The sequence below is a fragment of the Ramlibacter sp. WS9 genome (assembly GCF_003797765.1).
In the GTDB taxonomy this organism is placed as follows: Bacteria; Pseudomonadota; Gammaproteobacteria; order Burkholderiales; family Burkholderiaceae_C; genus Ramlibacter.
The window spans coordinates 55904-224764 of record NZ_RKMB01000010.1 but is presented as its reverse complement, the minus strand read 5'-3'; the positions used below and the strand labels follow the sequence as shown (position 1 = coordinate 224764).

At 64.2% G+C, this 168861-nt stretch carries 155 protein-coding genes and 3 pseudogenes (1 of these 158 running past the window's edge); 71 read left to right on the top strand and 87 right to left on the bottom strand.

The features are described 5' to 3' along the window. Window positions 1–812 (top strand): tripartite tricarboxylate transporter substrate binding protein (locus EEB15_RS17105; RefSeq protein ID WP_141511075.1); only part of this gene is annotated, 812 nt, incomplete at its 5' end. A gap of 100 nt (window positions 813–912) precedes the next feature. Then, window positions 913–1425, top strand: coding sequence for a gluconokinase (locus tag EEB15_RS17100; protein WP_370283659.1), 513 nt, complete (start codon window positions 913–915; stop codon window positions 1423–1425). A gap of 23 nt (window positions 1426–1448) precedes the next feature. On the opposite strand, the gene EEB15_RS17095 is transcribed toward EEB15_RS17100, so the two are convergent. From EEB15_RS17095 to EEB15_RS17035, 14 genes and pseudogenes are all read right to left on the bottom strand, one after another. Next, window positions 1449–1805: a hypothetical protein gene (locus EEB15_RS17095; protein ID WP_141511074.1), complete on the bottom strand. Its 357-nt coding sequence runs from the start codon at window positions 1803–1805 to the stop codon at window positions 1449–1451. Window positions 1806–1825: 20 nt separating this feature from the next. Next, window positions 1826–2266 carry a nuclear transport factor 2 family protein gene (locus EEB15_RS17090; RefSeq protein WP_141511073.1) on the bottom strand — a complete coding sequence of 147 codons (441 nt, stop codon included), beginning with the start codon at window positions 2264–2266 and terminating at the stop codon, window positions 1826–1828. Between the two features lie 17 nt (window positions 2267–2283). Next, window positions 2284–3525: an amidohydrolase family protein gene (locus EEB15_RS17085; RefSeq protein WP_141511072.1), complete on the bottom strand. Its 1242-nt coding sequence runs from the start codon at window positions 3523–3525 to the stop codon at window positions 2284–2286. A gap of 73 nt (window positions 3526–3598) precedes the next feature. Continuing rightward, entirely contained in the window at window positions 3599–4354 is a 756-nt protein-coding gene (gene phbB / locus EEB15_RS17080) for an acetoacetyl-CoA reductase (RefSeq protein WP_141511071.1), read from the bottom strand. A gap of 103 nt (window positions 4355–4457) precedes the next feature. Further along, window positions 4458–4988, bottom strand: a pseudogene (locus EEB15_RS17075) (beta-ketoacyl synthase N-terminal-like domain-containing protein); the annotation flags it as partial. Window positions 4989–5070: 82 nt separating this feature from the next. After that, window positions 5071–5895, bottom strand: coding sequence for an alpha/beta fold hydrolase (locus tag EEB15_RS17070; protein ID WP_141511070.1), 825 nt, complete (start codon window positions 5893–5895; stop codon window positions 5071–5073). An 8-nt stretch (window positions 5896–5903) separates the two neighbouring features. After that, window positions 5904–6653 (bottom strand): Asp/Glu racemase, encoded by a 750-nt coding sequence (locus tag EEB15_RS17065; RefSeq protein ID WP_141511069.1) that lies wholly within the window; start codon window positions 6651–6653, stop codon window positions 5904–5906. Further along, window positions 6650–7150 (bottom strand): thioesterase family protein, encoded by a 501-nt coding sequence (locus tag EEB15_RS17060; protein WP_233259521.1) that lies wholly within the window; start codon window positions 7148–7150, stop codon window positions 6650–6652. The genes EEB15_RS17065 and EEB15_RS17060 overlap by 4 nt, the downstream gene beginning before the upstream one ends. A 22-nt stretch (window positions 7151–7172) precedes the next feature. Continuing rightward, complete coding sequence (locus tag EEB15_RS17055; RefSeq protein ID WP_141511068.1) at window positions 7173–7646, bottom strand: DoxX family protein; 474 nt, start codon at window positions 7644–7646, stop codon at window positions 7173–7175. 81 nt (window positions 7647–7727) lie between these two features. Next, complete coding sequence (locus tag EEB15_RS34630) at window positions 7728–7982, bottom strand: hypothetical protein (protein WP_370283657.1); 255 nt, start codon at window positions 7980–7982, stop codon at window positions 7728–7730. Further along, complete coding sequence (locus EEB15_RS17050; RefSeq protein ID WP_370283656.1) at window positions 7982–8581, bottom strand: VOC family protein; 600 nt, start codon at window positions 8579–8581, stop codon at window positions 7982–7984. Before EEB15_RS17050 ends, EEB15_RS34630 begins: the two co-directional genes overlap by 1 nt. A 53-nt stretch (window positions 8582–8634) precedes the next feature. Further along, window positions 8635–10332 carry an AMP-binding protein gene (locus EEB15_RS17045; protein ID WP_141511067.1) on the bottom strand — a complete coding sequence of 566 codons (1698 nt, stop codon included), beginning with the start codon at window positions 10330–10332 and terminating at the stop codon, window positions 8635–8637. Then, window positions 10329–11279, bottom strand: a complete 951-nt coding sequence (locus EEB15_RS17040; protein WP_158290147.1) for a tripartite tricarboxylate transporter substrate binding protein — start codon at window positions 11277–11279, stop codon at window positions 10329–10331. Before EEB15_RS17040 ends, EEB15_RS17045 begins: the two co-directional genes overlap by 4 nt. Before the next feature lie 62 nt (window positions 11280–11341). Then, a complete protein-coding gene (locus EEB15_RS17035; protein ID WP_199236558.1) occupies window positions 11342–12598 on the bottom strand; it encodes an alpha/beta hydrolase in 1257 nt (418 codons plus the stop codon). Window positions 12599–12864: 266 nt separating this feature from the next. Between EEB15_RS17035 and EEB15_RS17030 the strand changes: the two genes are divergently transcribed. Beyond that, window positions 12865–13080 carry a type II toxin-antitoxin system VapB family antitoxin gene (locus tag EEB15_RS17030; protein WP_141511064.1) on the top strand — a complete coding sequence of 72 codons (216 nt, stop codon included), beginning with the start codon at window positions 12865–12867 and terminating at the stop codon, window positions 13078–13080. Beyond that, window positions 13077–13460 (top strand): type II toxin-antitoxin system VapC family toxin, encoded by a 384-nt coding sequence (locus EEB15_RS17025; RefSeq protein ID WP_141511063.1) that lies wholly within the window; start codon window positions 13077–13079, stop codon window positions 13458–13460. The genes EEB15_RS17030 and EEB15_RS17025 overlap by 4 nt, the downstream gene beginning before the upstream one ends. Window positions 13461–13558: 98 nt before the next feature. Here EEB15_RS17025 and phaZ read toward each other — a convergent pair whose 3' ends face one another. The 12 genes from phaZ to EEB15_RS16965 form a co-directional block, all read right to left on the bottom strand. Further along, window positions 13559–14359 carry a poly(3-hydroxyalkanoate) depolymerase gene (gene phaZ / locus EEB15_RS17020; RefSeq protein WP_141511062.1) on the bottom strand — a complete coding sequence of 267 codons (801 nt, stop codon included), beginning with the start codon at window positions 14357–14359 and terminating at the stop codon, window positions 13559–13561. 47 nt (window positions 14360–14406) lie between these two features. Further along, on the bottom strand, window positions 14407–14874 hold the full coding sequence (locus tag EEB15_RS17015; RefSeq protein ID WP_141511061.1) for a MaoC family dehydratase: 468 nt from the start codon (window positions 14872–14874) through the stop codon (window positions 14407–14409). A 12-nt stretch (window positions 14875–14886) separates the two neighbouring features. Then, window positions 14887–16476 (bottom strand): alpha/beta hydrolase, encoded by a 1590-nt coding sequence (locus EEB15_RS17010; protein ID WP_141511060.1) that lies wholly within the window; start codon window positions 16474–16476, stop codon window positions 14887–14889. A gap of 4 nt (window positions 16477–16480) precedes the next feature. Then, window positions 16481–17938 (bottom strand): aldehyde dehydrogenase family protein, encoded by a 1458-nt coding sequence (locus EEB15_RS17005; RefSeq protein WP_141511059.1) that lies wholly within the window; start codon window positions 17936–17938, stop codon window positions 16481–16483. 59 nt (window positions 17939–17997) lie between these two features. Beyond that, a complete protein-coding gene (locus EEB15_RS17000) occupies window positions 17998–19617 on the bottom strand; it encodes a GMC family oxidoreductase (protein ID WP_141511058.1) in 1620 nt (539 codons plus the stop codon). Between the two features lie 36 nt (window positions 19618–19653). Beyond that, complete coding sequence (locus tag EEB15_RS16995; RefSeq protein WP_141511057.1) at window positions 19654–21012, bottom strand: DUF1329 domain-containing protein; 1359 nt, start codon at window positions 21010–21012, stop codon at window positions 19654–19656. An 18-nt stretch (window positions 21013–21030) separates the two neighbouring features. Next, window positions 21031–22731, bottom strand: coding sequence for a DUF1302 domain-containing protein (locus EEB15_RS16990; RefSeq protein WP_141511056.1), 1701 nt, complete (start codon window positions 22729–22731; stop codon window positions 21031–21033). A 40-nt stretch (window positions 22732–22771) separates the two neighbouring features. Beyond that, window positions 22772–25192: an RND family transporter gene (locus tag EEB15_RS16985; RefSeq protein ID WP_141511055.1), complete on the bottom strand. Its 2421-nt coding sequence runs from the start codon at window positions 25190–25192 to the stop codon at window positions 22772–22774. A 297-nt stretch (window positions 25193–25489) separates the two neighbouring features. After that, window positions 25490–26527 (bottom strand): aromatic ring-hydroxylating dioxygenase subunit alpha, encoded by a 1038-nt coding sequence (locus EEB15_RS16980; protein ID WP_141511054.1) that lies wholly within the window; start codon window positions 26525–26527, stop codon window positions 25490–25492. 20 nt (window positions 26528–26547) lie between these two features. After that, on the bottom strand, window positions 26548–27510 hold the full coding sequence (locus EEB15_RS16975) for a PDR/VanB family oxidoreductase (protein WP_141511053.1): 963 nt from the start codon (window positions 27508–27510) through the stop codon (window positions 26548–26550). Between the two features lie 152 nt (window positions 27511–27662). Continuing rightward, complete coding sequence (locus EEB15_RS16970) at window positions 27663–27851, bottom strand: hypothetical protein (protein ID WP_141511052.1); 189 nt, start codon at window positions 27849–27851, stop codon at window positions 27663–27665. Further along, window positions 27848–28903 (bottom strand): YCF48-related protein, encoded by a 1056-nt coding sequence (locus EEB15_RS16965; RefSeq protein WP_158290146.1) that lies wholly within the window; start codon window positions 28901–28903, stop codon window positions 27848–27850. Before EEB15_RS16965 ends, EEB15_RS16970 begins: the two co-directional genes overlap by 4 nt. 319 nt (window positions 28904–29222) lie before the next feature. Between EEB15_RS16965 and EEB15_RS16960 the strand changes: the two genes are divergently transcribed. Both EEB15_RS16960 and EEB15_RS16955 read left to right on the top strand, forming a co-directional pair. Further along, entirely contained in the window at window positions 29223–30407 is a 1185-nt protein-coding gene (locus EEB15_RS16960; RefSeq protein WP_141511050.1) for an acetyl-CoA C-acyltransferase, read from the top strand. A 36-nt stretch (window positions 30408–30443) separates the two neighbouring features. Continuing rightward, window positions 30444–31463 (top strand): NAD(P)-dependent alcohol dehydrogenase, encoded by a 1020-nt coding sequence (locus EEB15_RS16955; protein WP_141511049.1) that lies wholly within the window; start codon window positions 30444–30446, stop codon window positions 31461–31463. Window positions 31464–31504: 41 nt separating this feature from the next. Here EEB15_RS16955 and EEB15_RS16950 read toward each other — a convergent pair whose 3' ends face one another. The 14 genes from EEB15_RS16950 to EEB15_RS16885 all read right to left on the bottom strand — a co-directional run bounded on the left by EEB15_RS16950 (window position 31505) and on the right by EEB15_RS16885 (window position 45983). Next, window positions 31505–33976: a LuxR C-terminal-related transcriptional regulator gene (locus tag EEB15_RS16950; protein WP_141511048.1), complete on the bottom strand. Its 2472-nt coding sequence runs from the start codon at window positions 33974–33976 to the stop codon at window positions 31505–31507. Between the two features lie 420 nt (window positions 33977–34396). After that, on the bottom strand, window positions 34397–34738 hold the full coding sequence (locus tag EEB15_RS16945) for a YciI family protein (protein WP_141511047.1): 342 nt from the start codon (window positions 34736–34738) through the stop codon (window positions 34397–34399). Next, entirely contained in the window at window positions 34735–35796 is a 1062-nt protein-coding gene (locus EEB15_RS16940; RefSeq protein WP_141511046.1) for a branched-chain amino acid ABC transporter permease, read from the bottom strand. The genes EEB15_RS16945 and EEB15_RS16940 overlap by 4 nt, the downstream gene beginning before the upstream one ends. A 1-nt stretch (window position 35797) precedes the next feature. Further along, complete coding sequence (locus tag EEB15_RS16935) at window positions 35798–36667, bottom strand: branched-chain amino acid ABC transporter permease (RefSeq protein ID WP_141511045.1); 870 nt, start codon at window positions 36665–36667, stop codon at window positions 35798–35800. Next, entirely contained in the window at window positions 36664–37371 is a 708-nt protein-coding gene (locus EEB15_RS16930; RefSeq protein ID WP_141511044.1) for an ABC transporter ATP-binding protein, read from the bottom strand. Before EEB15_RS16930 ends, EEB15_RS16935 begins: the two co-directional genes overlap by 4 nt. After that, window positions 37372–38091, bottom strand: coding sequence for an ABC transporter ATP-binding protein (locus EEB15_RS16925; protein WP_141511043.1), 720 nt, complete (start codon window positions 38089–38091; stop codon window positions 37372–37374). A gap of 15 nt (window positions 38092–38106) precedes the next feature. Next, the gene (locus tag EEB15_RS16920) at window positions 38107–39360 is read right to left on the bottom strand and encodes an ABC transporter substrate-binding protein (protein ID WP_141511042.1); all 1254 of its coding nucleotides are present in this window, start codon (window positions 39358–39360) and stop codon (window positions 38107–38109) included. Window positions 39361–39402: 42 nt separating this feature from the next. After that, complete coding sequence (locus EEB15_RS16915) at window positions 39403–39636, bottom strand: hypothetical protein (protein WP_141511041.1); 234 nt, start codon at window positions 39634–39636, stop codon at window positions 39403–39405. Then, window positions 39633–40706, bottom strand: a complete 1074-nt coding sequence (locus EEB15_RS16910) for a maleylacetate reductase (protein WP_141511040.1) — start codon at window positions 40704–40706, stop codon at window positions 39633–39635. The genes EEB15_RS16915 and EEB15_RS16910 overlap by 4 nt, the downstream gene beginning before the upstream one ends. 13 nt (window positions 40707–40719) lie before the next feature. Then, window positions 40720–42186, bottom strand: a complete 1467-nt coding sequence (locus EEB15_RS16905) for an aldehyde dehydrogenase family protein (protein WP_141511088.1) — start codon at window positions 42184–42186, stop codon at window positions 40720–40722. An 88-nt stretch (window positions 42187–42274) separates the two neighbouring features. Continuing rightward, window positions 42275–43282, bottom strand: coding sequence for a hydroxyquinol 1,2-dioxygenase (locus EEB15_RS16900; RefSeq protein ID WP_141511039.1), 1008 nt, complete (start codon window positions 43280–43282; stop codon window positions 42275–42277). A 25-nt stretch (window positions 43283–43307) separates the two neighbouring features. After that, window positions 43308–43817, bottom strand: coding sequence for a hydroxyquinol 1,2-dioxygenase (locus EEB15_RS16895; protein ID WP_141511038.1), 510 nt, complete (start codon window positions 43815–43817; stop codon window positions 43308–43310). Between the two features lie 140 nt (window positions 43818–43957). Then, window positions 43958–44902 carry a LysR family transcriptional regulator gene (locus tag EEB15_RS16890; protein WP_141511037.1) on the bottom strand — a complete coding sequence of 315 codons (945 nt, stop codon included), beginning with the start codon at window positions 44900–44902 and terminating at the stop codon, window positions 43958–43960. A 67-nt stretch (window positions 44903–44969) separates the two neighbouring features. Continuing rightward, a complete protein-coding gene (locus EEB15_RS16885) occupies window positions 44970–45983 on the bottom strand; it encodes a helix-turn-helix transcriptional regulator (protein WP_158290145.1) in 1014 nt (337 codons plus the stop codon). A gap of 138 nt (window positions 45984–46121) precedes the next feature. Between EEB15_RS16885 and EEB15_RS16880 the strand changes: the two genes are divergently transcribed. The 15 genes from EEB15_RS16880 (at window position 46122) to EEB15_RS16810 (ending at window position 65148) form a co-directional block, all read left to right on the top strand. Further along, window positions 46122–47369 carry an MFS transporter gene (locus tag EEB15_RS16880; RefSeq protein ID WP_141511035.1) on the top strand — a complete coding sequence of 416 codons (1248 nt, stop codon included), beginning with the start codon at window positions 46122–46124 and terminating at the stop codon, window positions 47367–47369. A 22-nt stretch (window positions 47370–47391) separates the two neighbouring features. Continuing rightward, window positions 47392–48297, top strand: coding sequence for a 3-keto-5-aminohexanoate cleavage protein (locus EEB15_RS16875; protein ID WP_141511034.1), 906 nt, complete (start codon window positions 47392–47394; stop codon window positions 48295–48297). Between the two features lie 241 nt (window positions 48298–48538). Continuing rightward, window positions 48539–49585, top strand: coding sequence for an aromatic ring-hydroxylating dioxygenase subunit alpha (locus EEB15_RS16870; protein ID WP_141511033.1), 1047 nt, complete (start codon window positions 48539–48541; stop codon window positions 49583–49585). A 13-nt stretch (window positions 49586–49598) separates the two neighbouring features. Then, window positions 49599–50564: a PDR/VanB family oxidoreductase gene (locus tag EEB15_RS16865; protein ID WP_141511032.1), complete on the top strand. Its 966-nt coding sequence runs from the start codon at window positions 49599–49601 to the stop codon at window positions 50562–50564. A gap of 50 nt (window positions 50565–50614) precedes the next feature. Then, window positions 50615–52282, top strand: a complete 1668-nt coding sequence (locus EEB15_RS16860) for a DUF1302 domain-containing protein (protein ID WP_141511031.1) — start codon at window positions 50615–50617, stop codon at window positions 52280–52282. A gap of 17 nt (window positions 52283–52299) precedes the next feature. Beyond that, window positions 52300–53667 carry a DUF1329 domain-containing protein gene (locus tag EEB15_RS16855; protein ID WP_141511030.1) on the top strand — a complete coding sequence of 456 codons (1368 nt, stop codon included), beginning with the start codon at window positions 52300–52302 and terminating at the stop codon, window positions 53665–53667. A 17-nt stretch (window positions 53668–53684) separates the two neighbouring features. Beyond that, on the top strand, window positions 53685–54779 hold the full coding sequence (locus EEB15_RS16850; protein ID WP_233259520.1) for a YCF48-related protein: 1095 nt from the start codon (window positions 53685–53687) through the stop codon (window positions 54777–54779). Continuing rightward, window positions 54776–57172, top strand: coding sequence for an RND family transporter (locus EEB15_RS16845; protein WP_141511029.1), 2397 nt, complete (start codon window positions 54776–54778; stop codon window positions 57170–57172). Before EEB15_RS16850 ends, EEB15_RS16845 begins: the two co-directional genes overlap by 4 nt. Beyond that, window positions 57169–58326 (top strand): ABC transporter substrate-binding protein, encoded by a 1158-nt coding sequence (locus EEB15_RS16840; protein ID WP_141511028.1) that lies wholly within the window; start codon window positions 57169–57171, stop codon window positions 58324–58326. Before EEB15_RS16845 ends, EEB15_RS16840 begins: the two co-directional genes overlap by 4 nt. A gap of 23 nt (window positions 58327–58349) precedes the next feature. Beyond that, window positions 58350–59282, top strand: a complete 933-nt coding sequence (locus tag EEB15_RS16835; RefSeq protein ID WP_141511027.1) for a VOC family protein — start codon at window positions 58350–58352, stop codon at window positions 59280–59282. 7 nt (window positions 59283–59289) lie between these two features. Then, window positions 59290–60153: a fumarylacetoacetate hydrolase family protein gene (locus EEB15_RS16830; RefSeq protein ID WP_141511026.1), complete on the top strand. Its 864-nt coding sequence runs from the start codon at window positions 59290–59292 to the stop codon at window positions 60151–60153. A gap of 7 nt (window positions 60154–60160) precedes the next feature. After that, window positions 60161–63175, top strand: coding sequence for a molybdopterin-dependent oxidoreductase (locus EEB15_RS16825; RefSeq protein WP_141511025.1), 3015 nt, complete (start codon window positions 60161–60163; stop codon window positions 63173–63175). Continuing rightward, window positions 63172–64032, top strand: a complete 861-nt coding sequence (locus tag EEB15_RS16820; RefSeq protein ID WP_141511024.1) for a 4Fe-4S dicluster domain-containing protein — start codon at window positions 63172–63174, stop codon at window positions 64030–64032. The genes EEB15_RS16825 and EEB15_RS16820 overlap by 4 nt, the downstream gene beginning before the upstream one ends. Window positions 64033–64067: 35 nt before the next feature. Continuing rightward, on the top strand, window positions 64068–64514 hold the full coding sequence (locus tag EEB15_RS16815) for a nuclear transport factor 2 family protein (RefSeq protein ID WP_141511023.1): 447 nt from the start codon (window positions 64068–64070) through the stop codon (window positions 64512–64514). A 40-nt stretch (window positions 64515–64554) separates the two neighbouring features. Beyond that, a complete protein-coding gene (locus EEB15_RS16810) occupies window positions 64555–65148 on the top strand; it encodes a malonic semialdehyde reductase (protein WP_141511022.1) in 594 nt (197 codons plus the stop codon). A gap of 109 nt (window positions 65149–65257) precedes the next feature. On the opposite strand, the gene fdhA is transcribed toward EEB15_RS16810, so the two are convergent. From fdhA to EEB15_RS16785, 5 genes are all read right to left on the bottom strand, one after another. Continuing rightward, a complete protein-coding gene (fdhA, locus tag EEB15_RS16805) occupies window positions 65258–66460 on the bottom strand; it encodes a formaldehyde dehydrogenase, glutathione-independent (RefSeq protein WP_141511021.1) in 1203 nt (400 codons plus the stop codon). A 362-nt stretch (window positions 66461–66822) separates the two neighbouring features. Then, complete coding sequence (locus EEB15_RS16800; protein ID WP_141511020.1) at window positions 66823–67797, bottom strand: tripartite tricarboxylate transporter substrate binding protein; 975 nt, start codon at window positions 67795–67797, stop codon at window positions 66823–66825. A gap of 16 nt (window positions 67798–67813) precedes the next feature. Continuing rightward, window positions 67814–68848: a cupin domain-containing protein gene (locus EEB15_RS16795; protein WP_141511019.1), complete on the bottom strand. Its 1035-nt coding sequence runs from the start codon at window positions 68846–68848 to the stop codon at window positions 67814–67816. Continuing rightward, a complete protein-coding gene (locus tag EEB15_RS16790) occupies window positions 68845–70056 on the bottom strand; it encodes a 3-hydroxybenzoate 6-monooxygenase (RefSeq protein WP_141511018.1) in 1212 nt (403 codons plus the stop codon). Before EEB15_RS16790 ends, EEB15_RS16795 begins: the two co-directional genes overlap by 4 nt. Beyond that, window positions 70053–70916: a fumarylacetoacetate hydrolase family protein gene (locus EEB15_RS16785; protein ID WP_141511017.1), complete on the bottom strand. Its 864-nt coding sequence runs from the start codon at window positions 70914–70916 to the stop codon at window positions 70053–70055. Before EEB15_RS16785 ends, EEB15_RS16790 begins: the two co-directional genes overlap by 4 nt. A gap of 93 nt (window positions 70917–71009) precedes the next feature. Between EEB15_RS16785 and EEB15_RS16780 the strand changes: the two genes are divergently transcribed. After that, window positions 71010–71942 (top strand): LysR family transcriptional regulator, encoded by a 933-nt coding sequence (locus tag EEB15_RS16780; protein WP_141511016.1) that lies wholly within the window; start codon window positions 71010–71012, stop codon window positions 71940–71942. Between the two features lie 32 nt (window positions 71943–71974). On the opposite strand, the gene EEB15_RS16775 is transcribed toward EEB15_RS16780, so the two are convergent. From EEB15_RS16775 to EEB15_RS16750, 6 genes and pseudogenes are all read right to left on the bottom strand, one after another. After that, window positions 71975–72478: a DUF1330 domain-containing protein gene (locus tag EEB15_RS16775; RefSeq protein ID WP_141511015.1), complete on the bottom strand. Its 504-nt coding sequence runs from the start codon at window positions 72476–72478 to the stop codon at window positions 71975–71977. 70 nt (window positions 72479–72548) lie between these two features. Further along, window positions 72549–73666, bottom strand: a pseudogene (locus EEB15_RS16770) (NADH:flavin oxidoreductase/NADH oxidase). A gap of 43 nt (window positions 73667–73709) precedes the next feature. Further along, window positions 73710–74654: an alpha/beta hydrolase gene (locus EEB15_RS16765; RefSeq protein WP_141511086.1), complete on the bottom strand. Its 945-nt coding sequence runs from the start codon at window positions 74652–74654 to the stop codon at window positions 73710–73712. A gap of 53 nt (window positions 74655–74707) precedes the next feature. After that, window positions 74708–75148 carry a MarR family winged helix-turn-helix transcriptional regulator gene (locus EEB15_RS16760; protein WP_141511013.1) on the bottom strand — a complete coding sequence of 147 codons (441 nt, stop codon included), beginning with the start codon at window positions 75146–75148 and terminating at the stop codon, window positions 74708–74710. Between the two features lie 33 nt (window positions 75149–75181). Beyond that, window positions 75182–76060: a 3-keto-5-aminohexanoate cleavage protein gene (locus EEB15_RS16755; protein WP_141511012.1), complete on the bottom strand. Its 879-nt coding sequence runs from the start codon at window positions 76058–76060 to the stop codon at window positions 75182–75184. 33 nt (window positions 76061–76093) lie between these two features. Then, window positions 76094–77089, bottom strand: a complete 996-nt coding sequence (locus tag EEB15_RS16750; protein WP_141511011.1) for a 3-hydroxyacyl-CoA dehydrogenase NAD-binding domain-containing protein — start codon at window positions 77087–77089, stop codon at window positions 76094–76096. A gap of 193 nt (window positions 77090–77282) precedes the next feature. Here EEB15_RS16750 and EEB15_RS16745 point away from each other — a divergent pair, with 193 nt between their 5' ends. From EEB15_RS16745 to EEB15_RS16735, 3 genes are all read left to right on the top strand, one after another. After that, a complete protein-coding gene (locus EEB15_RS16745) occupies window positions 77283–78341 on the top strand; it encodes a tripartite tricarboxylate transporter substrate-binding protein (protein ID WP_233259519.1) in 1059 nt (352 codons plus the stop codon). 82 nt (window positions 78342–78423) lie between these two features. Then, window positions 78424–79521: an SMP-30/gluconolactonase/LRE family protein gene (locus tag EEB15_RS16740; RefSeq protein WP_141511010.1), complete on the top strand. Its 1098-nt coding sequence runs from the start codon at window positions 78424–78426 to the stop codon at window positions 79519–79521. Continuing rightward, complete coding sequence (locus EEB15_RS16735; RefSeq protein ID WP_141511009.1) at window positions 79518–80453, top strand: AraC family transcriptional regulator; 936 nt, start codon at window positions 79518–79520, stop codon at window positions 80451–80453. The genes EEB15_RS16740 and EEB15_RS16735 overlap by 4 nt, the downstream gene beginning before the upstream one ends. A 67-nt stretch (window positions 80454–80520) precedes the next feature. Here EEB15_RS16735 and EEB15_RS16730 read toward each other — a convergent pair whose 3' ends face one another. Beyond that, the gene (locus tag EEB15_RS16730) at window positions 80521–81801 is read right to left on the bottom strand and encodes a serine hydrolase (protein WP_141511008.1); all 1281 of its coding nucleotides are present in this window, start codon (window positions 81799–81801) and stop codon (window positions 80521–80523) included. A 344-nt stretch (window positions 81802–82145) separates the two neighbouring features. Here EEB15_RS16730 and EEB15_RS16725 point away from each other — a divergent pair, with 344 nt between their 5' ends. The 3 genes from EEB15_RS16725 (at window position 82146) to EEB15_RS16715 (ending at window position 85923) form a co-directional block, all read left to right on the top strand. Further along, complete coding sequence (locus tag EEB15_RS16725; protein WP_141511007.1) at window positions 82146–83201, top strand: porin; 1056 nt, start codon at window positions 82146–82148, stop codon at window positions 83199–83201. 177 nt (window positions 83202–83378) lie between these two features. Next, window positions 83379–85097, top strand: coding sequence for a tannase/feruloyl esterase family alpha/beta hydrolase (locus EEB15_RS16720; protein ID WP_158290144.1), 1719 nt, complete (start codon window positions 83379–83381; stop codon window positions 85095–85097). Between the two features lie 49 nt (window positions 85098–85146). Next, window positions 85147–85923, top strand: a complete 777-nt coding sequence (locus EEB15_RS16715) for an SDR family oxidoreductase (protein WP_141511005.1) — start codon at window positions 85147–85149, stop codon at window positions 85921–85923. Window positions 85924–85929: 6 nt separating this feature from the next. Here EEB15_RS16715 and EEB15_RS16710 read toward each other — a convergent pair whose 3' ends face one another. The 3 genes from EEB15_RS16710 to EEB15_RS16700 all read right to left on the bottom strand — a co-directional run bounded on the left by EEB15_RS16710 (window position 85930) and on the right by EEB15_RS16700 (window position 89438). Next, window positions 85930–86802, bottom strand: coding sequence for an AraC family transcriptional regulator (locus tag EEB15_RS16710; RefSeq protein ID WP_158290143.1), 873 nt, complete (start codon window positions 86800–86802; stop codon window positions 85930–85932). A 77-nt stretch (window positions 86803–86879) separates the two neighbouring features. After that, window positions 86880–88583 (bottom strand): acyl-CoA dehydrogenase family protein, encoded by a 1704-nt coding sequence (locus EEB15_RS16705; protein WP_141511084.1) that lies wholly within the window; start codon window positions 88581–88583, stop codon window positions 86880–86882. A 120-nt stretch (window positions 88584–88703) separates the two neighbouring features. Beyond that, complete coding sequence (locus EEB15_RS16700) at window positions 88704–89438, bottom strand: GntR family transcriptional regulator (RefSeq protein ID WP_141511003.1); 735 nt, start codon at window positions 89436–89438, stop codon at window positions 88704–88706. A 242-nt stretch (window positions 89439–89680) separates the two neighbouring features. Here EEB15_RS16700 and EEB15_RS16695 point away from each other — a divergent pair, with 242 nt between their 5' ends. The 3 genes from EEB15_RS16695 to EEB15_RS16685 all read left to right on the top strand — a co-directional run bounded on the left by EEB15_RS16695 (window position 89681) and on the right by EEB15_RS16685 (window position 93449). Next, window positions 89681–90706 (top strand): porin, encoded by a 1026-nt coding sequence (locus tag EEB15_RS16695; RefSeq protein WP_158290142.1) that lies wholly within the window; start codon window positions 89681–89683, stop codon window positions 90704–90706. 221 nt (window positions 90707–90927) lie between these two features. Continuing rightward, window positions 90928–91887: a tripartite tricarboxylate transporter substrate binding protein gene (locus EEB15_RS16690; RefSeq protein ID WP_233259518.1), complete on the top strand. Its 960-nt coding sequence runs from the start codon at window positions 90928–90930 to the stop codon at window positions 91885–91887. 35 nt (window positions 91888–91922) lie between these two features. Next, the gene (locus tag EEB15_RS16685; protein ID WP_141511000.1) at window positions 91923–93449 is read left to right on the top strand and encodes a UxaA family hydrolase; all 1527 of its coding nucleotides are present in this window, start codon (window positions 91923–91925) and stop codon (window positions 93447–93449) included. A gap of 8 nt (window positions 93450–93457) precedes the next feature. On the opposite strand, the gene EEB15_RS16680 is transcribed toward EEB15_RS16685, so the two are convergent. Then, window positions 93458–94225 (bottom strand): GntR family transcriptional regulator, encoded by a 768-nt coding sequence (locus tag EEB15_RS16680; RefSeq protein WP_141510999.1) that lies wholly within the window; start codon window positions 94223–94225, stop codon window positions 93458–93460. 200 nt (window positions 94226–94425) lie between these two features. Here EEB15_RS16680 and EEB15_RS16675 point away from each other — a divergent pair, with 200 nt between their 5' ends. The 18 genes from EEB15_RS16675 (at window position 94426) to EEB15_RS16590 (ending at window position 114493) form a co-directional block, all read left to right on the top strand. Beyond that, a complete protein-coding gene (locus EEB15_RS16675) occupies window positions 94426–95559 on the top strand; it encodes a sugar ABC transporter substrate-binding protein (protein ID WP_199236557.1) in 1134 nt (377 codons plus the stop codon). 11 nt (window positions 95560–95570) lie between these two features. Further along, a complete protein-coding gene (locus tag EEB15_RS16670; RefSeq protein ID WP_141510998.1) occupies window positions 95571–97133 on the top strand; it encodes a sugar ABC transporter ATP-binding protein in 1563 nt (520 codons plus the stop codon). Then, entirely contained in the window at window positions 97130–99217 is a 2088-nt protein-coding gene (locus tag EEB15_RS16665) for an ABC transporter permease (RefSeq protein WP_141510997.1), read from the top strand. The genes EEB15_RS16670 and EEB15_RS16665 overlap by 4 nt, the downstream gene beginning before the upstream one ends. A gap of 66 nt (window positions 99218–99283) precedes the next feature. Next, on the top strand, window positions 99284–100159 hold the full coding sequence (locus tag EEB15_RS16660) for an SMP-30/gluconolactonase/LRE family protein (protein ID WP_141510996.1): 876 nt from the start codon (window positions 99284–99286) through the stop codon (window positions 100157–100159). A gap of 60 nt (window positions 100160–100219) precedes the next feature. Beyond that, the gene (locus EEB15_RS16655) at window positions 100220–100537 is read left to right on the top strand and encodes a hypothetical protein (protein WP_141510995.1); all 318 of its coding nucleotides are present in this window, start codon (window positions 100220–100222) and stop codon (window positions 100535–100537) included. Window positions 100538–100567: 30 nt separating this feature from the next. Next, window positions 100568–101347, top strand: a complete 780-nt coding sequence (locus EEB15_RS16650) for an SDR family oxidoreductase (protein ID WP_141510994.1) — start codon at window positions 100568–100570, stop codon at window positions 101345–101347. A gap of 115 nt (window positions 101348–101462) precedes the next feature. Beyond that, complete coding sequence (locus tag EEB15_RS16645; RefSeq protein ID WP_141511082.1) at window positions 101463–102398, top strand: 3-hydroxyacyl-CoA dehydrogenase; 936 nt, start codon at window positions 101463–101465, stop codon at window positions 102396–102398. Window positions 102399–102429: 31 nt separating this feature from the next. After that, window positions 102430–103356 carry a 3-keto-5-aminohexanoate cleavage protein gene (locus tag EEB15_RS16640; RefSeq protein WP_141510993.1) on the top strand — a complete coding sequence of 309 codons (927 nt, stop codon included), beginning with the start codon at window positions 102430–102432 and terminating at the stop codon, window positions 103354–103356. A 103-nt stretch (window positions 103357–103459) separates the two neighbouring features. After that, window positions 103460–104596: an alpha/beta fold hydrolase gene (locus tag EEB15_RS16635; RefSeq protein WP_141510992.1), complete on the top strand. Its 1137-nt coding sequence runs from the start codon at window positions 103460–103462 to the stop codon at window positions 104594–104596. 65 nt (window positions 104597–104661) lie between these two features. Then, entirely contained in the window at window positions 104662–105750 is a 1089-nt protein-coding gene (locus EEB15_RS16630; RefSeq protein ID WP_141510991.1) for a substrate-binding domain-containing protein, read from the top strand. 100 nt (window positions 105751–105850) lie between these two features. Beyond that, window positions 105851–106600 (top strand): SDR family NAD(P)-dependent oxidoreductase, encoded by a 750-nt coding sequence (locus tag EEB15_RS16625; protein WP_141510990.1) that lies wholly within the window; start codon window positions 105851–105853, stop codon window positions 106598–106600. 40 nt (window positions 106601–106640) lie between these two features. Continuing rightward, on the top strand, window positions 106641–107669 hold the full coding sequence (locus EEB15_RS16620; protein ID WP_141510989.1) for an ABC transporter permease: 1029 nt from the start codon (window positions 106641–106643) through the stop codon (window positions 107667–107669). A 10-nt stretch (window positions 107670–107679) separates the two neighbouring features. Continuing rightward, window positions 107680–109176 (top strand): sugar ABC transporter ATP-binding protein, encoded by a 1497-nt coding sequence (locus EEB15_RS16615; protein ID WP_141510988.1) that lies wholly within the window; start codon window positions 107680–107682, stop codon window positions 109174–109176. Between the two features lie 35 nt (window positions 109177–109211). Continuing rightward, window positions 109212–109619 carry a heme-binding protein gene (locus tag EEB15_RS16610; protein ID WP_141510987.1) on the top strand — a complete coding sequence of 136 codons (408 nt, stop codon included), beginning with the start codon at window positions 109212–109214 and terminating at the stop codon, window positions 109617–109619. A 248-nt stretch (window positions 109620–109867) separates the two neighbouring features. Next, on the top strand, window positions 109868–110635 hold the full coding sequence (locus EEB15_RS16605; protein ID WP_141510986.1) for an electron transfer flavoprotein subunit beta/FixA family protein: 768 nt from the start codon (window positions 109868–109870) through the stop codon (window positions 110633–110635). A gap of 4 nt (window positions 110636–110639) precedes the next feature. Continuing rightward, window positions 110640–111605, top strand: coding sequence for an electron transfer flavoprotein subunit alpha/FixB family protein (locus EEB15_RS16600; RefSeq protein ID WP_158290141.1), 966 nt, complete (start codon window positions 110640–110642; stop codon window positions 111603–111605). 10 nt (window positions 111606–111615) lie between these two features. After that, window positions 111616–113586 (top strand): heterodisulfide reductase-related iron-sulfur binding cluster, encoded by a 1971-nt coding sequence (locus EEB15_RS16595; RefSeq protein ID WP_141510984.1) that lies wholly within the window; start codon window positions 111616–111618, stop codon window positions 113584–113586. A gap of 190 nt (window positions 113587–113776) precedes the next feature. Next, complete coding sequence (locus EEB15_RS16590) at window positions 113777–114493, top strand: GntR family transcriptional regulator (protein WP_158290140.1); 717 nt, start codon at window positions 113777–113779, stop codon at window positions 114491–114493. Window positions 114494–114529: 36 nt separating this feature from the next. Here EEB15_RS16590 and EEB15_RS16585 read toward each other — a convergent pair whose 3' ends face one another. From EEB15_RS16585 to EEB15_RS16565, 5 genes are all read right to left on the bottom strand, one after another. After that, on the bottom strand, window positions 114530–114967 hold the full coding sequence (locus EEB15_RS16585) for a hypothetical protein (protein ID WP_158290139.1): 438 nt from the start codon (window positions 114965–114967) through the stop codon (window positions 114530–114532). Next, a complete protein-coding gene (locus EEB15_RS16580) occupies window positions 114964–116595 on the bottom strand; it encodes a GMC family oxidoreductase (RefSeq protein WP_199236556.1) in 1632 nt (543 codons plus the stop codon). Before EEB15_RS16580 ends, EEB15_RS16585 begins: the two co-directional genes overlap by 4 nt. Before the next feature lie 3 nt (window positions 116596–116598). Further along, on the bottom strand, window positions 116599–117759 hold the full coding sequence (locus EEB15_RS16575) for an MFS transporter (protein WP_233259516.1): 1161 nt from the start codon (window positions 117757–117759) through the stop codon (window positions 116599–116601). Between the two features lie 111 nt (window positions 117760–117870). Then, window positions 117871–118290 carry a hypothetical protein gene (locus EEB15_RS16570; protein ID WP_141510980.1) on the bottom strand — a complete coding sequence of 140 codons (420 nt, stop codon included), beginning with the start codon at window positions 118288–118290 and terminating at the stop codon, window positions 117871–117873. Next, window positions 118287–119957, bottom strand: a complete 1671-nt coding sequence (locus EEB15_RS16565; protein ID WP_141510979.1) for a GMC family oxidoreductase — start codon at window positions 119955–119957, stop codon at window positions 118287–118289. The genes EEB15_RS16570 and EEB15_RS16565 overlap by 4 nt, the downstream gene beginning before the upstream one ends. A 303-nt stretch (window positions 119958–120260) precedes the next feature. Between EEB15_RS16565 and EEB15_RS16560 the strand changes: the two genes are divergently transcribed. Together EEB15_RS16560 and EEB15_RS16555 are read left to right on the top strand one after the other, a co-directional pair. Beyond that, window positions 120261–121019, top strand: a complete 759-nt coding sequence (locus EEB15_RS16560) for an amidohydrolase family protein (RefSeq protein WP_233259515.1) — start codon at window positions 120261–120263, stop codon at window positions 121017–121019. After that, a complete protein-coding gene (locus tag EEB15_RS16555) occupies window positions 121016–122296 on the top strand; it encodes an alpha-hydroxy acid oxidase (RefSeq protein ID WP_141510978.1) in 1281 nt (426 codons plus the stop codon). Before EEB15_RS16560 ends, EEB15_RS16555 begins: the two co-directional genes overlap by 4 nt. A gap of 44 nt (window positions 122297–122340) precedes the next feature. On the opposite strand, the gene EEB15_RS16550 is transcribed toward EEB15_RS16555, so the two are convergent. After that, entirely contained in the window at window positions 122341–123261 is a 921-nt protein-coding gene (locus tag EEB15_RS16550; RefSeq protein ID WP_141510977.1) for a LysR family transcriptional regulator, read from the bottom strand. A 164-nt stretch (window positions 123262–123425) separates the two neighbouring features. On the opposite strand from EEB15_RS16550, the gene EEB15_RS16545 reads away from it, so the two are divergent. From EEB15_RS16545 to EEB15_RS16510, 8 genes are all read left to right on the top strand, one after another. After that, a complete protein-coding gene (locus tag EEB15_RS16545; RefSeq protein WP_141510976.1) occupies window positions 123426–124070 on the top strand; it encodes an NADPH-dependent F420 reductase in 645 nt (214 codons plus the stop codon). A gap of 8 nt (window positions 124071–124078) precedes the next feature. Further along, window positions 124079–124825: an SDR family NAD(P)-dependent oxidoreductase gene (locus EEB15_RS16540; protein WP_233259514.1), complete on the top strand. Its 747-nt coding sequence runs from the start codon at window positions 124079–124081 to the stop codon at window positions 124823–124825. A gap of 39 nt (window positions 124826–124864) precedes the next feature. Next, on the top strand, window positions 124865–125308 hold the full coding sequence (locus EEB15_RS16535) for a nuclear transport factor 2 family protein (protein WP_141510974.1): 444 nt from the start codon (window positions 124865–124867) through the stop codon (window positions 125306–125308). Continuing rightward, complete coding sequence (locus EEB15_RS16530) at window positions 125305–126066, top strand: SDR family NAD(P)-dependent oxidoreductase (RefSeq protein ID WP_141510973.1); 762 nt, start codon at window positions 125305–125307, stop codon at window positions 126064–126066. The genes EEB15_RS16535 and EEB15_RS16530 overlap by 4 nt, the downstream gene beginning before the upstream one ends. 18 nt (window positions 126067–126084) lie before the next feature. Next, window positions 126085–126852, top strand: coding sequence for an SDR family NAD(P)-dependent oxidoreductase (locus EEB15_RS16525; RefSeq protein WP_141510972.1), 768 nt, complete (start codon window positions 126085–126087; stop codon window positions 126850–126852). A 150-nt stretch (window positions 126853–127002) separates the two neighbouring features. Continuing rightward, a complete protein-coding gene (locus EEB15_RS16520; protein WP_141510971.1) occupies window positions 127003–127386 on the top strand; it encodes a DoxX family protein in 384 nt (127 codons plus the stop codon). Between the two features lie 74 nt (window positions 127387–127460). Further along, the gene (locus EEB15_RS16515) at window positions 127461–128045 is read left to right on the top strand and encodes an NADPH-dependent FMN reductase (protein ID WP_141510970.1); all 585 of its coding nucleotides are present in this window, start codon (window positions 127461–127463) and stop codon (window positions 128043–128045) included. Further along, window positions 128042–128887, top strand: a complete 846-nt coding sequence (locus EEB15_RS16510) for a pirin family protein (protein ID WP_141510969.1) — start codon at window positions 128042–128044, stop codon at window positions 128885–128887. The genes EEB15_RS16515 and EEB15_RS16510 overlap by 4 nt, the downstream gene beginning before the upstream one ends. Before the next feature lie 18 nt (window positions 128888–128905). Here the strand turns inward: EEB15_RS16510 and EEB15_RS16505 are convergent, their stop codons facing one another. Then, complete coding sequence (locus EEB15_RS16505; RefSeq protein WP_199236555.1) at window positions 128906–129943, bottom strand: AraC family transcriptional regulator; 1038 nt, start codon at window positions 129941–129943, stop codon at window positions 128906–128908. A 127-nt stretch (window positions 129944–130070) separates the two neighbouring features. Between EEB15_RS16505 and icmF the strand changes: the two genes are divergently transcribed. The 5 genes from icmF (at window position 130071) to EEB15_RS16480 (ending at window position 137802) form a co-directional block, all read left to right on the top strand. Continuing rightward, the gene (icmF, locus tag EEB15_RS16500) at window positions 130071–133370 is read left to right on the top strand and encodes a fused isobutyryl-CoA mutase/GTPase IcmF (RefSeq protein WP_141510967.1); all 3300 of its coding nucleotides are present in this window, start codon (window positions 130071–130073) and stop codon (window positions 133368–133370) included. A gap of 23 nt (window positions 133371–133393) precedes the next feature. Further along, window positions 133394–133684: a hypothetical protein gene (locus EEB15_RS16495; RefSeq protein WP_141510966.1), complete on the top strand. Its 291-nt coding sequence runs from the start codon at window positions 133394–133396 to the stop codon at window positions 133682–133684. Then, a complete protein-coding gene (locus tag EEB15_RS16490) occupies window positions 133681–135477 on the top strand; it encodes an acyl-CoA dehydrogenase (RefSeq protein WP_141510965.1) in 1797 nt (598 codons plus the stop codon). Before EEB15_RS16495 ends, EEB15_RS16490 begins: the two co-directional genes overlap by 4 nt. A gap of 22 nt (window positions 135478–135499) precedes the next feature. After that, complete coding sequence (locus tag EEB15_RS16485; protein WP_141510964.1) at window positions 135500–136498, top strand: acryloyl-CoA reductase; 999 nt, start codon at window positions 135500–135502, stop codon at window positions 136496–136498. A 227-nt stretch (window positions 136499–136725) separates the two neighbouring features. Then, the gene (locus EEB15_RS16480) at window positions 136726–137802 is read left to right on the top strand and encodes a porin (RefSeq protein WP_141510963.1); all 1077 of its coding nucleotides are present in this window, start codon (window positions 136726–136728) and stop codon (window positions 137800–137802) included. Between the two features lie 56 nt (window positions 137803–137858). Here the strand turns inward: EEB15_RS16480 and EEB15_RS16475 are convergent, their stop codons facing one another. From EEB15_RS16475 to EEB15_RS16405, 15 genes and pseudogenes are all read right to left on the bottom strand, one after another. After that, window positions 137859–138350 carry a heme-binding protein gene (locus EEB15_RS16475; RefSeq protein ID WP_141510962.1) on the bottom strand — a complete coding sequence of 164 codons (492 nt, stop codon included), beginning with the start codon at window positions 138348–138350 and terminating at the stop codon, window positions 137859–137861. 18 nt (window positions 138351–138368) lie between these two features. Next, complete coding sequence (locus tag EEB15_RS16470) at window positions 138369–139340, bottom strand: amidohydrolase family protein (RefSeq protein WP_158290138.1); 972 nt, start codon at window positions 139338–139340, stop codon at window positions 138369–138371. A 17-nt stretch (window positions 139341–139357) separates the two neighbouring features. Further along, window positions 139358–140347, bottom strand: coding sequence for a tripartite tricarboxylate transporter substrate binding protein (locus tag EEB15_RS16465; RefSeq protein ID WP_158290137.1), 990 nt, complete (start codon window positions 140345–140347; stop codon window positions 139358–139360). Window positions 140348–140370: 23 nt separating this feature from the next. Continuing rightward, window positions 140371–140958 carry an NADPH-dependent FMN reductase gene (locus EEB15_RS16460; RefSeq protein ID WP_141510959.1) on the bottom strand — a complete coding sequence of 196 codons (588 nt, stop codon included), beginning with the start codon at window positions 140956–140958 and terminating at the stop codon, window positions 140371–140373. Between the two features lie 111 nt (window positions 140959–141069). Beyond that, window positions 141070–141780, bottom strand: a complete 711-nt coding sequence (locus tag EEB15_RS16455) for a fumarylacetoacetate hydrolase family protein (protein WP_141510958.1) — start codon at window positions 141778–141780, stop codon at window positions 141070–141072. Window positions 141781–141806: 26 nt separating this feature from the next. After that, a pseudogene (locus EEB15_RS34245) lies at window positions 141807–142076 on the bottom strand (cupin); the annotation flags it as partial. 179 nt (window positions 142077–142255) lie between these two features. Continuing rightward, window positions 142256–142975 carry a class II aldolase/adducin family protein gene (locus tag EEB15_RS16445; RefSeq protein WP_141510957.1) on the bottom strand — a complete coding sequence of 240 codons (720 nt, stop codon included), beginning with the start codon at window positions 142973–142975 and terminating at the stop codon, window positions 142256–142258. A 211-nt stretch (window positions 142976–143186) separates the two neighbouring features. Further along, entirely contained in the window at window positions 143187–144905 is a 1719-nt protein-coding gene (locus EEB15_RS16440; protein ID WP_141510956.1) for an AMP-binding protein, read from the bottom strand. 36 nt (window positions 144906–144941) lie between these two features. Next, the gene (locus EEB15_RS16435) at window positions 144942–145454 is read right to left on the bottom strand and encodes a nuclear transport factor 2 family protein (protein ID WP_158290136.1); all 513 of its coding nucleotides are present in this window, start codon (window positions 145452–145454) and stop codon (window positions 144942–144944) included. Window positions 145455–145508: 54 nt separating this feature from the next. Further along, the gene (locus tag EEB15_RS16430; RefSeq protein ID WP_141510954.1) at window positions 145509–146477 is read right to left on the bottom strand and encodes a tripartite tricarboxylate transporter substrate binding protein; all 969 of its coding nucleotides are present in this window, start codon (window positions 146475–146477) and stop codon (window positions 145509–145511) included. 243 nt (window positions 146478–146720) lie between these two features. Continuing rightward, window positions 146721–147554, bottom strand: a complete 834-nt coding sequence (locus EEB15_RS16425) for an alpha/beta hydrolase (protein ID WP_141510953.1) — start codon at window positions 147552–147554, stop codon at window positions 146721–146723. 56 nt (window positions 147555–147610) lie between these two features. After that, on the bottom strand, window positions 147611–148582 hold the full coding sequence (locus EEB15_RS16420; RefSeq protein ID WP_141510952.1) for a tripartite tricarboxylate transporter substrate binding protein: 972 nt from the start codon (window positions 148580–148582) through the stop codon (window positions 147611–147613). Between the two features lie 85 nt (window positions 148583–148667). Next, window positions 148668–148958 (bottom strand): ferredoxin family protein, encoded by a 291-nt coding sequence (locus EEB15_RS34625; RefSeq protein WP_370283662.1) that lies wholly within the window; start codon window positions 148956–148958, stop codon window positions 148668–148670. A 7-nt stretch (window positions 148959–148965) separates the two neighbouring features. Continuing rightward, window positions 148966–150732 carry an FAD-dependent oxidoreductase gene (locus EEB15_RS16410; protein ID WP_141510950.1) on the bottom strand — a complete coding sequence of 589 codons (1767 nt, stop codon included), beginning with the start codon at window positions 150730–150732 and terminating at the stop codon, window positions 148966–148968. Between the two features lie 6 nt (window positions 150733–150738). Beyond that, the gene (locus EEB15_RS16405) at window positions 150739–151152 is read right to left on the bottom strand and encodes a DoxX family protein (RefSeq protein ID WP_141510949.1); all 414 of its coding nucleotides are present in this window, start codon (window positions 151150–151152) and stop codon (window positions 150739–150741) included. Between the two features lie 118 nt (window positions 151153–151270). Between EEB15_RS16405 and EEB15_RS16400 the strand changes: the two genes are divergently transcribed. Continuing rightward, window positions 151271–152230, top strand: a complete 960-nt coding sequence (locus EEB15_RS16400; RefSeq protein ID WP_233259512.1) for a LysR family transcriptional regulator — start codon at window positions 151271–151273, stop codon at window positions 152228–152230. A 51-nt stretch (window positions 152231–152281) separates the two neighbouring features. On the opposite strand, the gene EEB15_RS16395 is transcribed toward EEB15_RS16400, so the two are convergent. From EEB15_RS16395 to EEB15_RS16360, 8 genes are all read right to left on the bottom strand, one after another. After that, window positions 152282–153397 (bottom strand): patatin-like phospholipase family protein, encoded by a 1116-nt coding sequence (locus tag EEB15_RS16395; protein WP_141510947.1) that lies wholly within the window; start codon window positions 153395–153397, stop codon window positions 152282–152284. Between the two features lie 128 nt (window positions 153398–153525). Further along, window positions 153526–155109 (bottom strand): MBL fold metallo-hydrolase, encoded by a 1584-nt coding sequence (locus tag EEB15_RS16390; protein WP_141510946.1) that lies wholly within the window; start codon window positions 155107–155109, stop codon window positions 153526–153528. 105 nt (window positions 155110–155214) lie between these two features. Continuing rightward, window positions 155215–156687, bottom strand: a complete 1473-nt coding sequence (locus EEB15_RS16385; protein ID WP_141510945.1) for an aldehyde dehydrogenase family protein — start codon at window positions 156685–156687, stop codon at window positions 155215–155217. A 39-nt stretch (window positions 156688–156726) separates the two neighbouring features. Then, window positions 156727–157719 carry a TRAP transporter substrate-binding protein gene (locus tag EEB15_RS16380; protein ID WP_141510944.1) on the bottom strand — a complete coding sequence of 331 codons (993 nt, stop codon included), beginning with the start codon at window positions 157717–157719 and terminating at the stop codon, window positions 156727–156729. Window positions 157720–157748: 29 nt separating this feature from the next. Then, a complete protein-coding gene (locus EEB15_RS16375; RefSeq protein WP_141510943.1) occupies window positions 157749–159026 on the bottom strand; it encodes a TRAP transporter large permease in 1278 nt (425 codons plus the stop codon). A gap of 19 nt (window positions 159027–159045) precedes the next feature. Continuing rightward, on the bottom strand, window positions 159046–159582 hold the full coding sequence (locus EEB15_RS16370) for a TRAP transporter small permease (protein WP_158290134.1): 537 nt from the start codon (window positions 159580–159582) through the stop codon (window positions 159046–159048). Window positions 159583–159662: 80 nt separating this feature from the next. Beyond that, entirely contained in the window at window positions 159663–159821 is a 159-nt protein-coding gene (locus EEB15_RS16365; RefSeq protein ID WP_158290133.1) for a helix-turn-helix domain-containing protein, read from the bottom strand. Between the two features lie 34 nt (window positions 159822–159855). Next, window positions 159856–160869 carry an AraC family transcriptional regulator gene (locus EEB15_RS16360; RefSeq protein ID WP_141510940.1) on the bottom strand — a complete coding sequence of 338 codons (1014 nt, stop codon included), beginning with the start codon at window positions 160867–160869 and terminating at the stop codon, window positions 159856–159858. Between the two features lie 109 nt (window positions 160870–160978). On the opposite strand from EEB15_RS16360, the gene EEB15_RS33700 reads away from it, so the two are divergent. From EEB15_RS33700 to EEB15_RS16340, 4 genes are read left to right on the top strand one after another with little or no spacing between them, the layout of a single operon-like run. Continuing rightward, window positions 160979–161290 (top strand): EthD family reductase, encoded by a 312-nt coding sequence (locus EEB15_RS33700; RefSeq protein ID WP_158290132.1) that lies wholly within the window; start codon window positions 160979–160981, stop codon window positions 161288–161290. After that, entirely contained in the window at window positions 161287–162993 is a 1707-nt protein-coding gene (locus EEB15_RS16350; RefSeq protein ID WP_141510938.1) for an FAD-binding oxidoreductase, read from the top strand. The genes EEB15_RS33700 and EEB15_RS16350 overlap by 4 nt, the downstream gene beginning before the upstream one ends. Continuing rightward, on the top strand, window positions 162993–164711 hold the full coding sequence (locus tag EEB15_RS16345) for an acyl-CoA synthetase (RefSeq protein WP_158290131.1): 1719 nt from the start codon (window positions 162993–162995) through the stop codon (window positions 164709–164711). Before EEB15_RS16350 ends, EEB15_RS16345 begins: the two co-directional genes overlap by 1 nt. Before the next feature lie 10 nt (window positions 164712–164721). After that, complete coding sequence (locus EEB15_RS16340) at window positions 164722–166332, top strand: NAD(P)/FAD-dependent oxidoreductase (RefSeq protein ID WP_141510936.1); 1611 nt, start codon at window positions 164722–164724, stop codon at window positions 166330–166332. A gap of 325 nt (window positions 166333–166657) precedes the next feature. On the opposite strand, the gene EEB15_RS16330 is transcribed toward EEB15_RS16340, so the two are convergent. Next, on the bottom strand, window positions 166658–167140 hold the full coding sequence (locus EEB15_RS16330) for a hypothetical protein (protein ID WP_158290130.1): 483 nt from the start codon (window positions 167138–167140) through the stop codon (window positions 166658–166660). A gap of 444 nt (window positions 167141–167584) precedes the next feature. Between EEB15_RS16330 and EEB15_RS16325 the strand changes: the two genes are divergently transcribed. After that, a complete protein-coding gene (locus EEB15_RS16325; RefSeq protein WP_158290129.1) occupies window positions 167585–168445 on the top strand; it encodes an HET-C-related protein in 861 nt (286 codons plus the stop codon). Window positions 168446–168447: 2 nt separating this feature from the next. After that, window positions 168448–168861, top strand: the 5' portion of a protein-coding gene (locus EEB15_RS16320) for a hypothetical protein (RefSeq protein WP_141510933.1). The gene runs 720 nt beyond the window's last position; 414 of the gene's 1134 nt are visible here — the first part of the coding sequence; it begins with the start codon at window positions 168448–168450; the stop codon falls past the right edge of the window.

Here is a 168861-nt window from a genome sequence, read left to right as displayed (position 1 = left end):
AACTGGGCCAACCCGTGGTCATCGACAACAAGGCCGGCGTCAACGGCAACATCGGCGCGCAGGAAGTCATGAAGGCACCGGCCGATGGCTACAAGCTGTACGTGGGCAACGGCTCCATGACCATCGCAGCCCATGTCTACACCCAGGTCGGCATCGTCGACATGCGGCAGATGGTGCCCATCGGCAACATGTTGCAATCCGCGCTGGTGCTGGCGGTGCCGGCCAGTTCGCCGATCAAGACCTATGCCGAGTTCGTCGAGCACGTCAAGGCCAAGGCAAAAACCGGCAAGAGCATCGACTACGGCACCGGCGGCGTGGGCGCGCTGCCGCACGTCACCACCGAACTGCTGCGCGAGCGCTTAGGCAAGCCGCCGATGAACCATATCCCCTACAAGGGCAGCAGCCCTGCCATCACCGACCTGATCGGCGGCCGGCTCGACGCCATGTTCGACGCCACATCGGTGGTCGCGCCTTTCATCAAAGGCGGCCAGCTGCGGGCCCTGCTGGTCACCAGCGACAAGCGCGTCCCCGCCTTCCCGGACGTGCCCACCGCCGCCGAGGTGGGCTTGAAAGACTTCAACATCGTTTCCTTCATCGGCCTGTACGGCCCGCCCAACCTGCCGGCCGACGTGGTGAAGAAAGCCAATGCCGCGCTGAACGCGGCTCTGAAAGACCCGACGGTGACCAAGAACATTCTCGACCGCGGCGACGAACCCGGCGGCGGCACCCCTGAGCACCTGGGCAACCTGACGCGCACCCACCACAAGACCTGGGGCGAAGTGGTCAAGGCCAACAACATCAAAGCAGATTGATGTGGCCCCCACGCTCCCCACTGCGTGTGGGTCGCTGCCCCCCGAGGGGGCCCGGGCCGGCTTGGGGCGGCCCGGCGCTTCGGCCCGACCGAGCAGCGCCGTGACCTGGATCGTGGTCATGGGGGTGTCGGGCTGCGGCAAGTCGCGCGTGGGAGCTCTCATCGCGCAGAAGCTGCGCCTGCCGCTGATCGAAGGCGACGAGTTCCACCCGGAAGCCAACCGTGCACGCATGAAGAGCGGCATCGCGCTCACCGACGCCGACCGCGCCGGGTGGCTCGCGGGGCTGGGCGAGCAGTTGCAGAACCGGCCCGGCGGCGCGGTGCTCACCTGCTCGGCACTCAAGGCCGGCTACCGCGACCGCCTGCGCGCCGCGGCACCCGGCTTGCGGTTTGCCTGGCTCGCCCTCGATGCGGCGTCCGCCCTGGCGCGGGTCGGGCAGCGCGCCGAACACTTCTTTCCCGCCGGCCTGGTCGCCACGCAGTTCGAGGCGCTGGAGCCACCGCAAAGCGAACCCGGTGTGCTGTGCCTGGACGCCCTGCTGGCGCCCGAGGCGCTCGCCGACGGCGTCGTCCAATGGCTGGCCGGCACCGGGGCGGCCGTCCCCGCGCAATGACACCGCTCTGCTGCTTCGGCAGGTCAGGTCAGGCGAAATGCGCCCAGCAGCAACAGTCCCGCGGCACCGAGTTGCAGGTAGACAGGGAAGAAGCCTGGGCCGATCGTCAGGCACAGGCCGACCGCCACCGAAACGGGGACGACCACCGAGAGCAGCAGTAGAGGGCGCGCTGCGATTCCTTTGGAAGCGCCCAGCACCCACAGCCCGCCGATCACGGCCCAATCTATTCCCAGCAGGAACCATAGCAAGGCAGCCAGCGGCCGCGCTTCAGGCGAAAAATCGCCCTGCGCGCGCATCCACGCCATGGAATGGAGAACGGCGCACGCGAACATCAGAAACGCCGCGGCCCAGATGAAATACTTGCCAGATTTGAGTGCCATGTTGGTCAGTGCCTGATGTCTCACCACACGCGGCCCGCACGGCCCCACCGGAAGCGCGCCTCGTCCTCACCAAGATAGTCGGGATCCAGGTGGACATGGACGCGGGCAATCAAGCCGTCGCGGAACTCGAAGACATTGCAGAAGCGCCCGCCCGGCGTCTCGCCCGCCGACCAGGCCTTTCCTTTCATCCGGCCCCGTGTGGTGCCTTCGACAACGACATAAGGGCCCGTCGCGATGAAGTTGTACTGGGTGAAGTCGTGCTCGATGGCCTCCAGGTCGCCTGCGAACCCCGAAGCCATCTGCAGAAAAGACTCAGGCCCGCGGCCGATTCCGAACTTCGGGAAATACAGCTCGAAATCGGCATGGAACAAATCAAGCAAGTCCGGCCGCTGGGCGTCCCCACGGATGAAATATTCCTTGGCCAGGGCGATGTTGCGATCTTCCAGGGTCGATGTTGACATGGGAAACTCCTTGGTTTTCAAGATCCGGCTTTCGACGATGCAGGCCGCCGATCCACGACAACGCGGCCATTTGCGATCACGACCTGCAAACTTCTCAGATTGCTGATATCGACTGTCGGGTTGCTCTTCAGAACAACAAGGTCGGCACGTTTTCCTTCGGCGATGACGCCCAGGTCATCGCGCCCCAGATGCACTGCTGCTTGACCTGTTGCTGCCCGGAGGGCCTCCAGCGGCGTCAGGCCGGCAGCCACCATGCGCTCGGCCTCCACGATGGAGTTGGAACCGTACCGGCCTGCATCGATGCCTTCAACCTTGATCGTGGGCGAGAAGCTGTCGGTGCCTAGGGCGATGCGTGCTCCGGCATCGCGAACCAGCGCCAGATTGCGGTGTGCCTCGGGTGTCGAATAGACCCACAGAGTCGGCACGTAAGAAGCATTGTTCTTGAGCAAGAGGTCGAACACCCGGTTATCCGAGATGATCTCTCCGACAACGCCATGCTCGACACCGTCAGCACCGGCCTCGAGCGCTTCAATCACCCGGCTCTGCTCGAAGGTATGTACGGTTGCCTTGAGTCCGCGCCGGTGTGCTTCATCGATCGCTGCTTCGAGAGGCCTGCGCTTCAAACGCAAGATGGGAACCTGACCATGCCACTTGTACTCGGCCTCGCCCTGGCAGGCACAGCCCCCCTGGTAGAGAATCTTGATCGCGTCCATGCCAAGGTCAGCCATTTCCGATACCCGCGCACGCGCGTCCTGCGCTGTTGTGGCCTCGCCTACCGCTCTTTGCTGATACCAGGGATTGCGACCGTAGATCGTCCTGGTGGGATGCCCGCCGGGCGACGTGATACCGAAACCCGTCATCAAGAACCGCGGGCCGACGCATTCGCCGGCGTTGAGGCGTCTGCGAGCTTCGAGAAGCTCCGGAACAGGGTCGCCCACCGATTTGATCGTCGTGATCCCCCACTCCAGGAACGAGCGCAAATGCCCGGGCAGTGCAACGTCGAGATACTCACTCATCGACGCCTCGTCGGCCACGTTCATCGGGTCGTACATATGAACATGCGAATCGATCAGCCCGGGGCTCAGCCACGAACCTCGGGCGTCGATGGTGGCGCTACCATTCAGCGCCTCGTCGGAAAGCGCAGCGATCATGCCATTGTCGATGCCGACGCTGAACGTTCCCGTCCGCACTTTTGAACCATCAAAAATTGAAGCATCGTTGATGACGAGATCGAACGTGCGGCTCTTTGGAATGCTCATGTCTGTACTCTCCAATCAGCAGTCTGGGGGGGCAGAGAACGAATGTGAACGTGGGGGCTCATTTCTTGTCTCCTCACTGCATGTGTTGGCCACCGTTGATGGCGATGTTGGCCCCCGTCACGAAGGCGGCTTCTTCCGAGGCGAGATAGATGATCAACCCCGCCACTTCCTCGGGCTTGCCCAGGCGGCCCACCGGGATGTTGGGCAAAATCTTGGAGTCGAGCACCTCTTGCGGAATGGCCGTGACCATCTTGGTACCGATGTAGCCGGGCGAGATGGTGTTGACGGTCACGCCCTTTTTGGCGACTTCGAGCGCCAGCGCCTTGGTGAAGCCGTGCACGCCGGCCTTGGCCGCCGAGTAGTTGGCCTGGCCGAAGGCGCCCTTGGAGCCGTTGACCGACGACACATTGATGACGCGGCCCCAGTTGCGCTCCACCATGCCGTCGGCCACCTGCTTGGTCATGTTGAACAAGCTGTCGAGGTTGGTGCGCAGCACCGCGTCCCAATTGACCTTGTCCATTTTCTTGAAGGTCATGTCGCGCGTAATGCCGGCGTTGTTGACCAGCACGTCCACAGGGCCGAGCTTGTCCGCCACCTGCGCCACGGCGTTCGCGCAGGAATCGATGTCGGTCACATCGCAGGGCACCGCCACGATGGCGTAGCCCTTGCGTTTCATTTGCGCCACCCAGTCGCCGTGCGTGGCGTTGCCGGGCGAGTAAGTCACCGCGACCTGGTACCCGGCATCGACCATCTTGGTGGAGATGATCTCCCCCAGCCCGCCCATGCCGCCGGTCACCAGTACCACGCGTGTTGTCTCCGTTGTCGCCATGCTTTGTCTCCTTGTTGTCGTTGAATGAATCGCCGTTCAAGCTCACTCGACCGCCAGCGCCACACCCATGCCGCCGCCGATGCAAAGGGACGCCAGGCCCTTGCGCGTCCTGCATTTCGCGCGTGATGCCGTATTTCCTGGCCACGTTCTCGGCCGTGGTGCCCATGTGGTACTGGTTGTACACGTCCCACAGGCCGTCGGCGATCATCGAATCGACCATCTTCCAGTCGCCCATGCGCTGGCCGTCGCGCGAGCCCAGCAGCACGTGGGGCGCCGCACTCATGTTCTCCTGGCCGCCGGCCACCACGATCTCGGCGTCGCCGCAACGGATCGCCTGCGCGGCCAGCATCACGGCCTTCAGGCCAGAGCCGCACACCTTGTTGATGGTCATGGCCGGCACGCTCTGCGCCATGCCGGCCTTGATGACGGTCTGGCGCGCCGGGTTCTGCCCCGCGCCGGCGGCCAGCACCTGGCCCAGAATGACCTCGCTCACGGCGTCGCGGGGCACCGCGGCCTGTGCCAGCAGACCTTGGACCACATGGGCGCCCAGCTCGGGCGCGGCGATCTTGGCGAGCGTGCCGCCAAACCGGCCGACGGCAGTGCGCGCAGCGGCAACAATCACAACATCGGTCATGGCTGACTCCTGTCGGTTGGGATGACGATGAACATCAAGTGCTCGAAGCAGTGGCCGTGGTCCCATGACGGTGCAGGTGCGGTCATACAGGTTCTCGCTCCGCCAACACACGCAGCGCAGCCCGGCGCAGCGGCAATCCGCCGAGCCAGCCTTGCAGCAACCGCTGCAGGGCCTGCGGCGCATCGGCATGGACCCAGTGCCCGGCATCCGCGATGCGCTCCACCCGGGCCTGCTTGAACATGCGCCTGATGGCCTCATCAGCGTCGGGCCGCACATAGTCCGAGTCGCCGCCGGCCACGAACAGGGCCGGGCCCGTGTAGCGCTCGCCCATCAGCGCGGCAGGAAAGCCGCACAGGTCTGGCATGCACAGCGCCGTGGCCATGAGGTTGAGCCGCCAGTCAAAGCGCGCTTCATGGTTGCGGACGTTCTGGATCAGCAAGTCGAGGGGCGCGTCCGGTCCCGGCCTCACGGCCAGGGCCCGCCGAATTTCCTTGCGCCGACTGGCACTGGCCAGGTCCAGCCCGCGCAAGGCCGCGACGTAGGGCGAGAACTGATCGGGATACGTCACCGGCGCGATGTCGATCACGGCTATGCCGGCGATGGCATCCGGGTGCGTCAGGGCCAGCGCCATGGCGGTCTTGCCTCCCATGCTGTGACCCACCAGAACGGGGCGATGCAGCCGCTCGCGCTCGATGAACGTCAGGACATCCCGCGCCATCGCTGTGTAGGACATGTCGTCGGACCAGGGCGAGGCGCCGTGGTTGCATGCATCGGGCAGGATCACCCGGTGGCGCTGCGCCAGCGCCTGCGCGAAAGGCTTCCAATTTCGGCCGGAGCCGAACAGGCCATGCAGAATGACCACGGGCGGCCCCTCGCCCATCGACTCGAACGCCAGTGCAACCGACATGTCGTCCTTCAATCTGCGGCTAGAAGCGCCCCGTAGCCTGGCGTCGCAGCGGGCAGCCCCAGCAGATCGAGCATGTTTCTTACGGTGCAGACCGAAGTGGAGGTGACCGGGATGCCCAGCAGATCCTGGGCCCGCTGAATCGCCGGGATGGATTGCATCTGGACGCAGGCGGACAGCACGACGACATCGACGTTGGCCACGTTCAACTGCTTCACGTCTTCCAGCAGGCGCATCGGATCCCGGCGACCCACCTCGAGGTTATCGGGAATCTCGAAGCTGCGGCGGTCGATGACCTCGATGCCTTCGTGCTCGATGTACTCAACGACCTTGTCGGTCAAGGGCTTCATGTACGGCGCCAGCAACGAGATCTTCTTCGCACCCATCTTCCGAAGCCCGTGCACAAGCGCGCCCGCGGATGTCATCACCTTGGCATCGCTGCCGTTCTCGCGCGCCACGCGCTCCAGATCCGTCTCGACCTGGCGGTGGTAGCCCAGGCCCTGCGACATGATGGCGACCAGGCACGCCGTGCTCATCACGTTCACCCGGGCGTCAGCGAGCTCGGCCGCGCAACGCAGGCTCTCCAGGTTCATGGCCTTCAGTTCCTCCGGTGTCACCCGATGCATGCGCATGCGGCTCGAGTGAAAGCTGAACCGCTCGGGGTGAAGGGCCTCCCGCGCGTGAAGCATCGCGGGGATCTCGGTCTCCATGGTGGTGTTGGAGCTGGGCACCATTTGACCGATTCGGATTCGCTGATTCATAGTGGACTGCCTGAATTGAGAGAGGTTTTGGGCGGGCGGAAGCGTTCCAGCGCCTGCAGAAGCTGTGGCGGAATCGGGGCGCGCACGCGGGCGTCGCTGCGAATGCAGATGGGCGAGAAGCGCGCGCTCATGACACGCCGCCCATCCGCCTGAGCGCCCTCGATGGCGATGTCGAAGCTGTGCTCGCGGATCTCCAGCACATGGCCGCTGAGGTCGAACTCGTCTTCCGGCCAGAGCGCCCCGTGGAACTCGAACTCCATCCCCTTGACGGGCATCACGACACCCAGGGAGTGGAGCCATTCCATGGGCTTCGCGCCTTGAGCCAGCTCGGCATAGAACAACGACGCGAAGTTCAGAACGTACTCGACGAACTTGCCCGTGAACACCACGCCGGCAGGATCGCAGTCCGACCAGCGCACTTTCCGGCGCACGACGAACGGCGACCGCGACACCACGTATTCGTAGCTGGCGATGTTCAACGGGATGGCCTCGATCAAAAAAACGAACGCTGCGCCTCGGTCAGGTCTTCAGCGGACTCAGTTTCGGGCCAGCCGTCTTTTTCGATCGCATGTCGACGCTCCAGGCTCCGGGGCCCAACGCAGCAAGCAGCAAGAGACCACCGGCGATGGAGATGTTCTTCAGGAAGTGGTTCATCTGGTTGCTCGCTTGCACGGGCGTCATGTTTCCGGTCTGCAGATTCCAGAAGTTGTGAAAGACAAAGGCTAGAAACAACGTGTAGACGGTAAGGACCAACGCCGTTTGGCGAGTCTTCCACCCAACCACCAGCAACACTGTCCCGCCGATCTCCAGGACGGCGGCCAGGATGGCGCAAGCTTCGGGAAAGGGCAGGCCTTTCGACGCGATGAATGCGACGAAGACCGGAAATTCGACGATCTTTCGGATGCCGCTGACGGCGAAGATCACGAGGATGAGGATTCTTGCCGCGAGCGAAAGCTCGGCGTGCAGGCTTGCGGGCGCAGGTGTTGCGTTCATTCATGTCTCCTGTCGTTAAACCGATTTCGAACCATCAGGCACTGCGCCCCGGGACCGTGGTGCGAGCGCCGCTTTCGCGATCTACGAATCTTCTTTTTCGATGCGCAGCGTGTCGCGCGAATACTCCACCACGCGGCCGACCACGCCACCGGTGAGCGCGCCATACCAGACCGCAGGCTTCACGCCGAGATCCTTGCGCTTGAGCTCGATCACACCGGCCGAACGAATGCGGGTGTAGCCGGGCGGGCCGTCGATGATCTCCACGCCCGCCTGCCGGCGCGCCACCTGAATCAGAGACTGAAACTCAGCCACGTTGAGGACGAATAGCGTGACCATCACGGTTGTCCCTCGAGGGCGGCGAGTTCGGCACCCTTGCGCCGCCAAACGTCGTCGATGCAGCTGAACTTCGCGGGATCGCGCAGGTCTTCCAGTTCCATCGCGGCGCGCAGCGTGCGCTGCGCATCCTCGGCGTCCAGCGGCACCATGGGGCGCAGTTGGTATGCAAACTCGATCATGTACCCGTTCGGGTCCATGAAATACAGCGATTTGATGATCTCGTGCTCGACTTCTTCATAGAACAGCTCGACGCCCTGCGCCCTCAGGTGATCGCGCCAGACCTGCAGGTCCTCGGCCTTCTCGACCGACCAGGCGGTGTGCGTCGCGTCATAGAACGTACTTCGGTTCGGCTCCATGTGTTCGGGCCGCTCGGTGCCGATGTAGTAGAAGAACGCGATGGTTGCGCCCTTGCCGGCATCGAAGAAGAAGTGCAGGAAGTCTGGGTGCCCTTCGGGCCAGCCGCGGGCGGAAATGGCGTGGACGAGCGGCAGTCCCAGACGATCGCGGTAGAACTCCACCGTCTCTCGCAGCTTCCACGTCGGCCGGGCCGTGTGGTGCACTCCCTGAATCGGCATGGAAGTTTGCGTGGGGCTGGGCATGAGGATCTCCTTGGTATGTCGTGGCGAGTTGGGTCTTGGCGGGGCGGCCGGGGTCAGCCGCCGGCCCGTGCGCCGAAGCGGTCGCGCAGTGCGCCCTTGTCGGGCTTCCCCACCGCGGTCTGCGGCATCGCCGGCAGCACTTCGATGCGTTCCGGCCACTTGAACTTGGCCAGGCCGTAGACCTGCAGGTGCCGCCCCATCTGTGCGATATCGGGCGCGGGGTTGCCGGGCTGGAGCACGATGCACGCGCAAAGCCGCTCCCCGTAGTCTTTGTCCTTGACGCCGATCACCGCGCAGGCCGACACGGCGGGGTGCGTGCCCACGGCAATCTCGACCTCTTCCGCGTTGATCTTTTCACCGGCGCGGTCGACCACGTCCTTGATGCGGCCTTCGTAGACGAAGTAGGTGTTGCCATCGACAACACGCTTGGACATGAGGTCTCCCGCACGGTAGAAGCCATCGCTGGTGAAGGCCTCGGCGTTGCGTTCCGGCGCGTCAAAATAGCCGTGCAGCGTGTACGGTCCGCGGAACACCGCTTCGCCGATCTCGCCATCCGCCACCGGCTCTTCGGTGCCGGGCTTCAGGATGCGAACCTCGTCGTACTCCGAGATCGGCCGGCCCACGGTCTTGCGGCGGATGTCTTCGGGGTCGTCCGGGTGCGTGGACATGATCACGCCTTCGGTCATGCCGAAGTTGTGGAAAGTGGGCAGCCCGGTCAACTGCTCGAACATCTCCGAAGAATTCGAGCTCATCATGCCGCGCCCGGTGTCGAACGAAAAAACTTTGGCATCGAGCGCGGGCTGAAGCTTCACCAGGATCGGCCGCGGCAGAACCATCCAGGTTGGGCGGTGGTCCCGAAGGACGGCGGTGATTGTGTCGGGGTCCAGGGTCGGCGCCAGCGCGACGGCACCGCCGGCCAGCAGCGTCGGCCCCGAGCAACACGCCAGGTTGAAGTTGTGGATCAACGGCATCGGGTTGAAGAAACAGTCGTCCGGACCGAAGCCCAGCCACGCCGCCATCGCACGCATGTTGTAGACGTACTCGCTCGAGAAGCGTGGAATGATCTTGGGCACGCCGCTGGTGCCGCCCGAGAGCTGGAACAGCGCCGCCTGGTAGGGATCGCGCGGCACCGCCAGAACCCGTCGCCGGGCCACTTCAGGGTCCTGCGCCGTGTACAGGTCGTGCAGCGAAAGTGCGCCGTCACGCGCCGGCCCGCGGGCCACGATGGTGTGGCGCAAGGAGGGAACCTCGGAGCGGATGTGATGCGAGAACTCGACGTGGTCGAATTTGGCGTCGTCTCCGGGCACCAGGTGCACGGTGGCCCAGGCGTGGCGCGCCAGGTAGCCGATCTCCCGCTCGCGGTGGGCCGTGAGTGCGCACACGGGAATCAGGCCCGCCTTGAAGCACCCCAGCAGCGCGAACACCAGCTCGTTGCAGTTCGGCAGCTGAAAGACGACGCGGTCGGACGGCTGCAGCCCCAGGTCCAGGAACGCGGCCGCCACGCGGTCCGAGATGGAGTCCAGCTGCGCGTGCGTGAATCTGCCTTCCGCACCGACGAGCGCCGGGCGGCCACTGTGAGCCGCGTGCGTCGCCATGAAGGCCTCGGCCAGCGTGGTGTGGCCGATCAGGCCGGCGGCACTATAGCGCTCCAGCGCTTCCTGCGGCGGGTAAACAACGCCGGGGATGGGCTGCAGCGGTGCAAAACTGCGCGTGGCGCCATTGCGGTGCTTGGAGGTTTCGTTCGTGCTCATTGCGGCTTGATCCCTGATTTGCGGATCACGTCCGCCCACTTTGCTTTCTCGGCCTTCACGAAGGCCTTGGCTTCGATGACGGACCCCGGCGTCGGATAGGTGCCCAGCTTTCGCAGCTTTGCGATCACGTCGGGGTTTTGCAACGCCGAGGCCACTGCCGCATTGAGTTCGGAGGTCAGCGCGGCGGGGGCTCCGCCTGGGGCAAAGAGGCCGAACCAACCCGAAACCACCAGACCCGGCGCGGTGTCCTTGGCCAGCGCAATGCCTTCGAGGCCGGGAAGTTCCTTCGAGGCCGTGACGGCAAGCGCCTTGAGGCGCCCGCCGGCCACCATGGGAAGCATCGACGCAACACCATCGACGAAGATGTCGATGTCTCCGAGCGCGACCGCCTGAATCCCCTGTGCCGCCGTGCCCATCGGAACTTGCCTGAACTGCGACCCCGTGGCGTAGCCGAGGAGTTCGCCGGCCAGGTGCGGAATTGAATTGACGCCGGGGTTTCCGATCGATATCGAGTCCGGAGCCGACTTGGCGGACGCTACCGCTGCGGCGAGGCTGGCGGGTCCGCCGGCCGGGCGCGTCACCATGAGCATCGGCGTTTCCGCAACGATCGCGATGGTTTCGAAGTCGCTTTCAAAGTTGAACCGGGCTTCCTTGTAGGTAAGCGGCGAGATCACAACCGTCGATCCCTGGGTGAACAGCAGTCGGGTTCCGTCTGTTGGCCCGCCCTTGAACTGGTTGACGGCAATGATCCCGCCGGCGCCCGGCCTGTTGTCGATCACGAAGGTCGCGCCGAGCTTCGCTCGCATCCCCTCGGTGACGATCCGTGCGGCGACGTCGGTCGCCGTCCCAGGCGGCGCCGCCACCACCACGGTGATGGCCTTTCCCTTGAAATCCTGCGCTAACGCGGGCGCCATTGCGCAAGCCAGGGCCGCGGCTGCCGCGGCCATCAACGCTCTTCGCTTCATGTTGTCTCCGGTGTGCCTGTGGTGGGTGTTTGCCCGCGGCCGACTCAGAAGGTCGCCTTCAGCCACTCGCCAAGGTGCGGGCCCGCCAGCTCCTGCCCGTTCGGCTCCCCCGGCGAAATCGGCAGGCCGTGGTGATTGCCGCGGACGCTGTGGCGTTGCTTATTGCTCGAAGACACGCTGTCGTACACGGCGTTCACGTCCGCTGGGAAGACGCAGTTGTCGCCGGTGTATTCGATGAGCAGCATCGGCTGCTCGATCGAGGGCGCCGTCTTCGACATCGCAGCGTTGGAAGTCAGTCCCGACCAGGTCGACAGCCATGATTCCGGCGTCACGACCCGCCCGAAGCCGACGCTGCCCAGGTTCGACACCTGCGGATCGGCGCCCCACAGGCTGCCCACCAGCCGCTCCGAAGGATCCAGCGACGTGTCCCAGCAGCGCAGGTCCGCATCGGTGCGCCAGACCTGGAAGATGGGTGAATGGCTGGCGATCTGCTTGTCGGCCCGATGGGGATGTTCCTTGTTCCGCGCCAGCGCCTCACGCTTGGCCGCGATCATCTTTCGTGCCGTGGTGTCGATGCGCTCGCAGCGCGCGTGTTGCGCCGCCCGGTAGCGCTCGATGAAATCGGGGCTGTACGAGGCGGACTGCGGCGGCAACCGGAAGCCATTGGCCCCGCTGAAGGGATCGAGCGCCGCGTCGCATGAGGTCGCGTCGTTCTCGTCGGTCACGGAGGGATCCAGCGCGTTCAGGAGCAGCACGCCCTGGCCCGGATGAGGCGACACCAGCACAATGCCGTCTGCGACGGGGAGTTCGGACTCGGGCAATTTGGTCGGACGGCCGCCCGGCGTGCGCGCAATGCGCCGAGCGGGCGCCAGCAGCGACTGCTGGTTGTAGAAGCTCATCAGGCCGCCGCCGCCGGAGTTTCCGAGCAGCACGATTTTCTCGAAGCCCAGAGCGCGCAGCTGACGGACCCCGGCTGCGACATCGTGAAGCGCGGTCTCATGCTCGAGCCGCAGGTCATTGCCGACCATGCGCGGCTGCTGCGCCCAAAAGGCCCAGCCTGCATCGAGCACGTACGGCACCAGGTAGTGGGTCAGCAGCAATTCACGCGGGTGCATGGCGAGCAACGCGCACTTCTCCCCGCCCCGGGCGAACAGGAAGCCCAGGGCCGACTGCCCGTCCTGCGTGCCCAGCGGGAACGGCGTCATCGTGAAGGGGGTGCGCATCCGGGAAGGGTCCCAGTTGGCCCCGCGCAGCCCAGCGGTCACAGCGACGCGAGGGCCCTTGCTCTGAGAGTCTGACATCTTGTCTCCTTGGGCCCTTTGCGGACCGTTGGGACGACTATGTCTTGGCTACTGCGTGGTGACACCACCCGCGAAGGGTGGGTGCCCGGCGGAGCGATTCCCACGAGAGCTGAACGAGTCCGATACGAGTCGGCCGGCTAGAGAACGGCCAGCTCTACGGTTTCGTCGCGGGTCTCAGCAGGGCTGAGCCTGACCGTGCAGGCCGACAGCATGTTGATGTCGTGGATTGATACAATATCGAATCAGATTTGGTGCAATGATCAGTCATGCGAACCACCGTCACCATCGAAGACTCTCTCTACGCGAAGGCGCTGGAACTGGCCGATCCCAACATGGACAGATCAGAAGTCTTTCGCGAGGCCATGAAGACCTTTGTGCGTGTTCAGGCAGCCAAGCGCCTGGAATCGCTCGGAGGGAGCGAGCCGGGGATGAAGAGCGTGCCTCGTCGGCGTGATGCGCGCGGCCAGCCTGGTGCGCGATGACCGTTCTTGTAGACACGTCAGTGTGGGTCGATCATTTCCGGCGCCGCAATGAAGCGCTGGTGAACTTGTTGGGGCGCGACCTGGTCCTGATTCATCCAATGGTCTTGCTCGAACTCGCGTGCGGGACGCCACCCGCGCCGCGCACTCAGACCCTCGGCGACATGGGTCTGCTCATGGCAGCGGAGCAGGCCACCCTTGACGAGGTCATGCAGTTCGTTGAGAGGGAGAAATTGTACGGGCTGGGTTGCGGTTTGGTGGACATGGCCCTTCTTGCCTCGACACTGGTGACACCGGGCGCGAAGCTGTGGACACTGGATCGTCGACTGGGCGATCTGTCTGATCGCTTTGGTGTTGCGCATCAGCCCGTTGCATCTCACTGATCGGGGCATCGCCCTGGTGGAAGCGCTGCGCTGATTGGCGTACCGCGTACCCCCACCCCATCCCTCCTCCGGAGGGAGAGGGAGCAAGAGCAAAGCCCTCAGGCCGCCGCCAGGAAGCGAAGGATCGAGGGCGCGACGCGACCCGGATTGCTCAGCAGGAAGAGGTGGCCGTCGTCGACCACCTCCAGTTGCGCCCGCGGAATGAGCCTGGCCAGAATGCGCGCGTTGACCAGCGGCACCAGAGGGTCGTCGTTGCCGGCAAGGATCAGCGTCGGCTGCGGCAGCAGGCGCAACCACGGCAGGCTGCTCCAGCCCCAGAAAGCGATCTGCTGGTAGAGGTAGCCGAGCCAGTGCGGCGACATCGAGCGCGCGCCGAACGCGCGGATCAAGGCCGGGTCGCGCCGAACCTCGCCGCCGTAGATGTGCGGCGCAACGCGCTCCAGGTGCGACGGGTCTTTGTAGCGGCGCGGATTGAACAGGCGCGCCATGGCGCGCGGCGAACCAGGCACCATGAACATGCCGGGTGTCGTTGACACCAGCACGAGCTTGCGGCAGCGCGCGCGGCAAGTCAGGGCGAACTGCTGCGCAAGCGCCCCACCCCAGGAGACGCCGAGCACATCGACACGGCCGGTGTGGCCTGTTTCGTCCAGCACCCGGGCCGCGAGCCGGGCCAGTCCGCGCAGCCGATACGGCTTCAGCCCGGGCTCGGACTGTCCGGACCCTGGCACGTCGAAGGTGATGGTCGCCACGCCGTCGAGCGCATCCGACAGCGGCTCCAGCAACTCGAGGTTGGCACCGATGCCGTTGAAAATCAGCAGTGCAGGCTCCTTGCCGGGCCGCACGCCGACGCGCAAGGAGAGTCCGTCGATGTCGATGAAACGGATGGTCGTTTGGGTCATTGACGATGATCGCAATTTTGATTCTGTCTGGGTGCGCAAGGCGTTCCCTATGCCTCAACGACCATCACGAGGGTGTTGGCAACGAGCGCCGGTTTTGAATGCCCTTCGATCTCGACCGTGTTCTCGGTCGTGATCAGCGATTTGCCAGCCCCCTTCGGTTCGATCGACAGCAGCTTGATCCGGCTGCGCACACGCGATCCACTGGGCACCGGCGCGATGAAGCGCACCCGGTCGATGCCGTAGTTCAGCGCCGTCGGGATGGCGGCGGGACGAATCCACACCTCGAGCGCCGCGGGGCCCAGCAAGGACAGCGTGAGATAGCCGTGGGCGATGGTGTTGCCGTAGGGGCTCTCGCGGGACGCGCGTTCGGCGTCGACGTGGATCCACTGGTCGTCGCCGGTGCAATGCGCGAACGTGTCGATGCGGTCTTGGTCGAGGTGGACCCATTCGGAGACGCCGAGCTCCTGGCCGACGAGGCCGTCCAGCGCCTGCAGGCGCGGTAATGTTGTGGTCATGCGGGACTCTGGTCAGGACTTCTGATGAACGTAGGTGCCGGGTGCGGCGGCGAAAGCAGGGAATCGGGCACTGCCCGGGCCCTTCGACGCGGGGCGCTGCTTGCCGCTGCGCTTCAAATTCCAGTCGGCCCAGACGTCCCACCACGTGCCCTGGTGCTTGGTGGCGGACTTGAGCCACTGCTCCGGATCGGCGCAGGGCTGCGGCCCGGCCCAGTACGTCGACTTCGGGTTGCCGGGCGGATTGACCAGGCTGGCGATGTGCCCCGAGTTGCTCAGCACGAAGGTGCTGCGGCCGCCGACCAGCTGCGTGGCGCGATAGCAGGCCTTCCACGGCGTCAAGTGATCGGTCAGCGCCCCGGTCGAGAACGTGTCGATACGGATGCGCCTGAGGTCGATCGGAACACCAAGCACCCGCAGCCCGCCTTTGGTGACCGAGTTGCCTTCAAAAATGTCGACGAACTGCTGGTGCAGCGTTGACGGCAGGTTGGTGCCGTCAACGCTCCAGGCCAGGATGTCGAAGGCCGGCGGATCCTTGCCCATCAGGTAATTGTTGGACCAGTAGTTCCAGACCAGGTCGTTCGGCCGCATCCAGGCGAAGACGCTGGCCAGGCTGCTGGCCGGAAGGATTCCCTTGGACGCCGAATTGCGCTTGGCCATCGAGAGCACCGGCTTTGCGTTGAACCCACCGAGCGCAGCCTCACTGCCGAAGTCGAGCATCATGACGCCGAACGACGCTGCCGTCACCCGCTTGTCGCGGCGCGCGGCCATCACGCTCAACATCAGCGTCGACAGGATGCCCCCGGCGCACATGCCGAGCAGGTTGAGCTTGTCGCTCTCGCTCACGTCGCACACGGCATCCACCGCGTCGAGCAGCGTCTGCACGTAGTCATCCAGTCCCCAGTGGCCGTGCTCGGGACCGGGGTTGCGCCAGCTCGTCGCAAACACCGTCATCCCGCGCGACACCGCGTATTCGATGAAGCTGCGGCCCGGTGCCAGGTCCATGAAATAGTACTTGCCGACGGGTGGCAAGACGAGCAGTGTCGGCCGCTGCGCCACCTTCTCAGTCATGGGCTGGTACTGGATCACCTCCAGCATTTCATTGCGGAACACCACGGCGCCGGGCGTGACGGCCAGGTTCTCGCCCACCTTGAACTTCGAGCTGTCCACTTGCGAGGGCATGCCCTTGTTCTTGAGGACATCTCCCACCATGTTCCGCAAGCCGCTCAACAGGCTGGCACCGCCGGTTTCTGCCGCGTGCTTGAGCGCGGCCGGATTGCCCAGCAGCGTATTCGTGGGCGCCAGCGAGCTGGTCACGATGCCACCCAGGAAACGCGCCCGTTCCCGCTCGCGCCACTCCGGGTTGGACCCCGCGACGCGGTCGACCGTCTCGCAAAAGGCCAGGTAGCTTTGAGCCAGCCGGCGGTACACCGGGTTCTCGCGCCACGCCGGGTCGGCAAAGCGCGAATCTTTCGCCGGCACCTCACGCTTGGAGAAGCCGGCGACAGTTCGCGCCAGCTCGCCATACAGCAGTGCCGACTCCTTGGCTACCGAGACGGCACCGGTGCCCACAGCCCGCAGTTTCTGACCAACATGCTTGACCATGGCATCAGCCTTGCATCGGGGCTGCGTGGGCGTAGACCCTCATGTTCTGGAAGGTCTCGATGCCACGCGGGCCGCACAGGTAGCCGTAGCCGCTCTGTTTGAACGCCCCTTGCTCGAAACGTTCCGACAGCACGCCCCAGCAGTTGGTCCAGACCGTGCCGGCCTTGATCGCCTGGCTCACCCGGCGAGCGCGCAGCTCGTCTTGCGTGAACACCGCCGCGCCCAGGCCGAAGTCGGTGCCGTTGGCCATGCGAATTGCGTCTGCTTCGTCATCGAAGATCTCGAAGGTCTGGACGGGGCCGAACACCTCTTCCTGCACCAGGGGCACGTCGAGGCGATCCACCTCCACCACGCTCGGCTGGTAGTAGGCCCCACCAGGACGGGCGGCGTCCTCGACGAGGCCACCGCGCACGAGGACCTTGCCGTAAGCAGCGGCCTCCTCCACGATCTGGTTGACGCGCCTCGCGCTGGCCGCGTCGATCAGCGGGCCGATCTGGCTGGCCGGATCGTCGCTGGGGCCGACTTTGACCGAGCCCACGGCCTCTATGAGCATTGCGCGGAGCCGGTCGGCGATCGAACGCTGGACCAGCACGCGCGAGCCCGTCACGCAGAACTGGCCGTTCATCATCGTCAGGGCAGTGACGATCGTCGGCACGACGACGTCGAGGTTGGCATCGGCGAACACCACCAGCGGCGTCTTGCCGCCGAGCTCGAGGTTGAGCCGCTTCAGGGTCTTCGCGCCCGAGGCGGCGATGGCGCGGCCCACATGGGTGCTGCCGGTGTAGGAGATGACGTCGACGTGCGGCGATTCGACCAGGGCGGGCGCCACGGCGTTGCCGGATTCGGTGAGGATGTTGACGACGCCGGCCGGCAGCGACTTCGTTGCCGCGACCACCTCCGCGAAGAGGCCGTTGGTCAGGCCCGTCTGGCCCGGCAATTTGGCGACCACGGTGCAGCCGGCCGCCAGCGCGGGGCCGAGCGCGCGCACGGTGAGGATGATGGGCGAGTTCCAGGGCGAAATGATGCCGGCGACGCCAAGCGGCTCGGGCGTCGAGCTGAACGTGATCCCCGGCGCGACCTCCGCATGGTCGCCTGCCGCCTGGGTCACGGCCGTGGCGGCGGCATAGCGCAGCCACTCCACGGAAAGCGCAATCTCCCAGCCGGTCTGCCACAACAGCTTGCCGCCCTCGCGAGACAGGCTCGCGGCAACTTCGTCGACCCGCTCGGCCAGGCGGTCGGCGAGTTCGTTCAAGGCCCGCGCCCTCGCCCGCGCGTCCTGCGACCAGGAGGTCGAGTCGAAGGCGGTCCGAGCGGCTGCAATGGCTGCTGCCGCCTCGCCCGCGCCGGCGCTCATGAACTGTCCGATGGAACGGCCTGTCGAAGGGCTGAGAGATTCGACGGCTGTTCCGCCATCGGCCCAGGCTCCGCCAATCAAGTTGCGGGAGGTTGCGGTCTGCGTCATTGAATGTCCTTTTGCGGTTGTCGGTATGTGGTGAGTCAGGTGAAGTGTTCGGCTCGAGGTCATGCCGTGCTCCGGGCCTTGCGCGAAGCGCGCAGATCCTCTGCGATCAGCCTGGCGCCGTGCCAGCCGACCAGCTGCACGAGAACGCTGGGAGCCACCTGAGGAATCGTGGGGAAGATCGAGGCGTCCGCGACGCGCAGGTTGGCCATGCCGCGCACGCGCAGGCGCTGGTCCACGACCCCCGTTTCGCCCATGGCGCAGGTGCCGCACTGGTGGCCGTAGCTGATGACGTTCTGTCGCACCATCTGCCGCAGGCTGTTCGGGTCGTCGCCCTCCAGCCCCGGCGTGACCTCCCGCAGGTGATAGCCCGCGAGTGCGGCCTGCCCGGCGATTTTGCGGGCCAGCGAGATCGAGCCGACCAGGGCGTCGACGTCGCGCTCGTCGGTCAGGTAGCCCGGGTCGATCAACGGCGCGCCCGTGGGGTTGGCCGGGTTGAGCTTGAGGCTGCCGCTGCTGCGGGGCTCGTAGAGCCCGATGATGGCGGTGGCGCCGTTGGCCACCCCGCTGACCCCCGGAGCGACCGCGACATGGGTGAACGCCATGGTGAGGGTCCGTCCGCCCGCCCGCTTCTCGTGCGGCAGGTACAGCGTTGATTCGGAGAACTGGTTGCGCGGCGGTGCGATGGCTTGGTCGGTGGACCAGGCCACCGGCAGCGCGGGATGGTCTCGCAGATTGCGGCCGACGGCCGGAAGATCCAACACACAGGTCACACCGATGGTTTCGAGTTCCTCTCGCGGCCCGATTCCCGACCGCAAAAGCAGCGCGGGCGAGTCGATTGCCCCGGCGCTCACCACGACTTCGCCCGACACCTTGAGGATCTCCTCCCCGCTCGTACGCTTCAGCCGCAAAGCGGTCACGCGGTCGCCGGTGAGCTCGATCCGGGTGACGGCGCAGTCGGCCCAGACCTGGAGGTTCTTGCGGGACCGCACCGGGCGGATGTAAGTTTGCGCCGCGTCGAGCCGCTCGCCCTTGTCGTCGATGCTCAGGTCGAACCAACCCGCCCCGCGAGCACCGGGCGCGTTCAGGTCATCGCATGCCGGATGGCCTGCCTGCACGGCGGCCTTCACAAAGTCGGCGCAGAGCGGGTGCCGCTCGCGCGCGGGGCCGTTGCGCACCGGCCCCGTCGTGCCTCGACCGCGCCCGCGGCCCCGGTGCGACTCCATAACGTGGAGCGACCGGGCGACCTGCGGATAGCTCCAGAGCGGCCCCCACCGCGCGAAGTCTTCCGCGGGGGGAAAGGCGAAGATCATCGCGTTGAGACAAGTCGTGCCGCCCAGCACCCGGCCACGCGGTTGCGGGATGACGCGTCCCCCCGCGGCCTTCTGCGCCACGGAGGAATAGCCGTAGTTGTATTGGGTCGCGAGGGACTCGGGCCATCGCGCGGGCACGGTCAGGACCGCCGGGCGCTCGTCCGGTCCGGCTTCGAGCAGCAGCACCCGCGTCCTGGCGTCGGACGACAACCGGTAGGCCATCGCGGACCCCGCCGCGCCGCCGCCGACGATGATGACGTCGAACGCCGTCCCATCGACCGTCTTTGCCCTCGCGTCCTGCGCCAGACCCGGCCTCATGGCCGTGGCCAGGGCGGCACTTGCTGCAGCCATCCAGCTTCTGCGCTTCATGTTGTCTCCGGTGTGAGCGAGGCCGATTCCGAACAACTAGCGAGCACCCTCGGCAGACATCGCGTCGGGCGTGAACACGCTGTCGGCATAGCGCGGCTTGATCGGGTATTGCTGCGCCTTGCTGTTGTAGAGGTTGCCGATGAATGCGGCGCCGGCGATGAAGTCATTGGACCCGAACGCGCCGCCCATCGTGCCGGGAAAGTCGGGGGCCACGAAGCTCGCCGACCAGACCGTCCTCCACAGTTGGCCATTGGCGTCCCAGCGGTCTGCCAAAACGCACAGCCACGTGTCCTCGTCGCAGTAGTAGCGGCTCTTTGGCGCCTGGTGGCGCTGGCCGGCACGCAAGGCCGCATCGACGACCCAGACACGATGAAGTTCCCAGCGCATGTGATCCGGATTGACAAAGTGCGCACCGATGACCTCTGCATCGGTCTTTGGCTGCAAAAGCTTGTTGCCGTTGTAGGGGATGTAGATTTCCTTCTTGCCGGCCAGCTTCCAGTCAAAGCGGTCGATGCGGCCGGCAAAGGTTTCGATCTCGTCGTAGGTCATCACGCCTGCCGTGGGAGCCGCAGGCACGTCGCAGCAGGGGTTGGGTATCTTGCGCACCCGGCGCTGACCTGTGAGGTAGACCCATGCCTGGTCCTTTTCGCCATCGAACTGGCGACGTGCCGCGTACGCCTCTCCGGCGCGCATGGCTGGGTTGGTACTGATGAGCCTGGCCATCCAGTATTCCGGGTTCTTCGAGAACTGCTCGAGCGAGCTGTCCTGGAAGTAGTACGGCATTTGTTGGTCGATGACGATGTCGTTCACCAGCACAACCTTGCCGTCACTGGTCAACTGGTTCTGCGTGCCCTGAAATTGCAGGGAAGCGCCGCGCCAGCGAAGCAGGTGGTTCCACATGACCTCGGCGCCAACCTTCGGGATGGGGAAGGGAATGCCCCCGTACACCCCTTCGGGAATTTCGCCCGCCATCTTGGCCCGCGTCGCATTCTTGAGGGTGTTGTCGTAGACCCACTGCGGCGCGGCGGCCGTGCGATGTGTCTTGTAGACGTCGATGCGGTAGTCGGGGTACTTGCCAAACATCGCCTTGGTGCCGTCGGTCAGCTTGTCGGCGTGCTGACCGACATTCTTGGCGTTGATCGAGAACAGCGGCTTTTCGTCCTTGAAGGGGTCGCCGCGGCGACCGCCGGGCTTTTCGCCCGGGATCGGCGTCGTATAGCCGCCGGTCCATGCTGGAATGGTGCCGTCCTTGTTGCCGGCCTTCTCGCCGCCGAGCGGCATGAGTTCGGTCTTGAGTTTGGCGGCCTCGTCGGCCGTCACCGCAGCCAGCGCGTGCAAGGAAGTGAAGGCGAGCGCCGCAGCGGTCACCAAAGCGAGTCGAATGGTCGAAGTCATGACGTTGCTCCGGAGGTTTCAGAAGGTGCGGCGCACGGAAAGCGCCACGTTGTTGCGGTCGGCCAGGTGATTGCCGTGGCCGTAGATCACGCTGCCGCCAGTTAGCAGCGGCGAGTAGTCGGCGAAGGGCGCGGCACGTCCGATGAAATGCGTATAGGTCGCCGAGAACTGCCACACGCCCAGGTAGTCGCCCTGCACGCCGATGTTGGCGCTGCCGCTGCCTTTGGCGTCCCACGCCGTCACCGACGAATTGCCGGCGACCGTGTAGCGCACCCCCACCGGCACGCTCAAGTCGAGGCCCGAGACCACCTGCCGGTAGGTTGGCGTGTAGATGAACTGGAGCGCGGTGGCGTCACGCGTACGCCCGGCATCGAGTTGGGCGTCAGGATCGTCCTTCTTCAGCAGTCGATTCCACGCGATCTCCGCAACGAGGGACGTCTCTTTCGCGAGGAAATTCGGACCGAAGACCGCCAGCGTCGACAGATTCATGTGCGCCGTACGTCCCGTGGCGAGACGAGGCTGTGGACTGAACGCCGGCGCATAGATCATGTTCGTGCTGCGAAGCGGCACGTTGGTACGCACGGACGCTTCGCCGGCGAAATTGAAGTCGCCCATCGAGCGCGTGAAGCTCGCGCCCACGGTCTTGACGTTCTCCGGGAAGACGTAGAACCAGGTGCCGGGCAAGGTGCCGGCGGCACTGGGCGTGGCCGTCGGGTTGAGAGTGCCGTACAACTGCCCGCCCTTGTCGTGGTAGCGGGCGGCAAAGAAACCCAGGTCGGTGTCCTCAAGGCGCCACTTCAGCTGCATGCCGAACTGGCCCGAGTCCTTCGCCTTCCGGTCCCCGCCGGGCAAGAGCACAAAGTTGGGAGGGATGAATTCCGGCTGCGATGCGCCCCAGGGAATGTTCGCAATCGAGAAGTAGCTTCCGGACGGCGGCAGCCGATCCTCCTTTGCGCGGAACTGGTAGTAGCCGCCGATGGACACCTTCGGCGAAATCTGAAGTTGCCCCGACAGTTGCGGGACGGGCCGGATGATTTCCTTGAACTGGGCATTCGGCGACGCCAGCAGCTTGTCGACATCGATCGGACCTTGCGCCCGCGCGATGCCGTTGTCGCCGAAGAACAAGCTCTCGCCGTAGAGCAGCGCATGCTGCCCCAGCCGCGCGCTCAGTTTGGTGCCGTTGCCCGTGTCCCAGGAACCGAACACGAAGGCGTCGAGCACTTCCGCTTTCTTGCCGGAGAGCTTGCGGGTATCGGCCGGAAACTCGTCGGGCGGGGCCTGGCCGATAAAGGGGTCATTGTCGGCCTGCGTCCGGCGGTGCAGCTTGGCGTCGTACCAGGCCGATGCGCTGACGCGCAGGCCATAGTTCTTGCGCCACACCCCATCGAATTCCGACAGCAGATCGAACCGCTCGGAAACGATGCCGCGCTTCTGGAAGTTCTGGTCGCCCGCATTCAAGCCCAGCGCCTGTGGAAAGGCGGATGCCGGGTTGCCTGGAACCAGCAGGCGAAACGAGTCCTTGAGCACAGGATCGGGCTTCTCCGTGCGCACCCTCACGCTGGCCTTGACGGTGTTGTCCCAGCGCAGGTTCCAATCCTCGTTGCCCGTGTCGAGCTCTACGGCACCGGCCGATACCGCCGCCAGCGAAGCGGCAGCAACTAGCGAAAGCCGCCGCTTGCGCAGGCGAAACCGTCGGGGTGGGGTGATGTGTTCGGGCATGGTTTGTCTCCTCTTCTGGGTGAAAAAGTGGATCGGGTCTTCAGCCCGGCAACGGCGACGTCGCCGGCCTCGAGGCTTGCTTGAACTCGTCGGGTGACTGCTGCGCGTCCGTGACGCCCACGGGCGACGCGGGTTTCAACAGGAAGTGCGCCAGCGCGGGCAGAAGCACCAGCGCGCCGAGCATGTTCCAAAGGAACATGAAGGCGAGCAGCAGCCCCATGTCGGCCTGGAACTTGATGGGGCTGGCGAACCAGGTGATTACGCCGATGGCCAGCGTGCCGCCGGTCAGCATGACCACCTTGCCGGTGAACAACAGCGCCCGGTAGTAGCTCTCCGACAGGCTCTTGCCCTCGCGCAGCTGGGCCAGCGTAATCGACAGGATGTACAGCGCGTAGTCGACACCGATGCCCACGCCGAGCGCGATGACAGGCAGCGTGGCCACCTTCACGCCCATGCCGAGCGCGACCATCAGCGACTCGGCCAGCAGCGAGGTGACAACCAGCGGCAGTACCGCCACCACCACCGCGCGCCAGGACCTGAAGGTGATGAAGCACAGCAGCACCACGGCGCCATAGACCATGAAGAGCATCGTGCGCCACGCGCCCTTCACCGCGATGTTGGTCGCGGCCTCGATGCCCGCGCCGCCGGCGGCCAGCAGGAAGGTAGCGTCGGCGCTGTCGTTGTCCTTCGCGAAGGCTTCGACGTGGTCCACCACGCGCGTCAGTGTGTCGGCCTTGTGGTCACGCAGGTAGACATAGAGCGTGAGCAGGCTGCAGGCGTCGTTGTAGAGGCCGCGCGGGGCATTGGACGTGACCATGTTGAGCATCTCCTGGTTTCGCAGGAACTCGTACCAGCGCGGGTTGCCCTCATTGAGGCCGGCGAGGACGCGCCGGTTGAGCTGCGCGAGCGTGTTGGTGCTCTCGACGCCGTCGATCTGGCGCAACTGCCACTCGAGCGCGTCGACCTTGTTCAGCGTCTCGTACTGCGCGCACTTGCCTTCCGGGGTCTTCACCATCACCGCCAGCACGTCGCTGCTGGCGCCGTAGGCGGCGTTCATGAAGGCGACGTCGCGGTTGTAGCGGCTGTCGGCACGCAGCTCCGGCGCACCCGGGTCGAGGTCGCCGATCTTGAGCTGCGTGCTCACGGCAAATCCGAACAGGCTCATTGCCAAGCCCGCGCCCACCGCGATGGTGGCCCAGCGGCGCTGCGTGAAGCGATCGAGGAAGGCCCACATCGGGTGCTTTTCCTGCCCCGAGGCATCGGCGGCCTCTTCGCGCAGGCTGCGCTCTGCGGCGCGCGGGCTCACGCCCGTGAAGCTCAGCAGGATCGGCAGCAGGATGAGGTTGGTGAAGATCAGCGCCGCGACGCCGATAGACGCCGCGATCGCCAGCTCCCGGATCACCTGGATGTCGATCACCAGCAGCACCGCAAAGCCCACCGCATCGGCCAGCAGCGCGGTGAGGCCGGCCAGGAACAGGCGGCGGAACGTGAAGCGGGCGGCCACCAGCTTGGGCAGGCCACGGCCGATGTCCTGCATGATGCCGTTCATCTTCTGCGCGCCATGGCTCATGCCGATCGCGAACACAAGGAAGGGCACCAGGATCGAGTACGGATCCAGTGAGTAGCCCAGCGTGGGCAGCAGACCGAGCTGCCAGACCACCGCCACCAGGGATGCCAGAACGACCAGCAGCGTGGAGCGCACACAGCGCGTGTACCAATACACCATCGCCGCCGCAATCGCCACGGCAAGCGCAAAGAACAGCAGCACCGCGCGCACGCCGGCCATCAAATCGCCGACGATCTTGGCAAAACCGGTGATGTGGATGGTCAGCCCTTCGGCCTGGTACTTGGCGCGCAGCGCGTCGAGCCGGTCCGACAACTGCCCGTAGTCGAGTGCGCGGCCATCGGCGTCTTTCGCGAGCAGCGGCACGAAGATCACGCTCGACTTCGCATCTCGCGCGACGAGCTGGCCGATCTCGCCCGAGCGAGCGACGTTGTCCGCCAGCGCCTGCAGCTTGGCCGGCGAGCCGTCGAATTTTTCGGGGATGACCGGCCCACCTTCCAGGCCTTCCTCGGTGACGCCGACCCAGCGCGTGGACGGTGTCCACAGCGACTTCATGTACACCCGGTCTACGCCGGGCAGCAGGAACACTTCGTCGGACAGCCGGCGCAGCGCGTCCATGTACTTGGCGTCATAGATGGTGCCGTTGGGCTGGGCGACCGCGATGCGCACGGCATTGCCCAAGCCGGTCAGTTCGCGCTGGTATTTCAGGAAGTTCTGGACGTACGGATGGCTGACGGGAATCGTTTTCTCGAAGGTGGCGTTCAGCCGCAGCCCCACGGCCTGCCAGCCGAGGATCGCGGTGACCAGCGCGCAGATCAACAGGACGATCCGGCGGTGGTTGAACAGTGACCGCTCGACGAGCGATCCGGAGCGAGGATCAAAAACCTGCGACGTCATGTTCGAACCTCCGCCACACGCACCGCGGACGACGGCGACCCCATGGTCAGAACAGATGAAGAGCGAGGAGTCTGAACGACACGACTCCCCGTGCCCGTGCTTCGGCAGATCGCTGACCGCCTCGGTTGCACGCCGCGCAAGTCCATTTGTTGTCTCCTGAATTTGTTGGCGCCGAACTTCGCGCGCCACGCTTTTGGATAGGAGACACTATTTCGTATTCCCCCTTGCGTTGCCCCCCCCAATGAGGGTGGGCGGCAACCTGCGACTGGAGGCCGAGCACCAACCGCGTTGCCTCGCTCAGCGTTCCGCGCCTTCGGCCCCGATCAGAGCGTCGAGCCTGCGGCGCACGCGCACCGCACCGGCATCACCGGGCAGAAGGACGGGCTTGAGCGACCAGAACTCGGCACCGCCCATTCGGCCTTGTTGCGCCTCCAGCATCGGCTTGTCCTGCTGCGAGAACGCAAATTCCAACAGGGCCTTGATGGCCGCGTTGGCGTGCGGATCGATGCCAAAGGTGCGGGTAGACCAGTACCAGTAGTGCGTGCGTCCGGCACTCTCGGGTGTGGCCAGGTGCAAAGCGAGCGAGTCAACACCCAGCTGGCGCGATTCGCCCGCGAGCGTCGCCCCCACCTGCAGCATCATGTTGGCGGGCGCAGTCCAGGTGACCTCGGTCCACTGGTCCGTCGGCTGCCCCTGCTGGCGCAGACTGTTGTCGAATACTGCCGGCGCCTTGTCGCCGCTGGACAGCCAGGCGATGCGCACGCCGCGCTCGCCGAGGTCGGTGACCTGCGCCTTCGCGCGCGTCATCGCCCCGCTGCCCAGCGTGCCCGCATGCAGATAGTCGACATGCGTCAGGTCGAGGATGTTGTCGACGAGCAGTCGATAGTCGCAGCCGGTCGGAAGGTATCCCCGAACCGTCGCATCCTCCGCCGCGCCGTTGAGCTTGGAATAATCAGGGATCAGCGATTCGTCGGCCTCGCTGGCATCGTCGGCCCAGAACCACAGCAGGCCGTGACGCTCCAGCACCGAGTAGGCCTTGACGACGGCGGCCTTGGGAATGGCGCCGTCGGCGTGCGGGCTGTGCACGCAGGCGCCGCTCCCGTCGAAGCGCAAGCCGTGGTACCCACACTGCACCGAGGCACCGTTGTCGCAGATCTTGCCGGCCGACAAGGGCGCGAATCTGTGCGGGCAGCGGTCCAGGAGAGCTGCAATGCTACCGTCGGGGCGTCGGAAGAAGACCAGTGGTTCGTCGAGCAGTGTGCGCGCGAGGAGTTGCTCGCTGGCCAGTTCATCGGCATATCCGGCAACGTACCAGGCGCGGCGGAGGTAGTTCATCTTGGGTTCCTTGTCTGTCATCAGAGGTCGAGCACGAGCCGCGGTGTCTTGGCTCGCGAGCAGCACGGGGTGAACTGATCCCCGCGAGCCTGTTCTTCGTCGGTGAGGTACATGTCGCGATGATCGGGCGTGCCGTCGATCACGCGCGTCAGGCAGGTGCCGCAAACGCCCTGCTCGCACGACACCGGCAGCCGCACACCGACAGCGGCCAGCGCGGCGACCACGGTCTGATCGGCGGCCACGCGAATCACTGCGCCAGTGGACGCCAGCTGGACCTCGAACGTGCCGTCGTGGGTGGTGTCGGCCGCAGCACCCGCAAAGTATTCGCGGTGCAGACAAGATTCCGTCCATCCAGCGGCGCGCGCGGCCGACAGCACCGCGTCCATGAAACCAGAAGGCCCGCAGACGTAGAGGTGCGCTCCGGCCTGTGGTGACGCGAGCGTGGCGGCGATGTCCAGCTTCTGCGTCGCTGGACCGCTGTCGTGGTGAAGGTGCACACGGTCGGCGAAACTCGAGGCGCGAATACGCTCGGCGAATGCTGTGCGGTCGGGCGAGCGAGTGCAGTAGTGCATCTCGAAGGAAGCCCCAATCATCGACAGCCGCTCCGCCATGCACAGGATCGGGGTGATGCCGATGCCGCCGGCCAGCAACACGCTGTGCCGGGAATCGTGCGCCAGCGAGAAGTGGTTCTTCGGCTCGCTGATGCGCAGTTCCTGCCCCTCCTGCATCGCGTGCATCGCCACCGAGCCGCCACGCGATGCGGGCTCGCGCAGCACGGCAATCAGGTAGCGGTGCGTCTCGCGCGGGTCGTTGCACAGCGAATACTGGCGCACCAGGCCCTCCGCCACGTGCACGTCGATGTGCGAGCCCGCTGAAAAGGGCGGCAGGCCGCCACCCTCGGTATCGATCAGCTCGAAGCTACAGGTATCTTGCGCCTCGTCGGTTTTGCGCGAGATGCGCACATGGCGCGATGCCGCGGTCATGCGGCGGCGCGAGCGCGCTCCGCGGCATCGGGTTCGTCACAGATCCTTCGCTCGAACAGAGCAGCAGATATTTCGTTGCCGAACGCTGCGACATACCATGTGGACTTGAGATATTCCATAAAACCAATACTCCGTTTTTGCTCCACACGGGTTTAGCGCAGTGGCGGCATGTACCAGAGGACCCAGTAGAGCGCGAGCAGCCCAGTGATCGCTGCGACGAAGAGCGCCGCGCAACAAGCGGCGTCACCCAGATCGCGCCAGTCGCGGGGCAGTTTCTTCACGGCATCACGGCGCGGTTCGGCAGGCGAGCCGGAACGCGGATTGAAACCCTGAGGCGTCATGGCCGAACCTCCAGCGCCGGCAGCACGCCGTTGATTCCCACCGAAAGCAAAGCGCCACCTTGCAGTTGCAGAAGGCCGGCCGGATTGGGCACGGACACGCTGCCGAGCGGAACCAGCCGGTCGCCCTGCAGCACCAGCACCAGGCCGGCCTGGCTGGCCAGCAGCAGACGGCCGTCCTCGGCGGTTGCCACGGCGGTAATGGAGGCTGGGACTGGTGAGGGGATCTGGGTCCAGTTCACGGCGTCGGCCGTACGCCAGACATTGCCGCGCAGGCCCGCCAGCAGCACGCCGCCGTCAGGCTGCAACGCGCCGGCGAACCAGCTGCCCTGATACGGTGACGCGACGGGCTGGAAGGTTTCGCCGCCGTCGGTCGAGCGTGTCACCAGGCCCTGCTCGCCCGCCAGCCATAGAGCGTTGCCGCTGCGCCTGGCCACATACCAGTGCCGCGACTTCGGGTTGGGCAGCCGCGCCATCCACGGCGTCCAGGTTGCGCCGCCGTCGGCGGTATGGAAGACGAGGCCGTAGGCGCCCACCACGAGAAAGCGCTTCGCGTCCCACACGAGCACATCGAGGAACGGTTTGTCGGGCCCGTCGGCAACCAGGCGCTCGGCGTCGCGCTGCGCCGCCGGCGTGGTGGCGGCCTCTTTCGCCAGTTGCGCGGCACGTCGGCCGTCCAGTCGGACGGACCAACTCGCCCCCCCATCGGCGGTGGTCAGCACGGTGCCGCCGTGGCCCACGGCCACGCCATTGCGGTCGTCGGCAAACCGGACCATGGTCAGTGTCACGCTGACCGGGCAAGGCGCCTGGCGCCAGGTCTTGCCGCTGTCGTCGCTGAGTGCGACGATGCCGCGCTCGCCGACGGCGATGACGCGCGCGCCAGCCTGGGCGCCGGCCAGCAGCACCGCACGCTGCGGTGCGCTCACGGCCAGCGCCGGGCGCTGTAGCGCATCGGCAACCGGCGTGGCCGCGAATGACGGCGCGCCCGCAGCCAGGGCCGCGGCCAGAAAAAGTGTCCAGCGATGCGTCTGAACGACGCGACTCCCTCTACCCATGCCTCGGCAGATCGCTGACCGCCTCGGTTGCACGCCGCGCGAGTCCATTCGTTGTCTCCTGTAATTGTTGGCGCCGAACTTCGCGCACCACGCTTTTGGATGTGTGACTATTTCGCATTCCCCCTTGCGTTGCCCCCCCCAATGTGGGTGGGCCGCCGGCCGCGGCGCGTGCCCACCCACCCGTCGCGGGTGGTGGCAGATCAGGCGAATCGCGAAACAGTCAGCCCACGTCACAACACCAGGAGACATTCATGATCAGTAGAACGGCATTCGCCTTCACCGCCGCAGCCAACGCGGACATCGATGGAGGCCGCGCATCATGAGAGAGGCTGTCATCGTTTCCACGGCACGCACCGGCATCGGCCGCGCCTACAAGGGCGCAACGAACAACACCAAGTCGCCATCGCTGCTTGGGCATGTCGTGGCAGCCGCAGTCCAACGGGCGGGCATCGACGGGGCGGAGATCGAAGACGCCGTGTTCGGCACCGTCCTGGCTGCCGGCACCGCGGGCATGAACATTGCGCGCAACGCCGTGCTGGCGGGCGGCCTGCCCGTGACCGTGGCCGCACAAACGATGGACCGCCAGTGCGCGTCGGGTCTGATGGCCATCGCCACGGCGGCCAAGCAGATCATGGTCGATGGCATGGACGTCGTTCTCGCTGGAGGCCAGGAGAACATCAGCGCGGTGCAGAAGCCCTACTTCGACTGGGCTTTTGCGGAACTGGACCCACAGGTCGTCTCGCGGGCCCAGCATGCCTACATGCCCATGCTGAAGACGGCCGAGTTCGTCGCCGCGAAGTACGGCATCAGCCGCGAAGCGCAGGACCTTTACTCGCTAGAGTCGCAGCGCCGCACGGGTCTTGCTCAACGGGAGGGCCGCTTTGCCGATGAGATCGTCCCCTTCGAAACCACGATGACGGTGACCGACAAGGCCACGGGCGAAGTGCAACACCGGAAGGTCGTTCTCGACCGCGACGAAGGCAATCGCCCCGACACCACGCTGGAAGGCCTTTCTTCCTTGAAGCCCGTGATCGAAGGCGGCTGCGTGACCGCCGGCAATTCGAGCCAGCTGTCGGACGCCGCCTCGGCGTGCGTGCTGATGGACTCGGCCGTCGCAAGCCGTCGTGGGCTTGCGCCGTTCGGCATCTATCGAGGCATGGCCGTCGCCGGATGCGCCCCCGAAGAAATGGGGATCGGACCCATCTATGCCATCCCCCGACTGCTCAAGCGCCATGGGCTGAAGGTCAGCGACATCGGCCTGTGGGAGCTGAACGAAGCGTTCGCCTGTCAGGTGCTGTATTGCCGCGACAACCTCGGAATCGACCCCGCAATCTACAACGTCGATGGTGGCGGCATCTCCATCGGGCACCCGTATGGCATGACGGGCTCGCGCCTTGTGGGCCATGCCTTGATCGAAGGCAAGCGGCGTGGCGTGAAATACGTTGTGGTCGCCATGTGCGTCGGGGGCGGGATGGGAGCGGCCGGGCTCTTCGAGGTGGCGTGAGATGGAACCCACCTCCCAAGTTCTGGAGAAACATCGATGAAGGCAGTCATTCTTCGCAAACCCGGCGGGCTCGACAAGCTTGAGCTCACCGAGATGGGCGAGCCCGCCGCACCTGGGCCGGGCGAGATCAGCGTGCGCATCCGCGCGAGCTCGATCAACTACCACGACTACCTGGTCGTCGCCGGAGTGGCACCTGCCGCCGACGGCCTGGTCCCTCTTTCCGACGGCGCCGGTGAAGTCACAGCGGTCGGCGAAGGCGTGGCCGACTACCAGGTCGGAGACAAGGTCATTTCAACCTTCTTTCCCGATTGGCTGGACGGCGAGCCGCTGAACCGATTCGGCGCCCAACTGTTGGCGTCGGTCCCCGGCGACGGCGCGAACGGATTCGCCCGCGAATTCGTGACCGCTCCCGCGAGCGCCTTCACCCAGGCACCGAAGGGCTTGACCTACGCCGAATCGGCGTCATTGGTCTGCGCAGGCCTGACGGCGTGGCGGGCACTGGTGGTGGAAGCCCGGGTCAAGGCCGGCGACACCGTTCTGCTGCAAGGCACCGGCGGCGTTTCGTTGTTCGCGCTGCAGTTCGCCAAGGCCATGGGAGCGAACGTGATCGCAACCTCGTCCTCCGACGAAAAGCTGGAACGGCTGAAGGCGCTGGGCGCACAGCATGTGATCAACTACCGGACCGAGCCGAAATGGGGAGCCCTTGCCCGCAAATTGACCGGCGGGCGCGGCGTCGATCACGTGGTGGACGTTGGCGGCCCCGCAACACTGCCGCAGTCATTCTCGGCATGCCGTGTCGGCGCGAGCGTCGCCCTCGTCGGCCTGCTGACCGGCCATGAGGGGCCCTTGCCCACGACCGTGATGATGGGCCGGCAATTGCGCATCAATTGCATCATGGTGGGCTCCCACAAATCGCAGGCAGACATGGTTCGCGCGGTGGAGGCCAACAATATCCGTCCCATCATCGATTCCCACTTCGCGTTGCCTGAGCTGGCGGATGCTTTTCGCCATCAGGAAACGGGCAAGCATTTCGGGAAGATCGCCATCGACATCTGAACGGACCGCCCGGACGCGAACGGGCGCCTGCGAACGGCGCCTCAGCGGCCGGGCTCCAGGTAACCCAGTTCGCGTGCGCGCTTCACGGCGCCATCGCGGGCATACACACCAAGTTTCGAGTAGACGTTCTTCAAGTGCCACTTCACTGTTTCAGGCGAAATCTCGAGGGCCTGCGCGATCCGCTTGTTGGGCAGCGCGGCGGACAGTGCCTTGATGATGGCGACCTCCCTCGAACTGAGGCGGCCATGCGTGGGCATGGGCGGCGGCGCCACACGTGACTGATTGAGGTGTGCTCGCTGAGCCACCCGCTCAAGATGGAACTGTGCCGCGTCGTCGAGCAGTTGCCCGCGCGACGCGTCTTGTCCCAACGAAAGCACCTCCGGACCGAGATCGAGCATGCTGCGCATCAGACCCATTCGCTGGGCGATCGTCCAGGCTTGCGCGCTATGCCTGAGCGCTTCGGGCTCGCGCCGCAAGCGCCGCTGAAGTATGGCCGCCCGGGCGAAAACCTGAGCGCGCGCCTGCAGCTTGTCTTCGAAAAGACTTGACGACATCAGCTCGTGCAGCGCCTCGATCGCCTCCTGTTCGCGCCGCAATGCCGCGAGCAGCTCGGCACGGGCAAACCGCTCATGCCACCACACGGCAAGCGCCGAGTTGGATGTTCGCCCGCCCTGGCGAGATGCGACGGCGCTGATCTGCGCGACCGTGCCTTGCGCGGACGCCACGTCGCCCATCTTCAGCTGAATCGCCACGCGTTCGTTCAAGGCAAGAGCGAGCATGCGGTCGAGCCCCCGGCGCCGCGCAATCTCCTCCAGCCTGTCCGCGCCCGCGAGCGCTTCCTGGAAGCTGCCCTCGGCCTGGTACATCCGGGTAAGCATGAGGGACGCCATGATCACGGCATCGGGCAGACCCGCGCGCTCGATGAGGTCCATCCGCGGCTCCAGCAGTACCCGAAGCGCAGGCAATTCGTCTATCTCGTAGAGCACCGTGCCGAGGAAGCCCGCGGCATTGGCCGCCCCTTCGCAGAACGGCCCGAACATTTTCTCCGACTTGCCCAGAACCTCGCGCAGCGCCCGCTCCCCTTCGCGCATGTTGCCTTCCTTGACATAGGAGTGGCCCCGAAGGCACTCTCCCACCAGGAATCCGAATGCCGAATCGAGAAGGGGTTCCCCGCCCTCGAGGAAGAAATGCCTGCCCGCCAAATGCAGCCTCGCGACCGAACCGTGGTTGAGCTGGCCGTGGTACCACCCGAGGATATTGCGACGGCCGCCCGAAAGAATCGCGTCCTGGGCCGTCGTCATCGCGTCGAGCGCCGGCAAGAGCCGTCTGGCGGCTTCCGTGTCGTCTTGTTGCAGCGCAAGAGAGGCCTCGAGCAAGGTCAGGTGATGCTGGGCGTTTTCGTCGTCGGCCGGCAAGCTGGCCCTGAGATCCTCGATGCTTTGCCCGCATTCATCCAACTTCCGGTAGCACAGCTGGGCCCACGCGACCCACAACCGCAGCGACGGGCGCGAGTGAAGCGCCGGGGAAGGCAATTCCGCCACTGCGCGGACAAGACGGCGCAAGTCGCCGTGCAGAAACATGGACTTGGCGTACCGATCAACCCAGTCCGCCGCCTTCTCGACCTCGCCGGCCGCCACGCTGTGATGGACCGCTTCGCGCAGTTGCGTGCGCCGGCCGAACGACTCCGCCAATCGCGAGTGGGTACTGCGCCGTTCGGCGTCAGGCAAGCTGTCGAAAAGCGAATTCAGCTCGTCGCGGAACAACGGATGGAAACGGTACCAGGAACACCCCTTCACCCCTTCGACGGGAATGAGGAACAAGTTGTCGCGCCGTAGCCGCTCGAACAACGCCTGGCCCGCGTCGTCCCCGAACAAGGCCGTGCACACCCCCTCGTCAAAGCGCGACGCAACTGCCAACCGGCAGAGCGCGTCCACGTCGCAGTCAGGCAAGGTGGCCAGCACGTTCTGATGAAAATAGGCGTTGAAGTCGCTGGGGTTCTGAAGCCGCCCCAGTGGACCCACCCAGGCACGGTCCGATTGGTTTCGCATCGTCATCGCGACCAGGCGCAGACCCGCCACCCATCCGTCAGTCAGTTCGTGCAGGCTTCTCACGTCGCGTGGCGGAAGACTGGCGTTTTGCCCATACAGAAGTTCTTCGGTCTCGGACAAGCTGAATCGGAGGTCGCTGAACCCCAGCTCGAGAATCTCGCTCTTGTCGCGCAGGCGCGCGAGCGAAAGTGATGGTGCGCTTCGCGATGCCAGAAGCAGATGGAAGTTCGGCGGCGCGAAGTCGAGCAGCATCTGCACGAACCGATGTGCATCCTCGTCCGTGATCAGGTGGTAGTCGTCGATCATCAGGACGAGGTCGCGCGGGTGTTTGGTCAGCGCACGGATGAGTGCAATGGCCGCTGGCTCCCATGTGGGCGCTCCACCGTTGCGGTTGTAGACAAATGCCGCCTCGCGCGCCAGTGAACGATCCACATGATCAAGGCAGGCAAACAGGCTGTCGGCCATGCGCTCCCGGTCGTCCCCAGGCCCGACGGTCATCGCTGCGAAGTCGTAGCCGTACGACACGACGACGGCGCGCCATTGCGAGGCCAGAGTCGTCTTGCCGCTGCCGGCCGGGCCCTGGATGAGGATGCAGGCGCGCCGGCGCGCGTCAGACAGAAGCGACAGCAGGCCGGTGCGAGCCACGGCGCCTTTCCTCGTTCCGAGGAGCGCTGCGCTGCCGGATGGGGAGTCAGTGACAGACATGATGGCGTTCATACTAAGGGGCTTGTCGACGGGCCACGCGAGAGAGGGGCCGCTTGGCAGCATCAGATGGCGCTTTTGCGCAATCGTCAACGGGGGCTTCCCCATGAATCGACTGTCAATGCTGCGGCCACGCCAAGTGCGTGTGCCTTCGCAGGGAGTGACCCACCCATTGCGGGTGGGTCAGTCCCTTCGCGGCACCGGACGGGCGCTCTGCCGCTCAGACTCCTGGCGGCCGAAGGTCCAAAGCCAGGAACGGATCTCCACCGAAGCGAACAGCCCTGCCCTGCTATAGGGGTCGGCATCGAAAAACCGCCTCACGTCGCATTCGTCGCTCGCCTCCACAACGAGTGCGGTGCCATTCATTCGGCCTTGCGCATCTACTGTGGGACCCGCGTGGATGACCGACACGGCATGGCCGTGATGCTCGCGCAACCACTCGCGATGGGAAGGGCGAACCTGCTCGCGCAAAGCATGGCTATCGGGGTGGTCGGTGCCCAGCACGATGAAATAGGTGCTGCTCATGCACGCTCTTCCGAGACAGTGTGCACCAGCCGGCGCTGCGTGGGAAACAACATCCAGCCCCAGCGCATCTGTGCGAAGCCCCAGAGGCCCTGCTTGAAAAAGAGGGTGACGATGATTGCGAGCAACCCCAGGCCCAGCAGGTACCAGGTGCCCCAGTCGCTGAAGAACTTGTTGAGACCCCAGAAGATCACGGCGCCGACGATCGGCCCTTCGATACGGCCGATGCCGCCGATCACCACCATGAAAATGGCGAACGCCATCCAGTTCACGCTGAAGGCCGAATCCGGGCTGATGCGCAGGTTGCCCACGAAATAGAGTGCGCCGGCCAGCCCCGCGCCGAAGGCCGCCACCGCATAGACCGCCAGCTTCATGCGCCGCACCGCGATCCCCTGCGACTCGGCCGCCACCTCGTTGTCGCGGATGGCCAGCAGGGCCAGGCCCTGTTTGCCGCGCAGGAACAGGTACACGCCCGCAATCGCCGCCACCACGCAGGCCAGCGCCATCCAGTAGGTGACGCTCTCGCGCGTGGCCCTCTCGATGCCGCGCAATGCCGTGAGCGTCGTGCCCGAACCGCCGCCCACAGCCGGGATGTTGGCGACCGACAGGCGAAATACCTCGGAGATCACCCAGGTGCCGATGGCGAAATAGCCGCCCTGCAAACGGAACGCGACGAACGAAACCGGCAGTGCCACCAGTGCCGCCGCCAACGCACCCAGCGGCACAGCCACGAACGGATTGACGCCCGCGAAGTTGCCCAGTGCCAGCATCGCGTAGCCGCCCAGGCCGAAGAACGCCTGTTGCCCGATGCTCACCATGCCGCCATACCCGGCCAGCAGGTTCCACATCATCGCGAAGATGAAGTAGCAGGCGATTTCCACGAACTCGCGCATCCAGCTGGACTCGCCCCAGAATGGCAGGCTGGCAGCCACGCCGACCAGCGCCAATGAAACACCCAGTGCCCACTGGTTCGCGCGGGTGCCGCGCTCGACTTCGAACGGCGCGGAAAGGCGCACAGCCGGGGGCAGGCGGCCGTAGGCCGCTTCGGGAGGGAGTGTCATGCTAGCTCCGGGTCTTGGGAAACAGTCCCTGCGGGCGGAGCACCAGCACCGCGAGGAACACCATATGACCGATCCAGATGCCCCATCCTGGGTCCAGCCAGAAGCCGATCTGCTGCGCCAGGCCCAGCAGCATGGCGCCGGCCAGTGTGCCCCAGAAGGAGCCCAAGCCGCCGATGATCACCGCCTCGAACGCGAACAGCAGCAACAGCGGCCCGTCGGACGGTGCAACAGTCGTGCGCATCGCCTGCAGCACGCCCGCCAGCGCCACCAGCACGAAAGCGATGCCGGTGGCCAAGGCATAGACCTTCCCGGCATTCAGGCCCATCAGCTCGGCGATCTCGCGGTCGTCCGACACGGCGCGAAACGAGCGGCCAATGGCCGTGGACGAGAACAGCCACTGCAGGGCTGCTGTAGCCGCCACCGCCAGCACCAGGATCAAGAGCGGCAGAACGCCTATTGCGAGGTCGGCGGTCAAGGCCAGGCTTTGCGTATTCAATCCGCCGCTTTCGATGGAGCGCGGGTCGGCCGAGAACAGCTCCAGCAGCAGGTTCTGAACCACGATGGCCAGGCCGAAGGTGACCACGAGGGATGGCAGCGGGTCGCGCCCCAGCGTGCCGTTGAGCAGGTAGCGCTGCAACAACCAGCCGACGCAGAAGGCCACTGGCAGCAGCGCGATTGCCACCGCCAGTGTGGCGGCAGTGGACGTCCCGGCCAGCATGAGCCCTGCGATGGCGCCGAACGCGGCCAGGATGATGAAGTCTCCATGCGCCGTGTTCGTCAGCCGCATGACGCCGAACATCAGCGACTGGCCCAGCGCGAACAAGGTGTACAGGCCGCCGAGCAGCACGCCTTGCAGCAGGATCTCGATCATGATGCGGCAAGCCCGAAATATGCTTGCGATATCTGCTCGCGCGGCAGCTGCGACGAGGGGCCCGTCAGCGAGACCCGGCCCTCCTGGAAACAGTACATGCGCTGCGAAACCCGCTGCGCCAACGCCACGTCCTGCTCCACGATGGCCACCGTCATGCCCTCGGCGGTGATCTGCGGCATGGCTGCGTAGATCTCGCGAATCACGATCGGCGCGAGGCCCAGCGACAGTTCGTCGCACAACAGCACCTCGGGATTGCTCATGAGTGCGCGGCCGATCGCCACCATCTGCTGCTGGCCACCCGAGAGGGCCGTAGCGGGGACATGGCGCTTTTCCGGGAGGATGGGAAAGAGGCGGTACACGCGTCGCAGGTTCCAGGTGCCGGGGCGGCCCGCCGCCGCGCCCATCAGCAGGTTCTCTTCGACGGAGAGGCTGGGAAACAGCCGCCGGCCCTCCGGCACCAGTGCGAGGCCGCGCCGCAAGATCTCACCCGGCGGCAGGCCGCCGATGGGCTCACCCTTGAAGCGAATGGCGTCACGCGGCGCCTTCAACAGGCCGGTGAGGCATTTCATGAAAGTCGATTTGCCCGCACCGTTGGCACCGATGATGGCGACCAATTCACCGCGAGCCAACATGAAGTCGATTCCGAACAGCGCCTGCGCGTCGCCGTAGAAGGCTTGCAGCGCGTGGGTGGAAAGTAGTTCCATCTACACCTCGATGCCCATGTAGACGCGCCGGACCTGCGGGTCGTTCATCACGGCGCCAGGCAATCCCTCGGCCAGCTTGCGGCCGAAATCGAGGACGAACAGCCGATCCGCGATCGACAGCAATGCGTGCACGACGTGTTCGATCCAGATCATGGTCATTCCGCGCGCCTTGATGCGCCGCAGTTCGGCGACCAGTTGCTGGGCTTCGTGCTCGGTCAGGCCCCCGGCGATCTCGTCGAGCAGCAGCAGCTTGGGGCGCGTGGCCAGCGCGCGTGCCAGCTCCAGGCGCTTGCGATTGAGGAGCGTCAGCCCGCCGGCCGGTTGGTTGGCGTGCGCCAGCAGCCCCGTCTGATCGAGCACCTCGTGCGCCGTGTGCCAGGCCTCACGCTCGGGTTGCCTTGCACCGAAACAGGCCGCAGTGACCAGATTCTCGAACACGGTCATGGCACCGAACGGCTGCGGCACCTGGTAGCTGCGGCCGATACCCGCCCGGCAGCGCTGGTGCGGCTTGAGCCGCGTGATGTCCTGCCCGCCATACACCACCCTCCCCTGGTCAACCCGGGCGTCGCCGGAGATCAGGTTGAACAGCGTCGTCTTGCCCGCGCCGTTGGGCCCGAGAATCCCCAGCGTCTCGCCCTCGGCCACCGACAGCGTCACACCGTCGGTTACCTTGAGCGCGCCGAAAGATTTGCTGACCGCATGCAGGGCCAGAAGTGGCATGGCAGAACCTTCCGCTCAGATCGGGCGGATCGAGCCGCCAGCGGGTATCGCCTTGGCCGCCTCGTTGTTGACGATGGTCAGCTCGTACTTGTACTTCTTGCCCTTGCCCCACTGGCCCAGCACCAGGGGCGTCTTGCTCACGTTCTTGAACGGCCCTGGGCCACCCCATTTGACCGGGCCGACGACTGTCTGCAGGTCCGTGGCGGCCACCGCGTCGCGCACGTCCGCTGGCTTGAGCGACTTGCTGTTCAACAACGCGTTGGCCGCGACCTCGAACAACGCGTGCGCGAAGCCGATCGGCTGGGTCCACTGCTTCTTGGCGCCGCTTTCGTAGGAGTCAGCCAGTGCCTTGGCGCTCTGCTTGGTAAGGGACGACGCGAACGGATGCGAAGGACTCCACCACACTTCGGTGGTCAAGCCGTCGCCCAGATCGCCCAGGGCCTCGATCGCGCCGGGGAAGAGCAATGCCTTGCCAAGCGTGATGACCTTGGGCTTGAAGCCCTGCTGGCGAGCCTGGGTCAGGAAGGTCTTGGCATCGGGCGGAATCACCACGCCGGTCACGATCTCCACGCCGTCGCGCTTGAAGGCGGCAATCTGCGCGCTGAAGTCCTGCGTGCCGTTCTGGAAGCGGCCTGGGTCGGTCAGTGAGAAGCCCATTTGCGCAAGCGGCTTGGGAAAGCCCAGTTCCTTGTCGCCCCAGGCGTTGCCGTCGCCGTCGTTGGGGAACAGGCCGCCGATCTTCTTGTTGGTGGCCAGGCTTTTCCAGCCGTTGGTGAAGTTCGCGATCACGTCCTCCAGGCCCCAGAACATGTGGTACGTCCAGTTGAAGCCCTTGGCCGGGTCGCCCTTGCGGCCGAAAAACCAGGGCTGCCAGGGGACAACGCTCGAGATGCAGGGCACCTCGTTCAGCTCGCAGGCATCGCTCACTGGGTTGGCCGTCTCGGGCGTGCCGGCCGTGAGCACCAATGCCACTTTGTCCTTGAGGATCAGGTCGTTGGTGACTTCGCCCGCGCGGTTGGGGTTGGACTGGCTGTCTTTCAGCAGGATCTGCACGTCGTACTTCTTGCCGGCCACAGTGATGCCGTTCTTGAACGCGGCCTTCATCTGCTCGATCACCCATTTGTCGGCTTCGCCGAACGGGGCCAGCGGTCCGGTCTGCGGTGACACGTAGCCGATCTTGAGCGTGTCGGCCGCGAACGCCAGCGGCGTTCCGCCGATGGCGGCCAATGCGGCGGCGTTTTGTGCGAACTGTCTGCGGGTCAAGGTCATGGTTTGTCTCCGTGGGAATGGTTCTGAGGAAGGATGAAGAAGTCAGGGCGGCGGATCGCCGGACCCGGCACGCGCGAGCACCAGGTTGAAGTCGAGCGTGTAGAACGGCTCCTTGAGGAGCGTGCCGTCCGCTGCGGGACCCGGGTCATGGTCGCGGGCGAAGTCGTGCAAGTGATGGACGAGGCAGGAAAGCACATGCTTGAGCCGCGGCTGTTCGCAGCCGGCCAGGCGATCGATGACAGCCTGCGTGATGGTGTTCTCGTCGATATTGATCATTCTGAGTCCGGAGGCTCGCCCGACCAGGCGCGCTGCAGCAGCGCGCGAAGCTCGCCGCGTTGCGCTGCGGCGAAGGGCCGCGGATTCCAATAAGGGTTGCGGACGGCTAGATCGGCTGCGAGGTCCAGGTCGGCCTCGCGCATGCCGATGTCGCGTAAAGCCACGGGGGCGCCGTTGTCGCGCGCAAGGCGCCACAGTCCAGCCGCCGCGTCGGCGGTGCCGATGGCTGCAGCGATGCGGGCCATCGCCAGTGGCGCAGCGGAAGCATTGAAGGCCAGCGCGTGCGGCAGCACCACCGTGTGCACCTCGGCGTGCGGCAGATTGAAGCTGCCGCCCAAGGTATGGCACAGCTTGTGATGCAAGGCCATGCCCACGTTGCCCAGCACGGTTGCGCACAGCCACGCGCCGTACAGCGCCTCGCTTCGGGCCTGGACGTCGGCCGGATCGGTATGCAGTCCGCGGATTGCGCGCGCCATGGCGGCAATGCCCTCGCCTGCCATCAGGTCCGTGATGGGATTGCTGTCCTGCGCATACAGCCCCTCGGCCGCGTGCGCGATGGCATTGATGCCGCTCGTGACGGACAGGCCAACCGGCAGTGTGAGCGTGAGATCGGGGTCGTAGATGACGGTGCGCGGGAGCACGCGCGCGTCTTTGCCGGTCTTTTTCAGTCCGCCTTCGGTGATGCCGTAGATCGGCGTCATCTCGCTGCCGGCGTAGGTGGTTGGAATGGCCAGGATCGGCAGGCCGGATTCGAGTGCGATGGCTTTCCCCAGGCCGGTCGTGGATCCCCCTCCGATCGCTACCGCGCAATCTGCTTGCAGCCGCACTGCCAGCTCGCGGGCCTCGCGCGCGGTCTCGATCGGCACATGCATCACCGCCCGCGGAAAAATGCCTGCCGCACGCGGTCCGAGAAGATCGGCGACGTGTTGCGCTTGCCCAGCCTGTTCCGGCGTGGACAGAACCAGTGCGCGCGTCGCGCCCAAGGCATCGATCTCGCGGCCCAGGTGTCGCAGCGCGCCCACGCCGAACACCACTCGCGACGGCTGGCCGTTGAAGACAAAGTCGCGCATGGGTTCCGAATCCTCAGCGCGGATAGTGCGGCGCGATCTGCGCGTCGACATTGACCCAAACGCTCTTGACCTGCGTGTACTCGCGCATCGCGTCGAACCCCATCTCGCGGCCGTAGCCGCTCTGGCCTACACCTCCGAACGGCGAGCCGGGGTTGACCCGCTTGTAGCTGTTGATCCAGACCATGCCCACCTGCAGGTCGCGGGCGAACCGGTGCGCCCGCTGCAGGTTGGCGGTCCACAGTCCGCTGCCGAGCCCGTAGTCGGTGCCGTTGGCGATCTGCAGCGCCTGTGCGTCGTCCTTGAACGTGAGCACCGTGACAAAGGGGCCGAACACTTCTTCCTGCGCGACACGGTCTTGCCAACTTGAAGCGCGAACGATAGTGGGTTCGACATAGCAGCCTTTCGCGAGGTCGGCCGCCGCGGGCGGTTTGCCGCCGGCCAGCAGTTCGCCACCCTCGCTTCGCGCGACGTCCACGTAGGCCAGAACTCGCTGCTGGTGCAGCGCGCTGGTGAGCGGTCCCATCTCGGTGGTCTCGTCCATCGGGTTGCCCAGGCGGATCGACTGGGCCAGCGGAATGAACTTCTCAAGGAACGCGTCTGCGATCTTCTCGTGCAGCATCAGCCGCGAGCCGGCGATGCAGGCTTGGCCCTGGTTATGGAAGATGGCCCAGGCCGCCCCATTGACGGCCGCAGCGAGGTTCGCGTCTTCGAACACGATGTTGGCGCCCTTGCCACCCAGCTCCAGCTGCACCTTTTTCAAGTTGCCCGCCGATGCCTGCACCACGCGCTTGCCGGTGGCCGTGCTCCCGGTGAATGCGATTTTCGCGATACCTGGGTGCTCGGCGATGTACTGGCCCGCGACGCTGCCCAGCCCGGGCAGGATGTTGACCACGCCCGCCGGCATCCCGGCCTGCGCCATGAGTTCCGCGATCTTGAGCGAGCTGAGCGGCGTGATTTCCGCCGGCTTCATGACAATGGTGTTGCCCGCCGCAAGTGCGGGCGCCATTTTCCAGCTGGTGAACATCAGCGGAAAATTCCACGGCACCACCTGGCCCACCACGCCCACGGGCTCGCGCAGCGTGTAGTTCAGGAAGCCTGCCTCCACCGGAATGGTCTCGCCCTGGAACTTGTCGGCCATGCCACCGAAATAGCGATAGCAAGCCGCGGTGCGCGGTACATCCAGCATGCGCGAGTCGCGCAATGGGTGGCCGGTGTCCAATGATTCAAGGCGCGCCAATTCCTCGGCGTTGGCCTCGATCAGGTCCGCCAGCTTGAGCAGGATGCGGCCGCGTTCGGCGGCTGGCATGCGGCTCCACGCGGGAAAGGCCCGCTGCGCGGCGGCCACTGCAAGATCCACGTCGGCGCGTCCGGCCATGGCCACGTGCGCGATCACGCTGTTGTCGTGCGGGTTCAGCGTGGGCTGCGTTTCCCCCGACAAGGCACCGACGAATTGCCCGTCGATGAACAGCTGGTGGCGGATGGGCGTGCGCAAGCCCACCGTGGCTTCGATGTCCGTTGTCATTGAGGGAAAACGACGCCTGCCGCGCAGGACGTGTCCTTTGTGAACGTTAAAACTTGACCGGAACTTCGGGCGCTTCGCCCTTTTGGATCTCGTACACCAGATTGGGGGAACCGTTCTCCCAGACCAGCAGCATCGAGCGCTTGGGGCTGAAGCCCTGGTGGCGGCAGTAGGCGGGCATGGCGGCCATGTCGCCCGCTTTCATGATCACGCGAGCCAGCGGCTTGCCGCTATTCTTGTCGCCGCAGTCCCAATGGATCTCGTCGGTCATCTGGAAGAACCACTCGACGCGGTCATTGCCGTGGATGATGGGCAGGATGTGTTCTTCGGTGGTCGGACACATGAAGCTGTACTTCACGACGCTGGTGAATGAGGGGTTCCAGGTGACTCGGCTGCGCGACAGGAAAGCGAACAGGTTGAAGGCGTGCACCTCGTTCTCGAAACCCGGCTCCGGATGCAGCTCGGGCTGGTCCTGCGGCACGTCCGCGAATGCGCGGTTGACCGGCGCGCCACGCTCGTCGGTGCGCAGGTTCAAGTCGCCCTTCAGGCCGACGCAGCGAGTGGCCAGTTCGCGCGCCCGTGTGACCGCGGCGGTGTTGTTGCCGTTCTTGTGGCCGTAAGCGGTGCCGGTTTCCTGGGGCGCGGCGAATGGATCGAAACCCGCGTTGGTCCAGTCATCCAGCATCTGCTCGAAAGTCGTGCGGATCTGCTCGGTGGGGAAGTTTTCCAGAAGGTCCACCCCGGCGGATTTCATGGTGCCGTTGAAGCTGCCCGCGTACAGGTCCACCGATGTGTAGTGGTTGACGGTGCCCAGCACGTTGTCGAAGTTGACCCAGCCGTAGAAGAAGCCCCAGCCCACGTCGCGCATCAGTGCGCGCAGGAAGCTCGCAGCGTCCATGGTGTGGGACAGCGGGCGGCCATCGCGCGTCTTCCAGGTGACGTGGGCGAAATATTCGTCGCGCCGGAACGTGAAGCTGCCGAGCGTGAAGGTCTGGTAGCCATGCGTCTCGTCGGGCTGGGCGGCGATGGCCTTGGCAAATTCGTTGGGGGCGTTCATGGAAGTTCTCTCCTTGCGGCACGTTTCATTGCGTCTGGCAGATCTCGGCCCACTTCTCGACCGAGAGTTCGCCCTTGCAGGTTTGCAGGACCAGCACGCCAGGCTCGCCGCTGCTGCGAAACTGGTAGGCGCAGTTCTTGGGCAGCAGGCCTTGATGGCCGCGCTTGAGCTTCATCCAGCCCATCTTCTGCCCCTTGGGCTCGCCTTGCAGCAGCAGGGCGCCGTTCTTGTCCTCATCCTTGACGACCTGGTTTGCGTCCAGCGCCATCAGATGAACCTCGACCTCGCCGTCCATGCTGAGCGCGAACTCATCGTGCGCGCAGGTAAACCAGGGCGAAACGCCTTCGGCGCGGGCGACTTCCAGCACGTAGATCTGGTTCTGCCCGAACACGACACGCTCGTACGGTTTGCTCTTGCTGGCAATCTCGAAGCAATTGGAGAAAGCGTAGTGCTTCACGTCGTCGTCGATGACCTCGACGCGACCTTTCTGGTAATTCTTCAGCGACCCGAAGCGGGTGTGATAGGCCACGGCCATGAATGTCTCCTGCGGGTTGTCGTGCAGTCCATGCTGCAAGTGCGCGGACTTTAGGCAATGAACCTGCTGGCCGCTAGGGGTCAGATTGAAATTGCATTGTTCGGCGTTTCAGAACAATAGGCGGGGTAAACCCGCGGCCATCACGCCTCGATGCGTTCTGCCGGGAGCAAGCCTTTGGCAACGAGTGCGGCGTCCCAAGGTGGTGCCCGTGAAAAAGCGCTGGTGATATGTTCGACGAACAGCTTGAGCTTCAAGGAGCTGCGTGACGTGCCTGCGTACACCGCGCTGAGCCAGAACGAAGACAGCTGGTGTGACGGCAGGACCACCGTGAGTTCGCCGCGAAGGATGTCTGCCCCTGCCACCAGCGTGGGCAGGCACACGATGCCCGCGTGCTCGAGTGCGTACTCGCGCAGCAGGTGCACGCTGTTGGTCAAGAGCGCCGCGGAGAGATACGTCGTGAGTTCTCCGCCGTCCTGGTAGAACGTCCATCGGTCACGCGTGGGATAGCCGGAATACAACCCGAGCGTGTGGTTGTGAAGATCGCGCGGATCTTCGGGCGTACCGTGCGCATGCAGGTACTTGGGCGTCGCGCAGAAAACGCGCCGCACCGGAAACAGCGGCCGGGAGACCAATTCCATCGAGCTGGCCGGGAATATCTGCAGCGCACAATCGACGCCCGCCTTGACCGGGTCCACCACGGCGTCGCTGACAATCAGCTCGAGCCGGATGTCCGGATAGCCCGTCTGGAATTCGCGCAGCAGCGAAGCGAAATGCCCCAGCACCAGCCCGGTCAGCGCATGCACACGCAGCGCCCCGGCCGGCTTTGCGCCCACGCGCATCTGATCGACAACATCGTTGGCTCGTCCGACCAGGTCGGTGCAATCGTGCAGGAAAGCCTGCCCCAGCTCACTCAGGCGAACCACTCGCGTGCTGCGGTGGAACAGCGGGGCTCCCAGGTAATCCTCAAGCTGCTTGATGCGGGTCGTGACCACCGACTTGGCCACCCGCAGCTGCCGCGCTGCTTCGGCGAAACTCTGCGTCTGCGCCACCCGCACAAAGGTCTCGATGTTCTGAAGGCGATCCATCAGGAAACGAAGTGCGCGCCCGCGCGCTGCGTGAGCGCCCGGTTGAAGTCAAGTCCGTTGAAGCGCATCACCCGGCCAAGGCACGCGCCAGAGCCCCTTTGTCGCCCACTCCCAGCTTCAGATAAACATTGCGCAGGTGGTGCCGCACCGTCGTGGGCGCCAGCTTGAGCATCTCCGCGACCTCCTTGTAAGGGCGGCCCGCTGAAAAGGCTTCCGCCACGGCACGCTCCTGCGCAGTCAGCAGGTCGACTGGCTTGCGCGGCCGCACCATGACAATCAGGTGCTCGCCGGCCCATTCGGCTTCGGCCTGAACGCGGCGCCCCAGGAAGCGATGAGGCGGCCGCACCAAGGTCTCCGACAGCCCCGACGGAAGCCGCGGCCCGCTCCAGCCGGCCCACTCGCGCTGCAACAGCGCCGCCACGGCGGGTTCGCTCACGTGGACCCATCCATCCATGTCCGTGGTCAGCAGTGCGCTGTCGGCGCCGGTGCGAAGGCTCGCCATCCGCTGGGCGCAGCACACGTCGAGGGCGGCCGCGAGGTGCGGCATCAGCCATTCGAGCAGTTGGCGCTCGCCGGCATTGAAAAGAGGCACCTCCTCGCGCCGCACCACCGATACGAAGTTCATCTGGCCCGTGGCGTTCTCGACGTGGGCAATGCACAGGGACTGGCTGATGCCCATGTGTGCCGTCAGCGCCTCGGTGGCCGGCTCCGCAGCAAGCTCTCGCAAGCCGAACTGGTGCGTGCGGTTCGGGGTCTTCGTGGTCGTGCGCGCCACCACGTTCTGCGGATCGGTCGTGTTCAGGCGCTGCGGGACGTCTTCCGGCAAACCGTGCAGGTATGAGCAATGGACCCGGTGCTGATCGCCATCGAACGTGGCACGGCCCCACCAGCAACCGTCGTGCGGCAAGTAGCGCGCCACCAGTTCCATGGCCTGACGCTGAAACTCGGCGACACCCGTCGCCCTGGCTGCCTCGTACAGGTGCAGCAGCAATGCGCTCAACTGGCCGGCGTCCGGGGGCTCTTCTGGGCCCTGTATGGATGCGTGAGCCAGCAGCGGTTCTAGTGCATCTACTTGGTCCATATGAACGATGGGTATGAGTGCGCTTGACATCAACATTGAGGCATCCAGGGGCCCGATTGTAGGGTTCGCGCAGGCGCTGGCCACCAGCGCAAACCCGTCCACCCCGGACCACCGCCGTAGAAATATTGAAAGCCAAGCATGAACCCCGACCCATCCGCTGCTCCGCCCACCACTCGAGCCCACTGGGACACGGCCTACGAGATAAAGGCCGTCGGACTGCTGTCGCTGGGCTTTGGCCTGGTGGGCCTGGACCGGTTCATCATCAACCCGCTGTTCCCTGTGATGCAGAAGGAGCTGGGGCTCAACTACCAGGACCTGGGCCTGATTTCCGCGGTGCTGGCCTTGACCTGGGGCGTCGCCTCCATCTTCGCCGGGCGCTTGGGCGACCGCATCGGGCCCAAGCGGGTGCTGGTGCCGGCCATCGTGGTGTTCTCTGTGCTGGTCGCTTCCACCGGCCTGGCATCGGGCATGGCCAGCTTGCTCCTCATCAGGGCCCTGATGGGCCTGGCCGAAGGCGCCTATGTGCCGGCCAGCGTGGTGGCCACGCTCGAAGCCTCCAGGCCCACACGCACCGGCATGAACGTGGGCATTCAGCAGATGGCCGCGCCTCTGGTCGGCCTCGGGTTGGGGCCCGTGGTGGCCGTCGCGCTGCTCAAGGTGATGCCAAGCTGGCACTGGGTATTTGCCGTCGTGGCCGTGCCCGGATTGCTGCTGGCAGTGGTGATGGCCAGAACGCTGCGGGACAGCGTGCCCGCGGCGCCGTCCACTGGGCGCACTGCCCCGTTCAGCGAGCTGCTGCGCCACCGCGCCGTGATCGTCAACGCGGTGGCCATGGCTTGCTTCCTGAGCTGCCTGATCACGCTGGCTGCCTTCATGCCCAGCTACCTCGTCGACCACCTGCACCTGGGTCTGGACGCCATGGGCCTGGTGCTTGGGGCGCTGGGCGCGGGCAGCTGCGTCGGCATGGTGGCTGTGCCCGCCCTGTCGGACCGCGTGGGCCGCAAGCCGGTGATGCTGCTGTCGCTGGCAGTGGCAATCGGAGGGCTCTGGCTCTTGCCTACGCTGGGGGCTGAGCCGCTGCTGCCGCTCGCTACGGCGCTGTTCGCGGTGTCTTTCATGATTGCGGGCGTCGTCGCCATCACCGTGGGACCGCTCACCAGCGCGGCGGTGCCGGCGCACATGGCCACGTCGGCCACGGGCCTGGTCATCGGCGTGGGCGAAATCGTTGGCGGCGCACTGGCGCCGGCAGTGGCCGGCGGCCTGTCGCAGCAATTCGGCATCACGGTGGTGCCGCAGATCGCCCTGGCCGCCGCCGTGGCCGGGCTCCTGCTGGTGGCCTTCGGCATGCGCGAGCCGCGGCCGGCCGCCGGCTTGCGCGCCGCCTGATTACTTCAAGAAAGCTTTAGCCATGCAAGAAAAAATCATCATCACCTGTGCCCTGACCGGCGCGGGTCCGCTCTCCGCCAATCCGGCCCAACCCATCACCCCCGCGCAAATCGCCCGGTCCGGCCTTGAAGCGGCCGATGCTGGCGCCGCGATTCTGCACGTGCATGTGCGCGATGCGCAGACCGGCCAGTTCTCGGGTGATCTCGCTCTGTACGAGGATGCCGTTGGCCTGATCCGCGAACAGAACAAGGACGTCATCCTGAACCTGACCACGGGCCTCGGCTCGGGCTTCTACCCCGCCGACCCGCTGCTGCCTATGTCGGCAGGCCCGGGGACCCATATCTGGACACCAGAAAAGCGTGTCGAACATGTCCTGAAACTCAAGCCCGAGATCTGTACGCTGGATCTGGTGACGGCGCAGGTTTTCGGTGGCATCGTGATCAGCACCGAACAAGTCCTCACCCGCATGGCCGAGATGGTGCGCGCGGCGGGCGTTCGGCCCGAAATAGAGCTGTTCGACAGTGGCGACGCGGTGCTGGCCAAACACCTGATCAAGAACGGCGTGCTCGATGGTCCTGGCATGTATTCGTTCGTGATGGGCCTCAATTTCACGATGCCGGCCGATACGGAAACCATGACCTATATGCGAAACCTGCTGCCCGCGGGCGCGCAATTCCAGGGCTTCGGCATCGGCCGCAACCAGCTCCCGATGGCGGTGCAGTCCCTGCTGCTGGGTGGGCACGTTCGCGTGGGAATGGAAGACAACGCCTTCATTTCGAAGGGCGTGTTCGCGAAGAGCAATGCCGAACAGGTGATCAAGGCCCGCCGCCTGGTCGAGGGCCTCGGGGCGGGCATCGTCTCGCCCCACGAGGCTCGCGCGATTCTGGGGCTGCGCGGCTCCAGCACTCCAGCTCCGAGCGGGCAATAGGGAATCAGGGGCCCGCGCATAAGTTATCCGCGCAATCGAACAGGTGGCCTCTTGCCGTCGGCGGCGACAGGCACGTCGCATCCACGACGAGCCCCCCAGCCACAGCGCTGGTACATCCACTTGGTCCATATGAACGATGGGCAGGCACGGGGCAGCGCCTACATTTTTAACCAGCAGGACAGCCACAAGTTCTGCTGCAGACCCCTCCCGCCGAAAGCGGTGACTTGATGAAGGAATCACCATGAATCTCGTACGCAATGGCTGGTACGTTGCCATCCTCTCAGACCGTCTCTCCACCACGCCCGTGCCCCAAACCATGCTGGGCGATCCCATGGTGCTGTACCGCACCACCAGCGGCGAGGCGGTCGCGCTGTCGGACCGCTGTCCGCACCGCTTCGCCCCACTGCACAAGGGCACTGTGAAGGGGGACCACATCGAATGCCCCTACCACGGGCTGCAGTTCAACGCGAGCGGCGCGTGTGCCTTCAACCCGCACGGCGACCACAAGGTGCCCCAGGCCGCTCGGGTCCGGCATTACCCGACGGTGGAGCGCGACGGCATTGTCTGGGCCTGGATGGGCGACCCCGAGCTGGCCGCGGCGACACCGGCCCCCGATTTCGGCGAGTTCTTCGGCGCGGGCCGATGGGCGCTGGTGAGCGGCGATTTCGAGATCAATGCCCACTACGAAACAGCCCTCGACAATCTGCTGGACCTGAGCCACGCGCCATTCCTGCACCCCACCACCCTGGCCACGGCCGACAGCGTGAACAACCTGCGCTTCGAGATGAAGCAGCAGGGCAACACGGTGTGGGCCTACCACTACGTGCCCGACACGGCGGTGACGCCGCAGTTCGCTGCGTTTCGCGACACGTCCCGGCCGTGCGACTTCCATGCCCACATACGTTGGGACCCGCCGGGCACGCTGCAGCTCGATGTAGGCGTGACCGACGTGGGTGGGCGCGACGAGGATGGCCAGCTGATCCACATGGCGCACCTGCTCACGCCCATCGACAGCACGCGTACACGCTACACCTGGCTTGCCGCACGCAATTTCGTGACGGACAACGCCGAGGTCTCGAAGGTCATGCAACAGCAAGTGCAGATGGCCTTCACCGAGGAAGACGAGCCGATGATCGAGGCCGTCTGGCAGTACATGGGCACTTCCGACCTGCTGTCGCTGGCACCCGTTCTGTTGCCGGGCGACGCCGCGGGCGTGCGTGCTCGCCGCATCCTGGCGCAGTTGCGTGCCACCGAAGCGGCGACGACTGCGCAGAAGACCGTCGCCTAGTTCCGACGCCCCGATGAATCCCTCTTCATTGAACGTGCGCGTCGCACGAAAGGCAGTGGAGGCAAGTGGAATCTGCTCGTTCGAGCTGGTCAGCGCAGACTCAGCCAGCCTTCCGGCGTTCTCCGCTGGTGCCCACGTCGACGTGCATGTGCCGGGCGGCCTCACACGCCAGTACTCGCTGTGCAACGACCCGGCGGAGCAGCACCGCTACCTGATCGCCGTGCTGCGCGACGCGGCGTCGCGCGGGGGCTCCGCGGCCATGCACGATCGTGTCAACGAGGGCGACGTGCTGCAGATCAGCGTGCCGAAGAACCACTTTGCACTGGTCGCGCAGGCGCGGCGCAGTCTGCTGCTGGCCGGCGGCATCGGCGTGACGCCCATCCTGTGCATGGCCGAGCGGCTGGCGGTGACCGGCGCGCAGTTCGACATGCACTACTGCACGCGCGACGTGGATCGCACCGCCTTCAAGGTCCGCATTGCCGCCTCGGCCTTCGCAGACAGAGTGCGTCTGCATCACGACGCCGGGCCGGCTGAGCAACGGCTGGATATCGACGCTGTGGTGCGCCAGCCGGAGCCCGGGCTGCACCTTTACGTGTGCGGCCCCACCGGATTCATGAATGCCGTGCTGGCGGCCGCGCGCTTGCGCGGCTGGGCCGAGGACCACCTGCACTGCGAATTCTTCGGCGCGCCGCCGCCGTCCCACGACGGCGATGGGTCGTTCGAAGTGCAGCTCGCCAGTTCGGGACGCGTCATCCGCGTCGACAAGGAACAGACCGTGGTGCAGGCACTGGCCGCGGCAGGGGTGGTGCTGTCCACCTCCTGCGAACAAGGCGTCTGCGGCACCTGCCTCACGCGGGTGCTGGACGGCATACCGCACCACAAGGACCTGTACCTGACACCGGACGAACAGGCCCGCAACGACCAGTTCCTGCCCTGCTGTTCACGTGCGAACAGCGCCCGGCTGGTTCTCGACCTGTAGATGCCATGGCCTTCCCCCATTCACAACCCACCGAGGCAGGAGACAACGCAATGAAAACAAAGACACACCCCACCCCCCGCACCTGGACCTTGCGGCCCGCGGCGCTTGCCGTGTTGGCCCTGTGCGCGGGCCCAGCGCTCGCGATCGAAATCGATACCGGAAACGAAGACGTGTCCATGCGTTGGGACAACACCCTGAAGTACAGCGCCGCCGCTCGTTTGAAGCGCCCGCAGGCCAGCCTGCTGGCCAACCCCAACAACGACGACGGCGATCGAAATTTCTCCAAGGGCGTTATCTCCAACCGCGTCGACGTGCTCAGCGAGTTCGATGTGAGCTGGCAAAAGCGACTGGGCCTGCGCGTGAGCGCTGCCGGCTGGTACGACAGTGTCTACAACAAGGCCAATGACAACCCCGGCTTCCCTGGCGGCGCCGCCCCCAACCAGCTGTCGGTACCCTACAACCAGTTCACCGCGGCCACGCGCGAGGTACATGGCCGTGATGCCGAAGTGCTGGATGCGTTCGTGTTCGGCAAGTTTGAAATCGGCAGCATGAACGCCACCGTACGTGCGGGCCGGCACGCGCTGGTGTGGGGCGAGAGCCTGTTCTTCGGCGGCAACGCCATCGCCGGCGGCCAGATGCCGGTGGACGCGGTGAAACTGGTGTCGGTGCCCGGCACGCAGTTCAAGGAAGCGATCCGTCCCGTTCCGCAGCTGTCGGGGCAGGTGCAGCTGAATTCGCAGATCTCGGTCGGCGGCTATGTGCAAACCTCGTGGGCGCCTAACCGCACACCGGCCGTGGGCAGCTACTTTTCCAACGCCGACCCGGCCATCGACGGCGGCGAAGCCATCCTGCTTGGCCCCGGGCTGGCGGCGCTGCGCCAGCCGGACCTGCGGCCATCCAACAGCGGCCAGGGCGGTCTGCAGCTTCGCATCCGCGGCGAGCAGACCGATTACGGCCTCTACGCGATCCGCTTCCACAACAAGGCGCCGCAGCTGGTGTCACTGATCGGCATGAGCCCGATGGGCCCGATCCCAATTGGCTATCAGCTGGCCTACCACCAGAAGATCGAGGCCTACGGCGCCAGCGCCAGCCGCACCTTCGGCAACTTCAACGTGGCGGTGGAAGGCTCGCTGCGGCGAAACCAGGACCTGGCCAGCTCGCAGGGCGCGGACGTCAGCAGCTTCACGCCTGCTCCGCGCACCAACAACACCGACAACCCGGGCTATGCGGTGGGCAACACCGCGCACATCAACCTCTCGACCCTCGCGTCGCTGGAACCCACGCCGATGTGGCGCGAGGCGTCGCTCGTTGCCGAAGTCGCGTGGAATCGCGTTTTGAAGGTCACGCGCAACGCAGCCGCCATCGACCCCAACGGCACGCGCGACGGCGTGGCCTTGCGCGCCGTGCTGGAGCCGAAGTACCGCAACGTCTTCGACGGCGTCGACATCGGCGTGCCCATCGGGCTGGGCTGGGCACCCAAGGGCTCGCGCCCTCTGGCGATGACCAGTCCCAACATGTGGGTCCCCGCCGGCGGCGGGGACGTCAGCGTCGGCCTCAACGGCAGCTTCCGCGATGTCTGGCGCTTCAGCCTCGCCTACACGCATTACTTCGGCCCGAGCGGAACATTCAACGACGCCTCCGCCGGCAATGCCTACAGCTGGAAGCACACGCTCAGGGACCGCGACTTCGTTGCCGCCTCGCTGAGCTATTCATTCTGAGAACAAGGAGACATCCCATGACACGCACCCCCCACCGCGCGGCCCTGGCCCTGGCGGCCGCGCTCTCGCTGTCCTGCGCCGACGCCCTCGCGGCCGTGCCCGCCCAGGAAGCGGCGCAACTCAAGTCCACCCTCACACCCATGGGCGCCGAGCGCGCCGGCAACAAGGACGGCAGCATCCCCGCGTGGACCGGCGCCCCGACGCCCGGCGCCGCGCTCAGCACGGCGGGCCGCCGCGGCGACCCGTTCGCTGCGGACAAGCCCCTGTTCTCGGTCAACTCGAAAAACATGGCGCAGTACGGCGACCGTCTCACTGAAGGCGCCAAGGCGCTGATGCAGAAGTATCCGGAGACGTTCCGCATCGACGTGTACCCGACGCGCCGCACAGCCATCGCGCCCCAATGGGTCTACGACAACACACTGAAGAACGCGACCGCCGCCAAGCTGGTCGAGGGCGGGGCGGGACCTCAGCCCGAAGGTGCTTTCGGCGGCGTGCCTTTCCCCATCCCCAAGAGCGGAATCGAAGTGATGTGGAACCACAAGCTGGCCTGGCGCGGTGAGGCCTGGCACTGGGAGTTCCGGGGTTACCAGCTGTCCCCCGAAGGCCAGTGGATCCTCTCGAACGACACGGCGAACGACCAGACCATGCCGTACTACAGCCAGGGCGGCGGCGCAGAAAAGTTCGGCGGCGAGTACTGGCTGGTGCGCTCGCTCACCAAGGGGCCGGCGATCCGCGCCGGCGAGGCCATCACCGGCCGCTTGTCCGTGGATGAGAGCAAGACCGCGACCTGGGTCTACCTGACGGGCCAGCGGCGCGTTCGCAAATTGCCCAACGCCTGCTGCGACACGCCCACGCCCTTCTCCGCGGGCATCACCAACTTCGACGAAGTCGAAGTGTTCGCGACGCGCATGGACCGCTTCGACTGGAAGCTCGTGGGCAAGAAGGAAATGTTCATCCCCTACAACAGCAACAAGACCTTCCAGCCCACCAAGGACAGCGACGTTCTGGGCTCGCGCCACCTCAACCCGGACCACGTGCGCTGGGAACTGCACCGTGTCTGGGTCGTCGAAGCCGCGCTCAAGCCGGGGCAGCGGCACACGTCGCCCAAGAGCCGCTACTACATCGATGAAGACAGCTGGCAGGCGGTTCTGGCGGACCGCTGGGACGCCAACGGGCAGATCTCGCGCGTGCCCTTTGGCTTGCCGATCGTGATGTCCGACATACAGGCGACGCCCATGGTTACCTGGGGCGTGTACGACCTGACTTCCGGCGGCTCTTACGTCAACGGCATCGTCAACGAGCGCAAGGCGATGTACAAGCCCATGCCGGCTTACCGCGACTCGGTGTTCACGCCCGACGCGATGGCCGGCGAAGGCGTGCGCTAAGCCTGGCCGGACACCCCATGAAAAGAATGAAGGCACTGCCTTGGGCCGCCGCATGGGCCATCATGGCCTGCTCGGCGCAGGCCGCACCCGCCCTGTTCCCGGCGCTGGGGCAGCCGGCGCTGAAGGCGCGCGCGCCGCAGCGGGCCGTGCTCCTGTCTGCAGCCCAGGCCGGCCAGCGCATCGTTGCCGTGGGCGAGCGCGGCATCGTGGTGCTGTCGGACGATGGCGGGCACCGGTGGCGCCAGGCGCGCAGTGTGCCGGTTGCGGTCACGCTCACAGCCATGCGCTTCGTCGACCCGAAGCTGGGCTGGACGGTCGGGCACGGTGGTGTGGTGCTCCACACGGCCGATGGCGGCGAAACCTGGACGCGCCTGATCGATGGGGCCGCGCTGGCTCGCATCGCTCTGGAAGCGGCCCAGGAGCGCTTGCGGCAAGCGCCGCAGGACGCAACTGCCATGCGCCAGCTTCAGGCGGCACAGCAGCTGTTGGAGCAAGGCGCGGACAAGCCCTTGCTGGACCTGTGGTTCGCGGACGCGTCGCATGGCTTCGTGGTCGGCGCGTACGGGCTGCTGTTCGAGACGGCCGATGGCGGGCGCAACTGGAAGAGCGCGATGGAGCGCCTGGACAACCCCAAGGGCCTGCATCTGTACGCGATTCGCGGCCGCGGCACGTCCATCGTGCTGGCGGGTGAGCAGGGCCTGCTGGCGCGCTCCGACGACGGCGGCCGCAGCTTTCGCAACCTACCCAGCCCCTACACCGGTAGCTGGTTCACCCTGGGCCTGTGGCCCGACGGCCGGCTGCTGGCCGCGGGCCTGCGCGGGAACGCGTTCGTCTCCGCGGACCAGGGCCAGAGCTGGCAGCGGCTAGACAGCCCGGCCCCGGTGTCTTTTGTGGCAGCGCTGCCGCTGGCCAGTGGCGGCGTGCTGCTGGCCAACCAGGCCGGGCAGGTGCTGAGCGCCTCCGCCGGCGGCGCGCTAACCGCCTTGAACAGCGCGCCCGTGCCCGGCCTGGCCGACGTTCTGGCGCTGGATAACGGCGACTTCCTTGTCGTGGGTGCCGCGGGCGTATCGCGCGTGGCCGCGGCATCCGCCACCGCAGGAGCAGCGAAATGACACTCGCCAGTTTCGACACTTCTTCCGGCTCGGCGCTGGAGCGAGCGCTCTTCAACCACCGCGCGGTGGTCATTGTGCTGTGCCTGCTGGTCACCGTGCTGCTCGGCTGGCAAGCCATGGGGCTGCGCCTGGCCGCGAGCTTCGAGAAGACCATCCCCACCAGCCACCCATTCATCGCCAATTTCCTCGCGCGCCAAGCGCAGCTGCAGGGTCTGGGCAATGCCGTGCGCATCGCGGTGGAGAACCCCAAGGGCACGATCTACGACGCGGCCTACCTGGAGACTTTGCGCAAGCTCAGCGACGAGGTGTTCCTCTTGCCCGGCGTCTGGCGCCAGGGTGTCAAGAGCGTGTGGACGCCCTCGACCCGCTGGACTGGTGTGACCGAGGACGGGCTGGAGGGCGGCCCCGTGATCCCGGACGGCTACGACGGCTCGCCCGAGAGCCTGGGCAAGCTGGCGGCCAACATCGCGCGCTCGGGCGAGATCGGCCAGCTCGTCGCACTGGACGCGAAATCCAGTGTCATCTTCGTGCCGCTTCTGGCGAAGGACGACAAGGGCGCGCCGCTCGACTACGCCAGGTTTGCGCAGACGCTGGAACAGCTGCGCGACAAGTACGAGGCGCGGGGCGTCAAGGTCCACGTCACCGGCTTCGCCAAGCTGGTGGGCGACCTGATCGACGGAGTGCGCTTCCTGCTCGCGTTCTTCGCGCTGGCGGTGGCCATCGCCGCGGCCATGGTGTACTGGTACACGCGCTGCGTGCGTTCCACCACGTTGGTCGTGGCGGTCTCGCTGGTCGCCGTGGTGTGGCAGCTCGGCCTGCTGCCCTTGCTGGGCTTTTCGCTCGATCCCTATTCGATACTCGTGCCCTTCCTGGTGTTCGCCATCGGCATGAGCCACGGCGCGCAGAAGATGAACGGCATCATGCAGGACGTGGGCCGCGGCATGCACAAGCTGGTGGCCGCGCGCTTCACGTTCCGGCGGCTGTTCCTGGCTGGGCTCACGGCCCTTCTGGCCGACGCGGTGGGCTTCGCGGTGCTGCTGGTGATCGACATCCAGGCGATCCGTGAACTGGCGGTGGCGGCTTCAACCGGCGTCGCCGTTCTGGTGTTCACCAACCTGATCCTGCTGCCCATCCTGCTGTCGTACACCGGCGTCAGCGCGGACGCTGCCCGCCGCAGCCTGAGGGCGGAAGAGGCGCAGGCGCAAGGCCAGGCCAAGCACGCCGTGTGGGCCTTCCTTGACGGCTTCACGCAGCGCCGCTGGGCCGCGGCCACCGTCGGCTGTGCCGCCGTGCTGCTGGTGGCCGGTGCCGCTGTCAGCACCCGGCTGTCGATCGGTGACCTGGATCCCGGCGCGCCCGAGCTGCGGCCAGACAGCCGCTACAACCGCGACGTCGGCTTCCTCAACGCCGCTTACGGCGCATCGAGCGACGTGCTGGCCGTGATGGTGCAGTCACGGCCGGGCGAATGCTCCCGGCTCGCAACGGTGCAGAAGGTGGACGCGCTCGAATGGCAACTGCGCCAGCTGGAAGGCGTGGAATCCACCAACACGCTGGCGCTGCTGAACCGCCGGGTGCTGACCGGCCTGAACGAGGGCAACCCCAAGTGGTACGAGATGCTGCCCAGCCAGGACATGGTCAACTCCATCACGGCCAACGCGCCGCGCGGACTGTACAACGACGCCTGCAGCCTGCTGACCATCTACGTTTACTTGCAGGACCATCGCGCCGGGACGCTTTCCCGCGTGGTCGACCACGTGCAGGCTTTCGCCAAGGCAAATGACACGCCCGACGCGCAGTTCCTCTTGGCAGCCGGCTCGGCCGGCATCGAGGCCGCGACCAACATCGTGGTGAAAGAAGCCTGGCGCAAGATGCTGTGGCTCGTGTACTCCGCCGTGGTGCTGCTGGCCTTCATCGCGTTCCGCTCGTGGCGCGCGGTCCTGGTAGCGGTACTGCCACTGGTGCTGACCTCCATCCTGGCCGAGGCGCTGATGGTGGCGCTGGGCATGGGCGTGAAGGTGGCCACATTGCCGGTGATCGCTCTGGGCGTGGGCATCGGCGTGGACTATGCGCTGTACATCTTGTCGGTGATGATGGCGCGGATGCGCGAAGGCATGAGCCTGTCGCAGGCGTACTACCGGGCGCTGCTGTTCACGGGCAAGGTCGTGATGCTCACCGGCGTGACGCTGGCGATCGGCGTCATCACCTGGGTCGCCAGCCCCATCAAGTTCCAGGCCGATATGGGCATCCTGCTGGCTTTCATGTTCCTGTGGAACATGCTGGGCGCGCTGGTGCTGCTCCCCGCGTTGGCGCACTTCCTGCTGAAACCCACAACCGCCGGTGAGCCCACGGCCGAACTGGTTTCGCCGCGAACCAAGGCAGAGGCAGCAGCATGAACCGGCTTGCAACCTGGAACCGGCGGGTCGCATGCATGCTGTGCGCGCTGGCGGGATGTGCGGCCCTGCCGGCAACGGCGGAGCCCGGCGTCACGGCCCAGAAGATTTCCCTGGGCATGTCCGCGCCGCTGACCGGCCCGCTCTCGGCCTATGGCACCGAGCTGCAACGCGGCCTGAAGCTGGGATTCGCGCAGGCCAATGCCGCCGGTGGCCTGGGCGGGCGCGAGATCGAGCTGCTGGTCAAGGACGACGCCGGTGATCCGGCGCGGGCGCTGGCGAACACACGTGCACTGCTGCAGGCGGGCGTGCTGGCGCTTACCGGCTACCACGGGGCGGGCGCCATCGAAGCCGTGCTGCCGCTGGTGGAACAGGAAGGCGTACCGCTGGTCGGCGTGGCGAGCAGTGCCGAAACCTTGCGCGAGCCGCCGCGGCGGCTCGTGTTCAACCTGCGCGCCGGCGCGCGCGAAGAGGCCGCGGCCATGGTGCTGCAGCTGGACGCGGTAGGCCTGAGCGAGGTGGCCATCATCGCCCAGGACGACGCCCTCGGCCGTGCCGGGCTCGACGGCATCCGCACCGAGCTGGCGCGCCTTGCCTTGAGGCCCACGGCGCTGGTGCGCATGCCGCCGGCCGGCGGAGCCGCGGCCATCGCGCAAGCCGTCAAGACAGCCTGCGGCAGCAAGCCGCTCGCCCTGGTGCTCGTGCTCGACGCCCGCAATGCGATGGCGACCATCCGCGCAGCGCGGGCCAGCGGCTGCCAGCCCCAGTTCTACGTCACCAGTGAAGCCGGAGCCCAATTGCTGGCGGGTGGCGGCCCGGCGGGTGAGCTGGCCGGCGTGGTGGTGTCGCAAGTGGTCCCGCATCCGTTCACGGCGTCGCTGCCGGTTGTCGCCGACTACCAGCGGCTGCTGGCCGAGTCCGGCCCTGGGCTGCAGCCCAGCTATGCGGGGCTCGAAGGCTTCATCTACGCCCGCTTCCTGGCCGAAGCGCTGCGCCGCTGCGGCCGCGATCCGACGCGGCGCGGCCTGATCGCCGCCCTTGAAGCGAAGCCGTTCGATGCCGGCGGCTACCGCGTCCAGTTCGAAGGCGGCGACCGGCGCGGCTCACGCTTCGTCGAGATGGCCATCGTCACGCCAGAAGGCCGCTTCCGCCGCTAACCATTCATTCAGGAGCTATCCCCATGATCACCGTCAAGGACATTGCCTTCGTGCGCTACCAGGTCACCGACCTGGCCGCCATGGAAACCTTCCTCAGCGACTTCGGCCTGCAGCGGGCCGACCGAACGGCCAGCGCGCTGTACATGCGCACGGCCGGGTCTCTGCGCCATTCGCACATCAGCGAGCTGGGCGAGAGCAACAGGCCGCTGGGCTTCGGGCTGCTCGCGCGTAGCGCCACCGACCTGGACCAGCTGGCTTCGCACCTGGGCGTGAAGGTCGAGGACAACCCCGAGCCCGGCGGCGGCAAGCGCGTGCGCTTGCAGGACCCCGCCGGCTTCCAGGTCGACGTGATCCACGGCCAGGCCGAGCATGCGCCCCTCCCCGTGCGCGAGCCATTGGCGGCCAACCCGGCCAGCGGGCGCAAGCGCTTCGGCCAGGCCATCCGGCTCAAGCCCCAACCCTCATCGGTGATGCGCCTCGGGCACATCGCCGTGCTGGTGCCTGACTTCAACGCATCGCAGGCCTTCTACCGCGACCTGCTGGGCCTGCGGGCCTCCGACACCTACTGGGCGGGGGCGGAGGGCAACACCATCGCCGCCTTCATGCACTGCGGGCTGGGCGACGACTGGACCGATCACCACACAGTGGCGCTGATCACCTCGCCGGACGGCCAGGCGCGCTTCGACCACGCTGCCTTCGAGGTGCTTGATCTGGACGACGTCGCGCAGGGCGGCGAGTACCTGCGCGCCAAGGGCTACGCGCATGCCTGGGGCATTGGCCGCCACATCCAGGGCAGCCAGATCTTCGACTACTGGCGCGATCCGTTCGGCAACAAGATCGAACACTGGACCGACGGCGACCTGGTCAACGACCACACGCCGGTGGGCCACGCGCCCATCAGCAACGACGAACTGCGGCAGTGGGCCCCGCCGCTGACACCCGAATTCTTTTCCTGAGGACTCCATGAAACTTGCCCGCTATACATACCAAGGTGAAACGCGCATCGGCGTCATTCGCGCAGACAGCGTTGTCGCCATCGCCCACCTCGACGCGGCCGCGCCCGCCACCATCCGCGAGCTGCTCGCGGGCGGCCAGGCGCTGCTCAACCGGCTCGACCTCGCGCTGGAGCAATCGTCAGCCGCTGTGCCGCTGAAGGACGTGCGCCTGCTTGCGCCCATCCCCGACGCGCAGAAGTACCTGGCCATCGGCATGAACTACCACGACCACGCCGAAGAAGCTGCCCGCGCCGGCATTGCCATTCCGAAGAACCAGCTCTGGTTCAACAAGCAGGTCAGCTGCATCACCGGCCCCTACGACCCCATCTACAAGCCGCGTGTGGAGGACAAGATGGACTACGAAGCCGAGATGGGCGTGGTGATCGGCAAGCGCTGCCGCTACGTCAGCGAGGAAGATGCCCGCTCTGTGGTGGGCGGCTACTTCGTGGCCAACGATGTCACAGGTCGGAGCTGGCAGTTCCAGAGTCCCACCTTCACGCTGGGCAAGTCCTTCGACTCGCACGGCCCCATCGGCCCCTGGATCACAACGGCCGACGAGATTGCCGATCCGCACGCCCTGGACATGAAGCTCTGGGTCAATGGAGAGCTGCGCCAGCAGGCCAGCACCGGCGGCATGATCTACAACATCTGGCAGCAAATCCACCACCTCTCGCAGGTGATGACGCTGGAGCCCGGCGACCTGATCGCCACCGGAACCTGCGCCAACGTCGGCATCGCGCTGGGCAAGTTCCTGCAGCCGGGCGATGTGGTCCGTGTCGAGATCGACAAGCTGGGACATATCGAGAACACGGTCGCCGTCGAGCCCGCGTGAAACTGTGATGAAGCGCACCATCTTCCGCACCATCCTGCTCGCCCTGGCGCCCATGCTGAACAAGGCGGCGCGCCGCCCGGCGTTCCGTGCCTTCCTCAAGCGCCGGGATGCGGTGGTGCAGATTCAGCTGAAGGACGGCAGCATCGGCCGGCACTTCACCATCACCGGGGGTAAGGTCAAGTCGGCGGCGGGGCTGCATCCCAATCCGGCCATGCGCATGGTGTTCAAGGACGTGGACACGGCGCTCACCATGATGCGGCCCAACCCGGACATGGGCGAAGTCGTCCACGCCGCCAAGAACTTCAAAGTCATGGTCATCGGGCCGGACGATTTGTGCGTGTGGTTCATGCAGCTGATGAACCTGTCGCAGACCTCGGGGCTGAAGATGGGAACGGGCATGCCCGATGGCTGCACGCGCTACACCATGCTGACCAACGGCGGCCCCCTGTTCGTGCATGTGAAGGACGGCCGCATTGTCCGGCTCACCCCCATCGAGCTGGATGGCAGCGATGCCGCGAGCTGGACCATCCTCGCGCGGGGCCGGCGCTTCACGCCGCGCCGCGTGGCCACGGTCGCGCCGCACGCGCTGGCGCTCAAATCCGCCGTGTACTCCGACAAGCGCATCCTGCACCCGATGAAGCGGGTCGACTTCGATCCCAATGGCGAACGCAACCCCCAGAACCGCGGCAAGAGCGGCTACGTGCGCATCGGCTGGGACGAAGCGCTGGATATCGTCACGAAGGAGATCCTGCGACAGCGCCAGGTGCATGGCGCCGGCTCGATGACGATCAGCCACGGTTCGCACCACCAATGGGGCAACGTCGGCTACTACCTGAGTTCGCTGCTGCGCTTCGGCAACCTGGTCGGCTTCACGCGGGTGGCGGCCAACCCCGACAGCTGGGAAGGCTGGTACTGGGGCGCCATGCACCATTGGGGCCAGGCCCAGCGCGTGGGCGTGGCCGGTAGCTACGGCCTCATCGAGGACTGCCTGCAGAACGCCGAAGTCATGGTGTTCTGGTCGAGCGACCCCGAAAGCACACACTCGGCGTATGACGGCCACGAGGGCACGCAGCGCCGGCAATGGGCGCGTGATCTCGGCATGGAGTTCGTCCACATCGATCCGCACTTCAACCCCACGGCGCAGTGGCTGGGCGGGCGCTGGATTCCGATCAAGCCCGGCACCGATGCGGCGCTGGCGCTGGCGATCATGCAGGTCTGGGTTGTCGAGGGCTTGTATGACAAGGCCTATGTCGAAAGCCGGACCACCGGCTTCGGTGAGTGGCGCGACCATCTGCTGGGCGTGGACGACGGCGTCGCCAAGACGCCCGAGTGGCAGGAGCCGGAAACCGGCGTGCCGGCCAAGGATGTGCGTGCCCTGGCGCGGCTATGGGGCGGCAAGAAGACCTACCTGTCGGCGGGCGCGGCCGGCGGTGGATTCGGTGGCGCGGGCCGCGGCGCGACCGGCGCGCAATGGGCGCGCTGCATGGTCATGATGATGGCGATGCAGGGCCTGGGCAAGCCGGGCGTCAACATGGGCAACCTGGGAGCCGGCGCGCCGGTCGACCACGAGTTCTACTTCCCAGGCTACGCCGACGGCGGCATCTCGGGCGACCTGCAATGGAACGGCAACGCCGTCAACAATTACCAAAAGATGCCGCACGTCATTACCGTGAATCCGGTGCGGCAATTGATCCCGAAGCAGAAGTTTCCAGAAGCCATCATCCAGGGCAGGGCCACCGGCTACCTGTGGGACGGCATCGCCACCGAGATCCAGTTCGCGCCCTTCGAGTACCCCATGCCGGGCTACCCGCGCGTTCACATGATCTACAAGTACGGCGGCTCCTGGTTCAGCACGCTCACCGAATCGAACCGCATGGTCGATGCCTACCGCCACGAGAGTATCGAGTTCGTGGTGAACCAGTCGATCTGGATGGAGGGCGAGGCGCAGTTCGCCGACGTGATCTTGCCGTCGTGCACGCAGTTCGAGCGCTTCGACATCGGCGAATGGTGTTCGGGCGGCGGCTACCTGCCGCACGGCTTCAACAGCGTGAACCACCGCGTCATCGCGCTGCAGCACAAATGCATCGAGCCCCTGGGCGAATCCAAGTCCGACTATCAGATCTTCACCGACATCCTCACGCGCCTGGGGCTGGGCGCCATGTTCACCGAAGGCTGCAGCGAGCTGGACTGGGCCAAGCGCGTTTTCGATTCGTCCGACGCGGCCAAGCGCATCTCGTGGAAAGAGTTCTGCAAGCGGGGCTACTACGTCGTGCCGGCCGAAGACCCGGCCATGCGACCGGCGGCGCAGTTCCGCTGGTTTGCCGAAGACCGGCCCAAGGACATCGCCGAGGCCATACCCCTGCCATCGCAGTATTCGGCCGAGTTCGGCAAGGGCCTGCAGACACCCAGCGGCAAGCTGGAGTTCATGCCCGAAACGCTGAAACGCTCCGACCCGCACAACCCCGAGCGGCCGGTGCTCAACCGCTACATCCCCTCGTGGGAAGGTCCGCGCAGCGAGATGGCCACCCGCTTTCCGCTGCAGATGATCGCCACGCACTCGCGCTACAGCTTTCACACCAACGTGGATGGCAAGGGCAGCTTCATCAACGACATCCAGGACCACCGCGTGTGCGTCGGTGGCCACTACTACTGGTTGCTGCGCATGAATGCACACGACGCCGCCACGCGCGGCATCGCACACCACAGCCTGGTCAAGGTGTTCAACGATCGCGGCGCGGTGATCTGCGCGGCTGACGTCTCCGGCATGGTGGTGTCCGGTGTGGTCAAGTCCTTCGAGTCCAGCGCGGAGTACACGCCGGTCCAGATCAATGGCGAGACCGTCGACATCGGCGGCAGCATGAATACGCTGACCTCGTCACGCTCGCAGATGCAGGGAACGCACAGCATGGCGCCCAATTCCTGCATGGTGCAGGTGCAGCCGTGGGCGGTGCAGCCGTGGGCGGTGCAGCCGCCGGCGGCCGCTGCAGCGCCGGCCGACGTTCCCATGGGAGTCCCGGCATGAAGTGGAACCTCATCATCGACGTAGCCGAGTGCCACAACTGCGGCAACTGCGTCGTGGCCGCCAAGGACGAACTGGTGGGCAACGACTTTCCCGGTTATTCGGCACCCCATGCACCCCAGGGTCGTGGCGTGATCCATATCGAGCGCACGGTGCGCGGCGTCACGCCCATGGTAGACGCGGCCTATGTGCCGACGATGTGCAACCACTGCGACGACGCGCCCTGCGTGAAAGCAGGCAGCGACGGGTCGGTCAGGAAGCGAGACGATGGCATCGTCATCATCGATCCCATCATGGCGCGCGGCCGGCGCGACCTGGTGGACGCCTGCCCCTACGGAGCCATCGTCTGGAACGCGCAGGAGCAGTTGCCGCAGAACTGGTTCTTCGACGCGCATCTGCTGGACACGGGCGCGGCGGCCCCGCGTTGTATGGCCGTGTGCCCGACCCAGGCAATCGAAGCCGCGAAGTTGAGTGACGCGCACATGGCGCAGCGCGTGCAGGCCGAGGGGCTGCGAACACTCAAGCCCGAGATCGGATCGAAGCCGCGGGTGTACTACAAGAACCTGCATCGTGCCGACCACTGCTTCATCGGCGGCAGCGTTACCGCCGCGATCGACGGGCGCATCGAGTGCGTGGAAGGCGCCCAGGTGGAGCTGCTGCCGTCAGGCACGGCTGCGGCCAGCGCGCTGACAGACGCCTTTGGCGATTTCAAGTTCGACGCAGTGGCCCCCGGCAGCGGCGCTTTCACGCTGCGCGTGTCCCATCCGCAATACGGCAGTGCCGAGCGTGGGATCGCGATCGAAACCGAAAGCATTTACGTGGACCAGATCGAGTTGTCGATCGCAACAGCAAGAGACTGATCATGCAAGAAACCATTGTTATCAGAAGCAGAGCAATGAAACGACTGTCGAGCGGCGCCCTGGCGCTGGTCTTGGCCTTGTGCGCCGCGCCCGCGTTTGCCGGCGACGCCCAGGCCACCCAGAACAAGGAACTGGTGCTGCGGTTTTACCAGCAGTTATTCGGCGACAAAGACGTTTCCGCGATCGACCGATATCTGGCTGAAGGCTACATCCAGCACAACCCGATGGTGCCCACTGGGCGCGCGCCCGTGCGGCTATTGTTCGAGAAGATCTTCGCGGGCGCACCCAAGACCCAGGTAGACATTCGACGCGTCGCCGCCGACGGCGACCTGGTGTGGCTGCACGTACGCGCGCCCGGTCCGGACGGGCGCGTTTCAGCCATCGTCGACATTTTTCGCGTTGAAGGCGGCCGCATCGCCGAGCATTGGGACGTGATTCAGCCTGTGCCCGAGCAGGCCGCCAACACCAACACCATGTTCTGAAACGGCGCATACCGCGCCCTAACCCGCAACCACCTGCAACATGACCAAAGCTCTCGACTCGGCCGCCCTGGATCAGATTTTTCTGGCAGCGCGCACTTTCAACAAGTTCACGTCCGACCCGGTCGGCGACGACATGCTGCACCAGCTATACGACCTGTACAAGTGGGGCCCGACGTCCATGAACACGCAGCCCGGCCGCGTGGTCTTTGTGCGCACCGCCGAGGCCAGGGAAAAGCTCAAGCCGGCACTGATGCCCAACAACGTCGAGAAGACGATGGCGGCGCCTGTGGTGGCCATCGTCGCCTACGACACTGCATTTTTCGAGCACATGCCCACGCAGTTTCCCGCCAACCCCGGCGCGCGCGACATGTTCGCCAACAACGCGGGACTGAGTGCGGACACCGCGACCCGCAACAGCGCCCTGCAAGGCGCCTACCTGATCATTGCAGCCCGCGCACTCGGTTTGGCCGCCGGGCCGATGAGCGGTTTCAACCCGGCCGTGCTGAACGAGGCGTTCTTTCCCGATGGGCGCTGGAAGGCCAACTTCCTGGTCAATCTCGGCTGGGGTGATCCATCGGGCAACCGTCCGCGTGGACCGCGCCTGGCATTCGCTGACAGCGTCGTTGTGGCCTGAGCCCCCGGTTGCCACTTCGTGGACTGGGTCGCCGTCGACGCTCACAGCCCGCGCTGTGAGCGTGCGCAAGCGGCCAGCCGAGTTCATGCGCGGCCTGGGTAACTAAAGGTCAGGTGGCCTTTGCGAGCATGCCGTGCGGATCGATCACAAATTTCTTAGCCACGCCCGAGTCGAACTGGGCGTAGCCCCGGGGTGCGTCGTCCAGCGAGATCACTTCCACACCCACGATATGCGCGATCTTGATGCGGTCCCAAAGAATGGCCTGCATCAGGGCACGGTTGTATTTCATGACGGGAGTCTGGCCCGTGAAGAAGCTGTGCGACTTGGCCCAGCCCAGGCCGAGCCGCACGCTCAGCGCGCCGCGCTTGGCCGATTCGTCCACCGCGCCCGGATCGTCCGTGACGTACAGGCCCGGGATGCCGATTTTGCCGGATGCTCGGGTGACTTCCATCAGAGAATTCAGTACGGTCGCCGGCGCCTCGTGTTGCGAGCCTTCGTGACCATGCCCGCGCGCCTCGAAGCCCACCGCATCGATGGCGCAGTCGACCTCGGGCACGCCGAGGATCTGTTCGATCTGGTCCGCAAGCGCCGCGTCCTGCGACAGGTCAGCCGTGAGAAACCCGACGCTGCGCGCGTGCGCCAGTCGCGCCGGGTTGACGTCACCCACGATGACCGCGGCCGCTCCCAGCAACTGCGCCGAGGCAGCAGCGGCCAGGCCCACCGGACCCGCGCCCGCCACATAGACAGTGCTGCCGGGACCGACACCAGCGGTCACGGCCCCGTGATAGCCGGTGGGCAGGATGTCCGACAGGCAGGTCAAGTCGCGGATCTTCGCCAGCGCCTGTTCACGGTCCGGGAACTTCAGCAGGTTGAAGTCGGCGTAGGGCACCAGCACGTACTCAGCCTGCCCACCGACCCATCCACCCTTGTCCACGTAGCCGTAAGCGCCTCCGGCGCGCGCCGGATTCACTGTCAGGCACACACCGGTGTGCTGTTCCTTGCAGGTGCGGCATCGGCCGCAGGCCACGTTGAACGGAACCGACACCAGATCGCCTTTGCGCAGCGTCTCGACATCGCGGCCAAGTTCAATCACCTCGCCCGTGATTTCGTGTCCGAGGATCAACCCGGCCGGCGCCGTGGTGCGGCCGCGCACCATGTGCTGGTCCGAGCCGCAGATGTTCGTCGATACGACTTTCAGAATCACGCCATGGTTGATCGTGCGTCCACGCGGGTCCACCAGCTCGGGGAATTCGATGCCTTGCACTTCGACGACGCCCTGCTTGACGTAAGCGACTCCACGGTTTGTGCTCATGTTCAATTCTTTCGGTTCAGTTTTGGTTCTGTCGGCAGACGGGGCGCGGGAAGTGATTGGATCGCTGGGTTACCGGACGCCGGCAACCTGACAGACCCGATCGAGAAGCAAGGCCCACCCGGCCAGACCCGTCAGGAGCATCGCGGCGCAGCAGGCAATGTCGGTGAGCATGGGGGCAGACGGCGGACGTCGGGCAACGAGTTCAGGGTGGCCGCTCGCACCGGTCGCTGCGGCCGGGCGGCGCTCTATTTCGGCAACTGGGTCCATCTTGTCTCCGGTAGGTAGCGGTCTGCCCACAATCTACTGGCGACCCGATGGACATCGATCGCTCATATGGACCAAGTGTTTACCCCAGTCTGCTCTCAATCGAGCGTGATGTTCTTGCGTCTCACGAGCTCTGCGTAGGTGCGCGACTTCAGTGACGCCTGGCGCTCGATCTCCTGGGGCGACCACGAGAGCGCTTCGAATGCGAAGGCTTCGAAACGCGACGTCACCTCCGGGTCGGCCATTGCCTTCTGCACGTCGGCGTTGATCTTGGCGCGCACGTCCGCCGGCAGGGCGCGCGGCGCCACCAGCACGGCGAACGAGTTCACCTCCAGCCCGGCAGGTCCGCCGGCCTCGGCAACTGTCGGCACGTCGGGCATCTGGGGGATGCGCTTGCCCGCCGCGACCGCCAGATAACGCAGCTTGCCCGCCTTGTAGAGACCCTGGCTCGACGGGATGGTCGCGAACGCCCAGGCGAGCTCGCCTGACGCGACCGACGTGTACAGCTGCGACACCTCGCGGTAGGGGGCATGCAGCATTTGCACGCCAGTCAGCACTTCCAACTGTTCGGCGCCCAGGTGCCCCGGACTGCCCACGCCCCAGGAGCCGAAGCTCACCCCGCCTGGCAGGCCTTTGGCGCCGGCCACCAGGTCGCCCATCGACTTCCACTTCGAGTCGGTCGGAACCGCCACGAGAAACGGCGTGCGAAACAGCGCGGCGACCGGCTCGAAGGTCTTGAGCGGCTCGAAGCCGCGAGCCTTGTACAGGTGCGGCAGCGCGCCAAGGTGCTCGCTGTCGAGCTGCAGCAGCGTGTAGCCGTCGGGCGCTGCGCGCCTGGCCGTGTCGATGGCGATGAAGCCGCCGGCGCCGGGCTTGTTCTCGATGAGCACGCGTTGGTTCCAGGTCTTGCCCAGCTTGTCGGCGATCAGCCGCAACACTGCGTCGGGGCCGCTGCCCGCGGAGAACGGTGTGACGATGGTGATCGGCTTGCTGGGGAACGCGTCGGCCGCGAAGGCCAGCGGGCCAGCGCTCAGCGCAATAGCGGCCAGCAGCAGGGTGGAAGGTCGGGTCATGTTGGAAGTCTCCTGGTTAAGGGTTTCGGCGCTCGTACAAACCGAGCTTGCGGTGCAGCGGTGTCTCGTCGGCAATGAACAGAAAGGCGGGCGCGTCGGTCGATTCGTTGGCCAGCGTCACGGCGGTAAAGCCCGGCGCGCAGCAGGTGTCGGCTTCGCGCAGCACAAACCGCTGCGGCCCGATCTGCGCCTGCGCCGATCCTTCGATCAGATGGAAGACCGCCGCGGGCGAGCGCACCGGCAGCTCAAGCCGTTGGCCGGGCCGCAGCATCAGCGCGTAGAAGCCCAGAATGGCCAGGGCATCGGCCCCGGTCTCCGGGTTGACGTAGGCGATCTGGACCGGTTCCTGGCCGGGCTCGGCCGCGGCCAGGGTTTCCAGAGCGGCACGGGCTTGCGCCCATGGGTAGCGCAGCATCGGATAGTCGCGCTGTCGACGCTCGAAGAACGGCGTGGGGACGATGCCGGCACTGCGGTACACGGCTTGTTCGGGCTGTGCCGCCTGGCGCGGGCCGTCGATGTGGTAGCTGGCCTCGAGGTAGTACACGATCGGCACGTCGAGCACGTCGAGCCACACGACCGGCTGGCTGCCTTCGTGGCCATGCTCGTGCCACAGGCCATTCGGCGTGAGGATCAGGTCGCCGCGGCTCATCGGCAGCCGCTCGCCGTCCACCGTCGTGTAGGCGCCGTCGCCCTCGACGATCATGCGCACGGCATTGGGCGTGTGGCGATGCGCGGGCGCCCATTCTCCCGGCAGCAGCAATTGCATCCCTGCGTAGATGGCCGCGCTGGCCTGCATCTTTTCCAGGCTGTGGCCGGGATTGGCCAACACCAGCACCCGGCGCTCGGCCTTCTCCATCGGCGTGAGCTCGCCCGCCCGCATCAAGAGCGGCCGCAGGGCCTTGTAGGACCAGTGCGTCGGCTGCGTGCGCAACTGCGGCTTGTCGGGCGGCAGCAAGGCGCGCAGGCTGGGCCACAGCGGCACCAGGTTCTGCCGGGCGAGGGCCTCGCGGTAGTCCGCGGGCAAGTCCTCCAGTCGGCCTAACTCGGTCATACGCGCCTTTCTTGCAGGCAGTTGCCTGCGTTCCAGTCGTACAGCCATTCCATCGCGTCGAACAGGCGCGCCGGTGACCGGCCCTTCCACAGCTCGTTGCGCACCAGCCTTTCCAGGCCCTTGGCATGAAAGATGTGGCCCATCTCGCGCGCCGACAGCACGACGCGTGCGGTGCGAACCGTGCGCGAGCGTTGGTACAGCGCGAACGCCCGCGTGAAGTCGTTGTCGCTGGCACGCAGCGCCTCGCCAAGCGTCACGGCGTCCTCAAGCGCCATGCAGGCGCCCTGGGCAAGATATTGCAGCGTGGCGTGGGCGGCGTCGCCGAGCAGCGCGGCGCGCCCGAAGACCCACTGCGAGATCGGGTGGCGGTCGGCGGTGGCCCAGCGCTTCCAGTCCCGCGGCAGGTCGATCAGCTGCCGGGCCTTGGCGCAGATGCCGTCGAAGTAGCTCTGCACTTCGTCGCGGCTGCCTTCGCGCACGCTCCACTCCTCCTTCTCGCGGCTGTGGAAGGTGACGACCACGTTGTACTGTTCGCCGCCGCGCAGCGGGTAGTGCACCAGGTGGCAGTCCGGCCCCACCCAGATGCTGGCGGCGTTCCACTGCAGTTCGGCCGGAAAGTCCTTCTTGTCGACGACCGCGCGGTAAACCACGTGCCCGGAAACGCGCGCTTCGTCGCCGACGTACTGCCGGCGAACGGCCGACTTGACGCCGTCGGCTCCGATCAGCGCGATGCCGCGATGCGTGCGGCCCTGGCTGTCATGAACGGTGACACCCGTGTCGTCTTGCTCCACTCGCACCACTGTCACCCCCGTTCCAAGCTCGACCCGCCCCGTGCGCTCGGCGCCTTCCAGCAGCAACTTGTGCACGTCGGCCCGGTGGATCACCGCATAGGGGTTGCCGAAGCGATCCTGGAATTCCCGGCCTGTGGGCACGCGCACGACCGAGGTCTCGTCGATCGCGTCGAGAAGCAGGAGCTCGTCGGTGATGACGGACCGGCTGCGCGCCGCATCGCCCACGCCGAGCGCGTCGAATGCCGCGAACGCATTGGGACCCAGCTGAATGCCGGCGCCAATCTCGCCGAGTTGCACTGCCTGCTCGAGAACTTTGACATCAAAGCCCTGGCGAGTCAGCGCCAGGGCGGCCGCCAGGCCGCCGATACCGCCGCCAGCCACGAGCACCGGTGACGAGGCAGAGGCGACAGCGTTCATTGGGCTTGCTCCAGAATGCGGACGTCGAGCGTGCCGATCCGATCGATGTGGGCCAGCATCCGGTCGCCCGCTTTGATTGCCGCGACGCCTTCGGCCGTTCCGGTGTAGATCAGGTCACCGGGATGCAGCGTGTAGAAGCTGGACGCCAGCGCGATCAGTTGCGGAACGCCGAGGATCAGGTCACGGCTGTTGGCGCGCTGGCGGATTTCGCCGTTGACGTGCAGCGTCATGTCGAGCGCGCCGGCGTCGGGCAGTTCGTCCGCCGTCACCAGGCAAGGGCCGAGCACGCAATAGGTGTCGGGCGACTTGCGGAAGCTGCGTTCCTCGGGACCGCGGATCGTCATGTCGAGGCCAACGCAGTAGCCGGCCACGTAACCTAGCGCATCGGCGGCGCTGGCGTTCTTGCAGGTGCGTCCGATCACCGCGACGAGTTCCAGTTCCGGGTCGCTTCGGCGTTCGGGGTGGCACAGTTCCACGCCGCGGCTCATGCCCTCCAGCGAGCTCACGGCCTTGAGAAACAGGCCCGCGCGTTCGATGTGGTTGATCTGGTTGTCGTGGTGCAGGTTGGCGTCGCCAAGCACCTCTTGCAGGTGTTTGGTGTAGTTCACCGGCGCCGCAACGATCTTGCCGGGGTTGGCGACCGGCGACAGCAGCCGCACGGTGTTCACAGGAATGCGCCTGGCATGCGGCTTCGCGGCTTCGATGGCGGGCGCAAGCCGCTGCAGCTCGGCGACCAGCAAGTCGTGACGAGGCAAGGGGTAGCGGCAGGCCGGAAGTTGCTCGAGCACGGTGCTGACGTCCAGCACGTCGTCGCCGTCCAGCACTCCCAGGCGGTTGTCATCAAAGCGGCAGATCTTCAAAAGTGTCTCCTAAGGATTCGGATGCCCTGAATCTAGAGGCCGCAGACCGATAAGCCAATAAAATGGTTCGTATAGCTGGCATAAGGATTCGAAATGGAAAACATCGATCTGCGCCTGCTCTTGCTCTTCGATGAGGTGTTCAAGACGGGCAGCCTGTCGCGGGCCGGCGAGCGGCTTGGAATGTCGCAACCCGGCGCAAGCCTGGCGCTCGGACGGCTCCGGACGCACTTCAACGACCCGTTGTTCGTCCGCACGGCAGCGGGCATGGAGGCCACCGCGCTGGCGCAGGGAGTGGCGTCGACCGTGCGCGATGCCATCGTCGCAATGCAGGCGGCGATGTCTTACCGGCTGCAGTTCGTGCCCGCCGATTCGGACCGTGTTTTCCGGATCAGCATGACCGACGTGGGCCAGACCGTGATCCTGCCCATGCTGCTTAATCGCCTGAACGAGGTCGCTGCGCACGTGCGGGTGGAGGTCAGCACGATCGACATGCAAATCCACAAGTCGCTCGAAGCGGGCGAGCTGGACCTCGCCGTCGGCTTCGTGACTTCTCTGGAGAAGCAGTTTTTCCAGCAGTTGCTGTTCGAAGAAGAGTTTGTCTGCCTCGCGCGGCGCGGCCATCCCCGGGTGGGCGAGGGCATCACTCGCCGGCAATATGAACTCGAGTCGCACGCGGTCGTGGCGACTTCGGGCACGGGGCACCAACTGCTTGACCGGACCCTCGAGCGGCTGAAAGTGCGCCGGCGCGTCAGCGTACGGATTCCGAGCTTCCTGGGTCTGGCGACGATCATCGGCGCGACCGACTACCTATGTACCCTACCGCGGCGCGCCGGCGTGCTGATGGCCGCGGGCGGCAGCGTGAAGCTGCTGGAACTGCCGTTCAAAGTGCCGAGCTACCCGGTCAAGCAACACTGGCATGCCAGGCAGGCCACGGACCCTGGACACCAGTGGCTGCGCGGTGTCCTCGCTGGGTTGTACGCGCGCAGCGATCCGCCGGCTGCTGGCACCACAGGTACTCGTCGGTGAAGTGATTGAAGCGCCGAAGGGGCCTTCGGCCATCACGGTGCTGTGGTTGCGCCCGTGCCAGGGGTCGCCGGCTGGGACTGAACCATCGATATCCCCGCCGTGGTGTTGGCCAGAACGATCTGCTTTTCGACGCCGTTCTCGCGATCGAGATTGGCCTTCCGGTAGTCCTTGTGCGTGACCATGTCGATGAATGCCGCACGGCTCGGATACTCCACCACGAAAGCCACATCCCAATTGACGTCGCTGCCCTGGTTCAGCACAGAATGGTCCACCTTGCCTAGCCAAATCGTTTTGCCGCCGCGCTGCAGCGTCATGGGGATGGCCACCGCGGTGTAGCGGGTGTAGGCATCCAGGCCGGTGCCGTTGCCATCCAGTGACTTGGCGCGGAACTTGATGAGATTCAGCATGACGACGGGCTTGCCGTCCGGATGATTCTTGAGCGCTTCAACTTCGAAACCGCCCCAATCCTTGGCTGCGGCGAACGAGGGAGATGCAAGTCCCCGCGCGAGGGCGAAAATAGCAGCGAGTGTTTTCATGAGGGTGGGCCGGTGAAATGAGGGCCGATTGTCGGGAGCGAGGGGCTCCTCCGCCTCACGGCACTCGAGCCTATCGTTGTCCGAAGCTCACTTCATCCTGAACAAGTTCTCGTGCTCCCGAGGCTGCGAACGCCAATACTGTTTTGGGGCGTGGACATGCGCGCCAAGTTTCGCGGCCGCGTGCCAGGGCCAGCGCGGGTCATACAACATCGCCCTGGCCAGAGACACGGCATCCGCTTCGCCCTTCGCGATGATCGCCTCTGCCTGCTCCGGCTCGGTGATCATGCCCACCGCTATCGTAGGCAGCCCCACTTCGGACCTCACCTTTTGCGCGTAGGGTACTTGGTAGCCCGGCCCGGGCTTGATGGCCTGTGCAGGTGAAACACCGCCGGTGGTAACGTGAATGGCGGCGCAGCCGCGTGACTTCAACGCGTGCGACAGCGCTATCGTCCCGTCGATGTCCCATCCACCGGGCACCCAGTCGGTCGCAGAGATACGCATCCAAACTGGCTTCTCGGCTGGAAACGCGCCACGTACGGCGTCGAACACCTCCAATGGAAAGCGCATGCGGTTCTCCACGCTGCCGCCGTAAGCGTCTTCGCGCTTGTTCGCTATGGGCGACAAGAACTGATGCAGCAGATAGCCGTGCGCGCCATGCACCTCGATTCCGTCAAATCCCAAACGCGCGGCGCGGCGTGTTGCCTCCACGAACTCATCGCGAACGCGACGCAACCCTTCGGAGTCCAGCGCCATGGGCAGGTCGTCCCCCTCTGCGTGCGGAATGGCACTGGGCGCTTCTGTTCTCCAGCCAGTCGTTTCGTGAGCCCGAACCTGCACGCCGCCGTTCCACGGGGCGCGGCTGGACCCTTTGCGACCAGCATGCGAGAGCTGGATAGCCAGCGCGATGGGGGAATGGGCTCGAACAGCGCCGAGCACGCGCGCCAGCGCCGCCTCGTTCTCATCAGAGTACAGGCCCAGGTCCTGCGCCGAAATGCGCCCACGTTGCGACACGGCGGTCACTTCAAGAATCATCAGTCCGGCGCCCGAGAGGGCCAGATGGCCCAAGTGAATCATGTGCCAGTCGGTCGCAGACCCCTCTTCGGCCGAGTACTGGCTCATCGGCGCAATGACGATCCGGTTGGGCATGCGCAAATTGTTCAACGACCAGGGCTCGAATAGTCGGCTCATTTTCTTAAGCGCGTTCAGATGTCAATTTAGACTGGGTTCGCAGTCAGCGCGGCAGCAGCGCCGCTTTCAACTGCGCCGCGCAAAGCTGCACCGCGACGCCAGCCTCATCGATGACTTTGCCCATGGTGAAGAAGCCATGGACCTGTCGCTCGAAGCAAATCAAGGTGGCGCGGCTGCCTGCCTCGGAGAGCCGCTGCGCGTACTGGGCCCCTTCGTCGCGCAGCGGGTCAAACCCGGCAGTCAGCACAAACGCAGGGGGCAGGTTCGAGTGATCTTTGTGTAGCAACGGAGAAGCTCTCCAGTCCAGAAACCCTTTCTCGTCGCCCACATACTCGCCACAGCAATACGCCAACGCATCGCTGGTCAGCAGATAACCCTGGCCATTCGCCTGATGCGATCGCGCAACCCGGCGCATGTCGGTGACCGGATAGATGAGCAACTGGAAACGCAACCCCAGTCCGCCGACCTCCCGCGCGGCCAGCGCGGTCACGGCGGCGAGGTTGCCCCCCGCACTGTCGCCGCCAACCGCGAGCCGTTCAGCATCGATCGACAGCGCTGGTGCATTCCCGGCGACCCACTTGAGCGCCGCAAGGGCATCGTCTGCCGCGGCGGGAAAGCGATGCTCTGGCGCGAGGCGGTAGTGCACCGCGACGATGGCGCAGCCCGAGCCGTTGGCCAGTTCCCGGCAAAGGGTGTCATGGGTGTCCAGATCCCCGACGACCCAGCCGCCACCATGAAAGTAGACGAGCGCGGGCAGGGCCTGGTTCTCCTGGCCGCCGGCCGGCCGGTACAGGCGCAATGCCATGGGGCCGCCCGGCCCGGGCATCACAAGTTGACGAGACAGCGCCACCGCCGGGGGCGACGGCTGCGTGGCCGCACCTCGGTCACGATATGCGACGCGCCCTTCATTGGGTTCCAGCGCGTGCAAAGGCGGCGCCCCTCCATCCTCTATTCGCCGGAGCAGCCCGCGAGTTTGGGGGTGCAGCATGGAATCCGTCATATCAATCTCCTGGCTCTGTGAGCCCCGACACCCTGTACCGATCAGCTGTCACCGTGGCGGCGGGAAGCCATTTTGCTCAAGAGCTCGCCCAACAAGAGCCGCTCTGCGTTCGTCAAGTTATCAAACAAGGTCAGTTCGCCCTCCAGCAAGCGGCGCGTTGCTTCGCCAGAAATGTGTGAGCCTTCCGGTGTCGCATGGAGTGTGTGCGCCCGGCGATCGGATTGGCAAGCTCTTCGGACCACGAATCCACGTTCTTCCAGCAGAACCACGCGGGTCACCATGTTCGGAGGACTCATGGCCAGCGACCTGGCGATCTGCGCACTCGTGATGCCAGAGCTTCCATGAATCAGGCAGAGCATGGTGTATTCGATGGGTCTCAGTCGCAGGGGCTCGCCAACGCACCGCTCGAACAGCCCCCGCGTGGCGATTGACGCTTGCGCGACCTGGTATCCAAGCACGCTGGAAATCTGCGGACTGCTCATGCTGGAGTTGTCCCCGGTGGCTCCCCTCGCGCGTCAGGGCTTCAATCCCAGAATGGCGCGAGCCTGAGCAGGTGAAGCGATCGCCGGGCCCAGGCTTTCGACCAGATGGCGTGCTTTGACCACTTGTTCGGCATTGCTCTTTGCGAAGGCCCCCCTGGCGATGTATGCGTTGTCTTCCATTCCCACGCGCACGTGCCCGCCCAGCAACGCCGACTGCATCGCCATCGGGAACTGGTTGCGGCCGATGCCGAACCCTTGCCATTGCGCCCCAGCCGGAAGGCGGTTGCGCAGGTAGAGCATGCTTTCGGGGTCCGCGGGAATGGTGAAGTTCAACCCCATGACGAACGAGTACATGCCGGGACCATCGAGCGCCCCCTTCTTGATGAGATGCTCCGCAAGCACGACGTCACCGGCGTCGAAGAGTTCGATCTCCGGCTTCACTCCCGCATCGCGGGCCATGTGCGCCATGCGCGTGAGCACCTGCTCCGTGCTGATGACGACACCGCCGAACACTTGTGCGGTCACCAGGTCCAACGTGCAGATCTCGGGCTTGAGCTTGAGCACGTGCTCCATGCGCTTCTCTGCGCTCCAGATGTGCGTTCCGGGGCCCGCTTCCATGGGCAACATCGGGTCCTTCGGGTAGAACCCCGATCCCAGCCCCGTAGTCAGGTTGAGAATCACGTCCTTGTTTTTTTCCCGGATCAGCCCCACGGCTTCCTCGTAGAGCGCGAGCTCACCCGAAAACTCGCCAGTCGCGGGATCTCGAACATGGACGTGAAGAATCGCGGCGCCGGCATCGGCCGCTTCGAGGCCCGACTGGGCGATCTGGGCGGGCGTGACCGGTTGCGCCGGATTGCTGGAGAGCGGCCCGGCGCCGGTTAGCGCGCAGGTGATGATGATGGTTTCTTGCATGTTTGACTCTTGAGAGAAGTGTCTTGTCGACTGCTATGGGAGATTTCGCCGACCCGCTTTCGCCGTGATGAGTTCGATGAGGAACTCATCGCGCGCCTGCACGACGGCGGCCGGGTCAAAGCCCGCAAGCAGCTGTTCGGCGTGGTTGAAAATCAGCTGTTTCAGTTCCGGCGTCAGCCGGGTCTGGTGAAGGTCCTGCCACCACCCGTCAAGGGACGCGCCCAGGTGGTCGAGAGAGTGACGCATGCCTCCAGCACCTCCGGCGAGCATCTGGATTGCAAATGGGCCGAGCAGAGCCCAGCGAAGCCCGATGCCATGCGACATCGCCGTATCGATGTCTTCCATATCGACCACACCGTCCTGCACCAGGCCATAGGCTTCCCGCCACACCGCGGCTTGCAATCGGTTGGCGACATGGGCGGTCACCTCCTTGCGCACGTGGATCGGTCGCTTCCCTACGGAGCGGTAGAACGACATGGCAGAGGAGATTGCGTCCGCAGACGTTAGCCGGCCGCCCACAACCTCGACGAGCGGGATCAAGTGCGGCGGATTGAAGGGATGCCCGACGAGCACGCGCTCCGGGTGCTTGCACAGGTCCTGCATCTGCGACGGCCGCAAGCCAGAAGAACTGCTGGCCAAGATGATGTGGGGCGCCGCGGCCTCGTCGAGCTTGGCGAACAGCTCCCTCTTCATGTCCACTCGTTCGGGCCCGTTCTCCTGGACGAAGTCGGCGCGCTCTACTGCTCGTTGGGCGTCGGCCTGAAACTCCAGCCTTCCGGTATTGGCAGACGGATGCATACCAAGCCTGCCCGCCTGTTCCCAGTGCTCCGCGACAAACGCCCGCAGCCGGCTCTCGGCGCCCTCCGATGGATCGCAAGCCACCACATCCAGTCCGCGCACCAGGAAGTGCAATGCCCAGCTTGCCCCGATGAGCCCGCAACCGACGACCGAAACGGTTTGCACCACGATATGTGTCTCCACTCTTTTGAACTGCGCGTATTTGCCCTTCACACGGTTGTGCAAAGGCATGGCGATTACAGCGTGAGACGGCGCACGGCCTTTCCAGTTGCTGCGCGAACTGTCCGCTTCTTGCTCAGACGAGGGTTTCCACGAACGCGGGTGCGATGTAGCAGCGGGACAAGCATCAGGGCATACCCGCGCCCGCGCAAGAAAGCGATAGACAGCGCAAGAACGGAAAGATGGGGGTGCTTGAATCCGAATCTTGAAGCACCTGCGCCGTCGCATACCGAGGAGCGCAATGCTGATCGATCGACATCAATTCATATCCAGGAGACAAGAAATGCCCACACGCCGCAAATTCGCCGGTCAGCTGGCCGGTATCGCAGCATTGGCCGCTGCCCCACTTCGCTACGCGCACGCACAGAACCTCGACCTTGCGAGGATTCTTGTCGGTTTTCCACCAGGAGGGGGCACCGACGCGATCGCCCGGCGCCTCGCTGAAAGAATGCGTGGGGGCTATGCCAACAACGTCATCGTCGAGAACAAGCCCGGCGCCGCGATGCAGATATCCATCTCGACGCTCAAGGACAGCGCGCCAGACGGCGGCACCTTCCTGCTGACCCCGACCGCGCCTTTCTCCATCTATCCCTTTACCTACCGCAAGCTCCCCTACGTCATCGAAGATGTGGCACCGGTCACCACGGTTTGCACGTTCCCATTCGGATTTGCCGTCGGAACCGCGGTCCCTGCCAGCGTGCGCGGGGTCAGGGACTTCATCGCGTGGTGCAAGGAAAATCCGGGCAAAGCCAACTTCGGTTCGCCCGCCGCGGGCTCTACGCCCCACCTGGTCGGCATCCTGTTGTCCAAGCTGTCGGGCACGGAACTGACGCACGTGGGCTACCGTGGTGATGCGCCTGGGCTGCAGGACCTGATGGGCGGCCAGGTATCCGGTTATTTCTCGACGGCCGGCGCTTTCCTGCCGCACCTCAAGAGCGGCAGGCTGCGAATGCTGGCCGTCTCGGGGGTTGGCCGAAACTCGTTTCTGCCCGATGTTCCGACTTTTCGTGAGCAGGGCTACCCGATCACGGCGACGGAGCAGTTCGGGTTGTTCATGCCAGGAAAGACGCCGCAAAACCTCGTTCGCCGTGCTGCTGCCTACATGCAGACAGTCCTGGTGCAACCCGAAGTGACAGCCATGCTGGCAACCTTCGCGATGACCGCGAAGCCGACCACCCCGCAGGCTTTGACCGACGTGATCAAGGCCGATACCGACGAATGGCGGCGCTTGATCAAGCAGATCGGCTTTACAGCGGAGTCGTGACCTGAGCATTGCATCAACCAAGCCTTTGCGCATCTGCCCGGACTAACGGCAGCCTTCGAACCAGGGTGCCGATCCGGAACGGATGCGCAAGGAAAGATCAAGGAGTCGACCAGTGAAACATGCATTCATCAGCGCGGCGCTTGCCTTCCTGGCCTTTGGCGGAGCACACTCCAGCGCCCCTGCTCAGCCCGCATCGTGTGCGCCGGCGGGCGGACTCTCCTTCATCTGCGGTGTGCAGAACCCTGAGGACCTGGTGCTGGTTCCGGACACGGGATGGCTGCTGGCGAGCGGCATGGCGCCGGGCAGCGGGTTGCATCTTGTGAATGCCCGGGAAAAGATGGCCCGAGGGCTCTATGCGACCGGAGCCGCGGCAAGCCGCCTGGACAAAGCGAAGTTTGCCAACTGCCCTGGCCCGCTCGACCCCAAGCAGGCGGTGCTGCACGGCCTCAGCCTTCGCAAAGCGGAGGCCGGCCGCTTCACGTTGTACGCCACCAACCACGGAGGGCGGGAATCGATCGAAGTCTTCGAACTCGACACCCGCGGCGCCGCACCAACGGCCACCTGGATTGGCTGTGTCCTCATGCCGGACGGATTGGCGGCCAATAGCGTGGCGGCATTCAGCGACGGCGCAATCGTCGCGACAGTGCTCCTCATGCCTGGCAAGACATTCGAAGATGCGTTTGCCGGGCAACCGACGGGTGCGGTGTATCTCTGGGCCCCTGGCACACCGGCTTTCCGCCAGCTGCCGGGCACCGAGTTCGCCGCCAACAACGGCATCGAGACAGCGCCCGACGATCGCGAGTTCTATGTGGTTTCGTCTGCGGCAAGAAAAGTGACGGTGTTCTCGCGCGTCGACACCGCGAAGCCGCTGCGCGTCGCGCAGTTCACGGGGTTCGCCCCCGACAACATTCGCTGGACGAGCGACGGCCGCTTGATCACGGCCGGAATGATCGATGACGAGCCATCGTGCGGGGGGCCGCCGAAGAACCTGGCGGGCATCCTGTGTTCGCGCGGCTATGTCGTTGCGACCATCGACCCGAAGTCGATGGCTGTCACGGAAATAGCCCGAGGACCCGCGAACACTTCTTTCACTGGGGCCTCCATCGCGATGCCGGTCGGGAACGAACTGTGGATCGGTTCGTTCAATTCCGATCGACTGGCTTATCGTCCGCTCAAGTGAAGACCGAAGAAATCGGACTCAGCTACCAGGAGGTCTTGCGCAGCATCGACATGTCGCGCCTGAAGCGCCTCGCGGAAGAGGCGCCGGGCGACGACCCAGCACGCACCATCCGATCCATGGTGACTGCGGACAGCAAGGCGCTGGGCTACAGCGACCTCCTGGTGTGGGAGCAGCACGCCGTCACGCACGAATACTACGTTCCCCCCAACAACCGCTACGATATTTTCATCCGATACTCGGCGACGTCTCCGGTCGTGCAATGGCGCGAGGGAGTGCTCGACGTGCGCCAACACTCCGCGGGACAGGTGGTCATCGCACCGCCGTACCAGCCTCTCTATTTTCGCACCTTCGGCCCAGGCCACAACGTTCACCTCAGTATCACGCCGGCGCTGCTGATGAAGGCGACGGGACATGATTGTCCGAACGCCGCGATCCGCTTGCGCAATTGTTTCGGCGAGGCAGACGGCGTGATCAACAGCATGGGCCGGGCCTTGCTGGAGTACGTGAAAGCGCCGGGCGCACGGCCGAGAGACTTTCTTGAGCCCGCCGGCATGGCCCTTGCCGTTCGTTTGCTTGAGCGCTTCGGTGAAGCCGGCGAGACCCCGCGAGGTAAGCTGAGCGCCCTTCAACTGGCCCGTATCGACGAGTACATCACTGATCAACTCGATAGCCCCGTGTCCCTTTCGGCCATGGCGCAGCTGCTTGATCTGAGCCCTCACGCGTTTTACCGCGCGTTCAAGGCGACGCTCGGCCTGGCACCTCTTCGGTATTCGCTGCAGTTGCGCATGCGCCGTGCCCGCGACCTCGTTGAAGGCACGACCAAGCCGATCGGGGAGATCGGCACAGTCGTCGGGTTCCCGGACCTGGCCCACTTCTCCAACACATTCCGAAAGTACTGGGGCCTGCCGCCGACACACTTGCGTCGCCACTAGCTCCAGTACACCCCGTGTTGCGGGAATTGGGTCGGCGTGGCCGTGGTATCTGTATGAATTCGGCGCGCTATTTTTCGACGGCCCCGTACACCATGTTGCGCAGCACCGAGCGGTAAGGCGTGCGCTGCTTGGGCGACTGCATCATCAGCATCACGAACATATTGGTCTTGGGATCGACCCAGAAGTACGTGCCGCCCGCGCCGCCCCAGTAGTATTCGCCGGCCGGCGTGATGTAGGAAGCCTCGCCGTTGACTTTGCGCACGGCAAAGCCAAGCCCGAAGCCGTAGCCGGGCCCCGGCAGGTACAAGGGCGTCAGGGCCACACCCGCGCCGAGGTGATCGGAGGTCATGTACTCGATGGTCTTCGGGCTGAGGTATCGCTTGCCGTCCAGCACGCCCCCATTGAGCATCATCTGCAGGAAGCGGGCGTAGTCGTTCGCAGTGGATACCATGCCGGCACCGCCGGACTCCAGCTTTTCCACCACCCGTGGATCTCCCATGACGAAGTTGACCCCCAAGTCGCGGTCGTCCGGCAACGGCTCGGCAATGCGGGCCTGGCGTGCGGCGTCGGTGACATAGAAACTGGTGTCTTTCATCCCCAGTGGATCGAGCAGGCGCGCGCGCAGCAAGGAATGCAGGCTCTGGCCCGATACCACCTCGAGCACACGGCCAAGCACGTCGGTCGAATAGCCGTAGTCCCAGGTGCTGCCGGGCTGGTAGTGCAGCGGCACGCTGGCCAGTTTGTCGGCGAATTCCGCGGTCGTCAGCCCGCCTTCGATGGCGCCGATGCCGGCGCTGAGATAGGCCTTCTTCACCAGCGAATCTCCGAAGAAGCCGTAGGTCAGGCCGGACGTGTGCCGCATCAAATCCTGCACGGTGATGGGACGGCGTGCTGGTACCAGCTCCAGCGTCTTGACGCCGGCGGCATCGGTCTTTTCCACGCCGACCTTGACGTTCGCAAAGCTGGGGATGTAGGCGGACACCGGCGACTCGAGCCTGAGCTTTCCTTCCTCGGCCATCATCATCGCTGCCACCGTCACCAGCGGCTTCGTCATCGAATAGATGCGAAAGATGCTGTCGCGGTTCATCGGCTCGGGCCGCGCCGGATTCTGCAGACCGAAGGTTTCGTAGTAGCCCACCTTGCCGTTGCGCGCGATCACGATGACTGCGCCGGGCACGCGCTTGGCCGCGATTTCGCCCTTCATCCATGCACTGATGCGGTCCAGCCGTTCGGGAGAAAGGCCGAGCTCTTCGGGACGCGCAGTGGGCAGGCTCTGCGCCATTAACCCGTGCACCGCCAGTAGCAGCGCGGCGCCGGCCAACCATTTACGCGACAAAGCCATGTTCATGTCATTTTCCTTTTGGTTGTTCCGAGGAGCCCTGCCGCACATGGAGCGAGGCGAGCCACAGTGTTCTTAGCAAGCAGGCAGCACCTGCTGCGGAGTAACCCTGCAACGGCGCAGGATTGCTAAAGGCGCCGCAAGGTAACTAAAGATTGGCGCGACATCGGCGTGAGCTCGACCACCTATTGAGCCATTCCATCAGGATCGTCGGCTAGGGGCAAACCCGAGCCGCTGTAGCAAATGCACAAGGACAGCGGTTCCTTCCAAACGCCAACGATTGCTCGGCATCAACAATCGTTCGCCTGCTGAGATCAGCGGGAAAAACGTACAACCCCCGGAGACACGCCCTCATGAAAAAGTCGCTTATCGCCATGGCCGCACTGGCCGCTGCCTGCACTGCCTCTGCTCAATCCACGGTCACGCTGTTCGGCGTGGTCGATGCAACCCTGAAAGTCGGCCATGGCAGTGCGAGCAACAAGACCCAGCTAGGGAGCTCTGGCCTGACCAGCTCGCGCCTGGGCTTTCGCGGCACTGAAGACCTGGGGGGCGGCATGTCCGCCTCGTTCTGGCTGGAGGGCGACCTGAACGCCGACAACGGCGAAGGCGCCGCCACCAACACCAACAACCAGGCCTCGGGTACAGGTGCTGCCGTCGCTGGCCGCCAGGGCCTGACGTTCAATCGCCGCTCGACCGTGAGCCTGGCCGGTGGCTGGGGCGAGCTGCGGCTGGGTCGTGACTACACGCCCCAGTTCTGGAATCTGACCATATTCGATCCGTTCTTCACGCTCGGCGTGGGCAGCACTCAAACCATCGGATCCATCATTACCGGCGCGACTGCGGCCCGCGCCTCCAACAGTATCGGCTACCTTCTGCCGCCTAACCTGGGCGGCTTCTACGGCCAGGTCCAGGCGTACCTGGGCGAGAACAACACGGGGCCGGTGACGCAAGACGACGGCAAGGGCGCCGCTGTGCGCGTTGGCCTGGAAAGCGGGCCTTTCAACGTGGCCGTGGCGGTGAGCCGCACCGAATACGCTACCGGCAACGTCCGCCAGAACAACGTCGCCGGCCAGTGGACTTTTGGCTTTGGCAAGGTCATGGGCCAGATCACGCGTGACCGGGCCGGCGCTGTCGACGGCAAGGGCTGGCTGCTCGGCGGGGTGTTCCCTGTGGGCAGCGGCGATATCCGCGCTTCGTACTCGGCTTACGAATCCACGGCTGTCGGTACGCCGGAGACCAAAAAATTGGCGTTGGGGTACGTGCACAACCTATCGAAGCGCACTGCCGTTTATGCCACCTGGGCCCGCGTGAAGAATGGGGGCAGCGCTGTCGTGGCACTGAACGGCTCCACGACCGGTGTCAACGCCTCCTCCAGCGGCCTCGACATCGGGCTGCGCCACAGCTTCTGATGATTCTTATCCTGCACCCTCACGGACGCAGGTTGATCGGAATGAAATTGCAAGTTTCTCGCCGGTCTTGCGCATCGAGCGGTTCGCCGCTCGATGCTCTTTTTTCTGCAATCGCGGCTATCCAGCGCCGCGTCGTTCTGGCCGCGGGCCCTGATAGCGAACCCACTGAAAGTAAATATGCAAACCAAACTCTGGACAATCATCGCGTGCGCCGCGTTGCCCGTGCTCAACGGGTGCGGCGGCTCTTCTGCCCCGCCTCCACCGGCCGTGGCTTTCAACTGCGCGGCCATCAAGGATTTTTCCTTGGCAAACCTGAGCGTGATCCGTGCCGACCGGGTGGAAGCAAACACGGCCAAGCCCGCTGACCCGTTTTCCGGCGCACCGGTAGGCGAGTACCTGCCCGCGCACTGCGTGGTAGAGGGTGCCATCAACGCGCGTACCGGAAAAGCTTTCTCCATGAACCCGGCCACGTTCACGGTCTCGCAGGTCGATGCGTCATACGCCATCGGCTTCGAACTGCGCTTGCCGAAGGACTGGAACGGACGATTCTTCTTTCAAGGCGGCGGCGGACTGGATGGCCTCCTCAGGCAAGCGGTTGGAGTGTTCGACCCGCAGCAGGGCGCTGCGGCCAACGCGCTGGCACGCGGGTTCGCCGTGGTGTCCACGGACGCCGGCCATCGGGGCACGAGCGCCTTCGACGGCAACTTCGGCGCCGATGCGCAGGCACGGATCGACTACGCCTACAACGCCGTTGACCAGGTGACGCTCAAGTCCAAGGACATCGTGCAACGCTACTACGGCAAGCAGCCCGACAAGTCTTACTTCGTCGGATGCTCTAACGGCGGCCGGCAAGCGATGCTCGCGTCGCAGCGCTTCGCGTCGCACTTCGACGGGATCGTCGCCGGAGACCCCGGGTTCAATCTCATGAATGCAGTAAGCAACACCTTGACCGACGTGCTTGCCGTTGCCGCCATCGTGCCGCCTGGTGCGACGACGCCACTGGGCCCCGACCTGGGCAAGGCCTTCTCACAGGCAGACCGGGCTCTCATTGGGTCCGCCATCGTCGGAAGGTGCGACGTCAAGGGCCGCGACAATCTGGCAGACGGCATCATTTCCGATCCGCAAGCCTGCGACTTCAATCCACAAGCGCATATTCCGACCTGCACCGGCGCCAACGACGGCACCTGCCTGTCGGTCGGCCAGAAAGGCGCATTGGCGGCGATGACGAGCGGCGGAAAGACCTCGCAGGGCGCACCGCTCTACAGCGACTATTTCTACGATGCCGGTTTCGGAAGCGCTTCCTGGAGCATCTGGAAGCTCGATGGCATCCCTGTTCCGCTGTCGCCCGCACTCACCCTCAGCCTGGGCCTCAATCAGATTGCCGGCATGGATGGCCCGGGCAAGGTGTTCTCGACACCGGCGAACCCCGGCTTCAGCCCGTTTGCCTTCAACCCGGATGCCGACCCCGCCAAATTCGCGGAATTCGGCAAGCTGGCCAATGCGACATCGACGGATCTCTCGGCCTACAAGAGCCGCGGCGGCAAACTGATCATGTACAACGGCAACAGCGACCCGCTGTTCTCATCGAAGGACATCGTTCGCTATCACAGCGCTCTCTCCGCGGCGAATGGCGGCGATGCATCGAGCTTTGCGCGTCTCTTCCTGGTACCAGGCATGGCGCATTGCTCGGGCGGGCCGGCCACCGATGGATTCGATCCGCTGACGGCCATTCAAACCTGGGTTGAACAAGGAACCGCGCCTGAGGTCATTGTTGCCAAGGCGGGCCCGTTCACACCATGGCCTGGCCGCACCCGGCCGTTGTGCGCCCATCCCAAAGTCGCGGTGTACAAGGGAACCGGAAGCGTGGAGGATGCCTCCAACTTCTCGTGCCAATGAGTTTCAAACACACTCCCGTCATGATGGCGGGATTCGCGGAGGCAGGCTGATGTCAGGTTTGGTCAAAGGGCGGCGGGTGCTGGTGACCGCCGGCGCATCCGGGCTGGGTCTGGAAATCGCACGTGCGTTCGTTCGTGCTGGCGACACCGTCGCCGTGTGCGATATGGATGAGAACGCTTTGAGGCAGTTGTCTGAGCGTGGTGAAGATATTCACGGAATACGCTGCGATGTTGCGGACCGCGAGGGCTGCGTCGAGCTTATCCGGCAAACCTACGAGGCATTGGGCGGCCTGGATGTGCTGGTAAACAACGCGGGAATGGCCGGACCCACCGGCCAGCTCGATGAGATTGACCCGGGCGAGTGGGATCGCACGGTCGCGGTCAACCTCACCGGTACATTCAACGTCACGCGGGCTGCGATTCCGTGGCTCAAGCAGCATGGTAGCGGTGCGATCATCAACATCGGGTCGACAGCGGGCCGGATGGGCTTTCCGAACCGCAGCGCATACGCTGCGACCAAGTGGGCCATCGTCGGCTTGACCAAGACACTGGCAATCGACCTGGGGCCTTGGGGCGTGCGCGTCAACGCCGTGCTGCCGGGCGCTGTGGATGGCGAGCGTTTTCGGAACGTCATTGCCGACAAGGCCAGGCTGCGAGGCGTACCGTACGAAGAGGTATTGCGCGAAGTTCTGGCGGGCATGTCGATCAAGCGCCTGGTGCCGCCGCAGGAGGTTGCTGCGTTGGTGGCATTCCTGGCCTCGCCCGACACCAGTACGTTGTCAGGTCAGGCCGTTTCGATCGACGGGGACACACAAACCATGGCGTAGCGGCTCTTAGCAACCCTTTCGGTAGGTCATTGGCGTCACGCCCCAATACCGCCGGAAGGACTGGCTGAAATGCGCGGGCGATGAATACCCGGTTTCTGCAGCGATCTCGGAGAAGGATGCGCTGGTCTTTCTGGTCAGGCTGGCGGCGCGTTCCATGCGCTGCGCCGTGACGTACGCATGTGGCGTGGTGCCGAACGAACGCTTGAACGCGCGCGAGAAGTGGAAGGGGCTCAGCTCGAGCAATGCAGCGAGTTCGGCCACCGACCAATCAGCCTCGAGATCCGACGCGACCGCTTCCACCACCACACGCATTTCCCGCCGGGAAAGCATCGGCAGATTCCGGTTGATGGTGTCCGCCTTCGCGTAGTTCTCGACCAAATGAAGTGCGACGCCCATTGAGATGGTGTCGGCAAATGCCGGCAGCAACGATGTATCGCTGTCCAGGGACGCGAGCAGTACGTGAGCGAAGCCCGCCAGAACAGGGTCGGCTTTTCCGAAGCAGCTCCCGAGGCGAACGTCGTGCCCCGCCGCCTGCCGCAGCCATGACGGATCCAGGTCCATATGGACGTAGTCCCGGGATGCGGAACTGCGCCAGAAGCTGGGTGTTTCGGCCGGCACGATGATCGCGTCGCCTGGCTCGAGCCGGGCCGTTCCGGTGACCGTCCCTTGCCGTTGCAGGAGCTCAGTCGGCGTGGAACGCCGCAAGACGATGCAGTGGGTGCGGGCCGGAGGTACATAAAGATCACCCAGCCCCCAGACCTGGTGCCAGACCTTCAAGCCTTTCCAGGGCCTGCCCGCGCTGGTGCGTTGCACCTGCGCAAGCAGTGCTTCGCAAGGGTCGTCGAGCAGAAGCGAATCAAGCTGCCGCCAGCGCTTCACATCGATGGAATCGCCGCCTGGGGAACTGATTCGGTATTTGTCCATGGGACCTCAGGGAATGCTTGTGCGATGCGCCGCTATTGAGGGGTCTTCAGTGTCAACTGCTTGTCGATCATCTCAAGTCGCATTTTGAACTCGGGAAAAATCCAGTGTCGAAATGCATCGCCTGGCTCTTGCCATCGGGCGTCCTGGGCATTGGCGGCATCGCCGATCCGGGTCCAGGCCCAGCCGAGCAACACCAGCGCAACGGCTCGCAGGTAGTCGCCTGCCACCCAGAATGGCAGTTCAACATGGGCTTCGGCGACGCCGACGAGCTTGCTCGTCAGGGACCGGAGGCGCGCGCAGCTTGCCAGCATTTCGGCGGCTGGAGCGTTCGATTTGTCCAGCCCGCGTTCCAGGTCTTCGAGCAGGGCCGACATGCCGCGGCCCCCATCGGGCAAGACCTTCCGCACCAGCAGGTCGATCGCCTGAATCTCGTTGGTGCCCTCGTAGATCATGGTCACACGCGAGTCGCGCACCACCTGTTCGATGCCCCACTCACGGATGTAGCCATGCCCCCCGAAGACCTGCAGGCATTCGCTGGCACCGTGAAACGCCTGCTCCGTGAATGCCGCCTTCAGTACCGGCGTGACGAGTTCGCACCAACGCTGAGCCTGCACGCGGCGGCTGTCCTCAGGATGGTGTTTGGCGATGTCGAGTTCGAGTCCCGTCTGATAAGCCAATACCCGCCCTCCGTCGACCCAGCTGCGCTGCGTGTCGAGAATGCGGCGGATTGCCGGGTGCTGGACGATCAGGTCTGGTGGTGCATCGCGCGATCCGGGCGCGCGCATTTGCCTGCGTTCACGAGCGTACGCGTCGGCCTTCTGCCATGCGGCGTCCAGCAAACCGATGCCTTGCAGAGCGACGTGAAGCCGCGCCGCGTTCATCATCACGAACATGGCGTTCAGCCCGCGGCCCGGCTCGCCCACCAGCCAACCCGCAGCATCGTCGAAGCGCATGGCGCAGGTGGGGCTGCCGTGCAGGCCCATCTTTTCCTCGATGCGATCGCAATACACCTCATTCCGCCGGCCGTCCGCAAGCACCTTCGGTACCAGCAGCAACGACAAGCCCTTCGGCCCCGGCGGCGCATCTGGCAGGCGCGCGAGGACGAGGTGAACGATGTTGTCGGTGAGGTCGTGCTCGCCGCCCGAGATGAATATCTTGCTTCCACTGACATGGAAACTCCCGTCCGGCTGCGGGGTCGCGCGCGTGCGCACCAGCCCCAGATCGCTGCCCGCATGCGCCTCGCTGAGGCACATCGTGGCCAGCCATTCGCCGCTGGCGATTTTGTCCAGGTACGCCGCCTTCAGCTCGTCACTGCCCGAACGCGCGAGGCATTCATAGGCACCGTGGAGCAATCCCGGCGCCATGGTCCATCCGTGGTTGGCGGCGCTCAGCCATTCGTACAGGACGCCTTCCAGCACCCACAGCAAGCCTTGTCCTCCGTGCTCTGGCCGGCACGAAAGCGCTGGCCAACCCGCCTCCCAGAAAGACTTGTAAGCCTGGGCAAACCCAGGCGGGGTGGTGACAGCCCCTGCCTCGAAGCGGCAGCCCAGGTGGTCGCCGGCAGCGTTCAAGGGGGCTACCACCTCGGCAACGAACTTTGCCGCCTCCTCCAGAACCTGCCGCTGCAAGTCCGGATCCGCCTCGGCAAGTCCCTTCAGTGGCAGCAGCTGCCCGCTCGCATCCAACACCTCGAAAAGGATGAATTGGGCGTCTTGTGAGGCGGGTCGATAGTCCATAAATCTGATTTCGGGCGCGCGAGTGGAGTTGGTTATGGTTATATACCATAACCAGTTCGGCGTATACGGCAAGTGCCCGCGGACAGTTTCCCGACAAGGCGACTTGGATGAAGAAGTGTTCTAAGATGTTCGGGCAACGCCCGCAGGCACTTCCGGCACGGCATCGGCAGTGACCAGTACGCCCGCCGAAATGATGTGCTCTGCGGCACTTTCGATGTCTTGACGCAGTGCCTCGGCTGCCCCACCAGGATCTTTCTTCTTCAGTGCTGCGACGATCCGGCCGTGGTGATCGGCAGGAACTCCTTCAATGACCCGCGACACGTCGGTGCGCAAGTCGTAGTTGAGGATGGGTCCTACGCGCAACCAAAGCGACTCGACTATCTTCATCAGCATCGGCATGCCTGCCTGCCGGTAGATCGCGAAATGAAGCTCCTTGTTGGCCGCGATCAGTTTGGATCGGTCGGGACGCTTCTGCGATATCTCGCGGGAGAAGCGTTGGTGCAGCGACTCGATCTCCTCGAAGGCCTTGCCTTCCATGAGCCCGGTCGCCTGCACGGTTGCCAAGCCCTCGAGATTGGTGCGAACGCTGGTGATCTCGCGAAACTGACTCACGGTCAACACCGGCACACGCAGTATCCGATTGCTTGACAGTTCGAGGCCCTGTTCGGCCACCAATCGATTGACCGCCTCTCGCACAGGCATTGCACTTACGCGAAGTGCGTCGGCAATCGTGCGCAGCGAGAGTTGTTCGCCGGGCATGAGCTGGCCGCTCATCAGCAAGTCGCGCAGCTGCTTGTAGATGTCGGCGCTGAGGGTCTGGCGCGTCAGTGGCGTGACGAGGGCGGTTATTGCCATACGCTGAAGTATAGGCACAGTGTGATCTGTGAGCACAGATATCCACGCACACCAGCCAGGGGCCCGGATCGGCGATCGGCGACAAGACTTCGGTCGAAGTTGGCCGGGTAATTACCTATTAGGTATCTGTGATCACATGCTTATGATCACACTCGCTGAGCAGCCGAATATTTTGGTTTGCCTGTCTGATGACGTCGGCCGGCCAAGGACAACACTTTTTTGCAAAACGACAGGAGACTCACTTGAAAATCCATGCACTCCCTACTCTGGTCGCCGCGGGTTGCGCCTTGGCTTGTGGCGCAGCCAGCGCCCAGTCGAGCGTCAAGCTTTCCGGCTTTCTCGATGTAGCGGCGATTTCGACGGTCGCCAATGGCGCTCGAACCACGAAGCTCGGTGGCCTGGGGGCCAGCGATCTGGTCTTCTCCGGCACGGAGGACTTGGGCGGCGGCGTCGCCGCGACCTTCCGTCTGGCCAGCCGCTTTGAACTGGACAGCGGCTTGCAAACCAGCCGTTCCTTCTTTCACGAAGAATCGACCGTCGGACTGGCAGGAGGGTTCGGCTCGATTCGCCTTGGCCGCGGCCTGACGGCGCTGTGGAACACCGACTGGCAGTATGACCCGTGGGGCAATTTCGATCGCGTCGCCTCGCCAGCGTGGCAGCTGTACCACGGCAACTCACCCTCATCGCCCGCCAGCCCCACCGGCGGCGCGCCAGGAACGACGGGTCTGGCGACTGAATATGCCCGGATCGACAACGGCATCTTCTATCAATCGCCCACGCTCGGCGGCTTCAAAGTTGAAGTTACCGGTGAAGTGGAAAGAAACTCCGCGGACCCTGACGCCAAGAAGCGAAATCTTGGTGGCGCAATTCATTACAGCCAAGGTGCGTTGAACGCGTCCATCGCCGCTGAACGCAACAGCCGAGACAACAAGGTCTATTTCGCCGGCATCAAGTACAACCTGGGCGCAGCCACATTGATGGCCGCTTACGACCACGAAAAGGCACCGTCTGGCCAAACCTATTTCACGGGCAAATCCGACAACCGCACGGCCACACTGGGCGCCACCTATACGGTGGATGCCACGACCCTGAAACTGGGCTATGGCCGGCAGCTGGACGCCCACGCGAACTTCATCGGGGCCGGCGTGTCGTACGCACTGTCCAAGCGTACGAACCTCGTCGCCAGCGTGGGACATTCGGGCAAAAAGCTTTGGGGCGCGTCCGACGCCAGTACGGCGTACGGCGTGGGAATCAACCACTCGTTCTAAGCCAAATTTCCCCGGTCAAACATGGCTAAAAGGGTCGCACAGGCGACCCTTTTGCTTTTCGCAGCCCGCCGCCATGCGCCCTGGCGTAGCCATCGCTCACTCGGAAATTGCGGTCAACCCGCTTGCGTATCTGTGATCACACATATATGATCTCCTGTTTTCGTGCAGTGCGATTGCAAATGGAGAAATGAATGAACACCTCTAGACGCGAAGTTTTGAAAATGGCCGCCACCGGAGCGGTCATCTCGGCCGTCGGGCCCCTCCCCGCAGTGGCGCAGACGGCGCAATGGCCATCCAAGCCAATTTCCCTGCTCGTCGGCTACCCGCCCGGCGGGTTGACCGACGCCGGGTCGAGGTTCATCAGCAGAGGAATGGCGACGGCGCTGGCTCAACCGGTCCTGGTCGAGAACAAGCCTGGAGCCGGCGGGAACATCGCCGCAGCCGAAGTGCAGCGTGCCAACGACCCGTACAGGCTCCTTGTGGCGAACACCAGCTTCACCATCAATCCTCATACGTACCCGACGGCTGCGCCCATTCCGACGGATTTCACGCCCATCGGCTTGATCCTCGAGTCTCAATTGGTGCTGGTGGTCAATCCGGCGGCGCCGGCGAAAAACCTGTCCGAGTTCATTGCATGGGTCAAGGCAGACAGCAACAAGGGTTTCAGCTACGCCTCGTCAGGCAACGGCGGCAATACGCATCTGGCAATGGAGTACTTCCGGGAACGCGTGAGCTTGCCCAAGATGAGCCAAGTGCCCTATCGCGGCAGTGCACCTGCCATTCAGGACCTGGTCGGAAATCAGGTGCCTTGCATGATGGACGCGGCATCCCTGTTGATTCCGTTCATTTCGAGCGGCAAGCTGCGGCCCATTCTCGTGACCGGCAGCTCGCGGCTCGCGGCGCTGCCCGACGTGCCTACGGCCGCGGAGCTTGGCATCAAGGACTTCGTCGTGACCGTATTCGTGGGCCTTTACGGTCCGCCGAAGTTGCCCGCCGATGTCGTGTCGAAAGCCAACGCTGCGATGAACGCCGCGCTTGCGGATCCAGCGGTCAGCTCCCAGATTGTGAAGAATGGCGACATGGTTGGCGGGGGCACAGCCGAGCGATTTGCCGCCCTGACGCGGGACAACTACAAGCTTTGGGGTGAGGTGGCGAAGAGAAACAACATTCGCGCCGACTAGACGCAAATTCCACTGCTGCCAATCCGAGAAACAACATGACCCACGAATCCCTCGCCTTCAAGCTTCATGCGAACGACAACGTCGCCATTGCGCGCAACCCCATTCCCAAAGGTACGCCGCTCGCGGAGTTCGGTGGGATCATCCTGCAGGCGGATGTGCCTGCCGCGCACAAAGTGGCGCTTGCCCCTGTTGCGGCCGGAGAGCCGGTGCTGCGCTACGGCCAGATCATCGGCTTCGCAACGCATCCCATCGGGATCGGCGAACATGTTCACACGCACAACCTGGCGATGGGCTCGTTCAAACGCGACTACGCATTTGGCGAGGACGCAAAGGTCGCGGTGCCGGCCGCCGCGCCCGCCACATTTCGTGGCTTCGTCCGCGCCGATGGGCGGGTGGCAACCCGCAACTACATCGGCATTGTCAGCACCGTCAATTGCTCGGCCACTGTCACCAAGCTGGTCGTCGAACACTTCTCCAAGAACGACGTATTGAAGGACTATCCGAACGTCGATGGCGTGGTCCCGATTACGCACAGCTTCGGCTGCTGCATCGAACACAACGGAAACGGCGTGCAACAACTGCGCAGGACCTTGGGGGGATTCGTGAAGCACGCGAACTTTGCCGGCGTCGTCGTGATTGGCTTGGGGTGCGAAGCGAACCAGATGGGCGCGATGTTCATGTCGGAGGGTATCGAGGCGGGCAAGCTGGTTGCTCCTCTCGTGATCCAGGACATGGGTGGAACCCGGAATACGGTGGAGGCGGCCATCGCGGCCGTCGGGGCGATGCTGCCAGTGGCAAACCAATGCCGCCGAGAGGAAGTGTCGGCCGCTCACCTGACGGTTGCGCTTCAATGCGGAGGCTCGGACGGGTACTCGGGCATCACGGCAAACCCTGCTCTCGGCATGGCCGTAGACCTGCTGGTCGCACAGGGCGGCACGGCCATCCTGAGTGAAACGCCTGAAATCTACGGTGCCGAGCATCTTCTGACACGCCGCGCGGTGTCGCGCGAAGTGGGCGAACAGATTGTCGACCTCATCAAGTGGTGGGAGGAGTATGCGGACCGCGAAAAGGGCAGCATCGACAACAACCCGACACCCGGCAACAAGGCGGGGGGGCTCACCACGATTCTCGAGAAGTCACTCGGCGCGGTCGCCAAGAGCGGCTCTTCTGCCCTGATGGGCGTCTACCGGTACGCCGAGCCGATCACTACGCATGGGCTGGTGTTCATGGACGCTCCCGGCTACGACCCGATGGGCGCCACCGGCCAGATTGCAAGCGGCGCCAATCTCGTTGCATTCACCACCGGGCGCGGCTCCTGTTTCGGTGCCAAGCCTTCGCCGTCGATCAAGCTCGCGACCAATACGAAGATGTTCATGCGCATGAAGGATGACATGGACATCAATTGTGGCGATGTGATGGACGGCGGGGCAACGCTCGAATCCAAGGGGCAGGAGATCTTCGAACTGATGCTGCGAATCGCTTCGGGCGAGAAGTCCAGGAGCGAAGAGTTGGGCGTCGGAAACGAGGAAACGGTGCCGTGGATGATCGGCGCCCAGATGTAGCCCTTGGATCAAGAACTCCGCAGTCGCGGAAGCCGGACCACCGAAGGCGCGGGAGCAGCGACAGTCAGCGGTGGTGGCAGCGCATCCGCTGCGACCAGCGCGCCAACTGAAACAATGTACTCGGCAGCGCTCTCAATATCGCGGCGCAGCGCCGCCGCCGCCGCCGCTGCATCTTTCTTCTTGAGCGCACCAACGATCTGGCCGTGGTGGTTGGTCTGGATCTGTTCCCTGACCCGTGCAACGCCCGTGCTCAGGTCGTAATTGAGGATGGGCCCCACTCGCAACCAGAGCGACTCGATCATCAGCATCAGCATCGGCATCCGTGCCTGCCGGTAGATGGCGAAATGCAACTCCTTGTTGGCGGCGATCAGTTTCGATCCGTCGGGCCGCTTCAGCGACATCTCTCGGGAGAAACGTTCGTGCAGTGCCTCGATATCCTCGAGGGCAGCCGCATCCAGGAGGGTCGCGGCATGAGCAGTGGCCAAGCCCTCGAGATTGGTGCGGATGCTTGTGATTTCACGGAACTGGCTCACCGTCATCACCGGCACACGCAAGACCCGGTTGCTTGACAGTTCAAGCGCCTGTTCCGCGACGAGACGATGCACCGCTTCACGCACCGGCATTACGCTTACCCCAAGCGCCTCGGCAATGGTGCGAAGCGACAGCTGCTCGCCCGGCATCACGCGGCCATTCATCAACAAATCGCGCAGCTGCAAATAAACGTCGGCGCTGAGAGTCTGGCGCGTCAACGGTGTGACAAGGTTGCTAATGACCATGCTTGAAGTATATGCCGCAAAGTGATACCTGTGATCAGTTAACACAGCCCCGGGCAGCCAGTCGACACCCGAAGGTTTCTCGCGAAAATCGGGTTTTCCCTATTCGCTATCTGTGATCACACATATTATGATCACATTTGCTTGATGCGGTCGAACCGCCCTCGCATTCACCCGAAACCTAACTAGACAGGAGCAAACTCATGAGCTGGACCCCGACGAAACTGGCGCCGCTATTCGGCGCCGCACTCCTCACCATGGCCGCGGCTGCGCCCGCAACGGTTCATGCGCAACAGAACAAGAAGTTCAAGGTGTTCCTGTCGATGAGCTACATCGGCAACGACTGGCAGGCCGAGGCGGCCAACATGGTCAAGGCGATGGCGAGCCACAAGAGCCTGGCCAACAAGGTGGATCTTCAGGTCCAAGTCTCGGGGCCCAACGCGCAGCGCCAGATCCAGCAGATCAACGCGATGGTCCAGCAGGGCGCGCAGGCCATCGTGGTCTACCCGATCTCGCCGACGGCGTTGAATGCCGCGGTCAAGAACGCCTGCGACAAGGGCGTGATGGTGATCGCCTATGACGCGGCAATCACCGAGCCTTGCGCGTACAACGTCGCGATCAACCAGGAAGAAGCAGGCCGAGTCACCGCGGAGTGGCTGGCGAAGAAGATGGGCGGCAAAGGCAACATCGTGGTCATCAACGGCGTGCCCGGCACGTCGGTCGACACCCTGCGTACCAAGGCAGCCAAAGAGGTTTTCGCCAAATACCCGGACATCAAGATCGTTGCGGAGGCCAACGGCATGTGGAGCCAGGCCGTCGCGCGAACCGAGATGTCGAAGATTCTGGCTACGCACAACTGGAACCAGATCGACGGGCTCTGGATGCAGGTCGGCTGCTACACCGCCAACACCATGCAGCTCGAGGCAGGCGGCAAGCCGAATACGCTCAAGCCGTGTGCCGGCGAGGGCTCCAACGGTGGCCGCGTTCAGATGCTGCCTGTCGGTACCGAGGTCGAGGGAGCCAATGGCACTTACACGCCGATGGGCGCTCCGCGCATCTCCTACGCCTCGCCGCCCTACTCCGGCGCCCTGGCGCTGAAGCTTGCGGTCCAGAAGCTGGAGGGCAAGAACGTTCCCAAGCTGACAACGCTGCCCCTGCCGCTCGTGACCAATGACACCGTCAAGTACTGCAAGGTAGGCAGCTGGCAGGAGATGAAGAGCGGCTGCAACGTGTTCTCGCCGGCGGTGGTCAGCAACCCGGGCTGGTTCGGCTCGATCTTCTCGAACGATGCGCCCGAGATCGGCCTGAACGCCGCGCTGGTGGGTCAACCCGAATAGTGAGAGACGGCATGAGCGGCATCAGTGATCCGAAATGGCCTGCACAGGCGATCGAGATCGACCACGTCAGCAAAATCTACGGCGCCACGCGCGCCGTGGACGACGTGTCGTTCCAGATCGCCCGGGGCAGCGCCCATGCCCTGCTTGGAGAGAACGGGGCCGGCAAGTCGACGCTGGTGAAGCTCCTGTCCGGCCTGGTGACGCCTACGGCGGGCCACTGCCGACTGGACGGCCAGGTTGTTGCGCTGACCAACCCGCGCGTGGCGCACCAGCATGGCATCCAGACCGCGTTTCAGGAAATGACCCACGTGCGGGACCTGAGCGTGCTGGACAACCTGATGCTCCCGTACGGGCCGGTCAATGCGCTGGGCATGCTGCGCCGGGGGCGTGCCAGAGACACGATCGCGGCGAAGCTGGCCGAACTGGGGCTGTCCGATGTGCCGCTGGACGAAGACATCTCGCAACTTGACCTGGCCATCCAGCAAAAACTCGAGATCGCGCGTGCCGTCATGCGCGACCCTCGGGTGCTGCTCCTGGACGAGTCGACATCCACGCTTTCCGGGCGCGACGTCGACTGGCTGGGTGACCTCATCGCCGCGCAGCGAGCGCGCGGCGTCACCGTCATTTTCATCTCGCATCGCTTGCCGGAGGTTCGCGCCTTCTGCGACACGGTCACGGTACTGCGCAACGGCCGGCATATCGCCACGGCGCCGACGGCCCAGTTCAGCGATGCCGAGATCATCAACATGATCGCCGGACGTGAGCTGACGCAGGCCTTCCCCCCGCGTCCCGACGCGTCGCGTCCTGCGGGCAACGAAGTCCTCGGCGCCACCGACCTGTGCGCAGGCAGCAAGTTGCGCCGTGCGTCCTTCTCGTTGCGGGCCGGTGAGGTGCTGGGCGTGGCGGGCCTGCAGGGGATGGGCCAGCTGGACCTGTTCCTCGCATGCTTCGGCATGGCGGATGTCCATGGCGGCAGCCTGCGCGTGGATGGCGAACCCATCGTGATCCAGTCGCCGGTCGACGCGGTGCGCGCCAACATCGGCATCAGCCTGGTGCCCGAGGATCGAAAGACCGAGGGGCTCTTCCTTCAATTGACGGGCATGCTCAATGCCTCCATGCCGGTGGTCGACCGCTTTCGCCGCGGGCTGCTGATCGACAACGCAGCAGAGACGGATGCCGTCGAAGATGTGTTTACGCGCATGCAGATCGATCTCCGGGCCCTGTGGACTCGCGCCGGGGCGTTCTCCGGCGGCAACCAGCAGAAGATCGTGATCGCGAAGTGGTTGCTCGCCCAAAGCCGCGTCCTGCTGCTGTACGACCCGACGCGAGGAATCGACGTCGGGACCAAGAGCGAGATCTATCGCCTGATCCGCGACTACGCCGACGCCGGCGGCGCCGTGTTGTTCTATTCCACAGAAATCCCCGAAATCGTGCATCTGGCTGATCGCGCGCTGGTGTTCTATGGCGGGGAGATCGGGGCCGAAATTCAGGCCCATCACCTCAGCGAGAAAGCCATCCTCCAGGCCGCACTCGGTTCATCGTCATCGCGCATCGTTGAGGTTGCAGAAGCATGAGTGAAGTCCTAAGCCTCGGCGCCCACGCCTCGGTGTCGGTCGCGGTGCGCCGCCTGCCGGCACTTCGTACCCTGGCGCGCCACCGCGGCCTGTTGATCGCGATGCTGGTGTTCTCGGTGCTGCTGCTTCTGGTGGCGAGCATCGGGCCCGTCCGCCTCTCCTACTATGACCTGTCGTCGATGACCACGACAGGCACGACGCTGGCGATCGCGGCGATGGGGCAGACGCTGGTCATCCTGTCCGGCGGCTTCGATCTCTCCGCGGGCGGCATCGTGTCGCTTGTCAATGCCGTGCTGGCCACTGCCTTCCAGCAGAACCAGGCATCCACGGCCCTGGTGGTGTTGACCGGTGTCGGCATCGGTGTCCTCGCCGGCGCCTTCAACGGCCTGTTCATCGCCGGCCTGCGCATGCAGCCCATCGTTGTCACCCTTTCGACGATGTTCATCCTCCAGGGCGTGACCTTGCTGGTCATGGACAAGCCAGGTGGTGCCGTGCCTCCCGGCGTGGGCGAGTTGCTGCTGGGCGACGCCGTCACGGGACTGCTGCCACGACCCCTCGTGCTGCTCGGACTGCTGCTATTGCTGTGGGCCTGGGTCAAGCGCACACGCTTCGGCTGTGCCATCTACGCCATCGGCAGCGATGTCGAGTCCGCGCGCGCCGCGGGGGTTTCCACCCGCTGGGTGCAGTTCATGGTGTACGTCATCGCCGGTGGATGCTACGGCCTGGCCGGCGTCTTCATCAGCGGCCAGACCGGCTCCGGCGATCCGCTGATCGGCGCACCGATGCTGCTTCAGATATTCGCGGCGGTGGTCGTGGGTGGCACGGTGTTAGGCGGTGGGCGGGGTGGATTGCTGGGGACGCTCTTCGGCGCCTACATCCTGATGCTGGTGGTCAATACGCTGCTGGCTCTCAACGTCTCTGCGTTCTACTCCACGATTGCCGAGGGCGCGATTCTTCTGCTCGCGGTTCTGGCGGGCGCCCTCGGCTCCGATTCGCCGCTGCGCAGGAACTTGCGCCATGCGCGCAACTGGTGGCAGGCACGGCGCGCCGGCCTGCTGCCTGCGCAGCGCCAGTCCACGCCCCGGCCAATACAACTCGCTGCAGGGCTGCAGACCGGCCGCGCGGACCGAACAGCCGTGCCATTTCGCGTCCGCCATGCGGATACCTTGCGTTTCGCCTTGCCTGCCTACATCGGCCTGGTGCTGGTCATCGTTGCCACGCAACTGGTTGTGGGCCGTTCGATGACCAGCTGGGGCTACTACAACTCGTTGCTGGTGCTCGCGTCGTTCCTGGTCGTGCTCTCATTGGGCCAGGGCGCCGTGATCCTGACCGGCGGACTGGACTTGTCGATTCCGTGGACCATCGGGCTGTGCGGCATTTTGCTGGCGGGCCTGGTCAAGGGTTCGGATGTGGCCCTCATCTATGCACTGCCGGCCACGCTGTGCCTGGGGCTGCTCATAGGGTTGATCAACGGTGCGGGCATCGTCCTGCTGGGTCTGTCGCCGATCGTGATGACGATGGCTGCCAACGGGATTCTTCAAGGCGTGGCACTGCTCTATTCCAGCGGTACGCCAGACGGATTCGCATCCCCCCTGTTGCGCCGCTTCATGACCGACGCGTCCCTGGGCGTGACGCCGGTGGTGTTGTTTGTCATCGCGTTTGTCGCGGCGGCCGTGCTGTTGCTCACCCGCACGGGTTTCGGTCGCTCCATCTACGCGGTCGGCAATGGCCAACGTGTGGCACAGCTGTCCGGGGTTCGTGTCGGCCGCACCCTGGTCGGTGTTTACATGCTGTCGGGCCTGTGCTCGGCCATCGCGGCTGTGCTGCTCACCGGGTTGTCCGGGCAGGCGAGCCTGGGCATGGGCGATGAGTACCTCCTGCCATCGATCGCGGTCGTCGTCGTCGGCGGTACGTTGATCGTCGGCGGCCGTGGCCACTACGTCGGCATGCTGGGTGGGGTGCTGATGCTGACGGCACTGCAGACCTTGCTGGCGGGCACCAACCTGCCGTATGCCTCACGGTCCATTCTGTTCGGCGTGATCGTCCTGGCGGCCGTCGTCGGCTTGCGCGACAGGCGGCGGTGAACCAGCGCCTCGCACATTCCGTCGAATCCCCCATTTCAACCCCACCCCATTTTTGAGGAGCACCAAATGCGTATCGAAGTTCTGGTTGACGTGAAGACCACCCTGGGCGAAGGCCCGCTGTGGGACGTTGAGGAACAGCGCCTGTACTGGATCGACAGCTTCGGCTGCCGGGTCTTCCGCTGCACGGCGGATGGCCGCGAAGTACGCGCCTGGGACGTCCCCGAGAAAATCGGCTCGATGGCATTGCGTCGGGATGGCGGCGCGGTGCTCTCGCTGGCCAGTGGCTTTCATTTTCTCGATTTCAAAACTGGCGAAACGCAACTGATCGTCGATCCCGAGCCCGACAAGCCGCACAACCGGCTGAACGATGGCAAGGTCGACCGGCGCGGTCGCTTCATCGCAGGCAGCATGGACACCCAGGAGGCGGGCCCCAACGGCGCGCTTTACCGTCTGGACCCGGATCTGTCTCTGCACCGCATCGACGAAGGCATTGTGGTGTCCAACGGTCCCTGCTGGAGCCCGGACGACAAGACGTTCTACTTCTCCGACACCTGGTCCAAGGAAATCTGGGCCTACGACTACGACATCGAGACGGGCACCCTCGCCAATCGCCGCACGTTCAGCAAGGAAGGGATTCTTCCCGGCGGTGGCACCGACGGCTCAACGGTCGACGCCGAGGGCTTTCTGTGGAATGCGCAGGTCTATGTCGGGCTGCTTTGCCGCTATGCACCCGATGGCCGCCTGGACCGAGTGATCGAGATGCCCGTGAAAAAGGTGACCAGCATGAATTTCGGTGGGCCGAATCTCGACATTCTTTATGTCACCTCGATGGCGCAGCCGCCGCTGCCACGGTTCCCGGGTGACGGCGTCCTGCGTGGCAGCCTGTTCGCCATTCACGATCTTGGCGTGACGGGCGTGGCCGAGCCGCGGTTCGCAGGGTGATCCATATCCGATAGCCCCGTGACCGCTCCCATATGGAACAACTCCAGGAGGTGAATGGAAATGAGAGTACTGCCAATCAAGCGAGTCATTTTCGCCTCGATGCTCGGCGTCGGCCTCATGAGTGCATTCGCGCAGCAGGCGCCTCGTCCGGTTGCGACTCCGGAGGTGTCTGTCCCCTTGACCCGGGAAGAGCGGTGCCGGGTCGAAATTTCAAACTATCTCGGGACCATTCAATTCCTGCGTTGGACAGCAGGGCAACAGATTGGCGACAAGGTGGCCAAAGGCTACGTCAGCGAAATGGAACTGGACAAGCTGGTCGCCGAAAAGGGGCCTTGCGGAGCAGCACAAGTTCTAAAAGAGAAAGGTGCCACGAGATGATCGTCTGGCCTGCATTGAACGCGAGGGTTTATGACTGAAATGCTTTCCGGCCGCCGCGTCCTGGTGACCGCCGGGGCCGGCGGAATCGGCCTGGCAATCGCCACCGCATTCCATGGCGCCGGCGCTCGTGTGGTGATCTGCGACGTGGACGAGACGGCTCTCGCGCGTGCGCGCCAGAGTCATCCCGACTGGTTGGTGCTGGCCTGCGACGTGTCGCGGCGCGAGCAGGTGGACGCGATGTTCGAGGCCGTCAAGGCACAGGGTGGCGGCGCGCTCGACGTCCTCGTCAACAACGCCGGAATTGCGGGCCCGACAGGCGGCATCGAAACGCTGGAGCCGGACGATTGGGATCGAACGATCGCAGTCAACCTCACGGGCGTCTATCTGGTGACGCGGCGCGCCGTACCGTTGCTCAAGGCCGCGGGCGGCGGCGCGATCATCAACATCTCGTCGGCTGCTGGAAAGCTCGGCTTTCCATTGCGTACTCCCTACTCGGCGAGCAAGTTCGGCGTCATCGGACTCACCGAAACGCTCGCGATGGAACTGGGCCCCGACCAGATCCGCGTGAACGCCATCCTGCCGGGCGTGGTGGCCGGCGATCGCCAGGACCGCGTGCTCGAAACCAAGGCGCGAGCGAGTGGGATCAGCCTCGACGAACAGCGGCGGCTCGCAGTCGCGCGCGTGTCGATGCGGACCATGGTGCTCGCGGACGACATTGCCCAAGCCGCTCTCTTCCTCGCAGGTCCGGCTGGCCGCTACGTCAGTGGCGAACGCCTGAGCGTGGGCGGCAATGTGGAGGCACTCAGCTGAACACGCACCCTTTTTATCAATCTCGAAGCAAACGCCTCAGAACTCGCTTCCCGCAAGGATGCATTACCAGGAGAACCATTCTTTGAACCCACATTTGAAAACCTCGAACCTCCCCGTGCGCGACCCTGTTGCCGTGGTCGGCGCGGGCCTGATTGGCCGCGCCTGGGCGATCGTGTTCGCGCGAGCGGGGCACCCCGTTCGCCTCCACGACATGGATGCAGGCACGATGGCGGACAGCCACGCGTACATCGAGGCACGCCTGCAGGAGCTGGCCGGGCATGGCCTGCTGGACGATTCGCCCGAGGTGGTTCTTGCCCGTATCCGCATCGAGCCGAGCCTGGTGGACGCCTTGCGCGATGTTGTCCTGGTGCAGGAGAACATCCGTGAGACCGTGGAGGCCAAGACCGCCATGTTCTCGCAGCTCGACGCGTTGGCGCCCCCCGATGCGGTGCTTGCAAGCTCCACCTCGTGGCTGCCGGCGTCCACCTTCACCGCAGGTTTGCCTGGCCGTGGACGATGCCTCGTCGGCCATCCCGTCAATCCGCCCTACCTGGTGCCGCTGGTTGAACTGTGCCCCGCGCCGTGGACCGATGCGGCGGCGATGGCACGCGCCCATGCGTTGTACAGCGCGGCGGGCCAGGTACCCGTGACGTTGACGCGGGAGATCCATGGGTTCCTGCTCAATCGCGTGCAAGCCGCCGTGCTCGACGAGTGTTTCAGGCTCTTCGAAGAGGGCTTCGCAAATGCCGAGGACATCGACAAGGTTCTCAAGGACGGTTTGGCCTTGCGCTGGTCTTTCATGGGCCCGTTCGAAACCATCGACCTGAATGCGCCAGAAGGAGTGGTCGACTACTCGGCGCGGTATGGCGCGCAGAACAAGAAGGCGATGGCCGACAGGCAACCATTCCAATGGAGCGAAGCCACGCTGAAGAAGGTCGATGCCGAACGGCGCAAGGATTTGCCGATCGCCGACATCGGCACCCGATCCGCCTGGCGAGACCGGCGCCTGATGGCACTGGCCGCCCACAAGCGCCAGGCCCCGGCGTCCTGAACCACAACACAACACATCCCTGGAAAGTCCTATGTCCCGAAAAGTCATCATCACGTGCGCAGTAACAGGCGCCATTCACACGCCTTCGATGTCGCCGTATCTGCCGGTCACCGCCGACGAGATCGCCGAGGCGGCCATTGGCGCCGCCGAAGCGGGCGCGGCCATCGTCCACCTGCATGCCCGCGACCCGGTCGATGGCAGGCCGTCGCAGGATCCGACCCTGTTCAGGCAATTCCTGTCTCGCATCAAAGCGGCCAGCGACGTGGTCATCAACCTCACCACCGGTGGAGCGCCCACCATGACGGTGCAGGAGCGACTGCGCCCGGCGCACGAGTTCAAGCCCGAGGTGGCCTCGCTGAACATGGGGTCGATGAACATGGGCCTGTACCCCATGCTCAATCGTTTCAAGGAGTTCAAGCACGCCTGGGAAGAGCCTTATCTGTCGGGTAGCCACGACCGCGTTTTCAAGAACACCTTCACCGACATCGCGCACATCCTCGAATCCTGCAGCGACAACGGCACTCGTTTCGAGATCGAGTGCTATGACATCGGGCACCTCTACACCGCTGCCCACTTCATCGACCGGGGGCTGATCAAGCCGCCCTTTCTCATCCAGTCGGTGTTCGGCATCCTGGGCGGCATCGGCGCGCACCCGGAGGACGTGATCCATATGCGGCGCACGGCCGATCGCCTCTTCGGAGATGCCTATCAATGGTCCGTCCTGCCTGCGGGCCGGAGCCAAATGACCATTGGGGCACAGGCGGCTGCCATGGGCGGGCACGTGCGCGTCGGCCTGGAGGATTCCTTGTGGGATGGCCCGGGCGAACTTGCAAAGACCAACGCCGATCAGGTAAGGCGCATGCGCGCCATCCTTGAGGGACTGTCGCTCGAGGTGGCCACGCCGACCGATGCCCGCCGGATTCTCCAGCTGAAGGGCGGCGACAACGTCGCCTTCTAGGCGGGGATTCATTCGGCACGCCCCCAGATCCACTTCAAACTCTGGCAAGAAGTGCCCTGGCGCAACAACGTCAAGGTGCTGTAGACCAATAGAGGATCGCGACGTGGAACGTATCACGAGAAGTGAATCGCGTATCGCTGGCGTCGGCCAAAGATCTTCATGCGCGGCGCTGCATGCGATGCCCCGCTCCCTGACGGCCTATGGCCCAAGCGCCCCCACTCTGCGCGAGTTCCCGCAGCGACCGCTGAGCGAGCCATACCCTAGGGTTTCTACCCACCACACGACTGCCAAAGAGCTTTGGCATTGCTTGCGTGCGGCTGCCAAAACATTATCTGTAAAAATATTAAGAAGATTATTGACAATATTATTGTCAACCTGCATCATCCGCGCACTCAAACAAAAGAGCGACGCGATCGCAGGAGACATGAACGTGGAACACGTGCGCGCGAACGGCATTCTCATGCGATGCCAAATCGATGGACCTGCCAACGGCCGGCCATTGCTGCTCTGCAATGGCCTTGCCACCGACATGTCGATGTGGGACCGCCAGGTCAGCGAGTTCGCGGCAGACTACCGTGTCATTCGCTATGACCTTCGCGGACACGGCGAAACGTCGGCCACGGTGCCTCCGTACAGCCTCTCGCTGCTGGTCGAAGACCTTCGAAGCTTCCTGGACGCGCTCGGCCTTGAGCAAGTTCACTTCGTTGGAATGTCGCTTGGCGGCATGGTCGGCCAGTCGTTCGCCGCCCGCTACCCGAACCGCCTGCTATCGCTGGTCCTCTGCGACACCACGGCCAAAGCAAACCGCGAAATCTGGGAAGGCCGTATCCAGCAGGTCCGGCTCGAGGGCGTCAGGCCGATGGTGGAGCCGTCGCTGGAGCGCTGGTTCACGGAGCCGTTCAGGCAGGCGAATGCGCCTTTGATCGACGAAGTCCGGGAAATGATCAAGGGCACCGCGGTCGAGGGCTACCTCGGTGGTGCAGGGGTCGTGATGGAGCAGGACCAAGTCCGCCAGCTGCACAGGATTTCGGCTCCAACGCTCATCATCGTCGGACGCGAAGACGTCTCTACGCCGCCGGCGGATGCGGAAGTCTTGCACAAACACATCACCGGTTCGACCCTGCATGTGGTCGACAACGCCGCGCACCTTCCGAATATCGAGCAACCCGAGGTTTTCAACAAGCTGTTGAAAGAGTTTCTGACGCGACTCGACGGGGTCGCGGCGGAGAGCAGGCAGTAGCAGAGCGGAACGTGCGCGCCGAGAAGGCAAAGCACATCGCAATCATCAACGCACAGGAGACAAATATGCAAGACGCGCAAAATGAAAAACAAAAAAGCCTGCTCGAACAGGCCCTCGAGTACGGCGGCATGAGCCGTCGCACGCTGATCATGGCGGCAGGCGCTCTGGGCGGCGCCGGCATCGTGCCGTCGGTGAGCGCGCAAGCCGTTCCCGCGCCGAAGCCCGGCAAGAAGGTCCGCATCGGCATCCCTCTGAACTACGGTCCTTTCAACCAGCCGTGGCGACGTGGCTGCTGGCAACTGGTCCAGGCCGTGCTCGACGCGGGCGCCGAGCCGGTCTGCATCCGGGGTGAGCCCAGCAAGACCAGCGAGCAGGAAGTCGCACGGGCCCTCATGGACCGCAAGATCGACTGCCTGGTGATGGGCATCTATTCGCTTGAGTCCGAAACCGCGTACATCGCTGACGAAGCGAAGAAGCGCGGCATCCCGACGGTCGGCTTCGCCGTGCCGGTCAAGGATTCGCCGTCTGTCGTCGAAGACACCTGGGCTACTGCCGCGACCCTTGGCTATTACGTTCACAACGCGCTCGGACACAAGGGCACGATCGTCCAGACCGCCGAAGACAAAGGCTTCTACTCGCCATTCGACATGGAAGCGGACCAGCTCGACCTGATGACCAAGTGGGAACCCCGCATGAAGATGCTGCCGTTCATGCCGGGAAGCGTGTCGACGCAGGATCAGATTTCCAAGGGACGCGAAAACGTCCTGGCGTTGCTGCAGGCCAACCCCAAGCCGGGTTCCGTCAATGCCATCGTGTCGTGGTGGTGGCCGCTCATTCTCGGCGCGGGCCAGGCACTCAAGCAAACCGGCAGAAACGAGATTCGCCTCTTCAACCACTACTTCTCGGATCAGCTCCTGACGGAGATGGCTTCCAAGAACTTCCCGATCGAGTTCTCGACGGACGTTCCTTGGCACACGCTGGGGAAGCAGACAGGCGATCTTGCCGTGGCATTGGCCCGCGGAGAGAAAGTGCAGCCGATCCGCTATCGCGTGCCCGTGACAGCCATCACGCAAGACAAGGCAGCGGCAGCACTGGCGGAAGTGCAAAAGATGGACAAGGCCGCCATCGCGCTGCTCGGCAAGTACGGCGGCTGATTCGTGAGTAGAGCGAGCTCGCCAGAGCTCGCTCTCGCCGCCGCACGGCGGCGCGCCAAGCGAGTTTTTCTACCCTATCGATAGCCTCTGGAGACAAGAAATGGCCAATCGTCTGAACGGCAAGCGCATCATCATCACGGGTGCGGCAAGCAACATCGGCAAGCAGGCAGCAAAAATGTTTATCGAAGAAGGCGCTCGCGTCGTCATCGGTGACATCGACGACAAAGCCGGCCAGGCGACCGCAAGCGAGTTGGGAGCCGACTTCGTCAAGGTCGATGTGACTCTGGAAGAAAGCGTCAAGGCCTTCATCGAGGCGGCGGTGCAAAAGTTGGGTGGCTTGGACGTTCTGGTTCAGAACGCGGGCCTGCAGCGCTCGGGCGGGGTGACCGAATTCAGCTCGCGGGACTGGGATGCCCTCTTCGCCGTGAACTCCAGGGCCCACTTCTTCGGCGTCAAGTATGCCGTGCCGCATCTCAGGAAATCGGGCAAGGGGTCTATCGTGAATACATCGTCCCTGGCGGGACAGCGCGGTGGGCCTGGTTTGACCGCGTATTCCGCTTCCAAGGGCGCCGTCATCGCCTTTGGGACCGCGTTGGCGATGGAACTTGCGCCGGACAACATCCGCGTCAACACCATCTGTCCGGGATGGGTCGACACCGATTTCAACCAGCCCGCCATCGACTTCATGGGTGGGCGCTCGACACAGGCAGATGTGGTCAAGCGGATCGTGCCGCTTCAAAGGCAGGCGAAATCCGAAGAAATTGCGCCCCTGTTCGTCTACCTGGCGTCCGACGAATCATCGTACGTCACGGCGCAGGCCATGACGATCGATGGTGGCGTCTACAACTGATCCACACGCAGTCCGGCGATCGGACAAAGGAGACACTTCAATGCAAAACATCCAGCAAACCGGGATCCAACCCGCAGCAATCAAGACGGCAGCCGCGTCCACGGGACCGGTTGCTCCATGGTGGATCACCATACTCCGCAAATGGGGCACGGTGCTCGTCATCGTATTGACCGGCCTCGCGTTCGCGGTTTCGTCAGAGTACTTCCTCACCTTCTCGAACCTCAACAACGTCCTGTTCTCGATGATCGTGAGCTGCATGGTATCCATGGGTCTCACATACGTCGTCATGGTCGGCAGCTTCGATCTCTCAGTGGGCATCACCGTCACGACGACGTCCGTGGTCCTGGCGTTCCTGATCCCGGTCGTCGGGCCGTGGGCCGCGATCCTGATTGCCCTTGCCTGCGCCTCGCTGATCGGCCTGGTCAACGGCATTCTCGTGACGTTTGGCCGGCTCTCAGGGATCGTCGTGACACTCGCCATGACTTTCATCCTGGGCGGGATCAACATCTTCGTGACCGGTGGCTACCAGAAGGCCGTGGACTACGGCCAGACAGCGTTCCTTTATCTGGGCCAGGGCAAGATCGGCGCAGTGGCCTTCCCGGTGCTGATCCTGATCTGTGTGTTCCTGCTGGCGCACGTGCTCTCGACCAAGACGCGGATTGGGCACTACATCGTGGCCGTTGGCGACAACCCGCTGGCCGCCTACTACTCGGGCATCAGCGTGTACAAGTGGGTCATCGCTTCCTTCATGCTCGCCGCGCTGATGGCGGGAATCGGAGGCGTCATTCTCACCTCGATATCCAGTTCCGCCCAGCCGGTGGGAGGCCAGGGGTATCTCCTCGAGGCGTTCGCGGCCGTGTATCTTGGCGCCACCGTTCTCGGCAAGGGAAAGCCCCACGTCCTGGGCACACTCCTGGGCGTCTTCTTCCTGTACATGGTGAACTCCGGAATGAACATGGTCGGCTTTCCTTCAGCCGCCCGCCAGCTGTTCGCTGGAGTGATCCTGATTCTCGCGGTGGGCGCGAACGCTGCGCTGAACCGGGAAGAACTCCACATGAAGTTCATCTGAGCACCTCGCCATGAACGCACCACTTGTAGAGATCCGCGCGCTCGAGAAAGAGTTCTCCGGCACGCGAGTGCTGAAAAAAGTAAATCTGGACTTTCTTCGGGGTGAGGTGCACGGTCTCCTCGGAGAGAACGGCGCGGGCAAGTCCACGCTCATCAAGATCATGACTGGCGTGTATTCGCCCTCGGCCGGTGAAATCAGGTTGGAGGGCCGTCCGGTCAAGATTGCCTCGCCCCTCGACGCGCACAAGCACGGCCTGGGCGCCGTCTATCAGGACGCGGAACTGGTGTCGAGCTTCACGGTCGCCCAGAACGTCGTTCTCGGCAACGAGCTGGGGCGGGTGACGATCGACCAAAAGCGGATGCGCAAGGAAGCCGAGGGCATTCTGCGCGAGATCGGCATCGACATTGACGTGAACCGGCTCGCATCGTCCCTGTCCGCGGCGGAAATGCAGCTGGTCACACTCGCAACTCTCTTCCATCGCAAATACAAGCTGATCATCCTGGATGAGCCGACCGCACGCCTTTCGGGGACGGAGGTCGAGCTGCTGTTCAAGATCATGCAGCGGTTCAGGGAACAGGGCATCACGATTGTCTACATCTCGCACAGGTTGAACGAGATCAAGCGCGTCTGCGACCGCGTGACCATCCTGAGAGGCGGGGTGGTGTCGGCGACCCTGCGCGGCGACGAGATCACGGAAGACAAGGTCACTGAGCTGATGATCGATCGCAGCCGGTCCGACCTCGAAACCTACAACGAGGGCGTGAGTCGGGGTGAGATCGTGCTGGACGTACGGAACCTGTCCACCGCAAACCTCGCACCCTTGAGTTTCTCGCTCAAACAAGGTGAAGTCCTCGGTATCACGGGGCCGGTCGGCGGCGGCATGGAGCAAGTCGAAATGGCGCTCGGCGGCATCGCCTCGTATTCGGGTGAGGTGAGGATCAAAGGCAAGCTTGTGCGCATCTCCAACCCAACGAGTGCGCGCTCTGCCGGCATCGCACTGATCCCGGAAGATCGCCGGAAGCAGGCGCTTTTTCCGAATCTTTCCCTGGCGGACAACGTCTGCATGCCGGTGCTCAAGTCGCTGGAACGGCTCGGCCTGCTGATGACAAGCAGAAAGGCCGCCTACGCCGAAGAAACGATCGACCGCCTGACCGTCAAGCCCAAGCTGCCGCTGATGCCGATCAAATACTTTTCTGGGGGAAACCAGCAGAAGGCAGTCATCGGCAAATGGATGTCAGCCAAGGCCGATGTGTATGTGTTCGTGGAACCCACGTCCGGCGTCGACGTGGGCGCCATCAAGGAAATCTACGACATCATCTTGCGCATGGCCCAGGAAGGCGCGGCGGTCATCGTGATCTCGTCTTCCGTCAAGGAAATCCTGTCGCTCGCTGAAAAGGTGTTCGTCATCCACGACAGCGAACTGACGTACACCGCGGCGAAGAAGACATGCACCTACGACCAGTTGCTGGCCGTTTCCATGAAGGGCCGCGAGAAAAAGGCGGCCTGACTTTCACCCCCACCGTTTCATCACTGGAGATTCACATGAGCATCACCATCGCACAAGCCCAGAAGGGCATCGCCGCAGGCCTGGCCAAGGCCGGCGAACTCAAGTCGCCTTCGAGCATCGCCATCCTCGACGAAGGCCGCAACCTGATCGCCTTCGCCCGCATGGACGGCGCGCTTCTTGCCTCGATCGAGCTGAGCAGATCGAAGGCGTTCACCGCACGTTCATTGAACATGAAAACGGGCGACGTCATGCAGTACGTCCAGCCAGGTGCGGCTCTCTATGGCATGCACACGTCGCACCAGCCTCCATTTGTTGTTTTTGGCGGCGGAGAACCGATCAAGCGGCGGGACCAGGTGATTGGCGCCGTGGGTGTGGCGGGTGGCATGGTGCCGGACGACGAAGCGATTGCCAGCGCCGTCGCCGAGGCGATCGCGCTCGCATAAGCGTAGTGTGAGACAGAAATGTCCTTCCTTCTCAGGTGTCTGCGCGATGTTCGGCAGGCGTCCGGCGACCCGGACATGCTCCCGCCGGCACCAGGCAGTTGGGACTCGGGCGAAGCCGAATTCGGCTCCGAATCGAGTGGGCACGGGGCGTCAATGGAAGCCCAACGCGAACTGGACCTGATGGGCAGCGGCGCTTCCGACAAGGACAGCCTTCACACGAACGAGCAACCGAAAGGCTGGAGAGCAAAATGCACATACTTGTAGTGTTGCGTCTGGTGCCAGACACCGACGAAGACTTCGAACTGACTGAAGATGGCAAGGGCATCGACAGGGAGTGGATTGGATTCAAGGTCAATGAATTCGACGATCACGCCCTTGAAGAAGCGGTGCTTCTCAAGGAGGCAACAGGTGCGAAAGTGACGGCTGTCGCACTCGACGGCGAAGGGGTCGACAGGCTCCTGCAAACGGCGCTGGCCCGCGGAGCGGATGCCGTTGCAAAGCTGCCTCACGCGCTGCCAGATCCGGTTCCCGCCCATGCCGCCGCGAGGCTGGTTGCTGCTTACGCCAGGGAAAGCGGTTGCGATCTGATTCTTACCGGCGTTCAGACCGTCGAGGACCTCTTTGGCCAGTTGGCGCCGGCGCTTGGTGCCCTCCTTGATTGGCCGCAGGTGAGCGCCGTCAGCGCGCTGAAGGCAGACGCATCGGGCGTGCTTGCACAGCAGGAGTACAGCGGCGGCTTTACGGCAGCCCACCTCGTGCAACTGCCGGCCGTGCTGGGTATTCAGGCCGCCTCGAAACCGCCCCGCTACGTGTCGGGAAGCAAACTGAGGGACGTTCTCTCAACGAAGATTCCCAGCCACAGTGTCGATGTCGAGGAGGAGCCCAACGCCGTCGAGGTGGAGTCGCTCCGGTTCCAGGAGAGTAGCGGCCACGCCGAAATGCTCGAGGGCGATGCCGAGTCCGTCGCGGCGCGCCTTGCATCCATTCTGCGCGAGCGCGGATTCGTTAAGGAGTAATGCAATGATCAAGGTGTTGGTGTATGCGGAATCGCGCGACGGCATTGTTCTTCCGATCACGCACGAACTGCTTGCCGCGGCAAGGCAGATAGCGGCGGCGCATGCCGGCGAGGTGCTCTGCTGCGCGCTGGCTGCGGAACCTGAGGCGCTGGTTCAACAACTCAAGGGTGCCGACCGCATCCTGACCATTGCGCATCCCGCTCTCGCCTCCTACAACCCGGAGGCTCACGCGCTGGCGATGCGCGCTGTGGTCGAAGAGGTTTCGCCGGACGTGGTGCTGATCGGTTACACGACCGCGGGACTGGACCTGGGTTCATATGTATCGGTCAAGACAGCTCGCCCCATCGTCGGCTACTGCACGGAACTGGCGGTCGAGGGCGCTATCCTCAACGCGACCAGCCAACTTTATCGCGGAAAGCTCAACGCCACGACCCGGACCCCTCTCCCCGCCGTTGCCGTACTGGTGCCGGGGAACTGGGACGAGCAGGACGGACTCTCCGGCGGACGAGGCGAGGTGACGTCGTTGCCCGCGCCGGACTCGCTCGATTCACTGCGCATCCGGGTCACCGGTTCGACGTCGCCGGATTTGAATCAGGTCGACCTGACGAAAGCCGAACGAATCGTGTGCGTCGGCCGCGGCATCGGGAGTGCGGAAAAGCTCCCGCTTGCGTCCGAGCTCGCCACGGCGCTGAATGCGGAAATCGCGGGGAGCCGCCCCGTCATCGACAGTGGCTGGCTACCCAAGGCCCGTCAAGTGGGCAAGTCCGGGCAGAAGGTCAAGCCCAAGCTCTACATTGCCGCCGGTGTCTCGGGTGCGCCCGAGCACCTGGAAGGCATGAAAAGTGCGGACTTCATCATTGCGGTGAATTCCGACGCCAAGGCGCCGATCTTCGAATTCGCCCACTTCGGCACGACTTGCGACCTGTTCGAACTGCTGCCGGCACTCTCCCGCCAGCTCGGCAAGTCTTGAGAGAACTGGCATGAGCGCAACACTGGTGATGTGGCTGCTGGTCCTGGCAGCCGCCGGCATTGCAGCCTGGCGGTTTGCCCGGCTACTGCGGCCGTTGGCGACGGCGGCAAGTGACGCGTCGCGTTGGGGCAATGCCTCCGAGCGCCTTGCGGTCATGTTGTCCAATGTTTTTCTTCACAGCAGGCTGCTGCGATTCCGATACTCGGGTGTCCTTCACCTGATGATCTTTTCCGGGTTCATCGTGCTGTTCACGGCGATCGTCCAGAGTTTCGGCAGCAAGCTGTTCCCTGGCTTCAGCCTGGCGCCGATCGGCGGGGAGACGTGGATTGCGCTGGCGCAGGAGCTGTTCGCGGTCCTCATCCTGGCCGGAATTGCGCTCGCAGCATGGCAGCGCTACGTGCGCAAGCCTGCTCGGTTCAGTGGCTCGAGCGGCAAGGATGCATTGCTGATCTACTCGCTCGTGCTCGCAGTGGTCGGCTCGATGCTGCTGGAGTTTGCATCCGCAATTTTGTCGGGGAATGATGCCTCCGCGCCTTGGCGGCCGGTCAGCCGAATGCTGGCAGCGGTGCTCGCATCGGCCGGCGTGGGGCCGGACCTGGCCGAACTGCTCAGAGGGGGATTCTTCTGGACCCACATTTGCGCCGTGCTGGCGTTCCTGCTCTATATCCCGGGGTCAAAACACCGGCACATCTTCACCGCGATTCCCAACATCTACTTTCGCAATCTCAAGCCGAAGGGACTGATGCGGGACGCCCCACCCGACCGAGGGCAGATCGGGGTGAGCAAGATCGAGCAGCTGACCTGGAAGGATATGCTCGATCTTTACTCCTGCACCGAGTGCGGCCGATGCCAGTCGGTGTGTCCTGCGCATGCGGCCGGCCAACCGCTCAGCCCCAAGCTGTTGATCATGGATCTGCGTGATCACCTCATGGACGCGGCCGCCGGTAAGACGGTTCCGCCGCTGGTCGGGGGGACCATCAAGGAGTCGACGCTTTGGGCCTGCACGACCTGTCGCGCCTGCATGGACGTGTGCCCGCTCCATATCGAACACGTGCCCAAGATCGTCGAGATGCGCCGGCAGCTCGTCGAAGAGGGGAAAGTCCCAAAGACGTTGCAAGACGCGCTGGCCAACTTTCAACGCAGCGGCAACTCGCTGGGCAAGCCCGCGCGGCAAAGACCGAAGTGGACGAAGCGTCTGAGCTTCAAGATCAAGGACGCCAGGACGGAACCGGTCGATGTATTGTGGTTCGTCGGGGACTTCGCCTCGTTCGACCCGCGGGTCGAACGGATCACCGTGAAGGTGGCCGAGACCCTGCATGCGGCGGGTGTCGACTTCGGGATTCTTTACGAGGCGGAACAAAACAGCGGCAACGACGTTCGCAGGGCTGGTGAGGAAGGCCTGTTCGAGATGCTCGCCAAATCGAACATTGCCGCCATCGACGCTTGCACATACAAGACGATTATGACCACGGATCCGCACAGTCTCAATGCACTGCGCAATGAGTACCAGAGCTTTGGAAAGTCATACCCCGTCCAGCACTACACGCAAGTGCTCAAAGAGCTGGTCGACGCGAAAAAGCTGCGCCTCAATGTGGGGGCGGGAGGCGTCGTCACCTACCACGATCCGTGCTACCTCGGCAGGTACAACGGTGAGTTTGATGCGCCGCGAATACTGATCCAGCAAACGGGCCATACGATTCATGAGATGGGTCGATGCCGCGAAAATTCATTCTGTTGCGGCGCGGGTGGCGGCCGGATTTGGGGCGACGATACCGGCGTCACCGAGAGGCCCAGCGAGAACCGCATCAAGGAAGCACTCGCCCTGGGCGACGTGACTCATTTTGTTGTGTCGTGCCCCAAGGACACTGTCATGTACGGTTCGGCTGTACAAGCGCTTGGTGTTGAAGATCGCATCAAGGTATGCGACATCATCGACTTGGTGGATGTTGCCGAACCTGGCGGCGCAGCAGCCCCCGGCTGAAGGCCCGCCACGCTGCCATGAAGCTATGCCACCGCCCAGCCAAGCGCCAGCCCTGCGCCGTCTTCACGTCATCCGCGCGCAGTCTCGCAACAGCAACGATCGGCCATGCCGCGCTGGGTTCGCAGCATTTTTTTGGGGCGCGATTGTATAATCACTCTCTATGGGATTTCAACGAGAAAGTGAATTAATCATGCCTGAAACCTTGAGGGAATCGGTGAGCCTTCAAGAGTTCGTCGTCAACGAAATCAAGCAATCCATCATCTTTGGCCGGCTGCGTCCTCGCGAGCGCTTGATCGAAGACGACTTGATCGCAAAGTACGGCGCCTCGCGCCACCAGATCCGTGCGGTGTTCGTTGAACTTGAAAAGATAGGTGTAGTTACCCGTCGGGCTAACAAGGGCGCCATTGTTCGCGACTTCACCGTAGAAGAAGTCGAGCAGCTATATGAGATGCGCGGACTGCTTCAGTCCGAAGCCGCGAAGCGGATCCCGCTTCCCCTGAATCCTGAAATTCTCTCCAGGGTCGAAGAGATTCACCAGCGCTATTGCAACGCTATCGATCAAAACCAGCTGCAGCGGGCTTGCACGACGAACAACGAGTTTCACCGTGTGGTATTCGACGCGTGCAACAATAAACCGCTCGCTGACATGATCCAGCGGCTCTGGACAGAAACCCTCGCGATTCGTTGCTACGCTATCGGCGACCCCGTGTTGCTGGCGCGCTCACGCGGTGAGCATCAAGAGATGATCGATGCTCTGCGAAAGGGTAATCGCAAGGAGCTGATTCGCCTTTCGGTGGACCACATCTGGCCGGCGTTCGAAGCTTACAAGCGCGCGCATGGCGGTTGGGCCGCATCGGCCATCGAATCGCACCCCGCCATCACCCGAGAAGTGGCGGAGGTCGGTTAGGTAGGGGCCTTCGCCCCCGTGCTCGTACCAGGTCCCTCAGGCGGTTTGCGCCTTCGGCGTTTTCCGAAAGATCGGCCCGCGGTCCTGGACAACCTTGAGCATGCCATTTGACACGTACTCCGGGACCGCATCCGCATCGAACGCCCGGCTTTCCTGCCCTGGATATCCGATCAAGTCTTTCACGACAGCTGCCATGTAGTAGGCCGACGACGCGATCAAGCCGATGGCGGCGAGCGCGGCGGAGTCCTCGCGGTTCAAGTCTTCAGCGGCAGTTGCGGGAGCCTGGCCCTTTGCCCTTTCGATGCCCCGGAAGAACGCTTCCGAAAGGTCCGGGCGGAGGCCCAGGATGCGGTCCAGGTTTTGCTCGTTCGCTACGCCCACCGAGCTTGCCGCCGGCATCCCTTCTGCGGCGGGAATGAGAACATCCGCGATGCCGGAAAACGTCATGCGGACCTCGTCGTCGATTTTGCTCATGCGGCCACCTTCTGGTTGTAGCGTTCAGCGATCAGGTGCTTGACGGCGCGAAGCGCGATCGCGGTAATGGTCGCTGTCGGGTTGAATCCGGACGATGTCACGAAGACACTCCCGTCGTAGATGAACAGGTTCGGAACGTCGTGGGATTTTCCCCACTGGTCGACCACTGACGTCCGGGGGTCAGTGCCCATGCGTGCCGTGCCCATCAGGTGCCAGCCGCAGTCCCTCATCAGCGGTGTCACCGTTATGCCGATCGCACCCGCCGCGTTCATCGCTTCCTTGGCGCGCTCCAGGTGAAAGTCGATCATTCGATGAGTATTCTCGGAATTCCTGTAAATGACCCGTGGCGCGGGCACACCGTCGCTGTCGGTCAAGCTTTGGTCAAGCACGACCCGGTTGGCCTCTTCGGGAAGATCCTCTGCAATGATTCCCCACTCGAACGATCGCCCGAATGTCCGCTTGGTGCTCCTGTGGAGGTTCGCGCCCCATGCCTCCTCCAGTGGCTTCCCACCGTAAGCGGCCCGCATGCCCAAAGGCCCGCCGCTCGGCATCACCTGCCATTTCGCTCCACGCACGAAGCCCCGGCTCTTGTCGGTCTCATAGAACTGCATGGATTGGATCGTCTGGCCCGCCGGGCCGAGCCAGCTCTCCAGATCCTCGTCGAAGTTCCCTGACACCGCGGCATAGGGATGCATCATCAGATTCTTGCCGACGAGTCCGGACGAGTTGGCGAGACCGTCGGGAAAGCGATTCGATTTCGACAGCAGCAGGAGCCGAGGGGTACCGATGCCATTGCCGCAAACGATGACGACCTTGGCTCGCTGCTCGATTTCACGGCCGTTTCTGTCGACATAGATTGCGCCGGTGGCAAGGCCTTCGTCGTTGACCAGAATTTCGCGCACGCGCGCGCCGGTGATGAGTTCGGCGCCATTTTTCAGTGCGTGTGGCCAATGGGTGTGGTCGGTCGATGCCTTCGCCCGCTCGGGACAACCGGTCAGGCACGTGCCGCGCCTGACGCAGGCGTTCCGGCCGTCGTAGTCCTTCGACGGAATCGCGTTGGGACCAGGCCACCAATGCCAGCCCAGCTTGTTCATGCCCTCGGCCGCTTTCATACCGATTTTCCCGATGGGAAGTGGCGGGAGCGGCGGCGCGTTGCCGGGCGGATATGCGGGATCGCCTGCGAGTCCCGAGACGCCCATTTCGACTTCCATCTCGTCGTAGAAGGGCTCCAGGTCTTCGTACGTGAACGGCCAGTCGTCGGCAATGCCATCGAGAGTCTTCACCTTGAAGTCCGACGGCATGAATCGCTGCCAATGCGCGGCCCAGAGGATGGTCGAGCCGCCCACGGCGCTGTACATCAGCGGATTGACGTCCGACTGCGACGTCTCCACGGGGTAATCCGCTTCCAGGTCGCGAACATTCGGGTTGGGATGCCAGCGCTTCTGGGACATCAGTTCCCATTCGGGTTTGTCGCCCCAGAACTCGCCGTTGTCGACTTTGGGCCCCTGTTCAAGACAGACTACGCTAAAGCCTGCCGCCGAAAGGTGTTTTGCGGCCACTGAGCCTGAGGCGCCGGCGCCGATGATCAGCGCATCCGCAACTTTTAGGTTCATTCTGATCTTTGACAAGATTCATTTTCCTTTCGTGAGCAATGGGTCAGAGGTGGGCACGACACGCACTCGGACAGCACGTGCTTCGCGGGTGAAGAGCAACAGCGCGGAAAGTGGAAAGGTGATTGCGATCAGGCAACTGAGTTGCCACCCTCCCGCGGCCAGCGCGATGCTGGCGCAAGCCGAACCTACCGCACCACCGGCAAAAAAAATCGCCGTATAGAGCGCATTCAGCCTGCTGCGAACGGCTGGCTCGAGCAGCGAGATTGCACGTTGCCCGAGGACAAGGCAGGACCAGACACCGATGTCGAGCAGGACTGCGCTGGCGATCATCAGCGGAATGGATCCGTCCCTCGCAAGCCAGGCAAACAGGCAGGCGATGGCCGCGGCAGAAAGAGCGATTCCGGTCGCCAGTTGTGCCTTGCCTGCGTCAGCCACCCGCCCGGCCAACGGAGCGGCGATGGTGCCTGTGACCGCGGCAAGCGCGAAGAGCGTGACCTCACCGTGGCTCATGCCGAATGGAGCGCCGGAGAGCACCAATGGCATGGAAGTCCAGAACAGGCTGTAGGCAGCGAAGAGCGCCGCCTGGTATGCAGCTCGCCTGCGCAGCACCGGTGTGTCGCGCAAGAGGGGCCAAAGCGATCCGATGAGGTTGAAGTAGGAATTCGAGGCCGAGACACGGTGCGCCGGCAAACGTCGCATCAATACGATGGCCAGCACGAACATGCCCACAGCTGCTGCGATAAAAACGGCACGCCATCCGAATGTGCTCGCGATGAGGCCGGCCATGGGCCGGGACAGCATGATGCCCGCGAGAAGTCCGCTCGTGATGCTGCCGACCACACTTCCGCGAAGCGCCGGCGAAGACAAGTGCGTTGCCATCGGGATGATCATCTGGACGACGACCGAGCCAATACCAATCAGCAGCGATGCGGTGAGAAATCCGAGAACCGAACCGGCCTGCGCTGCAAGCACCAACGCAAGGCAGGCCAGCGCGAGCGTCCCCACGATCACCCGGCGGCTCTCGAAGCGGTCACCAAGAGGCACAAGCAGGATCAGCCCCGCACAGTACCCGACCTGTGCAAGTGTGACGATGAAGCTCGAAAGCGCGGGACTCAACCCGATGTCCGGCGCGATGGTGCCGATCAGGGGCTGGGCGTAGTAGATGTTGGCGATGCTCATGCCGCACGCACAAGCCATCAAGCCCAGCATCCATCGCGAGAGCCCTGCGGCAGAAGTCACGGCAGCCATAGCGCGCGGCTTGCTTTTGCTAGTCGAATCGGGCCGTCCGCTTCACCTCGGCGTCGGCCTGTAGATGGGGCCACGGCGCGCAACGCGCTCGAGGGTTCCATCCAGGAGGTATTCCGGCGTCTCGTGCGCGTCGTATGGCGGGCTTTCCTGGCCCGGGTAGCCAATGACCAGCCGCACGGTGTCCGACATGTAGTAGGCACCGGTTGCCGCAAGCGTGAAGGCGTCGAACGCAACCCTGTCATCGCGGTACAGCGCGTTGATCGCCTCACTCGCTCCCCGGTCGCGACAGAATGCGATTGCCCGCATGATCCCATCGGTGAGGTCGGGGCGGGCTTTCATCACCTTGTCCAGGAGCTGGTCCTGGACACCGACGGTGCTCGCGGCGGGCTTGTTCTCCCAGGCGGGAATGACGATGTCCGCGAGTGCGGCAAATACTGTCCTGTCGTTGTCTGTCAACATCATGCGGCCCTCACATTGCGGCGTTCATTGATCAGGTGTTTCGTCTGCCGAAGTGCGACGGACATGATCGTTGCGGTCGGGTTCAGTCCCCCCGAAGTCGGAAACGTCGAACCATCGAAGATGTAGAGATTCGGGATGTCGTGGGTTTGCCCCCACTGGTTCACAACGGACTTCTTCGGGTCATTGCCCATCAGGCATGTGCCCAGCAGGTGCCAGCCCGTGTCGGGCATCTGGTGCACGACCTGGGTCTCTATGGCGCCCGCGGCGTCTGCGGCCTCGAGGCAGCGATCCACATGGAATCGCAGCATCTTGGTCGAGTTGTCTGATGTCTTGTAGAACAGCTTCGGCGCGGCGATGCCGTCACTGTCGGTCATTTCGGGATCGAGCTCGACGCGATTGGATTCTTCAGGGAGATCCTCGCCGATGATCCCGTAGACCATCATGTGGTTGAAGCGCCTCTCGACCAGTTTGTGCAGGTTGACGCCCCAGGAATCTTCTACCTTGCCGCCCTCGCCCGCGAAAACTTTCGTCCCGACAAACGATGTCGCGCCCAGCGGACCGCCCCCAGGCATCACCCCCCACTTCGCGCCTCGCTTGAAGCCGCGCTTTTCGTCCGATTCGTAGAACTGGAACGAATCGACCATCTGCCCGAAAGGGCCCTGCCAGCTGTCCAGCGGATCATTGAAGACGCCCAGCACGGCCGAGAAGGGATGCATCATCAGGCGCTTCCCGACGAGGCCCGACGAGTTGGCAAGACCATCCGGAAACTTGGCGGTCTTGGAGAGTTGCAGCAGCCGCGGCGTGCCGATGCCATTGGCGCACACGATGACAATGCCGGCGTTCTGACGGCGTTCGCGGCCGTTGGAATCGATGTACACGGCGCCCGTCGCCATTCCGTTGTCGTCGACTTCGATTTTTCGCACCCGTGCGCCGGTGATGAGGCGTGCGCCATTCTTGAGCGCATGGGGCCAATATGTGATGTCCGAAGTCGACTTCGCGCCCTCCGGACAGCCCGTCATGCAGGTACCCCGGCGCACACAGGCATTCAGGCCGTTGTACGGCACGGACGGAATAGCATTCGTGCCCGGCCACCAGTGCCAGCCAAGCTTGTCGAAGCCTTCTGCCGCCTTTCGGCCTACCTTGCCGATGGGCAACGGCGGCGTCGGGAAAGCGCTTTGCGTCGGGTAGACCGGGTTACCCGGCAGCCCGGAGACCCCCACCTCACGCTCGACTTCCTCCAGGTAGGGAAGAAGATCCTCATACGTGAACGGCCAATCGTCGGCGATGCCGTCCAAGGTGCGAACGCGGAAGTCGGAAGGCAGGAACGGAGTCCAATGGCCCGCATACAGCGTGGTCGAGCCCCCGACGCCCGCGAACATCAGCGGATTGATGTCCGAGCTGCTGGTGTTGATCGGGTAGTCGCGCGGCAAATCCCGGACGTTCGGATTGGGGTGCCACTGTTTTTGCGCCGCCAGTTCGAATTCGGCTCCCCTACCCGGGAAATTGTTCGCATCGGGCCAGTTCCCTTGCTCGAGAGTCACGACCGAAAAGCCGGCCGCCGATAGATGCTTCGCGGCGACGGAACCTGACGGACCAGCGCCGATGATGAGCACATCCACTGCCTCACCCTTTTTCGGTGGAGCGGACACGCTTCGCTCTTCTACTGCCATTGCTTGTCTCCTGTTGTATTGGGCGCGGCGCCCCGGTTGCTATGGACTAGCGCTCATGTTGACACCAAGCCAGATCGGTCAATATGATTGTCAATAATTTCATTAATAATATTGGACAACCCAAAGAGGTGTCAATACGCCGACCCCTTCGTTTTCCCTTAGGAGACTCCCTTGCAACACACAGTGGCACCGCCTTGTCCAGCCCCGCCGGAGGATCAGCGGCGTTCATCGCGACTTGTGGTGCCTCCCGGCGCAGTCGACACGCACGCCCATGTGATTGGTTTGCCTCCGGCATATCCGTTCGTGAACGACAGGTCGTACACGCCCCCGGCGGCAACTGCCGAGCAGTACCTCTCCATGCTGGACGCCGCGGGCATGGCCTACGGCGTGTTGGTGCAAGTGAGCGTCCATGGCATCGATAACCGGCTGATGCTCCAGACGCTGCGAAGCAATCGCACCCGCTTGCGCGGCATCGCTGTCATGCCATTGGGGCTGCCGGAAAGCGACTACGCGGACGCGAAGGCGGCCGGCGTGGTCGGACTTCGGCTCAACGACCTCTATGGCGGAGGAATCGACTTTAGCCAGTTGCGCGAATATGGGGCGCTGGCCAAGGAGATGGGGTGGCATCTTCAGTTCCTCCTCGATGGCAGGCAGTTGCCACGCCTGGCCCCGGAAATGTCGAAGCTGCCGGTTCCCTTCGTTGTCGACCACATGGGCCACTTCGAACTTGCCGGCATGACCGTTGACGACACGAACTTTCAAACACTGGTAAGTCTGGTCCGTGATGGTGGGTGGGTCAAGCTGTCAGGCGCATATCGCCAGTCTGCCCTGGAGCCGCCGTACGAAGATACGGTGCCGTACGCGCAATGCCTGCTGGACGCGGGGCCATCGAGATGCGTCTGGGGATCGGACTGGCCCCACGTCGCCAACTGGAAGACGATGATGCACGTCCACGATCTGCTCGATACGTTGGCGCTGTGGGCGCCGACACGCGCGCAGCAGCACGCGATCCTTGTCGACAATCCGTCCGAGCTGTACGGGTTCGAACGGGCACCTCGATGACCACGCAACTTGGGTTGCCTCAGCCCGAACATTCGCCGGTCCAGCCCGAGGCCCCGAATGCCTGGAAGGCATTCAACGGTGCGCGCGCATCGGGACCATTGGCCCGAGTGCTGGCCCTGGAAGACTTCGAGCCTCTTGCCAGGGCAAGGCTGCCCCGCGCGATCTTCGGCTATGTCGCCGGCGCCGCGGAGACGGGGACCAGCTTCAGGGACAACAGGCAGGCGTTCGCCGAGTGGGGCTTTGTTCCCCGCGTGCTTCGCAACGTCGCGCGCCGCAGCCAGCGCACCACCCTCTTCGGCAAAGAGTACGCGACGCCATTCGGCATCGCTCCGATGGGCATCGCTGCCTTGTCGGCGTACGAAGGCGACCTGGTACTCGCCCGCTCGGCCGCGCACGCGGGCATCCCGTTCATCCTGAGCGGAACATCGCTCACCCCGGTCGAGAAGGTCATGAGGGAGGCGCCCGACAGTTGGTTCCAGGCCTACTTGCCGGGTGACTCGGCGCGCATCGACGCTTTGCTTGACCGCATCGAGCGCGCCGGGGTCGGCACGCTCGTCGTCACGGTCGACATTCCCGTCGCCGGGAACCGGGAGAACAACATCAGGGCAGGCTTTTCCACCCCGTTGCGGCCGAGCCTCAGGCTTGCCTGGGACGGACTCACCCGGCCGCGCTGGCTGATCGGAACGCTCGCCCGCACACTCCTCAACGGGATGCCGCACTTCGAGAACTCATTCGCGGAGCGTGGCGCCCCCATCATCGCGAGGAATGTCGATCGCGATTTCTCGGAGCGAGACCACTTCGACTGGACGCACATCGCCCGGATTCGCCGCCGATGGCGGGGCAACCTTGTCATCAAGGGTGTGCTGAGCCCCGAGGATGCCGCCATAGCGCGCGACACAGGCTCCGATGCGGTCATCGCGTCAAACCATGGCGGAAGGCAACTTGATGGTGCCGTCTGCGCCTTGCGCGTGCTTCCCGAAATCGTGCGCGCTGCTGGGCCGATGCCGGTCATGCTAGACGGCGGTGTGCGGCGCGGAAGCGACGTCCTCAAAGCCATCGCGTTGGGTGCGCGGCTTGTTTTCGTCGGCCGTCCATTCAACTTCGCCGCAGCCGTCGCCCGCGATGCCGGAGTCGCGCACGCAATTGCATTGTTGCGCGATGAAGTCGACAGGAACCTCGCGATGCTCGGCGTCAGCACGCCGGCCGATATCGATCGCGGACATCTCCTCGACCTGAGCCGCAGTCGCACCTCGAGCTTTGGCACTCCGTGGGCCTAGGCAGCACCACCTCGCGCCTCAATGGCGCAGCGCTTCGAAAAGATCTACGTGCTCCGCGAGGTATGTGCCGCGTCCCACGCTCTCAGCTTCTCGATGGCAAGCTCGATGAACGCCGACACGGCCAGAGGCAAATGCCGTCGACTTGGGTAGAGAACATTCAAGCCATGGCCGGTGCATTTGTACTGCGGCAGCACCGGCAGAAGGAGTCCCGATTCAAGGTCGAGCCGGCTGATGGCGTTGGGAAGAACGGCAATTCCCAGCCCGGCCAATGCAGCCTTGCGCAGCGTCTGCGCCGTATTGCCACTGAAGCGCGAGGTGACTTGAACCTCGTTGTGCACACCATCCGGCCCGGCCAGCCGCCACGTCATGCGTCCGCCGGGATGGCTGAAGGTGATGCAGTCGTGAGCCACCAGATCTTGCAGCACGGCGGGTGCGCCACGGGCTGCAATGTAGGCGGGGCTGGCTACCATGCCATCGCCTGGATTGGGTAGGACTTGACGGCCCACAAAACCCGAGTCGAGCATCGGCCCGCCGCGAAAGGCAACATCGATCCGCTCGGCGATCAAGTCGACCCTTTCGTCACTGAGCACGAAATCCAGGCGAATCCTCGGGAAGGCGGCCAGAAAATCCGCGACCCACTCCATCAGAAAGACATCAAAAAAATCCGCAGCCGCCGCGACGCGCACCAGCCCATTGGGCTCGTCGCTGCCCGTCATCAGTTCGTGTCCCGCATCGGTGAGACCGTCCACCGCATCCGCACACCGCGCGTGAAACGCTTCGCCGGCACTGGTGAGCGTGAGCTTGCGGGTGGTGCGTTGGAGCAGCCGGGTTCCCAGTGTTTCCTCAAGCTCCTGGATGCGCCTGCTCACCGTGTTGGATGGCAAACCCAGACGCCGCGCCGCCGCGGCAAAGCTGCCGCTGCGAACCACTTGCACGAACATTGCAATGTCATTGAGATCGAGCATGGCGCGAATCCTATCAGCACCTCGTTCGCGGCTCTTCTACCGATTCACACGAAAACTGGACGAGTCCAATACGCTCGGGCTGTCTAGTCACCCCGGGGCTGCGTCCCTATTCTTCTGTCTCGCAACCGCAATGTCGGAACACCAACTTCAAAGAGGATCAACACATGACTATCGGCATCATCGGCTCTGGCGGCCTCGGCTCGAACGTGGCACGGGCACTCGCCAAAAAAGGCCTTTCCGCCACGATTTCCAATAACCGCGGGCCGGCGTCGCTCGCCCCTCTCATTGCAGAACTGGGCTCGACCATCAAGGCGGGCACCGTCGCCGAAGCCGCAAGCGCGGACATCGTCCTGGTCGCGGTGCGCTGGATCGATCTCCCCAAGGCACTGGGCAGCCTGCCGGCCTGGAACGGGCGCATCGTCATCGACGGCACCAATCCGGTTGAGTTCCTCGATCCCAACTCGCCCGACGCGAAGGACCCGACCAATCCGCTCGCTGCCTACGGCATCAAGGCCATCGATCTGGGCGGGCGGCACTCCACTGAGGTCTTCCGCGAATTCGTGCCGGGCGCACGTGTCGTGAAAGCGCTCAACCATCTCGATGTTCAGGTTCTGGCGCAGCCTGAAGTGTCAGGTGGCCAGCGCGTCCAGTTCTACTCCGGCGATGACGCCGCGGCGAAGGCCGAAGTGCGAAAGATCCTCGAGGCGATCGGCTACTTCCCGGTGGACTTGGGCTCGCTCGACGTTGGCGGCCGATTGGCCCAACTTCCTTTCGGCGCGCTGTCTGCAACTAATTTCATCAAGATCTAACAGGGGCAATGATGGCCAATCCGGGGACTCACCAGAACCGTGTGGCCGTTGTCACGGGCTCCGGGCGCGGCATTGGGGCCGCCATTGCAATAGCGCTCGCAAGCCGCGGCGCGAAGGTCGTCGCCGTCGACCTACAGCCGCCCACGGCAACGGTCGCGGCCATCGGGCCGGCCGCTGTAGGTGTCGCGGCCGACGTGTCCGATCCGGATGGATGGTCCGCCATTGCCCGAGCGGCGGAGCAAGCCTTCGGCAATGTCGACATCGTCGTCAACAATGCCGCGTACTACCCCAACCACTCGATCGAAGACCTCGACCTGGAAACGTGGCGCAAGACCATGTCGGTCAATCTCGACGCCCAATTCCTCTCCGCCAAACAGTTCGTCCCTGGCATGCGCCGCAACCAATGGGGGCGCTTCGTCGGCATCTCTTCGAATTCGATCGGCTTGACGGTCAAGGGCATGAGCCACTACATCGCTTCGAAGATGGGCATCGTCGGCTTCATGCGCGGCCTGGCCAATGACGTCGCGAATGACGGCATCACCTGCAACGCGGTGCTCCCTGGCCTGACGCACACCGTGGCTACAGAGGCCCAGGGTGAAGAACAACGCCGTGCGACATGGCAGGCGCAAGCCATTCAGCGATTCGCGGAGCCGGAAGAGATCGTCGGGCCCGTTCTGTTCCTCACGACCGACGACGCCGCCTTCATGACCGGCCAGGCGCTGGTGGTCGATGGCGGGCAATACCGGGTGGGTTAGCACCCGCCCCTACCCCAAAAATCAACGTTGGAGCCAATGATGAGCAGCACCCCCACCGCCGTCGAACTGTTGCGGCGCAGCCTGGACACGTTTCTGGCCAAGGACATGAAGGGCTGGACCGACCTGTGCGACGAGAACGTCGTCGCCGAATTCCCGTTTGCCCCCGAAGGCTCGCCTGCCAGGCTGGAAGGCCGCACGGCACTCTACGAATACCTGCGCAACTATCCCTCGGTCATCGATGTGCGCACCATCCCAGCCCTGCGTACCTACTCGACCAGCGACCCCAATGTGGCCATCGCGGAGTGGAGCGCCTCCGGGCGCGTCCTGGCCAACGGAAATGCCTACGAGATGAGCTACGCCACCTTCGTCACCTTCCGGAACGGCCTCATCGTCAACTACCGCGAGTACTGGAACCCGTTAGCGTTCGCCGCCGCGATGAGCGGTGTGCAGTTCCATGACGGCAAGGATCCCGCCGCATCATGAAAGGGCGATTGCAAGACAAGGTCTGCGTCATCACAGGCACCGGCGGCAGCATCGGGCGTGCGGCGGCACTGCGCTTCGCGGAAGAAGGAGCGTGGGTCGTCGGGTGCGATACCAACGCAGCCGCGGCCGAGGAGACAGTCGAGCTCGTCGCGGCGGCCGGGGGACGGATGGTCTCGCTGGCGCCCGCCGATCTCACGACGATGGCCGGCTGCCAGGCGCTTGCGGACTTCGCCGTCGGCGAATATGGCCGCATCGACGTGCTGTTCAACAACGCCGCGATGGCCCACTTCAACTGGATCGAAGACATCACCGAAGAAGAGTGGCGCCGGAACACGCGCGACGAGGTCGACATCGTTTTCTTCATGACGAAGGCTGCGTGGCCGCATCTGAAAAGCAGCGGTGGAACGATTGTCAACACGGCCTCGCTGACCGGTTGGCGCGTCTTCCGCACGCTGGGCGGCCTGGCCCACGCCACCGCCAAGATGGGGATCATCGGCATGACCAAGCAGTTGGCGATGGAGGGCCGCGAATATGGCATGCGTGCCAATTCGATCTCGCCCGGCGTCATTGAGACGACGCAGACACGCGAGCAGTTGAAGGACAAGGAATGGGCCGACTACATGCTGGGCAAAACCTTGCTCGGGCGCCTCGGCAAGCCCGGTGAAGTCGCCAACGTGGCGGTTTTTCTTGCATCGGACGAGAGCTCTTTCGTGACCGGTATCGACATCAAGGTCGACGGCGGCATGGCCGTCTGGTGAGCACAACAAGGACACAACGTGACCCCAAATACAAGCAAGATTGCGCTGGTGACCGGCGCAAGCCGAGGGCTCGGCCGCAGTACCGCCTTGGCCCTCGCGCAGGCCGGCGTCGACGTCGTGATCACCTACCGTGGACAGGCGGCCAAGGCGCTCGAAGTGGTGCGCGAGGTCGAGCGGCACGGCAGGAAGGCGGCCGCGATCCAGCTGGATACCTCCGACACTGCCTCCTTCCCGGCGTTTGTCGGTCGCCTGCGCGAAAGCCTGATGGCGAGCTGGTCCCGCGAACAAATCGACTTTCTCGTCAACAATGCCGGCGTGGGGCTAGCGGCCCCCTTCTCCCAGAGCACTGAAGAGATGTTCGACCAGCTGATGGCTGTGCACCTGAAGGGCGTCTTCTTCCTCACCCAGTCGTTGCTGCCCGTCATTGCCGACGGCGGCCGTATCGTGAATCTCTCGAGTGGACTGACACGCTTCTCGCTTCCGGGTTACGCCGCGTACGCGATGATGAAAGGCGGCATCGAGGTCCTCACGCGGTACCTGGCCAAGGAACTGGGGCCACGGGGCATCGCCGTCAATACCGTCGCGCCGGGCGCCATCGAAACGGACTTCGGCGGCGGCGCGGTGCGCGACAACGCGAATCTGAACAACATGATCGCCAGCCAGACCGCGCTCGGCCGCGCAGGCGTGCCCGATGACATCGGCCCGATGATCGCCGCGCTGCTATCCGATACCCACCGGTGGGTCAATGCGCAGCGAATCGAGGCCTCGGGCGGCATGTTCCTCTGAGTCCGGCATGCGGTTGGTGCGGATTGCCAGGAAAAATGGACGGGTGAAATCCGATTGCACCGTCTAGTCGGTGAGTGGCGTCGATCCTATCCTTCGTTCATCGGTTTCAGACACCGATCAATCCAAACAACCAACAACAGGACATCGAAAATGATCACCTCATCGCCGCTCTCTAAAACACAACGCCGCGTTGTCTGGGGCATCCGCATTCTTCTCGCGCTGGCTTTCGGCGCAGCCGGATTCGCCAAGCTGACCGGCGCGCCACAGATGGTCCAGGTGTTCGAAGCCATCGGCGTCGGCCAGTGGTTTCGCCTGGTCACCGGTTTCGTCGAAATCGTGGGCGCTGTCCTCATCCTCGTACCCGCGACGGGCTTCTTCGGGGGCGCCTTGCTGTTCGCAACCATGGTCGGGGGAGTGGCAACGCATCTCTTTCTGATCGGCGGCAATCCCTTGCCGGCCCTGGTACTGGGTGCTCTGGCCGCCTTCGTGGCCTGGCGATTGCGCCCCGTCTCTCTGATGGCGGCAGCGCGCTGACCCAGGCGTTGCCTGCGCCCCCTCTCTTTGCCCACCAGTCACTTCCCCACCCTTACTCTATTCAGGAGCACCTCATGACCTCAGCACAACCCCGCATCGGCATCGTCATCGGTTCGACCCGCGAAGGCCGCTTCGGCGAAAAGCCCGCGCACTGGATTCGCGACATTGCCAACAAGCGCACCGACCTCAGCTTCGAATTGATCGATCTGCGCGATCACCCCCTGCCCTTCTTCAACGAGGCGCTGCCACTGGCCTATGCGCCGGCCAAGAACGAAGCCGCACGACGCTGGGCCGACAAGATCGCCACGCTCGATGGCCTCATCGTGGTCACGCCCGAGTACAACCATGGCCCGAGCGCCGTCCTGAAGAACGCGTTCGACTATGCCTTCAAGGAATTTCACCGCAAGCCGATCGGCTTCGTGGGTTATGGCGGCGTCGGTGCGGCACGCGCCATCGAGCAGCTGCGGCTGGTGGCCGTCGAACTGCAGATGGCGCCGGTGCGCAATGCGGTTCACGTCGGCATGGTCGAGTTCATTGGCCTCTTGCAGCAAGGCAAGAGCTTCGACGACTATCCACACCTGGGGCAGTCCGCGACCGCAATGCTCGACGACATCGCCTGGTGGGCCAAAGCACTGACAACGGCAAGAGCGGCCGCATGACCTCCGCCGTCGCCACCGCCACCACAGCGCGGGCCATCGTTCACCGCACGCGGGGCAGCACTCATGGACCGATCACGCGGCTTGTGAGTCCGAGCGACCTGGGCGAGTTCCTGAAGCCGTTCGTCTTTCTCGACCTCTTCAGCTCCAACGGCACGGGCGACGCCGGCGGCTTCAGCATGCACCCGCACTCGGGCATTGCGACGGTCACATTCCTGATCGATGGCGACGTGATCTATGAAGACACGACCGGCAAGAAGGGCGTGCTGCCCGCGCGCGGCGTTGAGTGGATGCGCGCCGGCAACGGCGTGTGGCACACCGGCAGACCCGTAGGCCAATTGCCGATGCAGGGGTTTCAACTCTGGGTTGCATTGCCGGCGTCGCAAGAGAACGCACCCGCGGAAAGCCTTTACCTGGCCCCGTCAGAGGTTCCCCAGGAAGGCCCCGCGCGCGTATTGCTCGGACGCTACGGAGAGGCGAAGAGCCCCATTCCGGCACCCTCGAACATGAACTACCTCGCCGTGCGTCTGAACGACGGGGAGCGCTGGCGCTACACGCCGCCCGCCGGCCACGACGTGGCGTGGCTGGCAGTCAATGCGGGGCGGCTCGAGGTGGACGGCCCTGTGGTCGCAGGCGAACTGGCCGTGTTCGAAGAATCGGGCCAGGCCATCGACTTCGTTGCGCACGGCTCCACATCCTTCGTGCTGGGTTCGGCGGTGAAACACCCGCATGACCTGGTCATGGGTTACTACTCGGTTCACACGAGCAAGGCGGCCCTTGTCCAGGGCGAAGCCGAGATTCAGCGCATCGGCGATCAGTTGCGGCGCGAAGGCCGGCTGGGCTAGGTGCAGCGACAGCCGCGGTCAGGGGCGTGAGCCGTTCAACCCGACTTGGCGGCGGCGATACTCCCCTGGCTGCAATCCGTTCCAGCGCTTGAACGCCCGGTGAAATGCACTGGCATCCTGGAAACCCAGCTGGAATCCGATCTCGTCCACGCTCAGGGCGCTGCTGCACAACGCGTCGATGGCCGTGTCGCTGCGCAACCGGTCCTTGATCGCCTGGTAGCTTGCGCCTTCGGCTTCCAGCCGGCGGCGCAGCGTGGTCGCCGTCGTGCCGAGTTCGCGCGCCAGATCGTCGAAGACTGGCCAGGCTGCCGGGTCGGACAGCCCGCTGCGCAACCGCCGCCGAATCCGCGCGCTCCAGCTGTCCTCATTGCGGTACTTCAGGAACACGGACTGAGGCGCGTTCCGCAAGAAGTGCTGCAGGGTCGCCGCCGTCTGCACCACCGGTGCGCCCAGGACCCCGCGGTCGAAACTGAAGCAGGTTGCCAGCGCGTCGAAACTGAGGTTGTGGGAGTACATCAAGGTGTACTCCCGCGCATACGACGGGCGTGGGTGCGCGAACGAGACGTGATCCAGCGCGACACGCCGCCCGACCAGCCAGCACATCAGTCCGTGCAAGAGAATCATGAGGGTCTCGTCGGCGAAGCGCCGCTTGACGGGGTCATCGATGCGATTGGAAATCCGGACCACGGCTGCGGACCCTTCGACACGCAGCTCGCCGGCGACGTCGTCCAGAAAGAGTCCGAAGCCGCGCAGGGCCCGTTTCAAAGCACGCTCGAGGGTTCCGCAGGAGATCGCCGCCTGGCACAGCAGTGAAAAGCTGCCGACCTTCATCGCGCGGCGATCCAGCCCGAAGAACTCGTCGTCCAGCTCTCGCGCCACGGCCAACCAGAGCGCTGAATAGGCCGACGCCGGCACCCTGGCATTGGGTGCCGCCAGCAGTTGCGCCGGAATGCAGGCCAGTCCCAAGGCCCGCTCCGCGGCCGCCGGGCTGAGGCTGGCGACGGCCGCCTTGACGAAGTACATCGACACGGTGTGCTTCTCGCCGGCTTCGCTCATGACGTCAGTTGCTGCGGACCATGCCGCGATTATCCCGCTGGAAGTGGCAAAAACCGCCATTCATCTGGGCGTGAAGGCCATGGCGCTGGGCGCCCCCAGTGCATAGAGTGCGAATTGGAGACACACCATGACCAACCTAGCCGCCGACTACCAAGCCCTTGCCAACTACCGCCCCGCGCACAAGGTGCGCTTCGTCACTGCGGCGAGCCTCTTCGACGGACATGACGCCGCGATCAACATCATGCGCCGCATCCTTCAGGGGATGGGTGCTGAAGTCATCCATCTGGGCCACAACCGCAGCGTCGATGATGTCGTCACGGCCGCCTTGCAGGAGGATGTGCAGGGCATCGCGGTCAGCTCCTACCAGGGCGGACATGTCGAGTACTTCAAGTACATGGTGGACTTGCTGAGGGAACGTGGCGGCGGCCATATCCAGGTGTTTGGCGGTGGCGGCGGCGTCATCGTGCCCGCGGAGATACAAGAGCTGCACGACTACGGTGTCTGCCGCATCTACAGTCCCGAAGACGGGCAGCGCATGGGCCTGGCGGGGATGATCGGCGAGATGGTCGTGCGCTGCGACCGCGATCTGACGCCTCATGCGCCGCGGGAAATGCAGCAGATCCAGGGCAACGGCGAGCAGAACTGGCGGGCCCTCGCGCAACTGATCACGGCCATGGAGAACGGGGACGTGGAAGCCGAGATCCTGCAGGCCATCCGCTCGGAGGCAGGCACATGCCACACGCCAGTGCTCGGCATCACGGGGACAGGCGGTGCCGGCAAGTCGTCGCTGACAGACGAGCTGGTGCGGCGGCTGCGCCTGGACCAGGACGACAGCCTGCGGGTGGCGGTGATCTCGATCGATCCGTCACGGCGCAAAAGCGGGGGCGCACTGCTTGGCGACCGCATCCGCATGAACGCCATTGGCCCCTGGCAGCAAGGGCCGCGCGTGTTCATGCGATCGCTGGCCACGCGCGACTTCGGCAGTGAAATCTCCGCCGCACTGCCGGATGTGATCGCAGCCTGCAAAGTCGCTGGGTTCGATCTGGTGATCGTGGAGACGTCGGGCATCGGCCAGGGTGACGCGGCGATCGTGCCGCACGTGGACGTTCCCATGTACGTGATGACCCCGGAATTCGGCGCCGCCAGCCAGCTGGAGAAGATCGACATGCTGGACTTCGCCGAGTTCGTGGCGATCAATAAATTCGACCGGAAGGGCTCTCTGGATGCGTTGCGCGACGTTGCCAAGCAGGTTCAGCGCAACAAGGAAGCCTGGGGCCAGCCGCTCGAGGTGATGCCGGTTTTCGGGACCATGGCGGCGCGCTTCAACGACGACGGCGTCACCGCGCTGTATCACGCGTTGAAGCCGCGGCTCGCCGAGCTGGGTCTCTCCCTGCAAGACGGGCGGCTGCCGGCCTTGAGCGTTCGCCACAGCACCAATCAAACCCCCATCGTCCCGAGCGGCCGCGCCCGATACCTGGCGGAGGTTTCCGACAGCGTGCGTGGCTACAAGCGCAAGGCACGGCAACAGGCAAAGCTGGCGCGCGAAGTGCAGCAGCTGCGCGACGTCCGGATCATGTACGAAGGCAGCTTTGCACAGACCGAGCCCGAGCCCGTCGGCGAGCGGCTGGAGAGCCTGGCCACGCTGCGCGAACAGCAACTCGATTCTGCAGCGCGCAAGCTGGTGGCCCAATGGCCCGATCTGCAAAAGGCCTACGCGGGCGACGAGTACGTGGTGAAAATCCGCGACAAGGAAATCCGCACAAAGCTGACGTCCAAGTCACTGTCCGGCACAACCATCCGCAAGGTCAGCCTGCCGCAATACGAAGACCACGGCGAGATCCTCAAATGGCTGATGCTGGAAAACGTGCCTGGCAGCTTCCCCTACACCGCGGGGACCTTCGCCTTCAAGCGCGAAGGTGAAGACCCGACCCGCATGTTCGCCGGCGAGGGCGACGCCTTTCGCACCAACAGGCGCTTCAAGCTGCTCTCGTCCAACATGCCGGCCAAGCGGCTGTCGACCGCCTTCGACTCCGTCACACTGTACGGCAACGACCCGGACCTGCGCCCCGACATCTACGGCAAGGTCGGCAACTCGGGCGTGTCTATCGCGACGCTCGAGGACATGAAGGTGCTGTATTCGGGGTTCGACCTTTGCGACCCGGCCACATCCGTCTCGATGACCATCAACGGTCCGGCGCCCACGATCCTGGCCATGTTCATGAACACAGCCATCGACCAGAATCTGGAAAAGTTCAAGGCCGACAACGAACGTGAACCTACCGACACGGAAGTCGCCAAGATCCGGGAGTGGGTACTGGCGAATGTGCGCGGCACGGTGCAGGCCGACATCCTCAAGGAAGACCAGGGCCAGAACACCTGCATCTTCTCCACCGAGTTCAGCCTCAAGGTGATGGGCGACATCGCCGAATACTTCGTGCACCACGACGTGCGGAACTTCTATTCGGTGTCGATCTCGGGCTACCACATCGCCGAAGCCGGAGCCAACCCGATCTCGCAGCTGGCGTTCACCCTGTCCAACGGCTTGACCTTCGTCGAGGCCTATCTCGCGCGGGGGATGCACATCGATGACTTCGCGCCCAATCTGAGTTTCTTCTTCTCTAACGGCATGGACCCGGAATACACGGTGATGGGCCGCGTGGCCAGGCGCATCTGGGCCGTGGCCATGAAGGAGAAGTACGGCGCGAACGAACGCAGCCAGAAGTTGAAGTACCACATCCAGACATCGGGCCGCAGCCTGCACGCGCAAGAGATCCAGTTCAACGACATCCGCACCACGTTGCAGGCGCTGATCGCGATCTACGACAACTGCAACTCGCTGCACACCAATGCCTTCGACGAGGCCATCACCACGCCGACCGAGGAGTCGGTGCGGCGAGCCATGGCGATCCAGCTCATCATCAACCGCGAATGGGGCTTGGCGAAGAACGAAAACCCGAACCAGGGCGCCTTCATCATCGACGAGTTGACCGAGTTGGTGGAAGAGGCTGTCTTGTCCGAGTTCGAACGCATCGCCGAGCGCGGCGGCGTGCTGGGCGCGATGGAGACCGGCTACCAGCGCGGCCGGATCCAGGACGAGAGCATGCACTACGAGATGCAGAAGCACACCGGTGAACTGCCGATCGTCGGGGTGAACACCTTCCGCAATCCGCATGGCGATACCGTGCTGGAGAAACTGGAGCTGGCCCGCTCCACCGACGAGGAAAAGCAGAACCAGCTCAAGCGCCTGCACGACTTCCAGGCCCGCAACGCAGCTGCCGCGCCAGCCATGCTCGAGCAGCTGAAGCAGGTGGTCATTGCCAACGGCAACGTGTTCGAAGTGCTGATGGACGCGGTTCGCGTCTGCTCGTTGGGGCAGATCACCGGTGCGTTCTTCGAGGTCGGCGGGCAGTACCGCCGGAACATGTGAGTGACGGAACGTCGCGGGCGGCCGTGCGCGATCTGAAGCGCACGATTCGCCTTGGGCTCTCTGCCGGAGGAAGCGCCGGGCTCGCCTCCGCGAGGGAATCCGCAGTGGCGCTGCTGGAGCACAGCGTCAGGAAGGAGCATGAACGGCTGGCCCTCCTGCGGCTGGGCGATGCGATTCGCATGGGCGCGAACATAAGAGCCGACGTCTGGCGCTATTGCGAGGCGGTTGCGAATCGGCGCCCGGACGTCGTTTCCCGGGCGATTCTCGCCATGCGCTTGCCGGCCGCAACGAATACAACGGAGCAAACGAGATGAGTGAGTATGCAGCGCCCCTGAAAGACATGCAGTTCGTACTGCGCGAGCTATGCGGTTTTTCTGATCTGGCGCCGCCGGCAGGAAGCGAGGACCTGACGGAGGAACTCGTCACCAGCATCCTCGAAGAGGCCGGGAAGTTCGCGGCCGGCGTCCTCTCCCCCTTGAATGGGGTGGGAGACAGGGAGGGTGCGCGATGGCAGGACGGCGCCGTCCACACCGCCACCGGCTGGAGGAACGCCTATGGTCAGTTCACCGCGGCGGGATGGAACGCCATGTCCTGTCCGTCTGAATTCGGCGGACAGGCGCTCCCTCGTCTCGTCTCCGCCCTGGTCGAGGAGATGTGGAACGGTGCAAACGTCGCGTTCGCGCTTTGCCCCATGCTCACGCGCGGCGCCATCGAAGCGATCGAACTGTGCGGGACCGCCGAACAGAAGGCGGTGTACCTTCCGCGATTGATCAGCGGCGAATGGACCGGCACCATGAATCTGACTGAACCCCAGGCGGGCTCGGACCTGTCGGCCGTTCGCACCCGGGCTGTGCCACAGCCGGATGGCAGCTACCGGCTGCACGGGCAGAAGATCTTCATCACCTACGGAGAGCACGATCTCACGGCCAACATCGTCCACCTGGTGCTTGCGCGCACGCCGGATGCGCCGGAGGGGGTCAAAGGCATCTCCCTGTTTGTGGTTCCGAAGTTCCTGGTCAACGCGGACGGTACAGCGGGCGCGCGCAACGACGTTCGCTGCGTCTCCATCGAGCACAAACTGGGCATCCACGGCAGTCCTACCGCCATGCTGGCGTTCGGGGACGGCGAAGGCGCCATAGGCTGGCTGGTGGGCGAAGAGAACCGCGGCCTCGAGTACATGTTCGTGATGATGAACGCGGCCCGCTACTCCGTGGGCCTCGAAGGGGTCGGCCTTTGCGAGCGCGCCTACCAGCGGGCACGCGACTACGCGCGCGACCGCACGCAAGGCTCCGAGCTCGGCGTTGCAAGCCGGGCGAAGGTTGCCATCGTGCGCCATCCTGACGTACGGCGCATGCTGCTGCAGATGAAGTCGCGCACCGAGGCGCTGCGTGCGCTCGCATGCGTGATTGCGGCCGCCACGGATGCGGCGCGATCCAGCGCCGATGCGCACGATCGCAAGCGGCATCAGTCGTTCGTCGACTTGATGATCCCCGTCCTCAAAGGATGGAGCACGGAGACCTCCGTGCTGGTCACGTCGCTGGGCATCCAGGTCCATGGCGGCATGGGCTATGTCGAAGAAACCGGTGCCGCCCAACACTTCCGCGACGCGCGGATCACGCCGATCTACGAAGGCACGACCGGCATTCAGGCAGCCGACCTCATCGGCCGAAAGATCTTGCGCGACGGCGGCGTCGCCGCAGGGAGTGTGTTCAGCCAGATGAGCCAGACCCAGGCGCAGTTGGCGCGGAGCGACGACGAGTTGCTGTCATCGGTAGCAGTGCGGTTGGCCGAGGGTATTGCCGCACTGCGTGCATGTGTGGCGTTCATTCTGGCCAGCTCGCCGGTGGATGCCCGAGTGCCGGCGGTGGGTGCCGCCCCCTTCCTCGAGTTATTCGGGATCGTCGCCGGAGGTTGGCAAATGGCCCGCGCCGGTTTGATCGCCCAGCAGCGCATGCAGGAAGAAGGCGCCGACGTCGCGTTCCTGCGCGCCAAGCAGCTGAGCGTCAAGTTCTACGCGGAACACGTGCTCAGCCAGGCGCCGGGGCTCGCACAAGCCGTGCTTCATGGCGCAGCTGCCGCACTCGAGTACCCTGATGAAATCTTCTGAATCGTTCGATGAAGGAATGCATATGAAACAGTCCAACGGCAGTTTTGACGCCTACCTCATCGAAGGAAATCCTGGCGCAGTGCAGTCCCGATTCACGCGCCTGAATGTCCAACAGCTGGATGCCGGCGAGGTACTGGTGAGCGTCCGCTACGCCAGCGTCAACTACAAGGATGCGTTGGCGGCAACCGGCCAGGGGCCGATCATCCGCCGGTTTCCTTGCGTCGGCGGTATCGACGCCGTCGGCGTCGTGGAGACCTCCGGCAGCCCGCGATTCCGGCCGGGAGACCGAGTCATTGTGCACAGCCACGGCTTCGGCGTTTCGCACCATGGCGGCTACGCCGGGTATGCGCGAGTGCCCGCCGACTGGGTCAACGCCATCCCGCCCGGCCTGAGCGAACTGGAGACCATCACCATCGGCGTCGCCGGCTACACAGCGGCGCTCGCGATCGACCTGCTGGAGCTCAATGGGGCCTCACCGGCACGCGGCAAGGTGCTGGTGAATGGTGCGACGGGCGGCGTCGCCAGCATCGCCATCGACATCCTGTCGCAGCGCGGCTACGACGTCGTAGCGGTGACCAGCAAGGCCGACCAGTCCAGCTATCTGAAAGAGCTCGGCGCCGCCGAAGTCATCTCGGCGCGCGAGTTGCCGCCGGCGACACGGCCGTTGGAAAAGTCACAGTGGGCCTTTGCCATCGATTCGCTCGGAGGCGAACCGCTGGCAGCCCTCACGCGCACGATGCACAAGGACGGCGTGATCGCCAGCATCGGCAATGCCGCAGGCATGGAACTGAACACCAGCGTCATGCCTTTCATCCTGCGCGGCCTGCGGCTGATCGGCGTCAACTCGGACAACGACCACGGTTTGCGCGAGCGAATCTGGCGCCGCCTGGACACGGACCTGCGTCCGCGACACCTGGCCCGCATCGCGCGAGTTGAACCGTTCGAGTCGCTGCCCCAGGTGATGCAGGACGTGCTGGCCGGGCGGCGCACCGGACGCGCAGTAATCGCCGTTCGGCCCTGACGCGACAGCAGCACTTGCGTCGCAACAGCGACGCGGGTCGCCTGCGTACACGTGCGGCCGCTACCGCACAAAAACATAGTCGCCCGACTATGTCTGCAGCCACGATTTTGAATTAGACCGCCAACAACGCGGCCCCTACGATTCACTCGGCTCAGCAGGCCGTCAACAAACAGCAAGCCTTGCGTTTCGACGCAATACCTCGGCTGCTAACAACCAGGAGATAAATCGTGAAGAAAACTGTCTTGTGCCTTGCGGCACTTTGTGCCGCCACGGCAGCCACGGCTCAATCGAGTGTCACCATGTTCGGTGTCGTCGATGCGACGCTTGCCTATGGCACGGCAGACGGGCCAGGCAGCGCAAGCCGCTTGCGCCTCGCCAATTCCGGCTACCACCAGACACGTCTTGGCTTTCGAGGAGTCGAGGACTTGGGAGGCGGCATGAGCGCCTCGTTCTGGCTCGAGATGGGGTTGAACAATGATGACGGCACAGGAATCGGCACGAACGTGAACAACCAGGCTTCTGGTGGCTCCGTTGCCCCGGCCGGCACGCAGGGGTTGACCTTCGGCCGCCGTTCCACCGTGAGCCTTGCCGGCAGCTGGGGAGAGCTTCGCGTCGGCCGCGACTACTCACCCCAAATCTGGAATCTGCTGATCTTCGATCCGTTGGGCGCTCTGGGCGTTGGCATGGCGCAGCCCTTCAGCGCAGGGGCCGCGACGCTGGGTCCGACGTTTGCCCGGGCGTCCAACTCGTTTGGCTATTTCTTGCCAGCGAATCTCGGCGGCTTCTATGGCCAGGCGCAGTACTACCTCGGCGAGAACGTTCGAAACGGGGCGGCCACGGAGGATGACGGCAATGGCGCCGGTGTCCGGCTCGGCTATGCGAATGGGCCCTTCGACGTGGCTGTCGCGGCGAGTAGGACCAGGCTTGCCGCGGGCGACGTGCATCAGAACAATATCGCGGCCAAGTGGCAATTGGGCAGCGCCCGCCTTCTCGCCGAAGTCAGTCGTGACCGCAACGGGGCGGTTCGCGGACACGGCTTCATTCTCGGTGGACTGTATAACGTGGGGTCCGGCGATATCCGCGCCGCGTATTCCCGGTACGGTACAGATGCCGCCGGTTCACCGCGCGCCGACAAGCTTGCGCTGGGCTACGTTCACCACCTCTCGAAGCGAACGGCCGTTTACACAACCGTCGCACGTCTGAAGAACCATGGCGGCTCCGCGCAGACACTCAATGCCGCAGTGGCCGGCGGGCCCAACGGAAGCTCCACCGGCCTCGATCTGGGGTTCAGGCAAACGTTCTGAAAAGCCCCCAAGGAAAAGCACAAGGCCGCCAGTGGCGGCCTTGTGCATTTGGGAAGCTACTTGAGCGCTTCGGTCCCCGAGAGCACGACTTGCATGTCCTGATCGCCGTTGCCGCCGCTCACCCCGATGGCCCCGATCAACTTGCCGTCGACAATGATGGGAACCCCTCCCGGTGTCGCAGATATGCCGGGGAATGTCAGGAAGAAGGGGTGGCCTCCTTCGACACCGTCGAAGAAGGCTTTTGTGGGACGGCGGTAGCGGGCAGCTGTCCATGCCTTTTGCTGTGACAGCTGAATTGCGGAATAAGGGGCACCGTCCATTCGGATGAAGTACACCAGATCGCCGCTGGGCTCCACCACCGCGACGGCATTGGGCACTTTGATCTGCGCCGCTTTTGCCATTGCCGCCTCTGCCGCAAGCTTCGCCTGCGCGTAGGTAATGGGTGTTCCGAACGGTGGCGCGGCGGGTGGCGCCGGCGGGGTCTGTGCAAATGTGCTCGCGCACAAAGTGAGCAGACAGGCGCTCAAGATTGTCTTTCGGATCGGCATTCGCTTTGTCTCCAGGTTTTAGGCGTCTAGACGCAAGAGTCTCTTGGCGTTTCCGCCAAAGATGGCCGCTTTGTCGGCATCGGATATATCCAGTGCTTCGACGTGCTCCGTGTTCGCGCCGATATAGGGGTCGTCGGTTGCGAAAAGGATTTGTGAGACGCCCACCGAATTGATCGCCATCGCGAGCAACTCAGGCGAAAACGACGCGGTGTCGTAGTACAGCTGCTTCGCGATAACGCTCGGCAACTGGGTGATGTATTTGCGGCATTCGGGAAAGATTCGAAAGCCGTTGTCCAGGCGCTTGAGCAGCGGAATCAGCGTGCCGCCTGTGTGGGCCAGGATGAGCACCACGTCCGGATAGCGCTCGAGCACGCCCGAGTAGATGAGCCGGGTTGCGGCCAGGGTTGTGTCAAACGGCAGGCCGAGCCGAAGAGGCAGCTCGAAGCCACTCATGGCCTTCGAGGGCGGCGGGAACATTGGGTGCATGAAGACTGGCACTTTCAATGCGTTGAGCCGTTCCCAGAACGGCTCAAACCGGTCTGCGTCCAGATGTTCACCGGCAATATTGGACCCGAGCGCGACGCCCTTCAGATTGAGCTTGCCGATCGCCCGGTCCAACTCCTCGAGCGCGGCGTCGACGTCGTCGAGTGGCAGGCTGGCCAGACCAAGGAAGCGATCCGGGTGCGCGGCACACATGTCCGCAAGGCGGTCGTTCATGTCCCTGGCAACGTGAACCTGCTCTGCGCCGGTCCATTCGTAGACATTGGGAGTACTCAGCGAGAGGATCCTGATGTCGATGCCGAGACGGTCCATCTCGGACAGGCGCGCATCGACGTCGAACATGTCTTCGCGCCACCATACGGAGGTGTCGCCATCACGCTTGAGAAATGTTTTTCCGTCTTCGGCGATCCGTGTCATGGAACCATGGAGCTCCAGCCGCGCAATGTAGGACCTGTCGACGATGTGGGCGTGTATGTCTATCTTCATCATGCCAGTCCGCTCAGTATTCAATCGGGTGTGATCTTGGAACGCTTGATGATTTCGCCCCATTTCTTGATTTCCGAGGCTTGATAGGTGCGGAAGGCCTGCGGCGTTCCTGGTGTGGTGTCTGCCCCTGCCGCGGCAATGCGCGACCGTACGTCGGGGTCAGTCAGCACCTGATTGATCGCGGTGTTCAGCTTGGCGACAATGGGGGCCGGGGTTCTTGCAGGTGCGACGATCCCCAACCAGGAAGCGGCTTCAAATCCAGGAACGCCCGATTCGCTGAGTGTCGGCACATTGGGGAGCACCTGAAGCCGCTGAGGGCTCGCTGCGGCAAGGGCGCGGATTCGGCCCGACTTGATGTGGGGCAATGCCGTTGCGACGTCAAGGAACATGACTGGAATGTGGCCGGCAATCAGATCCTGCACCGCAGGCCCGGCGCCCTTGTACGGCACGTGGGTTACCTCGATCCCGGCCCGCCGCGCAAGCAGCTCCATTGCCAATTGATGCGGGCTTCCGGCACCGGCCGACGCATAGCTCACACTTTTCGGATTTGCCTTTGCATAGCTGATGAAAGCGGCGGCCGACTCCGGACGAAATGCCGAATTGCTAACAAGAAGAAACTGGAAGGTGCCGCTCAGGCTCACAGGCGCGAAGTCCTTCACGGGGTCATAGGTCAAGTTCTTGAACAGGGAGGGGTTTATCGCAAATGTGGTCACGCTCGACAGCAAGAGCGTGTAGCCATCGGGCGCGGCATGGGCCACGGCATCTGCAGCGATGTTCGTTGCGCCTCCTGCCTTGTTCTCCACGACGACGGGTTGCCCCAGAATTTCCGAGAGCTTCGGAGCAATCGTTCGCGCGAAGAAGTCCACGCCCCCTCCGGGAGCCAGGGAAACAACAAGCTTGACGGGCTTGTCGGGATAGCTCTGCGCAACAGCGGGCCCGGAGAAGCCGAGCATGGCAAGAAGCGCGGTCACGGCCATCTCACAAACCCGAGTCCTGATGGCTGTGGTCATTTTCAGTCTCCTGATGGTGTATCTCATTGGGTGGTCTCTTGGGAAGCGGGGCGGCTCAAGGCCAGAAGAGCGTTGGTCCATTTGTGCAGCTCGTCGAGCATGCCGGTTGCCGATTGGGACATGATGTCGTTGGGCGTGAATCGGTCGGCGCTCAGGTGCTGCGTGACGTTGGGAATGGTCACGGCCTCCAGCAGAGGCACCATCTTGAAAGTCGTCAGAACTTGCTTGGCCACCTGTACCGCGCGCACGCCGCCCCACAATCCGCCGTAGCTGACGAACGCCATCGGCTTGTAATGCCACTCATGTACCAGGTAGGTCATGGCGTTGAGCAAGGCAGGCGGCGGGCCGAAGTTGTACTCCGGCATGACGAAGAGGAACGCATCGGCTTCGCTGACCGACGCACTCCATTCCCGTGTGTGGGAATGGCTGTAGGTTTTCAGCCTGGGGTGGGCAGGCTCGTCGAATACTGGCAGATTGAAGCTCGCGAGATCCACCAGGCGGGTGTCGAATTTGCCGTGGGCAGTCGCCGTCTCATGCGCCCATCGGGCGACGGCGGGCCCGACCCGGCCGGGGCGAGTACTGCAGATAAGTGTGTGGAGCTTTGGCTTCATAGGATGCGAACTGACAAGATTGACGATGGCGAGACGATAAGTGCCGATAGGTGCTAAGACTAGGCATCGAAGCTGGATTGCATTCGTCCGCCATTGCAATGAATGAGCAGGCTAGAACGTCATGGACCCGATGGTCAATGCGATCTCACCAACCCCCTCGACATGACCTGCGATGCGGTCGCCCGCCACGACCGGGCCCACGCCTTCCGGCGTGCCGGTGAAGATCAGGTCGCCAGGCTGCAAGTGATAGAAGAGCGACAGGTCGCAGATGATCTCGCGGACGTTCCAGATCAGCTTTTGCAGATCGGATTTCTGCCGCGGTTGCCCATTGACGGTCAACGCCAGCGCGCCTCGCTCCAGAACCGTCTCCGGCATGGGAACGATCTCGGACACTACCGACGATTGCTCGAAATCCTTGCCCAAGTCCCAGGGCCGGCCTTTGTCGCGGGCCACCAGTTGCAGGTCGCGCCGAGTCATGTCCAGACCACACGCGTAGCCGTAGACCAATCGATGGGCGTCGGGCGGGTCGACGCGAAAGCCCGAGGCGCCGATCGCAAGCACCAGTTCCATCTCATAGTGGTAGTCAGAGGTTTCCGGCGGATAGGCGACTTGCGACCCGCTTTCCACGAGCGTGGACGGGGCCTTGGTGAAGTAGAACGGGCGCTCGATCGCCTTGTCCACCGGCCTGCCCATCTCGACAGCGTGCGCGTGATAGTTGCGGCCCACAAAGAACAGGCGATTGATTGGCATCCGGGCGGTTTCGCCGCGCACCGGCAGGGAGTAAACGGGTGGCGGGGCCCAGAGATAAGCGGGACTGTTCATGACGCGGATGACTTTCGGTGAGGAGATCAGGGGCGCACTTCGTAGACGCCCAGCTTGCGGTGCAGGGGCGTCTCGTCGGCGATGAAGACGAAGGAAGGCGAGTTCGCCGAGCGGTTGCGCAGCGCAATCGGTGCGTACCCCGGCGCGCAGCAGGTATCGGCCTCGGCCAGCTCGAACGTCCGACCCTCGACGGTGATGTCGACGCCGCCTTCGATCAGGTGGAAGACCGAGGCAGGCGAACGCGCGGGCAGCATCAGCGACTGCGCCGGGCGCAACATCAGTGCATAGAAGCCGAGGCTTCAGTGCCTGGTAGGACCAGAACGCCGGCTGCGTCCGGGGCCGCGGCTTGTCGGGCGGCAGCACGCCGCGCAGGCTGGGCCACAGCGGAACAAGGTTCAGTGCGCGCAGGTCGGCGACATAGTCGGCGGGCAGATCCTCAAGGCGCCCAAGCTCATTCGTCATGCGGTCCCCATGCTCAACCGCCCAGGTCGAGCGGCGCGAGGCGCTTGATCCACAAATCCCACGAACGCTCGATCTGCCCGTCATTCGTGCTTGATGACAAGCGAGCCTCTTCCTCGCTGAGGAACGTGACGGCTCCGATGCCCATCGCCGCCATCTGCAGCTTGGCGTTGACCTCCGCATAGACCGCCCGGTACACGGCCTGCTGCAAGGACGCGCCCACCACCGTGGAACCGTGCCCTCGCATCAAGACGCAGGTGTGGGCACCCAGGGACTTCGCGAGCGCCTGGCCGAGGTAGGAGCTGCTGATCAACATGTCGGTGTCGCCACCGCTCTCGCGGATCTCGAAATGTGCCGAACCGCCGCCGAGAAAACCGGACATGTGAAACACGGGGCGCAAAGGCTGCTTCGTCGACGCGAAGGGAATGACACTTGGCGAGTGGCTGTGCACCACGGCAAGAACGTCCGGCCGGGCGCGATAGATCTCGGCGTGGATGAAGCGCTCGAGGTAGGGCCTTTCGCTCGTTTCGGAAACCGCGTTGCCTTCGAAGTCGTAGCTCACGATGTCCTGCCGCCGCACCAGCCCGGGGGCACGATTGCACGACAGCAAAAACGCATCGGCCTTTCGCGGATCACGGACGCTGACATGACCCAAGCCATCGACGACGCCCTGGTCATAGAGTATCCGGTTGGCATGAACCAGTTGATCGACGACCTCGGGCGGTGGGGCATTCATTCGCGTGGCATCTCCAACGTAGCGCACGTACGGGCGATAACCAGCGCCAAGCTGGTTGAACTGGGGTGTCTCATGTTGCTGCTCATTGAATCGACGCGAATCGTAAGTTGCGTGCCGGTGACGGTCCAATTCAAAATAGTGCCCGTAGACATAGTCAGTCGGCTATGGGTGGCCCGGCAACGCAAAGCCCTTCCTGCAGATCTCGTCCAGGCTAGCCCTTGAGGTTCGGAAAGTCCTCTTCGAAGTGTTCGTCCGCGTCCCGCGCGCCACGCTCGCGGCGATCTGCCTCGAGCTTGCGCAGATCGACGCGCCGGATCTTTCCCGAAATGGTTTTGGGCAACTCGTTGACAAACTCGATGCGCCGCACCCGCTTGTAGGGTGCGAGTTGCTTGCGCGCGTAGGTGAGGATGTCGAGCGCGGTCTCGGCGTTCGCCGCGGTGCCAAGGGCAAGCGTCACAAAGGCCTTTGGCACCGCCAGGCGCACCGGATCGGGACTCGGCACGACGGCGACCTCCGTGACAGCCGCATGCTCGAGAAGCACGCTTTCGAGCTCGAATGGGCTGATGCGGTAGTCGGATGCCTTGAACACGTCGTCCGCGCGGCCGACAAACGTGAGGTAGCCTTCGCCGTCGCGCATCGCGACATCGCCCGTATGGTAGTAGCCGTCTCGCATCGCGTCGGCGGTCTTCTCCGCACTGTCCTCGTAACAGGTCATGAGCCCGAGCGGCCGGGGATCGAGCCGCAGGCACACCTCGCCCTCCTCGCTTTCCTTGCCGTCGGCGTCGAGCAACGCGACCTGGTAGCCTGGAAGCGGCCGGCCCATCGAGCCGGCCTTGACAAGCTGGCCGGGCGCGTTACCGATCTGTGCCGTCGTTTCGGTCTGGCCAAAGCCGTCGCGTAGCGTCAACCCCCACGCATCGCGCACCTGGTCGATGATCTCCGGGTTCAACGGTTCGCCTGCGCCGATCAGTTCGCGCAGCTGGGTCCGCCCGCGATAGGTGGCCATGTCTTCCTGGATCACCATCCGCCACACGGTCGGCGGCGCGCACAGCGTCGTCACGCCGCATCGTTCGATCACGGCAAGCAAACCGGCGGCATTGAAGCGCGCGACGTTGTGGATGAAGATGCAGGCACCCGCGTTCCACGGGGCGAAGAAGCAGCTCCAGGCGTGTTTCGCCCAACCCGGCGACGAGATGTTGAGATGCACGTCGCCCGGCTGCAGGCCGATCCAGAACATGGTGGACAAGTGGCCCACCGGATAACTCTGGTGCGTGTGCAACACGAGCTTGGGCTTGGACGTCGTGCCGGAGGTAAAGTACAGCAGCAAAGGATCGTTGGCTTGGGTCGACCCGTCGGGCTCGAAGCTGGAAGGCTGCTCCCTGGAGGCCTCGAACGGCAGCCAGCCGGGTTGCACCGCGCCGGCGCAAACACGCGTGTAATCGCCTTCCAGACCGGCGAACTTCCCGGTGTGTGCGCTGCCGGCGACGACGTGGCGCACGCGGCCGCGCTCTAACCGGTCTCGCAGATCCTCGGGCGTGAGCAACACGGTCGCCGGAATGACGACGGCGCCGAGCTTGAATGCGCCCAGCATTGTTTCCCACAATGACACCTCGTTGCCAAGCATCGTCAGAATACGATCACCGCGCTTCACCCCCAACCCGCGCAGGAAGTTGGCTACTTGCGCCGACCGCTCCGAGATCTGCCGGAACGACAGCTTCTGCTCGCTGCCGTCCTCATTGACGATCCACAATGCAGTGGACTCGTTGTCCTTGGCCATCGCGTCGAAATAGTCGAGCGCCCAGTTGAAGCGGTCAAGCCTCGGCCAACGAAAATCGCGTGCGGCGGCCACCTGATCGGTGCGATGCGCAAGCAAGTAATCGCGGGCGACCAGGAAAGCGCCATGCACTGTGATTGGGCTCGTGGTTTCCATTCGATGGTTCCGTGTCGATGTGCCTGACGGTTGGGGTCAGCTGACCTTGATCGCGCCGCTGTCCATGTAGACGATCTCGCCCACCAACAACGCATCGCGGCATTCCAGCACGATCATGCAGGGCACGGAAACAGACTTGCCGCCGAGGTTCAGCCCTTTGAAGTCGTCGCCGGTCGAATGGATGTCGAAGGTGCCTTCGACATAGATGCAGATGTCGGTCACCGTCACCCGGTTGAACGACGGCAACGCCGGTCCAGGCCAGCTTGCGAAACGGCCGAGGTAGAACTCGCGGATACCCGCCTTGCCACGCACGTCTACACCCATGGCGGGAATCGTCTGATACGCGCCTTCGGGGTGGACCGTCGCCATCGTCCCCTCGATGTCGCTAGCCCATTCCGCCACCAGATGGCGCTCGAACACCCGCTTGTTGGCTCGGCTGGCGTCCGTGTCGGCGACGAATACCGTGCCCGTCGTATATTGCTCGACCCGAAAGGTCTCTGGGTCGTACATGCCGGGGTGATACTTCACCGATGCTTCTGCTTTCATCATTTTCTCCTATTGCTGAATTACCAAAATGGGGGGGGAACGTGTTGGCACTGGATTTCACTGCGGCTTGATTCCAGCTTTTCCGACCACAGCCGCCCACTTCACTTTCTCCGCCTTGATGAACGTCTTGGCTTCGGCGACCGAGCCGCCGATGGGATAAGTTCCCAGCGTCCGCAATTGAGCTATGACTTGTGGGTTGTGCAGCGCGGTGTTGGTCGCCGAGTTGAGCAGGTTTACCAGGGCAGGAGGCGTGCCTTTGGGGACGAAAAAGGTGAACCAGCCCGTGACCACGAGATCGGGCACTGCGTCCTTGGCCAGCGGAATGCCTTCGAGCCCCGGCAGCTCTCTTTGCGCGGTAACTGCAAGAGCCTTGAGACGACCGGCGGTAACCATCGGCAAGAGGGACGCAACCCCCTCGACCATGACATCCAGATCGCCGTTGACGACGGCCTGTATGCCAGCCGTCGCGCTGCCCATGCCGACCTGCCTGAAGCGTGCGCCCGAGAGTTGGTCGATCACTTCCGCCACCAGGTGAGGGAACGAGTAAATGCCGGGATTGCCCATGGTCATACTGTCCGGCTTGGCCTTCACTGACGCCACCGCGGCAGCCAGGCTGGCAGGACCCTTGCCTGGGTTGGATGCAAGCAGCATGGGCGTCTCGGCAATCATGCCGACGGTCTCGAAATCGCGATCGATGTCGTAGCGGGCTTCCTTGTAGGTCAAGGGAGTGATGACGACGGTCGATGCCGAAGCAAACAAGACGACCAATCCGTTGGCCGCGGCACCCTTGACATAATTGGCTGCAATGAGCCCGCCAGCACCCGGCTTGTTGTCAACCACAACGGACGCGCCAAGAGTCGCGCTCATCGACCCGCCCACGAGTCGGGCGATCACGTCGGTGGCGGTTCCCACAGGCGCGGCGACCACGATATTGATCACCTTTCCTTTGAAATCCTGCGCCTGCGCTGGTACGGCCAGGGCGCCGATGGCAAGTGCGGCGGCGGCGACGAGGTTGCGTCGTTTCATGTTGTCTCCTGCGATGTATGGGTTGCCACGAACTGAGCCGACGGGAATATTAATTTGCGCGTCGGTGGCGGGTCCAATTCAAAATAGTGCCTGTAGGCATAGTCAGGCAACTATGCTTCGCGCTCGATAAGAGCGTGAAACTTATGCGCGGTTTCGCGGAAACGGCCGGACCTGCTCAAGCAGCCACTTCCTGAATCGCGCTATCTTGTGGAGGCGTTCCAGCACGGCGTCGCCGCCACGATTTCATGAGCGCCCATGACGCACCGATGACACGAAGCACTGCATGTGCTCGCCAAGCATGTCACCCTGCGCCAGGCCCACATGCAGCAGGGACGAATAGTGGTTGTGGCCCCATAGCGTCACGAAATGCGGCAGGGGCGAACCAGCCTGGAAAATTTCACGCACGGCCTCGAGCCCTTGCCTCTGGAACTCATGCGGCTCCCGCTCGTTCACCGTTACCATCAAAGGGATGCCGAGCCCCGAAAGCGCCGGCACCGAAGACATCTCCGGATAGGCGCTCACGTCCGGACCGAAATAGCCTGCAAGGACGCCGCCGATGCTGCTGCCGGCCGCGGACGCCACGTCGTAAATGCCGGAGTTGAGAATTGCTCCGGCCACGTGCTTGCGCAGGTCGTCATCCAGGCGGGAAAGGCAAGTTGCCACGTGTGTGGCACCCGCGGAATGGCCCACCAGAAAAATCTGCCGGTTGTCTGCGCCATAGGTGTCGGCCTGAACACAAAGCCATTTCAAGAGCGCCTCGACATCGTCCCCGCCGGCAGGCCATTTGAATTCGGGCGCCAGGCGGTAGGACGAGGTCACGCCAATGAAATCGTGCCGCGCCGCCCAGTAGCCGAAGTTGTCGTAAAAGGGAGTGTCGGCCAGTTCCTTGTCGCCCTTGGTGAAACCGCCGCCATGAACAAAAACCACCATCGGCCTTGGCGCCGCGGCACGTCCGGCTGGGACGAAAATATTGCAGGCATGCCTGGAGTTCGGACCGTAAGCCAGGTTTCTCGAAACTGTGGCCTCGTGGTGCGTTGAATGAAGCCGGCTGTAGATTGCCGTTGTCGCTTCACGCACTTCCGGCCCCACGTCCGTGCCCACTTGACGCAGTGCGCGAGCAAGCTCCGGGGCGTCTACGCCACCTTTAAGCCGGAGTTCTTGATGACGTTGATCCACAGTTCTCTTTCCGTCCTGATTGCGCTGGTCATCTGCTCGGGGTCGCTTCCCATGACATCGGTTCCGACGCTGCTGGTTCGTACGATCTTGACCATTTCAGGGTGCTTCGTCGCCTCGGCTACCGCGGCTGCAATACGCGAGGCAATCGCAGTCGGCGTCTTCGGAGGCGCCGCAATACCGATCCACAGCGGCGCGGAAAATCCGGGCAAGAACTCTCCCATGGTCGGTACGTTGGGAAATTCAGTGAGCCGCTTGTCGGTCGCCATCCCCAGAACATTGATCTTTCCGGCCTGAACGTGTTGTACCGAGTTCCCCACCGAATCGAACAGAACATCGACGTCGCCGGCCAGCAACGCCACGTAGGCGGGAGCCACGCCTTGATAGGGAACTTCGACCATCTTTGTCTTGGTCATGACGTTGAATTGTTCCGCAGCAAGCTGCGCAATGCTGCCCGGTCCGGTGGAAGCATAGTTGAGCTTTCCAGGATTGGCCTTGGCATAGGCAACGAGTTGCTGCATCGTCGTCGCGGGCGTCTTCGCGCTGGCCACCATCGCAGCGCTGGCGCGGATGAAAATCGAAACCGGCGACAGCAGATCCGGATCGAAGCCCAGTTTGGAGTTGAACAGCTTCAACGTCACCAGGGGGGCCTGGGGCGTCAGCAGCAGCGTATGGCCATCCGGGGCCGCACGATACACATACTCGGCGCCTATCGCGCCCCCCGCACCGGGACGGTTTTCGACGATGACCGGCTGATTCCATTTTTCCTGCAGCCGAAGAGCCAGGCCTCGCCCCATGACGTCAGCTCCGCCGCCGGGGGGAACCGGCAGCACGATCTTTACGGGTTTGATGGGGAAGTCCTGCGCCATTGCGAGCCAAGGCGCGCTCGTGCCGGACAGTGCCAAGAACTTCAGGAGATCGCGCTTATTCATAGATGACCTTTAACGTGCAAATGTTTCGTTCGAGCGGCGTGCTTTTTCAGCAGAAAACAATGAACCGAAGGAGTCGAACCGAGCGTCATGCTTCATCTGCATGAGCGCGTGCGTCGAAAGGGACAAGTTCCATGTCCAGTACGTCATAGACACTCCGGTGCCGGGGGTTCGGCGCATCCCAGTCCACCTTGATTGCTCCCACAGGACAGTCGGCCACGCAAAGGAAGCAAACGTGGCAATCACGTGCATAGAGCGCTTCCACTCGCTGGCTTTGGACGTTAATCTGGAAAACGTCTGTCGGGCAGGCATCAAGGCACTTCCGGCAATCGGTGCAGAGCGCTGCGTCCAGGGCCACCGGTACTCGGGTGGACCGCATGTCTTGTTCATTCATACAACGAGGGCTCATAGGTGCCGGCAAAAATCGCGGCGATCGGGCTGGGTCGAGGAGGTTGCTTGGCGCGTGTCAGGGCAGGACTGCCTGGCGGAAAGGGCAGCCGCTCGAATAGCGAGCCATCCGAGGTGCTGCGCATACCGTGGGAGCAGAACCAGTTGTCGTCGTCGGTGACCGGGAAGTCCGAGCGATACACCCACTCGCGGCTCTCCGTTCGGTCTAGCGCACTGAGATAGACCACGCGGAGGTTCTCGCAGACATTGCGCGCTTCGTGAAGCTTCACCAGGTCGTGGACGCTGGATGCGCCGGTCGCTCCGGCCTTCGAATGCAGGCTGTCGGCGCGCGCCAGCATCGTCTTCAGCTTTGGCTCGCTCCACTCCATGGATTGCGTAATGTCGCCCGCGACCGTCGACAGTTCGTCGTGCAGCGAATCGACAGTGATGCCGGCCGCCGCTCTTTCCAATGGCGCGACGGCCTTTTCCGCAAGCTCCTGAAGCTGGCCTGCTGCCAGAACGGGAAGGTCCATCGTTGCAGCTTCGCGCGCGGCTGCTTCGCCGGCGAAGAAGCCCGAGTTCATCGCGAATGCCGTGGGCGACCCCGCGCTTGCGTGCGTGCCGGTGGCGGGATTCCTTGCGTTGGATCCCGCGGCGAAAAGCCCCGGCAGATTGGTGCGGCAATCGATATCGATGCCGATGCCGCCTTGACCTCCGGCCCATAGGCCCCAATTGGCTTCGATGGGCACTGGATGCACGCGCGGATCGGGAATCTTGTCAGAAAGCAAGATGGTGCCGCCGCTCGCATCGGAGAGCACCTTCAAGGTGGCCCAGTAAGACTCCACGCAGTAGCGCAGATCCAGATACACAGGGCCATTGCCTGATGCAATTTCCCGCACGAACGCAGCCACCACGCGCGAGAGTTCGCTGCGCTCGAAGCGGATCGGGTCATACTTGCCCATGAACCGCTCGCCGTGCCGGTTGACCAGGCGCGCACCGTTCGCGACAGCAACGTTGTAGCTTCCCAGGTTGTACTGCTTCATGACCAACGAGAAGTGGCCATTGAATGTGAACTCCATGTCCAGCAGTCGCGCGCCCGCCCTCCAGGCCATCGCCACACCGTCACCCGTATCGTTGTCGACCTTGTAGATTCCCTTGATGTTCAGCATGCCCGTTGCAAGTAGAGTTTGCTTCGCCCGAAAGGCTGTGCACGCGCCGCTTTTCACGTCGAACCCAAATGCCCCGGTGATGCTTCCGCTTGTGGGGTAGGCGTTGTCACTGGTCATCAAGTCAGTGATGCAGAAGCGGTCGATGATGCGTACGCCCTGCTTTACGGCTTCGCGGCGCAACGCTTCCATTGCGAGTTTCGGGGTGTATTGCATCACCCGCACCTTGACCATGCCCCGGCTCGTGAAGCGGCGAATCTTTCCCTCTTCGTCACGCACGATCGGCACACCCCACTCGGCAAGTTCCATCACCCGCTGACGCTGCCCTTCGAGCAGCTTGCGTGTCCAAGCCTGGTCACACATGAAGTCGCCTTTGACGACGAACTCTTCGACCCAGCTGTCCAGATCATCCTCTGGAAGTGGGCAGGTGGTGATACCCCCCGACATCGTGGAAGCGCCGCTTCGGCTGACATAGGCTTTGTCCACAAGGACCACCTGTGCGCCCAATTCGGCCGCCCGCAGCGCGGCCCAGACACCCGCGAACCCGCCGCCGATCACCAGCACGTCCGAGTCGATTACGTCAACATTTCGCATCGCCATGATCTCTCAGCGGCCTCCATCGACGCTGTAACGGCCGGGCCCGTACGCCATCAGGAACAGCATTCCGCCCATGATCGAGACGTTTTTCAGGAACTGGATCTGCTGCGCTGACTCCTGCCCTGCGGGCGCCGCCCAGAACGCATGAAAGATCAACGACGTGGGGATGAGCCAGAGGAAGAAAACCAGAGCGACCCAGCGCGACTTCCACCCGGACAGGATCATCGCCCCACCCACGAGCTCGAGCACCACGGTCAGGCCGGCCAAAACCGCTGGCATGGGCAGTCCCTTGCTCGCGATGTAGCCCGTCACGCCGGCGAAGCCGGCAATCTTGAGGTATCCGGTGATCACGAAGATGGCCGCCAGAAAAATGCGCCCCAGCAGTGCCACCAAGTCCTGCTTCGAATCAAAAACCGCTGTCATGTGCTTCTCCGAGTTGAGCCGGGGGGAATCGTAGTTTGCGCATTGACGCCGGTCCAATTCAAAATATTGGCCGCGGACATAGTCAACCGACTATGCTTTGGCATCAACACTGGGGTAAATGCTTATGCGCGGCTTCGATTCCAACCTGACGCTTCAAAAGCTCGAGGTTCTCTGTGTCGTCGCCGAGTTGCAGAGCATCACGCGCGCCGCGGACCAGCTGTGCATTTCCCAACCGGTGGTGACGGCGCATATTCGAAGCCTGGAGGAAAAACTCGGTGCCGCACTCATTCGGCGCGAAGGCCGGGGCATCGCATTGACCGAGTCGGGCAGCCGCGTGTTGAAGTGGGCACAGGGGGTGCTCACCAGAACACGCGAACTCCAGCGGGAACTCGCCGGTGCCGAGGCGACCGGCCCCGGCAGGGCTGTGGTCGCGGCATCGATGAGCGCGGGGTCCTATCTGCTGCCCCCACTCGTTTGCGACTTCTATCTTCAGAATCCCGAAGGGCGGGTCCAGATCGTGGTTTCGACCCCCCTGGCGGCACTCGAGTCGGTCCGCAGCGGCGCCGCGGATTTCGCCGTGATCACGATCTCACCCAACCAGAACCTGGAAGGCGTAGCGGCCGAGCCGCTGTGGAACGAGACGCTCCTGCTGGTTAGCGCACCCCAAAGTAAATGGGTGGGGGAAAGCGTCGAGCGGGACGCGATATCGCGCTTGCCGTTCATCAGCACTTACAGCCTGGTCGCACAACAGCTCGAGGAAGGGCAATTGCGCGCCAATGGCATCGCCTCACGCCACATCGTGCTGGAACTCGGGCACCCCGAAGCGCAGAAGGAAGCCGTGCGCCGCGACTTGGGCGTTTGCTTCTTTCGGCCCTCTGCCGTCGCGAACGATTTCAGCCGCGGCGACCTCCGCCGGGTGCACACACCCGGCCTGGAAATGAGCATCCCCCTCTACATCGTCTGCCGCAACGACAAGGAGCTTTCACCGTTCCAACTGGCCCTGAAGACCCACATCATGTCGGCGCTGCCTCTGGGTGTCTCGGCCTTCGAAGGTACACGCGACACCCCCGTGGACTAGGAGGCTTGGTGTGACCTGTTTGCGGCCGACTCAACACTCGCCGCAATTCCTTCAGCGCTTGGCCCCCAAGTGTTCGACCACGCCCGCGATCAGGTCCACCGGCGCCTCCCAGGGGGCCCGTTCGATCATCGCCAGCGTGTCTTTGTAGCCCGCCTGCCAACGGGTGCGCACGCCGGCAACAGTGAAATCGATGTCCTTGGCTTGGCTCTCGCCCTCGAGCCGAGGCGCGAGCAGCCGAAGCACGTGCATCGTCGCTCCGCAACCATAGGTGGCCAGCTCCCGCACCTCGGGATCGGATCGCTGGCCGGCCGGAACGTGCTTCTCCATCTCCCGGATCACTCGACGCAGCCGCTGGATCTGCTCTTGCCGCGCAAGGTGGCTTTGGGTACGGCTCGCATACTGAATGTCTTTCTGGCGACCCATCACTTGCCAGATGGACTGTGGCTCAGGCCCGTCCGGCTGCCACACGTCGACTGCAAAGATGAGAGAGTCGCGCCGCGGGTGGTCATCGAACACCGCTTCGATCGGTGTGTTGGAGTAGATGCCGCCGTCCCAGTACGGCTCGCCTTCGATGCGCACGGCGGGAAACGCGGGCGGCAAGGCGCCGGATGCCAGTACGTGGTCGGTAGAGAGCGTCTCGTGGCGACTGTCGAAGTAGCGCATCTCGCCACTGCGTGCATTTACTGCGCCCACTGTGAGACGGGTACTGCATTGCCCCAGCTGCCCGCTGCCAATCAGCGATGTCAAGGACTCACGCAGTGGTGCCATGCTGTAGTACGACGCCGCCTCGACGCCTACGTCCGCGTGCGTTCCGAACAGGGCAGCCGGGTTGGGCTCGAAGAAATTCGGAATGCCGCGCATCACCGTGTTCATCATCGCCAACGAGCTGTCCATGCCCAGCCAGGCCAGCGGCCCGACAGCCGGGGCCGGGCCGTCGCTAAATTTCCAGAACTTGCGCAAGCGATCCAGGCGCTGCCCGGGAGGATTGCCGGCAATCAACGCGGCATTGATGGCGCCGATCGAGGTCCCGATCACCCAATCGGGTTCGATGCCACTCTCGTGCATCGCCTGGTACACCCCGGCCTGGTAGGCGCCAAGCGCGCCACCCCCTTGCAGGACCAGCACGACTTGCCCAGGCAGGGGCTTGCGCTTGCTCGCGGCCGTCATGTGGCAACCACCTTCGAAGCGGCCGCGGGCCGTGCCTCGGGTTGTGATGGCATCTTGGCGCTGGCAGGCTGCTTGGACTTCATATGAACATTCAACCACGTCGCGCCCGCGTCGCCTCAACGCACATGTCAGTTTGCCGTCGCCAGCGCCTCCAGAGGTGCGTATGGCGCAATTGAACCGTGCCCGCCCGCGAAGCGCACAGGAGCGATGCCTGCTTTCTTTACGCCGTTGACGACCGACGAGAGCAAGGGGGTGATCTTCTGTGGCAGCGGCGCCCCTGGCAGCCACAGATCAGTGACCCACCCCAACCGCTGGTCCGCAACGTAGCCGATCAGCATTCCCGCGGCATGCGGGTTCTCCACCAAGTGCACTGAAACCACACGCCGGCCGTCTGAAAAGGTCTGCTTGTCGGACACCTCCATGATGGCGGCGCGACTGAGGTCGGTCGCAGCCAGATCCGGATTGTGGGTGAAGGAGGCCGAGAGCACCTCCCGGAAATGCCGCGCCGAGCCCTTGCCTACGACCAAAGTCGCGCCCTGCGCCACGTACGTCCGTAGGCCACCCGCATGGTCCATGTGGTGATGCGTCAGCACCAGGGTACGCACCGGCTTGCCGGGATATTTCGCCTTCGCAGCCGCCAAAGTCCAGCGCGATTGGCCGTCGGACACCGGGGCGTCGAACACGATGAGGTGGTCGCTCATTTCGACGATCAGGCTGTTGTGCGAGCCGCCGACCACGAACTGCACGCCCGGCGCCACCTCATCGAGACGCAAGCTGGACATCGCTCTGTTGTCGAACCCCGGATCGTCGGAATCCACGTACGTGCCGATGAACTGCCGGCGGATGACCCATTGATGGTGATTGTGACCGGTCGCTGGGACGGCCGCTCCGGCCTTGATCGCAGCAGGTGGCTCGAATTGCGCGGCATCGATCGGAACATTGATCGCCAACTGCGTGAGTTGCACCTCCTGCACGGGCTTTCCGCGCAACTCGTAGACACGGCGCGCCGGAATGCGCACACCATCCACCATCCGCCAATCCGAGAGCACTAAGTCGTAGGTGACATCGCCCCAGATGTTGTCATGATCCATGGTTCGGATTCGGATGGGAAGAGCAGTCTGCGGGTCGAACACGACGGTGTAAGTAACCTGGCCGACCGCGTAGTCGAGCGCCGGATGCAAGACGCCGGCGACCGCAACATCCGAACGCGCGCGCACATCCCTCGGGTGGCGCTGCATTTCCAGCAAGAGGCTGGGCGATGCCCGCAGCAACTCACGCTGGTTCGTCGCAACCCGCAACCCCGACATCGCGTGGGCCGGGGGATTGTTGGCGAGGCTCTGCTTGTTGCGCAGCATCGTATCGACGCCAAGCACGTAGCCTGCTTGCGGAGTCACGATCTCGCTGAAGGCGCGTTTTACCGGGAAGGGAAGCGTGTAGCTCTTCACCCAGTCGATCCGAAAGACCTGCGCCGGCAGATCGGCGGTCAGCTCGAATTCCGAGCTGGTATGCCAGGACTCGCCGTCGGGTTCGAAAGCCTGCTCGGGATCGGCCTGCCGGACAGTGCCTTTCAAGCTCAAGGACTTCAGCTTGGCGAGCGCCTCTGTGCCACCCATCGCATCGAGCGCCCGGCCGACGAGATCGGCAGGCGGCTTCGGGCTTGCGCAGCCAGCGATGAACAAACTCAGGACGATCAAACTACACAAACGTTTCATGAAAAATCTCACTTTCTTTTATGCGCACCGGCCTCTGGCCCATTACATTTGTCGAGATCGTTTCGGCCATCGGCTCCCACGATGATGTAGTCGTACTCGTTCACGCTACGCGAGTTTGATATTCACGTTCTTCGTGTACGTGAATTCCAGCAGCTCGGCAAAGCATTCCTCGCGGCCGATGCCGGAATGCTTGACGCCACCAAACGCGGCGCCCATGAAATGCTGGCTGGCGTTGTTGATCCACACGTAGCCACTCTGAATCCGCTTCGCGGCCCGATGTGCGGTGTTCAAGCTCTCGGTCCAGATGGACCCGGTCAGGCCGAAATCCACGCCGTTGACGATCTCGAAGAGGCTGTCCTCGTCGCTCCATTTGAAGACCGACATAACCGGCCCGAAAACCTCTTCGCGCGCCAGGCGCATGTCCGGCCGCATGTCGGCAAAGATCGTCGGCTCGTAGAAGAACCCGTGCTTCAGCGCCGGGTCATCCGGTTGCTTGCCGCCGCATACCAGCCTGGCGCCTTCACTCAACGCCGATTGGACGAAACCCTTGACCTTGTCGAGCTGGGCCTGGCTGACGAGCGAGCCCATCGTCGTCTGCGGATCCGTCGGTACGCCGGGTTTGTGCCGCAGAGGCAGCAGCGCAGCGACCTTCTCCAGGACCTGGTCGTGAATCGACTCGTGCAAAAAGACCCGGCTGGTCGAGCCGCAGCTCTGGCCCGACCAGGTGAAATTCATCCCGGCGACGATCCCGTCCACCAGCTTTTCCCGATCCGCATCGGGGTAGGCAATCAGCGCATTCTTTCCGCCGAGTTCCAGCAAGACCGGCTTCAAGTCGGCTGCGGCGGCAGCCATGACGGCCTTGCCCGTCGGCACGCCGCCGACCAGGGTGATCTTGCGCACCAGGGGATGACGGCTCATCGCCTCGCCGCACTCGCGCCCGCCGCAAAGGAAGTTGACGACGCCGGCGGGGAAAATGCCACCGACGAGTTCAGCCAGGCGAAGCGTGGACAGCGGTGCCTGGTCGGGTGCCTTGATGACCACCGTGTTGCCTGCGGCAAGTGGGGCGGCCAGGCGCGCCGCGGCGAACATCAGGGGATGATTGAATGCCACGATGCGTGCCACCACACCCAGCGGTTCCTGAAGGGTGTAGTTCAGATTGCCGTCGCCCATCGGGATGGTCTCGCCCTTGATCTCGGCAGCGAGCCCCGCGAAGTAGTCGAGGCAGTCCGCGGCGAAGTGCGCATCGCGCGCCAGCGCGGAAACTGGATTGCCGTTGTTGAGGGAATCGAGCTGTGCCAATGGAAGCGCGTGTTCGCGCAAGACCGAAGCTGCCTTGCGAAGAAGGCGGCCCCGCTCGACGGGTTTCGTGGCCGCCCACGCTGGAAAGGCCGTGTGGGCGGCCCGTACCGCTGCGTCCACGTCCGTCGCGTCGGCCAGGGGCGCCGAAGTGATGCGCTCGTTGTAGGCCGGATTGATGGTGTCGGCATGGCGGCCTGCCTTGGGCGCATGCCATGCGCCACCGTAGTAGAGGCCTCGCTGCTCAGGCAGTATCCCGGGCGGAATTTCGTGTGCGCGCATGGTGTGAATCGCCGACGCGGTGCCTGGAGTGAGTGGGCGTTAGCGGTACTTGTGCGCAATGCGGCGAAGCACTTCGTAGTCTTGCCGACCTTCCGGCGTGAGCTCCTTCATTGCCGCAGGAACTGTCACGTCGAGGTAAGACTTCTCATCGGCGGCCGACAGGCGGATCATTTCGCCGCCGCCCTTTTCCCAGACGACCCGGGCTTCGTCGATCCGGGCTAGTGCGCGAGGGGCGATTTCCGCGTCGGTCTTTCGCACCGCTTCGCGCAATGCGGGTTCGAGCGCGCCGGTGGATTTGAGAAACGTGGAACTGGCCAGGCCGACGATGGAGATGAACGTCGATGGCAGCAGCGTCTGCGACTTGGCGACGTCGTAGTACTTCAGCGCCGACGGAATGGGCGTGCCCGCATAGACGCCATCCAGCGTACCGTTCTGGAACGCCGGCAGCACTTCGCCGAGCGACATCGACACAGGGCTGGCGCCCAGTTGCTTGAGCTGCGCCATGACCAATGCCGATCCGGGCACGCGAATCTTCAGCCCGCGGAAGTCTGAAAGCTTGCGTACGGGCTTGCGCGTGACGACGCTGCATTGTGAATGGGCCAGAACGGTGAACAGCTCTACCCCCTTCTTCGCGGCAATGCCGGAAAGCTGTTTCCTGGCCTCCGCGTCGCCGAGAACCTTGATGCCTTGATCGATGCTGTCGAACACGCCGGGCACTGACAATGCTCCAAACCTGGCATCCAGCCCCTCGTACACGCCGGAAGCGTTGAGGGTGAATTCGATGGTTCCCATGCTCAGGCCTTCGATCGTGCGTTGGGCGGTCCCGAGCTGGCTCGCCGGATAGACCTGAGCTTTGATCCTTCCAGCAGTGGCTGCTTCGACATTGCCTTTGTACGCCTCCATCCAGTCGACACCCACATCGCCGGCAGACGTGGTCGACAGCTTCATGACCTGGCCCTGGGCATACAGCCGCTGCGCCATGCCGAGCCCTGCCAGCGCGGCGATCTGCTTGAGGTGGTTGCGTCGATTCAATGAAGTCTCCTGTTGTGGTCGTACGAGGTCTAGTTGACAAGCAGCCTGACGCCGGCCAAAGAGATGGCGGGGACATAGGTGATCAACCCCAAAGCGAACAAATAGATTGCGATGAAGGGAACAATCCCGCGGTAGATCGTCTCGAGCGGGAGTTTGAGCACGCTTTGGGCGACGAAGATATTGATTCCGAAGGGCGGATGGAACAGCCCGATCGCAAGATTCACCGTCACGATGACGCCGAAGTGAATCGGGTCCACGCCGATCGCCGTGACCAGCGGAACGAGCAGCGGCGAAAGCAACAGGATCGCCGACAGCGGATCCATGAAACAGCCGACCGCGAGCAAAATGATGTTGATGGCCAGGAGCAAGCTCCAGCTCGGCAATTCAAGGCCCACCAACCATTGCGTCATGGCTGCGGGAACCTGGTTGACTGTCAGCAACCACCCAAAAACACTGGCGCAGGCAACGATGATCAGAATCTGGCCGGTGAAGACAGCTGTCGTTCCCGCACTGGTCAAAATGTCACGCCAACTGAGTTCACGATAGATCAGGCGCGCCACGACGATCGCGTAGAGGCACGCGACGGCGGCGGCTTCGGTCGGCGAAAAGATACCGCCGTAGATGCCGCCCAGGATGATGACCGGTGCGCCCAGCGCGCCCGCACCACGCACGGTCGCCTTCCGGAAAGTCGGCCAGGAGAAGCGCTCGCCGCCGCCAATTCCGTTGCGGCGGGCATACCACATGACATACGCGCAAAGAAGCCCGGCGATCAGCAACCCCGGGAATACGCCGGCAGCGTACAACCGTGGCACCGACTGCTGTGCCGCAGCGCAGTAGACGATCATCGGGATGCTGGGCGGGATGATGATGTCGATCGCCCCAACCGCTGTCAACAGGCCAGCCGAGAACTTGTCGGGATAGCCGCCGCGGCGCAAGGCCGGCAGCATGGCGCGACCGATCGTGGCGACCGTCGCGGCACTGACACCGGAGATGGCACCGAACAGCGCAGCGGAGCCTACGGTCGTGATCGCCAGACTGCCGCGGGCCGATCCCACACCGGCATCCACGAAGCCGACAAGGCGCTCGGCGATGGAGCCCCGTCCCATCATTTCACCGGCGAAAATGAAGAACGGAACCGCCAGCAAAGCATATCCGTCGACGGCACCAAAGAGGTTCTGATGCAATGCAGAAAGTGGCATCTGCATGAAGAACGCAAGCGCCGTACTGACGGCTGCCAGCAGGACGAGGTAGATGGGGAACCCCAACAGCAACAAAGCGATCGGAAGAAGGCAGAGCGCGAACGTCATCGGTGGTGTGTGCCCGATCTCAGGTCGATTGGCCGACGGGTCGATCCGGGTGCTCCTCGCCGACCATTGCCGGCGCGCCGAATGCCGACTGAATGACGCCGAAGAGGGTCAGCATTGCGAACGCGACGGCGACGACCGCATGCGGCAACCACATGGGAAAGTGAACGTTTTCGCTGACCGTGCCGATCTGGAACATGCGCAGTGCATAGTGAGTGGATATCCAGCACACAAAGCCGCACAACACCGCGGTTGCCATTGCTTCCGCCCGATTCAGGATCTGTTGTGCCTGCCGCGGAAACGAGCGCGCCAATACATCCATGCGCAGGTGTTGTCCGCGAATCGCCGCGACGACCGACCCGAAGAAGGCCAATGCGACCATCAGGTAGATCTGGAATTCGTCGGCGCCCGGGATCGAGCGGTCGAAGATGTAGCGCTCGACGACGTTGGTCACATTCAACAGCACAGCGGCGATCAAAGCTGCCGCGAGCACCAGTTCCAGCCCGGTTCCCATGCGAGTGATGGCTGGCGCCAAACTTGTTGAATCAGGGAATTTCACGTGGGGATGTATCGATTGAGCGCGGATCCTAGGTTGCCCATAGGAGCCGGTCCAATTCAAAATAACCCCTGCAGACATAGTCAATCGACTATGTCTCCCATGGACTCGTGCACTCTGCGCTTGAGGAACTCGCTGGGAGTGGTGTCAAATTCGCGCTTGAATATGCGCGAGAAATGCGCGTTGCTGTTGAAGCCCCAGCGATACGCCAGCGCCGAGATCGAGATTGTCGTGCCTTTCACGCCAGGCCTTGCACCTGGCCTGGTCAGCCCAGGCTCACGCGGCCTTCGTCATATCCGCACGCAGCGCACGGGGCGATGCGCCGAAGTGACCGCGTACCGCGTGTGAGAATGCACTTGGCTCGGCGTAGCCCAGGCGCTCGGCGAGCGTCGACAGCGGCACGCTGGTGTCGGCGAGCAGCTGCACGGCTTCGGTCATGCGTGCTGCCTCCACCACCTGCCGGAAGCTGGTGTGGCACTGCTCCAGTCGCCTTTGCAATGTGCGTACACTGAGATCCAGCGAGCGCGCCACGCTCTCGCACCGGGCCTGCGCATAGCCCTGTGCGGCAACTGCCGCGCGAACCTGGTCGACCAGTGCGTCCGATCGGCCCTGTGCCTGGCGCTGCGCGTCGGCTCGGCCAAGCAGCAAGCGCAGCAGGCTCGGGTCCGCAGCGGGCCAGGGTGCATCCAGCGCCGCGGCGTCGAACTCCATGAAGATCTCCGGCGTTCCCAGCGCCACGGGGCATTCGAGCCATTGCTCGTAGGCCGCCGACTGCGCCGGGTCAGTGCCAGGCAACGCGACCAGAGAGGGTCTTTGGCCGTTGGGCACGCAACGGTACAGCATGGCCAGGAAGCCCGCGAACAGTGAATCGACCTGCGCCGGATGCATTGGGACTGGGCAAGGCGTGATGCGGTACATCATGCGGGTCCCTCCTGGCACAGCGCCCAGCCGGAAACGGCCCGAGTTGCTGATCAATTGCTGGTAGCGGATGCAATAGCCCAGCGCATCGCGCAGGCTCGCGCTGTGCATCACGACCAGGGCCAGCACGTTCATGGCCTGCAATGGAAGGCCTGCGCCAACACGCAGTCCCAATAGCGGGTCAGCGCTCAGGGCAGCGGCGCGCTGCCACAGGCGCCGGACCTGGACCAGCTGCAGTTGCCGTGTCGGCGCCGCAAGCGCAATACCGGCGGGCATGCCGGTGCCCAATTCGGCGAGATCGATACCCAAACGCTCGAACTGCGCGGCAACCCCCAGCAGCCAGGTGGCGATGACCGTCTTTGGCGTGGTCATCCTCCGTCACTCCTGGCCTGGCGCGTCGGATCAAGTTCTTGGCACATGCGCGCATGGTCAACCACGGGGTGCGCCTCCACAATCCGCGAAAACCAGAAGGAGACACAGCTTGATCCGCATCACCGTGAGTTATCCAAACGCCGAAGGCAAACGCTTCGATCACGCCTACTACCAGGCACAGCACCGCCAATTGCTGCTGGACCGCTTGGCCGAGCACGGCCTGCAGCGCGTCGAGATGGACAAGGCACTGGCCGACGGCGCCGGCGGCAAGCCTGCGGTGGTGGCTGCGGCGCATCTCATCTTCACGGACATGGCGGGCTTCCAGAACGGCATGAAGGCCCACGGCCGCGAGATCATGGGCGACCTCGCGAACTACACCGACATCGCGCCTGCCATCCTGATCAGCGAGATGGCTCCGTGAGTGCTTCGACCCTCTCCGGCAAACCCGCCCGACGCTTCTGGGGCTGGGGCTACCTGCGCGACGGGCTCACCGAGGACGAACTCCGCGGCGTGCACAGGCTGCTCGCGCCGCTGGGGCCGGTGGGCCCCGCGTTGCCCGAGCCGCAGTTGGCCGACTATGCGCTGACCCCGTCGCGCGGCAGGCTACCCGAGTCGCTGTCGGCGCTGGTGTCCTCCACCGCCTACGACCGCATCACGCACTGCTATGGCAAGGGCTTCGCCGACGTCGCCCGCATGTGGATGCGCCATGTGCCCCACGCGCCCGACTGGGTCGCGTTTCCGCGCACCGAGGCCGACATCACCGACGTGCTCGATTGGGCCAGCCGCAGCAACGTGGCCGTGGTTCCTTTTGGCGGCGGCACCAGCGTGGTGGGCGGCGTGGAAGCGGCAGTCGGCGACGGGTACGCCGCCACCTTGTCGCTCGACCTCGAGCGTTTCGACCAGGTGCTGGAGGTGGACACCACCAGCCGGGCCGCGCTGGTCCAGGCGGGCGTGCTCGGGCCTGACCTCGAAGCGAAGCTGCGACCGCACGGCCTGACGCTCCGGCACTTTCCGCAAAGCTTCGAGTTCAGCACGCTGGGCGGCTGGATCGCCACCCGCGCCGGTGGCCACTACGCCATGCAGTACACCCACATCGACGACTTCGTCGAGAGCACGCGCACGGTGACCCCCGCTGGCGTCGTGGAGACGCGGCGCCTGCCGGGCTCGGGCGCCGGGCCTGCGCCCGACCGGTTGATCATCGGCTCCGAAGGCACGATGGGCGTCATCACCCAGGCCTGGATGCGGCTGCAGAGCCGGCCCACGTTCCGCGCCTCCGCGTCGGTGGCGTTCGACGACGTGATCGGTGCCGCTGCCTGCGTGCGCGCGCTCTCGCAATCGGGATTGCAGCCCAGCAACTGCCGCCTGCTCGACGCGCGGGAGGTGGCGTTCGCCGGTGTCGGCGACCGCCGCAGTCCGACGCTGGTGCTGGGCTTCGAATCGGCAGACCATCCGCTTGCGGCCTGGATGAGTCGCTCACTGGAACTGGTGGCCGACCATGGCGGCCGGTGGGACCCGCAAGCCGTGGCCGAGTCGATGCGGCCTGCGGGTGAGCAGCCCGCGGCCCACCGCAGCGGCGCCGCCGGCGACTGGCGCAACGCCTTCATCCGAATGCCCTACTGGCGCGACGAGACCACGCGCCTGGGAGCGATCTTCGACACCTTCGAGAGCGCTATCACCTGGGACCGGTTCGAGTCCTTCTACGACGGCGTGCGGCGCGACGTCGAGTCCGCCATCGAGCGCATCACCGGCCACGCCAGCGCGCTGTCGTGCCGCTTCACGCATGTCTATCCGGACGGTCCGGCGCCCTACTTCACCTTCTTGGCACGCGGCAGCAGCAGCGGCGACATCGCCAGCGCCCTCGCGCGCTGGCGCGACATCAAGCTGGCGTGCAACGAAGCCGTGGTGCGCCACGGCGGAACCAGCACGCACCACCACGCGGTGGGCCGCGACCACCGCAATGCCTATGAGATCGAGGTGCCGCCGTTGATGCGCCAGGCCTTCGCCGGCGCGAAGTCCGTGCTCGACCCGCACGGCGTGATGAACCCAGGTGTGCTGTTCGACCCTGCGGGGCGGGCGGTGGGCATCCGCGGCGTTCTGGAACCCGTGAAGGGAGCGCCGCTGTGATGCCGCCATCCAACCTGGGGCACCGCGGGGTGGCGACGCTCGCCGACGTCGAGGCCTTCGAATGCGCGGCACCCCTGGAGCACAGACTGCCGCGAGGCGGCGTCTGGAACATGCTCGAGTCCGCCGGCGAACGTCATGCGGACCGACCTGCCCTCAGCTTCCTGCCGAACGGCGATCCGCACGAGCCCGCCGAGACCTGGACCCATGCCCAACTGCTCGTGCAGTGCCGCCAGTTCGGCAACTTGCTGCATGCGCACGGCGTCGAGCGTGAGGACGGCGTGGCCGTGCTGCTGCCCAACCTGCCGCAGACCTACTTCGCGCTGTTCGGCAGCCAGGCAGCGGCGGTGGCCTGCCCGATCAGTCCTACCCTGGGAGCCGCCGCGATGGCGGGCATTCTGCTGGCGGGCCAATGCGCCGTGCTCGTTACCGAAGGCCCGGGGCGCAACCCGGCACTATGGCAGCGTGCCTGTGCCGCGGTCGCGCAGGCCCCGGCCGTGCGCCATGTGCTGGCCGTGGGTGGTGGCGGGCCCGGCATGCCTGCGGGCGTGGACGTGCACGACTTCGATCTGGCCTGCGCCGCCCGGCGCGGCGACCGGCTCGATTTCGTGCCCCCGCAGGAGCCGCAGGCGCCGACGGCCCGTTTTCACACCGGTGGCACCACCGGTGCGCCCAAGCTCGCCACCCATACCCAGCGCAACCAGGTCTACCTGGCCTGGTGCATGGGTGAACTGGTCGATTTCGGCCCGCGCGACGTGGTGCTGATCGGCCTGCCGCTATTCCACGTTCATGCGGTGATTCCACTCAGCATGGGCCCGCTCAGTCAGGGTGGGCACCTGGTGCTGCTGGGGCCGCAGGGCTTTCGGCACACCGCTGTCATGCAGGGTTTCTGGCGCATCGTCGAGCGCTTCGGCGCCACCTGCTTCAGCGCGGTACCAACCGTGTATGCGGGCCTGCTGCAGGTGGACGTCGCCAGCGCCCAGCTGGGCAGTCTGCGCGTGGCCTTCAGCGGCTCGGCACCGCTGGCGCGGCAGGTGGCGCAGGATGTCCAGGCTCGCACGGGCCTCGTCATCCTCGAAGGTTACGGCCTGACCGAAGGCACCTGTCTGTCGACGCTCAGTCCGCTGCGCGGGCAGCACCGCATCGGCTCGATCGGGTTGCGCCTGCCCTACCAGGCCATGAAGGTCGCGCTACTGGACGAAGACGGCCGGTGGCTTTCCGACTGTGCGACTGGCGAAACGGGCAGCCTGCTGATCCAGGGTCCGAACGTGTTTGCCGGGTATGCCGACCCGGCGCAGACCGCCGCCGCCTTCGCCGCCCCGGGGTGGCTGAACACAGGCGACCTGGGCCACTGCGATCTGGAGGGCTACTTCTGGATCTCCGGCCGCGCGAAAGACCTGATCAAGCGCAGCGGCCACAGCATCGACCCGCAGGGCATCGAAGAGGCCTTGCATGCCGATCCAGCCGTGGCCCTTGCAGCGGTGGTGGCGCGGCCCGACAGCCGCGCCGGCGAGGTGCCGGTCGCCTTCGTGTGCCTGAAGCCCGGTGCCACCCCTGACGCGGCGCAACTGCTGGCCAACTGCCGGCAGCGGCTCGACGATCCGGTGGCCACACCGGTGCACCTGACCATCCTCCAACAGCTGCCGATGACCGCGGTTGGCAAGCTCGACAAGGTCGCGCTGCGTGCGCTGGCCGCAGCAGACCACCCCTCCCCAACCTGAAAGATCGAACATGAGTACAACCACCACCGGCACGCCCTACCGAAAGCACGAAGGCATTCAGGGCGACTTCGACACTGTGGTGATCGGGTCGGGCATGGGCGGACTGGCCCTGGCGTCCTTCCTCGCGCAAGACGGGCAGAAGGTGCTGCTGCTTGAGCAGAACAACATCGTCGGCGGCATGACCCAGGCCTACAGCCGCGACGGCTATCGCTGGACCGTGGGCATGCACTACATCGGCGAAGTCGGTAACCCGAAGGGTGTGGGGCGCAAGCTGTTCGACAAGGCCACAGGTGGCAGCTTGCGATGGACACCGATGCCCGGCATCTACAACCGCATGGTGATCGGTGGCCGCGCCTACGACGTGCCGGCCGGCCCGCAGGCGTATGCCGACTTCCTGACGAGCCACTTCCCGGACGAGGCCGACGCCATCCAGACCTACCTGTCCCTGATCAGCAGCGTCTCGAAATCGTCGGGGCCCTACTTCGGCGCCAAGGCGCTACCGGCCGAGGCTGGCAAGGCGCTGATGCAGCTGCACGGACAGGACTTCAAACGCTTTGCGCGCCAGACCACGCAAGAGGCCTTGGGTAGCCTGACCGACAACGAAGAACTGCTCGCCGTGCTGTGCGCCAACTGGGGCGACTACAGCCTGGAGCCGAGCAAGAGCTCGTTTGCGATGCACTGCATGCTCGCCAAGCACTACCTGCACGGAGCCAGTTATCCGGAAGGCGGCGGACCTGCCTTCGCGCACGCGATGGTGCCCATCATCGTAGCGGCGGGCGGCCGCGTGCTGCACAGCGCCGAGGTGGCTGAGGTGCTGGTGGACGACGACGTGGTCCAGGGCGTGCGCCTGGCCTCGGGCGAGGTGGTGCGCTGTCGCCGGGTGGTGAGCAATGCCGGAGTGCAGAACACCTTCGGGCGCCTGCTGAACGGCGACAGCCCCGGCGTACAAGCCGCGAAGGCGCAGCTGGCGGGCGTGAAGGACACCTACGCGGTCGTCGGCCTCAACATCGGCTTCAAGGCCGACCACGCCGCGCTTGGGTTCACGCCGGCCAACATCTGGTCGCACCCGGGCTCGGATTTCGAAGCCAATCTCGCGGCGCACCGGCAAGATTTCGACGCACCGTTCCCTTGGCACTTCATCACCTTTCCGTCGACCAAGGACCCGCTGTGGGAGCGCGACTTTCCAGGGCGCGCCACGGTCGAGATGTACGCCTACACCGACTACCGGCACTTCGCACGCTGGGCCGGCACGCCGTGGATGAAGCGTGGCGACGACTACCTGGCGCGCAAGGACCAGATCCGGCAGCGCCTGCTGTCCGAGCTGTTCCGGCATGTGCCCGCGGCAGCGCAGTACATCGATCACGTCGAGGTTTCGACGCCGCTGAGCTACGAGACCTTTGCCAAGCGGGAGCGGGGCGGGTTCATGGGCGTCGAGTCGTCGCCGCAGCGGTTCGAGCAGGACTGGCTGCGCCCGGCCACGACGATCCGCGGTCTCTTTCTGACCGGACAGGACGTGGCCACGGATGGTGTCATCGGAGCGCTCGTGGGGGCCACGCTGTGCGCGTCCGTCATCCTGCGACGAGATCTGATGGAGGAGGTCCGTGAGAGCGCTAGATCTTGAGGAAGTTGATCGCTGCAAGCGGCCCGAACGGGAGCGACGCCAGTGGTCCGCCAACGTCGAGCGGGCCGAGGTCTAACTCTGACCACCCGAGACTTGCCCGGATATTTCACGGTGGTCGGCGGCAGCTGCCGCCATCGAAACGCGCCTCGACTACCCGCCGGCCAAGCCGACCGCAGTCAAGTACCCCCAAGATCGAGCTCGCCCTGTGCAGTACAGTTTGGATTCGGCATTGTCTCGCTCGCCTATCAAGATTCGACACCTCGATAACGGGCATACAAGGGGCAATGCCGATCTCGTTTCTACAAACTACCGTGAATTATCCGGGCTAGTTCTTCCGATACAACGGCTGGGGATCTGCCCCCCGTCGCCTGGCCTCCTCAAAGGCCTCCAGCAGGTCCCGGGTATCTCGGGAGCCGTGGATTCGGTCGTTCACCCGAAGGATGCGCCAAGCGAGATTGGGGTGTGAATACCCATCGTCGAAGAATACGGACGGCTTGCCCACCGAGAAAGCGCCGAATTCGTCGAGCGTGCGGAAGGCCTGCATGTTCCAACTCAGCTTGGTCAACTCGATCAGAACCCAGTTAGCCGAGATCGAGTCGTCGTTTGCGATCGGCTGCCTTGCCCGGCGCGCCAGCACGTCTGCTGCGAACTCGTCTGCGTCCTCTTCCGCGGCCTTAGCCCTGCTGGGTTCGACATTCAGCTGCGACATCGCGCCGTCGCGATAAATCGCCCCCGTCGTGCCGCTCCTCAGGTGCCCGACTTCGTGCAGAAGGACGAACACGAGGAAGTGGGAGGCGTCCAGTTCCATCCTTCCCTGTCCGGCCGAATTGCGGCGGACCCAGTCGCGCAGGACCGACGGGGTCACGAACACGCATTTGCAGCCGCTCGGCACAGCCGCTGGCGTCAAGAGGGCTCCAGGCGCACCCTCGACGAGAAAGACGGGGACTGCGTCAGACGGCGCTCCCACCACATCGACCCAGGCAGGACGAAGCCTTGGGCCTTGGTCTGTCAGCAGTCTGTTGACGCGTGCTATCGCGTGTTGAGCCAGGTCTTGCCCCTCCGCGCTATGTGCAAAGCCGCGCTCGGTGACTGGATCGGCAGCACTGACGCCGGCAGCAAGGCAGGCTATGGCGACCCAAGTCTTTGCCCAAATCTTTGTGACTGCCATCCGACGAATCTCCCATTGACCTGCTGGACATCAATGCTCGGTGCAATACATACTTGCCGCAACAACAATTGGAAGGGACCCTCCATGAGGAAGCTGCGATACGGGGCTGCCTGCCTCGCCTTGTCGGTATCTTCGCTTACATCCGCCCAGCAGGCGGGGCCACCCAAACCGCCAAGGCCCCCCGAAACCGTACCAAGCCTGCGTGAGGTCAAGAGCGTGATCGTTTGCGGCGACTGTGACAAGCCCTTCGATACCAGTACGCACAAGCAGGTGATGGACGGCCTCCTGTCGAACAAGTACATCGGGGAGCTGCGCAAAGCGCTTTACTGGCAGGACAGCGCCCACCAGTTCGAGTCGAAGGCTCACTACGACAACTGCGACTTCGACGGCGCTACCTCATACGTCGACAGCCTCCTGGCCGAGATAGACGGCCACGTGATTGCTGCCAAGGCCGCTAAGGAAAAAGGGGATGGCGCCGCGGCCGAGGCCCGGGTCGTCAAGGCCTTCTTCGCCCTGGGCCAGGCGCTTCACGGCGTGCAGGACTTCTACGCGCACACGAACTACGTTGAAATGAGCGTCGGCGCAGCGAAGAAATCCACTGACATCGAGGTTGTGATGCCATGGAAGCGGTCCGGCAAGGATCGGATCAAGGAGCTTGTCGGCAACGGGCTGGTGTCCGGCTTCGTCGTCTGGGGCCTCCCGCAACATTGCGCAAAGGGCGTCGCGTCCCACGAGGATATGGCCAAGGACAAGGAAACCACCACCAGCGGCAAAGTCAGGGTTGCGCACCTCCAGAACCGCAGCCGCTATCAGATCGCAGCGCAGTTGGCGCGCGAAGCGTCGCAGGAACTCGTCGACGACGCCTTCCGCCGCTGGCCCTTGCTCAAAGAGATCAACGGTCAGCACGTCGCTTTCGAAGTCCTCGTGGACCGTCGGGGCCTGTGATCATGGGAGCGCCGCTGCGCGCAGCTTTGGCTCTTGTTTTGGCAACCGCCGGCGGAATCGCCTATGCGCAGGCGCCGCCCACTTGTCGCATGGACGCGGAGGGTGGGAAGGTCGCCGCGGCGACGATTCGCTTGGCCTTGAAGGCATATGAGGCGCTCGGCAAGCCGCTTCCGATTGACGATGTCGCGGCGAATCCGGCCCGCCCGAGCGGGATGCGGTCGTTGGCTGTCTACGTTGTGACAGACGCATCCGGCAGCACGGTCGGCAAGGACGGCTGTGTCGCCAAAGAGCCGGCGCTGATCCGCGGGGAGGAACTCGACACTGTCTCCGTTCGCGGCGGGTGCGTCGCTAGCGCCCGCGGGCTTGAAGTGCGTTGCTCCAGCGCGGCGGTGCAGATGTTCGGCAAGCAGGGTAGC

Bases quoted from the DNA above. Each gene is read 5' to 3' on its own strand.
- EEB15_RS16750 (WP_141511011.1), bottom strand. From the start codon at position 77,089: ATGCCTTTGCACAACCGTGTGAAGGGCAAATACGCGCAGTTCAAAAGA.
- EEB15_RS17065 (WP_141511069.1), bottom strand. From the start codon at position 6,653: ATGAATCAGCGAATCCGAATCGGTCAAATGGTGCCCAGCTCCAACACC.
- EEB15_RS16475 (WP_141510962.1), bottom strand. From the start codon at position 138,350: ATGCCGATCCGAAAGACAATCTTGAGCGCCTGTCTGCTCACTTTGTGC.
- EEB15_RS16570 (WP_141510980.1), bottom strand. From the start codon at position 118,290: ATGATGTTGACAGACAACGACAGGACAGTATTTGCCGCACTCGCGGAC.
- EEB15_RS16925 (WP_141511043.1), bottom strand. From the start codon at position 38,091: ATGCCACTTCTGGCCCTGCATGCGGTCAGCAAATCTTTCGGCGCGCTC.
- EEB15_RS16780 (WP_141511016.1), top strand. From the start codon at position 71,010: ATGGAAAACATCGATCTGCGCCTGCTCTTGCTCTTCGATGAGGTGTTC.
- EEB15_RS16565 (WP_141510979.1), bottom strand. From the start codon at position 119,957: ATGGCAGTAGAAGAGCGAAGCGTGTCCGCTCCACCGAAAAAGGGTGAG.
- EEB15_RS16390 (WP_141510946.1), bottom strand. From the start codon at position 155,109: ATGAAACGTTTGTGTAGTTTGATCGTCCTGAGTTTGTTCATCGCTGGC.
- EEB15_RS16430 (WP_141510954.1), bottom strand. From the start codon at position 146,477: ATGAAACGACGCAACCTCGTCGCCGCCGCCGCACTTGCCATCGGCGCC.
- EEB15_RS16330 (WP_158290130.1), bottom strand. From the start codon at position 167,140: ATGGAACTGGACGCCTCCCACTTCCTCGTGTTCGTCCTTCTGCACGAA.
- EEB15_RS16410 (WP_141510950.1), bottom strand. From the start codon at position 150,732: ATGGCGATGCGAAATGTTGACGTAATCGACTCGGACGTGCTGGTGATC.
- EEB15_RS16470 (WP_158290138.1), bottom strand. From the start codon at position 139,340: ATGATGAAGATAGACATACACGCCCACATCGTCGACAGGTCCTACATT.
- EEB15_RS17090 (WP_141511073.1), bottom strand. From the start codon at position 2,266: ATGTCAACATCGACCCTGGAAGATCGCAACATCGCCCTGGCCAAGGAA.
- EEB15_RS16400 (WP_233259512.1), top strand. From the start codon at position 151,271: ATGCTTATGCGCGGCTTCGATTCCAACCTGACGCTTCAAAAGCTCGAG.
- EEB15_RS16340 (WP_141510936.1), top strand. From the start codon at position 164,722: ATGAGTACAACCACCACCGGCACGCCCTACCGAAAGCACGAAGGCATT.
- EEB15_RS16815 (WP_141511023.1), top strand. From the start codon at position 64,068: ATGAAACGACTGTCGAGCGGCGCCCTGGCGCTGGTCTTGGCCTTGTGC.
- EEB15_RS16765 (WP_141511086.1), bottom strand. From the start codon at position 74,654: ATGCTGCACCCCCAAACTCGCGGGCTGCTCCGGCGAATAGAGGATGGA.
- phbB (WP_141511071.1), bottom strand. From the start codon at position 4,354: ATGGCGACAACGGAGACAACACGCGTGGTACTGGTGACCGGCGGCATG.
- EEB15_RS16360 (WP_141510940.1), bottom strand. From the start codon at position 160,869: ATGACCACGCCAAAGACGGTCATCGCCACCTGGCTGCTGGGGGTTGCC.
- EEB15_RS16460 (WP_141510959.1), bottom strand. From the start codon at position 140,958: ATGAAGCCAAAGCTCCACACACTTATCTGCAGTACTCGCCCCGGCCGG.
- EEB15_RS16980 (WP_141511054.1), bottom strand. From the start codon at position 26,527: ATGAACTACCTCCGCCGCGCCTGGTACGTTGCCGGATATGCCGATGAA.
- EEB15_RS16420 (WP_141510952.1), bottom strand. From the start codon at position 148,582: ATGAATAAGCGCGATCTCCTGAAGTTCTTGGCACTGTCCGGCACGAGC.
- EEB15_RS34630 (WP_370283657.1), bottom strand. From the start codon at position 7,982: ATGGTCACGCTATTCGTCCTCAACGTGGCTGAGTTTCAGTCTCTGATT.
- EEB15_RS16965 (WP_158290146.1), bottom strand. From the start codon at position 28,903: ATGGGTAGAGGGAGTCGCGTCGTTCAGACGCATCGCTGGACACTTTTT.
- EEB15_RS16595 (WP_141510984.1), top strand. From the start codon at position 111,616: ATGAGCGCAACACTGGTGATGTGGCTGCTGGTCCTGGCAGCCGCCGGC.
- EEB15_RS16530 (WP_141510973.1), top strand. From the start codon at position 125,305: ATGAAAGGGCGATTGCAAGACAAGGTCTGCGTCATCACAGGCACCGGC.
- EEB15_RS16880 (WP_141511035.1), top strand. From the start codon at position 46,122: ATGAACCCCGACCCATCCGCTGCTCCGCCCACCACTCGAGCCCACTGG.
- EEB15_RS16900 (WP_141511039.1), bottom strand. From the start codon at position 43,282: ATGAACGCCCCCAACGAATTTGCCAAGGCCATCGCCGCCCAGCCCGAC.
- EEB15_RS17025 (WP_141511063.1), top strand. From the start codon at position 13,077: ATGACCGTTCTTGTAGACACGTCAGTGTGGGTCGATCATTTCCGGCGC.
- EEB15_RS16555 (WP_141510978.1), top strand. From the start codon at position 121,016: ATGACCACGCAACTTGGGTTGCCTCAGCCCGAACATTCGCCGGTCCAG.
- EEB15_RS16870 (WP_141511033.1), top strand. From the start codon at position 48,539: ATGAATCTCGTACGCAATGGCTGGTACGTTGCCATCCTCTCAGACCGT.
- EEB15_RS16520 (WP_141510971.1), top strand. From the start codon at position 127,003: ATGATCACCTCATCGCCGCTCTCTAAAACACAACGCCGCGTTGTCTGG.
- EEB15_RS16820 (WP_141511024.1), top strand. From the start codon at position 63,172: ATGAAGTGGAACCTCATCATCGACGTAGCCGAGTGCCACAACTGCGGC.
- EEB15_RS17085 (WP_141511072.1), bottom strand. From the start codon at position 3,525: ATGAGCATTCCAAAGAGCCGCACGTTCGATCTCGTCATCAACGATGCT.
- EEB15_RS17015 (WP_141511061.1), bottom strand. From the start codon at position 14,874: ATGACCACAACATTACCGCGCCTGCAGGCGCTGGACGGCCTCGTCGGC.
- EEB15_RS16385 (WP_141510945.1), bottom strand. From the start codon at position 156,687: ATGCGCGCACACGAAATTCCGCCCGGGATACTGCCTGAGCAGCGAGGC.
- EEB15_RS16740 (WP_141511010.1), top strand. From the start codon at position 78,424: ATGCGCAAGGAAAGATCAAGGAGTCGACCAGTGAAACATGCATTCATC.
- EEB15_RS17005 (WP_141511059.1), bottom strand. From the start codon at position 17,938: ATGACGCAGACCGCAACCTCCCGCAACTTGATTGGCGGAGCCTGGGCC.
- EEB15_RS16405 (WP_141510949.1), bottom strand. From the start codon at position 151,152: ATGACAGCGGTTTTTGATTCGAAGCAGGACTTGGTGGCACTGCTGGGG.
- EEB15_RS17045 (WP_141511067.1), bottom strand. From the start codon at position 10,332: ATGAGCACGAACGAAACCTCCAAGCACCGCAATGGCGCCACGCGCAGT.
- EEB15_RS34625 (WP_370283662.1), bottom strand. From the start codon at position 148,958: ATGCGGTCCACCCGAGTACCGGTGGCCCTGGACGCAGCGCTCTGCACC.
- EEB15_RS16610 (WP_141510987.1), top strand. From the start codon at position 109,212: ATGAGCATCACCATCGCACAAGCCCAGAAGGGCATCGCCGCAGGCCTG.
- EEB15_RS16935 (WP_141511045.1), bottom strand. From the start codon at position 36,667: ATGATCGAGATCCTGCTGCAAGGCGTGCTGCTCGGCGGCCTGTACACC.
- EEB15_RS16510 (WP_141510969.1), top strand. From the start codon at position 128,042: ATGACCTCCGCCGTCGCCACCGCCACCACAGCGCGGGCCATCGTTCAC.
- EEB15_RS16575 (WP_233259516.1), bottom strand. From the start codon at position 117,759: ATGAGCATCGCCAACATCTACTACGCCCAGCCCCTGATCGGCACCATC.
- EEB15_RS17055 (WP_141511068.1), bottom strand. From the start codon at position 7,646: ATGAACGCAACACCTGCGCCCGCAAGCCTGCACGCCGAGCTTTCGCTC.
- EEB15_RS16930 (WP_141511044.1), bottom strand. From the start codon at position 37,371: ATGGAACTACTTTCCACCCACGCGCTGCAAGCCTTCTACGGCGACGCG.
- EEB15_RS17000 (WP_141511058.1), bottom strand. From the start codon at position 19,617: ATGAAGCGCAGAAGCTGGATGGCTGCAGCAAGTGCCGCCCTGGCCACG.
- EEB15_RS16465 (WP_158290137.1), bottom strand. From the start codon at position 140,347: ATGACCACAGCCATCAGGACTCGGGTTTGTGAGATGGCCGTGACCGCG.
- EEB15_RS16715 (WP_141511005.1), top strand. From the start codon at position 85,147: ATGTCAGGTTTGGTCAAAGGGCGGCGGGTGCTGGTGACCGCCGGCGCA.
- EEB15_RS16485 (WP_141510964.1), top strand. From the start codon at position 135,500: ATGAAACAGTCCAACGGCAGTTTTGACGCCTACCTCATCGAAGGAAAT.
- EEB15_RS16680 (WP_141510999.1), bottom strand. From the start codon at position 94,225: ATGGTCATTAGCAACCTTGTCACACCGTTGACGCGCCAGACTCTCAGC.
- EEB15_RS16865 (WP_141511032.1), top strand. From the start codon at position 49,599: ATGAATCCCTCTTCATTGAACGTGCGCGTCGCACGAAAGGCAGTGGAG.
- EEB15_RS16800 (WP_141511020.1), bottom strand. From the start codon at position 67,797: ATGACCCGACCTTCCACCCTGCTGCTGGCCGCTATTGCGCTGAGCGCT.
- EEB15_RS16990 (WP_141511056.1), bottom strand. From the start codon at position 22,731: ATGCCCGAACACATCACCCCACCCCGACGGTTTCGCCTGCGCAAGCGG.
- EEB15_RS16730 (WP_141511008.1), bottom strand. From the start codon at position 81,801: ATGAACATGGCTTTGTCGCGTAAATGGTTGGCCGGCGCCGCGCTGCTA.
- EEB15_RS16875 (WP_141511034.1), top strand. From the start codon at position 47,392: ATGCAAGAAAAAATCATCATCACCTGTGCCCTGACCGGCGCGGGTCCG.
- EEB15_RS16945 (WP_141511047.1), bottom strand. From the start codon at position 34,738: ATGAGCAGCACCTATTTCATCGTGCTGGGCACCGACCACCCCGATAGC.
- EEB15_RS16655 (WP_141510995.1), top strand. From the start codon at position 100,220: ATGAGAGTACTGCCAATCAAGCGAGTCATTTTCGCCTCGATGCTCGGC.
- EEB15_RS16960 (WP_141511050.1), top strand. From the start codon at position 29,223: ATGAGAGAGGCTGTCATCGTTTCCACGGCACGCACCGGCATCGGCCGC.
- EEB15_RS16840 (WP_141511028.1), top strand. From the start codon at position 57,169: ATGAACCGGCTTGCAACCTGGAACCGGCGGGTCGCATGCATGCTGTGC.
- EEB15_RS16720 (WP_158290144.1), top strand. From the start codon at position 83,379: ATGCAAACCAAACTCTGGACAATCATCGCGTGCGCCGCGTTGCCCGTG.
- EEB15_RS16860 (WP_141511031.1), top strand. From the start codon at position 50,615: ATGAAAACAAAGACACACCCCACCCCCCGCACCTGGACCTTGCGGCCC.
- EEB15_RS16660 (WP_141510996.1), top strand. From the start codon at position 99,284: ATGCGTATCGAAGTTCTGGTTGACGTGAAGACCACCCTGGGCGAAGGC.
- EEB15_RS16455 (WP_141510958.1), bottom strand. From the start codon at position 141,780: ATGAACAGTCCCGCTTATCTCTGGGCCCCGCCACCCGTTTACTCCCTG.
- EEB15_RS16910 (WP_141511040.1), bottom strand. From the start codon at position 40,706: ATGCGCGACTTTGTCTTCAACGGCCAGCCGTCGCGAGTGGTGTTCGGC.
- EEB15_RS16445 (WP_141510957.1), bottom strand. From the start codon at position 142,975: ATGAATGCCCCACCGCCCGAGGTCGTCGATCAACTGGTTCATGCCAAC.
- EEB15_RS16855 (WP_141511030.1), top strand. From the start codon at position 52,300: ATGACACGCACCCCCCACCGCGCGGCCCTGGCCCTGGCGGCCGCGCTC.
- EEB15_RS16625 (WP_141510990.1), top strand. From the start codon at position 105,851: ATGGCCAATCGTCTGAACGGCAAGCGCATCATCATCACGGGTGCGGCA.
- EEB15_RS16835 (WP_141511027.1), top strand. From the start codon at position 58,350: ATGATCACCGTCAAGGACATTGCCTTCGTGCGCTACCAGGTCACCGAC.
- EEB15_RS17095 (WP_141511074.1), bottom strand. From the start codon at position 1,805: ATGGCACTCAAATCTGGCAAGTATTTCATCTGGGCCGCGGCGTTTCTG.
- EEB15_RS16955 (WP_141511049.1), top strand. From the start codon at position 30,444: ATGAAGGCAGTCATTCTTCGCAAACCCGGCGGGCTCGACAAGCTTGAG.
- EEB15_RS16845 (WP_141511029.1), top strand. From the start codon at position 54,776: ATGACACTCGCCAGTTTCGACACTTCTTCCGGCTCGGCGCTGGAGCGA.
- EEB15_RS16700 (WP_141511003.1), bottom strand. From the start codon at position 89,438: ATGGCAATAACCGCCCTCGTCACGCCACTGACGCGCCAGACCCTCAGC.
- EEB15_RS16850 (WP_233259520.1), top strand. From the start codon at position 53,685: ATGAAAAGAATGAAGGCACTGCCTTGGGCCGCCGCATGGGCCATCATG.
- EEB15_RS16345 (WP_158290131.1), top strand. From the start codon at position 162,993: ATGCCGCCATCCAACCTGGGGCACCGCGGGGTGGCGACGCTCGCCGAC.
- EEB15_RS16685 (WP_141511000.1), top strand. From the start codon at position 91,923: ATGACCCACGAATCCCTCGCCTTCAAGCTTCATGCGAACGACAACGTC.
- EEB15_RS16630 (WP_141510991.1), top strand. From the start codon at position 104,662: ATGCAAGACGCGCAAAATGAAAAACAAAAAAGCCTGCTCGAACAGGCC.
- EEB15_RS16650 (WP_141510994.1), top strand. From the start codon at position 100,568: ATGACTGAAATGCTTTCCGGCCGCCGCGTCCTGGTGACCGCCGGGGCC.
- EEB15_RS16490 (WP_141510965.1), top strand. From the start codon at position 133,681: ATGAGTGAGTATGCAGCGCCCCTGAAAGACATGCAGTTCGTACTGCGC.
- EEB15_RS16810 (WP_141511022.1), top strand. From the start codon at position 64,555: ATGACCAAAGCTCTCGACTCGGCCGCCCTGGATCAGATTTTTCTGGCA.
- EEB15_RS16605 (WP_141510986.1), top strand. From the start codon at position 109,868: ATGCACATACTTGTAGTGTTGCGTCTGGTGCCAGACACCGACGAAGAC.
- EEB15_RS16830 (WP_141511026.1), top strand. From the start codon at position 59,290: ATGAAACTTGCCCGCTATACATACCAAGGTGAAACGCGCATCGGCGTC.
- EEB15_RS16620 (WP_141510989.1), top strand. From the start codon at position 106,641: ATGCAAAACATCCAGCAAACCGGGATCCAACCCGCAGCAATCAAGACG.
- EEB15_RS16790 (WP_141511018.1), bottom strand. From the start codon at position 70,056: ATGAACGCTGTCGCCTCTGCCTCGTCACCGGTGCTCGTGGCTGGCGGC.
- EEB15_RS17040 (WP_158290147.1), bottom strand. From the start codon at position 11,279: ATGGCCGCGGCAGCCGCGGCCCTGGCTTGCGCAATGGCGCCCGCGTTA.
- EEB15_RS16545 (WP_141510976.1), top strand. From the start codon at position 123,426: ATGACTATCGGCATCATCGGCTCTGGCGGCCTCGGCTCGAACGTGGCA.
- EEB15_RS17050 (WP_370283656.1), bottom strand. From the start codon at position 8,581: ATGCCCAGCCCCACGCAAACTTCCATGCCGATTCAGGGAGTGCACCAC.
- EEB15_RS16995 (WP_141511057.1), bottom strand. From the start codon at position 21,012: ATGACTTCGACCATTCGACTCGCTTTGGTGACCGCTGCGGCGCTCGCC.
- EEB15_RS16505 (WP_199236555.1), bottom strand. From the start codon at position 129,943: ATGAGCGAAGCCGGCGAGAAGCACACCGTGTCGATGTACTTCGTCAAG.
- EEB15_RS16395 (WP_141510947.1), bottom strand. From the start codon at position 153,397: ATGACGGCCGCGAGCAAGCGCAAGCCCCTGCCTGGGCAAGTCGTGCTG.
- EEB15_RS16985 (WP_141511055.1), bottom strand. From the start codon at position 25,192: ATGACGTCGCAGGTTTTTGATCCTCGCTCCGGATCGCTCGTCGAGCGG.
- EEB15_RS16760 (WP_141511013.1), bottom strand. From the start codon at position 75,148: ATGAGCAGTCCGCAGATTTCCAGCGTGCTTGGATACCAGGTCGCGCAA.
- EEB15_RS16975 (WP_141511053.1), bottom strand. From the start codon at position 27,510: ATGACCGCGGCATCGCGCCATGTGCGCATCTCGCGCAAAACCGACGAG.
- EEB15_RS16915 (WP_141511041.1), bottom strand. From the start codon at position 39,636: ATGATCAATATCGACGAGAACACCATCACGCAGGCTGTCATCGATCGC.
- EEB15_RS16775 (WP_141511015.1), bottom strand. From the start codon at position 72,478: ATGAAAACACTCGCTGCTATTTTCGCCCTCGCGCGGGGACTTGCATCT.
- EEB15_RS17030 (WP_141511064.1), top strand. From the start codon at position 12,865: ATGCGAACCACCGTCACCATCGAAGACTCTCTCTACGCGAAGGCGCTG.
- EEB15_RS16885 (WP_158290145.1), bottom strand. From the start codon at position 45,983: ATGGACCAAGTAGATGCACTAGAACCGCTGCTGGCTCACGCATCCATA.
- EEB15_RS16890 (WP_141511037.1), bottom strand. From the start codon at position 44,902: ATGGATCGCCTTCAGAACATCGAGACCTTTGTGCGGGTGGCGCAGACG.
- EEB15_RS16325 (WP_158290129.1), top strand. From the start codon at position 167,585: ATGAGGAAGCTGCGATACGGGGCTGCCTGCCTCGCCTTGTCGGTATCT.
- EEB15_RS16540 (WP_233259514.1), top strand. From the start codon at position 124,079: ATGATGGCCAATCCGGGGACTCACCAGAACCGTGTGGCCGTTGTCACG.
- icmF (WP_141510967.1), top strand. From the start codon at position 130,071: ATGACCAACCTAGCCGCCGACTACCAAGCCCTTGCCAACTACCGCCCC.
- EEB15_RS16795 (WP_141511019.1), bottom strand. From the start codon at position 68,848: ATGACCGAGTTAGGCCGACTGGAGGACTTGCCCGCGGACTACCGCGAG.
- EEB15_RS17010 (WP_141511060.1), bottom strand. From the start codon at position 16,476: ATGGTCAAGCATGTTGGTCAGAAACTGCGGGCTGTGGGCACCGGTGCC.
- EEB15_RS16515 (WP_141510970.1), top strand. From the start codon at position 127,461: ATGACCTCAGCACAACCCCGCATCGGCATCGTCATCGGTTCGACCCGC.
- EEB15_RS16440 (WP_141510956.1), bottom strand. From the start codon at position 144,905: ATGGAAACCACGAGCCCAATCACAGTGCATGGCGCTTTCCTGGTCGCC.
- EEB15_RS16705 (WP_141511084.1), bottom strand. From the start codon at position 88,583: ATGGACTATCGACCCGCCTCACAAGACGCCCAATTCATCCTTTTCGAG.
- EEB15_RS16675 (WP_199236557.1), top strand. From the start codon at position 94,426: ATGAGCTGGACCCCGACGAAACTGGCGCCGCTATTCGGCGCCGCACTC.
- EEB15_RS17035 (WP_199236558.1), bottom strand. From the start codon at position 12,598: ATGTCAGACTCTCAGAGCAAGGGCCCTCGCGTCGCTGTGACCGCTGGG.
- EEB15_RS16585 (WP_158290139.1), bottom strand. From the start codon at position 114,967: ATGAGCAAAATCGACGACGAGGTCCGCATGACGTTTTCCGGCATCGCG.
- fdhA (WP_141511021.1), bottom strand. From the start codon at position 66,460: ATGAGCACAAACCGTGGAGTCGCTTACGTCAAGCAGGGCGTCGTCGAA.
- EEB15_RS17070 (WP_141511070.1), bottom strand. From the start codon at position 5,895: ATGTCGGTTGCACTGGCGTTCGAGTCGATGGGCGAGGGGCCGCCCGTG.
- EEB15_RS16600 (WP_158290141.1), top strand. From the start codon at position 110,640: ATGATCAAGGTGTTGGTGTATGCGGAATCGCGCGACGGCATTGTTCTT.
- EEB15_RS16590 (WP_158290140.1), top strand. From the start codon at position 113,777: ATGCCTGAAACCTTGAGGGAATCGGTGAGCCTTCAAGAGTTCGTCGTC.
- EEB15_RS16535 (WP_141510974.1), top strand. From the start codon at position 124,865: ATGAGCAGCACCCCCACCGCCGTCGAACTGTTGCGGCGCAGCCTGGAC.
- EEB15_RS16825 (WP_141511025.1), top strand. From the start codon at position 60,161: ATGAAGCGCACCATCTTCCGCACCATCCTGCTCGCCCTGGCGCCCATG.
- EEB15_RS16970 (WP_141511052.1), bottom strand. From the start codon at position 27,851: ATGACGCCTCAGGGTTTCAATCCGCGTTCCGGCTCGCCTGCCGAACCG.
- EEB15_RS16895 (WP_141511038.1), bottom strand. From the start codon at position 43,817: ATGGCCGTGGCCTATCACACCCGCTTCGGGTCGCTGAAGAATTACCAG.
- EEB15_RS16640 (WP_141510993.1), top strand. From the start codon at position 102,430: ATGTCCCGAAAAGTCATCATCACGTGCGCAGTAACAGGCGCCATTCAC.
- EEB15_RS16550 (WP_141510977.1), bottom strand. From the start codon at position 123,261: ATGCTCGATCTCAATGACATTGCAATGTTCGTGCAAGTGGTTCGCAGC.
- EEB15_RS16920 (WP_141511042.1), bottom strand. From the start codon at position 39,360: ATGACCTTGACCCGCAGACAGTTCGCACAAAACGCCGCCGCATTGGCC.
- EEB15_RS16435 (WP_158290136.1), bottom strand. From the start codon at position 145,454: ATGATGAAAGCAGAAGCATCGGTGAAGTATCACCCCGGCATGTACGAC.
- EEB15_RS16690 (WP_233259518.1), top strand. From the start codon at position 90,928: ATGGCCGCCACCGGAGCGGTCATCTCGGCCGTCGGGCCCCTCCCCGCA.
- EEB15_RS16615 (WP_141510988.1), top strand. From the start codon at position 107,680: ATGAACGCACCACTTGTAGAGATCCGCGCGCTCGAGAAAGAGTTCTCC.
- phaZ (WP_141511062.1), bottom strand. From the start codon at position 14,359: ATGACCCAAACGACCATCCGTTTCATCGACATCGACGGACTCTCCTTG.
- EEB15_RS16940 (WP_141511046.1), bottom strand. From the start codon at position 35,796: ATGACACTCCCTCCCGAAGCGGCCTACGGCCGCCTGCCCCCGGCTGTG.
- EEB15_RS16755 (WP_141511012.1), bottom strand. From the start codon at position 76,060: ATGCAAGAAACCATCATCATCACCTGCGCGCTAACCGGCGCCGGGCCG.
- EEB15_RS16665 (WP_141510997.1), top strand. From the start codon at position 97,130: ATGAGTGAAGTCCTAAGCCTCGGCGCCCACGCCTCGGTGTCGGTCGCG.
- EEB15_RS16950 (WP_141511048.1), bottom strand. From the start codon at position 33,976: ATGGCCGACAGCCTGTTTGCCTGCCTTGATCATGTGGATCGTTCACTG.
- EEB15_RS16670 (WP_141510998.1), top strand. From the start codon at position 95,571: ATGAGCGGCATCAGTGATCCGAAATGGCCTGCACAGGCGATCGAGATC.
- EEB15_RS16375 (WP_141510943.1), bottom strand. From the start codon at position 159,026: ATGACGTTCGCGCTCTGCCTTCTTCCGATCGCTTTGTTGCTGTTGGGG.
- EEB15_RS16725 (WP_141511007.1), top strand. From the start codon at position 82,146: ATGAAAAAGTCGCTTATCGCCATGGCCGCACTGGCCGCTGCCTGCACT.